General features: G+C 73.6%; 206 protein-coding genes, 6 tRNA genes, 1 other RNA gene and 1 pseudogene (2 of these 214 cut by a window edge). 69 read left to right on the top strand and 145 right to left on the bottom strand.

From position 1 onward, the window contains the following. From ACI6QG_RS01925 to ACI6QG_RS01815, 23 genes are all read right to left on the bottom strand, one after another. Window positions 1–263, bottom strand: partial view of an acetyl/propionyl/methylcrotonyl-CoA carboxylase subunit alpha gene (locus ACI6QG_RS01925; protein WP_407022867.1) — the beginning only. Its footprint begins 1,627 nt before the window's first position; 263 of the gene's 1,890 nt are visible here — the first part of the coding sequence; its start codon is at window positions 261–263; the stop codon falls past the left edge of the window. A gap of 5 nt (window positions 264–268) precedes the next feature. Continuing rightward, window positions 269–1,855 carry a carboxyl transferase domain-containing protein gene (locus tag ACI6QG_RS01920; protein WP_407022866.1) on the bottom strand — a complete coding sequence of 529 codons (1,587 nt, stop codon included), beginning with the start codon at window positions 1,853–1,855 and terminating at the stop codon, window positions 269–271. After that, complete coding sequence (locus tag ACI6QG_RS01915) at window positions 1,852–3,027, bottom strand: isovaleryl-CoA dehydrogenase (RefSeq protein WP_407022865.1); 1,176 nt, start codon at window positions 3,025–3,027, stop codon at window positions 1,852–1,854. The genes ACI6QG_RS01920 and ACI6QG_RS01915 overlap by 4 nt, the downstream gene beginning before the upstream one ends. After that, the gene (locus ACI6QG_RS01910) at window positions 3,027–4,541 is read right to left on the bottom strand and encodes an AMP-binding protein (RefSeq protein ID WP_407022864.1); all 1,515 of its coding nucleotides are present in this window, start codon (window positions 4,539–4,541) and stop codon (window positions 3,027–3,029) included. Before ACI6QG_RS01910 ends, ACI6QG_RS01915 begins: the two co-directional genes overlap by 1 nt. Next, complete coding sequence (locus tag ACI6QG_RS01905) at window positions 4,532–5,326, bottom strand: ABC transporter ATP-binding protein (RefSeq protein ID WP_407022863.1); 795 nt, start codon at window positions 5,324–5,326, stop codon at window positions 4,532–4,534. Before ACI6QG_RS01905 ends, ACI6QG_RS01910 begins: the two co-directional genes overlap by 10 nt. A gap of 4 nt (window positions 5,327–5,330) precedes the next feature. Continuing rightward, a complete protein-coding gene (locus ACI6QG_RS01900; RefSeq protein WP_407022862.1) occupies window positions 5,331–6,623 on the bottom strand; it encodes an ABC transporter substrate-binding protein in 1,293 nt (430 codons plus the stop codon). Between the two features lie 26 nt (window positions 6,624–6,649). Next, the gene (locus tag ACI6QG_RS01895; protein WP_407022861.1) at window positions 6,650–7,720 is read right to left on the bottom strand and encodes a branched-chain amino acid ABC transporter permease; all 1,071 of its coding nucleotides are present in this window, start codon (window positions 7,718–7,720) and stop codon (window positions 6,650–6,652) included. Between the two features lie 7 nt (window positions 7,721–7,727). Further along, on the bottom strand, window positions 7,728–8,621 hold the full coding sequence (locus ACI6QG_RS01890) for a branched-chain amino acid ABC transporter permease (RefSeq protein WP_407022860.1): 894 nt from the start codon (window positions 8,619–8,621) through the stop codon (window positions 7,728–7,730). Next, entirely contained in the window at window positions 8,621–10,498 is a 1,878-nt protein-coding gene (locus ACI6QG_RS01885) for an AMP-binding protein (RefSeq protein ID WP_407022859.1), read from the bottom strand. The genes ACI6QG_RS01890 and ACI6QG_RS01885 overlap by 1 nt, the downstream gene beginning before the upstream one ends. Then, the gene (locus ACI6QG_RS01880) at window positions 10,495–11,295 is read right to left on the bottom strand and encodes an ABC transporter ATP-binding protein (protein ID WP_407022858.1); all 801 of its coding nucleotides are present in this window, start codon (window positions 11,293–11,295) and stop codon (window positions 10,495–10,497) included. The genes ACI6QG_RS01885 and ACI6QG_RS01880 overlap by 4 nt, the downstream gene beginning before the upstream one ends. A gap of 39 nt (window positions 11,296–11,334) precedes the next feature. Continuing rightward, a complete protein-coding gene (locus ACI6QG_RS01875; protein WP_407022857.1) occupies window positions 11,335–12,126 on the bottom strand; it encodes a glycerophosphodiester phosphodiesterase in 792 nt (263 codons plus the stop codon). Next, window positions 12,123–14,267: a tetratricopeptide repeat protein gene (locus ACI6QG_RS01870; RefSeq protein ID WP_407022856.1), complete on the bottom strand. Its 2,145-nt coding sequence runs from the start codon at window positions 14,265–14,267 to the stop codon at window positions 12,123–12,125. The genes ACI6QG_RS01875 and ACI6QG_RS01870 overlap by 4 nt, the downstream gene beginning before the upstream one ends. 1 nt (window position 14,268) lies before the next feature. After that, window positions 14,269–15,675 (bottom strand): methyltransferase domain-containing protein, encoded by a 1,407-nt coding sequence (locus ACI6QG_RS01865; RefSeq protein WP_407022855.1) that lies wholly within the window; start codon window positions 15,673–15,675, stop codon window positions 14,269–14,271. Between the two features lie 4 nt (window positions 15,676–15,679). Then, a complete protein-coding gene (locus ACI6QG_RS01860; RefSeq protein ID WP_407022854.1) occupies window positions 15,680–16,012 on the bottom strand; it encodes a flagellar biosynthesis regulator FlaF in 333 nt (110 codons plus the stop codon). Window positions 16,013–16,125: 113 nt separating this feature from the next. Next, window positions 16,126–17,007 (bottom strand): flagellin, encoded by an 882-nt coding sequence (locus tag ACI6QG_RS01855; RefSeq protein WP_407022853.1) that lies wholly within the window; start codon window positions 17,005–17,007, stop codon window positions 16,126–16,128. Window positions 17,008–17,090: 83 nt separating this feature from the next. Further along, window positions 17,091–18,092, bottom strand: coding sequence for an NAD-dependent epimerase/dehydratase family protein (locus ACI6QG_RS01850; RefSeq protein ID WP_407022852.1), 1,002 nt, complete (start codon window positions 18,090–18,092; stop codon window positions 17,091–17,093). A gap of 12 nt (window positions 18,093–18,104) precedes the next feature. Beyond that, the gene (locus ACI6QG_RS01845) at window positions 18,105–18,644 is read right to left on the bottom strand and encodes a class I SAM-dependent methyltransferase (RefSeq protein ID WP_407022851.1); all 540 of its coding nucleotides are present in this window, start codon (window positions 18,642–18,644) and stop codon (window positions 18,105–18,107) included. Further along, window positions 18,641–19,753, bottom strand: a complete 1,113-nt coding sequence (locus ACI6QG_RS01840; RefSeq protein WP_407022850.1) for a glycosyltransferase family 2 protein — start codon at window positions 19,751–19,753, stop codon at window positions 18,641–18,643. The genes ACI6QG_RS01845 and ACI6QG_RS01840 overlap by 4 nt, the downstream gene beginning before the upstream one ends. A gap of 65 nt (window positions 19,754–19,818) precedes the next feature. Continuing rightward, window positions 19,819–21,540: a dihydroxy-acid dehydratase gene (ilvD, locus tag ACI6QG_RS01835; protein ID WP_407022849.1), complete on the bottom strand. Its 1,722-nt coding sequence runs from the start codon at window positions 21,538–21,540 to the stop codon at window positions 19,819–19,821. A 31-nt stretch (window positions 21,541–21,571) separates the two neighbouring features. Then, complete coding sequence (locus ACI6QG_RS01830) at window positions 21,572–24,220, bottom strand: valine--tRNA ligase (protein ID WP_407022848.1); 2,649 nt, start codon at window positions 24,218–24,220, stop codon at window positions 21,572–21,574. A gap of 39 nt (window positions 24,221–24,259) precedes the next feature. Continuing rightward, the gene (locus ACI6QG_RS01825) at window positions 24,260–24,826 is read right to left on the bottom strand and encodes a DUF2497 domain-containing protein (protein WP_407022847.1); all 567 of its coding nucleotides are present in this window, start codon (window positions 24,824–24,826) and stop codon (window positions 24,260–24,262) included. Further along, window positions 24,823–26,199: a TolC family outer membrane protein gene (locus ACI6QG_RS01820; RefSeq protein ID WP_407022846.1), complete on the bottom strand. Its 1,377-nt coding sequence runs from the start codon at window positions 26,197–26,199 to the stop codon at window positions 24,823–24,825. The genes ACI6QG_RS01825 and ACI6QG_RS01820 overlap by 4 nt, the downstream gene beginning before the upstream one ends. 67 nt (window positions 26,200–26,266) lie before the next feature. Beyond that, entirely contained in the window at window positions 26,267–26,947 is a 681-nt protein-coding gene (locus ACI6QG_RS01815) for a protein-L-isoaspartate O-methyltransferase family protein (RefSeq protein ID WP_407022845.1), read from the bottom strand. Window positions 26,948–27,053: 106 nt separating this feature from the next. Between ACI6QG_RS01815 and ACI6QG_RS01810 the strand changes: the two genes are divergently transcribed. Both ACI6QG_RS01810 and ACI6QG_RS01805 read left to right on the top strand, forming a co-directional pair. Next, window positions 27,054–27,127 (top strand) — tRNA-Cys (locus ACI6QG_RS01810). Between the two features lie 96 nt (window positions 27,128–27,223). After that, a tRNA-Asn gene (locus tag ACI6QG_RS01805) sits at window positions 27,224–27,298 on the top strand. Between the two features lie 20 nt (window positions 27,299–27,318). On the opposite strand, the gene ACI6QG_RS01800 is transcribed toward ACI6QG_RS01805, so the two are convergent. Beyond that, entirely contained in the window at window positions 27,319–27,579 is a 261-nt protein-coding gene (locus tag ACI6QG_RS01800; protein WP_407022844.1) for a hypothetical protein, read from the bottom strand. A gap of 11 nt (window positions 27,580–27,590) precedes the next feature. Further along, on the bottom strand, window positions 27,591–27,893 hold the full coding sequence (locus ACI6QG_RS01795) for a TM2 domain-containing protein (RefSeq protein ID WP_407022843.1): 303 nt from the start codon (window positions 27,891–27,893) through the stop codon (window positions 27,591–27,593). 64 nt (window positions 27,894–27,957) lie between these two features. On the opposite strand from ACI6QG_RS01795, the gene ACI6QG_RS01790 reads away from it, so the two are divergent. The 3 genes from ACI6QG_RS01790 to ACI6QG_RS01780 all read left to right on the top strand — a co-directional run bounded on the left by ACI6QG_RS01790 (window position 27,958) and on the right by ACI6QG_RS01780 (window position 29,454). Beyond that, a complete protein-coding gene (locus ACI6QG_RS01790; protein ID WP_407022842.1) occupies window positions 27,958–28,590 on the top strand; it encodes a glutathione S-transferase family protein in 633 nt (210 codons plus the stop codon). 69 nt (window positions 28,591–28,659) lie between these two features. Further along, window positions 28,660–28,751: transfer RNA gene (locus ACI6QG_RS01785), tRNA-Ser, on the top strand. A gap of 226 nt (window positions 28,752–28,977) precedes the next feature. Continuing rightward, entirely contained in the window at window positions 28,978–29,454 is a 477-nt protein-coding gene (locus tag ACI6QG_RS01780) for a hypothetical protein (protein WP_407022841.1), read from the top strand. Window positions 29,455–30,423: 969 nt separating this feature from the next. Here the strand turns inward: ACI6QG_RS01780 and gatB are convergent. From gatB to gatC, 3 genes are read right to left on the bottom strand one after another with little or no spacing between them, the layout of a single operon-like run. Continuing rightward, window positions 30,424–31,863, bottom strand: coding sequence for an Asp-tRNA(Asn)/Glu-tRNA(Gln) amidotransferase subunit GatB (gatB, locus tag ACI6QG_RS01775; RefSeq protein ID WP_407022840.1), 1,440 nt, complete (start codon window positions 31,861–31,863; stop codon window positions 30,424–30,426). Continuing rightward, window positions 31,860–33,314 carry an Asp-tRNA(Asn)/Glu-tRNA(Gln) amidotransferase subunit GatA gene (gene gatA, locus ACI6QG_RS01770; protein WP_407022839.1) on the bottom strand — a complete coding sequence of 485 codons (1,455 nt, stop codon included), beginning with the start codon at window positions 33,312–33,314 and terminating at the stop codon, window positions 31,860–31,862. Before gatA ends, gatB begins: the two co-directional genes overlap by 4 nt. Further along, complete coding sequence (gatC, locus tag ACI6QG_RS01765) at window positions 33,311–33,604, bottom strand: Asp-tRNA(Asn)/Glu-tRNA(Gln) amidotransferase subunit GatC (protein WP_407022838.1); 294 nt, start codon at window positions 33,602–33,604, stop codon at window positions 33,311–33,313. The genes gatA and gatC overlap by 4 nt, the downstream gene beginning before the upstream one ends. Before the next feature lie 40 nt (window positions 33,605–33,644). Here gatC and ruvX point away from each other — a divergent pair, with 40 nt between their 5' ends. From ruvX to rpmG, 9 genes are all read left to right on the top strand, one after another. After that, the gene (gene ruvX / locus ACI6QG_RS01760) at window positions 33,645–34,130 is read left to right on the top strand and encodes a Holliday junction resolvase RuvX (protein WP_407022837.1); all 486 of its coding nucleotides are present in this window, start codon (window positions 33,645–33,647) and stop codon (window positions 34,128–34,130) included. Further along, window positions 34,127–35,080, top strand: a complete 954-nt coding sequence (locus ACI6QG_RS01755; RefSeq protein WP_407022836.1) for an aspartate carbamoyltransferase catalytic subunit — start codon at window positions 34,127–34,129, stop codon at window positions 35,078–35,080. Before ruvX ends, ACI6QG_RS01755 begins: the two co-directional genes overlap by 4 nt. Next, a complete protein-coding gene (locus ACI6QG_RS01750; RefSeq protein WP_407022835.1) occupies window positions 35,077–35,526 on the top strand; it encodes a GNAT family N-acetyltransferase in 450 nt (149 codons plus the stop codon). Before ACI6QG_RS01755 ends, ACI6QG_RS01750 begins: the two co-directional genes overlap by 4 nt. Continuing rightward, window positions 35,523–36,788: a dihydroorotase gene (locus ACI6QG_RS01745; RefSeq protein WP_407022834.1), complete on the top strand. Its 1,266-nt coding sequence runs from the start codon at window positions 35,523–35,525 to the stop codon at window positions 36,786–36,788. The genes ACI6QG_RS01750 and ACI6QG_RS01745 overlap by 4 nt, the downstream gene beginning before the upstream one ends. Then, complete coding sequence (gene plsY, locus ACI6QG_RS01740; protein ID WP_407022833.1) at window positions 36,785–37,381, top strand: glycerol-3-phosphate 1-O-acyltransferase PlsY; 597 nt, start codon at window positions 36,785–36,787, stop codon at window positions 37,379–37,381. Before ACI6QG_RS01745 ends, plsY begins: the two co-directional genes overlap by 4 nt. Then, a complete protein-coding gene (gene dprA / locus ACI6QG_RS01735) occupies window positions 37,378–38,442 on the top strand; it encodes a DNA-processing protein DprA (RefSeq protein WP_407022832.1) in 1,065 nt (354 codons plus the stop codon). The genes plsY and dprA overlap by 4 nt, the downstream gene beginning before the upstream one ends. Before the next feature lie 12 nt (window positions 38,443–38,454). Then, window positions 38,455–41,151 carry a type I DNA topoisomerase gene (gene topA / locus ACI6QG_RS01730; RefSeq protein ID WP_407022831.1) on the top strand — a complete coding sequence of 899 codons (2,697 nt, stop codon included), beginning with the start codon at window positions 38,455–38,457 and terminating at the stop codon, window positions 41,149–41,151. Window positions 41,152–41,218: 67 nt separating this feature from the next. Further along, on the top strand, window positions 41,219–43,441 hold the full coding sequence (gene rnr, locus ACI6QG_RS01725; RefSeq protein WP_491630712.1) for a ribonuclease R: 2,223 nt from the start codon (window positions 41,219–41,221) through the stop codon (window positions 43,439–43,441). Between the two features lie 65 nt (window positions 43,442–43,506). Then, complete coding sequence (rpmG, locus tag ACI6QG_RS01720) at window positions 43,507–43,674, top strand: 50S ribosomal protein L33 (protein WP_407022829.1); 168 nt, start codon at window positions 43,507–43,509, stop codon at window positions 43,672–43,674. 29 nt (window positions 43,675–43,703) lie between these two features. Here the strand turns inward: rpmG and ACI6QG_RS01715 are convergent, their stop codons facing one another. From ACI6QG_RS01715 to ACI6QG_RS01685, 7 genes are all read right to left on the bottom strand, one after another. Then, window positions 43,704–45,068 carry a PleD family two-component system response regulator gene (locus ACI6QG_RS01715; RefSeq protein ID WP_407022828.1) on the bottom strand — a complete coding sequence of 455 codons (1,365 nt, stop codon included), beginning with the start codon at window positions 45,066–45,068 and terminating at the stop codon, window positions 43,704–43,706. A 114-nt stretch (window positions 45,069–45,182) separates the two neighbouring features. After that, on the bottom strand, window positions 45,183–45,821 hold the full coding sequence (locus ACI6QG_RS01710) for a VOC family protein (RefSeq protein ID WP_407022827.1): 639 nt from the start codon (window positions 45,819–45,821) through the stop codon (window positions 45,183–45,185). Between the two features lie 4 nt (window positions 45,822–45,825). Further along, on the bottom strand, window positions 45,826–46,527 hold the full coding sequence (locus ACI6QG_RS01705; protein ID WP_407022826.1) for a glutathione S-transferase family protein: 702 nt from the start codon (window positions 46,525–46,527) through the stop codon (window positions 45,826–45,828). Between the two features lie 28 nt (window positions 46,528–46,555). Beyond that, window positions 46,556–47,296, bottom strand: coding sequence for a DUF1194 domain-containing protein (locus ACI6QG_RS01700; protein WP_407022825.1), 741 nt, complete (start codon window positions 47,294–47,296; stop codon window positions 46,556–46,558). A gap of 221 nt (window positions 47,297–47,517) precedes the next feature. Continuing rightward, window positions 47,518–48,126: a glutathione S-transferase family protein gene (locus ACI6QG_RS01695; RefSeq protein ID WP_407022824.1), complete on the bottom strand. Its 609-nt coding sequence runs from the start codon at window positions 48,124–48,126 to the stop codon at window positions 47,518–47,520. Window positions 48,127–48,138: 12 nt separating this feature from the next. Next, window positions 48,139–48,705: a DUF924 family protein gene (locus tag ACI6QG_RS01690; protein WP_407022823.1), complete on the bottom strand. Its 567-nt coding sequence runs from the start codon at window positions 48,703–48,705 to the stop codon at window positions 48,139–48,141. Then, window positions 48,702–51,545: an FAD-binding and (Fe-S)-binding domain-containing protein gene (locus tag ACI6QG_RS01685; RefSeq protein ID WP_407022822.1), complete on the bottom strand. Its 2,844-nt coding sequence runs from the start codon at window positions 51,543–51,545 to the stop codon at window positions 48,702–48,704. Before ACI6QG_RS01685 ends, ACI6QG_RS01690 begins: the two co-directional genes overlap by 4 nt. A 127-nt stretch (window positions 51,546–51,672) precedes the next feature. Here ACI6QG_RS01685 and ACI6QG_RS01680 point away from each other — a divergent pair, with 127 nt between their 5' ends. The 3 genes from ACI6QG_RS01680 to ACI6QG_RS01670 all read left to right on the top strand — a co-directional run bounded on the left by ACI6QG_RS01680 (window position 51,673) and on the right by ACI6QG_RS01670 (window position 54,607). After that, window positions 51,673–52,857, top strand: a complete 1,185-nt coding sequence (locus ACI6QG_RS01680) for a pyridoxal-phosphate-dependent aminotransferase family protein (RefSeq protein ID WP_407022821.1) — start codon at window positions 51,673–51,675, stop codon at window positions 52,855–52,857. A gap of 87 nt (window positions 52,858–52,944) precedes the next feature. Then, entirely contained in the window at window positions 52,945–53,727 is a 783-nt protein-coding gene (otnI, locus tag ACI6QG_RS01675) for a 2-oxo-tetronate isomerase (RefSeq protein WP_407022820.1), read from the top strand. Between the two features lie 4 nt (window positions 53,728–53,731). Beyond that, window positions 53,732–54,607: a 2-hydroxy-3-oxopropionate reductase gene (locus tag ACI6QG_RS01670; RefSeq protein WP_407022819.1), complete on the top strand. Its 876-nt coding sequence runs from the start codon at window positions 53,732–53,734 to the stop codon at window positions 54,605–54,607. A 13-nt stretch (window positions 54,608–54,620) separates the two neighbouring features. Here ACI6QG_RS01670 and ACI6QG_RS01665 read toward each other — a convergent pair whose 3' ends face one another. From ACI6QG_RS01665 to tcuA, 3 genes are read right to left on the bottom strand one after another with little or no spacing between them, the layout of a single operon-like run. After that, complete coding sequence (locus tag ACI6QG_RS01665; protein ID WP_407022818.1) at window positions 54,621–55,580, bottom strand: Bug family tripartite tricarboxylate transporter substrate binding protein; 960 nt, start codon at window positions 55,578–55,580, stop codon at window positions 54,621–54,623. Then, window positions 55,577–56,686: a tricarballylate utilization 4Fe-4S protein TcuB gene (tcuB, locus tag ACI6QG_RS01660; RefSeq protein WP_407022817.1), complete on the bottom strand. Its 1,110-nt coding sequence runs from the start codon at window positions 56,684–56,686 to the stop codon at window positions 55,577–55,579. The genes ACI6QG_RS01665 and tcuB overlap by 4 nt, the downstream gene beginning before the upstream one ends. Window positions 56,687–56,697: 11 nt before the next feature. Then, window positions 56,698–58,095, bottom strand: a complete 1,398-nt coding sequence (gene tcuA / locus ACI6QG_RS01655) for an FAD-dependent tricarballylate dehydrogenase TcuA (protein WP_407022816.1) — start codon at window positions 58,093–58,095, stop codon at window positions 56,698–56,700. Between the two features lie 74 nt (window positions 58,096–58,169). On the opposite strand from tcuA, the gene ACI6QG_RS01650 reads away from it, so the two are divergent. Further along, window positions 58,170–58,844 (top strand): GntR family transcriptional regulator, encoded by a 675-nt coding sequence (locus ACI6QG_RS01650; RefSeq protein WP_407022815.1) that lies wholly within the window; start codon window positions 58,170–58,172, stop codon window positions 58,842–58,844. 1 nt (window position 58,845) lies between these two features. On the opposite strand, the gene ACI6QG_RS01645 is transcribed toward ACI6QG_RS01650, so the two are convergent. Continuing rightward, the gene (locus ACI6QG_RS01645; RefSeq protein ID WP_407022814.1) at window positions 58,846–59,577 is read right to left on the bottom strand and encodes a hypothetical protein; all 732 of its coding nucleotides are present in this window, start codon (window positions 59,575–59,577) and stop codon (window positions 58,846–58,848) included. Between the two features lie 93 nt (window positions 59,578–59,670). Here ACI6QG_RS01645 and pip point away from each other — a divergent pair, with 93 nt between their 5' ends. Then, window positions 59,671–60,618, top strand: a complete 948-nt coding sequence (gene pip / locus ACI6QG_RS01640) for a prolyl aminopeptidase (RefSeq protein ID WP_407022813.1) — start codon at window positions 59,671–59,673, stop codon at window positions 60,616–60,618. Between the two features lie 26 nt (window positions 60,619–60,644). Here the strand turns inward: pip and folK are convergent, their stop codons facing one another. From folK to ACI6QG_RS01625, 3 genes are read right to left on the bottom strand one after another with little or no spacing between them, the layout of a single operon-like run. Continuing rightward, window positions 60,645–61,139 carry a 2-amino-4-hydroxy-6-hydroxymethyldihydropteridine diphosphokinase gene (gene folK, locus ACI6QG_RS01635; protein WP_407022812.1) on the bottom strand — a complete coding sequence of 165 codons (495 nt, stop codon included), beginning with the start codon at window positions 61,137–61,139 and terminating at the stop codon, window positions 60,645–60,647. Further along, complete coding sequence (locus ACI6QG_RS01630; RefSeq protein ID WP_407022811.1) at window positions 61,136–61,690, bottom strand: glutathione peroxidase; 555 nt, start codon at window positions 61,688–61,690, stop codon at window positions 61,136–61,138. Before ACI6QG_RS01630 ends, folK begins: the two co-directional genes overlap by 4 nt. Then, window positions 61,683–62,345 (bottom strand): sulfite oxidase-like oxidoreductase, encoded by a 663-nt coding sequence (locus ACI6QG_RS01625; protein WP_407022810.1) that lies wholly within the window; start codon window positions 62,343–62,345, stop codon window positions 61,683–61,685. The genes ACI6QG_RS01630 and ACI6QG_RS01625 overlap by 8 nt, the downstream gene beginning before the upstream one ends. 83 nt (window positions 62,346–62,428) lie before the next feature. Here ACI6QG_RS01625 and ACI6QG_RS01620 point away from each other — a divergent pair, with 83 nt between their 5' ends. Next, window positions 62,429–63,409, top strand: coding sequence for a Bug family tripartite tricarboxylate transporter substrate binding protein (locus tag ACI6QG_RS01620; protein ID WP_407022809.1), 981 nt, complete (start codon window positions 62,429–62,431; stop codon window positions 63,407–63,409). A gap of 6 nt (window positions 63,410–63,415) precedes the next feature. Here ACI6QG_RS01620 and ACI6QG_RS01615 read toward each other — a convergent pair whose 3' ends face one another. Beyond that, on the bottom strand, window positions 63,416–63,790 hold the full coding sequence (locus tag ACI6QG_RS01615) for a response regulator (protein ID WP_407022808.1): 375 nt from the start codon (window positions 63,788–63,790) through the stop codon (window positions 63,416–63,418). Then, the gene (locus tag ACI6QG_RS01610; RefSeq protein WP_407022807.1) at window positions 63,787–66,615 is read right to left on the bottom strand and encodes a response regulator; all 2,829 of its coding nucleotides are present in this window, start codon (window positions 66,613–66,615) and stop codon (window positions 63,787–63,789) included. Before ACI6QG_RS01610 ends, ACI6QG_RS01615 begins: the two co-directional genes overlap by 4 nt. Before the next feature lie 41 nt (window positions 66,616–66,656). Between ACI6QG_RS01610 and ACI6QG_RS01605 the strand changes: the two genes are divergently transcribed. Beyond that, window positions 66,657–68,390 carry an AI-2E family transporter gene (locus ACI6QG_RS01605; RefSeq protein WP_407022806.1) on the top strand — a complete coding sequence of 578 codons (1,734 nt, stop codon included), beginning with the start codon at window positions 66,657–66,659 and terminating at the stop codon, window positions 68,388–68,390. Here the strand turns inward: ACI6QG_RS01605 and ACI6QG_RS01600 are convergent. Both ACI6QG_RS01600 and ACI6QG_RS01595 read right to left on the bottom strand, forming a co-directional pair. Then, window positions 68,354–69,319 (bottom strand): ABC transporter ATP-binding protein, encoded by a 966-nt coding sequence (locus ACI6QG_RS01600; protein ID WP_407022805.1) that lies wholly within the window; start codon window positions 69,317–69,319, stop codon window positions 68,354–68,356. The two genes, ACI6QG_RS01605 and ACI6QG_RS01600, sit on opposite strands and share 37 nt — an antisense overlap. After that, the gene (locus ACI6QG_RS01595) at window positions 69,316–70,350 is read right to left on the bottom strand and encodes an ABC transporter ATP-binding protein (protein ID WP_407022804.1); all 1,035 of its coding nucleotides are present in this window, start codon (window positions 70,348–70,350) and stop codon (window positions 69,316–69,318) included. Before ACI6QG_RS01595 ends, ACI6QG_RS01600 begins: the two co-directional genes overlap by 4 nt. A 136-nt stretch (window positions 70,351–70,486) precedes the next feature. Between ACI6QG_RS01595 and ACI6QG_RS01590 the strand changes: the two genes are divergently transcribed. Further along, window positions 70,487–70,732 carry an Lrp/AsnC ligand binding domain-containing protein gene (locus ACI6QG_RS01590; protein WP_407022803.1) on the top strand — a complete coding sequence of 82 codons (246 nt, stop codon included), beginning with the start codon at window positions 70,487–70,489 and terminating at the stop codon, window positions 70,730–70,732. Window positions 70,733–70,756: 24 nt separating this feature from the next. Here ACI6QG_RS01590 and ACI6QG_RS01585 read toward each other — a convergent pair whose 3' ends face one another. From ACI6QG_RS01585 to ACI6QG_RS01565, 5 genes are all read right to left on the bottom strand, one after another. Further along, a complete protein-coding gene (locus tag ACI6QG_RS01585; RefSeq protein WP_407022802.1) occupies window positions 70,757–72,193 on the bottom strand; it encodes an NAD(P)-binding domain-containing protein in 1,437 nt (478 codons plus the stop codon). Window positions 72,194–72,236: 43 nt separating this feature from the next. Further along, window positions 72,237–73,271: a UV DNA damage repair endonuclease UvsE gene (uvsE, locus tag ACI6QG_RS01580; protein WP_407022801.1), complete on the bottom strand. Its 1,035-nt coding sequence runs from the start codon at window positions 73,269–73,271 to the stop codon at window positions 72,237–72,239. Window positions 73,272–73,305: 34 nt separating this feature from the next. Next, window positions 73,306–75,576: an NADP-dependent malic enzyme gene (locus ACI6QG_RS01575; protein ID WP_407022800.1), complete on the bottom strand. Its 2,271-nt coding sequence runs from the start codon at window positions 75,574–75,576 to the stop codon at window positions 73,306–73,308. A gap of 51 nt (window positions 75,577–75,627) precedes the next feature. Continuing rightward, a complete protein-coding gene (locus ACI6QG_RS01570; RefSeq protein WP_407022799.1) occupies window positions 75,628–76,626 on the bottom strand; it encodes a sensor histidine kinase in 999 nt (332 codons plus the stop codon). A gap of 121 nt (window positions 76,627–76,747) precedes the next feature. Continuing rightward, window positions 76,748–76,833 (bottom strand) — tRNA-Leu (locus ACI6QG_RS01565). 31 nt (window positions 76,834–76,864) lie between these two features. Here ACI6QG_RS01565 and lipB point away from each other — a divergent pair. Beyond that, a complete protein-coding gene (lipB, locus tag ACI6QG_RS01560) occupies window positions 76,865–77,512 on the top strand; it encodes a lipoyl(octanoyl) transferase LipB (protein WP_407022798.1) in 648 nt (215 codons plus the stop codon). 11 nt (window positions 77,513–77,523) lie between these two features. Here the strand turns inward: lipB and ACI6QG_RS01555 are convergent, their stop codons facing one another. The 11 genes from ACI6QG_RS01555 to tpiA form a co-directional block, all read right to left on the bottom strand. Beyond that, window positions 77,524–78,819 carry a hypothetical protein gene (locus ACI6QG_RS01555; protein ID WP_407022797.1) on the bottom strand — a complete coding sequence of 432 codons (1,296 nt, stop codon included), beginning with the start codon at window positions 78,817–78,819 and terminating at the stop codon, window positions 77,524–77,526. Window positions 78,820–78,865: 46 nt separating this feature from the next. Further along, the gene (locus tag ACI6QG_RS01550; RefSeq protein ID WP_407022796.1) at window positions 78,866–80,263 is read right to left on the bottom strand and encodes a DEAD/DEAH box helicase; all 1,398 of its coding nucleotides are present in this window, start codon (window positions 80,261–80,263) and stop codon (window positions 78,866–78,868) included. Between the two features lie 197 nt (window positions 80,264–80,460). Beyond that, window positions 80,461–80,733, bottom strand: a complete 273-nt coding sequence (locus ACI6QG_RS01545) for an acylphosphatase (RefSeq protein ID WP_407022795.1) — start codon at window positions 80,731–80,733, stop codon at window positions 80,461–80,463. Continuing rightward, the gene (locus tag ACI6QG_RS01540) at window positions 80,733–81,428 is read right to left on the bottom strand and encodes an ATP12 family protein (protein ID WP_407022794.1); all 696 of its coding nucleotides are present in this window, start codon (window positions 81,426–81,428) and stop codon (window positions 80,733–80,735) included. The genes ACI6QG_RS01545 and ACI6QG_RS01540 overlap by 1 nt, the downstream gene beginning before the upstream one ends. Continuing rightward, window positions 81,425–83,749 (bottom strand): AsmA family protein, encoded by a 2,325-nt coding sequence (locus ACI6QG_RS01535; protein ID WP_407022793.1) that lies wholly within the window; start codon window positions 83,747–83,749, stop codon window positions 81,425–81,427. Before ACI6QG_RS01535 ends, ACI6QG_RS01540 begins: the two co-directional genes overlap by 4 nt. Further along, window positions 83,746–84,702 carry an RluA family pseudouridine synthase gene (locus ACI6QG_RS01530; protein WP_407022792.1) on the bottom strand — a complete coding sequence of 319 codons (957 nt, stop codon included), beginning with the start codon at window positions 84,700–84,702 and terminating at the stop codon, window positions 83,746–83,748. Before ACI6QG_RS01530 ends, ACI6QG_RS01535 begins: the two co-directional genes overlap by 4 nt. Window positions 84,703–84,724: 22 nt before the next feature. Next, the gene (locus tag ACI6QG_RS01525) at window positions 84,725–85,606 is read right to left on the bottom strand and encodes an MBL fold metallo-hydrolase (protein WP_407022791.1); all 882 of its coding nucleotides are present in this window, start codon (window positions 85,604–85,606) and stop codon (window positions 84,725–84,727) included. Window positions 85,607–85,649: 43 nt separating this feature from the next. Next, window positions 85,650–86,471: a 16S rRNA (adenine(1518)-N(6)/adenine(1519)-N(6))-dimethyltransferase RsmA gene (rsmA, locus tag ACI6QG_RS01520; RefSeq protein ID WP_407022790.1), complete on the bottom strand. Its 822-nt coding sequence runs from the start codon at window positions 86,469–86,471 to the stop codon at window positions 85,650–85,652. Window positions 86,472–86,570: 99 nt separating this feature from the next. Further along, entirely contained in the window at window positions 86,571–87,884 is a 1,314-nt protein-coding gene (locus tag ACI6QG_RS01515) for a peptidylprolyl isomerase (protein WP_407022789.1), read from the bottom strand. A gap of 29 nt (window positions 87,885–87,913) precedes the next feature. Next, a complete protein-coding gene (gene secG, locus ACI6QG_RS01510) occupies window positions 87,914–88,225 on the bottom strand; it encodes a preprotein translocase subunit SecG (protein WP_407022788.1) in 312 nt (103 codons plus the stop codon). Window positions 88,226–88,237: 12 nt separating this feature from the next. After that, window positions 88,238–88,972, bottom strand: a complete 735-nt coding sequence (gene tpiA, locus ACI6QG_RS01505) for a triose-phosphate isomerase (RefSeq protein ID WP_407022787.1) — start codon at window positions 88,970–88,972, stop codon at window positions 88,238–88,240. 100 nt (window positions 88,973–89,072) lie between these two features. On the opposite strand from tpiA, the gene ACI6QG_RS01500 reads away from it, so the two are divergent. Together ACI6QG_RS01500 and trpE are read left to right on the top strand one after the other, a co-directional pair. Further along, on the top strand, window positions 89,073–90,959 hold the full coding sequence (locus tag ACI6QG_RS01500) for a peptidylprolyl isomerase (RefSeq protein ID WP_407022786.1): 1,887 nt from the start codon (window positions 89,073–89,075) through the stop codon (window positions 90,957–90,959). Continuing rightward, entirely contained in the window at window positions 90,959–92,443 is a 1,485-nt protein-coding gene (trpE, locus tag ACI6QG_RS01495; RefSeq protein WP_407022785.1) for an anthranilate synthase component I, read from the top strand. The genes ACI6QG_RS01500 and trpE overlap by 1 nt, the downstream gene beginning before the upstream one ends. 40 nt (window positions 92,444–92,483) lie before the next feature. Here the strand turns inward: trpE and ACI6QG_RS01490 are convergent, their stop codons facing one another. Beyond that, window positions 92,484–93,695 carry a glycosyltransferase family 4 protein gene (locus tag ACI6QG_RS01490; RefSeq protein ID WP_407022784.1) on the bottom strand — a complete coding sequence of 404 codons (1,212 nt, stop codon included), beginning with the start codon at window positions 93,693–93,695 and terminating at the stop codon, window positions 92,484–92,486. A 64-nt stretch (window positions 93,696–93,759) separates the two neighbouring features. Here ACI6QG_RS01490 and ACI6QG_RS01485 point away from each other — a divergent pair, with 64 nt between their 5' ends. Further along, on the top strand, window positions 93,760–94,548 hold the full coding sequence (locus ACI6QG_RS01485; RefSeq protein ID WP_407022783.1) for a DUF169 domain-containing protein: 789 nt from the start codon (window positions 93,760–93,762) through the stop codon (window positions 94,546–94,548). On the opposite strand, the gene ACI6QG_RS01480 is transcribed toward ACI6QG_RS01485, so the two are convergent. The 5 genes from ACI6QG_RS01480 to ACI6QG_RS01460 all read right to left on the bottom strand — a co-directional run bounded on the left by ACI6QG_RS01480 (window position 94,530) and on the right by ACI6QG_RS01460 (window position 97,248). Continuing rightward, window positions 94,530–95,165 carry an SOUL family heme-binding protein gene (locus ACI6QG_RS01480; RefSeq protein ID WP_407022782.1) on the bottom strand — a complete coding sequence of 212 codons (636 nt, stop codon included), beginning with the start codon at window positions 95,163–95,165 and terminating at the stop codon, window positions 94,530–94,532. The two genes, ACI6QG_RS01485 and ACI6QG_RS01480, sit on opposite strands and share 19 nt — an antisense overlap. After that, window positions 95,162–95,446 carry a hypothetical protein gene (locus ACI6QG_RS01475; RefSeq protein ID WP_407022781.1) on the bottom strand — a complete coding sequence of 95 codons (285 nt, stop codon included), beginning with the start codon at window positions 95,444–95,446 and terminating at the stop codon, window positions 95,162–95,164. The genes ACI6QG_RS01480 and ACI6QG_RS01475 overlap by 4 nt, the downstream gene beginning before the upstream one ends. 68 nt (window positions 95,447–95,514) lie before the next feature. After that, entirely contained in the window at window positions 95,515–96,789 is a 1,275-nt protein-coding gene (locus ACI6QG_RS01470; protein ID WP_407022780.1) for a solute carrier family 23 protein, read from the bottom strand. A 48-nt stretch (window positions 96,790–96,837) separates the two neighbouring features. Further along, window positions 96,838–96,914: transfer RNA gene (locus ACI6QG_RS01465), tRNA-Arg, on the bottom strand. A gap of 10 nt (window positions 96,915–96,924) precedes the next feature. Further along, window positions 96,925–97,248 (bottom strand): NADH dehydrogenase ubiquinone Fe-S protein 4, encoded by a 324-nt coding sequence (locus tag ACI6QG_RS01460; protein ID WP_407022779.1) that lies wholly within the window; start codon window positions 97,246–97,248, stop codon window positions 96,925–96,927. Between the two features lie 101 nt (window positions 97,249–97,349). Between ACI6QG_RS01460 and opgC the strand changes: the two genes are divergently transcribed. Continuing rightward, window positions 97,350–99,188: an OpgC domain-containing protein gene (opgC, locus tag ACI6QG_RS01455; protein ID WP_407022778.1), complete on the top strand. Its 1,839-nt coding sequence runs from the start codon at window positions 97,350–97,352 to the stop codon at window positions 99,186–99,188. Window positions 99,189–99,339: 151 nt separating this feature from the next. Here the strand turns inward: opgC and ACI6QG_RS01450 are convergent, their stop codons facing one another. The 17 genes from ACI6QG_RS01450 to ACI6QG_RS01370 all read right to left on the bottom strand — a co-directional run bounded on the left by ACI6QG_RS01450 (window position 99,340) and on the right by ACI6QG_RS01370 (window position 114,908). Beyond that, window positions 99,340–100,392 (bottom strand): isocitrate/isopropylmalate dehydrogenase family protein, encoded by a 1,053-nt coding sequence (locus tag ACI6QG_RS01450; RefSeq protein ID WP_407022777.1) that lies wholly within the window; start codon window positions 100,390–100,392, stop codon window positions 99,340–99,342. A 63-nt stretch (window positions 100,393–100,455) separates the two neighbouring features. After that, entirely contained in the window at window positions 100,456–100,845 is a 390-nt protein-coding gene (gloA, locus tag ACI6QG_RS01445; RefSeq protein WP_407022776.1) for a lactoylglutathione lyase, read from the bottom strand. Continuing rightward, window positions 100,842–101,660: an LpxI family protein gene (locus ACI6QG_RS01440; RefSeq protein ID WP_407022775.1), complete on the bottom strand. Its 819-nt coding sequence runs from the start codon at window positions 101,658–101,660 to the stop codon at window positions 100,842–100,844. Before ACI6QG_RS01440 ends, gloA begins: the two co-directional genes overlap by 4 nt. Then, entirely contained in the window at window positions 101,657–102,508 is an 852-nt protein-coding gene (gene lpxA / locus ACI6QG_RS01435) for an acyl-ACP--UDP-N-acetylglucosamine O-acyltransferase (RefSeq protein ID WP_407022774.1), read from the bottom strand. The genes ACI6QG_RS01440 and lpxA overlap by 4 nt, the downstream gene beginning before the upstream one ends. Further along, complete coding sequence (gene fabZ, locus ACI6QG_RS01430; protein WP_407022773.1) at window positions 102,508–102,972, bottom strand: 3-hydroxyacyl-ACP dehydratase FabZ; 465 nt, start codon at window positions 102,970–102,972, stop codon at window positions 102,508–102,510. The genes lpxA and fabZ overlap by 1 nt, the downstream gene beginning before the upstream one ends. 9 nt (window positions 102,973–102,981) lie before the next feature. Continuing rightward, window positions 102,982–104,025, bottom strand: coding sequence for a UDP-3-O-(3-hydroxymyristoyl)glucosamine N-acyltransferase (lpxD, locus tag ACI6QG_RS01425; protein WP_407022772.1), 1,044 nt, complete (start codon window positions 104,023–104,025; stop codon window positions 102,982–102,984). Between the two features lie 14 nt (window positions 104,026–104,039). After that, window positions 104,040–104,819, bottom strand: a complete 780-nt coding sequence (locus tag ACI6QG_RS01420; RefSeq protein WP_407022771.1) for an OmpH/Skp family outer membrane protein — start codon at window positions 104,817–104,819, stop codon at window positions 104,040–104,042. A gap of 27 nt (window positions 104,820–104,846) precedes the next feature. Further along, on the bottom strand, window positions 104,847–107,177 hold the full coding sequence (gene bamA, locus ACI6QG_RS01415; RefSeq protein ID WP_407022770.1) for an outer membrane protein assembly factor BamA: 2,331 nt from the start codon (window positions 107,175–107,177) through the stop codon (window positions 104,847–104,849). A 134-nt stretch (window positions 107,178–107,311) separates the two neighbouring features. Beyond that, a complete protein-coding gene (gene rseP, locus ACI6QG_RS01410; protein ID WP_407022769.1) occupies window positions 107,312–108,427 on the bottom strand; it encodes an RIP metalloprotease RseP in 1,116 nt (371 codons plus the stop codon). 14 nt (window positions 108,428–108,441) lie between these two features. Beyond that, the gene (gene dxr / locus ACI6QG_RS01405; protein ID WP_491630711.1) at window positions 108,442–109,602 is read right to left on the bottom strand and encodes a 1-deoxy-D-xylulose-5-phosphate reductoisomerase; all 1,161 of its coding nucleotides are present in this window, start codon (window positions 109,600–109,602) and stop codon (window positions 108,442–108,444) included. A gap of 7 nt (window positions 109,603–109,609) precedes the next feature. After that, window positions 109,610–110,425, bottom strand: coding sequence for a phosphatidate cytidylyltransferase (locus tag ACI6QG_RS01400; RefSeq protein ID WP_407022767.1), 816 nt, complete (start codon window positions 110,423–110,425; stop codon window positions 109,610–109,612). Continuing rightward, on the bottom strand, window positions 110,422–111,132 hold the full coding sequence (gene uppS / locus ACI6QG_RS01395) for a polyprenyl diphosphate synthase (protein ID WP_407022766.1): 711 nt from the start codon (window positions 111,130–111,132) through the stop codon (window positions 110,422–110,424). Before uppS ends, ACI6QG_RS01400 begins: the two co-directional genes overlap by 4 nt. Then, window positions 111,132–111,707 carry a ribosome recycling factor gene (gene frr, locus ACI6QG_RS01390; protein WP_407022765.1) on the bottom strand — a complete coding sequence of 192 codons (576 nt, stop codon included), beginning with the start codon at window positions 111,705–111,707 and terminating at the stop codon, window positions 111,132–111,134. The genes uppS and frr overlap by 1 nt, the downstream gene beginning before the upstream one ends. A gap of 19 nt (window positions 111,708–111,726) precedes the next feature. Further along, complete coding sequence (gene pyrH, locus ACI6QG_RS01385; RefSeq protein ID WP_407022764.1) at window positions 111,727–112,446, bottom strand: UMP kinase; 720 nt, start codon at window positions 112,444–112,446, stop codon at window positions 111,727–111,729. 81 nt (window positions 112,447–112,527) lie between these two features. Then, window positions 112,528–113,442, bottom strand: coding sequence for a translation elongation factor Ts (gene tsf, locus ACI6QG_RS01380; RefSeq protein WP_407022763.1), 915 nt, complete (start codon window positions 113,440–113,442; stop codon window positions 112,528–112,530). A gap of 12 nt (window positions 113,443–113,454) precedes the next feature. Next, entirely contained in the window at window positions 113,455–114,228 is a 774-nt protein-coding gene (gene rpsB, locus ACI6QG_RS01375) for a 30S ribosomal protein S2 (protein ID WP_407022762.1), read from the bottom strand. Between the two features lie 146 nt (window positions 114,229–114,374). Next, complete coding sequence (locus ACI6QG_RS01370) at window positions 114,375–114,908, bottom strand: phosphonate metabolism protein/1,5-bisphosphokinase (PRPP-forming) PhnN (protein ID WP_407022761.1); 534 nt, start codon at window positions 114,906–114,908, stop codon at window positions 114,375–114,377. Between the two features lie 112 nt (window positions 114,909–115,020). Between ACI6QG_RS01370 and ACI6QG_RS01365 the strand changes: the two genes are divergently transcribed. Next, the gene (locus ACI6QG_RS01365) at window positions 115,021–116,808 is read left to right on the top strand and encodes a gamma-glutamyltransferase family protein (RefSeq protein WP_407022760.1); all 1,788 of its coding nucleotides are present in this window, start codon (window positions 115,021–115,023) and stop codon (window positions 116,806–116,808) included. Here ACI6QG_RS01365 and ACI6QG_RS01360 read toward each other — a convergent pair whose 3' ends face one another. Genes ACI6QG_RS01360 through ACI6QG_RS01345 form a run of 4 tightly spaced genes read right to left on the bottom strand, consistent with a single transcriptional unit; the run spans window position 116,809 to window position 121,335 of the window. After that, complete coding sequence (locus ACI6QG_RS01360; RefSeq protein ID WP_407022759.1) at window positions 116,809–117,177, bottom strand: SPW repeat domain-containing protein; 369 nt, start codon at window positions 117,175–117,177, stop codon at window positions 116,809–116,811. A 14-nt stretch (window positions 117,178–117,191) separates the two neighbouring features. Next, the gene (locus ACI6QG_RS01355; RefSeq protein WP_407022758.1) at window positions 117,192–117,596 is read right to left on the bottom strand and encodes a GFA family protein; all 405 of its coding nucleotides are present in this window, start codon (window positions 117,594–117,596) and stop codon (window positions 117,192–117,194) included. Beyond that, entirely contained in the window at window positions 117,593–121,042 is a 3,450-nt protein-coding gene (mfd, locus tag ACI6QG_RS01350) for a transcription-repair coupling factor (RefSeq protein ID WP_407022757.1), read from the bottom strand. Before mfd ends, ACI6QG_RS01355 begins: the two co-directional genes overlap by 4 nt. After that, window positions 121,039–121,335 carry a succinate dehydrogenase assembly factor 2 gene (locus ACI6QG_RS01345; protein ID WP_407022756.1) on the bottom strand — a complete coding sequence of 99 codons (297 nt, stop codon included), beginning with the start codon at window positions 121,333–121,335 and terminating at the stop codon, window positions 121,039–121,041. Before ACI6QG_RS01345 ends, mfd begins: the two co-directional genes overlap by 4 nt. 39 nt (window positions 121,336–121,374) lie before the next feature. Between ACI6QG_RS01345 and recG the strand changes: the two genes are divergently transcribed. Genes recG through ACI6QG_RS01310 form a run of 7 tightly spaced genes read left to right on the top strand, consistent with a single transcriptional unit; the run spans window position 121,375 to window position 129,098 of the window. Next, entirely contained in the window at window positions 121,375–123,426 is a 2,052-nt protein-coding gene (gene recG / locus ACI6QG_RS01340; protein ID WP_407022755.1) for an ATP-dependent DNA helicase RecG, read from the top strand. Between the two features lie 20 nt (window positions 123,427–123,446). Further along, entirely contained in the window at window positions 123,447–124,157 is a 711-nt protein-coding gene (locus ACI6QG_RS01335; protein ID WP_407022754.1) for an ABC transporter ATP-binding protein, read from the top strand. After that, window positions 124,154–124,876, top strand: coding sequence for an ABC transporter permease subunit (locus ACI6QG_RS01330; RefSeq protein ID WP_407022753.1), 723 nt, complete (start codon window positions 124,154–124,156; stop codon window positions 124,874–124,876). Before ACI6QG_RS01335 ends, ACI6QG_RS01330 begins: the two co-directional genes overlap by 4 nt. After that, window positions 124,873–126,729, top strand: a complete 1,857-nt coding sequence (locus ACI6QG_RS01325; protein WP_407022752.1) for a Gldg family protein — start codon at window positions 124,873–124,875, stop codon at window positions 126,727–126,729. The genes ACI6QG_RS01330 and ACI6QG_RS01325 overlap by 4 nt, the downstream gene beginning before the upstream one ends. Further along, entirely contained in the window at window positions 126,726–127,664 is a 939-nt protein-coding gene (locus tag ACI6QG_RS01320) for a DUF4340 domain-containing protein (protein ID WP_407022751.1), read from the top strand. Before ACI6QG_RS01325 ends, ACI6QG_RS01320 begins: the two co-directional genes overlap by 4 nt. Then, entirely contained in the window at window positions 127,654–128,106 is a 453-nt protein-coding gene (locus ACI6QG_RS01315; RefSeq protein ID WP_407022750.1) for an NUDIX hydrolase, read from the top strand. Before ACI6QG_RS01320 ends, ACI6QG_RS01315 begins: the two co-directional genes overlap by 11 nt. Window positions 128,107–128,126: 20 nt before the next feature. After that, a complete protein-coding gene (locus ACI6QG_RS01310; protein ID WP_407022749.1) occupies window positions 128,127–129,098 on the top strand; it encodes a Bug family tripartite tricarboxylate transporter substrate binding protein in 972 nt (323 codons plus the stop codon). A 9-nt stretch (window positions 129,099–129,107) separates the two neighbouring features. Here ACI6QG_RS01310 and msrP read toward each other — a convergent pair whose 3' ends face one another. Genes msrP through ACI6QG_RS01295 form a run of 3 tightly spaced genes read right to left on the bottom strand, consistent with a single transcriptional unit; the run spans window position 129,108 to window position 132,678 of the window. Further along, on the bottom strand, window positions 129,108–130,055 hold the full coding sequence (gene msrP, locus ACI6QG_RS01305) for a protein-methionine-sulfoxide reductase catalytic subunit MsrP (protein WP_407022748.1): 948 nt from the start codon (window positions 130,053–130,055) through the stop codon (window positions 129,108–129,110). Beyond that, the gene (locus tag ACI6QG_RS01300; protein ID WP_407022747.1) at window positions 130,052–131,668 is read right to left on the bottom strand and encodes a DUF6311 domain-containing protein; all 1,617 of its coding nucleotides are present in this window, start codon (window positions 131,666–131,668) and stop codon (window positions 130,052–130,054) included. Before ACI6QG_RS01300 ends, msrP begins: the two co-directional genes overlap by 4 nt. A 41-nt stretch (window positions 131,669–131,709) precedes the next feature. Then, entirely contained in the window at window positions 131,710–132,678 is a 969-nt protein-coding gene (locus tag ACI6QG_RS01295) for a Bug family tripartite tricarboxylate transporter substrate binding protein (protein WP_407022746.1), read from the bottom strand. Window positions 132,679–132,776: 98 nt separating this feature from the next. On the opposite strand from ACI6QG_RS01295, the gene ACI6QG_RS01290 reads away from it, so the two are divergent. Next, complete coding sequence (locus ACI6QG_RS01290; RefSeq protein ID WP_407022745.1) at window positions 132,777–134,015, top strand: alpha/beta fold hydrolase; 1,239 nt, start codon at window positions 132,777–132,779, stop codon at window positions 134,013–134,015. On the opposite strand, the gene ACI6QG_RS01285 is transcribed toward ACI6QG_RS01290, so the two are convergent. Next, window positions 133,979–134,620 carry a peroxiredoxin gene (locus tag ACI6QG_RS01285; protein WP_407022744.1) on the bottom strand — a complete coding sequence of 214 codons (642 nt, stop codon included), beginning with the start codon at window positions 134,618–134,620 and terminating at the stop codon, window positions 133,979–133,981. The two genes, ACI6QG_RS01290 and ACI6QG_RS01285, sit on opposite strands and share 37 nt — an antisense overlap. Before the next feature lie 243 nt (window positions 134,621–134,863). On the opposite strand from ACI6QG_RS01285, the gene ACI6QG_RS01280 reads away from it, so the two are divergent. After that, on the top strand, window positions 134,864–136,501 hold the full coding sequence (locus ACI6QG_RS01280; RefSeq protein ID WP_407022743.1) for an NADPH-dependent assimilatory sulfite reductase hemoprotein subunit: 1,638 nt from the start codon (window positions 134,864–134,866) through the stop codon (window positions 136,499–136,501). A gap of 10 nt (window positions 136,502–136,511) precedes the next feature. Here the strand turns inward: ACI6QG_RS01280 and ACI6QG_RS01275 are convergent. From ACI6QG_RS01275 to ACI6QG_RS01245, 7 genes are all read right to left on the bottom strand, one after another. Then, a tRNA-Met gene (locus ACI6QG_RS01275) sits at window positions 136,512–136,588 on the bottom strand. 14 nt (window positions 136,589–136,602) lie between these two features. Continuing rightward, entirely contained in the window at window positions 136,603–137,691 is a 1,089-nt protein-coding gene (gene mnmA, locus ACI6QG_RS01270; protein WP_407022742.1) for a tRNA 2-thiouridine(34) synthase MnmA, read from the bottom strand. A gap of 129 nt (window positions 137,692–137,820) precedes the next feature. Further along, entirely contained in the window at window positions 137,821–138,513 is a 693-nt protein-coding gene (locus ACI6QG_RS01265) for a TenA family protein (RefSeq protein ID WP_407022741.1), read from the bottom strand. Then, window positions 138,510–138,827: a ferredoxin family 2Fe-2S iron-sulfur cluster binding protein gene (locus tag ACI6QG_RS01260; protein WP_407022740.1), complete on the bottom strand. Its 318-nt coding sequence runs from the start codon at window positions 138,825–138,827 to the stop codon at window positions 138,510–138,512. Before ACI6QG_RS01260 ends, ACI6QG_RS01265 begins: the two co-directional genes overlap by 4 nt. Window positions 138,828–138,835: 8 nt before the next feature. Then, on the bottom strand, window positions 138,836–140,008 hold the full coding sequence (locus ACI6QG_RS01255) for a cysteine desulfurase family protein (RefSeq protein WP_407022739.1): 1,173 nt from the start codon (window positions 140,006–140,008) through the stop codon (window positions 138,836–138,838). A gap of 8 nt (window positions 140,009–140,016) precedes the next feature. Beyond that, window positions 140,017–141,087, bottom strand: coding sequence for a cysteine desulfurase family protein (locus tag ACI6QG_RS01250; RefSeq protein WP_407023040.1), 1,071 nt, complete (start codon window positions 141,085–141,087; stop codon window positions 140,017–140,019). Next, entirely contained in the window at window positions 141,084–141,566 is a 483-nt protein-coding gene (locus ACI6QG_RS01245) for an Rrf2 family transcriptional regulator (protein ID WP_407022738.1), read from the bottom strand. The genes ACI6QG_RS01250 and ACI6QG_RS01245 overlap by 4 nt, the downstream gene beginning before the upstream one ends. 370 nt (window positions 141,567–141,936) lie before the next feature. Here ACI6QG_RS01245 and ACI6QG_RS01240 point away from each other — a divergent pair, with 370 nt between their 5' ends. The 3 genes from ACI6QG_RS01240 (at window position 141,937) to ACI6QG_RS01230 (ending at window position 143,974) form a co-directional block, all read left to right on the top strand. Then, complete coding sequence (locus ACI6QG_RS01240; protein WP_407022737.1) at window positions 141,937–142,605, top strand: alpha/beta hydrolase; 669 nt, start codon at window positions 141,937–141,939, stop codon at window positions 142,603–142,605. 169 nt (window positions 142,606–142,774) lie between these two features. After that, window positions 142,775–143,722, top strand: a complete 948-nt coding sequence (locus ACI6QG_RS01235; protein ID WP_407022736.1) for a tripartite tricarboxylate transporter substrate binding protein — start codon at window positions 142,775–142,777, stop codon at window positions 143,720–143,722. Window positions 143,723–143,758: 36 nt separating this feature from the next. Next, window positions 143,759–143,974 carry a DUF3072 domain-containing protein gene (locus ACI6QG_RS01230; RefSeq protein WP_407022735.1) on the top strand — a complete coding sequence of 72 codons (216 nt, stop codon included), beginning with the start codon at window positions 143,759–143,761 and terminating at the stop codon, window positions 143,972–143,974. A gap of 21 nt (window positions 143,975–143,995) precedes the next feature. Here the strand turns inward: ACI6QG_RS01230 and hpf are convergent, their stop codons facing one another. From hpf to ACI6QG_RS01195, 7 genes are all read right to left on the bottom strand, one after another. Next, window positions 143,996–144,586, bottom strand: a complete 591-nt coding sequence (hpf, locus tag ACI6QG_RS01225) for a ribosome hibernation-promoting factor, HPF/YfiA family (RefSeq protein WP_407022734.1) — start codon at window positions 144,584–144,586, stop codon at window positions 143,996–143,998. A 78-nt stretch (window positions 144,587–144,664) separates the two neighbouring features. Next, on the bottom strand, window positions 144,665–146,110 hold the full coding sequence (rpoN, locus tag ACI6QG_RS01220; protein WP_407022733.1) for an RNA polymerase factor sigma-54: 1,446 nt from the start codon (window positions 146,108–146,110) through the stop codon (window positions 144,665–144,667). A gap of 59 nt (window positions 146,111–146,169) precedes the next feature. After that, window positions 146,170–146,916 (bottom strand): LPS export ABC transporter ATP-binding protein, encoded by a 747-nt coding sequence (gene lptB / locus ACI6QG_RS01215; protein WP_407022732.1) that lies wholly within the window; start codon window positions 146,914–146,916, stop codon window positions 146,170–146,172. Beyond that, window positions 146,913–147,845 (bottom strand): LptA/OstA family protein, encoded by a 933-nt coding sequence (locus ACI6QG_RS01210; RefSeq protein WP_407022731.1) that lies wholly within the window; start codon window positions 147,843–147,845, stop codon window positions 146,913–146,915. The genes lptB and ACI6QG_RS01210 overlap by 4 nt, the downstream gene beginning before the upstream one ends. After that, on the bottom strand, window positions 147,842–148,519 hold the full coding sequence (gene lptC, locus ACI6QG_RS01205; RefSeq protein WP_407022730.1) for an LPS export ABC transporter periplasmic protein LptC: 678 nt from the start codon (window positions 148,517–148,519) through the stop codon (window positions 147,842–147,844). The genes ACI6QG_RS01210 and lptC overlap by 4 nt, the downstream gene beginning before the upstream one ends. 52 nt (window positions 148,520–148,571) lie before the next feature. Next, window positions 148,572–149,102, bottom strand: a complete 531-nt coding sequence (locus tag ACI6QG_RS01200) for a demethoxyubiquinone hydroxylase family protein (RefSeq protein WP_407022729.1) — start codon at window positions 149,100–149,102, stop codon at window positions 148,572–148,574. Beyond that, window positions 149,099–149,572: a disulfide bond formation protein B gene (locus ACI6QG_RS01195; protein WP_407022728.1), complete on the bottom strand. Its 474-nt coding sequence runs from the start codon at window positions 149,570–149,572 to the stop codon at window positions 149,099–149,101. The genes ACI6QG_RS01200 and ACI6QG_RS01195 overlap by 4 nt, the downstream gene beginning before the upstream one ends. 85 nt (window positions 149,573–149,657) lie before the next feature. Here ACI6QG_RS01195 and ACI6QG_RS01190 point away from each other — a divergent pair, with 85 nt between their 5' ends. From ACI6QG_RS01190 to ACI6QG_RS01165, 6 genes are all read left to right on the top strand, one after another. Beyond that, window positions 149,658–150,281 carry a glutathione S-transferase family protein gene (locus ACI6QG_RS01190; RefSeq protein WP_407022727.1) on the top strand — a complete coding sequence of 208 codons (624 nt, stop codon included), beginning with the start codon at window positions 149,658–149,660 and terminating at the stop codon, window positions 150,279–150,281. Beyond that, entirely contained in the window at window positions 150,278–150,646 is a 369-nt protein-coding gene (locus tag ACI6QG_RS01185) for a cupin domain-containing protein (protein ID WP_407022726.1), read from the top strand. The genes ACI6QG_RS01190 and ACI6QG_RS01185 overlap by 4 nt, the downstream gene beginning before the upstream one ends. 190 nt (window positions 150,647–150,836) lie before the next feature. Continuing rightward, window positions 150,837–151,553 (top strand): lytic transglycosylase domain-containing protein, encoded by a 717-nt coding sequence (locus tag ACI6QG_RS01180; RefSeq protein WP_407022725.1) that lies wholly within the window; start codon window positions 150,837–150,839, stop codon window positions 151,551–151,553. A gap of 103 nt (window positions 151,554–151,656) precedes the next feature. Next, a complete protein-coding gene (locus tag ACI6QG_RS01175) occupies window positions 151,657–152,691 on the top strand; it encodes an amino acid ABC transporter substrate-binding protein (RefSeq protein WP_407022724.1) in 1,035 nt (344 codons plus the stop codon). 88 nt (window positions 152,692–152,779) lie between these two features. Further along, entirely contained in the window at window positions 152,780–153,943 is a 1,164-nt protein-coding gene (locus tag ACI6QG_RS01170) for an amino acid ABC transporter permease (protein ID WP_407022723.1), read from the top strand. 3 nt (window positions 153,944–153,946) lie between these two features. Further along, window positions 153,947–155,020, top strand: coding sequence for an amino acid ABC transporter permease (locus tag ACI6QG_RS01165; RefSeq protein ID WP_407022722.1), 1,074 nt, complete (start codon window positions 153,947–153,949; stop codon window positions 155,018–155,020). Here ACI6QG_RS01165 and ACI6QG_RS01160 read toward each other — a convergent pair. Further along, a complete protein-coding gene (locus ACI6QG_RS01160) occupies window positions 155,017–155,742 on the bottom strand; it encodes an SDR family NAD(P)-dependent oxidoreductase (RefSeq protein ID WP_407022721.1) in 726 nt (241 codons plus the stop codon). The two genes, ACI6QG_RS01165 and ACI6QG_RS01160, sit on opposite strands and share 4 nt — an antisense overlap. 213 nt (window positions 155,743–155,955) lie before the next feature. On the opposite strand from ACI6QG_RS01160, the gene ACI6QG_RS01155 reads away from it, so the two are divergent. Next, window positions 155,956–166,086 carry an SdrD B-like domain-containing protein gene (locus ACI6QG_RS01155; protein ID WP_407022720.1) on the top strand — a complete coding sequence of 3,377 codons (10,131 nt, stop codon included), beginning with the start codon at window positions 155,956–155,958 and terminating at the stop codon, window positions 166,084–166,086. Window positions 166,087–166,089: 3 nt separating this feature from the next. Here the strand turns inward: ACI6QG_RS01155 and ACI6QG_RS01150 are convergent, their stop codons facing one another. Both ACI6QG_RS01150 and ACI6QG_RS01145 read right to left on the bottom strand, forming a co-directional pair. Then, window positions 166,090–167,043: a Bug family tripartite tricarboxylate transporter substrate binding protein gene (locus ACI6QG_RS01150; RefSeq protein WP_407022719.1), complete on the bottom strand. Its 954-nt coding sequence runs from the start codon at window positions 167,041–167,043 to the stop codon at window positions 166,090–166,092. Further along, window positions 167,040–167,891, bottom strand: a complete 852-nt coding sequence (locus ACI6QG_RS01145; RefSeq protein WP_407022718.1) for an NAD(P)-dependent oxidoreductase — start codon at window positions 167,889–167,891, stop codon at window positions 167,040–167,042. Before ACI6QG_RS01145 ends, ACI6QG_RS01150 begins: the two co-directional genes overlap by 4 nt. Before the next feature lie 65 nt (window positions 167,892–167,956). Between ACI6QG_RS01145 and ssrA the strand changes: the two genes are divergently transcribed. The 3 genes from ssrA (at window position 167,957) to ACI6QG_RS01130 (ending at window position 169,359) form a co-directional block, all read left to right on the top strand. Further along, window positions 167,957–168,281, top strand: a transfer-messenger RNA (tmRNA) gene (gene ssrA, locus ACI6QG_RS01140). Window positions 168,282–168,328: 47 nt separating this feature from the next. After that, window positions 168,329–169,009, top strand: coding sequence for an endonuclease III domain-containing protein (locus ACI6QG_RS01135; RefSeq protein ID WP_407022717.1), 681 nt, complete (start codon window positions 168,329–168,331; stop codon window positions 169,007–169,009). Between the two features lie 71 nt (window positions 169,010–169,080). Further along, window positions 169,081–169,359 carry a hypothetical protein gene (locus ACI6QG_RS01130; RefSeq protein WP_407022716.1) on the top strand — a complete coding sequence of 93 codons (279 nt, stop codon included), beginning with the start codon at window positions 169,081–169,083 and terminating at the stop codon, window positions 169,357–169,359. A gap of 1 nt (window position 169,360) precedes the next feature. Here the strand turns inward: ACI6QG_RS01130 and ACI6QG_RS01125 are convergent, their stop codons facing one another. Both ACI6QG_RS01125 and ACI6QG_RS01120 read right to left on the bottom strand, forming a co-directional pair. Continuing rightward, window positions 169,361–170,857 carry an amidase gene (locus ACI6QG_RS01125; RefSeq protein WP_407022715.1) on the bottom strand — a complete coding sequence of 499 codons (1,497 nt, stop codon included), beginning with the start codon at window positions 170,855–170,857 and terminating at the stop codon, window positions 169,361–169,363. 286 nt (window positions 170,858–171,143) lie between these two features. Further along, window positions 171,144–172,745, bottom strand: a complete 1,602-nt coding sequence (locus ACI6QG_RS01120) for a gamma-glutamyltransferase family protein (RefSeq protein WP_407022714.1) — start codon at window positions 172,743–172,745, stop codon at window positions 171,144–171,146. Between the two features lie 97 nt (window positions 172,746–172,842). Between ACI6QG_RS01120 and ACI6QG_RS01115 the strand changes: the two genes are divergently transcribed. The 3 genes from ACI6QG_RS01115 to ACI6QG_RS01105 all read left to right on the top strand — a co-directional run bounded on the left by ACI6QG_RS01115 (window position 172,843) and on the right by ACI6QG_RS01105 (window position 174,244). Continuing rightward, a complete protein-coding gene (locus ACI6QG_RS01115) occupies window positions 172,843–173,184 on the top strand; it encodes a tRNA-binding protein (RefSeq protein ID WP_407022713.1) in 342 nt (113 codons plus the stop codon). 1 nt (window position 173,185) lies between these two features. Beyond that, window positions 173,186–173,665, top strand: coding sequence for a xanthine phosphoribosyltransferase (gene gpt / locus ACI6QG_RS01110; RefSeq protein WP_407022712.1), 480 nt, complete (start codon window positions 173,186–173,188; stop codon window positions 173,663–173,665). Window positions 173,666–173,749: 84 nt separating this feature from the next. Continuing rightward, window positions 173,750–174,244, top strand: coding sequence for a DUF4142 domain-containing protein (locus ACI6QG_RS01105; protein WP_407022711.1), 495 nt, complete (start codon window positions 173,750–173,752; stop codon window positions 174,242–174,244). Between the two features lie 27 nt (window positions 174,245–174,271). Here ACI6QG_RS01105 and ACI6QG_RS01100 read toward each other — a convergent pair whose 3' ends face one another. The 5 genes from ACI6QG_RS01100 to ACI6QG_RS01080 all read right to left on the bottom strand — a co-directional run bounded on the left by ACI6QG_RS01100 (window position 174,272) and on the right by ACI6QG_RS01080 (window position 178,953). Continuing rightward, complete coding sequence (locus ACI6QG_RS01100) at window positions 174,272–174,637, bottom strand: response regulator (RefSeq protein ID WP_407022710.1); 366 nt, start codon at window positions 174,635–174,637, stop codon at window positions 174,272–174,274. A gap of 82 nt (window positions 174,638–174,719) precedes the next feature. Then, entirely contained in the window at window positions 174,720–175,685 is a 966-nt protein-coding gene (locus ACI6QG_RS01095; RefSeq protein WP_407022709.1) for a tripartite tricarboxylate transporter substrate binding protein, read from the bottom strand. A gap of 43 nt (window positions 175,686–175,728) precedes the next feature. Beyond that, window positions 175,729–176,385: a trypsin-like peptidase domain-containing protein gene (locus tag ACI6QG_RS01090; RefSeq protein WP_407022708.1), complete on the bottom strand. Its 657-nt coding sequence runs from the start codon at window positions 176,383–176,385 to the stop codon at window positions 175,729–175,731. 136 nt (window positions 176,386–176,521) lie between these two features. Next, on the bottom strand, window positions 176,522–177,811 hold the full coding sequence (locus ACI6QG_RS01085) for an adenylosuccinate synthase (RefSeq protein ID WP_407022707.1): 1,290 nt from the start codon (window positions 177,809–177,811) through the stop codon (window positions 176,522–176,524). Then, on the bottom strand, window positions 177,811–178,953 hold the full coding sequence (locus ACI6QG_RS01080) for an ATP phosphoribosyltransferase regulatory subunit (RefSeq protein WP_407022706.1): 1,143 nt from the start codon (window positions 178,951–178,953) through the stop codon (window positions 177,811–177,813). The genes ACI6QG_RS01085 and ACI6QG_RS01080 overlap by 1 nt, the downstream gene beginning before the upstream one ends. A gap of 48 nt (window positions 178,954–179,001) precedes the next feature. Here ACI6QG_RS01080 and ACI6QG_RS01075 point away from each other — a divergent pair, with 48 nt between their 5' ends. Further along, window positions 179,002–179,532 (top strand): hypothetical protein, encoded by a 531-nt coding sequence (locus tag ACI6QG_RS01075; RefSeq protein WP_407022705.1) that lies wholly within the window; start codon window positions 179,002–179,004, stop codon window positions 179,530–179,532. A 15-nt stretch (window positions 179,533–179,547) separates the two neighbouring features. Here ACI6QG_RS01075 and ACI6QG_RS01070 read toward each other — a convergent pair whose 3' ends face one another. Then, on the bottom strand, window positions 179,548–180,393 hold the full coding sequence (locus tag ACI6QG_RS01070) for a transglutaminase-like domain-containing protein (RefSeq protein ID WP_407022704.1): 846 nt from the start codon (window positions 180,391–180,393) through the stop codon (window positions 179,548–179,550). 75 nt (window positions 180,394–180,468) lie between these two features. Next, window positions 180,469–181,575 carry a phosphoserine transaminase gene (locus ACI6QG_RS01065; protein WP_407022703.1) on the bottom strand — a complete coding sequence of 369 codons (1,107 nt, stop codon included), beginning with the start codon at window positions 181,573–181,575 and terminating at the stop codon, window positions 180,469–180,471. A gap of 63 nt (window positions 181,576–181,638) precedes the next feature. On the opposite strand from ACI6QG_RS01065, the gene ACI6QG_RS01060 reads away from it, so the two are divergent. From ACI6QG_RS01060 to ACI6QG_RS01050, 3 genes are all read left to right on the top strand, one after another. Further along, window positions 181,639–182,670 carry an adenosine deaminase family protein gene (locus tag ACI6QG_RS01060; RefSeq protein ID WP_407022702.1) on the top strand — a complete coding sequence of 344 codons (1,032 nt, stop codon included), beginning with the start codon at window positions 181,639–181,641 and terminating at the stop codon, window positions 182,668–182,670. 2 nt (window positions 182,671–182,672) lie between these two features. Further along, the gene (locus ACI6QG_RS01055) at window positions 182,673–183,644 is read left to right on the top strand and encodes a Bug family tripartite tricarboxylate transporter substrate binding protein (RefSeq protein WP_407022701.1); all 972 of its coding nucleotides are present in this window, start codon (window positions 182,673–182,675) and stop codon (window positions 183,642–183,644) included. A gap of 269 nt (window positions 183,645–183,913) precedes the next feature. Beyond that, window positions 183,914–184,489 (top strand): PEP-CTERM sorting domain-containing protein, encoded by a 576-nt coding sequence (locus ACI6QG_RS01050; protein ID WP_407022700.1) that lies wholly within the window; start codon window positions 183,914–183,916, stop codon window positions 184,487–184,489. Window positions 184,490–184,511: 22 nt separating this feature from the next. Here ACI6QG_RS01050 and thiD read toward each other — a convergent pair whose 3' ends face one another. Continuing rightward, window positions 184,512–185,315, bottom strand: a complete 804-nt coding sequence (thiD, locus tag ACI6QG_RS01045) for a bifunctional hydroxymethylpyrimidine kinase/phosphomethylpyrimidine kinase (protein ID WP_407022699.1) — start codon at window positions 185,313–185,315, stop codon at window positions 184,512–184,514. Further along, the gene (glmM, locus tag ACI6QG_RS01040) at window positions 185,312–186,664 is read right to left on the bottom strand and encodes a phosphoglucosamine mutase (protein WP_407022698.1); all 1,353 of its coding nucleotides are present in this window, start codon (window positions 186,662–186,664) and stop codon (window positions 185,312–185,314) included. Before glmM ends, thiD begins: the two co-directional genes overlap by 4 nt. 92 nt (window positions 186,665–186,756) lie before the next feature. On the opposite strand from glmM, the gene ACI6QG_RS01035 reads away from it, so the two are divergent. From ACI6QG_RS01035 to ACI6QG_RS01020, 4 genes are read left to right on the top strand one after another with little or no spacing between them, the layout of a single operon-like run. Then, a complete protein-coding gene (locus ACI6QG_RS01035) occupies window positions 186,757–187,818 on the top strand; it encodes an NAD(P)H-dependent flavin oxidoreductase (RefSeq protein WP_407022697.1) in 1,062 nt (353 codons plus the stop codon). A gap of 51 nt (window positions 187,819–187,869) precedes the next feature. Continuing rightward, the gene (locus ACI6QG_RS01030) at window positions 187,870–189,153 is read left to right on the top strand and encodes an NCS2 family permease (RefSeq protein WP_407022696.1); all 1,284 of its coding nucleotides are present in this window, start codon (window positions 187,870–187,872) and stop codon (window positions 189,151–189,153) included. A gap of 16 nt (window positions 189,154–189,169) precedes the next feature. Continuing rightward, window positions 189,170–190,756, top strand: coding sequence for an MFS transporter (locus ACI6QG_RS01025; protein WP_407022695.1), 1,587 nt, complete (start codon window positions 189,170–189,172; stop codon window positions 190,754–190,756). Window positions 190,757–190,794: 38 nt separating this feature from the next. After that, window positions 190,795–191,073 carry a hypothetical protein gene (locus ACI6QG_RS01020; protein WP_407022694.1) on the top strand — a complete coding sequence of 93 codons (279 nt, stop codon included), beginning with the start codon at window positions 190,795–190,797 and terminating at the stop codon, window positions 191,071–191,073. Here ACI6QG_RS01020 and ACI6QG_RS01015 read toward each other — a convergent pair. Together ACI6QG_RS01015 and ACI6QG_RS01010 are read right to left on the bottom strand one after the other, a co-directional pair. Continuing rightward, complete coding sequence (locus ACI6QG_RS01015) at window positions 191,070–192,167, bottom strand: radical SAM protein (protein ID WP_407022693.1); 1,098 nt, start codon at window positions 192,165–192,167, stop codon at window positions 191,070–191,072. The two genes, ACI6QG_RS01020 and ACI6QG_RS01015, sit on opposite strands and share 4 nt — an antisense overlap. Next, window positions 192,167–193,174 carry a lysylphosphatidylglycerol synthase domain-containing protein gene (locus ACI6QG_RS01010; RefSeq protein WP_407022692.1) on the bottom strand — a complete coding sequence of 336 codons (1,008 nt, stop codon included), beginning with the start codon at window positions 193,172–193,174 and terminating at the stop codon, window positions 192,167–192,169. The genes ACI6QG_RS01015 and ACI6QG_RS01010 overlap by 1 nt, the downstream gene beginning before the upstream one ends. Before the next feature lie 104 nt (window positions 193,175–193,278). Here ACI6QG_RS01010 and parE point away from each other — a divergent pair, with 104 nt between their 5' ends. Beyond that, window positions 193,279–195,252: a DNA topoisomerase IV subunit B gene (parE, locus tag ACI6QG_RS01005; protein WP_407022691.1), complete on the top strand. Its 1,974-nt coding sequence runs from the start codon at window positions 193,279–193,281 to the stop codon at window positions 195,250–195,252. A 38-nt stretch (window positions 195,253–195,290) separates the two neighbouring features. On the opposite strand, the gene ACI6QG_RS01000 is transcribed toward parE, so the two are convergent. Beyond that, window positions 195,291–196,196: a LysR family transcriptional regulator gene (locus ACI6QG_RS01000; protein WP_407022690.1), complete on the bottom strand. Its 906-nt coding sequence runs from the start codon at window positions 196,194–196,196 to the stop codon at window positions 195,291–195,293. 119 nt (window positions 196,197–196,315) lie between these two features. Here ACI6QG_RS01000 and ACI6QG_RS00995 point away from each other — a divergent pair, with 119 nt between their 5' ends. Both ACI6QG_RS00995 and ACI6QG_RS00990 read left to right on the top strand, forming a co-directional pair. Next, window positions 196,316–196,897, top strand: a complete 582-nt coding sequence (locus ACI6QG_RS00995; protein ID WP_407022689.1) for a carboxymuconolactone decarboxylase family protein — start codon at window positions 196,316–196,318, stop codon at window positions 196,895–196,897. Then, window positions 196,897–197,643: pseudogene (locus tag ACI6QG_RS00990) on the top strand (NAD(P)-dependent oxidoreductase); the annotation flags it as partial. The gene ACI6QG_RS00995 and the pseudogene ACI6QG_RS00990, both read left to right, overlap by 1 nt. Here ACI6QG_RS00990 and ACI6QG_RS00985 read toward each other — a convergent pair. The 3 genes from ACI6QG_RS00985 to ACI6QG_RS00975 are packed head-to-tail and all read right to left on the bottom strand — an operon-like array spanning window position 197,598 to window position 199,162. Next, a complete protein-coding gene (locus ACI6QG_RS00985) occupies window positions 197,598–198,725 on the bottom strand; it encodes a DNA topoisomerase IB (protein ID WP_407022688.1) in 1,128 nt (375 codons plus the stop codon). The pseudogene ACI6QG_RS00990 and the gene ACI6QG_RS00985 overlap by 46 nt on opposite strands. 33 nt (window positions 198,726–198,758) lie before the next feature. Then, window positions 198,759–198,968 (bottom strand): type II toxin-antitoxin system Phd/YefM family antitoxin, encoded by a 210-nt coding sequence (locus tag ACI6QG_RS00980; protein ID WP_407022687.1) that lies wholly within the window; start codon window positions 198,966–198,968, stop codon window positions 198,759–198,761. After that, window positions 198,965–199,162, bottom strand: a complete 198-nt coding sequence (locus ACI6QG_RS00975) for a hypothetical protein (RefSeq protein ID WP_407022686.1) — start codon at window positions 199,160–199,162, stop codon at window positions 198,965–198,967. The genes ACI6QG_RS00980 and ACI6QG_RS00975 overlap by 4 nt, the downstream gene beginning before the upstream one ends. A gap of 55 nt (window positions 199,163–199,217) precedes the next feature. Here ACI6QG_RS00975 and ACI6QG_RS00970 point away from each other — a divergent pair, with 55 nt between their 5' ends. Next, window positions 199,218–199,550: a DUF1491 family protein gene (locus ACI6QG_RS00970; RefSeq protein WP_407022685.1), complete on the top strand. Its 333-nt coding sequence runs from the start codon at window positions 199,218–199,220 to the stop codon at window positions 199,548–199,550. Here ACI6QG_RS00970 and ACI6QG_RS00965 read toward each other — a convergent pair. Next, window positions 199,543–200,862, bottom strand: a complete 1,320-nt coding sequence (locus ACI6QG_RS00965; RefSeq protein WP_407022684.1) for a hemolysin family protein — start codon at window positions 200,860–200,862, stop codon at window positions 199,543–199,545. The genes ACI6QG_RS00970 and ACI6QG_RS00965 overlap by 8 nt on opposite strands. Before the next feature lie 55 nt (window positions 200,863–200,917). Between ACI6QG_RS00965 and ACI6QG_RS00960 the strand changes: the two genes are divergently transcribed. Together ACI6QG_RS00960 and ACI6QG_RS00955 are read left to right on the top strand one after the other, a co-directional pair. Beyond that, complete coding sequence (locus ACI6QG_RS00960) at window positions 200,918–201,349, top strand: DUF3429 domain-containing protein (RefSeq protein ID WP_407022683.1); 432 nt, start codon at window positions 200,918–200,920, stop codon at window positions 201,347–201,349. A gap of 71 nt (window positions 201,350–201,420) precedes the next feature. After that, window positions 201,421–201,687 carry a hypothetical protein gene (locus ACI6QG_RS00955; RefSeq protein WP_407022682.1) on the top strand — a complete coding sequence of 89 codons (267 nt, stop codon included), beginning with the start codon at window positions 201,421–201,423 and terminating at the stop codon, window positions 201,685–201,687. Window positions 201,688–201,694: 7 nt separating this feature from the next. Here ACI6QG_RS00955 and galE read toward each other — a convergent pair whose 3' ends face one another. Genes galE through ACI6QG_RS00925 form a run of 6 tightly spaced genes read right to left on the bottom strand, consistent with a single transcriptional unit; the run spans window position 201,695 to window position 206,520 of the window. Next, a complete protein-coding gene (gene galE / locus ACI6QG_RS00950; protein WP_407022681.1) occupies window positions 201,695–202,693 on the bottom strand; it encodes a UDP-glucose 4-epimerase GalE in 999 nt (332 codons plus the stop codon). Between the two features lie 58 nt (window positions 202,694–202,751). Next, window positions 202,752–203,063, bottom strand: coding sequence for a YnfA family protein (locus ACI6QG_RS00945; RefSeq protein ID WP_407022680.1), 312 nt, complete (start codon window positions 203,061–203,063; stop codon window positions 202,752–202,754). Then, on the bottom strand, window positions 203,060–204,190 hold the full coding sequence (locus ACI6QG_RS00940) for a DegT/DnrJ/EryC1/StrS family aminotransferase (protein WP_407022679.1): 1,131 nt from the start codon (window positions 204,188–204,190) through the stop codon (window positions 203,060–203,062). Before ACI6QG_RS00940 ends, ACI6QG_RS00945 begins: the two co-directional genes overlap by 4 nt. Window positions 204,191–204,204: 14 nt before the next feature. Continuing rightward, a complete protein-coding gene (locus tag ACI6QG_RS00935; RefSeq protein ID WP_407022678.1) occupies window positions 204,205–205,197 on the bottom strand; it encodes an NAD-dependent epimerase/dehydratase family protein in 993 nt (330 codons plus the stop codon). Window positions 205,198–205,237: 40 nt separating this feature from the next. Next, window positions 205,238–206,173 carry a potassium channel family protein gene (locus ACI6QG_RS00930; RefSeq protein WP_407022677.1) on the bottom strand — a complete coding sequence of 312 codons (936 nt, stop codon included), beginning with the start codon at window positions 206,171–206,173 and terminating at the stop codon, window positions 205,238–205,240. After that, a complete protein-coding gene (locus ACI6QG_RS00925; RefSeq protein WP_407023039.1) occupies window positions 206,173–206,520 on the bottom strand; it encodes a RidA family protein in 348 nt (115 codons plus the stop codon). The genes ACI6QG_RS00930 and ACI6QG_RS00925 overlap by 1 nt, the downstream gene beginning before the upstream one ends. A gap of 48 nt (window positions 206,521–206,568) precedes the next feature. Between ACI6QG_RS00925 and ACI6QG_RS00920 the strand changes: the two genes are divergently transcribed. Both ACI6QG_RS00920 and ACI6QG_RS00915 read left to right on the top strand, forming a co-directional pair. Beyond that, complete coding sequence (locus ACI6QG_RS00920) at window positions 206,569–207,084, top strand: TIGR00645 family protein (RefSeq protein WP_407022676.1); 516 nt, start codon at window positions 206,569–206,571, stop codon at window positions 207,082–207,084. 48 nt (window positions 207,085–207,132) lie between these two features. Beyond that, the gene (locus ACI6QG_RS00915) at window positions 207,133–208,257 is read left to right on the top strand and encodes a Kelch repeat-containing protein (protein WP_407022675.1); all 1,125 of its coding nucleotides are present in this window, start codon (window positions 207,133–207,135) and stop codon (window positions 208,255–208,257) included. 6 nt (window positions 208,258–208,263) lie between these two features. Here ACI6QG_RS00915 and dnaE read toward each other — a convergent pair whose 3' ends face one another. The 11 genes from dnaE to ACI6QG_RS00860 all read right to left on the bottom strand — a co-directional run. Further along, window positions 208,264–211,692 carry a DNA polymerase III subunit alpha gene (dnaE, locus tag ACI6QG_RS00910; protein ID WP_407022674.1) on the bottom strand — a complete coding sequence of 1,143 codons (3,429 nt, stop codon included), beginning with the start codon at window positions 211,690–211,692 and terminating at the stop codon, window positions 208,264–208,266. A 9-nt stretch (window positions 211,693–211,701) separates the two neighbouring features. After that, window positions 211,702–212,385, bottom strand: coding sequence for an ABC transporter ATP-binding protein (locus ACI6QG_RS00905; RefSeq protein WP_407022673.1), 684 nt, complete (start codon window positions 212,383–212,385; stop codon window positions 211,702–211,704). After that, complete coding sequence (locus ACI6QG_RS00900) at window positions 212,378–213,631, bottom strand: lipoprotein-releasing ABC transporter permease subunit (protein ID WP_407022672.1); 1,254 nt, start codon at window positions 213,629–213,631, stop codon at window positions 212,378–212,380. Before ACI6QG_RS00900 ends, ACI6QG_RS00905 begins: the two co-directional genes overlap by 8 nt. Further along, window positions 213,632–213,796: a hypothetical protein gene (locus ACI6QG_RS00895; RefSeq protein ID WP_407022671.1), complete on the bottom strand. Its 165-nt coding sequence runs from the start codon at window positions 213,794–213,796 to the stop codon at window positions 213,632–213,634. It abuts the gene before it with no gap. After that, window positions 213,789–215,096 carry a proline--tRNA ligase gene (proS, locus tag ACI6QG_RS00890; RefSeq protein ID WP_407022670.1) on the bottom strand — a complete coding sequence of 436 codons (1,308 nt, stop codon included), beginning with the start codon at window positions 215,094–215,096 and terminating at the stop codon, window positions 213,789–213,791. The genes ACI6QG_RS00895 and proS overlap by 8 nt, the downstream gene beginning before the upstream one ends. 390 nt (window positions 215,097–215,486) lie before the next feature. Further along, window positions 215,487–215,747 (bottom strand): DUF1467 family protein, encoded by a 261-nt coding sequence (locus ACI6QG_RS00885; RefSeq protein ID WP_407022669.1) that lies wholly within the window; start codon window positions 215,745–215,747, stop codon window positions 215,487–215,489. Window positions 215,748–215,752: 5 nt separating this feature from the next. Next, window positions 215,753–217,396 carry a ribonuclease J gene (locus tag ACI6QG_RS00880; protein WP_407022668.1) on the bottom strand — a complete coding sequence of 548 codons (1,644 nt, stop codon included), beginning with the start codon at window positions 217,394–217,396 and terminating at the stop codon, window positions 215,753–215,755. After that, window positions 217,393–218,187 carry a type III pantothenate kinase gene (locus ACI6QG_RS00875; protein ID WP_407022667.1) on the bottom strand — a complete coding sequence of 265 codons (795 nt, stop codon included), beginning with the start codon at window positions 218,185–218,187 and terminating at the stop codon, window positions 217,393–217,395. The genes ACI6QG_RS00880 and ACI6QG_RS00875 overlap by 4 nt, the downstream gene beginning before the upstream one ends. A gap of 9 nt (window positions 218,188–218,196) precedes the next feature. After that, on the bottom strand, window positions 218,197–218,934 hold the full coding sequence (locus ACI6QG_RS00870; RefSeq protein ID WP_407022666.1) for a biotin--[acetyl-CoA-carboxylase] ligase: 738 nt from the start codon (window positions 218,932–218,934) through the stop codon (window positions 218,197–218,199). Window positions 218,935–219,020: 86 nt separating this feature from the next. Beyond that, window positions 219,021–220,442: an NADH-quinone oxidoreductase subunit NuoN gene (gene nuoN / locus ACI6QG_RS00865; RefSeq protein ID WP_407022665.1), complete on the bottom strand. Its 1,422-nt coding sequence runs from the start codon at window positions 220,440–220,442 to the stop codon at window positions 219,021–219,023. A gap of 4 nt (window positions 220,443–220,446) precedes the next feature. Continuing rightward, on the bottom strand, window positions 220,447–220,979 hold the final stretch of the coding sequence (locus tag ACI6QG_RS00860) for an NADH-quinone oxidoreductase subunit M (RefSeq protein ID WP_407022664.1). Its footprint extends 982 nt past the window's final position; 533 of the gene's 1,515 nt are visible here — the last part of the coding sequence; its start codon lies beyond the right edge, outside the window; the stop codon is at window positions 220,447–220,449.

Genomic DNA, 220,979 nt, shown 5'->3' with positions numbered 1-220,979 from the left:
TTCTCGCTGAGGAAGCCGTAGCCGGGATGGACGGCCTCCGCCCCCGTGCGCCGCGCGATGTCGAGGATGAGGTCGGCGCGCAGGTAGGATTCCGCGGCCGGGGCCGGGCCCAGCCGATGCGCCTCATCCGCCGCCTGCACATGCAGCGCGCCGGCATCGGCATCCGAGAACACGGCGACGGTGCGGATGCCCATGCGCCGCGCCGTGCGGGCGATGCGGGCGGCGATCTCGCCCCGATTGGCGATGAGCAGGGTGCGGAACATGGCCGTCACATCCGGAACAGCGGCGCGCGGCGGCGCTCGCCGGGCGCATACATGGCGGCGTGCAACGCCAGGCCCAGCACGTCGCGGGTCATCGCCGGGTTGATGATGCCGTCATCCCAGAGCCGCGCGGTGGCGTGGTAGGGGTCGCCCTCGCGCTCGTACTTCTCGCGGATCGGCGCCTTGAAGGCGTCCTCCTCCTCCGCGCTCCAAGGCTTGCCGGCGGCTTCGAGGTTGTCGCGCCGCAGGGTCGCCAGCACGCTGGCCGCCTGCTCGCCGCCCATCACGCTGATGCGGCTGTTGGGCCAGGTGAACAGGAAGCGCGGGCCATAGGCGCGGCCGCACATGCCGTAATTGCCGGCGCCGAAGGAGCCGCCGGTGATCAGCGTCAGCTTGGGCACGCTGGCGGTGGCCACCGCCGTCACCAGCTTGGCGCCGTCCTTCGCGATGCCGCCCGTCTCGTATTTCCGGCCGACCATGAAGCCGGCGATGTTCTGCAGGAACAGCAGCGGGATGCCGCGCTGGCAGCACAGCTCGATGAAATGCGCGCCCTTCTGCGCGCTCTCGCTGAACAGGATGCCGTCATTGGCGATGACGCCGACCGGCATGCCCCACAGGTGCGCGAAGCCCGTGACCAGCGTGGTGCCGTAGCGCGGCTTGAACTCGTCCAGCTCCGAGCCATCCACGATGCGGGCGATGATCTCGCGCGCCGGCACCGGCTGGCGCACGTCGGCGGGGATGAGGCCCAGCAGCTCCGCCGGGTCGTGCCTCGGCGGCACGGGCGCGCGCGGCGGCGGCGGCGGCTTGGGCGCGTTGAGGTTGCCGACGATGCGGCGCAGCAGCAGCAGCGCGTGGCGGTCATCCTCCGCCAGGTGGTCGGCCACGCCGGAGAGGCGCGTGTGCACGTCGCCGCCGCCGAGGTCCTCCGCGCTCACCACCTCGCCCGTCGCCGCCTTCACCAGCGGCGGGCCGCCGAGGAAGATGGTGCCCTGCTCGCGCACGATCACCGCCTCGTCGCACATCGCCGGCACATAGGCGCCGCCGGCGGTGCAGGAACCCATGACGGCAGCGATCTGCGGGATGCCGGCGGCGGACATGTTCGCCTGGTTGAAGAAGATGCGGCCGAAATGCTCGCGGTCGGGGAAGATCTTATCCTGGTTCGGCAGGTTGGCGCCGCCGCTGTCCACCAGGTACAGGCAAGGCAGGTTGTTCTCCCGCGCCACCTCCTGCGCGCGCAGGTGCTTCTTCACCGTGAGCGGGTAGTAGGAGCCGCCCTTCACCGTCGCGTCATTGGCGACGATGACGCAGAGCCGCCCCGACACCATCCCGATGCCGGTGACGAGGCCCGCCCCCGGCACCTCGTCGCCATACATCCCACTGGCCGCCAGCGGCGACAGCTCCAGGAAGGGCGCGCCGGGATCCAGCAGATTCTCCACGCGCTCGCGCGGCAGCAGCTTGCCGCGGGCCAGGTGCTTCTGCCGCGCCGCCTCCGGCCCGCCCAGCGCGGCCTTCGCCGTGCGCGCGGCCAGGGCGTCGAGCAGCGCGAGGTTGCGGTCCCGGTTGGCCTGGAATTCGGGGGAGCGCGGGTTGATCATGCCGTCTCCCGGAACAGCTCGCGCCCGATCAGCAGGCGGCGGATTTCCGAGGTGCCGGCGCCGATCTCGTACAGCTTGGCGTCGCGCAGCAGCCGGCCGGTCGGGTAGTCGTTGATGTAGCCATTGCCGCCGAGGATCTGGATGGCATCCAGCGCCGCCTTCGTCGCTTCCTCCGCGGCGAAGAGGATGGCGCCGGCGGCGTCCTTGCGGGTGGTGCGCCCGGCGTCGCAGGCGCGCGCCACGGCATAGACATAGGCGCGGGCCGCGTTGAGCCGCGTGTACATGTCCGCCACCTTGCCCTGGATGAACTGGAACTCGCCGATGCTCTGCCCGAACTGCTTGCGCTCGTGGATGTAGGGCACCACCACGTCCAGGCAGGCCTGCATGATGCCCAGCGGGCCGGCGGCCAGCACCGCGCGCTCGTAGTCCAGGCCGGACATCAGCACGCGCACGCCGCCATTCACCTGGCCCAGCACATTCTCCGCCGGGACCTCGCAATCCTCGAAGACCAGCTCGCTGGTCGGGCTGCCGCGCATGCCCAGCTTGTCCAGCTTCTGCGCCGGGGTGAAGCCCTTGAAGCCCTTCTCGACGATGAAGGCGGTGATGCCCTTGGGCCCGGCCTCGGGGTCGGTCTTGGCGTAGACGATCAGCGTCTCGGCGTAGTGCGCGTTGGTGATCCACAGCTTGGTGCCATTCAGCACGTAGCGGTCGCCGCGCTTCTCGGCGCGCAGCTTCATGCTGACCACGTCGCTGCCCGCGCCAGGCTCGCTCATCGCCAGCGCGCCCAGGTGCTCGCCGCTGATCAGCTTGGGCAGGTAACGCGCCTTCTGCGCGGCGTCGCCGTTGCGCTCAATCTGGTTGACGCAGAGGTTGGAATGCGCGCCGTAGCTCAGCCCCACGCTGGCCGAGGCGCGCGACACCTCCTCCATCGCCACGCAATGCGCCAGGTAACCCATGCCGGCGCCGCCGCGCTCCTCCGCCACGGTGATGCCGTGCAGGCCCAGCGCGCCCATCTCCGGCCACAGCTGGCGCGGGAATTCGTCGGTGCGGTCAATCTCGGCGGCCAGCGGCGCGACCTTCTCGGCGGAGAAGGCGCGCACCGTGTCGCGCAGCGCCTCCACCTCCTCGCCCAGGCCGAAATCCAGCGTGGGAATGCCCGTGTTCGGCAGCATCAGCCCTGCTCCCATGTCTCGCGCAGCACCTTGCGCATGATCTTGCCGGTCGCGGTCTGCGGCAAGGCCGCCACGAAGCGGACCTCGCGCGGGTAGCAATGCGCCGCCAGTCGGCTGCGCACCTGGTCCTGCAGGGCGCGCGCCAGATCCTTCGTGACCGCGTGACCCGCGCGCAGCACCACCGCCGCCGCCACCGCCTCCGTGCGGAGGGGATCGGGCACGCCGAACACCGCCGCCGCCGCCACCGCCGGGTGGCGCAACAGGCAATCCTCGATCTCGCTCGGCCCGATGCGGTAGCCGGCGGAGGTGATGACGTCATCCGCCCGGCCGAGGAAGCGCACGAAGCCGTCCTCGTCCATCTCGCCGGCGTCGCCGGTCATCAGCCAGCCGTCGCGGAACTTCGCCGCCGTCTCCTCCGGCCGGTTCCAGTAGCGCAGGAACATCACCGGGTCGGGCGCGCGCACCGCGATCTCGCCATCGCGGATGGCTACCTCATGGCCCGGCACCGCGCGCCCCGCCCAGCCGGGCTTCGGGGGGAACAGCGCCGCGCAGGAGGACAGCACGAGGTTGCACTCCGTCTGCCCATAGAACTCGTTGATGGTGACGCCGAAGGCCTCCCTGCCCCACTCCAGCATCTCCGCCCCCAGCGTCTCGCCGCCGCTGCCGATGGAGCGCGGCCGGGCCTGCCCGCCCGGCACCTGGCGCATCAGCCGCAGCGCGGTGGGCGGCAGGAAGAGGTTGCGAACCCCTTCGTCGCGGATCAGGCGGAACGCCTCCTCCGGGTCGAACTTCGCCATGCGGTGCGCCAGCACCGGAACGCCGTGGAACAGGCTGGGCAGCAGCACGTCCAGCAAGCCGCCGATCCAGGCCCAGTCGGCCGGCGTCCAGAACAGGTCGCCCGGCTGCGGGAACAGGTCCTGCGGCATCTCGACGCCTGGCAGGTGGCCCAGCAGCACGCGATGGGCGTGCAGCGCGCCCTTGGCGGCGCCCGTGGTGCCGGAGGTGTAGATGATCAGCGCCGGATCTTCGGCCAGCGTGTCGGCGCAGGCGTGGCGGTCGCTGGCCTGCGCCATCAGCGCGGGAAGCTCCTCGGCCAGCAGCAGCAGCGGCCCCGGCGGCACGCGCGCCGCGCCCACGGCATCGGTGATGACGGCGCGCGCCTCGCAGTCGCCGACGCGATAGGCGATGGCATCCGGCCCGAACAGCTGGAACAGCGGCACCGCGATGGCGCCGATGCGGTAGATGGCAAGGTGCGCCACGGCGCAGAGCGGCACCTGCGGCAGCAGCACCGCCACCCGGTCCCCCGCCCGCACGCCGCGCGCCAGCAGCAGGTTCGCCAGCCGCGAGGCATCGCGCAGCAGCGCGTCGAAGGTGATGGCGCGCCCGCCCGGCTCGCGCAGCGCCACGCGGCCGGTGCCGTCGGCCCAGCGGTCGCAGCAGGCGCGGGCAATGTTGAAGCGCTCCGGGATCTCCCAGCGGAACGCCCGCCGCCACGCCTCGTAGGTCAGAGCCACCGCTTGCGCCGCTTGTAGCTCTTGATGTCCTTGAAGGATTTCCGCTCCGCTCCATGCCCGCCGAGGTAGAATTCCTTCACGTCCTCATTGTCCATCAGGCTGGCGGCGGTGCCGTCCAGCACCACCTTGCCCTGCTCCATCACGTAGCCGTAGCTCGCCACGCTCAGCGCCATGCGGGCGTTCTGCTCCACCAGCAGGATGGTGATGCCCAGCTCCCGGTTCAGCTTGCGGATGATGCCGAACACCTCCTTCACCAGCAGCGGCGACAGGCCCATGGACGGCTCGTCCATCAGGATCAGCTTCGGCCTGGCCATCAACGCCCGGCCGATGGCCAGCATCTGCTGCTCGCCGCCGCTCAGGTAGCCGGCGAGGCCCGTGCGCTCCTTGAGGCGCGGGAAGTAGTCGTAGACCATCTCGATGTCGCGCTTCACCTCGCCGTCGCTGCGGGTGAAGGCGCCCAGGCGCAGGTTCTCCAGGCAGGTCATGTCGGCGACGATGCGCCGCCCCTCCATCACCTGGAAGATGCCCTTACGGACGATGTCGTGCGCCTCGGCGCCGTTGATGCGCTCGCCGGCGAAGCGCACCTCGCCGCGCGTCACCTCGCCTTCCTCCGTCTTCAGCAGGCCCGAGATGGCCTTGAGCGTGGTGGACTTGCCGGCGCCGTTGGCGCCCAGCAGGGCGACGATCTCGCCCTGCGGGACCTCCAGCGACAGGCCGCGCAGCACCAGGATCACGTCGTTGTAGACGACCTCGATGTTGTTGACCTGGAGCAGCGCGCCGGTCATCGGCTCACCAGCCCAGCCAGTCGCGGCGGCGCTCCAGGTTCACCGTCTCCACCGGCTCCAGCCGCATGGTGCCGGCGCGCATCAGCTCATCCACGCTGCCCTGCGTGGTGTCGCCGGACACGCGCGCGCGGTAGAGCGCGACGCGCATGGTGCCGCGATGGTCCTCATTGGTGAAGGTGGACGGCACGCAGACCCCCTCGAAGCCCGCCGGCACCCAGTCGCGCCGGGCGTAGAAGCCGTCGCGGATGCGCTCGCCGGTGATCTGGCCGTTGTTGGCGGCGGCGGTGTCCATCGCCTCGACCATCAGCATCGCCGCGCAGACCCCGGCCAGGTAGTGCACGGGGCGGTAGGCATTGCCCGCCTGGTCACTGGTGCGGCTGATGGCGCGGATGTTGGCCATGCCGGGCGCGTCCTGGCCCCACACCGCCGCCGTGCGCACCGGGAACACCACGCCGTTCGCCGCGGCGCCCGCGGCCTTCATCGCGTTCTCGTCCATGCCCCAGACGTTGCCCAGGAACTGCACGTTCACCCCCACCGTCTGGCAGGCGCGCAGCACGGAGATGTTGGACCCCGCCGTGTTGCCCAGGTAGGCGTAGTTGGCGCCCTGGTTGCGCAGCGTCAGGCATTGCGCGGTGTAGTCGCCCGGCGTCAGCGCGAACTGGATGGCGGGCAGCACGTCGAAGCCCAGCTCCGCCGCCAGCGCCTCGCCCGCCGCCTTGGGCGAGTTCGGGTAGGGGTGGTTGGCGCCCATGTGCACGTATTTCGGCCGGCCCTGCTGGCCGCGGCGGTTCCAGTCCTCCCGCGCCCAGATCAGCATGGCGCGCAGCGCGTCGGAGTAGGAAGGGCCGTAGAAGAAGTTGAACGGCGCCGCCTTGTCGGCGCGCGGCGCGCGGCCCGTGGGGTCGGTCAGTGCGGCGGAGTACGAGCCGGAGATGTAGGGCACGCGGTCGCGCGTGTTGAAGGTGATCAGCGCCTCGGTGTCCACCGTGCCCCAGCCCTGGATCGCCACCGGGCGCTCGCGCCCCATCCAGCTCTGGTACTGGGAGATGGCGCGCGGAGCCTGGTAGCCATAGTCCACCGTCATCACGTTCATCTGCCGGCCGCCGATGCGCCGGTTGGCGTTCACCCAGGCCAGGGCGTCGCGCACGCCGTGGCCGTAGGGCACCCCGACGTCCGAGGTGGCGCCGGAGAAGTCGGCGATGTGCCCCACCTGGATGGGCTGGGCCAGGGCGGGATGGAGCTGGGCGGCCCCGGCGAAGCCGAGCGCCACCGCGCCGGCGAGGATGGTCTTGTTCATGGTCGGGACGTCGCCTCCGTTTCTTGTCAGTGACTGTAGGGGTAGAGCTTCCAGTACGCCTTGATCAGCCGCCAGCGCCGGGCCAGCCCGTCGGGCTCGAAGATCAGGAACAGGATGATCGCGGCGCCGATCGCCATCTCGCGCAGGAAGTTCAGCGAATTGCCGAGGTTCAGCGCGCGGTCCAGCGCGCCGCCCTGCAGCCACTGCGCCGCGGTCTGCACCGCCTCGGGCATCAGCACCATGAAGGCGGCGCCCATCAGGCTGCCCATCACCGAGCCCAGCCCGCCGATGATGACCATGGCGAGGAACTGAATGGAGAACAGGATGTTGAACGCCTCCACCGAGACGAACAGGATGTAGTGGGCATAGAGCGCGCCGCCGATGCCGGCGTAGAAGGAGGCGAGGCCGAAGGAGAGCGTGCGGTAGTAGGCGAGGTTGATGCCCATCACCTCCGCGCTGAGGTAGTGGTCGCGCACCGCCACCAGCGCCCGCCCGTCGCGCGAGCGCATCAGGTTCGCCGCCATCACGAACATCGCGATCACCCAGGCGAGCACGACGTAGAAATACGTCTCCTCGCGGTCGAAGCGGAAGCCGAACAGCTCGAAGTTCGACGTCACCCGCCCGGCTACCCCGCCGGAGAACCACTGTGCGCGGGCGAAGAAGTCCTCCAGGATGAACTGCGCCGCCAGCGTGGCGATGGCGAGGTAGAGCCCCTTCAGCCGCGCCGCCGGCAGGCCGAAGAACAGCCCCACCACCGCGGTGACGAGGCCCGCCAGCGGGATGGCCAGCGCCACCGGCACGCCCAGCCCGGCGAAGCCCGCAGAGGCGAAGGCGCCGAAGCCGAAGAAGGCGGCGTGGCCGATGCTGATCTGCCCGGTGAACCCCACCAGGATGTTCAGCCCCAGCGCCGCGATGCCCAGGAAGCCGATCTGGATCAGCAGCGACAGCTCGTAGCGGCCCAGCACCAGCGGCGCGGCGCACAGCATCAGCAGCCCCAGCCACAGCGCCAGCCGGCTGTTGCGCGTGGGGAAGATGGTCATGTCCGCGGCGTAGGAGGTGCGGAAGTCGCCGCAGGGAAGCGGGATGCCGGTGGCCATGGACTGCCTACACCCGCTCGATGTTCTTGGTGCCGAACAGCCCGTAGGGCTTGATCAGCAGGATGAGGACCAGGGCGTAGAAGGGCGCGATGTTGATCATGTTGCCCCAGTTCAGCCATTGCGCGTCCAGGTACTGCGCCAGGTTCTCCAGCACGCCGACGATGATGCCGCCCAGCATGGCGCCGACGATGGAATCCAGCCCGCCCAGGATGACGGCCGGGAACACCTTGATGCCGTAGAAGCTGAGCCCGGAGGACACGCCCGACACCACGCCCACCACCACCCCGGCCACCGCCGACACCACGGCCGAGATCGCCCAAGACATCGCGAAGACCCGCGGCACCGAGACGCCGAGCGACTGCGCCACCTGCTGATCGAAGGCGGTCGCGCGCATCGCCAGCCCGTGCTTGGAGTAGGTGAAGAACCACCAGAACCCCAGCATGATGACGGCGGACAGCGCCAGCGAGAGCAGGTAGACGCTCCGCACCTCCAGCCCCAGCAGCTCGATGCGGTCGGCGCCGAACACCTGCGGGAAGGGCTGGGCGAACACGCCGAACATCCACTTCATCAGCGCCTGGAAGAAGATGGACAGCCCCACCGTGGCCATGATGACCGAGATCACCGGCTCGCCGATCAGCGGGCGCAGCACCACCACCTGCAGCACGATGCCGAACACCGTCATGAAGGCCAGGCACATGGGGAAGGCCAGCCAGAACGGCAGCTGCAACGAGGTGATGAGCCACCAGCAGGCCCAGGCGCCCACCAGCAGGAACTCGCCCTGGGCGAAGTTCACCACCTGCGACGCCTTGTAGATCAGCACGAAGGACATGGCGACGACGCCGTACAGCGCGCCGACGATCAGCCCGTTCACCAGCAGCTGGACCAGCAGCTCCCATTCCATCAGGCGGCCTCCTTCTGCCGGGCGGCACGCTGCACGGTCAGCGTGGTGCGGATGCGGCTCTTGCTGCCGTCCTGGAAGGTGATGGTGGTGTCCACCGGGATGCTGTCCTGCCCGCCATAGATCGCGGCGATGATGTCGCCGTACTTCTGGTTGATGACGCCGCGGCGCACCTTGCGGGTGCGCGTCAGCTCCTCGTCGTCCGCATCCAGCTCCTTGTAGAGCAGCACGAAGTCGCGGATGCGCTGCGCTTCCGGCAGGGTGGCGTTCACCTTGGCCACCTCGGCCTCGATCAGCGCCTGCACCTGCGGCCGGGCCGAGAGGTCGGTGTAGGTGGTGAAGGCGATGCGGTTGCGTTCCGCCCACTTGCTGACGATGGGGAAGCGCACGCAGATGATGGCCGCCAGGTGCGGCCGCCCGTCGCCCAGCACCACCGCCTCCGCCACGTAGGGCGAGAACTTCAGCTTGTTCTCGATGTACTGGGGCGAGAAGCGGGTGCCGGTGCTGGTGGTGGCGATGTCCTTGATGCGGTCGATCACCACCAGCCGCCCCTGCGCGTCGAAGAAGCCGGCATCGCCGGTGTGCAGCCAGCCGTCGCGCAGGTCCGGCGTCTCGGCCACGCCGAAATAGCCACCGAACATGTGGGGATGGCGGGTGACGATCTCGCCCACGCCATTGGCGTCGGGGTCCAGGATGCGGGTCTGGATGCCGTCGTTGAAGGGCACGCCCACAGTGTCGAAATCGGTGCGTCCCGGCGCCTGCAGGGTGTAGGCGCCCAGCGTCTCCGTCTGGCCGTACAGCTGGCGCAGCGGCACGCCCAGCGCCAGGAAGAAGCGGAAGGTGTCCGGCCCCAGCGCCGCCCCGCCGGTGGCGGCCGAGCGCAGGTTGGTGAAGCCCAGCCGGTCGCGCAGGGCGCGGAACAGGATGGCGTCGGCGAAGGCGGAGCGGCCGCCGGTTTCCAGCGCCTTCAGGCCGGCCGCCATGCCGGACTCGAACAGGCGGCGCTTCAGCGGGCTGGCATCCATCACCCGCGCGCGCACCTCCGCGGCCAGCGCCTCCCAGGTGCGGGGGGCGAACAGCACGAAGGTGGGGCCGATCTCGCGGAAATCGGCCATGGTCGTCTCGGGTTCCTCGACGAAGTTCACCTTCATGCGGGCGATGAGGTTCCAGCCCACCGCGTAGATCTGCTCCATGATCCAGGGCAGCGGCAGCACCGACACGTACTCGTCCGCCGGCCCCTTCGGGTCGGCCGTGAGGTAGGCCTCGCAATGCCGCACCAGCGCGCCGGAGGACAGCTGCGCCAGCTTGGGCCGCGCGGTGGTGCCCGAGGTGGTGCACAGCACCGCCACCTCCTCCGCCCGCGTGGCCGCCACCATGGCGTCCCATTCGGCCGGGTCGCGCGCCTCGCCCAGCTGGATCAGCGCCTCGGCGGAAAGCAGCCGCGGGTCGGACAGCTTGCGCATGCCGCGCCCGTCGCTGAACACGATGCGGCGCAGCGCGGGCAGGCGGTCGCCGATGTTGAGCAGCTTGTCCACCTGCTCCTCGTCCTCGGCGAAGACCACCGTGGCGCCGGTGAAGCCCAGCAGGTACTCGACCTCGTCCTCCATGCTGTCGCGGTAGATGCCCAGGCTCCGGCAGCCCAGTGCGTGCGCCGCCACCTCGCCCATCACCCAGTCGGGACGGTTGTCGCCGATCAGCCCCACCACCTCGCCGGGCTGGATGCCGATGGCGCGCAGGCCCAGGGCGAAGCCGCGGGTGCGGCGCTCGTAGTCGGCCCAGGTGAAGGCGCGCCAGATGCCCAGGTGCTTCTCGCGCAGGGCGATGTCCGCCCCATGCTCGCGCGCGTTGCGGACCAGCAGCTTCGGCAGGGTGTCGGTCATGCGGGCACCGCCGCCGGCTCCTCGTCCACCTCGCCCAGGTAGGCCTTGCGCACGTGCGGGTCGGCCAGCACCTCCTCCGGCCGGCCCTCGGCGATGCGGCGGCCGAAATCCAGCACCATGACGCGGTGGCTGATGTCCATCACCACGCCCATGTCGTGCTCGATCATCAGCACGGTCATGCCCCATTCCTGGTTGAGGTCGAGGATGAAGCGGGCCATGTCCTCCTTCTCCTCCAGGTTCATGCCCGCCATCGGCTCGTCCAGCAGGATCAGCTTGGGCCGCAGCGCCACGGCGCGCGCCAGCTCCACCCGCTTGCGCAGCCCGTAGCTCAGCGTGCCGGCCGGCGCCTTGCGGACGTGCTGGATCTCCAGGAAGTCGATGATCTCCTCCACCGCCTGGCGGTGGCGCAGTTCCTCCTGGCGCGCGCCGCCGATCCAGTGGACCATGCCGCGCAGGAAGCCCGCCTTCATCAGGTGGTGGCGGCCGACCATGATGTTGTCCAGCACGCTCATGTGGCCGAACAGCGCCAGGTTCTGGAAGGTGCGGCCCAGCCCCAGCGCCGCGCGCCGGTTGGTGGGCAGGCGCGTGATGTCCTGCCCCTCGAAGCGGATGCGCCCCTCGGTGGGGCGGTAGCGGCCGGAGACGCAGTTGACCATGGAGGTCTTGCCGGCGCCGTTCGGCCCGATGATGGAAAACACCTCCCCCGCCCGCACGGCGAAGGAGACGTCGGTCAGGGCCCGCACGCCGCCGAAGCGCAGCGAGACGGAATCCGCCTCCAGGATGGCGTCGCCCGGCATCGTTCCTCCCATTTCTTGGCCGGGAGGCTAGCCAGGGCTTCAGGCGTTCCGCAAGCGCTTTGCTTCGGCGCGCAGCGCGGCGGCCAGCGGCGGGTCGTCGGTGGCGACGGCGTCCAGCGCCAGGGCGGGGTCCAGCGCGCGCCGCAGGCTGGGCGCGTGGTTGGCGGCCCACACCGACAGGCGCAGCCCCGCGGCCTTCACCTCCTGCGCCACCTCCTCCCGCAGCACGGCGATGGAGACGCCGAGTTCGGTGGCGCCGCAGGCCCGGCACGCCGCCACCAGGTCGGCGGCGCGCATGGCCGGGACGACCAGGTCTTCCACCAGCAGCACGGTTTCGCGCCAGCCGCCGAGGGCCGCGGCCTCCGCCACCACTGCGGGGGAGAAGGACATGATGACGGTGCGCGCGCGGTCGGGCACGGCATGGGCCGCGGCCTGCATCAGCCCGGGATAGGGCACGCCGTTCAGCGCGCGCTTCACCTCCAGCCGCAGCAGCTTGCCGCCGCCCAGGATCAGCCGCGCGGCCTCGCGCAGGTGTGGCATGGCCTCGCCGCCCGCGCCCTTGACCCGCACGCGCCGCAGCGCCTCCCAGTCCAGCGCGGCGACGGGGCCGGTGGCATCGGTGGTGCGGTTCAGCGTGCCGTCATGCATCACCACCGGCTCGCCGTCGCGCGAGGCGTGGATGTCCAGCTCCACCTGCTCGGCCTCGAAGGCGAGGGCGTGGCGGAAGGCCAGCAGGCTGTTCTCCGGCCAGAGGAAGGCGCCGCCGCGGTGGCTGGCGAGTTCGGGGAGCTGCATGGCCGCCGTGTCGCCCCGCGCGCCGCCGCCGGTCAAGCCTCCTCCACCGCGCGGCGCAGCGCGGCGGCCAGGTTGGCCCCGAAGCGCGGCGCGTCCATCAGCGGCGAGGCGCGCATGCGGTCCCGCAGGCCGGCGCGCAGCGTGGCCAGGGCCGGCAGGTCCCGCGCGGCGGCCAGCGCGCGGCGGACATAGGCTTGCGCGTCGGCGGCGCACCAATCCGCCATGCCGAGCGAGGTGAGGTGCGACAGCGCGTGCCGCCCGGCGAAATGCGTGCCGGCCATGGCCACCACCGGCACGCCCATCCACAGGGATTCGCATACCGTCAGCCCGCCGGAATAGGGGAAGGCGTCCAGCGAGACGTCCACCTCGCCATAGGCGGCCAGCAGCTTCTCGTGGCTCGACGGACCTTCGAGGACCAGGCGCCCGGCCGGGATGCCGTCGGCGGCGCACAGCGCGCGGAACTCCTCGCGCGTCGCGGCGTCGCCCAGCGCGTGGGTGCGCAGCACCAGCCGCGCTTCGGGAAGCTGGCGCAGCACCTCGCCCCAGGCGCGGCGCGCGCCGCGCTCCACCTTCTGCAGGTTGTTGAAGCAGCCGAAGGTGACCTGCCCCCGCGCCAGCGCCGGCAGCGGCGCGACCGGCGGCGCATAGGCCGGCGGGGTGTAGCAGACATAGCCATCGGGCAAGCGCAGCAGGCGCTCGGTGTAGAAGGGCTCGAAGCCGGGCGGGGTCTCGCGCCCGTCGGACAGCATCCAGTCCAGGCCGGGCACGCCGGTGGTGGCGGATTGCGCGCCCACCCACTTCACCTGCACCGGCGCGGGACGGAAACGCAGGGCGGCGCAGCGCCCCCCCTCGCCGTGGCCGCCGAGTTCCAGCAGCAGGTCGAGGTCCATGGCGCGCAGCCGGGCGGCCAGGGTGGCGTCATCCAGCCCGGGCGGCAGCTCGTGCCACTCGGCGGCGACGGCGCGGAAGCGGCGCGCCAGCGGGTCGTCATGCGGCCGCAGCGAGGCGACCACCACATCGAAGCCGTGGGCGGGCAGCTGCTCGATGCCGGCCAGGGTCAGCCAGCCCACCGGGTGCCGCCCCAGCCCAGGCGAGAGCAGCCCAACCCGCAGCCGCTCGCCGGGCCGCGCCCGGCGCGGCGGCGGCGCCTCCGGCTGCCAGCGCGCGTGCAGCGCGTCGGCGTGCCGGCGCAGCGCCGCGGCATCCGCCTCCCCCTCCGCATAGGGCCCCACCGCCGAGAGGAGATGCAGGTCCCGCACCGCATCGGGCGGGGCCTGCCTGGACAGGGCCAGCGATTCCTCGTGCCGCCCCTGACTGGCGAGCACGGTCGCGAGGTTCATCAGCAGCACCGGCAACGGGCCGAAGGCCGCGAGGGCGCCGCGATACGCTTCAGCCGCGTCAGCGAGGCGGTGGGCGCGGAACAGCGCGTCCGCCTCGCCGATGCGCAGGGACAGCTTGCCGGGCTCCAGCGCGACGGCACGGGCGAAGGCGTCGGCCGCGGCGGGCCATTCCGCCCGCGCCAGCAGCGCCTCGGCGAGGCCGGCGGCCGCGGTGGCGTCCTCCGGGTTCAGCGCGGTGGCGAGGCGCCATTGCGCCAGCGCCGCCTCGCCCTCCCCCGCGGCTTCGGCGCCCAGGGCGGCGGCCACGGCGCCGGCGCAGCCGGGCCCCTCGCCGACGCCGGCGCGGGCCAGGAGCCGGCCGATCCAGCCCGAACCTGGGCGCGCGGCCGCGAGCGCACGCAGCGCCGCCGCATCGCCGTGCAGCGCCGCGCGCTCGGCCTGCAGGTCGGGGTGGCCCGGCAGCGCCGCCAGCCCAGCGGCCAGCGCCGCATCGGCTTCCGCGACGTCAGGCGCCAGGCGGGCCAGGGCGACATGGGCGGCAGCCAAGCCGGGATCCAGGGCAAGCGCCGCCCGCAGGTGGCGGCGCGCGCCGGGAGCATCGCCGCGACCGGCGGCCAGGGTGCCGAGGCGCAGCTCCAGCTCAGCCTCCTCAGCGCCCATCGCATGGAGGGCGCGCAGCTCGCTCTCCGCCTCGGCCAGGTGGCCGGCATCCATCAGCGCGAGTCCGAGATTGAGCCTCGCCAGCGGGTCTGCCGCGGCGCGGCGCAACGGCGCGATGGCGGCCGCCGGGGCGCCCTGCCGCAGCAGGGCCAGCCCGGCGGCGAGGTCGCCCTCCATCTCAGCCCGCCCGCTCGGCCGCGACCAGCCAGCCAGGCACCGGGGCCCCGGCTTCCAGCCGCAGCGCCTCCGGCCGCAGGATGCGCGGCACCAGGCCAGCAGCGGCCAGGGCTGCGCGAATCTCGGCTTCGTCGTGCCGGAACCGGCCATTGCCGCCGATGCCGCCCGGCCCGCCCGCCGCCTCGCAGGTGAAGGCGAGCACCCCGCCCTCCGCCAGCCGGGCGCCGATGGCCGCCAACACGCGCCCGAGGTCGCGGAAGTAAACGAAGACGTCGGCGGCCAGCACCACGTCGAAGGCGCGGCTCTCCCCCGCCAGGAAGGCGCAGGCCTCCGCCTCCACCAGGTCCGTGTAGAGGCGCTTGGCGCGCGCGACCGCCAGCATGCGCGGCGACAGGTCCACGCCGACCAGCGGCCCGCCCAGCCGGTCGGACACCGCCACGCCGGCCAAGCCGGTGCCGCAGCCCAGGTCCAGCACCGGGCCCAGCCGCGCCGAGCCGTCGCGCAGTCCGGGGCGCAATTCCTCCAGCGCGAAGCGCAGCAGCCCCGGCGCGCGGTAGCCCAGCGCCAGCAGGGATGCTTCGAAACGGTCGGCATAGCCATCGAACAGGTCGCGCGCATAGGCGTGCTGGCTGTCCTCCGCGCCGCCTTCCAGCGCGGCCGAGAGGTGCGCAGCGAAGGCGTCCTCGGGGCTCAGGCGAAGCGCTTGGCGCAACGCGTCCCGCGCCTCCTCCGCCCGCCCCAGTAGCAGCAGCGCCTGGCCGCGGGAGGCGTGCAGCGCGCCGGATGGCCCCTCCGAATCCAGGGCGGCGTCGGCGACTTCCAGCGCGCGGGCCGGGTCGCCCGCCGACAGCAGGTTGCGGGTGCGCGGCGCGCCCAGGCCGCGCGTCTCCACCGCCTCACCGGCCACCAGGGCGTAGAGTTCCTCGGCCGCGGCGAAGCGCCCGGCGCGCGACAGCGCCAGGGCCATGTCGATGCGCGCGCGGGCCGCGCCAGCATCCTGCTGCAGCAGGCCCCAGAACAGGAACAGCGCCTCGTCGTGGCGGCCGGTCTCGGAAAGCAGCGTGGCCAGGACGCGGCGGCCCATCGCGTCGCCCGGCCTCGCCTGCACGGCACGGCAGGCGTCGTCCAGCGCAGCCTCCGGCTCGCGGCACAGGCGGCGCGCCTGGGCGCGGAGCAGCAGGGCGGCGGCGTCCTCCGGTGCGTGGCGCAGCGAGGCTTCGGCGGCGGCCAGGGCGCCGGGGCCGTCCTCCAGGCGCAGCAGCGCCTCGCCCAGCAGGAGATGCCCGCCGGCGTCCTCGTCGGCCAGCACGCGCAGCATGGGCAAGGCTTGCGCGGCGTGGCCCGCGGCGAGGAGGCGGGTGGATTCAGCGGCCAGGCGCTCGATGACGGGAGGCAGCAGGCGGTTCATCGCCTCAGCCCCACAGGCCGCGGGCGATCTCGTCGGTCACGTCGGCGACGAAGCCCAGGTCGGGCGTTTCTCCATCGCATTCCCGCTGCACCGCCAGGGCGAGCGAAGCGATCTGCGCCCGCAGCGGCGCCGGCAACTGGTTGGCGGGCTCGCTCACCAGGTCGAAGACGGCAGACCACAGGCGGCGCGCATCGGCGCCGGCACGGGCGCGGTCGGCCGGCCGTTCGGCCTCGCGCAGGCGGCGCACGACGCGGGAGAACACCTGCGCCTCCATCTGGCGCGGGGTGAGGCTGCGGGAATAGGCGGCGGCGCCCGGGGGCGTGCGGGTCTGGAGCATGCGGTCGTCTCATCCATTCGGGCGGCGCGCGGCGCAGGAGGACGGTCGAGGCGCACGGCCCTTCGAGTTGAATGGTCTGGGCGGCCTCCTGCCAGCCCAGGGAAGTCAACGGATTACTGGAACAGCCGCATCAGGGACTGCGGCGACTGGTTGGCGATGGACAGCGCCTGGGTGCCCAGCTGCTGGCGGATCTGCAGCGCCTGCAACCGCGCGGATTCCTTCGCGAGGTCCGCGTCGATCAGCGCGCCGAGGCCGGATTCCTGGGCGTCCATCCGCGTCTTGTTGAAGGTCACCTGCCGGTCCACGTACTTGCTGAAGCCGCCGATGGCGTTCAGGCCGTCCAGCGTCCCGGTCTGGGCCGAACTCACGCGCCCGCCCGCCGTCAGCGCCGCCACCGCATTGGCGATGGCGGTGGAGGTGTTGCCGAGCAGGCTGCCCGCCGCCGTGCCGTTCACCAGCGCGGAGAGGTGGGCGATGATGTTCGTCTTCACGTTCACGGTGGAGAACTGGTAGATGTCGCCCTCCCCGTTGCGGATCGTCTTGACCCGGGTCTGGATGCCGGCGGCGGTGCCGTTGGTGAGGATCGTCTGCCCGTTGTAGTCCGAATCCGCGAGGAAGTTGCGGATCTGGGAGATCGATTCCTTCAGCGCGGTCTGGTACTGCGAGCGCTGCGACGCGGTGAGGTCGTTGCCGCCCAGCCGCAGCACCGTGTTCCGCAGGTCCTCCAGCGCGTCCGAGACGTTCTCGAGGCCCGAGCGGCCCACGTCCAGCAGGCCCTTCACGCCGCCGAGCTGCTGGTTCGCGGTGTTGGTGGCCGCCATGTCGCCGCGCACGCGCTCCGCCACCGCGAAGGCGGCGCCGTCGTCGCGCGAGTCGGCGACGCGGAAGCCGGTGGAGATGCGCTTCTGCACCCCCTCCATCTCCGCGTTGGTGCGGTTGAGCGACTGCAGCGCGACCATCGCGCCGATGTTGGTGTTCACGGAGTTCAGGGACATCGGGGGTTTTCCTTCGCCTGAGTGCCCCGGCGCTTTGCCGGGCTGCGAACCCTAGGCGGCTGCCGGTTAAGGAAGGGTGAGCGTCAGAACATGCGCTCCGCCCAGGTGCGCGGCGTGCGTGCGTTGCGGATCTCGATGGGCAGGTGGTAGCGGAACGGCCGCGGGCCGACCTTGCGGATGTGGTCCGTCACCGTCGCCAGCCCCTCCTCCAGCCCCATGGTGGTGCGGTAGCCCAGCAGGCGCCGCGCCTTGTCGGCGCTGCACGTCGCCAGCTTCACCTCCTGCGGGCGGTCGGGCACGTGGATGGGCTCGCCGGCGAAGTTGGTCAGCTTCGCCAGGATGCCAGCCAGCCGGTTGATGGACACGAACTCCTCGTCCGGGCCGATGTTCACCACCTCGCCCAGCGCGCGGTCGCCGAAGCCCATGGCCAGCAGGCAGGACAGGCAATCCTCGACGTGGGAGAAGCAGCGGCGCTGCTCGCCGTCGCCGTAGATGATCGGCGCGCGGCCCTGCAGCATCAGGTTGGCCATGATGGAGGCGACGTTGCGGTAGGGGTCGTCGAACTTCTGCCGCGGGCCGATGATGTTGTGCGGCACGGCCACCGCCCATTCCACCCCGTGCACGGCGCACAGGTTGCGCAGCGCATCCTCCGCGCAGAGCTTGGCAATGCCGTAGGGGTCCTGCGGGCGCGGCGTCGCCGCCTCGGCGAAGGGGACCGGCGCTGCGCCGTAGCGCGCCATGGAGGAGCAGAACACGATGCGCCGCGCCCCGTTGGCGATGGCGGCGGAGAACAGCGACACGCTGCCGCTGACCACGTTGTCCATCACCAGCGCCGGCGAGAACACCGACAGCCCCTCATAGGCGGTGGCGGCGCAGTGGAACACCAGCTCGCACCCCTCCGTCACCCGGCGCATGGCGTGGTGGTCGCGGCAGTCCATCTGGTGGAACTCGGCGGCTGGCGGGACGTGCAGCAGCTCGCCCCCCAGCAGGGTGTCGCACCCCGCCACCTGGTGCCCCATCGCCAGGATGCGCTCGGCGAGGTGGGAGCCGAGGAAGCCGGCGATGCCGCTGACGAAAACCTTCATGGATGCCGCCCCCTAGCCGGTGATGCGGGCGCGCAGCGCCTGCCCGCCCTTGTTGAACAGGCGCTCCACCACGATGCCGGCGAAGCCCAGCATGCCGGCGATGGCGCGCAGCTTGCCCTCGGTGTAGGCGGAGCGATGGAACTGGCCCGGACCGTTCTGGTTCCCAAAGAACATGGTCTGCAGGATGGACCAGCGCTGCCCGAGGTCCCGGCCGGCGCCGAAGTAGTGGTCGGCGTGGCCGGTGCGGTAGAAGGCGCGGAACTCGTCCTGCGCCGCCAGGAAGGTGGCGCAGACCCATTCGAAGTCCGGCACCTCGATTTCCAGCAGGCCGCCGGGCGCCAGCAGGCGGCGGCATTCCCGCCACAGCCGTTCCTCCTCCGCGAAGGCGAAGTGCTCGAAGACGTGCTCGGCCAGGATGTGGGTCGCGCTGCCATCGGCGAAGGGCAGCGCCAGCACGTCCAGGTCGGTGCGCACGCCGGGCGCGCGCGCCACGCTGTCCAGGTTCACCCAGCCCTCCAGCACGCGGGGGCCGCAGCCGATGTGCAGCTTCATGCCGCCAGCCTCCGCGCCGGGGGCCGGGCCTGCGGCAGGGCTGCCGCCACCGCCGCCTGCGCCGCCCGCAGCGCCGGGCCGGGCGGGGCGGCGAAGGCGCAGCGCTCGGTCAGCTCCAGCAGGTGCAGCAGCAGCTTCGTGGCCACGCCGCGCATCCCGGCCTCGGCGTGTTCCATCGCCCAGGGGATGGCGTCGGCAACGAAGGCCGCCAGGCGTGCCGCATCGGCGGCCAGCAGGTCGTCCCACCGCCTTCCCAGCACGTCGCGCGCGGATTCGATCAGGGCGGCGCAGTCGCCCTCAGGCAGCCGGGCGAGGGCAAAGGTTTCCACATGGGCCCACACGCAGGTGGCGACCGGGCAGATGCCGGAGAAGTCCGCCAGCGCCTCGGACGCCGCGCGGCGGCGCGACCAGGGCAACGCGGCGTTGCGCGCCAGCACCGACAGGCCGGCCTGCCCGCCGCGGCGGCGGAACAGCACCTCCGGCACGTGGCGGATGTGGCCGTGCAGCGCGATGTCGGCCAGGAAGGCGTGGTCCCAGCCGCCGCATTCGCGCGGGGCCAGGGCGGCGTCCACCGCCGCGCGGCGGTAGATGCCCCAGAAGGCCGGCGCCTCGGTGTAGCGGGCCATGACGTGTCGTGCCCGCGCCAGCGGCCCGCCCTCCGGCGTGTCCAGCCGGGTGGCCGCCGGCACCGTGCGCAGCACGGCGCCGTCCATGTCGGTGGTGACCGCCGCGGCGTGGCACATGGCCGCCGCCGGCTCGGCCAGCAGCCGGTCCATCAGGGCTTCCATGAAGCGCGGCTCGATCACGTCGTCCGCGCTCTTGGGCATCACGAAATCGGCGTCGCCCTCGACGAAGGCGCGGCGATAGGCGCCGACGATGCCCTGGTTGGCGCGGTGGCGCTTGACGCGGATGCGAGGGTCCCGCGCGGCCCAGGCCGCGGCGATGGCCGGCCCGCCATCGGTGCTGCCGTCATCCAGCAGCGTCAGCCGCCAATGCGTCCAGGTCTGGCGCGCGACGGCAGCGATGGCCTCATCCAGCGTCGCTTCCGCGCCGTGGAAGAGGAGGTTGACGTCAACCAGTGGCGGATTTTCCGCCGGGCGAATGTCCATCGGGGTGCAGGCTCCGGGCTTCGCGCCCAGACTGCACCCCGGATGGTTAACGGTACCCTAAGCGGTCAGATGTCCGCATACACATGCGTCTCGGCCTTGGCGCCGGGCTGGGTCACCGCGCCGTGGCGGGCCGGGCCGACCGTCTGGGCGTACTTCCACAGCGCGCCGCTGTTGAAGTTGTGCGCCCGCGGCTTCCACTCCGCGCGCCGCTTCGCCAGCTCCTCCTCCGGCAACGCCACGTCGATGGTGCCCTTCTCGGCGTCGATGACGATGCGGTCGCCGTTGCGCAGCAGGCCGATCGGCCCGCCCACCGCCGCCTCCGGCCCGACATGGCCGATGCAGAAGCCGCGCGTGGCGCCGCTGAACCGCCCATCGGTGATCAGCGCCACCTTGTCGCCCATCCCCTGCCCGTAGAGCGCGGAGGTGGTGGACAGCATCTCGCGCATGCCCGGCCCGCCCTTCGGCCCCTCGTAGCGGATGACGATGACGTCGCCGGGCTTGTAGGCGCGGGCCTCCACGGCGGCGAAGGCGTCCTCCTCGCAGTCGAAGCACAGCGCCGTGCCCTCGAAGCGCAGCTTCTCCATGCCGGCGATCTTCACGATGGCGCCGTCGGGCGCCAGGTTGCCGCACAGGCTGACCACGCCGCCGATCCTGGAGATGGGGCTGGAGACGGGGCGCACCACGTCCTGGTCGGTCGGGAAGACGATTTCGGCGTGGTTCTCGGCCAGCGTCCTGCCCGTCACGGTCAGGCAGTCGCCGTGCAGCAGCCCGCCCTCCAGCAGCGCCTTGATGATGACCGGCACGCCGCCGATGTTGTGCACGTCCTGCGCCACGTAGCGCCCGCCGGGCTTCAGGTCGGCGATGTGCGGCGTGTCGCGCATCAGCCGGGCCACCTCCTCCAGCGGGAAGTCGATGCCGGCCTCATGCGCGATGGCGGGCAGGTGCAGCGCGGCGTTGGTGGAGCCGCCGGTGGCGCCCACGATGCGCGCCGCGTTCTCCAGCGCCTTGCGGGTGACGATGTCGCGCGGGCGGATGCCGCGCTTGATCAGTTCCACCACCTGCGCGCCGGACTTGTAAGCCCACTGGTCGCGCTCCTCGTCCGGCGCGGGGGCGCCGGCGGAATGCGGCAGCGCGAGGCCGATCACCTCGCTGATGCAGGCCATGGTGTTGGCGGTGAACTGGCCGCCGCAGGCGCCCGCACCGGGGCAGGCGTGCTGCTCCAGCTCCTCCAGCTCGGCATCGGTCATGTTGCCGGCCGCATGGGTGCCCACCGCCTCGAACACGTCGAGCACCGTCACGTCCTTGCCGCGGAACTTCCCGGGCTTGATGGAACCGCCATACAGGAAGACGCTGGGCACGTTCAGGCGCAGCATCACCATCATCATCCCCGGCAGCGTCTTGTCGCAGCCGGCCAGACCCACCATCGCGTCGTAGCAATGGCCGCGCATGGTCAGCTCCACGCTATCGGCGATGACTTCGCGCGAAACCAGGGAGGCCTTCATGCCCTGGTGGCCCATGGCGATGCCGTCGGTCACCGTGATGGTGGTGAACTCGCGCGGCGCGGCGCCGGCGGCGGCGACGCCGCGCTTGGCGGCCTGCGCCTGGCGGTTCAGCGCGATGTTGCAGGGCGCGGCCTCGTTCCAGCAGGTGGCGACGCCCACCAGCGGCGAGGCGATCTCCTCCTTCGTCATGCCCATCGCGTAGTAGTAGGAGCGGTGCGGCGCGCGCTCGGGGCCGATGCTGACATGGCGGCTCGGCAGCCTGGACTTGTCCCACTGGTGCGTCATTGGCGTCGTCTTTCCCGTGTGTGCCTGGTGTCTAGCTTGCGATGCGCGCCAGCGCGGCGTCCAGCCGGGCCAGCTCGGCCCCGGCCTCGCGCACGCGCTCCTCGGTGTCCTCGATGACGCTCGGCTCGGCCTTGGCGCGGAAGCCGGGGTTGTCCAGCTTCTTCGCCAGCTTGTCGCGGTCGGCGGCGATGCGCGCGCGCTCCTTGCCCAGCCGCGCGCCCTCGGCGGCGAGGTCCACCACGCCCGACAGCGGCAGGAACAGCGTCAGCTCGCCCGCGCTGGCCGAGGCGCCGGGTCCGTCCGCCGCGCCCTCCACCGGCGCCTCCACGCGCGCCAGCCGCGCCAGCTGCGGCGCGAAGCCGGCCAGCGTCGCCACCTGCGCGGCGGGGCCGGACACGCGCAGCGGCAGCACCGCGCCCGCCGGCACGTTCAGCGCCGAGCGCGCCGAGCGGATGGCGCCGATGGCGGCGATGGCGAGGTCGATCCCCTCCCCGTCCGCGCGCACGCCGGAGGCCTGCGGCCACGCCGCCGCGGTCAGCCCCACCGCCTCGCCGTAGCCCAGCTTGGACCACAGCTCCGCCGTCACGAAGGGCATCACCGGGTGCAGCAGCCGCAGCACCACGCCCAGCACGTGCTGCGCGGCACCCTGCACCTGCGCCTTCTCCTCGCCGTCCGGGCCGTTCAGCACCGGCTTGGCGAACTCGATGAACCAGTCGCAGTAGGTGTTCCAGGCGAAGCCGTAGAGGGTGGCGGCGTAGTCGTCGAAGCGGAAGCGCTCCAGCGCCTCCGTCGCCTCGGTGATCGCCGCATCTGCCTTTGCCAGCAGCCAGCGCGCCAGCGGGTCGGTCGCGCGCGCCGGGTTATAGCCCGGCTGCACGCGCACGCCGTTCATCTCCAGGAAGCGCGCGGCGTTCCACAGCTTGGTGGCGAAGGCGCGGTAGCCCTCCAGCCGCTGCGGGTCCAGCTTGATGTCGCGCCCCGGCGAGGCCAGCGCGCACAGGGTGAAGCGCACCGCATCGGCGCCATGCTGCTGAATCAGGTCCAGCGGGTCGAGCACGTTCCCCTTGGACTTGCTCATCTTCTGGCCCTTGGCGTCGCGCACCAGGCCGTGGATCACCACGTGGCGGAACGGCACCTCGTCCATGAAGTGCAGGCCCATCATCATCATCCGGGCCACCCAGAAGAAGATGATGTCGAAGCCGGTCACCAGCACGTCGGTCGGGTAGTGCTTGCGCAGCGCCGCGGTGTCCTCCGGCCAGCCCAGCGTGCTGAAGGGCCAGAGCGCGGAGCTGAACCAGGTGTCCAGCACGTCGGGATCGCGGGTCAGCGGCGTCTCGGTGCCGTAGTGCGCGCGGGCGGCCTCCTGCGCCTCCGCCTCGCTGCGCTTGACGAAGACCGTGCCGTCCGGGCCGTGCCAGGCCGGGATGCGGTGCCCCCACCAGAGTTGGCGCGAGATGCACCAGGGCTGGATGTCGCGCATCCAGGCGAAGAACAGGTTCTCGTATTGCCGGGGCACGAATTGCGTGCGCCCGTCCTCGACGGCGGCGATGGCGGGCTTGGCCAGCGTCGCGGCGTCGCAATACCATTGCAGCGTCAGCCGCGGCTCGATCGGCACGCCCGAGCGGTCGCCATGCGGCACCTGGTGGGTGTGCGCCTCCGTGGCCACCAGCAGGCCCTGCGCCTCCAGCTCCGCCACGATCAGCTTGCGCGCCTCGAAGCGGTCCACGCCCTCCAGCCCGCGCAGGAAGGCGCTGTCGCCGCCGACTTCCGCCAGCGTCACCCGGCCCTCGACGTCCAGCACGGAGGGCATGGGCAGACCGTGGCGCTTGCCGACCTCGTAGTCGTTGAAGTCGTGCGCGGGGGTGATCTTCACCGCGCCGGTGCCCTTCTCCGGGTCGGAATAGGCATCGGCGACGATGGGGATGCGCCGCCCGGTCAGCGGCAGGATGGCGTGCTTGCCCACCAGTTCGGCGAAGCGCGCATCCTCGGGGTGCACGGCCACCGCGGTGTCCGCCAGCATGGTCTCGGGGCGCGTGGTCGCCACCTCGATGAAGCCGCCGCCCTCCACCGGGTAGCGCAGCGTCCACAGGCTGCCCTTCACCTCGCGGCTTTCCACCTCGAGGTCGGAGATGGCGGTCTGGAACACCGGGTCCCAGTTCACCAGCCGGGTGTCGCGGTAGATCAACCCCTGCTCGTGCAGCCGCACGAAGACCTCCAGCACCGCGGCCGAGAGCCCCTCATCCATGGTGAAGCGTTCGCGCGGCCAGTCCAGGCTGGCGCCCAGGCGGCGAAGCTGGCGGGTGATGGTGCCGCCCGATTCCGCCTTCCACTGCCACACGCGCTCCAGGAAGGCCTCGCGGCCCATCTCGCGCCGGCTGGGCTGGCCCTGCTGGGCCAGCAGGCGCTCCACCACCATCTGGGTGGCGATGCCGGCGTGGTCGGTGCCGGGCATCCACAACGCGTCGCGGCCCTGCATGCGGCGCCAGCGCACCAGCACGTCCTGCAAGGTGTTGTTCAGCGCATGCCCGATGTGCAGCGAGCCGGTGACGTTGGGCGGCGGGATGACGACGGTGAAGGGCGGCTTGTCCCGCGCCGGGTCGGCGGAGAAGACGCCGGACGCCTCGGCGGCGTCGTAGAGCCGGGCTTCCAGGGCGGCGGGGTCGAAGGCCTTGTCGAGCATGGAGCGCACCTTCCGCGCCCCGCGCCCGCCGTCAAGGTGTCAGCGGCTCATCACCCGCTCGATTTCCGCGCGCACCAGCCGCTCGACGGTGGCGGGCAGGTGGGCGTCCAGCCATTCCTTCAGCAGCGGCCGCAGCTCCTCGCGCACCACGTCCTCGATGGAGGGGCCGTTGCGCGAGACGGCGGCCCCGCGCTCCTGCGCCACGGCGCGGGACAGCTGGCCCAGCGCGGCGGCGGCGGCGGCCGCGGCGGCGGGGGCGATCAGGCCGTCGGCGGGCGGCGGCGGCGCGGCGGCGGGTTCGGGCATGGGCGCGGGCTCCGGCTCGGGCGGCGGCGGGGGGGCGGGCGGCGGTTCGGGGGCGAGGGCGAGCAGCACCGGCGGCGGCTCGGGCTCCGGCGGCGCGGCTTCCGCGGCGGGGGGCGCGATCATCATCTCCGGCGTCAGCACCAGCGCGTCCGGCTCCTCCTCCTCCACGGAGGCTGGGGCGGGGGCCGGGGCGGGCGTGGCGGCGGGCGCCGGCTCGTCCTCGTTCAGGATCTTGCGGATGGAGGCGAGGATGTCCTCCATCGAGGGCTCGGGCGCGCCCGGCGCGGCGGCGCCGCTCACCGCCGCACCGCCACGGCGGAGTAGTCGCCCAGGCCCACCCAGCGGTCGCGCACCGCCGCGTAGTAGGCGCGCATGTCGTAGATCTCGACCGGCAGGCCAAGATCCTGCGCCGTCAGCCGGCCGATGGCGCCGGCCAGGGTGTAGGAGCCGGTGACGACGGTCGCCAGCGCGTTCACCAGGCTGGTGCGGGCGTTCAGCAGCTCCTGCTCGGCGTTCAGCACGTCCAGCGTGGTGCGCGAGCCGACGATGGCCTCGCGCTGCACGCCGTCCAGCGCGATCTCGGCGGCGCGGATCTGCGCGCGCACGGAGTCCACGGTGGCGCGGGCGGAGCGCAGCTGCTCCCATCCCTGCGCCGCCTGCTGCGCGGCGAAGCGGCGCGCCTCGTCCACCTGCTGGCGGGTCTGCTGCGCGGTCTGCCGCGCCTGGCGCACCAGCGCGTGCTCCGCCCCGCCCTGGTAGAGCGGCACGGAAAGTTGGAGGGTGGCCTGGCCGCCGGTCTGCCGCTGGATGGCGGCGGAGACGTCGGTCTGCCGGAACGCCTGCGCGTTGGCCGAGAGCTGCGGCAGCAGGGTGGAGATCTGCACGTCCACGTTGTCGCGCGCCGCCGCGGCGGCGAACAGCGCGGCGACCACGGTGGGGTTGTTGGCCAGCGCCGCCGCCTGCGCCTCCGCTGCCGAGCGCACGGGCAGGTTCAGCGGCTGCGGGTTGGTCAGCCGGCCCGGCTGCTCGCCGATCACGCGCTGGAAGGTGGCGCGGGCGATCTGCAGGTTGCCCTCGGCCTGGGTGCGGGCGGAGCGCGCGCCGGCCAGGCGGGATTCCGCCTGCGCCACGTCGGTGCGGGTGATCTCGCCGACGCGGAAGCGCTCGTTGGTGGCCTGCAGCTGGCGGCCCAGCACCTGCTCGTTGTTGATGTTCAGGCGCAGCAACTCGCCCTGCTGGATGACGCCGATGTAGGCGTTCACGCCGTCGCCCAGCACCTGCTGCTCGGTGGCCAGCAGCCGGGCGCGCTGGGCCAGCACGGTGTTCTCGGCCTGGCGGGTCTGGGCCACGGTGCGGCCGCCGCGGAACAGCGGCTGCGTCAGGCTGGCGGTGGCCGCCGTCGGGCTGCGCTGGCCGGCGATGACGGTGCCGGTGTTGGCCGCGGTGGCGCGCGTGTCCGTGACGCCGTAGGAGCCGGAGACCACCACGGTGGGCCGCCAACCGGCCAGGGCCTGGGGCACGTTCTCGTCGGTGGCGCGCAACTGGGCGCGGGCGGCCAGCAGGGTGGGGTTGTTGGCGTAGGCCTGGGCCAGCGCCTCCTGCAAGGTCTGCGCGCCGGCGGGGGCGGCGAGCAGGGCCACCGCAAGGCCGATGTTCAGCGGGCTGAGGCGCATCCGCGTGGGACTCCGTGGGCAGTCGGTGAAGGATAGCCGCCGGGGCGTCCGGGCGCCACCGGCGGGTTCAGAAGCGGAACCCCGCCGGCGCGGCGAAGGCGGGCAGCAGGGGGGCGGCGGCGTCGAAGGACGGCACCTCGGAAACGGTGCCGCCGGCGCGGCGGAACAGGCTGGCCCGGCCCTTCATGCCCTTGCCGGCGCGGACCAGCGCGGCGCGCCCGCCCTCGCCCAGCTGCGTCCACAGCGCCTCCGGCACGGTCTCGACCGCGCCTTCCACCAGGATGACGCGGTAGGGGGCGCCGGCGGGCCAGCCCTGGGCAGGGTTGGCCGCGTGCAGCTCGGGCCGGTTGGCGGGCAGGGCGAAATCGAGCGCCGCGCGGCCGGCCTCGACCAGGGCGGCCTCCTCCTCCACGGCGGTGACGACCAGGCCCATGGCGGCCAGCACGGCGGCGCCGTAGCCGGTGCCGGCGCCCAGCACCAGCGCGCGCTCGCCCGGCTGCGGCAGCAGGGCCTGGACCAGCCGGCCCAGCACCATGGGCTGCAGCAGGGCGCGGCCCGGGGCCAGGGGCGTGGATTCGTCGGCATAGGCGCGGGCGGCCAGGGCGGCGGGCAGGAAGCGCTCCCGCGGGACCTCGCCCATCGCGCGCAGCAGCAGGGGGTCGTTCACCGTGTTTGGCTCCAGCTGGCCCAGCACCATCATGCGGCGCGCCGCCTCGAAATCCTGCACCATCGTCGCCGCGAGCGTCATCAGCAGCCTGCCTTCCGTTCGCCGCGGTTATAGGCGCGCCCGCCGCCGCCGCAAAGCCGCGCGGCTTGACCCTGCGGCGCGCTTGCCCGATACGCTGCGCCCAGGTGGTCCCGTGGCCGAGTGGTCAGGCAAGGGTCTGCAAAACCCTCCACGGCGGTTCGATTCCGCCCGGGACCTCCATCCACCCTTCCCTACGCCCGTCGTCGCCGCACGGAAGTGAGCCGGGGGCGGTTGCGGGGTCCGCGGGGCCGGGCTATACGCCCGGCACCGCGATGTTCCGGCGTGGCGCAGCGGTAGCGCAGCGGACTGTTAATCCGTTGGTCGTTGGTTCGAATCCAACCGCCGGAGCCATCCCCTCCCCTTTCCGCGCCTCAGCCCTTCACCGGGCCGGCGTCGTCGTCATCCTCCTCCATCTCCTCGTCCTCCAGGTCGTCCTCCTCGTCGCCCTCCTCTCCCTCGTCGGCATCGAGGATCAGGGCGCCGCGGACGGTGGCGAGGCAGGCGGAGTAGGTCTCGAGGATCCAGCCGCGGTCCATCTCGCCGTCCTCCTCGTTCTCCATGATGAGCTTCAGCAGCGCGAGGGCCACGGCCTCCTCGCTGTCGCCCTCGATCTCGATCTTGATGTCTGCCATGTCGCGTCCTTTCAGCGGCGCAGGTGGTCGATCAGGCGCTCGTCGGCGCGCCGGGCCATGCCCGGGATGAACAACGCGTCGAACAGCCACCAGATGAGGATGACGGCAAAGATCGGCCAGCCGATCAGGATGGGCATCAGCACCCAGGAGACGGCGAAGATCGCCAGCATCGCCAGGCCGGAGCCCCACTTGCCCAGGTACATGCGGTGCACCCCGCCGTAGCCCAGGAAGAACCAGATCAGGTAGGCCAGGAGGACCGACTTGCGGCCGGCCTCGAAGCGCATGCGCGCGACGGCGTCGTCGGACGGGGGCATTTGGGACCTTCGTTGGTTGCCCGTAGCATATGGGGAATCGCCCCACCCCAAGGAAGACGTCCCGATGACGATCGCGCTGCACACCTGGAACACGCCCAACGGCCGCAAGATCAGCGTCGCCCTGGAGGAGATGGGCCTGCCCTACGAGGTGAAGGTGGTGGACATCACCAAGGGCCAGCAGTTCGACCCCGCCTTCCTGGCCTTCAGCCCCAACAACCGCATCCCCGCCATCGTGGACCCCGACGGCCCGGGCGGCGCCCCCATCACCGTGTTCGAGAGCGGCGCCATCCTGCTCTACCTGGCGGAGAAGACCGGGAAGTTCCTGCCGGCGGACCTGAGGGCGCGGGTGCCGGTGCTGGAATGGCTGATGTGGCAGATGGGCGGCTTCGGCCCGATGCCCGGCCAGGTGCACCACTTCCTGATGCAGCCCGAGGGGCCGGCGCGCGACTACGGCCTCGCGCGATACCACGCCGAGACCAAGCGCCTCTATGGCGTGCTGGACCGGCGGCTGGCCGGCCGGGACTTCGTGGCGACGGCGGACGGGCCCTCGGTGGCCGACTTCGCCATCCTCGGCTGGGCCTGGCGGCACGAACGCCACCAGGTGCCGTTCGACGACCTGCCGAACGTGGCCGCGTGGTACGCGCGGATGATGGACCGCCCTGCGGTGCGCCGCGGCTTCGAGGTTTCCCTGGGGTGACGGTTTGACGCCGGGGGCCCGGGCCTGTATCAGGGCCGGGCATACGCCGTGATGACTTTCCACTCCTGCGGAGGGGTGGCCGAGTGGCCGAAGGCGGCGGTTTGCTAAATCGTTAGAGGGTTAATCCCCTCTCAGGGGTTCGAATCCCCTCCCCTCCGCCAGTTCGCAGAATTTCGCGCCGCTACGCTGCTTTTCGCTCCGGTTCGCGTTGCCCCTCGGGAAACCATCAAATCCGCGCGAAAATCTTCGAGGGACCGCTTGTCGAAGCCCAGCCGCGACGGGCGCAGCACAGTGCCCAAACGGCACGCACGATGGATCTCATAAGCTTGTTGACATAAAGAACAAAATAGGAATAGGGGGTGGGCGTCATCGGCGGAGCCATGCCTGTTGAGGGTGCAGAAGCGATTGCTGCTCGGCCTTTGCGTCGCCGGACTCCTGGCCATCGTCGCGCGCCCCGCCTGGGACATCCTGGTTTTGATTTTCGAGGATCCCCTCTCCGACCATGGGGCCGCGGTTTTCTCCTTTGTTGGAGAGCGGCCAGATGAGGTCCGGATCGTCGCTTTTCGTTTCGGTGAAAACGCGCGCCTGAGCGAGGAAGCTTCCGATAGGAGCTACACGATCCCTAGCCCATTGAGCCGCGGGACAATATCCGGGGCGACGATGTCGGCACGTGAAGGCCGCCAACAAGCCGAAATCCGATACCGCGTCGGTCACAGTGCTGAGACGAAGGTTTTCCAGTTCGACGTCGATCTCATCGCGCAAAGTCAGTGCGACGTGGCGGTTCGCTTTGCTGAGGAAGGGCCGCGCGCCAGCGCCTGCATCAACCATCGACCTGCCTCCTACGGCGGTACTTGGCGACACTGAGTCCGAGTTCGGCTGACGCCGGCGATCGCAACCTACCCCCTGAAAGGATGAAGCTAGGGATGATCCCAGCCCAAGCTTGGGCAGGATTGCGCGTCTGCGCGCGATCGCCGCGCAAGTGCGCGACTTTGCCAACGACGAAGCCGCGGCGTCGCGGCTGCCCGGGCAGGACCAGGGACCAGCAGATGCCTACCGCCATCTCATTGGAGTTGCGGAACTGTCACGCCGCGCGGGTCCTCTGCTTGCCGCAGCGATGGCTGAACGGAATGAGTGGGCCAGCACCGAAGCGATGCTGCGCACAATTCTTGGCGACAGACCTATCGCTCCAAGCAACCTGCCTGCGGCGCGCAGGATGGATCGTCACAACAACCTTCTGGCAGTGGGAATAGGGGCTCGGGCGCGTTCCACTGAAGATGTAGTCATGCGCGTCCGCTCTTTGATGGAGCGTGCCATCGAGACCACGGGCGGGTCCGGACGTGGGAACAGTCCGTACTGGCGTGAGGCGAGATATTGGTCAGAGGGTTCGACGTTGGCCGACTGGTCGCCGAACAACTGGTCCAAGATCGACGAGGCAGAGCATTTCAGCACGTATCGTCGTCGGATCGATGGCGGCGGCAGATCGGAGCGCGAGAGCACCGCAACAGGTGGCGCCGTGCAGGTCCGCCCTCATACTCGCGACGGTCATCCGGTATCCGGGCACACGCGTTCGAGCCCTGTGCACTGATCCAAGTGTCTCGTACGGCGATGCGGTTCTCGACGGTGGCAGAGCTATTCGCGCACGGTAGCGGCGGCACCACAGCCGCAGCGGATGGCGTCGAGCGTGGCCGCGCTGGCCTGGCGCACAATCCACGCCAAGAGCGCGCGCAGCGTGACCACCCGGCCATCCGCGATCGCAGAGACCGTTCATTCCCAGTGAACTACGCCCCGCCAGTTCCCTCCCCCACCCGCGACCCACGGCGAGGCCGGGCGGCCTCAGCCCCCCAGCTTCGCCTTCACCACCTCGTTCACCAGGGCAGGGTTGCCCTTCCCCTGCATCGCCTTCATCACCTGGCCGACGAAGAAGCCGAACAGCTTGTCCTTGCCGGCGCGGAACTCCGCCACCTTGTCGGCATTCGCGGCCATGACGGCATCCACGGCGGCCTCGATGGCGCCGGTGTCGCGCACCTGCTTCAGCCCGCGTTCCTCCACGATGGCGGCGGGATCGGCATCCGCCTCCAGCATGATCTCGAACACGTCCTTGGCGATCTTGCCGCTGATGGTGCCATCGGCGATCAGGTCCAGCAGGCGGCCGAGGTGGCGGGCGCTCACCGGGCTGTCGGAGACGTCGCGCTTCAGGCGGTTCAGCGCGGCGAAGTAGTCGCCCGTCACCCAGTTGGCGGCCAGCTTGGCGTCGCGGCCCTGCGCCACCTCCTCGAAGAAGACCGCCGTGTCCTTCTCCAGCGTCAGCACATGCGCGTCATAGGGCGAGAGGCCCATGGCGACGTAGCGGGCGCGGCGGGCATCCGGCAGTTCCGGCAGGGCGGCCTTCAGCGACTCCACCCAGGCGGCGTCCAGCACCAGCGGCGGCAGGTCGGGGTCGGGGAAGTAGCGGTAGTCATGCGCGTCCTCCTTGGAGCGCATGGAGCGCGTGACGCCGCGCGCGGTGTCGAACAGCCGCGTCTCCTGCTCCACCGTGCCGCCGGATTCCCAGACCTCGATCTGGCGCCGCGCCTCGGCCTCCACCGCCTGCATGACGAAGCGGATGGAGTTGACGTTCTTCACCTCGCAGCGCGTGCGGAACCCTTCCCCGGCCTTGCGGACGGAGACGTTGACGTCGGCGCGCAGCGAGCCCTCGTCCATGTTGCCGTCGCAGGTGCCCAGGTAGCGCATGATCTGGCGCAGCTTGGTGAGGTAGGCGCCGGCCTCCTCCGGCGAGCGCAGGTCGGGCTCGGAGACGATCTCCATCAGCGCGACGCCGGAGCGGTTCAGGTCAATGAAGGACTTCGAAGGATGCTGGTCGTGCAGGGACTTGCCGGCATCCTGCTCCAGGTGCAGCCGCGTGATGCCGATGGCCTTGGTGGTGCCGTCCGCCAGGGTGATCTCCACCTCGCCCTTGCCGACGATGGGGTGGGCGAACTGGCTGATCTGGTAGCCCTGCGGCAGGTCGGCGTAGAAGTAGTTCTTGCGGTCGAAGCGGGACCACAGGTGGATCTGGGCGTTCAGGCCCAGGCCGGTGCGCACCGCCTGGGCCACGCATTCGCCGTTGATGACCGGCAGCATCCCCGGCATGCCGGCGTCCACGAAGCTCACCTGGCTGTTGGGCGCGGCGCCGAAGGCGGTGGCGGCGCCGCTGAACAGCTTGGCCTGCGAGGTGACCTGGGCATGCACCTCCAGCCCGATCACCAGCTCCCAGCCGTCAATCGTGTAGCTCATGCCGCGATCCCCGGCTTGTGGGTGAACTTCGCCGCCTTCTCCATCGCGCTGCCCAGGGCGAACAGCGTCTCCTCCTCGAAGGGCCGCCCCAGCAGCTGCAGGCCCAGCGGCAGCCCGGCGGCGGCAAGCCCGGCCGGCAGCGCCAGGCCCGGGATGCCGGCCAGGTTGGCGGTGATGGTGAAGACGTCGTTCAGGTACATGGTCACCGGGTCGTCCGGCTGCTCGGCCAGCGAGAACGCCGCCGTGGGCGTGGCCGGCGCCAGGATGGCGTCGCAGGAGCGCCAGGCCTCGTCGAAGTCGCGGCGGATCAGCGCCCGCAGCTTCTGCGCCTTGAGGTAATAGGCGTCGTAGTAGCCGGCACTGAGCACGTAGGTGCCGATCAGGATGCGCCGCTGCACCTCCTGGCCGAAGCCGGCCGCGCGGCTTTCCTCATACAGGTCGTTGAGGTTGCCGCCCTGGTGCAGCTTCCGCAGCCCGAAGCGCACGCCATCGTAGCGCGCGAGGTTGGAGGACGCCTCGGCCGGCGCGACGATGTAGTAGGTGGCCAGCGCGTGCTTCGTGTGCGGCAGCGACACCGGCACGATCTCCGCCCCCGCCTCGCGCAGCCAGTCCAGCCCCTGGTCCCACACCGCCGCGATCTCGGGCGAAAGGCCCTCGGGCCGGTATTCCCCCGGCACGCCGATCCGCAGCCCCTTCACCGAGCGCGCGCAGGCGGCGGCGAAGTCCGGCACCGCCACGTCGGCGCTGGTGGAATCCTTCGGGTCATGGCCCGCCATCTCGTGCAGCAGCAGCGCGCAGTCCTCGACGGTGCGCGCCATCGGCCCGGCCTGGTCCAGCGAGGACGCGTAGGCGACGATGCCCCAGCGCGAGCAGCGCCCGTAGGTCGGCTTGATGCCGGCCACGCCGCAGAAGGCCGCCGGCTGGCGGATGGAGCCGCCGGTATCCGTCGCCGTGGCGCCCAGCGCCAGCCGCGCCGCCACCGCCGCCGCCGAACCGCCGGACGAGCCGCCCGGCACCAGGTCCCGCCCCGCGGGCGACCACGGGTTCACGCAGGGCCCGTGCATGGAATTGGCGTTGGTCGAGCCCATGGCGAACTCGTCCAGGTTCAGCTTGCCCAGGCTCACCGCGCCGGCCGCCCGCAGCTTCGCCGTCACCGTGCTCTCGTAGGGAGGCACGAAGTTGCCGAGGATGCGCGACCCCGCGGTGGTCCGCACGCCCTCGGTGCAGAAGATGTCCTTCAGCCCCAGCGGGATGCCGCCCAGCGGCAGGCGCGGGTCGGCGGCGCGGGCGGCCTCCAGCGTGCGCTCGCCATGCAGCGTGACAAAGGCGTTCAGCCGCGGGTTCACGCGCTCGATCGCCGCGAGGTGCGCCTCGGCCAGGGCCAGGGGCGTCGTCTCGCCGGCGCGCAGGGCGCGCTGCGCCCCGGCGATGGTCAGGTCGGTCAGGCTCATTCCACCACCTTCGGCACGCCGTACCAGTCGCCCTGGCGGTCGGGCGCGTTGGCCAGCACCGCATCCGCCATGCCGCCATCGGTCACGCGATCCTCGCGCCAGGGCAGGCTGGCGCCGCCTGGGTTGCCGCCGGCCAGCGGCTCCACCCCCTCGGTGTCCACCGCCTGCAGTTGCTCCACCCAGCCGAGGATGCCGTTCATCTCGTCGGTCAGGCGGGGGATGTCGGCGTCAACCACGCGCAGCCGGGCCAGCCGGGCCACGCGCCGCACCGTCTCGGCGTCCAGCGACATGGGTTTGCAATTCCGTCCAAGGGGGGGCATCAGCCCGGTCATGCCCCTTCTATCCATGGCGGACCTCCGCGCAAGCCTCGCGCCCGGCGCGCGCCTGCTGGGGCTGGACCTGGGCAGCCGCACCGTGGGCCTGGCGCTGACCGATGTGGGGCTGATGCTGGCCACCCCCGCCCCGGCGCTGAAGCGCGACAAGCTGGGCAGGATGGCCGCCGCCCTCCTCCCCTTCATCGCCGCCAATGGCGTGGGCGGGCTTGTGGTGGGCCTGCCGCTCTCCATGGACGGCACCCGCGGCCCGGCCGCCCAGGCCGCGACCGACTGGGCCAGGGACCTTTCCGCCGCGCTGGGCCTGCCGGCGGCGCTGTGGGACGAGCGCCTGTCCTCGGCGGCCGTCAACCGCGCGATGATCCAGGAGGCGGACCTGACGCGGAAGAAGCGCGCCCAGGCAGTGGATTCGGCGGCCGCGGCATGGATGCTGCAAGGGGCCTTGGATGCCACCGCCGCCCGCGGCTACAACCCCGGGCCATGAGCGGCTTCTCCTTCCCCCTCCTGCCGGCCGGGCACCTGCTGGGCATCGAGGGGCTGGAACCGCCCCACATCTCCGGCCTGCTGGACCTCGCGGAGAGCTACGCGCTGCTCAACCGCCAGGGCAAGACGCAGCGCGACCTGCTGAAGGGCCGCACCCTCATCAACCTGTTCTTCGAGGACAGCACCCGCACCCGCACCTCCTTCGAACTGGCCGGCAAGCGGCTGGGGGCGGACATCGTCAACATGTCCGTCTCCACCTCCTCCGTGAACAAGGGCGAGACGCTGCTGGACACCGCGGCGACGCTCAACGCCATGAAGACCGACCTGCTGGTGGTGCGCCACGGGCAGTCCGGCGCCCCCTCCCTGCTGGCGCAGAAGGTGGACGCCGCCGTCATCAACGCCGGCGACGGCACGCATGAGCACCCGACCCAGGCGCTGCTGGACGCGCTGACCATCCGCCGCCGCAAGGGCGACCTGCGTGGGTTGGTCGTGGCCATCTGCGGCGACGTGCTGCATTCGCGCGTCGCGCGCTCCAACATCCACCTGCTCTCGGCCATGGGGGCGCGGCTGCGCGTGGTCGGCCCGCCCACCCTGATGCCGGCGGAATGCGCCCGGCTGGGCGTGGAGGTGTTCCACGACATGCGCGCCGGTTTGGCCGACGCCGACGTGGTGATGATGCTTCGCCTGCAGAAGGAGCGCATGACCGGCGGCCTGGTGCCGTCGAGCCGCGAGTACTTCCGCTTCTTCGGCCTGGATGCCGCGAAGCTGGCGGTGGCGAAGCCCGACGCCATCGTGATGCACCCCGGCCCGATGAACCGCGGCGTGGAGATCGACAGCGCCGTGGCCGACGACCCGGCGCGCAGCGTGATCGGCGAGCAGGTGGAGATGGGGGTGGCTGTGCGCATGGCGGTGCTGGACGTGCTGGCGCGCCGGCTGCGGAGGAACGCGTGAACCCCGCCGAGGGCGTCCGCCGCGCCCGTGCCGGCGACGAGACCCTGCTGCGCGACATCACCCGCGCCGCCTACGCGCGCTGGGTGGCGGTGATGGGCCGCGAGCCCGCCCCGATGCGCGACGACTTCGCCGCCCGCGTCGCCGCCGGCCAGGCATGGCTGCTGGGCGAGGACGCGCTGTGCGTGCTGGAGGAGAAGCCGGACGCGCTGCTGCTGGACAACGTGGCGGTGCGCCCCGGCGCGCAGGGGCGCGGGCTGGGCCGCCAGCTCATCGCCTTCGCCGAGCAGGAGGCGCGGGCGCGCGGGCACCGGGTGCTGCGCCTGTACACCAATGCCCGCATGGCCTCGAACCTCGCCCTCTACGAAGGGCTGGGCTTCGCGGAGACGCGCCGGGAGGAGCACGAGGAGGTCGGCACGCGCGTGTGGATGGAGAAGCCCCTGCCATGAGCGCGCTGCTCATCACCAATGCCCGCCTGCTGGACCCCGCCAGCGGCCTGGACGCGCCCGGCGCCCTGCTGGTGCAGGACGGCCGCATCGCCGCGCTGTCCGGCGCCCCGGCCGAGGGGGCGGAGGTGCTGGACGCCGGCGGCGCCGTGCTGTGCCCCGGGCTGGTGGACCTGCGCGCGCGGGTCGGCGAGCCCGGCGCCGAGCACCGCGAGACCATCGCCTCCGCCGCCCAGGCCGCTTCCGCCGGCGGCGTGACCACCATGGCCGTGCCGCCCGACACCGACCCGGCGCTGGATGACCCGGCCCTGGTGGAGTGGCTGGCGCGGCGAGGCGAGGCCACGCGCTCCGTCACCCTGCTGCCGGTGGCCGCCGCCACCAAGGGCTGCGCCGGCAAGGAGATGGCGGAGTTCGGCCTGCTGCGCGAGGCCGGGGCGGTCGCCTTCTCCGACGGCAACCGCGCCATCGCCTCGGCGCGCAGCATGCGCCTGGCGCTGAGCTACGCGCGCGCCTTCGGCATGATGGTGGTGCAGCACCCGGAGGAACCGAGCCTGGCCGCCGGCGCCGCGACGGAGGGCGAGCTGGCCACCCGCCTGGGCCTGCCCGCCAGCCCGGCGGCTGCCGAGGCCATCCAGGTGGCGCGCGACATCGCGCTGGCGCGGCTGACCGGCGGGCACGTCCACTTCGCCCAGGTCAGCACCGGCGCCGCGCTGGACCTGGTCCGCGCCGCCAAGGCCGAGGGGCTGCGCGTGACCTGCGACACCGCGCCGCCCTATTTCGACCTGAACGAGACCGCCATCGGCGGCTTCCGCACCTACGCCAAGCTCTCGCCCCCGCTGCGCTCGGACGCGGACCGGCAGGCGGTGGTGGCGGCGCTGGCCGACGGCACGGTGGATGCCATCGCCTCCGACCACGCGCCGCAGGATGCCGACGACAAGCGCCTGCCCTTCGCCCAGGCGGCGGCCGGCGGCACCGGGCTGGCGACGCTGCTGGCGGTGACGCTGGCCCGCGTGCATGGCGGCGACCTGACGCTGGTCCAGGCGCTGGCCCTGCTGACCTGCCGCCCCGCCGCCCTGCTGGGCATCGAGGCCGGGGCGCTGCGCGTGGGCGCGCCGGCCGACCTGTGCCTGTTCCAGCCCGGCCGCGCCTGGCAGGTCAAGGCCGGCCAGATGCCCGGCAAGGCGCAGAACACCCCGTGGGACGGAAGGGCGCTGGAGGGCAAGGTGATCGGCACCTGGAAGAACGGAAGGCGCGTGTTCGGATGAACGACATCCTCGCTGGCGGCTTCGCCACGCTGGGCGCCGGCTTCCTCGGCTCCATTCCCTTCGGCCTGCTGCTGACGCGCTGGGCCGGGCTGGGCGACATCCGCAATGTGGGCTCGGGCAACATCGGCGCCACCAACGTGCTGCGCACCGGGCGCAAGGGGCTGGCGGCCGCCACGCTGCTGCTGGACGCGCTGAAGGGCACGCTGGCGGTGTGGCTGGTGGGCGCGCTGCTGGGCTGGAACTGGGCGCCCTTCGCCGCGCTCGCGGCGGTGCTGGGCCATTGCCACCCACCCTGGCTGCAGGGCCAGGGCGGCAAGGGCGTGGCCACCGCGCTGGGGGTGATGCTGGGGCTGGGCTGGCCGGTCTTCGCCGTCGCGGCCCTGGCCTGGCTGGCGGCGGCGGCCGTCTCGCGCATCTCCTCCGTCGGCGCGATGGCGGCGATGGCGGCGGGGGCCGCTTCGTCCTGGTTCCTGCTGGACCCCGTCTCGGCCACCGCCGTCACCGTGGCCGGCGCCTACGTCATTGGCCGGCACGAGGCCAACATCAAGCGCCTGATGGCCGGGACGGAGCCGCGCATCGGGCGCAAGGAGTGACGCAGGACCGGCTGCGGCTGGCGCGTACCGAAGGCGTCGGCCCCGCCCTGCACCGCCGCCTGCTGGCCCGCCACGGCAGCGCCGCGGCGGCCCTGGCGGCGCTGGGGCCGCGCGCCGCCCCGGCCCGCGAGGCCGAGCGCGAGATGGCCCTGCTGGAGAAGCGCGGCGCCCGGCTGCTGTTCCTGGGCGACCCCGGCTACCCGCCGTTGCTGGCCCTGCTGGAGGACGCGCCGCTGGTGCTGGCCGCCGAGGGCGACCTCGCGGCGCTGGGGCGGCGCGGGGTGGCGCTGGTGGGGGCGCGCAACGCCTCCGCCGCCGGCTGCCGGCTGGCGGAGGAGATGGCCGAGGCGCTGGCGCTGAAGGACATCGCCGTCATCTCCGGCCTGGCGCGCGGCATCGACGGCGCGGCGCATGTCGGCGCGCTGCGCACCGGCACCACCATCGCCTGCATCGCCGGCGGGCTGGACCGCCCCTACCCGCGGGAGAACGAGCGCCTGCAACGCCGCATCGCCGAGGAAGGCGGGCTGGTGCTGAGCGAGGCGCCGCTGGGCACCGCCCCGCTGGCCCGCCATTTCCCGCGCCGCAACCGCGTCGTCGCCGGGCTGTCGCTCGGCGTGGTGGTGGTGGAGGCGGCGCTGGCCTCGGGCACCCTGATCACCGCGCGGCTGGCGGTGGAGAACGGGCGCACCCTGTTCGCCGTGCCGGGCCACCCGCTGGACCCGCGCTCGCGCGGCGCCAACGAGCTGATCCGCCAGGGCGCCACCCTAACCGAGACGGCGGAGGACGTGCTGCTGCACCTGCCGGAAGCCCCCCTGCCCCGGCCCGCCCTGCCACTGGCGCCCTTCCCCGACATCCCGCGCGCGGCGGCCGAGGACCCTGCTCCGCCGGGCGACGGGGCCGCGCAAGTGCTTGAAATGCTTGGCCCCGTGCCGATGATGGTTGACGAGTTGGGACGGCGCTGCCAGCTATCGCGCCCCGAACTCGCCGCCCTGCTGACCGAGCTGGAGCTGGCGGGGCGGGTCGAATCGCTGCCCGGCAACCGGGTGGCGCGGTTGCCCTGAAGGACCCCCGCCTTGTCCAACGTCGTCGTCGTCGAGAGCCCGGCCAAGGCCAAGACCATCGAGAAGTACCTCGGCTCCGACTACCGGGTGCTGGCCTCCTTCGGCCATGTCCGCGACCTGCCGCCCAAGGATGGCAGCGTGCGCCCCGAGGAAGACTTCGCCATGGACTGGGAGGCCGACGACCGCGGCCAGAAGCAGGTGAAGGCCATCGCCGCCGCGCTGAAGGGGGCGAAGAAGCTCTACCTGGCGACCGACCCGGACCGCGAGGGCGAGGCCATCTCCTGGCACGTGCAGGACATGCTGGCGAAGTCCGGCGCGCTGCGCGGCAAGGACGTGTCGCGCATCACTTTCAACGAGATCACCAAGCGCGCGGTGCAACACGCCATCGCCCATCCGCGCGAGCTGGACACCCCGCTGATCGAGGCCTACCTGGCGCGCCGCGCGCTGGACTACCTGGTGGGCTTCCGCCTCTCGCCGGTGCTGTGGCGCAAGCTGCCGGGGTCGCGCTCGGCCGGGCGCGTGCAATCCGTCGCGCTGCGGCTGATCTGCGAGCGCGAGGCGGAGATCGAGGCCTTCGTGCCGCGCGAATACTGGACGGTGGCCGCGCGCATGGCCACGCCGGCCGGCGCGCCCTTCACCGCCCGGCTGACCCATCACGAGGGCAGGAAGCTCGACCAGTTCGACCTCAACACCGAGGCCAAGGCCATGGCGGCCAAGGCGGCGGTGGAGGCCGGCGAGCTCCACGTCGCCTCCGTCGAGAAGCGGCGCGTCAAGCGCAACCCGCCGCCGCCCTTCCAGACCAGCACCTTGCAGCAGGAGGCCAGCCGCAAGCTGGGCTTCGGCGCGCAGGTGACGATGCGCACGGCGCAGAGCCTGTACGAGGGCGTGGAGATCGGCGGCGAGACGGTCGGCCTCATCACCTACATGCGCACCGACGGCGTGCAGATGGCGCGCGAGGCGATCGCCGAGCTGCGCAGCCACATCAAGGGCGCCTTCGGCGAGGACTACATCCCCGCCGCCCCGCGCGAATACCAGAGCCGCGCCAAGAACGCCCAGGAGGCGCACGAGGCGATCCGCCCCACCGACGTCTCGCGCACGCCGGAGAAGGTGGCGCGCTACCTCGATGAGCGGCAGCGCAAGCTCTACGAGCTGGTGTGGAAGCGCGCCGTCGCCTCGCAGATGCAGAGCGCCGAGCTGGACCAGACCAGCGTGGAGATCAGCGACCGCGCGGGCCGCACCAAGCTGCGCGCCACCGGCAGCGTGGTCGCCTTCGACGGCTTCCTGAAGCTGTACCGCGAGGACGTGGACGACGCCGCCGACAGCGACGACGACGACGCCCGCATCCTGCCGCCGATGCGCGAGAAGGACCCGCTGAAGCGCGGCGAGGTGTCGGCCGAGCAGCACTTCACCCAGCCGCCGCCGCGCTACTCCGAGGCGTCCTTGGTCAAGCGCATGGAGGAGCTGGGCATCGGCCGCCCCTCCACCTACGCCTCCATCCTGCAGGTGCTGCAGGACCGCGAATACGTGACGCTGGACCGCCGCCGCTTCGTGCCGCAGGACCGCGGGCGGCTCGTCACCGCCTTCCTGGTCGCGTATTTTGAGCGCTACGTGGACACCGGCTTCACCGCGGCGCTGGAGGAGCAGCTGGATGACATCTCCGGCGGCCGGCTGGATTGGCGCGAGGTGATGCGGCAGTTCTGGACCGATTTCTCCCGCGCGCTGGACGGCACCGGCGACCTCAAGATCAGCGACGTCATCGACCGGCTGGACGAGGAGCTGGGGCCGCACTTCTTCCCGAAAGCCGATGACGGCAGCGACCCGCGCGAATGCCCGAATTGCCACCAGGGCCGCATCGGGCTGCGGCTGGGGCGCACCGGCGCCTTCATCGGCTGCTCGCGCTACCCCGATTGCCGCTACACCCGCCCGCTGGCGGTGCCGGGCGCCGAGGGCGACGCCAATGCCTTCGCCGACCGCAGCCTGGGCACCGACCCGGCCACCGGCCAGCAGGTGACGATGCGCCGCGGGCCCTACGGCATCTACGTCCAGCTCGGCGAGGGCGGGACCGATGCCAAGGGCAAGCCCACCAAGCCCAAGCGCGCCTCCCTGCCCCGCGGTGCCGACCCGGACGGCTTCGACCTCGACCGCGCGCTGGCGCTTTTGTCCATGCCGCGCATCGTCGGCCTGCATCCCGAGACGGGGGAAGAGATTTCCTCCAACCTGGGCAGGTTCGGGCCGTACCTGAAGATGGGCAATCTTTCCAAGACGCTGGACCGCGACGACGACCCGCTGACGGTGGGCCTCAACCGCGCGGTGGCGCTGCTGGCCGACGCCAAGCCGCGCGGCGTGACGCTGGGCGAGCACCCGGCCGGCGGTGGCCCGGTGGAGGTGCGGCGCGGCCGCTTCGGCCCCTTCCTGATGCACGGCAAGCGCGTGGCCAACCTGCCCCGCGGCACCGAGATGGAGGCGGTGACGCTGGATGAGGCGGTGAAGCTGCTGGCCGAGAAGGGCAAGGAGCTGGCGCCGATGAAGGGCGCCAAGGGCCGCAAGGCGCCCGCCCGCGCGGCCGCGCCGAAGGCCGAGGCTGCATCGCCGCCGAAGAAGGCCGCACCCGCCAGGAAGCCGGCGGCGAAGAAGGCTCCGGCGGCCAAGGCGGCGCCCGCCAAGAAGGCCGCGGCGAAGAAGCCCGCCGCCAAGAAGAAGGCCGGCTGAGGTGGCGCGCCGCGGCCCTCCGGCCAAGGGCCACAAGGCCAGGGCGAAGGGGCCGCCCCGTGCGCGGGTGAAGTCCGCCGCGCCGCGCGATGCCCTGCCCTCGGCGGCGGACATCCGTGCCTTCCTGGCCACCGCAGATGGCCGCGTCGGCAAGACCGAGATCGCCCGCCACTTCGGCATCCCGACCGAGCTGCGCCCCGCCCTGCGCCAGCGCCTGAGCGAGATGAAGGCCGAGGGCGCCGCCGCCCCGGTGGGCAAGAAGACCTTTCTGGGCGGCGGATCCAGCTCTCCGGCGCCAGGGCGCCCGCGGCCACCCGGCGCCGGCCACGCCCCCGAGCGCCTGCCCGACACCGCCGTGGTGGAGGTGACCGGCACCGACCCGGATGGCGACCCCATCGCCCGCCCGGTGAACTGGGGCGGCGAGGGCCGGCCCGTCATCTACATGCACCCCGAGCGCCGCGGCATCGCTGCCCTGGCGCCCGGCGAGCGCGTGCTGGCCCGGCTGCGCCACGTCTCGGGCGAGAAATACGAGGGCCGCACCCTGAAGCGCCTGGGCACGCCCGGCGAGGCGCGCCGCGTGCTGGGCATCTACAACAAGGGCCGCATCACCCCCACCGACCGCCGCCACAAGGCCGAATGGCAGGTGCCCGAGGGCGAGCATGCCGGCGCCGCCCATGGCGAGATCGTGCTGGCCGAGGCCCTGCCCTCCCAGGGCTATGGCCTGCGCCCGGCCCGCGTGGTGGAGCGGCTGGGCATGTCGGGCGAGGCTCGCTCCGTCTCGCTGATCTGCATCCACCAGCACGGCATCCCTGATGTCTTTCCCGAGGAGGCGGTGGCGGAAAGCAAGCGCGCCCGCCGGGTGGCCCTGGGCAAGCGCACCGACCTGCGCGACCTGCCGCTGGTGACGATCGACGGCGAGGACGCGCGCGACTTCGACGACGCCGTGCATGCCGAGCCCGACGGCGATGGCTGGCGCGTCACCGTCGCCATCGCCGACGTCGCGCATTACGTGAAGCCGGGCTCGGCGCTGGACCGCGAGGCCTGGGCACGCGGCAACAGCGTCTACTTCCCCGACCGCGTCGTGCCCATGCTGCCCGAGGCGCTGAGCAACGGCTGGTGCTCGCTGAAGCCCGGCGAGGAACGCGGCTGCCTCTTCGTCGAGATGCGCTTCGACGCCGCCGGCACCAAGCACGCCCACCGCTTCGGCCGCGGGCTGATGCGCTCCCACGCGCGGCTGACCTACGAATCCGCCCAGGCCCACCACGAGGCCGGCACCGAGCCGGAGGGGCTGGCGCCCGGCCACATGGACCGCCTCTACGGCGCCTTCCGCGCCCTTTTGGCGGCGCGGGAGCGGCGCGGCACGCTCGAGCTCGACCTGCCCGAGCGCAAGGTGAACCTCTCGCCCGAGGGCAAGGTGCTTTCCGTGACGCCGCGGCCGCGGCTGGACAGCCACCGGCTGATCGAGGAGTTCATGGTCGCCGCGAACGTGTGCGCGGCGGAGGAGCTGGAGCGGCTGGGCCAGCCCTGCATGTACCGCATCCACGCGCCGCCTTCGGACGAGAAGCTGAACACCCTGCGCGAGTTCCTCGGCACGCTGGGCCTGTCGCTCAACCCTGCCGGCCAGCTGCGCCCCGCCGACTTCGCCCGCCTGCTGGAGCGCGTGAAGGACCGCCCCGAGGCGCGCATGGTGAACGAGACGGTGCTGCGCTCGCAGTCCCAGGCGGCCTACGAGCCCGACAACATCGGCCATTTCGGCCTGGCCCTGCCGCGCTATGCCCATTTCACCAGCCCGATCCGCCGCTATGCCGACCTGCTGGTGCACCGCGCCCTGGTGCGCGGCCTGAAGCTGGGCACCGACGGGCTGACCGAGGCCGAGGCCGCGCGCTTCGTCGAATCGGGCGAGCACATCACCGCCACCGAGCGCCGCGCCGCCCAGGCCGAGCGCGACGCGGTGGACCGCTACCTGACTGCCTTCCTGGCCGACAAGGTGGGCGCCACCTTCGCCGCTCGCATCAGCGGCATCCACCCCTTCGGCCTGTTCGTGACGCTGGAGGAGACGGGCGCCAGCGGCTTCGTGCCGATGAAGGCGCTGCCGGACGACCACTGGATCGTCGAGGAGGGCAACCGCCGCGTCATGGGCCGCCGCACCCGCCAGGTGCTGAGCCTGGGCGACCCGGTGGAAGCCCGGCTGCGCGAGGCCAATCCCACCACAGGAAGCATGGTGTTCGACCTGCTGCTGGGCGGCGCCCCCGCGCGGCTGGAGGGGCAGCGGCGACGGCGAAAGGGTTGACCCGGCGGGGCGGCGGCGGCAGATAGCGCGTTCCGAGTTTCCACAGCGCGCGAAGACCCCAGACCATGGCCAAGGCCAACACCATCCTGATCAAGCTGAACAGCACGGCGGACACCGGCTACTTCTACGTCACGAAGAAGAACGCCCGCACCGCCACCGGCAAGCTGGAGCTGAAGAAGTACGACCCCGTGGCCCGCAAGCACGTCGTCTTCCGCGAAGGCAAGATCAAGTAAGGCCGGCGCGGCCCGCCCAGGCGGGCCGCTCAGTCCGCGGTGGTCCGCTCCAGGCTGCCGAGGCGGACGCAGTTCCGCCCCTCGGCCTTGGCGCGGTACAGGGCGCGGTCCGCCGCCTCGATCAGCGCGTCGGCCGGCACGTTCGGCCCGCCCGTCGCCACCCCCACCGAAATGGTCACCGGCAGCGACAGCCGCCCGGACGCCACCGGCTGGTCCGCCACCACCTCGCGCAGCCGCTCGGCCACGGCCATGGCGAAGGGGCCGCGCGCGCCGGTCAGCACCAGCAGGAATTCCTCCCCGCCGTAGCGCGCCACCACGTCGGCGGCGCGGATCTGCCCTTTCAGCCGGGCCGCGACCTCGCGCAGCGCCACATCGCCCACCGCGTGGCCGTGGGTGTCGTTGATGGACTTGAAGCGGTCGATGTCCACCAGCAGCACGCCCACCTCCTCGCTCCGCAGCAGCGAATCGAGGTGCCGCCGCACGTAGCGCCGGTTGCGCAGCCCGGTGAGCTGGTCGGTGACCGCCATCTCCAGCGAGCGGTCCAGCTCGGCCCGCAGCCGCTCCTGGTAGCGCTTGCGGCGGACCTGGTTGCGGGCGCGGGCGCGCAGCTCGTTGGGGTCCAGCGGGCGGAAGGCGTGGTCATTGGCGCCCAGGTCGAAGCCGCGCAGCACCTGCGCCTTCTGCGACAGGTCGGCCAGCAGCAGCAGCGGCAGGTCGCGCGTCTCGCCATGCGCCCGGAAGCGCGAGGCCAGGCGCAGCATCTCCGCCCCCTCCTCGGGCATGGACAGCAGGGCCAGGTCGTAGCGGCCGGTCATCGCCTCGTTCCAGCATTCCTCGGGGGAATGGGCGCGCGTCACGGCGATGCCATCCTGCGCCAGGGCGTCGGTGACGGCGGCGGCCTCGTCCCCCTCCTCGTCCAGGAGCAGGGCGCGGGCGCCGGCGATGGACACCGCGCCGCCGTCCAGCCCATCCACCCCCAGGTCGCGCACGGTTTCGGCGCGCAGGCGCCAGGCGTCCTGCACCTGCTTCACCCGCAGCAGCGCGCGCAGCCGCGCGAACAAGGTGGCGTTGTCCACCGGCTTCGACAGGAAGTCATCCGCCCCAGCCTCCAGCCCGCGCACCCGCTCCGTCGGGTCGGTCAGGGCGGTGACCATCACCACGGGGATGTGCTGGGTGCGCGGGTTCGCCTTCAGCACCCGGCACACCTCGTAGCCGTCCATGCCAGGCATCATGACGTCGAGCAGGATGACGTCGGGAAGCTGCGCGGCGGCGGCCTGCAAGGCTTCCGGCCCGGAGGAGGCCAGCAGCACCTCGTAGAACTCCGAGACGAGCTTGGCCTCCAGCAGGCGCAGGTTGGCCGCGATGTCGTCCACCGCCAGGATGCGGGCCGTCATGCGCGCCGCCCTGCCAAGATTCCCACATCAGGAAGTTGCATGCACGGCGCCATGGGCAACTTCCTAACATGAGGAAGGGGGAAAGGGGAGATCCTGCCGCCTGCGGGGCTCAGTTCATGAACTGGACAGCACGTGCTGGGTCCCGTCCGCGCCCTTCAACCGGGCCACCAGCCGGGGGTGCGGCCCGCGCCGGACCTTCACCATGCCGTCCAGCCCCCGGTCCGCCAGGGAGGACAGCACTTGGTCGGCCTCCGGGTGCTCGGCCTCCAGCGCCAGCAGCCGGGCGTGGCTGTCCTTCAGCCGCCGGCCGGCGCGCTCGCCCTTCCACTCGATGAGGGCGGGAACCAGGTTGTCCATGTCCTGCCGCTGCGGCGGGATGGCCATGCGCCAGTGCAGGTCGCCGCGGCGCATCTCGCGCAGCTCGCCGCCACGCGGCCCCAGCCGGGCCATCAGCGCGTCCATCGCCGAGGTGCGGGCCACCCAGCCGACCAGTGCCGGACCGGTTTCCAGCATCATCCGCACCGCTGGCTCGTCCAGGTCGAACAGGCGGGGGTGGGCGGGCTCGGGCTGGCCGGGGTCGGGGGCGATGACCTCCAGGTAGCAGTCGGGGCCCAGGCCCAGCAGCATGTTGTGGGTGCCCGCGCCCTCGTGCACGCCGCCGGGCTGCAGCTTCACCCCCAGCAGCTTCTCGACATGGGCCGCGCCCTCCGAGAGGGTGCGGGCGCCGAGCACGATGTGGTCGATCTCCGCCATGGCGTCAGCGGGCCTGGAACTGGGTGGCGCCGAACATGTTCTCGCGTTCCTTCTCGGTCATCGGGCCGCGGCGCTGGTTCTCGGCCAGCACCTGCACGCCGCGCTGCACGGCGGGCCGCGCGGCGATGGCATCATGCCACCGCTTCACCGCGGGGAAATGATCGAGGTCAATGCCACGCCGGTCCGGGTTGCGGAGCCAGGGGAAGGTGGCGATGTCGGCGATGCTGTACTCCGCCCCGGCCAGGAACGCGCTCTGGTCCAGCCGCTTCTCCAGCACGCGGTGCAGGCGCTGCACCTCGTTGGCGTAGCGCGTGATGGCGTAGGGGATCTTCTCCGGCGCGTAGGCGGCGAAGTGGTTGTACTGGCCGAACATCGGGCCGACGCCGCCCATCTGGAACATCAGCCATTGCAGGCACAGGTGCCGCGCCGCCCCGGTGGCCGGCAGCAGGGGCGAGCCGGTCTTCTCGCACAGGTAGATCATGATGGCGCCGCTCTCGAACAGGGCCAGGGGCTGGCCGTCCGGGCCCTCGGAGTCCTCCAGGGCGGGAATCCGGTGGTTGGGGGTGATGGCGAGGAATTCGGGCCGGAACTGCTCGCCGGCGCCGATGTTCACCGGCACCAGTTCGTAGGGCAGGCCCAGCTCCTCCAGCAGGATGTGGAGCTTGTGGCCGTTGGGGGTGGGCCAGGAATGCAGGCGCAAGGTCATGCCCCGCAGCCTGCCCCAGCCCGGGGCATCAGGCAAAGGCGCGTTCGACCAGGGGCCCCGCCGGCGCGTCCAGCGCCACCTCGCGGATCACCTTGCGGCGCACCGCCTGCTCGAAGGCCTCGAAGCCCTCGGCCACCATCAGGAAGGCCCCGGGGCCGCCGATGACGCGTTCCTGGTAGTACTCGTCGAGCGGCTGCATCTGGCCGAGGCCGATGGGCGGCGGCGTGCGGTCGAGCACCGCCAGCCCGTTGAGGATGATGCCCTGGCCCATCGCCTCATCCCGCGCCGCCGCGAGGTCGCGGCCCGAGTTGTTGATGCCGTCGCCGGAGATGTCCACCACCTGGCGCGTGCCCTCGAAGCCCTGGCCGAACAGGCGGCAGGCGAAGTCGATGGCGCCGGAGATGGAGGTGTAGAGGTGGGTGCGGCGCGGCGCGGCGTCCACCGCGCGGGCGAAGCCTTCGCAGGCGGCCGCGCTGCCCAGCCGCGTCCAGGGCACCAGGTGCTCCTGGATGTTCCAGTCGCTCCAGGTGAACAGCGTGACCGCCACGGCGCCGATCGGGCCGCGCATCAGCGCCTCGGCCAGGCGCGGGTCGCGGAAGGCGGCGGCGTAGCCGCGCATCTGCATCTCCATCTCCTCGGCGTCCACCGAGCGCGAGACGTCCACCGCCAGCACCAGCTCCACGTCCACCGGCTCGGCGGCGCGGGCGGGGCCGGCGCGCAGGACCGCGGGGGCGGCCAGGGCTGAGAGAAGAAGATTCCGACGAAGCATCCGACCCTCCTGTGCATCCAGGAAACCGTGGTCCCCCGGAAAAGGCCGTGCTGCGTTGCTCCCGTGTCGTGTCCTCAGGATAGGTGCGGAAGGTCAGATGACAAGACCTTTTTGCTGCATCGCACAAGAAGCCTGGGGCTGATGTCAAGGCAAGGTCGCGGGGGGCCGGCCGGTTGCGAAGGCCCAACCCGCTTTGTCAAGGAATATTTTTCAGCCGGCCGTCAACCGGTGAAGCGCGTGCCGCCGACGCGGGCATCGGCGTTCAGCCGGTCCCGCAGCTCCGCCAGCCGCGGGGCCAGCCCTGCCGCCCATTCCGGCATGACCGTGCAGGCGAAGTCGTAGGCGATGGCCGCCGTGACATCGGCCTGGGTGAGGCGGCCGAGCGCGAGGTGCTGCCGCCCGTCGAGCATCGAGTCCAGCGCGCGGAAGCCGCCCGCGGCCTGGCCCAGCAGCTTCTCCAGCCCCTCGGGCCAGCGCAGCGCCTCCGGGCGGCGCTGGCCTTCGTAAAGGGCCGCAACGGTCTTGTCCGCCGCGCCCAGCCCGATGGCGACGGCCTGCATCACCTGCCGCCGCTCCGCGCCGGACCGCGGGGTGAGCGCGGCATCGCCCGCCACCTCGTCCAGGTGGTCGATGATGGCGGCGCTGTCCACCAGCGCCTCGCCGCCGTCCAGGAACAGCACCGGCACGCGGCCGACCGGGTTCACCCGCATGATCTCCGCCATGTCGGTGGCGGTGGAGAGCGGCCAGCTTTCCCACTCCATGCCGTAGAGGTTGAGCGTGGCCGCGACGCGGCGCACGAAGGGGGACAGCATCCTGCCGACGAGCTTCATGGTTCGGTTTCCTCAGAATCCCGCGCCGGGCTGGGCCAGGTAGGCCTGCTCCGCCGGAGTGGATGGGCGGCCGAGCGCCGCGTTGCGGTGGGGGAAGCGGCCGAAGCGACGGATCACCCGGCGGTGCTGCCACGCATAGTCGATGGCGCCGCCCGGCATGCGGTGCGGCGGCGAGTCGCGCAGGCCCTCGAACAGCGCCACCGACAGGTCCTGGTCGGCCATCGCCTCCGAATGCTCGAAGGGCAGGTAGAGGAAGACGCGCTGCGTGGGCGTCAACGCCTGGTCCTGCCGGCGCCCGAGCACCGCCCGGCGCGCCACCTCCCGCGCCCTGGCGTCGAAGGCGAAGGCGAGCGGCGTGCCGCGGTGCAGGTTGCGCGGGAACTGGTCCAGCACCAGCAGCAGCGCCAGCGCGCCCTCGGCGGTGTCGGCCCAGCCATCCAGCACGCCCTCGCGCGCCGGCGCCAGCAGGGCGGCGAAACGCTGGCGGATCGCGTCGTCGAAGGCGTCGTCGCGCACGAACCACGCCTTGCGGGGGGTGCCGGGGCCGTCGCTGAACCAGAAATCCAGCACCTCCCTCACAGCGCGCGGTCCAGCAGCACCACGGAATGCACGGCCTCCCGCCCCGACAGGTCGCGGATCTGGTGGCGGCAGGAGAAGCCGTCCGCCACCACCGCGCCGCCCGCCTGCCGCACCGCCGGCAGCAGCGAAAGCTCCGCCATCGCCTTCGACGCCTCCTGGTTGGCGACCTCGTAGCCGAAGGCGCCGGCCATGCCGCAACAGGAGGAGGCGATGGGCGTCACCGCCATGCCCGGCACCTGGCGCAGCGTCTTCACCGCATCGGGAAAGGCGCCGAAGGCCTTCTGGTGGCAGTGGCCGTGGATGTGCGCGCTGGCCTCCGCCGGCCGCAGCGCCGGCAGGCGGCCGGCCAGCGCCTCGCCGGCCAGCCTGGCGCGCCTGGCGACGCGCTGCGCCGCCTCGCCCGGCAGCAGCGCCGGGAACTCGTCGCGCAGGGTGCAGAGGCAGGAGGGCTCCAGGCCGATGATCGGGCGCTCCGTGCCGTCATCCAGCGCCTCCAGCGTGCGGCGAGCCTCGGCGCGGGCTTCCTCGACCATGCCGGCGGCCAGCAGGGTGCGCCCGCAGCAGAGGGGCCGCGACTCAGCAGGGTGCTGCGCCGGTTGCACGGCGTAGCCCGCCGCGGCCAGCACGCGCACGGCGGCGCGCAAGTTCTCCGGCTCGAAATGGCGGTTGAAGCTGTCGGCGAACAGCAGCACCGCCTCGCCCTGCCCGCCCCGCGCCTCAACGTCGTCGAAGGTGTTCCAGGTGAAGGCGGGCAGCTTGCGCGACGCCGCCAGTCCGGCGCGCTTCTCCAGCCAGCGGCGCAGCGGCTTCACCTGCATGACGGCGTTGGGGATGAAGGGCGCGAGGGCGGCCCAGCGGGCGATGCGCGGCAGCCGGCCCAGCGCCCAGTCCTTCAGGCGCAGCCCGTGCGCGCGCCGCCGCGCCGCCAGCACCTCGATCTTCATGCGCGCCATGTCCACGCCGGTGGGGCATTCGCGCTTGCAGCCCTTGCAGGAGACGCAGAGCGCCATGGCGTCGGCCACCTCGTCGCTCGCCAGCGCATCCGGCCCCAACTGGCCGGACAGCGCCAGGCGCAGCGTGTTGGCGCGGCCGCGCGTCAGGTGCTGCTCGTCGCGGGTGACGCGATAGCTCGGGCACATGACGTTGGCGTCGAACTTCCGGCAGGTGCCGTTGTTGTTGCACATCTCCGCCGCCCCCAGGAATCCGCCGGGGTGCTCGCTCCAGTCCAGCACGGGCGTGACCGGCGCCGGCGCGTAGTCGGGGGCGTAGCGGAACAGGGTGCGGTCATCCATCTTCGGGGCGCGCACCACGCGGCCGGGGTTCAGCAGGCCCTGGGGGTCGAAGCTGTCCTTCACCGCCTCGAAGGCGCGGGTGATGCGCGCGCCGAACATCGGCTCGTGGAACTCGCTGCGCACGATGCCGTCGCCGTGCTCGCCGGAATGGCTGCCCTTGTATTCGCGCACCAGGGCGAAGCATTCCTCGGCGATGGCGCGCATGCGGCGCACGTCCTCGCCATCCTTCATGTTCAGCACCGGGCGCACGTGCAGGCAGCCGACGGAGGCATGGGCGTACCAGGTGCCCTTGACGCCGTGGCGGTCGAACACCGCGGTCAGGCGCTCGGTGTAGTCGGCCAGGTCCTCCAGCGGGACGGCGCAGTCCTCGATGAAGGAGACCGGCTTGGCGTCGCCCTTCATGCTCATCATGATGTTCAGGCCCGCCTCGCGCACCTCGGCCACCGCCAGTTGCTGGGCGGCGTCCGTCACCCGCACCACCTGCCCGCCGAGGCCCAGCGTGGCCATCATGTCGTCCAGCGCATCCAGCCCGCGCAGCAGCGCGGCGTCGTCATGGCCGTGGAACTCCACGATCAGCAGGCTGTCCGGCTCGCCGATGAGCATGGACTCGATGGTGGCGCGGTAGAGCGGGATGGAGCGCCCCAGCTCGATCATCGTGCGGTCCACCAGCTCCACCGCCTCGGGGTCGAGCTGCACGAGGTACTGCGCCGCCTCCATGGCGCGGCGGAAGGTGGGGAACTGGCAGATGCCCACCGCCTTGCGCGGCTTGATCGGCCACAGCTTCAGGTCCAGCGCGGCGGAGAAGGCCAGCGTGCCCTCGCTGCCCACCAGCAGCCGCGCGAGGTTGCCGCGGCCGTTCTGCCGGGCGTCGGGCGTCAGCGCATCCAGGTTGTAGCCGCCCACCCGGCGCAGCACCGGCGGGAAGCGCTCGGCGATCTCCCCCGCCTCGCGCTCGCCCAGCGCGTGCAGGCGGGCCACGAGGTCGGTGTTGGGCGCGTTCTCGCCGAAGAGGTGGCGCGAGCCATCGGCGAGGATGGCGTCCACCGCGCGCACGTTGTCGGCCATCAGCCCGTAACGGATGGACTTGGAGCCGCAGGAATTGTTGCCGGCCATGCCGCCGATGGTGCAGCGCGCCCAGGTGGAGGGGTCCACCGGGAAGAACATGCCGCGCGGCTTCAGCGCCTCGTTCAGCGCGCCCAGGGTGATGCCCGGCTCCACCCGCGCGGTGTCGCCCTCCACGGACAGCACGCGGCGCAGGTGCTTGGTGCAGTCCAGCACCAGGGCGCGGTTCACCGTCTGCCCGCACTGGCTGGTGCCGCCGCCGCGCGGCAGCACCGGCACGCCTTCCTCGCGGCAGATGGCCATGGCGGCCTCGACGTCGGCCGCGCTGCGCGGCACCAGCACGCCCAGCGGCTCGACCTGGTAGATGGAGGCGTCGGTGCTGTAGCGCCCGCGGTCGGCGGCGGACCACAGCACCTCGCCCTCCGTCTCCTTCCGCAGGCGGTCGGCGAGGCGGGAATCCCCGATGCGGGCGGCGATGGCGTTCATGCCCGCCTTCTACCCCGCCCCCGGCGCGCCGTCAGATGGATAATCCTCATCGGCGGCAGAAGCGGAACTCGTTGGCGCCGCGGCCCGCGCCGGGGCATGAGGACGCCGAGACGAGGAGCCCCGCCCCATGGCCTACTACCAGAGCAAGCCCGTTGCCGGCCGCCACTTCCTGCAGATCCCCGGCCCCACCAACGTGCCCGACCGCGTGCTGCGCGCCATGGACAACCCCACCATGGACCACCGGGGACCGGATTTCGGCAAGCTGGGGATGCAGCTGCTGGCCAAGGTGAAGCACGTCTTCAAGACGCAGGGCCATGTGGTGATCTATCCCGCCTCCGGCACCGGGGCGTGGGAGGCGGCGCTGGTCAACACCCTGTCCCCCAACGACCGCGTGCTGATGTGCGAGACCGGCTGGTTCGCCACCCTGTGGCGCGAGATGGCCGAGCGCCTGTCCCTGCGCCCCGAGTTCCTGCAGGGCGACTGGCGCCAGGGCGCCGACCCCGCCGCCATCGAGGCCTACCTGCGCGCCGACAAGGGCCACGAGGTCAAGGCCGTCTGCGTGGTGCACAACGAGACCAGCACCGGCTGCACCTCGCGCATCGACGAGGTGCGCAAGGCGATGGACGCGGCGAAGCATCCGGCGCTGCTGCTGGTGGACACCATCTCCTCGCTCGGCTCCATCGACTACCGCCACGACGAATGGGGCGTGGACGTGACGGTGGCCGGCTCGCAGAAGGGGCTGATGCTGCCGCCGGGGCTGAGCTTCAACGCCGTCTCCGCCAAGGCGCTGAAGGCCAGCGAGACGGCGAAGCTGCCGCGCTCCTTCTGGGACTGGAAGCCGATGATCGCGGCCAACGCCACCGGCTACTTCCCCTACACCCCGGCCACCAACATGCTCTACGCCCTGGACGCCGCGCTGGACATGCTGCTGGAGGAAGGGCTGGACGAGGTGTTCAGCCGCCACGACCGCCACGCCGAGGCGACGCGCCGCGCCGTGCGCGCCTGGGGGCTGGAGATCCAGTGCGACGAGCCGCGGCACTACTCCTCCGCGCTCACCGCCGTGCGGCTGCCGGAGGGGCACAGCGCCAACGGGCTGCGCGCCGCCATCCTGGAGAAGTTCAACATGTCGCTCGGCAACGGGCTGGGCAAGCTGAACGACCGCGTCTTCCGCATCGGCCACCTGGGCGACTTCAACGACCTGGCGCTGATGGGCACGCTGAGCGGGGTGGAAATGGGGCTGCGCCTGGCCGGCGTGCCGCACAAGCCGGTGGGCGCGCGGGCGGCGATGGACTACCTGGCCGGCAACGCCTGATTGCGGAGCCATCGCGCCGCGGGGCGCGATGGACGCTCCCGGCGCGGCGGCCTAGCCTTCGCGCCGCTTCACCGGAAGGGGTGCCCCGTGCCGAAATTCGCCGCCAACCTCAGCATGATGTTCAACGAGGTGCCGTTCCTGGACCGCTTCGCCGCCGCCCGCGCGGCGGGGTTCGAGGCGGTGGAGTTCCTGTTCCCCTACGAGCACCCGGCCGCCGAGATCGCCAGGCGCCTGGCCGACAACGGCCTGGCCAACGTGCTGTTCAACGCCCCGCCCGGCGATTGGAACGCCGGCGAGCGCGGCACGGCCTGCCTGCCGGAGCGCCGCGCGGAGTTCCGCGACGGCATCAGCCGCGCGCTGGACTACGCCGCCGCCCTGGGCTGCCCCCGGCTGCACGTGATGGCCGGGCTGGCCCCGGCTGGCGCGGCGCGCGACACGCTGCTGGGCTGCTACGCCGCCAACCTGGACTGGGCGGCCGAGCGCTGCGTGCCCGCCGGCGTCAAGCCGGTGATCGAGCCCATCAACCACCGCGACATCCCGGGCTTCTTCCTCAACACCACCGCCGAGGCGAAGGCGGTGATCGAGGCGCTGGGCCCGGACCGCGTGGGGCTGCAGTTCGACCTCTACCACTGCCAGGTCACGGAGGGCGACGTGACGCGCCGGGCGCGGGACCTGCTGCCCCTCATCGCGCACATGCAGGTGGCCGACACGCCCGGCCGCAACGAGCCCGGCACCGGCGAGGTGCGCTGGGACTTCGTGTTCGACGCCATCGACGCCATGGGCTATCGCGGCTGGATCGGCTGCGAGTACCGGCCCAAGGGCGAGACGCTGGCCGGGCTGGGCTGGTGGCAGAAGCATCGGGGACACTGACGGCATGAAGATCGGTTTCATCGGCCTCGGCATCATGGGGCAGCCCATGGCCGAGAACCTGCGCAAGGCGGGCCACGAGATCCTGGCGCCCGAGCGCGCCTCGCTGAAGCCCGAGGCGCGGGCCGGCTTCACCATCCTGCCCGACGCCGCCGCCGTGGCCGCCGCGGCGGAGGTGGTGATCCTGATGGTGCCCGACACCCCCGACGTCGAGCGCGTGCTGTTCGGCGAGGGCGGCGTGGCCGCGGCGCTTAAGCCGGGCACGCTGGTGATCGACATGTCCTCCATCAGCCCGACCGCGACCAAGGAGTTCGCGCAGCGGGTCAACGCGCTGGGCTGCGACTACCTGGATGCGCCGGTGAGCGGCGGCGAGGTGGGCGCGCGCAACGCGGCGCTCACCATCATGGTCGGCGGGCCGGAGGAAGCCTTCGCCAAGGCGCTGCCGCTGTTCGAGGCGATGGGCAAGAACATCACCCTGGTCGGCCCCAACGGCGCCGGGCAGACGACCAAGGTGGCGAACCAGATCATCGTCGCGCTCAACATCGAGGCGGTGGCCGAGGCGCTGGTCTTCGCCTCCAAGGCTGGGGCGGACCCCGCCAAGGTGCGGCAGGCGCTGATGGGCGGCTTCGCCAACTCCCGCATCCTGGAGGTGCACGCCGAGCGGATGATCAACCGGACCTTCGCGCCCGGCTTCCGCATCAAGCTGCACCAGAAGGACCTGAACCTGGCGCTGCAATCCGCCAAGGAGCTGGGCGTGGCGCTGCCCAACACCGCATCCGCCCAGCAGCTGTTCAGCGCCTGCGCGGCGATGGGCGGCGAGGGCTGGGACCATTCCGGCCTTGTGCAGGCCATCGAGGCGATGGCCAACCACAAGCTGGGCTGAGGGCCCGGGGGGGTCAGTCCAGGCTGATCCCCAGCTCCGGCACCTTGCGCGCCCAGTAGGCGCTTTCCTCCCGCACCGCGGCGGCGAAGGCGGCGCGCGGCTGGTCGGGCGGCGGCTCCAGCCCGTCGCTCGCCAGCCGGGCGCGGAAATGCTCCGTGGCGATGACGCGCTTCGCCGCGGCCTCCAGCCGGTCCAGCGTCGCCGCCGGGGTGCCGCCGGGGGCGAAGAGGCCGTGCCAGCCCTGGATCTCCAGGCCCGGAATCACCTCTTTCAGCGCCGGCACCTCGGGCAAAGCCGGCATGCGGGCGGGGCCGGTGACGGCCAGCGCCTTCAGCCGCCCTTCGCGCACCAGGGTGATGGCCGGTGGCGGGGACGAGACGTTGAGGGTAATGTTGCGCGCCACCACGTCCATCAGCGCCGGCGCGGTGCCGCGATAGGGCACGTGCTCCATCTCGATGCCCGCGGCCTCGGCGAACAGCACGCCGGCCAGATGGTTGTTGCCCCCCACCCCGGAGGAGGAGAAGGTGACGGAGCCGCGCGGCTGCGCCTTCACCCAGGCGATGTAGTCCCGCAGCGTATTGGCGGGGTGCGAGGGATGCACCACAAGCACGTACTGGTAGGAGGAGGTCTGCGCCACCGCCTCGAGGCTGTTCGCGAGGTCCACGCGGTCGCCGCGCTGCAGGTGCGGGTTGATGACCACGTTGGTGGACACCGCGAAGAGCAGCGTCTGCCCATCCGGCCGCGCGCGGGAGACGGCGAGCGCCCCGACATGCCCGGCGCCGCCGGCCCGGTTCTCCACCACCACCGCTTGCCCGCCGAGCGCTTGGCCGAAGCCACCAGCGAACTCGCGCGCGGCGATGTCGGTGCCGCCGCCCGCGGCATAGGGCACCACCAGCGTCAGGGCGCGGCCCTGGGCCTGGGCGACGGCCGGCAGGGCAAGCGTGGCGGCGCCCAGGGCGCGGCGGGTGATCATCGCTTGGTCTCCATGGCGTTGCGCAGCAGGGCCAGCGCCCGGAACGGCGCGTGCACCATCTTGGAATAGGGAATCACCAGGAAGAAGGCGAGCACCAGCCCCAGGTGGATCGCCAGCAGCAGCCCCATGGCGCCGGTGTGGCGCGCCGCCAGCAGCAGCAGCCCGGTGATGGAGACCAGGAACAGCAGCGACAGCATCGCCACCTCGCCGCCCAGCAGCTTGCGCGCCACCGGGGCGGGGTCGGTGATGGCCTTCACGTGCAGCAGCCCGGCGGTGCCGATGCACAGCAGCACGCCGCCCCAGGTGCCCAGCTGCACCGGCAGCGACAGGAAGGCGTGCGGCGAGCGCCAGCCCAGGAAGTGGTGGTAGAAGGCGCCCACCGTGGTGGCGGCGAAGCACAGCAGGAAGCCGCCCGCCATGGCCTGGTGCAGCCAGCGGCGGCGCTGGGCGAAGCCGTCATCCACGTCGTTGCAGCCATGGCCGCCGCCGCCCAGGTTGCGCAGCGTCACCACGTCCGACGCCATCTGCGCCACCGCGGCGGGCGTCACGCCGCCGCCCGGCGCCGTGGCGCGCCAGTAGCGCCAGGAAGCGACGCCCACCGCCAGCACCGCCCAGCCGAAGGTGAGCGAGGCCAGCCCGACCATCAGCCCGTAGGGGATGACGCGGAAGAAGGCGCCGGTGCCGGTCTGCGCCGACCACAGCACCGCCGGGTCCTGCAGCGCGACCGTCAGCACCAGCACCAGCGTCAGCGCCAGCGCGGCGACGGCGGCGACCACCGTGCCGTTGCGCTCGAAGGCGCGGCCCAGGGCGCGGGGGAAGGCGTGCTCGGCGTAGGATTCCGCGCGCAGCGTGGCGAAGGTGGCGGGGATGTTCACGCCGAAGGGGTGCGGCGGCGCATACTGGCAGGCGTGGTAGCAGCCCTTGCAGGAATGGCAGAGGTTGGCGAGGTGCGTGAGGTCGCCGGTGCTGAAGTCGCGCCGCAGCGTCATCGCCGGGAAGACGGCGCAATAGCCCTCGCAGTAGCGGCAGGCGTTGCAGATCTCCATCTGGCGGCGCGCCTCGGTGGCGGCCTCGGATTCCACGCGCGGGGTGATGCTGCCGTCCATCGTGCTGCTCCTCAGTTCCGCGCCGCGCGGGCGGCTTCCTCGCCGGCCAGGCGGCCGAACACCGTGCCGATCGCCATGCCGAAGCCGGCGAGATACCCCTGCCCGAGGATGTTGCCGGCCATGATCTCGCCGCTCGCGAACAGGTTCGCGCTGGGCTTGCCGTCGGCCATCATCACCCGCGCGCGCTCGTTCACCTTCACGCCCAGGAAGGTGAAGGTGATGCCCGGGCGCAGCGGGTGGGCGTGGAAGGGCGGCTTCTCGATGCGGCGCGCCCAGTGGGACTTGGGCGGGAACAGCCCCTCGGTGCCGCAATCATCCAGCGCCTTGCCGTTGAAGCGGCCGGGGCGCACGGCGGCGTTGTAGTCGGCCACCACCTTCTCCAGCTTGGCGGCGTCCAGCCCCAGCTTCACCGCCAACTCGCCGACCGTGTCGGCGAAGACCGGCGGGAAGACGCTGGGCAGGTAGTCGTGCAGCGCCTGGGAATCGGTGATGGCGAAGGCGCGCTGGTTGGGCTGCTGGGCGATCAGCCGGCCCCAGATGGCGTAGCGCTTGGGCCAGACATCCTCGCCCTCGTCGTAGAAGCGCTCGACGTGCTCGTTCACCACGATGGAGAAGGGCACGCAGTCCAGCCGCATCGCCAGCCCGCCATCCTCCATCGGCGCGCGGGCGTCGTTGGCGACGGCGTGGAACTGCGTGGGGTCGCCCACCTGCTGCACGCCCTGGCCGAGCAGGTCCTTCAGGATGCGGCCCTGGGCGTAGGGGGTGCCGCGGATCTGGAAATTGTCGGCGGCATCGCCCCAGTACTCGCGCAGCCATTCGCGGTTGGCCTGGAAGCCGCCGCTGCTGGCCACGATGGACTTGAAGCGCACGCGCTCGGGGAAGCCGCGCCAGGACAGGATGGCCTCCGTCGCGTGGCCCTCCTCCACCCGGACGTGCTGCACCTCGGTGTCGTAGAGGATCTCGATGCCCAGCGCCTCGGCGGTGCGGTACAGCGCGTTCACCAGCGCCTTGCCGCCGCCCAGGAAGAAGGCGTTGGTGCGGCTCAGGCTCAGCGTGCCGGACAGGCTGGGCTGGAACACCACGCCGCATTCCTCCAGGAAGCCCGGCGCGTGCTGCGAGGCGCGGATGGTCATGCGCGCCAGCCCCTCGTCGGTGCGGCCGCCGGTCACGCGCAGCAGGTCGTCCCAGTACTCCTCCTCCAGGTACGAATCGGTCAGCACCTTGGTGGGCGCCGGGTGCAAGGCGCGCAGGTTGCGGGTGTGCCGGCTGTTGCCGCCGCGCATGGGCTTCGGCGCGTGCTCGGCCACCAGCACGCTGGCGCCCAGGCGCCGGGCGGTGATGGCCGCGCACAGGGCGGCATTGCCGCCGCCCACCACCAGGACGTCCCAGACGCGCGTGAAATCCACCATCCCCGGATTGTATGCGACCGTATCCCGCAACGTCCAGATGGCGTTTCATGAAAAACAACGGTATGCTGCGGCGCATGGACGGTACGCCCCCACCCCGCGACCTCGGCGAGACGGCCTATGCCGCCATTCGCGCCGCGCTGCGCGACGGCTCGCTGCCACCGGGCATGCGGGTGACGGAAACCGACCTCGCCACCCGCTTCGGCGTGTCGCGCACCCCGGTCCGGCAGGCCATCGCGCGGCTGGAGTCGGAGGGGCTGCTGACGCACGAGCCACGGCGCGGCCTGTCCGTCGCGCGGCCCGACCACGGGCAGGTGGTCGAGCTCTACGTGATGCGCGAGATCATGGAGGGCGCCGCCGCGCGCCTGGCCGCGCAGCACGCCAGCGACACCGAGCTGGCGGCGATGGCGGAGCTGCTGGAGGCCGAACCCAACTCCTTCGCCGACACCCGCGCCCTGGCCGCGCTGAACCAGCGCTTCCACGGCATGATCTACCTCGCCACCCACAACCGCTACCTTTTGCGCAGCCTGGAGCAGCTCTCGGCGCAGCTGGCGCTGCTGCCCTCCCTGCTGACGCTGGGCGAGCGCGCGACGGTGGCGCATGAGGAGCACCGCGCCATCGTCGCCGCGCTGCAGCGCCGCGACGGCGCGGCCGCGGAGGAGGCGGCGCGCGCCCACACCCGCATGGCGCAGCGCCACCGCCTGGCGTGGCTGGTGCGGACGCTGGGCGTGCCCGAGGCCGGGCCGGAGTAGGCTAGCCGCGGCGGAACAGCCGGCGCAGCCAGCCCATGAACCCCTCGCCCCGGCGCACGCTGCCCTGGTGGCTGACATGCGGCCGGCGCGAGGGCGGCGGCAGGGCGCTGGCCACCGAATGGCGGCGCTCGTCGCCCGCGGCCGCCAGCCGCAGTTCCAGGGTCAGCACCTGCGCCACCGCCTCCGGCGGCTCCTTCGCCAGCAGGGCCTCGGCGGTGGCGGCGGCGTCGTCGTGCAGGCCGGCGCGGCGCAGGCTGTCCACCACGCGCACCGTCTGCTCGGCGTCCAGCGCGGGGCCGGAGCGCCACAGCGCCACGGCGTCGCGCCGCCAAGCCCGCGCCAGCTCCGGCTTGTTGAGGTCGTCGGCCACCCAGGCGGCGTGCAGCGTCGCCTCGGCGGCGGCGTGCAGGGCGCCGGTTTCCTCCAGCACCAGGGCCCAGGCCAGGAAGCGGCGGGCCAGCGGCGGGGTGGCGGCGTCGTTCAGCAGGCCGCGGAAATGCGCGCCGCCGACCGCCTGGGCGGCGGCGGGGTGGGCCTGGGCGATCTCCGGCGCGGCGTAGCCGCAATGCGGGCATTGCTGCAGCCAGCGCCCCATGGAGCCGCGCAGCGGCGGGCCGGGCCGCAGGTCCAGGTCGGGCGCCTGCTCGGGCATGCCGGGGCGGAAGCTGGCCTGCCGGCTCTCGGCGCCGCAGACCCCGCAATTCACCTGGCCCGGGGCGGGGGCGGCGGGCATCCGGGCGGGGTTGGGCTGAGAGGCCATCGCATGACAAGTTAGGGGCGGATGCGGCAGGATTGAACCCACCGCGCGCACAGGCTCTAAAAGGGCATGCCCCGCGGCGACCTGTTCCCCGACATCGCGCCCTTCGAGACCGGCCTCCTGCCCCTGGGCGACGGGCACGTGATGTACTGGGAGCAGGTGGGCAACCCGCGCGGCCAGCCGGTGCTGTTCCTGCATGGCGGGCCCGGCGCCGGGGCAGGCGCGGTTCACCGCCGCTTCTTCGACCCCCAGCACTGGCGCCTAGTGATCTTCGACCAGCGCGGCGCCGGCCGCTCCCGCCCCCTGGGTGAGCTGCGCGCCAACACCACGCCGCACCTGGTGGAGGACATCGAGACGCTGCGCCGCTTCCTGGGGCTGGAGAAGTGGCTGCTGTTCGGCGGCTCCTGGGGCTCGACCCTGGCGCTGGCCTACGCGCAGGCCCATCCCTCGCGCGTCACCGGCTGCGTGCTGCGCGGGGTGTTCCTGGGCCGCGCGGAGGAGGTGGACTGGTTCCTCCATGGCCTGCGCCGCTTCTTCCCCGACGCCTGGGCCGCCTTCGCCGAGCACCTGCCGCCGGAGGAGCGCGGCGACATCCTCCACGCCTACCTGCGCCGGCTGACCGACCCGGAGCCCCTGGTGCACCTGTCGGCTGCCCGCGCGTGGAGCCATTACGAAGGCTCCTGCTCCACCCTGCTCCCCTCGCCCGAGACGGTGGCGAGCTTCGCGCAGGACCGCGCCGCGCTGGGGCTGGCGCGCATCGAGGCGCACTACTTCGCCCACGGGCTGTTCCTGCGCGAGGGCGGGCTGCTGGCCGGCATGGGCGCGCTGGCCGACATCCCGGCCGAGATCATCCAGGGCCGCTACGACATGGTCTGCCCGGCCCACACCGCCTTCGACCTCGCCGCCGCATGGCCGCGGGCGCGGCTGACCGTGGTGCCCGACGCCGGCCATTCGGCGCTGGAGCCGGGCATCCGCACCGCGCTGGTGGCGGCGGTGGAGCGCGTCCGGCGGCGCTGACGGCGCGGCAGCCGCCCCCAACCCCCTCAGGCCAGCGGGCGCAGTTCCTGCGGCGGCAGGGCCGCCAGCATCGCCTCCACCGTGGCGCCGGTCAGCGGGTGGCGCCAGCCGGGCGCGACCTCAGCCAGCGGGTGCAGCACGAAGCCGCGCAGGTGCAGGCGCGGGTGCGGCAGCGTCAGCGCCGGCGTGGCGGCCAGCGCGCCGTGGCAGTCCAGCAGGTCGAGGTCCAGCGTGCGCGGGGCGTTGGGGAAGGGGCGCGCGCGGTGGTGCCGCGCCTCGATGCCGTGCAACGCCGCCAGCAGGGCGGCGGGCTCGGCCGCGCCGTCCAGCCGCGCCACGCCGTTCACGAACCACGGCGCGCCGGGCATCGGCGGCACCGGCGCGCTTTCCCACCAGCGCGAGGCCGCCAGCAGCCGTAGCCCGGGCAGCGCCGCCAGTTCCCGCAGGGCGGCGGCGCAGGTGGCGCGCGGCGCCGCGCCGTCGGCGCCGGGCAGGTTCGCGCCGATGCCGACCAGGATCACGAAGCGGCCAGCGCCGCCTCGATGGCCTGGGTCAGCCGCGGCGATTCCGGCCCGGTGGCGGTGGAGAAGGAGGTGACGCGCCGCCCGTCGCGGCTGACCAGGTATTTCTGGAAGTTCCAGCGCACCGGGGCGGATTGCGCCGTCAGCCAGCGGTAGAACGGGTGCGCCGCCTCGCCGCGCACGTGGTTGATGGCGGCCATGGGGAAGGTGATGCCGAACATGGTGTCGCAGAAGTCGCGCACCTTCGACGCCTCGGCGCTTTCCTGGTTGAAGTCGGCGGAGGGCACGCCGATGACGGTCAGCCCGCGCGGTTCGTAGCGCTCGTGCAGGCGCTGCAGCCCCTCGTACTGCTTGGTGAAGCCGCAGAAGGAGGCGGTGTTCACCACCAGCAGCGCCCGCCCGCGCCACTGCGCCAGCGGCATCGGCTCCCCCTCCAGCGACTGGAAGGAGAAGGTCCAGGCATCCTCGCCGCCCTGGGCGTGGCCTTCCGTCACGGCGGGGGCGATGAAGGACGAGGCGAGCAGGGCGGCCCGCCGGAAGATGTCAACCATAGCGTTGCTCCAGCCAGGGGTCGGCCTCGTTGTGGTAGCCGCGGACCTCCCAGAAGCCCGGCTGGTCCTCGGCCGTGAACTCGATGCGCGTCACCCACTTGGCGCTCTTCCAGAAGTACCAGCGGGGCAGCACGATGCGCGCCGGGCCGCCATGCACGCGCTCCAGCGGCTGGCCCTGCCAGGAATGGGCCACCAGCGCGTCCTCGGCCGCGAAGGCCTCCAGCGTCACGTTGGTGGTGTAGCCGTCATAGGAGTGGAAGACGACGAAGCGCGCCTCCGGCCGCGGCCGGCACAGCTCCAGCAGGGTGCGGGTGGCCACGCCCTGCCAGCGGTTGTCGTAGCGGCTCCAGGCGGTGACGCAGTGGATGTCGTTCACGTAGTCGGCCTGCGGCAGGGCCATGAAGCCCGCCCAGTCCAGCGCCTGGCGCTCCTCCACCAGGCCCTCCAGGCGCAGGCGCCAGCGGTCGGGCCGCACCTCGGGCTGCACGCCCAGGTCCAGCACGGGGAAGTCCGTCACCAGGCGCTGGCCGGGCGGCAGCCGCCCGGCGCCGGCCTCGCCGGTCAGCAGCCGGCCGTCGCGCGCCCAGCGCTCCTTGGTGCGGACCAGCTTGTCCCGCACCTCGCCGTCCAGGCGGACGCCCTCTTCATCGGCCATCGCGTCGCATCCTTGCCATGTCCCGCACCGTTGCGACATATGGGGGCGGGAGCGCGAACTGGCCAGTCGGGAGACCGAACCGAATGCCGCTGCGCCGCGCCCTCCTCCTTGCCCCCCTCACCCCCCTCACCCCCCTCGCCGCCCCGGCCCTGGCCCAGGGGGCCTGGGCGCCCGCCCGCCCGCTGCGGCTGGTGGTGCCCTTCCCCGCCGGCGGCAGCCCGGACCTGCTGGCGCGGCTGATGGCGCCGCACGCCCAGGCCGCGCTGGGCCAGCCGGTGACGGTGGAGAACCGCGCCGGCGCCGGCGCCGCCGTCGGCTCCGGGCTGGTGGCGCGCGAGGCAGGGGACGGGCTGACCATCCTGGTCGCCGTCATCTCCTCCCTCACCGCGCCGATGATGATGACGCCGCCGCCCTACGACCCGGTGCGGGACTTCCGGCCGCTTTCCCTGCTGGCCATCACCCCCACCGTGCTGGTGACGCGGCCCGACTTCCCGGCGCGCGACGCCGCGGGCTGGCACCGCTTCGTGCTGGCCCACCCGGGGCGCCTCACCTTCGCCTCCGGCGGGGTGGGCAACCCGGCGCACCTGGCGGGCGAGCTTTACCGCTCCATGACCGGGGCGGACGTCACCCACGTGCCGTTCCGCGGCTCCGCGCCCTCGCTGGCGGAGCTCCAGGCGGGGCGGGTGGACTTCTCCATCCTCGACCTGCCCTCGGCGCAGGGGCTGATCGCCAACCGGCAGGTGCCGGCCCTGGCGGTGGGCACCGCCGAGCGCATCCCCGCCTTCCCCGACCTGCCGACGCTGTCCGAAAGCGTGGTGCCGGGCTTCGAGGCCTATTCCTGGGTGATGTGGTGGGTGCCCGCCTCCACGCCCGACGCGGTGGCGGCGCGGCTGGGCGAGGTGGCGCGCGCCGCCCTGGCCATGCCCGAGGTGCAGGCCCGCGCCGCCGCGGCGGGCTTCCTGCTGCGCGGCTCGGACGAGGCGCCGGCCCGCGCGCACGTCGCCGCCGAGGCCGCCAAGTGGCGCCGCGTCATCCAGGAGCGCCGCATCGTCTTCGAGGGGTGAGGGCGGCTATTCCTCCGCCGCCAGCATCGCGGCGTCGATCTGCTCCAGCAGGGCGGGGAAGTCCACCGGCTTGGGGTGGTAGTCGTTGCAGCCGGCCTCCAGCATGCGGTCGCGGTCGCCGCTCATCGCGTGCGCGGTGAGCGCGATGATGGGCAGCCGCGCGGTGGCGGGGTCCTGCCGCAGGGTGCGGGCCACCGTCCAGCCATCCATCACCGGCAGGTTCATGTCCAGCAGCATGACGTCGGGCTTCTCGCGCCGCGCCGCCTCCAGCCCGGCCTGGCCGTCATGGGCCAGCACCACGTCGAAGCCGCGCCGCTTCAGGCGGCGGGACAGGAAGTCCCACAGCTCCTCGTGGTCCTCCACCAGCAGGATCCGCGTCATCTCTCGCTCCTCGGCGCCGCCAGGCGGCGCAGTTCCTCCAGCAGCGCCGCCGGGGGCTCGTCATCGGCCGGCAGCACGCGGCGCACCTGGCCGCGCAGGTGCTCCAGCGCGCCCGCCGGCAGCTCGCCCCCGGTCAGGGCGATGATCTGCACGCCCTGCCAACGCCGCTCCGACCGCAGCGCATGCACCAGCGACAGGCCCTCGTTGTCCGGGCCGGGCACGGCCACCAGAACCAGTCCCACGGCGGGCGCCGCCTCCATGCGGGCCAGGGCCGCGGCCTCGCCGGCCGCTTCCTCGGCCGCCCAGCCGGATTCCTCCAGCCGGGCGCGCAGCTCGGCCCGCGCCGCGGCGTCGGCCTCCACGATCAGCGCGGTGCCGGGGGCGCGCCAGCGCTCCAGCACGTGCTTCAGCCGCGACCACTGCACAGGCTTGGTCAGGTAGTCCGCCGCGCCCAGCGAGACGGCCAGCGCGCGCTCCTGCACGATGCTCACCATCACCACCGGGATGGCGGCCAGGGCGTCATCCGCCTTCAGGGCGGACAGCACGCCCCAGCCATCCATGCGCGGCATCATCACGTCCAGCAGGATGGCGGTGGGGCGCAGCTCGCGGGCCAGGCGCAGCCCTTCCTCGCCATCCGCCGCGGTGCGCACCGCGAAACCCTCGCGCTGCACGAAGCGGGACAGCAGGTCGCGCGAGGCCGGGTCGTCGTCCACCACCAGCACCAGCCCGGCGCCGGCGGGCAGCTCGGGGTGGCCGGCCTCGGCCGGGGCCGCGCGCTCGCGCAGGTCGGCGGGGATGCGCAGGGTGAAGGCGGTGCCCTGGCCCGGAGTGCTTTGCACCTCGATGGCGCCACCCAGCATGTCGGTCAGGGCCTTGGTGATGGCCAGCCCAAGCCCGGTGCCGCCGAAGCGCCGCGTGGTGGAGGCGTCGGCCTGGGAGAAGCGGCGGAACAGCCGGCCCAGCTGCTCCTCCGTCATGCCGATGCCGGTGTCGGCGACGCGCAGCACCACCCAGCGGCGGCCGGCATCCTGCTCCTCGCGCGCCGACAGGGTGATGGTGCCGTCCTCGGTGAACTTGGAGGCGTTGCTCAGCAGGTTGATCAGGCACTGGCGCAGCTTCACCGCGTCGCTGTGCATCGGCCCCAGCGCCTCGGCGCCCTCCAGGCGCAGCATGTTGCCCTTCTTGCGCAGCAGGGCCTGCACGGTGGCGGTGGCGTCCTCCAGCAGCTTGCGGGGGTCGAAATCCTCCGGCTGCAGCTCCATCCGCCCGGCCTCGATCTTGGACAGGTCGAGCACGTCGTTGATCAGGCTCAGCAGGTGGCGGGCGTTGGCGCCGATCTTGCGCAGGTCCTCCATCAGCGCCTCGCCGCCCGCGAGGTCCTCCGCCTCCTCCTCCAGCATCTCCGAATAGCCGATCACGGCGGAAAGCGGGGTGCGCAGCTCGTGCGACATGTTGGCGATGAAGGTGGACTTGGCGCGGTTGGCCTCCTCCGCCGCCTCGCGCGCCTCGCGCAGCTCGGTCACGTCGGTCAGGGTGCCGAACCAGGCGGACAGGCCGCCGCCCTCCTCCGCGTCCTCGTGCAGCGGCACGGCGCGGCACAGGAACCAGGCCAGCGCCCCGCCGCCGCCGCGCAGGGCGAACTCCTCCTCGAAGGGCTCGCCCGCGGCGAAGGCGGCGGCCAGCCGCGCCTCCACCGCCGCGCGGTGGGCGGGGTCCAGCAGCTCGCGCCAGCCATCGCCGCGCAGGGCTTCCGCCGGCTGGCCGGAGAAGGCGGACCAGCGCATGTTCACCCAGGTGAAGGCGCCGTCCGGTTCGGCCGTCCAGGTGAGCTGCGGCAGGGATTCCGCCAGGGTGCGGAAGCGCGCCTCCGAGCGGCGCAGCCGCGCCTCGGCGCGCTTGCGGCGGGTGACGTCCTCCAGCACCAGCCCGGCGCCTTCGCGCCGGCCGCCGCGCAGGGGGAACAGGGTCGCGCGCGCCGCGCGGCCGCCGGCCAGCGCCAGCTCGGCCTCCGCCTGGCGGCCGGCCAGCGCCTCCTCCAGCCGGGGCGCGACGGCCTCGCGCAGACCCTCCGGCAGGGCCGCCGCCGTGCCGGCCATGTCGCGGAAGGCGCGGTTGGCGCCCGAGACGTGCAGCCCGCGGTCCAGGAAAGCGAGGCCCAGCGGCGCGGAGGTCATCACGCTGTCCAGCAGGGCGTTGGCGGCGCGCTCCGCCTCCCGCCGCGCGCGGGCGTAGAGGCCCACCAGCAGCGTGCCGCCGATGGCGGCCGCCAGCGCGCCGGCGCCCAGCCAGAAGGCCCGGCGCTGGGCGGCCCCGGCGTCGGCGGCGGTCAGCGCCTGGGCCTGCCGCGTCTGCGCGGCGGCGGTGGCGCGGATGACGTCCATCACCTCCTTGCCCTCGCCGGCCTCGACCATGCGCTGGATGCCTTCCTCGTCGCCGGCGCGGCGGCGGGCCACCACCTCCTCGGCCAGGGCGATGCGGCGGCGGGCCAGGGCAGGCAGCGGGTCGGCCTCCGGCAGGCCGGCGGCGCGCCGCAGGGCGGGCAGCGCCTCCAGCTCGCGCGGCGCCGCCTCCAGCCCCTCGCGGTAGGGGTCCAGGTACTCGTCGCGGCCGGTGAGCAGGAAGCCGCGCTGCCCCGTCTCGATGTCCTTCAGGGCGGACAGCATCTCCGCCAGGCCGAGGGCGAAGCCGCTGCCCGCCGCCTCCCGCGCGCGCGCGTCCTCCGAGGCGCGCCAGGAGGCGGCGCCCAGAGCGAGCGCCAGCAGCACCAGCACCCCCGCCAGCACGGGCAGCAGGAAGGAGGCACGGGGCGGCGGCGTGGCGGGCATCGGCCCCTCAACCCCGCAAGGCTGCGAAGGTTGTAGGGGTGATGCGCCCCACCCCCGCCGACCCCCTGCGCCTGGCCGCCACCCTGTTCATCGCCTGCGTGGTGGTGACCACCCTCTACGTCGCGAAGGAGGTGCTGGTGCCGCTGACCATCGGCGCGCTGCTGGCCTTCGTGCTGGCGCCGCTGGCGCGCGCCCTGCGCCGCGGCGGCCTGCCCTGGGGGCTGGCGGTGGTGCTGGCCGCGGTGCTGGCCTTCCTGCTGCTGCTGGGCATCGGCTGGGCGCTGGGGCTGCAGGCCGCCGCCCTGGCCGCCGAGCTGCCGCGCCTGGCCGCCACCCTGCGCGAGAAGTTCGGCGCCCTGTCCGGCCTGGGCGACCTGCTGCGCCAGGCCCAGGCGCTGGTGACCGGCGAGGCCCCCGCGGCCGCCGCCGCCGCGCCCGCCCCCGCCGCGGCGGCCATGACGCCGCTGGCCCTGGCGGCCGCCATCGCCGGGCCGGTGCTGCACCCGCTGGCCACCGCCGGGCTGGCGGCGCTGTTCACCCTGTTCATCCTGCTGTTCCGCGCCGACCTGCGCGACCGCGCCATCCGCCTGGCCGGCGCGCGCGACCTGCCGCGCACCATGGCCGCGATGGACGACGCGGCGGAGCGCCTGTCGCGCCTGTTCCTGGCGCAGGTGATGCTGGCCGGCGGCTTCGGCGCCACGGTGGCGGCGGGGCTGTGGCTGCTGGGCCTGCCCTCGCCGCTGCTGTGGGGCAGCCTGGTCGGGCTGATGCGCTTCGTGCCCTTCATCGGCACGCCCATCGCCGTCATCCCGCCCACCCTGCTGGCGCTGGCCGCCGCCCCGGGCTGGGAGCTGGCGGCCTCGGTGTTCGCCCTCATCATGGTGGGCGAGCTGCTGATGGGCCAGGTGGTGGAGCCGCTGGTGTTCGGCCGGCGCACCGGCCTGTCGCCCATCTCCGTCATCCTGTCGGCCTCGTTCTGGACCATGCTGTGGGGGCCCATCGGCCTGCTGATCGCCACGCCGCTGACCGTGGGGCTGGTGGTGCTGGGCCGGCACGTGCCGCAGCTGGAATTCCTGGACGTGCTGCTGGGCGACCGCCAGCCGCTGAGCCCGCCCGAGCGCTTCTACCAGCGCGCCATGGAGGGCGACGCCGACTTCCTGCTGGCCGAGGCGCGGGAGGAGCCGGACCTGGCGGCGCATGCCGACGCCGTCGCCCTGCCCGCCCTGGCGCTGGCCACCGCCGACTGGGGCCGCGAGGCGCTGGAGGCCGAGCGCATGGACGCCATCCGCGGCGCCGCCGGCACCTGGCTGGACGCGCTGGCGGAGGAGGCCGAGCCCCCTGCCCGCCCCGATGCCTGGGGCGCGCCCGGCGCGGTGCTGTGCATCCCCGCCCGCGGCCCGCTGGATGGCGAGGCGGCGCGGCTGGCCGCGCTGGCGCTGCGCCGCGACGGCTTCGGCGCCGAGGCGGCCGCCGCGGGCGCGCTGGACGCCTCGGCCATCGGCGCGCTGGACCCGGCGCGGGTGCGGCTGGTGTGCCTGAGCGTGCTGGAGGAAGGCAATTCGGTGGCGGGCGTGCGCACCGCCCTGCGCCGCCTGGCGCGCGCCCTGCCGGAGGCGCGGGTGGTGGTCGGCGTGTGGCAGGCCGCGCCCGACAGCGCCATGCTGGGCGCCCTGCGCGAGGAAGGCGCGGCCGGGGCGCTGGTGACCACGCTGGGCGAGGCCCGCGCCCAGGCCGGGGCCTACGCGGCCTCGGGCACCAGCACGCAGCGGGCCTGACGCGCCGGCTCCGGCCCGCGCATGGCGGGCACGCCGCGCAGGCAGGCGTCGTGCGCGTGCTCGCAGCGCGGGGCGAAGGCGCAGGCTGCGGGCGCCACGTCCAGCGCCGGCGGCGCGCCGGGGATGGTGGTGAGCCGCTTGCCGCGCATGGAGGGATGCACCGTGGCCCCCAGCAGCCCCTGGGCGTAGGGGTGCAGCGGGCCGCGCATCAGCCCCGCCACCGGCCCCTCCTCCACCACCTTGCCGGCGTACATCACGGCGACGCGGTCGGCGATCTCGCCCGCCACGCCCAGGTCGTGGGTGACGAAGATGACGCCCATGCCCAGCTGGCGCTGCAGGTCGCGCAGCAGCAGCAGCACCTGGATCTGCACCGTGGCGTCCAGCGCCGTCGTCGGCTCGTCGGCCAGCAGCAACCGGGGCTTGCAGGCCAGCGCCACGGCGATCATGGCGCGCTGGCGCAGCCCGCCCGAGAGCTCATGCGGATAGGCGGCGAGGCGGCGCTTCGCCGAGGGGATCTGCACCAGCTCCAGCAGCTCCAGCGCGCGCGCCTCGGCGGCGGTGCGGGACAGCCGCTCGTGGCGCTGCACCGTCTCGCTGATCTGGCGGCCGATGGTGAAGACCGGGTCCAGCGCCGTCATCGGCTCCTGGAAGATCATCGCCACGTCGCGGCCGCGGAAATCCGTCAGCTGGGATTCGGACATGCGGGCCACGTCCTGCCCCGCCACCTGGATGCCGCCGCGCACCTCGGCGAAGCGGGGCAGCAGCTTCATCAGCGCCCGCAGCGTGACCGACTTGCCCGAGCCGGATTCGCCCAGGATGCACAGCGTCTCGCCGGGCGCGAGGTCGAGGTCCACGCCGTTCACCGCGTGCACCGTGCGGTCGCGGGTGCGGAAGGTGACGTGCAGGTCGCGCAGGGACACCAGGCTCATGCCGCCATCCTCCCGGCGAGGCTGTGGCCCGAGGCGGGGTCGGCCATGTGGCACGCCGCCGCGTGCCCGCCGCCCAGCTGCGCCATGATGGGCTTGCGCGCGGCGCACACCGCCTCGGCATGCGGGCAGCGGGTGCGGAAGCGGCAGCCGGAGGGCGGGTTCACCGGGTTGGGCGGGTCGCCCGACAGCGGCGCCTCCGTGCGGCGGCGCGCCGGGTCCATGGAGGGGCGGCTGTCCAGCAGGGCCACGGTGTAGGGGTGGGCGGGGCTGGCGTAGATGGCTTCCACCGGGCCGATCTCCGCCACCTCGCCCAGGTACATCACCAGCACGCGGTCCGAGATGTACTGCACCACGTTGAGGTCGTGCGAGATGAACACGTAGGTCAGGCCGAACTCCGCCTTCAGGTCCACCAGCAGGTTCAGCACCTGCGCCTCCACCGACTTGTCCAGCGCGCTCACCGGCTCGTCCAGGATCACCAGGCGGGGGCGCAGGGCCAGGGCGCGGGCGATGTTGACGCGCTGGCGCTGCCCGCCCGACAGCTCGTGCGGGTAGCGGTGCGCGAAGGAGGCCGGGGCCAGGCCCACCGCGGCCAGCATGTCGCGCGCGCGGGCCTGCGCCTCGGCGTCGGGCAGGCCGTGCACCTTGGGCGCGAAGGCGATGGAATCGCCGATGGGCAGGCGCGGGTTCAGCGAGGCGTAACTGTCCTGGAACACCATCTGCACCTGCCGGCGGTAGTCGCGCAGCGGCAAGCCGACGGCGCCGGCGCCCACCGCCTCGCCGTCGAAGGTCATGGCGCCGGCGTCGGGGTTCATCAGGCGCATCAGCAGCCGCGCGGTGGTGGACTTGCCGCAGCCGGATTCGCCCACGATGCCCAGCGTCTCGCCCTTGCGGACGTCGAAGCTGACGCCGTCCACCGCGCGCACCACGGCGGTGGTGCGCCCGAGCAGCCCGCCCTTGAGCGGGAAGTGCTTCACCAGCCCGTCGAGCTCCAGCAGGGGCTGGGCGGGGCCGCCGCGGTCGTTGCTGTCCATGCCGCCATCAGGCGGCAAGCCGGCCCGCCCTGCAAGCGCCCAGCCGGCCGCCGCGCCGGGGGGCGGGGCGCGGAATGCCCGCCGGATGGGCAGCCCTGCCTTCCGCCGCGCCGCCGGCCCTGGCATGATGGCCCGCATGAAAGCGATCTTCGTGCAGATCAAGTGCGAGATGGGCCAGGCCTACCGCGTGGCCCGCGAGATGGCCGACGGCGTCGAGGAGCTGTCGGAGATGCACTCCACCTCCGGCCAGTACGACCTGCTGGGCAAGTTCTACCTGACGGCCGACCAGGACATCGGCCTGTTCGTGGTGGAGAAGATCCAGACCGTGCCGGGGGTGAAGGACACCTACACCATCCAGACCTTCAACGCCTTCTCGCGCTGAGGCCGCCCTCCGGCGGGCCGGCGCTCATTCCGCCGCGCGCCGCACCCGCGCCGCGTCCAGCTCCACCTGCTTGACGTCGTAGGCGCGCAGCTCCTCCCACAGGCGCGGCAGGTCCTCCTCGAACAGGCGGCGGGTCACGCCGGCGGCCACGCGGGGCGCGGCGATGCTCATGGCGTTGATGCTGCTGCCCGACGGGCCGAAGCTCATCGTCGCGCCGATGCCGAACAGGTGGATGCGCCGCAGCCAGGGCGTGGCGCCCGGCGCCTTCTCCGTCAGGGAGAAGTCGTCGGCCAGGTAGGGGAAGGCCGCCAGGCGCTCGTTGCGCTCCTCGGGCGGCGGCGCGTGGCGGTCGGCCCAGGCGGCGACGTTGGCGTGGCACAGCGCCAGCTCGGGGCACAGGGCGGGGTCCATCCGCGTGCCGGTGCCGCAGATCAGGAAATCAGCCGCGAAGGGGCCGCCGGGCGTCTCCAGCACCGCGCGCCCGCCTTGCTCGCGCGCGGCGGTCCAGGGGCGGCCGGCGTGCAGCACGAAGTTGGGCCAGCGGATGACGCGGTCGTAGTGGTCCTGCGCGAAGCCCTCGCGCAGGCCCAGGATGTGGCTCATGAAGCGCCAGCGCCAGGCGTCGGGCATCTCGCCGATGTGGCGCAGGAAGCCGGCGAAGGTCAGCCAGCGATAGGGCTGCACCACCATCGGCTCGGCGCGGCGGCAGAACAGGTGCACCTCGGCGGCGCCGTGCTCCAGCGCCACGGCGGCGTTGTCGAATGCGCTGGCCCCGGCGCCCAGCACGGCCACTACCTTGCCGCGCAGCCGGGCAAAGGGGATGTCCTCGCTGGCATGGGCGCGCAGCGGGGCGGGCAGCGCGGCGACGAATTCCGGCATCCACCAGCCGCCGATCCCTTCCTGCCCCGTGGCCAGCACGACGCGGCGCGCCAGCAGCGGGCCGCCGGAGGTCTCGACGCGCAGGCAGTCCAGCCCGTCATCGGTGTGGGCGGGGCCGATGGCGCCGGCCGCCACGCCGTTGCGCACCGGGATGCCGGCGACGCGGCGGAACCACGCCAGGTAGTCGGCCCAAAGCTCCTTGGGAATCCAGCGCATGCGCTCCCAGTCCGCCGTGCCGAAGCTGGCCTCGTGCCAAGCCTGGTAGGTCAGCGAGGGCAGGCGCAGATCCGGCCCGGTCTGGTCCTTCAGCGAGCGCAGGGCGCGCATGCGGCCATAGGTGGTCCAGGGGCCCTCGCGCCCCGGCGCGGCGCGGTCGAGGACCAGCAGGTTGTCCACCTTGTCGCGGCGCAGCGCGTGGGCCACCGCCAGGCCGCATTGCCCGGCGCCGATGACCAGCACGTCCAGCACCGGCTGGCCCTCGCTGCGCCGGGGCTGCAGCCAGGGGGCGCGGGGGTGGGCGGTCAGCTCCAGGTCGCGGGCGACGTCGGCTTCGAGCTCGGCGAGGGTGCGGGGGGCGGGCATGGCGCCTCACCTCGGGGCAATGGGGGCGGGGCGCAAGGGGCGCTCACTCCGCCGCCTCCTCCAGCAGGGCCGCGGCGGCCTGCTCCTCCGCCGCGCCCAGGCCGAAGCGGGCCGCCACGTCGGGGGCGCAGCGCAGCAGGTCCCGGCGCAGGCGCAGCACCGCGAGGTCCTTCGCCTTGGCCTCCACCATCACGTCGAAGACGCGGCCGGGCAGCAGGCGCAGGAAGTGGGCGAACTCGAAGGCGTTCACTAGCTCGGCATGGGCGGTCAGCAACGGGGCCAGCAGGCGGGTTTCCTGGCGGCGCGTGCCCTCCACCTTGCGCTTCACCTCCTTCATCGCGGTGCGCGGGGAGGAGAAGTGGATCTTGGGCCGCACGCCCTCCGGCCAGGAATCGAGGAAGCGCCCCGCCGCCTCCGCGAGGTCCAGGCCGGAGCGGTTGAGGCACCAGTGGTGCTGGTGGTCGAAGATGAGCCGCACGCCGGTGCGCTGGTGCACCCACAGCGCGTCGGCGGCGTCGAAGCGGATGTCGTCGTTCTCCAGCACCAGCCGCGCCTTGACGTGCGCGGGCAGGCGCCGCTCCCAGGTCTCGACCCAGCGGGCGCGGGCGGCGTCGCGGTCGCCATAGGCGCCGCCGAGGTGGATCACCAGCACCGCCTCCGGCCCCTGCCCCATCAGGTCCAGCATCTCGGCCTGGCTCGCGAGGTCGGCGATGGACTTGCCGACCAGCACCGGGTCCGGGCTGTTCAGCACCACGAATTGCGAGGGGTGGAAGGAGAGCCGGATGCCCAGCCGCCGCGCCTTGGCGCCGATGGCCGCGAGGTCCGCCGCGCACTCCGCCACCTGGCCGTGGAACTGCGGCAGGTCCGGGTGGGTGGCGTAGGGCGCGAGGTCGCTGCTCATCCGGTACATGCGGATGTTCAGCCGGTCCAGCGCGTCGAGGATGGCGTCCAGCCCTTCCAGCGAGACGCGCAGGTGCGGGCCGGATTGCCAGCGGCGGGCGTCGTTCGCCTTCAGTGCCGGGTCGGAGAGCAGCTTGACCGGCACGCCCAGCCGCATGGGGGAAGCATCGGGGGTCACGCCGCCATGAAGCGGCGCGCACCCCGCCGGGTTGCTAGCCGCCGCGGTTCACCTGCGCCGCCGCCACCGCCGCCAGGTTGGCGATCCCGCGCGCGGTGACGCTGGGCACCATGATGTGCACCGGCTTGTTCATGCCCAGCAGCATCGGACCCAGCTGCAGCCCGTCGCTGACCGCCTTGACCAGGTTGAAGGCGATGTTGGCGGCGTCGATGCCGGGGAAGGCCAGCAGGTTGGCGGTGCCCTCCAGCCGCGGGTCGGGCACGGCGCGGGCGCGGATGGCCGGCACCAGCGCGGCGTCGGCGTGCATCTCGCCATCCACCTCCAGCCCCGGGTCGGCGGCGCGGATCAAGGCCAGCGCCTGGCGCATCTTGCGCGCCACCGGGGCGCCCGAGGCGCCGAAGGAGGAGTGCGACAGCAGCGCCACCTTGGGCGTGATGCCGAAGCCGCGCACCTGCTCGGCGGCCAGCTTCACCATCTCCGCCACCTGCTCCGCCGTGGGGTCCAGCAGCAGGTGGGTGTCCACGAAGAACAGCGTGCCGCCGGGCAGGATCAGGGCGGACAGCGCATAGGCCCGCCCCACGTCGGCGCGCTTGCCGATGACGTCCAGCACGTGCTCCCAGTGGCGCATCCAGTCGCCGGTGCCGCCGAGGATGGCGGCGTCCGCCTTGCCGGCCTCCAGCAGCAGGGCGGCGGCGATGGTCGGCCGGCTTTCCACCCGGCGCCCGGCGGCGTCGGGGGTGATGCCGCGCCGGCCCACCTTGCCCTGGTACAGCGCGGTGAGCCCGCCGAAGACCTCCGGGTCCTCCGCCGGATGCACCACCTGCACGGAGGTGCCCAGCGCCATGCGCAGGCCCAGCGCCTTCACGCGCGCCTCCACCACCGCGCGGCGGCCGACCAGGATGGGCTCCGCCGTACCCTCGTCCAGCACGGTCTGCACGGCGCGCAGGGTGCGCTCGTCCTCGCCCTCGCCGAAGACGATGCGGGCGGGGCGGCGGCGCGCCAGCTCCTGCACCGGGCGCATCAGGTTGCCCGAGCGGAACACGAAGCGCCGCAGCTCGGCCCGGTAGGCGTCGAAGTCGGCGATGGGGCGCTGCGCCACCCCGCTGTCCATCGCCGCGCGGGCCACCGCGGGCGCGACCTCGAGGATGAGGCGCGGGTCGAAGGGCTTGGGGATGATGTAGTCCGGGCCGAAGAGCGGCGGCGTGCCGCCATAGGCCGCGGCCACCACCTCGCTCGCCTCCACCCGCGCGAGCGCGGCGATGGCCTCGACGGCGGCGACCTTCATCGCCTCGTTGATGGTGGTGGCGCCCGCATCCAGCGCGCCGCGGAAGATGAAGGGGAAGCAGAGGACGTTGTTGACCTGGTTGGGGTAGTCGGTGCGCCCCGTCGCCACGATGGCGTCCGGGCGCGCGGCGCGCACCGCCTCGGGCAGGATCTCCGGCTCGGGGTTGGCCAGGGCCAGCACCAGGGGCCTGGGCGCCAGCTTGTGCAGCCATTCGGCCTTCAGCACGCGCGGGGCGGACAGGCCCAGGAAGACGTCGGCGCCGTCCAGCACCTCCTCCAGCGTGCGGGCCGCGGTGGCTTGCGCGTATTGCGCCTTGTAGGGGTCGGTGTCCGGGCGGCCCTGCCACACCACGCCGGCGATGTCGCAGACCGTCACGTTCTCCCGCTTCAGGCCCATGGCCACCAGCAGGTCCAGGCAGGCCAGGGCGGCGGCGCCGCCGCCGGTGTTCACCAGCTTCGCGTCCTCCAGCCGCTTGCCCTGGATCAGCAGGCCGTTGCGCACCGCGGCGGCGACGATGATGGCGGTGCCGTGCTGGTCGTCGTGGAAGACGGGGATGTTCATCCGCCCGCGCAGGCGCTTCTCGATCTCGAAGCACTCGGGGGCCTTGATGTCCTCCAGGTTGATGGCGCCGAAGGAGGGTTCCAGCGCCGCCACCACCTCCACGAAGCGGTCGGGGTCCTGGGCGTCCACCTCGATGTCAATCGAATCCAGGCCGGCGAACTTCTTGAACAGGACGGCCTTGCCCTCCATCACCGGCTTGGAGGCCAGCGGGCCGATGTTGCCCAGCCCCAGCACGGCGGTGCCGTTGGTGATGACGGCCACCATGTTGCCGCGCGTGGTGTAGTCCCACGCCTTGGCGGGGTCGGCCGCGATCTCGGTGCAGGCGGCGGCGACGCCGGGGCTGTAGGCCAGCGCCAGGTCGCGCTGGGAGGCCATGCGCTTGGTGGGCTCGACCGTCAGCTTCCCGGGCCGCGGCAGGCGGTGGTAGTCGAGGGCGGCGCGGCGGAGGTCTTCGTCCATCGCGGGACAATGCTGCGGCGCGCCCGGCGGGGCAAGCCGCGCGCGGGGTCCTTACGCCGCCAGCGGGAAGCGCAGCCGCGCCTCGGTCCCTGCCGCGTCATGCAGGCTGAACTCCCCGCCCAGTTGCGCGGCGAGCTGGCGCACCACCGTCAGCCCCAGGCTGCGGGACTCCTCCGCCCGGAAGCCGGCGGGCAGGCCGGCGCCGTCGTCATGCACGCGCAGCTCCGCCCGGCCGGCCACCGCCTCCAGCGCCACCAGCAGCGTGCCGGGGCGGCCGCCGCCGGCGAAGCCGTGCTCCAGCGCATTCGCCACCAGCTCCGCCGTCACCAGGGCCAGCGGGATGGCGCGCTCGGCCGGCAGGGAAAGCGGGGCGGCGCGCACCTCCCACCGCACCTCCGCGGCGCCGGCGGCCTCCAGCACGTCCGCCGTCAGGGCATGCAGGAAAGGGGGCATCTCCACCGCCGCCAGGTCGGGGTCGTGCAGTTGCCGGTGGATGCGGGAGACGAGCTGGAGGCGGCGCTGCGCCTCCTCCAGCGCGCGCCGCGCCGCGGGGTCGGTGACGCCGCGGGTCTGGATGGCCAGCAGCGAGGCCATGGTGAGCAGGTTGTTGGAGACGCGGTGCTGCATCTCGGTGAACAGGGCCTGGCGGGATTCCGCCAGGCGGCGGTTGCGCTCCCGCTCCTCCTGCACGCGCTCCAGCGCGCGGGTCATCACGTGGATCAGCAGGATGTCCACCGCGGCGATGGCGGCGAAAAAGCCCAGCGCCACCAGGGAGGCGGCGGTGAAGGTGAAGGAGGCGAAGGGCGGGATGAAGAACCACCAGGCGGCGAGGAAGGAGGCGACGGCTACCGCCGAGCCCGCCTTCACCCCGCACAGGAAGGCGGTGAGGATGACGGCGGGGAAGAAGGTGAGGAAGGGGAAGCCCGGCGGCAGCACCGGGTCCAGCCACAGGCGCAGCCCCAGCGCCAGGACGAAGGCGGCGGTGGCGAAGCCCCAGCGGAAGGCGGCCCGGCGGGGGCGCAGCGCAACCTCGGCCAGGGTTTGGAGCATGGGCAAGAACAGGTGTCTCCCGGAGGGGAACCGGAAGGCCGGTCGCCGCGGAAAGAAAAGGTCGCGCAGCCGGGAAACAAGTTCAACCCTTGGGAGGGTTGCGCGATTTTCCCGGGGCGGTTGGTGCGGCCAAGAAGATTCGAACTTCCACGGGGTTGCCCCCACTAGCACCTCAAGCTAGCGCGTCTACCATTCCGCCATGGCCGCCTGTGCCGTGGTGCCTTAGCGCAGGACCGACATGGGTTCAACCGGCCCCGAATGGCTCATCTCCGAAGGGCTGACGCCCTACCCGGACGCGCTGGCTGCCATGGAGGCGCGGGTGGCCGCCATCCGCGCCGGCGCGGCGGCGGAGCGCGTCTGGCTGGTGGAGCACCCGCCCACCTACACCGCCGGCACCAGCGCCCGGCCCGAGGAACTGCTGGAGACGCGCTTCCCCAGCTTCGCCGCCGGGCGCGGCGGGCAATGGACCTACCACGGCCCCGGCCAGCGCACCGCCTATGTGATGCTCGACCTCCAGCGGCCGCACGGCGCGGTGCCGGCGCGCGACGTGCGCGGCTTCGTGCACGGGCTGGAGGAATGGATGATCCGCGCCCTGTGGCGCTTCAACGTGAAGGGGGAACGCCGCGCGGGCCGGGTGGGCATCTGGGTGGCCGACACCCCGGTGGGCGAGGCCAAGATCGGCGCCATCGGCGTGCGGGTGACGCGCTGGGTGAGCTGGCACGGCATCGCGCTGAACCTGGAGCCGGAGCTGGCGCATTTCGGCGGCATCGTGCCCTGCGGCCTGCCGGAGTTCGGCGTCACCTCCCTGGTCCACCTCGGCATCCCCGCGACGATGGCCGAGCTGGACGCGGCGCTGATGGCGGAATGGCCGGGGGTGTTTGGGTAACCCGTTGGACACTACCGCAAATCCAAACTCTCAGCAAAATTTGGCCGATGAATCCATCTCAAATAAAATTGAAAAAATGGATTCTGTATAAAAACTCTATCTTCATGAAAATCAATAGCTGGATTATCCCGCTCGATGTCTTTCGCAATGCCTACCATTTGCTTGATGGCGGCAGTAACTTCGTGTTTTTGTGGATAGTTTGATTTTAGAATTTCTTCTCGTAACGCAGATCTTATAGTCTCATATGATAACTCTTTCTGCGGTCCCGTCACAGCAATTGCCGCTAAAATAGACTGATAAGTATCACCCTTCGATCCATTCTTAAACGGACGAGGCAATCTGTCTGACCTACTTTGAGGACCTCGTTCTAATTTGCTAAATATAGGAAATCCAACGTCCTGAGCTGCTTTCACAAAAACTGCATTGCAATTAAAATCGTCCTCAAACTTAAATTCCTGGGGGCACGTTGATTTGACTCCCTCATTGTAGCATGCGTCAAAGCAAAAATTTTGTGTTAGCAAAGGGTTTCCAAGAGCTTCATTGGTGAAGCTCACCTTCATGCTTTGTGAAAATCTCACGTTTAGTAAAGGTTCACCTGCCTCCAAAATACGCATTAAGTCACTCGATGTCCATTCTGGTATCTCAATATGCCTGAAGCGACCTTCCATTTCACCTTCAGCATCGACCACCGAAAAAGCGCGATAGGGGACAGAAATCACAATAACCTGTCCACCATCAAATACGTATGGCTTTAGCGCTCTAATCGTATCTTTTCGAGCTTTCTCTTCCATGTAATGGAAATCGTCAATAATAAGGATGATTTTATTATTCTTTAGAAAACTTATGGCTTGCATCTTGGGATTGTTGAAATATTCTATTGTGCTATTTACAGAATTTTGATTGCCAGCCTTTTGATTAATTTCAACATTCCCAATACCCAGGCTAAGGCCGCCTTTGATGCCGGTCTCCTCACTATCCATAGACAATAAATTTTTGTTTTTCTCGAAAGATTCCCCTGCTTGATGTAAAATCTGCGACCAAATATCATCAGAAGTTTGGCATTGGCCGCCATGAACTTTGATTACTTTATTTCCCTCTGTTACTGCGCCTGCCAGGACTGTTTTTCCGCTTTTGCTTTGGCCAGTTATCGCGATAATTGCGAATCCCTTGTCAAGTGCGTGGCGCAGATCAGACTCAAGCTTCAAGTGATCGCGCCGAACATACGTGAGCTTCGGGAAGCCGCCGGCGGTAAAAACCTCCCTAAGCTCATAATTTTTTGGCAGCAGATGATTGGTCGAAGCGGTCATGTAAGTATGGTGACAACTTCCCCACGTTATGTAAACAGGCTTGCCCCTATCGCCCGCGCGCCATGAACACGCGGGAATCGCCGCCGCCCGAGGGGCGCTTGCGGCCGGCATCCCCGCCATGCGGGCGCTGGGGCGCCGGGTGGCGCGGCGCCTCGTTGCGCTGGGCGCGCTTGGCCTGGTCGCCGGCGCGCTGCGGCTTGGGGGCCTGGGCGCGCGGCTGGCGCGGCTGCTCCTGCCGGCCGCGGCCCTCCTGCGGTGGGCGCTGGCCGCGCTGCGGCCGCACCGGGGTGGCGCGGTCGTCCAGCCGGGCGGTCTTGTCGGCGCGGCGGTCCTCCATCGGCACGTTCTGGCGCGTCAGGCGCTCCACCGCGCGCAGCAGCCCCAGCTCATCCGGCGCGACCAGGGCGATGGCCTCGCCCTCCGCCCCCGCGCGGGCCGTGCGGCCGATGCGGTGGACGTAGGTTTCCGGCACCTCCGGCAGGTCGTGCTGGATGACGTGCGTCACCTCCTTCACGTCAATGCCGCGGGCCGCGATGTCGGTGGCCACCAGGATGGGCGCCTTGCCGGTGCGGAACTCCTCCAGCGCGCGCTCGCGCTGGCCCTGGCCCTTGTTGCCGTGGATGGCGTTGGCGGACAGCCCGTCCTGCTCCAGCGCCTTCACGATCTTGTCGGCGCCGTGCTTGGTGCGGGAGAAGATGAGGGTGCGCCCCACCCCCTCGCCGCGCAGGATCTGCGCCAGGGCGGCGCGCTTCAGCCCGCCCTCCAGCAGGATGGCGCGCTGGTTCACCCGCTCCGCCGTGGTGGCCACGGGCGCGACCTCGACGCGCACCGGCTCGCGCAGCATGTCGCGGGCCAGCCTGGCGATGTCCTCGGGCATGGTGGCGCTGAAGAACATGGTCTGCTGGCGCTGCGGCACCGCGGCGACGATCTTGCGGATGGGCGGCAGGAAGCCCTTGTCGAGCATCTGGTCGGCCTCATCCAGCACCAGCACCTCCACGTGGTCCAGCCGCGCGTGGCGGGTGCCCATGTGGTCGATGAGGCGCCCGGGCGTGGCCACCAGCACGTCCACGCCGCGCGCCAGCGCCCGCTGCTGCGGCACGTGGCCGACGCCGCCGAACACGGTCTCGACCGAATAGCCCAGGTGGCGGCCATACTTGCGGAAGCTGTCGGCGATCTGGCTCGCGAGCTCGCGGGTGGGGGAGAGCACCAGCACGCGGCAGCCGCCGCGCGGCGGGCGGCCCGGGGTGTTCTTCAGGCGATGGAGGATGGGCAGGGCGAAGGCGGCGGTCTTGCCGGTGCCGGTCTGGGCGATGCCCAGCACGTCGCGGCCCTGCATGGCCGCCGGGATGGCCTGCGCCTGGATGGGGGTGGGGGTGGCGTGACCGGCCTCCTCCAGCGCCTGCAGCAGCAGGGCGTCGAGGCCGAGGTCAAGGAACTGGGTCATGAATCTTCCATGGGCGGCGGTGCCGCCCCGTGCAGTCTGTCGTGGTGGAGAACCCCGCGTGAGGGGGCGCTTCCGGGCTTGCAGCCTCATGGAGCCGGCAGGGGGATGAAGATCCCCTTCACGCTTCCGGCTCCGGGCGGGCGCGTCGCACCCGCGTGACGCCTTCCATATGCTGCAACGCAGCAGCCAATGCAAGCTCAAAGCGTGGGCAGGCGCGCGAAGCCGGGCTCGGCCGGGTCCTCGGCCAGGGTTTCCTCGATGCTCTCCACCCGCGCGAGCGGCGGGCCGCGGCGGCAGGCCAGCAGCACCGCCTGGATGCCCGGCGTGTCGCCGGCCAGCAGCGCCTCCACCGTGCCGTCGCGCCGGTTGCGCACCCAGCCGGCCAGTCCGTGCGCCCGCGCCACCCCCACCAGCCAGTCGCGGTAGCCCACGCCCTGCACCTGCCCGGCGATGCGGATGCGCCGGGCCATCAGCCGGCCAGCGCCGCCAGCCGCGCCGCCACCGCGAGGTCGGCGGCCACGCGGGCGCGGCGCTCCTCGGCCTCCCAGTCCAGGCCCCAGCGGGCCTCCTGGTGCAGTTCGTCCAGCAGGGACAGGCGGTGCGCCTCCGCCGGGTCCAGCCCCGCGCGCGTCACCGCCAGGCCCAGCACCAACGAGCCGAGCGCGGGCACCAGCACCCCCAGCGCGGCCAGGCCCAGCGGGGGATGCGCCGCCACCGCGCGCTCCAGCGCCGCCAGGGCCGCGGGCGGCTGCGGGGCCGGCATCAGCCCCTCCGTCACCGCCAGCCCCGCGCCGAGCGAATCGCGCGCCCAGCCCAGCCAGGGCGTCCATTCGCGCGCCTGGGCGGCCGCCAGTTCCCCTTCCTCCGCGCGGTAGCACAGCAGGTCGGTCTCGCCGTAGCGCGCCAGGGCGGCCACGGTGGGCGCCGGGTCGGGGGCGATGCGCTCGGCCGCGGTGCCGACCAGCCGGGTCAGCGGCACCTCGTCCCAGCGCATCTCGCCCTGCCGGCCGGCGGCGTCCCACTCGGCGGCCAGGGCCTCGGCCAGCGGGCGGGCGGCGACGGACAGAGTGCCGCCGCCGGGCAGCCGCACCGGCCGGCCGTCCAGGCGCACGGCGAAGGCGCCGCCTTCCTCGCTGACGGCCACGCCGGTCCAGAAACGCTTCATCGCAGCAGCCCCCGCAGGAAGTTCTCCACGTTGCGCGGCGCCTCGCGCAGCGCCTCGGCCGGGCGGGTGGCCGGCACCGGCCCGTCGCGGCCGAAACGCGCGGCGCGCAGGGCGGTGGCGCAGTCGGTCAGCTCCGGCCCCGAGGTGTTGGGCAGGGCACGGTTCAGCCCGGGGATGCGCTCCAGCTGGCCGGACAGGCCGGGCGGCAGCAGGCGGTCCAGCTGGTTGCCGGCCTGCCCGGCGATGGCGTTCTCCAGCAGGCCGCGCGACTCCAGCCGCGGGGCCAGCAACGTGCCCGTCACCGGGATGGGCGCGCGCACGCGGATGCCGGCCACCCGCAGGTCCACCGAGAGGCGGGCGTCCAGCGTCTCGTCGCGCAGGTTCACCGTGCCCTCGCCCGCCGCGCGGCCGGGCGCGCCGTCCAGGAAGAAGGTCTCGGTGCGCGCCACCCCGCGGTCCAGCGCCCAGCGGAACGCCCCGCAGGAGAGCGGCACCGCGCCGCCTGCCCCCGGCACCAGCGTGGCCACGGCGGAGGCCCAGCCGCCTGCGAGCCGCCCTTCCGTGACCGCCAGCCCCAGCCGCCCGGTGGCGGTGGCGGCCAGCGCCCGGGTGGTGGCGCCCTGGCCGCGGATGTCCATGTCCAGGTCGGCGCGGCCCTGCACCGGGCCGCCCTGGGTCAGCGCCGCGAGGTCCAGCCCCTGCCCGCCCCCGGCCAGCTGCAGGGCGGGCGGCGCCGCGGTGGCGTCCGCCGCCATGCGCAGCGACAGCCGGCCGCCGGGGAGCGTCAGCGCGAAGGGGTCCAGCCGCGCCCGCCCGGCCTCGTTCACCAGCCGGCCCTGCACCTGCCGGTAGGTGGCGCCGTTCCAGCGCAGCTCGTCCAGGCTGAAGGTGAGGTCGGCGTCGAAGCCGCGCAGGGGCGCGAGGTCGAGCGGCAGGTCGGGAAGGAGCCGCGCCGGGCCGGGCGTGGCGGCGGGGGGCGGCACGGCCGGGGCGGCGGCGGGCGCGGGCGCGGCGGGCGGGCGCAGCGCCCCCAGGTCCAGCCGGCGCGACTCCAGCCGCCCGCGCAGGGAGGGGCGCGGCGCCCAGCCCAGTTCCAGGTCGCCGCGCGCGTCGCCGGCGGAGGAAGTGACGGACAGCCCCTGCACCCCCGCCGCCGCGTCGCCGCGCCGGGTGACGCGCGCCTGGGCCGCCACGTCGCGCAGCGGCGGCAGGGCGGCCCCCAGCAGCGCGCCCAGCGGCGCCAGCTCCGGCAGCGCCAGCTCCAGCGCCAGCGTGCCGGGCCAGGCGCCGTTGACCGAGGCCCGCCCGCCCAGCGCCTCCGCCCGCAGCGCCAGCGGCGCGGCGCGGCCCTGCGCCAGCGCCAGGGGCACGGCATCGCCGGCCAGGCTGAAGGGCTGGTCGCGGAAGCGGCCGCGCGCCTCCAGCTCCGCCGGGCCATCCCAGGCCGTCATGCGCAGCCGGGCGGCGTCGAGCGCCAGGCCGGGCAGAGGCTCTCCCCCGGCTTCCGCCACCAGCGAGGCCAGCACCGGCGCGCCGCCGCGCCAGCCGCCCTCCGCGCGCAGCGTCACCCCGGTGAGCGGCGGCAGGTCCCGCCCGGCGAGGCGCGACAGCTCGGCCAGGCGCGGCGCCTCGGCGGTCAGGTGGCCGGTCCAGCCGGTGCCGTCCCGGCGCGCCTCGCCGGCCAGGCGCGCGCCCGGCAGGGTGGCGGTGCCGGTGCCGCCGGACAGGTCGCCCCGCGCCTCCACCAGCGCCTCGGCGCCGCGGGCGACCAGCGTGGCGCGCAGGGTGAAGGGCTGGCCGGGTCCGCTGCCGGCCAGCGTGGCGCGCGGGATGGCGACGCGCTCGCCGCCCGCCGTCACCACCCAGTCGCGCAGGGAGACGGCGCGGATGTCCAGCGCCATCGGCTCGCGCGCCGGGCCGGCGGGCGCGGCGGGGCCCGGCGCGGCGGGGCGCGCGAAGGACCAGTTGCCCGCCTCCAGCAGCAGGTCGCCGCCTTGCAGCTCCAGCGCCTTCACCTCGACGCGGCCCGACAGCAGCGGCCACAGCGCCAGCGTCAGCTCGGCGCGGCGCAGCAGCAGCATCTCCGGCCGGCTGCCGCCCTCGACATTGCCCAGGCGCGCGCCCTCCAGCGTCACCGTCGGCGCCAGGGCGGGCAAGAGCGACAGGCGCGCGGCGGCGAAGGGGCGGCCGGTGGCCTGCGTCACCGCCGCCTCCAGCCGGGGCCGCAGCGCGTCGGCGTCGAACAGAGCCAGGAAGGCGCCCAGCGCCAGCAGCGGCAGCCCGACGAGCGCCGCCAGCGCGATGAGGAGGGCGCGCCTCACTTGCGGCGCCGCGGCGGGCGGGGGGCCGGGGCGTCGAAGCCCAGGAAGCGGAAGGTCGCGGCCATGTGCGGCGGCAGGGCGGCCTCCACCTCCAGCGTGCCGCCCTCGGGGTGCGGCAGCACCAGGCGGCGGGCGTGCAGGTGCAGCTGGCCGGACAGCCCCTCCAGGTGGGCGGCCGCGCCGCCATACTTGCCGTCGCCCAGGATGGGCGTCTCCAGCGCCGCCGCACAGTGGACGCGCAGCTGGTGGGTGCGGCCGGTGTGGGGCTTCAGCTCCAGCAGCGCGGCCTTTCGGCGGGCGGCGTCCAGCACGGCGAAGTCGGTGACGGCGCGCTGGCCCTTCGGGTCGGGCGCCATGCGCTCGCCGCGCGGCCCGGGCTCCTTCGACAGGGAAAGGTTCACCTGCCCGCCCTTGTGCTGCGGCTCGCCGGCCACCACCGCCCAGTAGGTCTTCTCCACGTCGCGGCCGCGGAAGGCGGCGGCCAGCGCGGCGGCGGCCGGCTGGGAGCGCGCCAGCACCAGCAGGCCGGAGGTGTCGCGGTCCAGCCGGTGCACCAGCCGCGGGCGCTCGCCCTCGAAGGCCAGGGCGTCCAGCGCGCCATCCAGGTGGCGGGTGATGCCCGGCCCGCCCTGCACCGGCAGCCCGTGCGGCTTGTCCAGCACCAGCACCGCGTCGTCGCGCCACAGCACGCGCGACTGCAGCTCCTGCGCCAGCGCCTCGGGCACGCGGGGCGCGGCCTTGGGCGGCGGCGTGTCGGGCATGGGCGGCACGCGCAGCTCGGCGCCGGCCGGCAGGCGGGTGTTCGCCTCGGCCCGCGCGCCGTCCACGCGGATCTGCCCGGTGCGCAGCATCTTCTGCAGGGCGCCCTGGGTCAGCGCCGGGAAGCGCCGCTTCAGCCAACGGTCCAGGCGCGTGTCGGCCTCGGCCGGGGGGACGGTGAGGGTGGTGACCATGCCCCCCTATAGCGCCAATGCGTCAGTCCCGCACGAAGGCCCAGTCATAGCCCTCCCCGGCCCGGCTGAGCCGCCCGACGGTGGGGCTGGGGAAGTGGATGGGCAGCACCAGCGTTTCCGTGCCCGCCACCTCGGCGAACACGCGGCGGCGGCTGGCGCGCGCGGCCTCGGCGTCCCAGCAGAAGATGGTGGACAGCTCCGGGTCGTGGCACTGCAGCTGGTGGTGGAACAGGTCGCCGGTGATGAGCGCCCGCTGGCCGCCGCGGCGGATGTCCAGGCAGCAATGGCCGGGGGAATGGCCGGGCGTCAGCAGCAGGCGGATGCCGGGCTCGATCTCGAAGCCGTCCTCCACCAGCACGGCCTGGCCGGCCTGCATGATGGGCTCGCAGTTCATCTTCCACACGCCGCCGGCGCCGCCCGGGCGCTCCACGCCCTCCTTCGCCAGCTGCTCCCACGCCTCGTACTCGCCCTTGTGGAACACGTATTTCGCGCGCGGGAAGAACGGCACCCAGCGCCCGTCCTCCAGCCGGGTGTTCCAGCCGGAATGGTCGATGTGCAGGTGGGTGCAGAAGACGAAGTCCACGTCCTCCGGCTTCAGCCCCTCGGCCTCCAGGGCGCGCAGCCAGGGCGTCTTGTCGAAGTCCATGGGCGCGGCGTAGCCCTTGTCCTCGCCGGTGCAGGTGTCCACCAGGATGACGTGGCGCGGCGTGCGCACCACGAAGCTCTGGTAGGTGATGACCATCTTGCCCGATTCCGGGTCCATCACCTCCGGCGCCAGGCGGGCCATGCTGTCCGGGTGGTCCTCGCGCCGGAAGCCGGGGAACATGTCCTCCGGCCGGCGCCAGGGCCCGTCGCGCTCGACGAGGCTGGTGATGGTGACGTCGCCGATGCTGAGCGGCTTCATGATGGCGGTTCCCCCCGGGTTCTGCGGGGCCAGCGTGCAACGCTCACCCGCGCGCGAGAAGCCCCCGCGCCAGCGCATCGAAGGCGGCCACCGGCAGCTCCTCCGCCCGCTTCTCCCCGGCGATGCCGGCGCCGGCCAGCAGCGCCTCCGCCCCGCCCAGCGGCTTCAGCGCGCCGCGCAGCATCTTGCGGCGCTGGCCGAAGGCGGCGGCGGTGACGCGCTCCATCGCCTTGAACAGCGCGGGCGCGGGCTGCTGCGGGTGCGGCTCGATCACCACCACGGCGCTGTGCACCTTGGGTGGCGGCCGGAAGGCGCCTGGCGGCAGGCGCAGTCCGATGGCGCAGCGCGCCACCCATTGCGAGACCACGGCCAGCCGCCCGTAATGCTCTGTGCCGGGCGGCGCGACGATGCGCAGCGCCACCTCCTCCTGGAACATCAGCACCAGCCGCTCCCACGCCGCGCCCTGCGCCAGCCAGCCCAGCAGCAGCGGCGTGCCCACGTTGTAGGGCAGGTTGGCCACCACCATCCGCGGCGCGGGCAGCGCGGCGCCGTCGAAGCGCCGTGCGTCCTGCCGCAGCACCGTGAGGCGGCCGGGATGGGCGGCCTCCAGCTCGGCCAGGGCGGCCAGGGCGCGCTCGTCCAGCTCCACCGCGGTCAGGTGCGCCAGGGGGCGCTCCAGCAGGGCGCGGGTCAGGCCGCCGGGGCCGGGGCCGACCTCCAGCACGTGGCGGCCCGCCAGCTCGCCGGCCAGGGCGGCGACGCGGCGGCACACGCCCTCGTCCAGCAGGAAGTGCTGGCCCAGCGCCTTGCGGGCATCCAGCCCGAAGCGGCGCGGCACCTCGGCCAGCGGGGTGAGGTCAGCCATGGGCGTCCCGCGGCCCGCGCGCCCGGCGGCCGTACCTGGCGCCGGGGGGCGGGAGGACGGGCGCGCGGGGGATGATGCTGCGCGCCGCGGCGCGCCCCATCAGCCGCGCGTCTCGATGATGGCGCGGCGGCGGATCTCGCGCTGCAACTGGCGGGAGATCACCTCCACCCGCTCGCGCAGGATGGTGGCGCGGGCCATGTCCGGGGTGAAGGCGGCCTCGGCCGGCGCGGCCTCGCGCGAGCAGACCATCAGCAGCAGGATGCCGTCGGGCGAGATCACCGGCTGGGAGGGGCGGCCGATGGGCAGGCTGCCCAGCATCTGGCGCAGCGGCGGCGGGTTCAGCGCCTCCAGCCGCAGCGGGCCGGGGTCGGCCGGGCGGTCGCTGGTGCGGGGTTGCGCCTCCATCTGATCGCAGCCGCGCAGGGTGGTGGACAGGCGCTGGGCGCGCTCCAGCGTCTGGCGCTGCTGGTCGGTGGGGTTCTGCGGGTCCAGCCGCTGGGTGAAGGGCAGGAAGATCTGCCGGATGGACACCAGGGTGGAGGCGCGCTCCGGCGCGCCGGCGGTGCGCCGCGCGCGCAGGGTGATGATCTGGAAGCCGCCGGCCACCCGCACCGGGTTGGCGATGGCGCCGGGCGGCATGCGCTCCACCAGCGCCGCCACCTCGGGCTCCATCTGCTCGCGGGTCAGCCAGCCCAGGTCGCCGCCCTGCAGCGCGCTCTGGCTCTGGGAGAACTGGGTGGCCACCATGGCGAAGGGCGAGCCGCGGCGCAGCTGGCCCACCACCTCGTCCACGAAGCGGCGGACCTCGGCCTCGTTGCGCGGGTCGTCCACCGGGATGAAGATCTCGCCCACCAGGAACTCGGGCTGGCCCTGGCGGGCGCGGTGGGCGGCCATGGCGTCGGCCACCTCGGCGTCGCTGATCTCGCCCTGCGGGCCCAGCAGGGCGCGCAGCAGCCGGCCCCAGCCGATCTGGGCGCGCATCTGGTCGTACAGCACCCGCGGCTGCACGCCCGCGGCGCGCAGCTGCTGCGCCAGCGCGCCGCGCGGCAGGCCGTTGCGGCGCTCGATGTCGGCGATGGCCTCGGCCACGTCGTTGTCGCTCACCGGAACGCGGCGGGCCTGGATCTCCTGCAGGCGCAGCTTCTCGTCCACCAGCAGGCGCAGCACCTGGGGCTGCAGCCGCTGCACCGCCTCGGGCGAGACCGGCACGCCGGCGTTGAGCGCGAACAGCCGCGCGCGCGAGGCGACCTCCGCCTGGGTGATGGGATCGCCGTTCACCACGGACACGATGCGGTTGCCCTGCACGGAGCCTTCGGCGGCGCGCGGCGGGGCGCCGCCACCGGGCTGGGCCAGGGCGGGCCGGACCAGGGCGGGCGTCGCCAGCAGGGCGGCGAGGAGGGCGAGGCGAATCATGGGCGGCATCCCAACGCGCGGGTCCGGCGTCAGTTCGTCGGCACCGCGGGCAGGGCCGGCACGGCGGGCGCGGCGGCCGGCGCCGGGGCATCGAGGATGGAGCGGTTCAGCGCCGTGCCGCGGTCCAGCAGCGCCAGCGTCAGCGCCAGCACGAAGAAGGCGGTGCCGAGGATGGCCGTGGTGCGCGTCAGCAGGTTGGCGGTGCCGCGGCCGCTCATCAGCCCGCCCATCCCCTGGGAGGAGCCGATGCCCAGCCCCCCGCCCTCCGAGCGCTGGATCAGGATCACGCCGATCAGCGCGAGGGTGACCAGCAGGAACAGGACGAGGAGGACGGTGGACATGGCCGGCGGGTTCTAGCCCCCGGGGGTGCGCCCGGCAACCGCCGCCTCGGCGATCAGCAGGAAGTCCGCCGCCACCAGCGCCGCGCCGCCCACCAGCGCCCCGTTCACCTCCGGCAGGGCCAGGATGGCCCGCGCGTTGCCCGGCTTGACCGAGCCGCCGTAGAGCAGCCGCACCCCCGGCCCCACCGCCCGGCGCATGGCGGCGTGGATGGCGCGGATGTCGTCCTCCGTCGGGGTGCGGCCGGTGCCGATGGCCCAGACCGGCTCATAGGCCACCACGCCGCCGCGCCCGGCGAAGCCTTCGGGAAGCGAGCCGGCGAGCTGCGCCTCCACCACCGCCTCGGCCTCGCCCGCCAGGCGCTGGGCCTCCGTCTCGCCGACGCACACGATGGGGGTCAGGCCGGCGGCCAGCGCCGCCTCGGCCTTGGCGCGCACCTGGGCGTCCGTCTCGCCGTGGTCGTCCCGGCGCTCGCTGTGGCCCAGGATGACGAAGCTGGCGCCGGCGTCGCGCAGCATGGGGGCCGAGACGTCGCCGGTGTGCGCGCCCTTGGCCTGGGCGTGGCAATCCTGCCCGCCCACCGCCACGGCGGAGCCGCGCAGCCGGTCGGCGACGGCGGCCACGTGCAGGGCGGGCGGGCAGACCAGCAGCCCGGCGCCCGCGACGCCGGCGCGCACGCCGTCGGCCAGGGCCGCGGCCTCGCTCAGGGTGCCGTGCATCTTCCAGTTCCCGGCGATCAGCGGCGTCATGGCGGGCTCCTCCCCTCGGGTTGCGCGGCGGTTCTGTCCAAACGCGCCTCGTTTGGCAAGGAACCGGCGCTGGGCTATGCGGCAGCGCATGATCTCCGCGATGCGCCGCCTGGCCGGGACCTGGTTCGCCAAGGCCCTCTTCGTCCTGCTGATCCTGTCCTTCGCCGTCTGGGGCATCGACGACATGGTCCGCAACATCGGGCGCGACACCGCGGTGGCCCGCGTGGGCGGCGAGGCCATCGAGGCGCAGGAGGCGCAGGAGGCGGCGACGCGGGAGCTGCAGCGCATCACCCGGCAGCTGCAGGGCAGCTTCACCCCCGACGCCCGCATCCGCCGCGCCGTGGCCGAGCAGGCGGTGGATGGCCTGGTGCTGGACCGGGTGCAGCGGCAGGAAGCCGCGCGCATGGGCGTGGCCGTGCCGGACGAGGCGGTGCGCGCCTACGTGTTCCGCATCCCCGGCTTCCAGGGCCCCGACGGCCGCTTCTCGCGCGAGGCGTTCAACGGCTTCCTGCGCAACAACGACCTCAGCGAAGGCCAGTTCCTGAACCTGCTGCGCACCGACCTGGCGCGCCAGCAGCTGGGCGGGGCGGTGCGCGCCGGCGCCGCTGCGCCCGCCGTGCTGGGCGAGCGCCTGCTGGCCTGGCAGCTGGAGCGCCGCACCGCCACCCTGGTGGAGCTGCCCTGGGACGCCGCGCCCGAGCCGCCCGCGCCCACCGAGGCGCAGCTTGCGCGCTTCCACGAGAACGAGGCCGCGCGCTTCTCCACCCCCGAATACCGGGAGGTGGCGGTGGCGGTGCTCAACGCCGCACGGATGATGGCGCAGGTGGAGGTGAGCGAGCGCGAGATCGAGGACAGCTACGCCGCCAACCGCGCCCGCTGGGGCACGCCGGAGCGGCGCGAGGTGTTCCAGGCCATCGTCCCGGCGGAGGACGCGGCGGCGGCCCTGGCGGCGCAGTGGCGCGGCGGCGCCGAGTTCCCGGCCATCGAGGAAGCCGCCCGCGCGGCCGGCGGCGGCGCCACCACCCTGGGCGTGGTCGCGCGCGAGGACCTGCCGCTGCCCGCCCTGGCCGAATCCGCCTTCGCCCTGCCCGCCGGCGGCGTCTCCGCCCCCGTGCGCACGCCCTTCGGCTGGCACGTGCTGCGCGCCGGCGCGGTGACGCCGGGCACCCAGCGCGGGCTGGAGGAGGTGCGGGCCGAGATCCGCGAGGCGCTGGCGGCCGAGAAGGCGGCGGATGAATCCTTCGACCGCGCCAACCGGGTGGAGGACGCCCTGGCCGGCGGCGCCACCGTGGCCGAGGCCGCGCGCCGCTACGACCTCGGCTTCGCCGAGGTGCGCCTGGACGCCCAGGGCAAGGCGCCGGACGGCACGGAGGCGGAGCTTCCGGTGGCCGAGCCGGCGCGCGAGGCCGCCCTGCGCGCCATCTTCGCCGCCGAGCGCGGCGCCGCGCCCCGCTTCGCCGAGGGCCCCTGGGGCTTCATGGCGGTGGAGGTGCGCGACGTGACCCCGCCCGCGCTGATCCCGCTGGAGCAGGTGCGCGCGCAGGTGGAGGAAGCCTGGGTGGCCGCGCAGAAGCGCCGCTTCCAGGAGGAGCGCGCCGCCGCCCTGCTGGCCGCCGCCCGCGCCGGCACCCCGCTGGCCCAGGCCGCCGAGGCCGCGGGGCTGGCGCCGGAGCAGATCGGCCCCTTCGCCCGCCAGCCCGGCGGCGGCAACCCGATGCCGCGCGAGGCGCTGGCCCCGGCCTTCGAGCTTCCGGTCGGCGGCGCCACCATGGTGCAGCTGCCGCGCGCCTTCGCCGTGGTGCAGCTGCTGTCGGTGCAGCGCCCCGAGGCGGCGAGCGAGCCCGAGGCGCTGCGCGCCCTGCGCGCCGAGGTGGCGCGCGGCATGGCCGAGGACCTGGAGGCGCAGTGGCAGGCCGCGCTGCGCCGGCGCGCCGACGTGCGCATCAATCCCCGCCTGGTGCAGCAGATCGCCGGGGAGGACCGCTGATGGACTTCGCCGGCTTCCGCGCCGCCCTGGCCGAGGGCCCGGTGCTGCTGCACCGCGAGCGCGTGGCCGACCTCGACACCCCGGTCGGCGCCTTCCTGAAGCTGTGCGACGGCAAGCCCTTCTCCTTCCTGCTGGAATCGGTGGAGGGCGGCGCCGCCCGCGGTCGCTACTCCGCCATCGGCCTGGCGCCGGACCTCATCTGGCGCGTGCGCGGCGGCGTGGCGGAGGTGAACGCCCAGGCGCTCTCCGCCCCGCACGCGTTCGAGAGGGAGGCGCTGCCGCCGCTGGAGGCGCTGCGCGCGCGCGTCGCCGCGCTGCAGGTGCCGCGCGGCACCGGCCTGCCCTCCATCGCCGCCGGGCTGTTCGGCTACCTGGGCTACGACATGGTGCGCCAGATCGAGCGCCTGCCGGACACCAACCCCGACGTGCTGGGCATCCCCGACGCCGTGCTGATCCGCCCCACCCTGGTGGCGGTGTTCGACCACGTGCGCGACGCCATGACGCTGGTGACCCCGGTGTGGGACGGCCACGACCCCGAGGCGGCGTGGGACCTGGCGCAGCAGCGCCTGGACGACGCCGAGGCCGCGCTGTCCCGCCCCCTGCCCCGCCCGGCGCCGCCCGCCCGCCTGCCGGCCCAGCCCGCCCCCACCAGCAACTTCACCCCCGAGGCCTTCATGGCGGCGGTGGAGCGCGCGCGCGAGTACATCGCCGCCGGCGACGTGTTCCAGGTGGTGCCCTCGCAGCGCTTCTCGGCGCCCTTCGCCCTGCCGCCCTTCGCGCTGTACCGCGCGCTGCGGCGCATCAACCCGGCGCCCTACCTGACCTTCTTCGACTTCGGCGGCTTCGCCTCGGCCAGCGCCTCGCCCGAGATCCTGGTGGGGGTGAGGAACGGGGAGGTGACCATCCGCCCCCTGGCCGGCACCCGCCGCCGCGGCGCCACCCCCGAGGAGGACCAGGCGCTGGAGAAGGAGCTGCTGGCCGACCCCAAGGAGCGCGCCGAGCACCTGATGCTGGTGGACCTCGGCCGCAACGACGTGGGCCGGGTGGCCGCCATCGGCTCGGTGCGGGTGCCGCAGCAATTCGCGGTGGAACGCTATTCCCAGGTGATGCACATCGCCTCGGAGGTGAAGGGGCGGCTGCGGCCGGGGCTGGCGGCGCTGGACGCGCTGGCGGCGGGCTTCCCGGCCGGCACCCTGTCCGGCGCGCCCAAGGTGCGGGCGATGCAGATCATCGAGGAGCTGGAGCCCTCGCGGCGCGGTCTCTACGCCGGCGGGCTGGGGTATTTCGGCGTGGACGGCAACATGGACGTGTGCATCGCCCTGCGCACCGCGCTGGTGAAGGACGGCACGCTGCACGTGCAGGCCGGCGCCGGCGTGGTCGCCGACAGCGACCCCCGTGCCGAGCACGAGGAATGCATCGCCAAGGCGCGCGCCCTGTTCCGCGCCGCCGAGGAAGCGGTGAGGTTCGCCGCCGGCGGCCGCTAGCTTTCCAGGCAAGGCTGGTGCGTGGTTCCGCGGGGAGGCGTCACGCCCCGGGCGCCGCCACCACGCGCTCCAGCAGGCGCTCGGCCACGCGGAAATGCTCCTCCCAGCGCGGGGCCCGCCAGCCGCGCAGGCGCTCCAGCTGCGCCGCCCGCCGCGGGCTGCCCGGCGCGGCGTAGTCCGTGATCGCCCGCGCCCAGCCCGGCCCGTCCAGCGGGTCCAGGAACTCGGGCACGCCCTGCCCCACCTCGCGGAAGGCCGGGATGTCCGATGCGATGGCGGGCACGCCCATGGCCAGCGCCTCGGCCAGCGGGATGCCGTAGCCCTCGATCAGCGAGGGGAACAGCAGCGCCTGGGCGCCGGCCAGCAGCTGCGCCACCTCGGCGTCCGGCAGGCGGCCGCGGTCGCGCACGCGGCCGGCGAAGCCGCCGCGCTCCAGCAGGGCGATGGCCGGGTGCGGCTCCGACGGGCGGCGGCCGATGACCTCCAGCGGGGGGGCATCCGGCGCCTCGGCCCAGCGCCGCCACAGCTCCAGCAGCAGGGCGTGGTTCTTGCGCGGCTCCAGCGAGCCCAGGATGACGAAGGGCGCGTCGGCCTCCGGGCGCGGCGGCCGCGGCGGCGCCGGCAGGTCCAGGCCCAGGTGCGCGACCTCCAGCGGCGGCAGCTTCAGGCCGCGCGCCGCCCCCCAGGCGGCCAGCGCGTCCCGCGTGGCGGCGGAGACGCACAGCGCGCCATGGGCGAAGCGCGCCACGCCCTCCATGCGCCTGGCGTGGCGCTCCGCCTCGCCGGCCGGGAAGCAGTGCGGGTGGCTGATGGGGATGAGGTCGTGCACCAGCGCCGCCACCCGCGCCCCGCGCCGCCGCAGCGAGGCCAGCGGCGCATGGACGTGCAGCGTGGCGCAGGAGACGGTGAGGAACACGCAGTCGCGCCGCGCCGCCAGGATGCGGTTCAGCCGCGCCACCCCCTCGCCCACCGCCTGCCGCGCCATGGCCAGCGCGGGGCGGGCGCGGGTGGCGGCCTCGCGGTGGGCCAGGCCGGGGGCGATGCGCGCCTCCGCCTGCTGGAGGATGTCGCGTGCCAGCCCGTCCGGCAGGGCGGCCAGCCAGCCCCAGGCGTTGCGCATCACGAAGGTGACGTCGCGCGGCGGCAGCTTCCGCCAGTGGCGCGCGTGCGCGAACTCGACGCGGTCGATGCCCGAGGGGGCCAGCAGCCAGGGCTTGGCGACGGTGAGCGAGATGTCCAGCAGCAGGTGCATGCCCCCCCACCCTGCCGGGAAACCGTCCTTGCGGCCAGGGCGGCGGCGGGCCGATGCTGCCCCGATGACCGACGCCCCCGACGCCGCCGCCTGCGCCGCCCTCGCCACGCAGCTGGAGGGGCTGCTGCGGCTGCGCACCCTGCCCATCGGCATGAAGCTGTTCACCGACGCCGCGGGCTTCGACGCCGTGCCGGGGCTGCGCCGCCCGGCGGCGGGCCGGCGCCTGTCCACCTGCCAGCTGGTGACCCAGGCGCGCATCGCCGGCTTCACCCTGGGCATCACCCATGACGACGTGCCCGCCTTCTCCAACTGCGGCGGCGTCATCGGGCTGAACGAACCGTCCGACCTTTACCTGTCCGGCCGCAAGATGGAGGGGGTGTGGTTCGAGAACCGCGCGGCGGCGGCGGCGCACCAGGCGCAGATGCCCCGCGTGGCGCCGGGGCACCACGGGCTGGTGGTCTCCCCGCTGCGCTCGGCGCGGCTGGACCCGCCGGACATCTGCCTGTTCTACGCCAACCCGGCGCAGATGATCCTGTTCATCAACGGCTTGCAGTGGCGCAGCTACCGCCGCTTCGACTTCTCCGTCACCGGGGAATCGGCCTGCGCGGATTCCTGGGGCCGGGCGCTGCGCGACCGCGCGCCCTGCCTGTCGCTGCCCTGCTACGCCGAGCGCCGCTACGGCGGCGTGGCGGATGACGAGCTGCTGATGGCCATGCCGCCGGCCGATCTGCGCGTGGCGGTGGAGGGCCTGCAAGGGCTGTCGAAGGCCGGGCTTCGCTATCCCATCATGCCCTACGGCCCGCAGGCCGACCCGGCGGCGGGGATGGAGCGCAGCTACGCCGGCAAGGCCTGACGGCGGCGCACCGGAAGCCAAGCCTCGTTGCGGCGCAGGGCGGGGATGGTCCAGGGCGGGTCGTGGAACCACGCCCCGCCGGGGCCTGTCGCCTCCCAGGCGGAAGCGGCCAGGGAGGCGGCCAGCCGTGCCTGGGCGTCGGCCACGCGCTCCGGCGACGGGGCACCGGCGAAGCGCAGCACCGCCACCGTTTCCGCCCGGGCTTCCCGCACCAGGATGGCGGGATCCAGCGGGCGGGGCAGCGTCGCCAGGGAATAGCGGGCGGGCATGACGAAGCCGATGCGCCAGCGCCCGCCCTCGCGCGATTGGGACACCGGCGCCGTCATGCCGATGCGCTCGCCGCCCGCCTGGGTGACCGGGGCGGTCATGCCGATGCGCTCGGCGGCCTGGTTGCGGCCGAAGATGTAGGCGGCCAGGGGGCGGAAGCCGGCGTTGCGCGCGGCCACCTCGTCCTCCGCCTCCACCTCCACCTCGGCCAGCAGGCGCGGCCCGAGCTGGCGGACCTCGACGCCGCCGACGCCGTCCAGCACGGTGAAGGCCGGTTCCTCCGTCCCCGAGCGCACCCCCACGGCGGAGCAGGCGGCCAGCAGGGGCAGCAGGAGAAGGCCGCGCCTCAACGCCGCTCGACGCGCAGGGGGATGGGCTGCAGGCGGCCGCGGCTGGGGCGCGGCGTGTCCTCATGGCCCGACAGGGTAATGGCGACCGCCATCTGCACCCCGCCGAAGGTCAGCCCGGCGAAGAACCACAGCAGCGCCAGCGGCACCGGATGCTCGCGCGAGGCGGTGAGCAGCGTACCCAGCCCGGCCGGGTCCGCCAGCACGATGGCGCCGACGAAGCCGGCCGAGATGGCGAAGCCGATGCCGGCGTGGCGGGCCAGGAAGACGAGGAAAGGGGGCATGCGGAACCTCCGGCTGGCCGGAAGATGGCCCCGGCCTCGGTTCATGCAACTCCGGCCGGGTCATTCGGTCACGCGCGGCGGCCCAGCAGCCACCACAGGGCGATGGCGCCGAAAGTGGCGGTGCCGATGCCGCCCAGCGCGAAGCCGCCGAAGCGCAGGGTGAAGTCCCCGGTGCCCAGCACCAGCGGGATGGCGGCGACCATCAGGTTGGCCGGGTCGCTGAAATCCACCTTCGCCTCCACCCAGATGCGCGCCCCCGCGGCGGTGATCAGGCCGAACACCACGATGGACACGCCGCCCATCACCGCCAGCGGCACGGCGCCGATCAGCGCGCCGAACTTGGGGCAGAAGCCCAGCAGGATGGCCGCCAGCGCCGCCACCACGAACAGCAGGGTGGAATACACCCGCGTGGCGGCCATGACGCCGATGTTCTCGGCGTAGGTGGTCACGCCGGTGCCGCCCACGGCGCCGGCCACCACGGTCGCCACGCCGTCGCCGATGAAGGCGGGGCCCACCTGGGCGTCCATGTTGCGCCCGGTCATGGAGGCGACGGCCTTCAGGTGGCCCAGGTTCTCCGCCATCAGCACGATGGCCACCGGGGCGATGAGCGCGATGGCGGAAACGGAGAAGGCGGGCGCCGCGAAGCCCGGCACCCCGAACCACGGCGCGGCGGCGACGCGCGAGAGGTCCAGCGGGGTGCCCCAGCCGGTGACAGCGGCCAGCGCGGCGTAGAGCAGCGTCGCCGCCAGCAGCCCCGCCAGGATCAGCAGGCGCTGCGCCAGCCCGCGCGCCCGCACGGCGACGAGGCCGATGATGACGAAGGTGGCCGCCTGCATCCAGGCGTCGAAGGCGGTGGGCGCCATGTTCTTGATGGGGATGGCGGCGAGGTTGAGGCCGATGACCGCCACCACCGTGCCGGTCACCACCGGGGGCATCAGGCGGTCGATCCAGCCGGTGCCGGCGCGCAGCACCGCCCAGCCGGCCAGGGCATAGACCACCCCGCAGGCGATGATGCCGCCCAGCGCCACGCCGATGTTGGCGTTGGGCCCGGTGCCCGAGTGCCCGGTGGCCGCGATCACCACCCCGATGAAGGCGAAGGAGGAGCCGAGGTAGGACGGCACCCGCCCGCCGGTGCAGAAGAAGAAGATCAGCGTGCCGATGCCGCTCATCAGCACCGCCACGTTGGGGTCGAAGCCCATCAGCAGCGGCGCCAGCACGGTGGCGCCGAACATGGCCACCACGTGCTGCACCCCCAGCAGCAGGGTCTGGCCCCAGGGCAGGCGCTCCTCCGGCAGGACCACGCCGCCGGTGGGCGGACGCACCTCGCGCCAGGACGTGATCATGTGCGGATTCCCCCGGGCCGTTGCGGCGCCAGCATGGCCCGGAGGGACTGGCGCGCCCAGCAGGATTCGAACCTGCGGCCTGAAGCTTAGAAGGCTCCTGCTCTGTCCAGCTGAGCTATGGGCGCTTGCGCGGGGTCAGTGGGACCAGTTCTCCGCCCGGCCGAAGCGGAAATTGTCGGCGTAGACCTTGGGCTTGATCGGCGCGGGCTTGGGCGCCGGCTCCACCTCCCAGGACAGGCCCTTCGCCTCGCACCAGGCGATGGCGGCCTCGGGCGTCGGGAACTCCAGCGTCACCTGCTTCAGCGTGTCGCCCGAGCCGGACCAGCCCATCAGCGGGTCGATGCGCAGCTTCTCCATCGGCGCGAAGCGCAGCATCCAGCCCTGCGAGCGGGCGCGGCCGGACTGGGTGGCCGGGCGCGGCTCCTGGTAGATGCGGACCTGGGGGGCGAGCTGGGTCATGGCCCCATCTTGTGCCGCCGCCGCGCGCCGCTGCCAAGCCCGCTGCTGCGTTCCCCCCGGCGGATGCGCCATGATGGCGCCCGGCAGGCGGGGGATGGCGCATGGGGCGGGACGGGCGGGCCGACGTGTTCCGGGGCCTGGCGCTGTGGATGATCGTGGTGAACCACACCCCCGGCAACGTGCTGGGCCAGGTGACGCTGAAGAACTGGGCCTTCGCCGACGCCACGGAGATCTTCGTGCTGCTGGCCGGCTACGCCGGCGCCTTCGCCTATGCCGGCGTGGCCGACCGCGAGGGCTGGGCCATCGCCTCCGCCCGCGCGGTGCGGCGCATCGGCAAGCTCTACGTGACGCACATCTTCCTGCTGGTGGTGTTCACCGCCCAGGTCGGGCTGTCCGCCGCCACGCTGGACCGCGCCGCCTACCTGGACGAACTGGCGCTGGACCCCTTCGCCGAGGACCCCTACCGCACCCTGCTGGAGGCGCTGATGCTGCGCTTCCAGCCGGCCTTCCTCGACATCCTGCCGCTCTACATCGTGCTGCTGGCGCTGCTGCCGGCGATGCTGGCGCTGCGGCGGCGGCCTTGGCTGATGCTGGCGCTGTCCGTGCTGGTCTGGGCCGGGGCGCGGCAGCTCGACCTCAACCTGCCGCGCTGGCGGGAGGGCGGGTGGTTCTTCAACCCGCTGGGCTGGCAGCTGCTGTTCGTGCTGGGCTTCCTGGTCGGCCAGGGTGCGCGGGGCGCCCCCTCCCTGCCCTGGCCCGCGCCGTCGCGCGCGCTGTCCGCCCTGGCGGCGGCCATCCTACTGGGCTGCGCCGCCGTGCTGGTGACGGAGGCGCGCCTGCCCGCCGCGATGGAGCGCCTGCCGGACGCCCTGCCCGCCTTCCTCGCCTCCGTGGACAAGACGGCGCTGCACCCGCTGCGGCTGCTTTCGGTGCTGGCGCTGCTGTGGCTGGTGGCCCGCCACGTCCCGCGCGACGCCGCCTGGCTGCGCGCCCGCTGGGCGTGGCCCTTCACCGCCATGGGGCGCCACTCGCTGCCCGTGTTCTGCTTCGGCATCCTGCTTTCCTTCCTGGCGCGGCTGGCGCTGGAGGTGGAGGACGGGCCGGCGATGCAGTGGGCGGTGAACATCCTGTGCCTGGCGGCGCTGATGCTGACCGGCCTGCTGGCCGATTGGCAGCAGGAGCGGCCGCGCGCTACCGTCGCGCCCGCCATGCGCGCCGCCGCGCTCCTCCTGCCGCTCCTGCTGCTCGCCGCGCCCGCCGCGGCGCAGCCCGCCTGCCCCGCCGTGCCGGAGGAGGTGATCGAGGCCGCGCGCCCGCTGCCCGCCACCCTGGCGGCGCTGAACGCCGGCACGCTGCGGGTGCTGGTGCTCGGCTCGGCCTCCGTCACCGGCCCCGGCGGCTCGGGGCCCGAGCATTCCTGGCCCGCCCGGCTGCAGGCGCTGCTGGCCGCCGCCCACCCGCAGGCGGTGGTGGAGGTGGCGGTGCGCGGCGGCCGCGGCGTCTCGGTGCAGGACCACCTGGCCCTGCTGCGGCAGGAAGGCCCGGCCTTGCAGCCGCAGCTGGTGGTCTGGCAGGCCGGCACGGTGGAGGCCGCCCGCGGCGCCGACCCGGAGGAGATGACGGAGGCGCTGACCGCCGGGCTGGACCGCATCCGCCGCCGCGGCGCCGACGCCATCCTGGTGGACATGCAATGGAGCCGCTTCCTGCGCGGCAACGCCAATGTCGAGCCCTACCGCGACAAGCTGCGCCTGGCGGCCGGCGGCGCCGGGGCCGCGCTGTTCCGTCGCTGGGAGTTGATGGAGAGCTGGGCCGATGCCGGCGCCCTGGACCTGGAGCGCACGCCGCCGGCTGCCCGCCGGGCCGCGCTGGACCGGCTGAACGACTGCCTGGCGCGCTCCCTCGCCTCGCTGGTCGCGCGCGGGCTGGCGGAGGCGCGCTAGAGCACGCGCCGCCTTGATGGAATCATCAAGGCGGCGCGTGCTGCGCGTTTGCGGATCATGATCCAGGCGGTGGCCCGCGGGAGCCGAAACCTTCCCGCGGTGCGGCGCCCGCGCTTCATCCCCCCGGGCGCGAGGGTGCAGCCGCCGCGCCTCATTCCAGCGCGGCGATCACCCGCCGCGCCGCCTCCGCCGTGCCGTGCGTCCCGCCGATGTCGCGCGTGCGCAGCCCCTCGCGGAAGGCGCGGTCCACCGCGGCGCGCAGCTCGGCCGCCGCCTCCGTCAGCGGGGCCTCGCCCAGCCATTCCAGCATCATCGCGGCGGACAGGATCATCGCCGTGGGGTTGGCCACCCCCTGCCCGGCGATGTCCGGCGCGGTGCCGTGCGAGGGCTGGAACACCGCGTGCTCGTCGCCCACGTCGGCCGAGGGGGCGAATCCCATGCCGCCGACCAGCCCGGCGGCCAGGTCGCTCAGGATGTCGCCGAACATGTTCTCCGTCGGCAGCAGGTCGAACTCCCAGGGGCGGCGCAGCAGGTCCAGCGCCATGGCGTCCACGTAGGCGGCGTCGAAGGCCACCTCCGGGTGGGCCTGGGCCTCCTCGGCGAACAGGTCGCGCATCCAGGCGAAGGCGCGGAACACGTTGGCCTTGTCCACCAGGGTCACCCGCCGCTTGCGCTGCGCCGCCAGCGCGAAGGCGCGCCGGGCCAGCCGGGTGGTGACGTGGCGGGTGATGCGCAGCGTCTCCTCGGCGTAGTCCTGCGTCACGGTGCCGCGGTCCTTGGAGAAGAACAGGCCCTCCGTGCTCTCGCGCAGGATGATGAGGTCGATGCCGGCGGCGCGGGGGTCGGCCAGCGGGCCGGGCACGCCGGGAATGGCGCGGATGGGGCGGATGCCGGCGTAGAGGTCGAGGCGCTGGCGCAGGGTGATCTGCGGCGCCAGCTCGGTGCCGTCCTGCGCGCGGATGCCGGGCCAGCCCATGGCGCCCAGCAGGATGGCGTCGGCGGATTCGCAGGCGCGGAAGGCGGCGTCGGACAGGTCCTCGCCGGTGTCGCGATAGGCCATGGCGCCGGCGCGGTGGGGGGTGAAGCGCAACCCCAGCGCGTGCCGGCGGCCCAGCGCCTCCAGCACCGCCAGCGTGGCCTCGGTCACCTCCGGCCCGATGCCGTCGCCGGCCAGGACCGCGACCTCCAGCGTGTTGGTGCCCATCGAATCCCCCCAGCATGCGCCGGAATGGAGGCTAGGCGCTTCCGCCGGGCGGCGGAAGCCGCGTCAGCCGCGTTGAATCAGCTCGATCTTGTAGCCGTCCGGGTCCTCGATGAAGGCGATCAGCGTGGTGCCGAACTTCACCGGCCCCGGCTCGCGCGTGATCTTCACGCCCTGGGCGCGCATCCGCTCGCAGGTGCCGTAGATGTCCGGCACGCCGATGGCGAGGTGCCCGAAGGCGCCGCCCATCTCGTAGCTGCTCACGCCGTAGTTGTAGGTCAGCTCCAGCACCGTCTCCGTGCGCTCGTCGCCGTAGCCGAGGAAGACCAGGGTGTACTTGCCGTCCGGCACATCGTTCCGGCGCAGCTCGCGCATGCCCAGGTGGGTGGTGTAGAAGGCGACGGAGCGGTCCAGGTCGCCCACGCGCAGCATGGTGTGCAGGTAGCGGAAGCTCATCGGGGGGTCTCCTCCAGGCCAAGGATGAAGATGCCGGCCGCGCGGGCCGCGCGCACGGCCTCCTCCCGCCCGGCCAGGATGGTGCCGCCGGCGGCGACGGCGATGCCGCGCAGCCCGGCGGCGGCGGCGTTCTCGACGGTGCGGGGGCCGATGGCGGGCGCGTCCACCCGCATCTCCTGCCCCTGCTTGGGCAGCTTCACCAGCACCCCGCCCGGCCCCTCGCGCCGCAGCGTGCCGGCGCGGGCCAGCAGCGCGTCGGTGCCCTCGATGGCCTCGATGCCCAGCACCAGCCCCTGCTGCACCACCACGGCCTGCCCGACATCCTGCGGCGCCAGCGCGCCCAGCACCGCCACGCCGCGGGCGATGTCGGCACGCGCCGCCTCGTCGGGCTCCGGGCCGGCCAGCAGCCCGGCGGGGGCCATGGCGTCCTCCAGCAGGGATTGGGGGGAGACGACGGCGAAGCCCTCCTCCTCCAGCAGGCCGACGATGCCGCGCAGGAAGGCGTCATCGCCCTTCAGCACCGCCGGGCCCAGCCGGGCCAGCGCCCGCCGCACCCAGGCGTCGGGCCACAGGCTGAGCATGGAGGGGCGCCTGGCCTGCCCGGCCAGGACCAGCCGCGTCACCCCCTCCTGCCGCAACCGGTCGATGATGGCGCCGGCGGCGCCCGGGCGCTCCTCCATGTGCGGCAGGTGGGCATAGGCGGCGGGGTCGCAGAAGCCGCGCAGGCACACCACGAAGACGCCCCCCTGCCGCGCCGCCGCCTCGGCCACCTTCAGCGGGAAGGGACCACCGGCGGCGATGACGCCGGTGGTCACGCCTCCTCGTCCTCCGCGCCGAACTCGGCGGTCATGCGGCCGGGGCGGATCAGCTCGCGCTTGCGCTCGGCGGAGCGCAGGAAGGCGATCACCTCCTCCACCAGCGCCTGGCCGGCGAACTGCGCCTCCGCCTGGGAAAGCCGCTCGGCGAAGGTTCCCGGCTCGCGGTAGATCAGGCGGAAGGCGGCGCGCAGGGCGTGCAGGTCCTCCCGCGCGTAGCCGCGGCGGCGCAGCCCGATCACGTTCAGCCCCACCAGCCGCGCCGGCAGGCCGAAGGCGTTGCCGAAGGGCGGCACGTCGTTGGTCACGCCGGCCAGCCCGCCGATCATCGCCTGGCGGCCGATGCGCACCGTCTGGTGCACCGCGGCGCCGCCGCCCAGGAAGCAGTTGTCGCCCAGCCGCACATGCCCGCCCAGCATGACGTTGTTGGCCAGGATCACGCCGTCGCCCACCACGCAGTCGTGGCCGACATGCGAGCACGCCATCAGCAGGCAGCCCTCGCCCACCAGCGTCATGCCGCTGCCGCCGACGGAGCCGCGGTGGACGGTGACGTGCTCGCGCAGCTCGCTGCGCGCGCCCAGGCGCACCCCGGTGGGCTCGCCCTTGTACTTGAGGTCCTGCGGGGCGAGGCCCACGGAGGCGAAGGGCGAGAGCTTCGCGCCCGCGCCGATCTCCGTGCGCCCCTCCACCACGTTGTGCGAGGCCAGCCGCGCGCCGGCGCCGATGACGGCCTCGGCGCCGACGATGCAGAAGGGGCCGACCTCCGCCCCCTCCCCCACCACGGCGCCGGGCGCGAGGATGGCGGTGGGGTGGATGCGGGCCGAGGCCGCGACGGCGTCCAAGGCCATCACCGGTCGCGGATCATGGCGGCGAAGGTGGCCTCGGCGCAGACCTGGCCATCCACCCGGGCCTCGCCGCTGAACTTCCACACGTTCATGCGGCGCTGCGCCTTGCGCACGTGCACCCGCACCTGGTCGCCCGGCACCACCGGGCGGCGGAACTTCGCGCCCTCGATGGACATGAAGTAGACCAGCTTGCCCTTGAAGCCCGCGCCCAGCGTCGTGACCACCAGCACGGCGGCGGTCTGCGCCATGCTCTCGATCAGCAGCACGCCGGGCATCACCGGCTCCTTGGGGAAGTGGCCCTGGAAGAAGCCCTCGTTGATCGAGACGTTCTTGATGCCCACCGCGCTGTCGTCCAGCCGCATCTCCACCACGCGGTCGATCAGCAGGAAGGGGTAGCGGTGCGGGATCGCCTCCATCACCCCCTGGATGTCCAGCGTGCTTGCCGTCGCCTCGTTCGTCGCGTCCATGGCCGTCCCTCAGCCGTCCTTGCCCACCGGCCCGCGCCCCTGCGCGGCCAGCTTCCTGACCACCGCGATGTTGCGGAAGGCCTCCCTCACCGGCAGGGCGGGCGTGCCGAACACCTCCGCCCCCGCCGGCACGTTGCCGATCACCCCGGCCTGCGCGCCGATGCGCGCGCCGGCGCCGACCTCCAGGTGGCCCGCAAAGCCGGCCTGCCCGCCGGCCTGCACCCAATCCCCGAATCGGGTGGAGCCGGAGACGCCGACCTGGCTGACCAGCACGCAGCCCCGGCCCAGGCGCACGTTGTGTCCGATCTGCACCAGGTTGTCCACGCGGGTGCCGCGCCCGATGCGCGTCTCGCCCAGGGTGGCGCGGTCCACGCAGGAATTGGCGCCGATCTCCACCTCGTCCTCCAGCACCACCACGCCCAGCTGCGGCACGGTGACGTAGCGGCCCTGCCCGTCCGGCACGAAGCCGAAGCCCTCGTTGCCCACCCGCGCGCCGGCGTTCAGCACGCAGCGCGCGCCCAGCACGGCGTGGGAGACGGAGGCATGGGCGTGGATGCGGCACCCCTCGCCCATCTCCACCCCCGGCCCGACCACGGCGTGCGGGCCGACCAGGCAGCCCGCGCCCAGGCGCGCCCCGGCGCCGATGACCGCGAAGGCACCGACCTCCGTGCCCTCGCCCAGCGTGGCGGTGGGGTCCACCGCGGCGGAGGGATGCACGGCGCCGGACGGCGCGGCCGGCGGGTGCAGCCGGGCGGCGATGCGCGCGAAGGCCAGGGTGGGGCTGGGATGCAGGATGGCGATGCAGCCGGCCGGCACCGCATCGGCCGCGCCGGGCGCCACCACCACCGCCCCGGCGCGGGTGGCGGCCAGGGCGGCGCGGTTCCGCCCGCCTTCCGCGAAGGACACTTCCTCCGGCCCCGCCGCATCCAGCGGCGCGACGGAGCGGAAGGGCCGCGCCGGGTCGCCGTCGGAGGTGGCGCCCCCGGCGGCGGCGAGCAGCGCCGCCAGCGGCAGCGGGCCGGCGGCGGGGTGGAAGCGCGGGTCGGCGGCCATGGGTGCCGCCGCCCTCAGCGGCCGGGCTGGGCCGGGCGCTGCGGGGCCGCCGGCGCCGGCGCCTGGCCGCGCGGCGTGACCTGCTGGGCGGCGGCCGGCGGGGCCAGCGGCGTGGAGCCGTCGCTTTCCGGCGGGACGGTGACGCGGGCGAGCACGCGGTTGAACTGCCCGGCCACTTCCTCGGTCATGTCGAAGGCGGGCTCGTTCATGATGACCAGCGGCCGCGGCAGCACGATGTTGACGTTGCGCGAATTGGCCACCTGCCGAACCACGTTGGCCAGCGCCTCCTCGATCTGCGCCAGCGACTGCTGCGCCGCCTGCTCGATGGCCTGGGAGCGGTTGCGGAAGATGCGCTGGCTGTCGGTGATGCGGTCCTGCAGCTCGCGCTCGCGGGCGCGCAGCTGCTCGGGGTTCAGCTGGGCGCGCTGGTTGGCCAGGGCCTGCTGCGCCTCGCGCCAGGTGTTCTGCTCGCGCTGCAGGTCGTCGTTCAGGCGGGAGCGGCGGCGCTCGATCTCCTCGCGCACCTGGTTGAAGGCGGCGGAGACGCGCTGCACCTCGGGGATGTCCACGATGCCGATGCGCGCGGCGGGCGGCGTCTGGCCCTGGGCCGGGCGGGCCTGCTGCGCCTGGGCGGGGGGCTGGGCCTGGGCCGGGCGCTGCTGCGCCTGGGCCGGGCGCTGCTGGGCACCGCCGCCCCCCTGGCCGGGCACGAACCATTCCTGGTTGCCTTGGGCGAGGGAGAGCGCGGGCACGAGGCCGATGGAAAGCCCGAGGGCGAGACGGAAGCGGCGCATGGTTCTTGTTTGCCTGTCCTCAGATGGTCAGAAGCGGGTGCCGAAGCCGAAGCGCACGACCTGGGTCTCGTCGTAGCGCTGCTTGGCCACCGCCTGGGCGACGTCGATGTTGATGAGGCCGAAGGGCGAGCGCCAGGAGATGCCCACCCCCGCGCCGACGCGCGGCGTCGCGGTGTCGGCGATGCCCGCGCCGGAGATGGTCTGCGAGAGCGAGCCGATGTCCACGAAGGCGCGGCCGATCAGCCCGATCTCGCTGGGCAGCGGCAGCGGGTAGCGCATCTCGGTGCTCTGCGTCCACATGAAGCGGCCGCCCAACGGGTCGCGGCTGGCGAGGTCGCGCGGGCCGGCGCCGGCCAGGGCGAAGCCGCGCAGGTTCTCGCCGCCCAGGAAGAAGCGGTCCACGATGCGCTCGGGCTTGTTGCCGTAGCTCTCGATGATGCCCACCGAGCCGGAGAAGGACAGCACGTAGTCCTGGTCGCCCAGGATGCGCTCGAAGGGCAGGTGCAGCGAGCTGTCGAGGCGGGCGCGCACGTAGGAGACGTCGCCGCCCAGCCCCGCCAGGTCGGTGCCCAGGCGGATGATGTAGCCGCGCCGCGGCTCGATGAAGTTGTCGCGCGTGTCGTAGGCCAGGGTCTGGCTGACCTGGCTCAGCAGCGTCGAGCCCGCCTGCTCGCGGATGAAGCGCGAGGCGGTGGACTGCACGCTGTAGATGTCGCGGTTGACCAGGCTGTAGGAGACGGACTGGCGCAGGCGCTCGTTGAACTCCCAGCCGGCGCGCAGCGCGAAGCCGGCGCGGCGCTCGTTGTAGGAGGCGATGTTGAGCAGGTTGCGCTGGATGTAGAAGATGTCGCCGCCGATGGCCAGGTTGCGGTCCAGGAAGGCCGGGTCGGTCAGCGAGATGTCCACCTGGGAGCGGCGCTGCGCGATGGTGGTGTTGATGCGCGCGTCCAGCCCGGTGCCGGACAGGTTGCGCTCGCGGATGCCGAAATCGGCCAGGAAGCCGGCGTCGGTGGAGTAGCCGCCGCCGATGCTCACCTCGCCCGTCGCGCGCTCCTGCAGGCGCGTCGTCACGATCGTGCGGTCGGGCGTGGAGCCCGGCGAGTTGGTGATCTGCACGTCTTGGAAGTAGCCCAGGTTGCGGATGCGCTCGCGCGAGCGGCGGACCTGGGCTGCGTTGAAGGCGTCGCCCTCCGCCAGCCGGAACTCGCGGCGGATCACGCGGTCCTGCGTGCGGGTGTTGCCCTCGATGTCGATGCGCTCGACGAAGACGCGCGGCCCCTCGTTGACCGCGAAGTTGATGTTGATGCGCCGCGCCTCGGCGTCGCGGGTGATCTGCGGCTGCACGTCCACGAAGGGGAAGCCGCGCAGGTTCGCCGCGTCGGCGATGGCCTGGGAGGTGCGCTCCACCGCGTCGCCGTCGTACCAGTCGCCGGGGCTCACCTCCAGGAAGCGGCGCAGCGTGGCCGTGTCCAGGTTGGGGAAGGCGGAGGAGATGGTGATCTCGCCGAAGGCGAAGCGCTGGCCCTCGGTGACGGGGAAGGTGATGAAGAAGCCGGAGCGGTCGGGCGCCAGCTCGGCGGAGGCGTTGCCCACCTGCACGTCCGGGTAGCCGTTGCGCAGGTAGTAGCGGCGGATCAGCTCGCGGTCGAAGTTCAGGCGGTCGGGGTCGAAGGTGTCGGCGGTGGAGAAGAAGCGGTAGAAGGCCTGCTCCTTGGTCGCCACCACCTCGCGCAGCCGGGCATCGCTGAAGGCCTGGTTGCCGACGAAGTTGATGCGCGCCACCTGCGCGGTGTCGCCCTCCACGATCTCGAACACCAGGTCCACCCGGTTCTGGTCGAGCTGGATGACCTTGGGCTCCACCCGCGCGGCGAAGCGCCCGCGCCGGGCGTAGGTGTCCAGGATGCGCTGGCGGTCGGCCTGGGCCAGCTGCGGCGTGAACACCGCGCGCGGGCGCAGCTGCACCTCGTTGCGCAGGTTGTCGTCGGAGATGCGGCGGTTGCCCTCGAACGCCACCCGGTTGATGATCGGGTTCTCCTGCACGTTGACCACCAGCCGCGCGCCGTCGCGGGTGACGCGCACGTCGCGGAACAGGCCGGTGGCGAACAGGGAGCGCAGCGAGCGGTCGGCCCGGTCGGGGTCGTAGCGGTCGCCGGGCTGCAGCAGCATGTAGGAGCGGATGGTGTCCGCCTCGATGCGCTGGTTGCCGCGCACCTCGATGGCGGTGATGGCGCCGCCCGCCTCGGCGGCGGCGGGGGCCGCGCGGCGCTGCTGCGCCTGGGCCGGGGGCGCGGCCAGGATGGCCAGGCCGGCGGTGGCGAGCAGCAGGGCGCGGAAGGTGGCGTGCAAGGGGCGACCCATCTGTTGGGGGGTGGTGATTCCGGGGCGGACCATAGCGGCGGCGGGCCGCGCCCGCCACCCCGGGAACGAAAGGGCGCCGCGTCGGGCGCCCGGCGGGGCGAGGCTGCCCCGGGCGCCCGCGGGCGGGGCGGGCCTCACCCGAACATCCCCGCCACCCAGCGGCCGATGCCGCCATGCGCGATGTCGTTGAAGGTGGCGAAGACGAACAGCGTGATCAGCACCGCGAAGCCGGCGCGGAAGCCGTATTCCATGGCGCGCGGCGGCAGGGGCCGGCCGCGGATGGCCTCGGCCGCGTAGAACAACAGGTGCCCGCCATCCAGCAGCGGGATGGGGAACAGGTTGAGCAGCGCCAGGCTGATGGACAGCAGCGCCATCAGGTTCACCAGCGGCACGATGCCCAGGCTCGCGGCCTCGCCCGAGACCTCGGCGATGCGGATGGGCCCGCCCAGCTCCTTGGCGCTGCGCTCGCCGGCCAGCATCTCGCCGATGCCCTTCAGCGTCATCCAGGACATGTCGAAGGTCTGCACCGTACCGGCCCACAGGGCGCTGAACGGGTCCAGCCGCTCGAAGCGCGCCTGCCCGCCCTGCACGCCCAGGATGCCGACCGGCTGGGCCTCGCTGCCCGGGCGCACCATGGGCGTGACGGACAGCGTCACCTCGCGCCCCTCGCGCGCCACGCGCACCTCCACCGGCTGGCCGGCGCGGGGCTGGATGTGGCGCTGCACCTGGTCGAAGCGGCTGACGCGCAGCCCGTCGAGGCTGAGGATCTCGTCGCCCGCCTGCAGGCCGGCGCGCTCGGCGGCGCTGCCGGCGGTGACGGCGCCGATGGACGTCATGCCGCGCGGCTGGCCCCAGGTGGCGTAGAGCCCGGCGAACAGCAGGATGGCCAGCAGGAAGTTCGCCACCGGCCCGGCGGCCACCACGATGGCGCGGTCGCGCACCGGCTTGTCGTGGAAGGTCTGGCCCGCGCGGTGCGGCACGCTGTCCGGCTCCTCCGAGCCGTCCAGCGCGTTCTGCCCGTGCAGCTTGACGTAGCCGCCCAGCGGGATGGGCGAGATGCGCCACTCGGTGCCGCGCCGGTCGGTCCATTTCGCGATGGGCTTGCCGAAGCCGATGGAGAAGGCGTCCACGTGCACGCCGCGCCAGCGCGCGGCCAGGTAGTGCCCCAACTCGTGGAAGAAGATCAGCACCCCCAGCACCACGATGAAGGCCAGGGCGGTGCGGGCGATGTCGGGCAGGAAGTCCAGCATGGTCCGGTTGTCCTTCAGGCGGCGGCGCGGTGGGCGGCGATGCGGCCGGCCTCGTCGCGCGCCGCGGCGTCCAGCGCCAGCACGGCGGCGAGGTCGGGCACGGGGGTGGCGCCCAGCGCGGCCAGCGCTTCCTCCACCACCGCGGCGATGTCCAGGAACGGCAGGCGGCGGGCCAGGAACAGCCCGACCGCGACCTCGTTGGCGGCGTTCAGCACGCAGGGGGCGCCGTGGCCGGCGGCCAGCGCCTCGCGCGCCAGGCGCAGGGCGGGGAAGCGCGCCTCGTCGGGGGCCATGAACTCCAGCCGGCCCAGCGCCGCGAGGTCCAGCGGCTTCACCTCCGCCGCCATACGCTCCGGCCAGGCCAGGCAGTGCGCGATGGGCGTGCGCATGTCCGGGCTGCCCAGCTGCGCCAGCAGCGAGCCGTCGGCGTACTGCACCAGCCCGTGCACGGTGGATTGCGGGTGCACCAGCACCTCCACCGGCGGGCCGGGGAACAGGCGCGCGGCCTCGATCACCTCCAGGCCCTTGTTGAACATGGTGGCGCTGTCCACGCTGATCTTGGCGCCCATGGACCAGACCGGGTGGCGCACCGCCTGCTCGGGCGTCGCCGCGCGCATCTCGGCCAGGCTGGCCTCGCGGAACGGGCCGCCGGAAGCGGTGAGGATGATCTTGCTGGCCGCCGTGGCGGGCTTGCCGGCCAGGGCCTGGAAGATGGCGTTGTGCTCGGAATCCACCGGCAGCAGGGTGGCCCCAGTGCGCCGCGCCAGCTCCAGCACGATGTCGCCGGCGCAGACCAGGGATTCCTTGTTGGCGAGCGCCAGGGTGCCGCCGCGCGCCAGCACCGCCAGCGTCGGGTGCAGGCCGACGCTGCCCACGATGGCGGCCATGGTCCAGTCGGCCGGGCGGGAGGCGGCCTCGACCACCGCCTGCGCGCCCGCCGCGGCCTCGATGCCGCTGCCGGCCAGGGCGGCGCGCAGCTCGCCCAGCCGGGCGTCATCGGCCACCACCGCCAGCCGCGCGCGGTGCGCCTGGGCCTGCGCCGCGAGGCCGGCGACGTCCTGCCCGGCCACCAGCGCCTCCACCCGGAACTCGCCGGGCGGCGCCGCCGCGAGCAGGGAAAGCGTGGATCGCCCGATGGACCCGGTGCTGCCGAGAATGGTGACGCTGCGGCCCAAGGGCGCTCTACCTCCAGAGATGGACGCCGGGGCCGAGCACCCAGGCCAGCAGGGCGGCGGCCGGGGCGGCCGCCAGCACCCCGTCCAGGCGGTCCAGCAGGCCGCCATGGCCGGGAATCAGCCCCGAGGAGTCCTTTACCCCGAAACGCCGCTTGATCCAGCTTTCCAAAAGGTCACCCCCCTGGGTGAACACCCCCAGCAGCGCGGCGACCAGCGCGGCGCGGGGGCCGGCCGTGCCGGGCTCCAGCCACGCCGCCGCCAGCAGCCCCACCGCCATGCAGCCCAGCAGCCCGCCCAGCGCGCCGGACCAGGTCTTGTTGGGGGAGACGGCCGGCCAGAGCTTCGGCCCGCCCAGCGCCCGCCCGGCGAGGTAGGCCGAGATGTCCGAGGCCCAGACCACCAGGAACAGGAAGATCACGTTCTCCCGCCCCGCCGCGTCGGCGTGGCGCAGCTCGATCAACGAGACGCCGGCCAGGCCGATGTAGAGCACCCCGAAGCCCAGCCAGGAGGGCGGCACCGCCCCGCGCCGCCGGGCCGAGAAGCGCGCCACGTAGGCCCCGGCCGCCAGCAGCCCGAGCGCCGGCCAGAACAGCCCCGCCACCGACAGCGCGCCGGCCGCCAGCACGAAGGCCGGCACGAACAGGCCGGGGCGCGAGCGGGTGGAGCCGCCGCACATCCGCACCCATTCCCAGGCCAGCCCCGCGACGCAGACCGCCATCAGGAAGGTCCACCAGCCCGCGCCCAGCCAGATGCAGGCGATGGCCGCCGGCCCCAGCAGCGCCGCCGTCAGGGCCCGCTTGCGCAGGTCGGCCCAGTTCCTCAACCCACGCGCGCCCCGAAGCGGCGCTCGCGGGCGGCGTAGTCGGCCAGGGCCTCGGCGAAGTGCGCCTCGGCGAAGTCGGGCCACAGCACGGTGGGGAAGTGCAGCTCGGCGTAGGCGGCCTGCCACAGCAGGAAGTTGCTCAATCGCCGCTCGCCGGAGGTGCGGATGATCAGGTCGGGGTCGGGCTGGCCGGCGGTGAACAGGCGCGCGGCGAAGGCGGCCTCGTCCAGCGCGGCCGGGTCGGCGCCCTCGCGCAGCAGGGCGCGGGCGGCATGCAGGATCTCCGCCCGCGCGCCGTAGGACAGCGCGACGGTGAGGTTCAGCGCGGTGCCGTCGGCGCAGCGCGCCTCCGCGGCCTCGATCAGGCGCAGCGTCTCCTCGCCGAAGCGGTGGCGCTCGCCGATCACGGAGAGGCGCACGCCCTGCTTGGCCAGCTCCGCCACCTCGGCCTTCAGGTAGTGGCGCAGCAGGGCGGTCAGCTCCGTCACCTCGTCGGCCGGGCGGGACCAGTTCTCCGAGGAGAAGGCGAACAGCGTCAGCCAGGGCACGGAATGCCGGATGGCGGCCTCGACCGTGCGGCGCACCGCCTCCGCCCCCGCCCGGTGGCCGAGCGCGGTGGGAAGGCCGCGGCCTTCCGCCCAGCGCCGGTTGCCATCCATGATGATGGCGACGTGGCGCGGCACCGGGGGTGGGGCGCGCTCCAGCATCAGACGGTCTTGATGTCCTTTTCCTTCGCCGCCACCGCGACGTCGATCTGCTTCACGTAGCCGTCGGTCAGCTTCTGCACCTCGTCGGACCAGCGCTTGGCGTCGTCCTCGCTGATCTCGCTCTTCTTCTTCCAGGCGGCCACGCTTTCCATGCCGTCGCGCCGCACGCCGCGGATGGCGACCTTGGCGCCCTCGGCGTACTTGGCCGCCATCTTGGCCAGCTCGTTGCGGCGCTGCTCGGTCAGCGGCGGCAGGTTGATGCGGATGGTCTGCCCCTCGGCCTGCGGGTTCAGGTTCAGCCCGGAATCGCGGATCGCCACCTCGACATGCTTGGTGACGGAGCGGTCGAACACCTGCACCACCAGCATCGCCGGCCCGCCGACCGAGACGTTGGCGACCTGGTTCAGCGCCTGGTTGGCGCCGTAGGCCTCCACCCGGATGTTCTCCAGCAGGGCGGGCGAGGCGCGGCCGGTGCGCAGGCCGGAGAACTCCTTCTTCAGCGTCTCCATCGCGCCGTCCATGCGGCGGGTCAGGTCGGCCTTCAGGACCTTCAGGTCGGGGGGCGCGCTGGCCATGGCTCGGTTCTCCCTGTTCTCAGGCGGCGTCGGTGACGGTGGTGAAGCGGCCCTGGCCCTGCATCACCGCGGTGAAGGCGCCGGCCTCGTGGATGTTGAAGACGATGATGGGCAGGTGGTTCTCCCGCGCCACGGAGATGGCGGCGGCGTCCATCACCGCGAGGTCGCGGGCCAGCATCTCCAGGTAGCTCAGCGTGGTGTAGCGCTGGGCATCGGGATTCTTGCGCGGGTCGCTGTCGTAGACGCCGTCCACCTGGGTGCCCTTCAGCAGGGCGTCGCAGCCCATCTCGGCGGCGCGCAGGGCGGCGGCGGTGTCGGTGGTGAAGAAGGGGTTGCCGGTGCCGGCGGCGAAGATGACGACGCGGCCCTTCTCCATGTGGCGGATGGCGCGGCGGCGGATGTAGGGCTCGCAGATGCTCGACATCTCGATGGCGCTCTGCACGCGGGTGGGCACGCCGATGCGCTCCAGCGCGCTCTGCATCGCCAGCGCGTTCATCACGGTGGCCAGCATGCCCATGTAGTCGGCCTGGGCGCGCTCCATGCCGGTGGCGGCGCCCGCGATGCCGCGGAAGATGTTGCCGCCGCCGATCACCAGCGCCACCTGCACGCCCAGCGCCACGGCGTCCTTGATGTCCTGCGCGATGGCCTTCACCGTCGCGTTGTCCAGCCCATAGGCCTTGTCGCCCATCAGCGCCTCCCCGGAGACCTTCAGGAGCACGCGCTTGTAGGTCGGGGTCATGGGGCGCTTCCGGGTTGTTGGGGCCGCGTGAGGGATTAGCAAAGCGGCCGGGGCGCGGGAAGCACCGCGCCCCGGCGGGGTTCAGCCCGTGATGCCGGCCTGGGCCGCGACCTCGGCGGCGAAGTCGGACACCTCCTTCTGGATGCCCTCGCCCAGCTGGAAGCGGGCGAAGCCGGCCATCTTCAGCCCGGCCTTCTGCACCACGGCGCGCACGCGGCTCTCGCCGTCATGCACCCACACCTGCTCCAGCAGCACCACTTCCTCGTAGTACTTGCGGATGCGGCCCTCGATCATCTTCTCGATCACCGCGGGCGGCTTGCCCGAGGCGCGGGCCTGCTCCTCCAGCACCGCGCGCTCGCGCGCCAGGGCCGAGGGCTCCACCGCATTGACGTCCAGCGCCTCCGGCCGGGTGGCGGCGACGTGCATGCCGATCTGGCGGCCCAGCACCTCCATCACCTCGGCCTCGCCGGCGCCCTCCAGGGCGACCAGCACGCCGATCTTGCCCAGGCCGGGCTTCACGGCGTTGTGCATGTAGGTGGCCACCGTGCCCTCCGCCACGCGGAACACCTGCGCGCGGCGGATGGTCATGTTCTCGCCGATGGTGGCGATGAGCTTGGTCAGCTCCTCCTGCACGCTGTGCTGCGTGCCGGGATAGGTCGCGGCCTTCAGCTTCTCGATGTCGTCGCCGACCGAGAGGGCGAGGCCCGCCACCTCGCTCACGAAGCCCTGGAAGGTCTCGTTGCGGGCGACGAAGTCGGTCTCGGCGTTGACCTCGACCATCGCGGCCACGCCGGGGCCGGAGGCGGTGCCCACCAGCCCCTCGGCGGCCACGCGGCCGGACTTCTTCGCCGCGGCCGACAGGCCCTTCTTGCGCAGCCAGTCGATGGCGGCGTCCATGTCGCCGCCCGCCTCCACCAGCGCCTTCTTGCAGTCCATCATGCCCGCGCCCGTCGCCTCGCGCAGGTCGCGGACCATCGCCGCCGTGATCTCAGCCATGATGCGCGCTCCTCAGGCCGTCGCCTCGGGGGCCGCCTCGGGCAGCGCCTCGGGGACCACTTCCTCCATGGCGCCGGTGTCGCGGCCGGCGGCGGTCATCTCGGCGGAGATGCCGTCGAACACCGCCGCGGCCACCAGGTCGCAGTAGAGGTTGATGGCGCGGATGGCGTCGTCGTTGCCCGGGATGGGGAACTGCACGCCCTTGGGGTCGGCGTTGCTGTCCACCACGGCGATGACGGGGATGCCCAGCACGTTGGCCTCCTCGATCGCCAGCTTCTCCTTCACCACGTCGATCACGAAGATCAGGTCCGGCAGGCCGCCCATCTCGCGGATGCCGCCCAGGGCGCGGTCCAGCTTCTCCTTCTCGCGGGTCAGCATCAGGATCTCCTTCTTGGTGAGACCCTGGGTGTCGCCGGCCAGCTTGGCGTCCATCTCCTTCAGGCGCTTGATGGAGCCGGTGATGGTCTTCCAGTTCGTCAGCATGCCGCCCAGCCAGCGGTGGTTGACGTAGTACTGGCCGCAGCGCGTCGCCGCCTCGGCCACGTACTCGGCCGCCGCCTTCTTGGTGCCCACGAACAGCACGCGGCCGCCGCCGGCCACGGTGTCGCGCACCTGGCGCAGCGCGCGTTCCATCAGCGGCACGGTCTGCTGCAGGTCCAGGATGTGGACCTGGTTGCGCACGCCGAAGATGTAGGGCGCCATGCGCGGGTTCCAGCGCCGCGTGTGGTGGCCGAAATGCACGCCCGCCTCGAGCAGCTGGCGCAGGGAAACCTCGGGCATCGCCATGGCGATCCTCCTTCCTTAGTCCGGTTGGGCCTCCGCGGCGCCATGACCCGGGATGTCTCCCCGGGACCGGACCCTGCCAGAAGCGGAAGGGCGCGCCGCGTGCGGATTTGCCGCGCCGGGGCAGGCCCCAGGAACGGCAGGGGGCCTCATGGCGGAAATCCGCCCTCCGCGCAAGCCCGCAGCAGGGCGGCCAGCGCGGCCGCGCCTTCCTCCAGCGGGCCGTCATTCGCCAGGCGCCGCACCCGCAGCCCGGGCGGCAGCGGCGCCTCCCGCCGCAGCCGCGCCGCGATGGCGGCCGCGTCCTCCCGGCCCCGCGCCGCCAGCCGGGCGGCCAGGACCTCCGGCGGCGCCCAGGCCTCCACCACCAGCAGCGGCGCCAGCCGCGCCGCCTCCTCCAGCACGGTGCGCGAGAGGCTGAGCACGGTGACGGGGGCGCGGCGCACCTCCTCGCGGCGGATGCCGTAGCGCCAGCCATGGGCGCGCCATTGCAGCGCCATCCCCGCCGCGTCGAACGCCGCCTCGGGCAGGTGCTCGTGCGCCTCGCCGCCGGCATCGGCCGGGCGGGTGATGGAGCGCCGGGCGAAGTGGATGCGCGCGTCGCCCGCCAGCAGGGCGCGCGCGCCCGCCAGCAGCGAATCCTTGCCCGCCCCCGAGGGGCCCGCCATCGCCACCCACAGCATCCGCCGCGCCATGCCCGGCGGCGCGCCGCGCGTCCAGGGGCGCGGCGGCGGATGTCACGCAAGGGTCATCCGCCGGTTGACCGGCGCGCCGCCCGGGTGTGGTGTCGCGCCCATGTTCACCACCCGACCCGAGATCGCCGGCACCTTCGGCGTCGTCGCCTCCACCCACTGGGTCGCCTCCCAGGTCGGCATGGCCGTGCTGGAGCGCGGGGGCAACGCCTTCGACGCCGCCGCCGCCGCCGGCTTCACCCTGCAGGTGGTGGAGCCGCACCTGAACGGCCCGCTGGGCGACTGCCCCATCATCCTGCACTCCGCCGCGCTGGACCGGCAGCAGGTGATCTGCGGCCAGGGCCCGGCCCCGGCGGGGCTGAGCGTGACGCACGTCAAGGGCGCGCTGGGCCTGGACCTGGTGCCCGGCACCGGCTTCCTGCCCGCCCCGATTCCCGGCGCCTTCGACGCCTGGGCGCGCATGCTGCTGGAGCACGGCACCTGGCGGCTGCGCGACGTGCTGGACTACGCCATCGGCTACCTGCGCCACGGCGCGCCGATGGTCGGCCGCGTCACCGCCACGGTGGCCTCCATGCGCCGGCTGTTCGAGCAGGAATGGCCCACCTCCGCCGCCCTGTGGCTGCGCGACGGCGGGCCGCAGCCCGGCGGCCTCTACGCCAACCCGGTGATGGCCGGCACCTATGAGCGCCTGCTGCGCGAGGCCGAGGCCCCCGGCCGCACCCGCGAGGCCGAGATCGAGGCCGCGCGCGCCGCCTGGTACGGCGGCTTCGTGGCCGAGGCGGTGGAGCGCTTCGTGCGGACCCCGGCCATGGACACCTCCGGCCGGCGCCACGCCGGCGTGCTGACGGCGCACGACATGGCCGGCTGGCGCGCCGGGGTGGAGGAGCCGGCGCGCGGCCGCTTCCTGGGCCACGAGGTGCTGAAGTGCGGACCCTGGAGCCAGGGCCCCACCATGCTGCGCACCCTGGCGCTGGTGGAGGGCTTCGACCTGGCGCGCCTGGACCCGCTGGGCGCCGACTTCGTGCACGTCTTCGCCGAGGCGATGAAGCTGGCCTACGCCGACCGCGAGGCGCATGACGGCGACCCCCGCTTCACCGAGGACCTGGTGGCCGCCACGCTGGACCCCGCCTACGTGGCGCAGCGCCGGGCGCTCATCGGCGACGCCGCCTCCCTGGAGTTCCGCCCCGGCGCCCCGGGCGGCCGGGAGCCGCGCGGCGTGGACTACGCCGCCGCCGTGCAGCGCGCGCAGGAGATGGCGGCCGCCGCCGGCTCGGGCGAGCCCACGGTGTCGCGGCTGGGCGCCTCGGCCGGGGACACCTGCCACGTGGACGTGGTGGACCGCTGGGGCAACTTCGTGTCGGCCACGCCTTCGGCCGGCTGGCTGCAATCCTCGCCGGCCATCCCGGAGCTGGGCTGCTGCCTGGGCACGCGGGCGCAGATGTTCTGGCTGGACGAGGCGCTGCCCAACGGGCTGGTGCCGGGCAAGCGGCCGCGCACCACGCTCTCGCCCTCCATGGTGCTGCGCGACGGGCGGCCCTACATGGCCTTCGGCACCCCGGGCGGCGAGCAGCAGGACCAATGGCAGCCCATCATGCTGGCGCGCATGGCGGCGCACGGCTTCAACATCCAGGAAGCCATCGACCTGCCGGCCTTCCATTCGGAGCACTGGGTCAGCTCCTTCTGGCCGCGCGGGGCGCGCCCCGGCAAGCTGGTGCTGGAAGGCCGCTACGCGCCGGAGGTGGCGGAGGAGCTGCGCCGCCGCGGCCATGTGGTGGAGGTGGGCGGCGAGTGGAGCGAAGGCCGGCTGACCGGCGCGCGGCGCCTGCCGGACGGGCAGCTGCGCGCGGGGGCCAACCCGCGCGGGATGCAGGGCTACGCGGTCGGGCGCTGATCAGACACGCAGCGCATCGGCGGGCGCGCTGTCCGGGGCCGCGCGGGTGAACAGCCCCGCCAGCAGCGACAGCGTGCCGAAGGCGAACAGCGGCCAGGCGTCGCGCCCGGCGATGCCCAGCAGGAAGGGCGCGCCGACCAGGGCCAGCCCGGCCAGCACGTCCAGGCCCAGGTGGATGTTCATCGGCATCACCCGCCAGAGGCCCAGCTCGTACCGCGTCAGCGCGGCGTAGAGCAGCGCGCCGGCCCCGGCCACCCACAGCAGCCAGGCCGGCAGCCCGTGCAGCCCCATCAGGAAGGGCGTGGCCAGCATGCCCAGCCCGGCCGCGTAGTCGAGGATGCCGTGCAGCCGGGTGGGGAGGAATCGCATCCCCCACCAACGCCTCACCGCGCTTCGCGGTTCCGCACGTGGTGCTCGGTGAGGGTGGGCAGTTCGAGCCAGGATTCCCGCCGCACCGTCCAGAGCTCATAGGTCGGCGGGAACAGGTCCGGCTGGTCGAAGCCGCCGTGGTAGAGTTCGATGCCGCCCGCATCTTCGGCGAAGACGTGGGAGCCGCAGGTGGGGCAGAAGCAGCGGAGGTAGGCGGGCTGGGTGTGGAAGCGGTGGAACACGCCCGTCACCTGCACCTGCGCGCGGTCGAACACCGCGAAGCTCATGAAGGGCGCGCCATGGAGCTTGCGGCAGTCCAGGCAGTGGCACACGCCGACGCGCCGGGGCTCGCCCTCCACGCGGAAGCGCAGCGCGCCGCAGCAGCAGCCGCCCTCGCGCACCGCGGCGGGCGCGCTCACGCCGCCACCTTCTCGGCGCGGGCCAGCTTGGCCAGGTTGGTCACCAAGCCGCGCGCCGCCTTCACGCGCTGGTCGAACGGCATCTCGCGCAGCAGGGCCACCTTGCCGTCGGGGCGCAGGGTGATCAGGCCCTTCTGCCGCGCCGCCCACTCCACCAGCCCGACGGGGTTGGCGAAGTTGCCCTTGCGGAAGGTGACCACGATTCCCTTCGGCCCGGCCTCCACCTTCTCCACGTTGGCCTCCTTGCAGCGCAGCTTGATGGCGACCGTGGCCAGCAGGTTCTCCACCTCGCCGGGCAGCGCGCCGAAGCGGTCCACCAGCTCGGCGCCCATCGCGTCCACCTCGCCCTCCGTCTCCAGCGCGCCGATGCGGCGATACAGGCCCAGGCGCACCGGCAGCTCGCTGACGTAGTTCTCGGGGATCAGCACGGCGAGGCCGAGGTTGATCTGCGGCATCCAGCCGGTGTCGGAATCGGACTTCCGGCGCTGGCCGGCGCGCAGGTCGGCCACCGCCTCCTCCAGCATCTCCTGGTACAGCTCGATGCCGACCTCGCGGATCTGGCCGGACTGCTCCTCGCCCAGCAGGTTGCCGGCGCCGCGGATGTCGAGGTCGTGGCTGGCCAGGGTGAAGCCAGCGCCCAGGTTGTCCAGCGTCTGCATCACCTCCAGCCGCTTCTGCGCGGTGGGCGCCAGGCGGTGGTGCGCCGGCCAGGTGAGGTAGGCGTAGCCGCGCTGCTTGCCGCGCCCCACGCGCCCGCGCAGCTGGTAGAGCTGGCCCAGCCCGAACATGTCGGCGCGCCAGATCAGCATGGTGTTCACCGCCGGCATGTCCAGGCCGGATTCGACGATGTTGGTGGCCAGCAGGATGTCGTGCTTGCCGTCGCCGAACTCGGTCATCACCCGCTCCAGCTCGGTCGCCGGCATCTGGCCATGCGCCTGGACCATGCGGGCCTCGGGCGCGATCTCCTTCATGCGCTCGGCCATCTTGGCCATGTCCTCGATGCGCGGCACCACGCAGAACACCTGCCCGCCGCGGAAGCGCTCGCGCTGGATGGCCTCGCGCAGCACCAGCGGGTCCCAGGGCATGATGAAGGTGCGCACCGCCAGGCGGTCCACCGGCGGGGTGGCGATCACGCTCATCTCCCGCACGCCGCTGAGCGCCAGCTGCAGCGTGCGCGGGATGGGGGTGGCGGTCAGCGTCAGCACGTGTACGCCGGCCTCCAGCTCCTTCAGGCGCTCCTTGTGCTTGACGCCGAAGTGCTGCTCCTCGTCCACGATGACCAGGCCCAGGTCGCTGAAGGCGATGCCCTTGCCCAGCAGGGCGTGGGTGCCGACGATGATGTCCACCTCGCCGCGCTCCAGCGCCGCCTTCACCTCCTTCTGCTCCTTCGCGGTGACCATGCGCGAGAGCTGGGCGATGCGCACCGGCAGGCCGGCGAAGCGGGCGGTGAAGATGCGGTGGTGCTGGCGGGCCAGCAGGGTGGTGGGCACCACCACCGCCACCTGCGCGCCCGACATCGCCACCACGAAGGCGGCGCGCAGCGCCACCTCCGTCTTGCCGAAGCCCACGTCGCCGCAGATCAGCCGGTCCATCGGGCGGCCGGCGGCCAGGTCCTCCAGCACGTCGGCGATGGCGCGGGCCTGGTCCTCCGTCTCGGCGTAGGGGAAGCGGGCGCAGAACTCCTCCCACGCGCCCTCGGGCGGGGCGATGACGGCGGATTCGCGGGTGCGGCGCTCGGCGGCGATCTTGATGAGCTGCGCGGCCATGTCGGCGATGCGCTGCTTGGCCTTGGCCTTGCGCGCCTGCCAGGAGGCGCCGCCCAGCTTGTCCAGGCCCACCCCCGCCGTCTCGCTGCCGAAGCGCGACAGGATCTCGATGTTCTCGACGGGCACGTAGAGGCGGGCGTCGCCGTCATAGGTCAGCTTCAGGCAGTCATGCGGGGCGCCGCCGGCCTGCACCGTCTCCAGCCCCTCGTAGCGGCCGATGCCGTGCTCGGCGTGCACCAGCAGGTCGCCGACCTCGATCTGGGTGGCGTCGGCGATGAACTGTTCGGCGCGCTTGCGCTTGCGGGCGGGGCGCGCGATGCGCTCGCCCAGCAGGTCCTGCTCGGCGGTGACGGACAGGCCGTCGCCGGTGAAGCCGCGCTCCAGCCCCAGCACCGCCACCCCGACCAGGCCGGGGGCCAGGGCCTTGGCCTTGTAGCCGTCCTCCACCGCCTCGGCGGCCACGCGGTTCTCCCGCAGCAGGGTCAGCAGGCGCTCGCGCGAGCCGCGGGTCCAGGCGGCCAGCAGCGGGCGGCGGCCGCGGCCCATCTCGCTCTCGGCATGGGCGGCGTAGGCGTGGAAGACGTTCTCGCCGGCCTGGCGCGCCTCGGCGAAGGTGCGGCCGGCCCGGCCGCCGCCGTCCAGCCCCGGCGCGCCCTCGGGCCGGTGGAAGGGGTTGAAGCGCAGCAGCGGCCCGCCGGACAGCATGGCGTCCCACCCCGCGCGGTCCAGGTAGAGGCGCGCGGGCGGCACCGGCCGGTAGGGCACCTCGCCCTCCGTGATGCGCGCGGGCACCCGCCGGGCGTCGTAGTGGTCGGCGATCATCTCCAGCCGCGCCGCCAGCGCGTCCTCCGCCTGGTGGTCCAGCGAGACGGAGGCGCCGGGCAGGTAGTCCAGCAGCGTCTCCATGCGCTCGTGGAACATCGCGGCCCAGTGCTCCATGCCCGGGTGGCGGCGGCCGGCGGAGACGGAGACGTAGAGCGGGTCCTCCGAGGCGGCGGCGGTGAACAGGTCACGGTAGGCGGTGCGGAAGCGCTCGATGGAGGCGGCGTCGAGGAACACCTCGCCCACCGGGCGCAGCACCAGCCGGTCCAGGTGCTCGCGCGAGCGCTGCGTCTCGGTGTCCAGGCGGCGGATGCTTTCCACCTCGTCGCCGAAGAAGTCCAGCCGGACCGGGTCGGCGCTGCCGCTGGGGAACAGGTCCAGGATGCCGCCGCGCAGGGCGTACTCGCCGGGCTCCATCACCGTGCCGGTGCGGCCGTAGCCGTTGGATTCCAGGAAGGCGACCACCTGGGCCGGGTCCGCGCGGCCGCCCTTGCGCAGCGACAGCGCGGCGCCGGCGAAGGCGCTGCGTGGCGGCACGCGCTGCACCAGGGCGTTCACCGTGGTCAGCACGATGCGCGGGCGGGTCGGCGGCTCGGTCAGCTCGGCCAGGGTGGCCACGCGCTCGGCCACCAGCTCGGGGTTGGGCGAGACGCGGTCATAGGGCAGCACGTCCCAGGCGGGGAAGCGCAGCAGCTCCGCCTCGGGCATGAAGAAGCCCAGCGCCTCGGCCAGCCGCGCCATGCGCGCGTCGTCGCGGCAGGCATGCAGGATGGGCGCCTGGGTCTCGGCGCGGCGGGCGCGCAGCAGCAGGGCGTCGAAGCCCTCGGGCGCGCCGTAGACGTCCAGCGCTGCGCTCACCCCGCGGTCCCGGCGCCGGGGCGCTCCATCTCGGCGGCCATGCGGCGCAGCAGCGGGCCGCCCGCCTCCTCCGGGATGGGGCGGCGGCCGCTCAGCCAATCGGCCAGGTCCACGTCCGGCATTTCCAGGATCGCCTCCAGCTCGTCCAGCTCCAACGCCGTCAGGGCGGGCAGGTGGCGGCGCACGAAGCCGCCCACCATCAGGTCGCATTCCTTGGTGCCGCGGTGCATGGCGCGGAACAGCAGGCGGCGGTGGCGGGGGGAGAGGTCGTCGGCGGTGCTCACGGATGCCATATAGGACGGGTGCCTCCCCCCGTCAGCCTGGATGACCTGATGGCCCCCCTCGCCGCGCTGCCGGGCGTGGGGCCCAAGCGCGCCGCCCTGCTGGCAAAGGCGGCGGGCGGCGAGCGGGTGCTGGACCTGCTGTTCCACCTGCCCGAGCGCATCGCCGAGCGGCTGCGCGTGGCCCACCCCGCCCAGGCGCCGGCGGAGGCCGAGGCCATCCTGCGCGTCACCGCCACCGCCATCCGCCCGGCGAAGTCGCGCCTGACCAACCGCCGCTACGTCGAGGTGCGCACCGCCGAGGGCGTGACCATCCGCATCCTCAACGGCTGGCTGGCGACGGTGGAGCGGCAGTTCCCTCGCGGCGAGGCGCGCTGGGTGTCCGGCAAGGTGAAGCCCGAGGGCGAGGGCTGGTCCATGGCCAACCCCGAGGTGGCGCGCGAGGCGGAGGACCTGCCGGCGCTGGAGCCCATCCACCGGCTGACGGAATCGCTCCAGCGCCCGGTGATGGCCGCCGCGGTGCGCGCCGCCCTGGCCCAGCTGCCCGACGGCTGGCCGGAATGGGCCGACCCGCACCTGCTGGCGCGCGAGAACTGGCCCCCCTTCCCCGCCGCGCTGCGCGCCCTGCACGCCCCCGCGGCCCCGCCCGGCGCCGGGCCGCGCGAGCGGCTGGCCTATGACGAGGCCCTGGCCGGGCAGGTGGCGCTGGGCCTGCTGCGCCGCCGCCACCGCACCAGCGCCGGGCGGGCGCTGCGCGGCGACGGCGCGCTGCGGGCCCGCGCCCTGGCCGCCTTCGGCCACGAGCCGACGCCCGACCAGCACCAGGCCCTGGCCGAGATTTCCGCCGACCTCGCCGCCCCGCACCGCATGCTGCGGCTGCTGCAAGGCGACGTGGGCAGCGGCAAGACGCTGGTGGCGGTGCTGGCGATGCTGCAGGCGGTGGAGGCCGGCGCCCAGGCCGCGCTGATGGCGCCGACCGAAATCCTGGCCCGCCAGCACGCCCGCACCCTGGCCAGGCTGTGCGGCGCCGCGGGGGTGGAGGTGGCGCTGCTGGCCGGCAGCGTGAAGGGCGCCGAGCGGCGGCGGGTGCTGGCCGGGCTGGCGGACGGCTCCATCGCCGTCGCCGTCGGCACCCACGCCCTGTTCCAGGAGGGGGTGGAGTTCCGCGACCTGGGCCTGGCGGTGGTGGACGAGCAGCACCGCTTCGGCGTCAACCAGCGCCTGCTGCTGGGCGCCAAGGGCGAGGGCGCGGACATGCTGGTGATGACCGCCACCCCCATCCCGCGCACCCTGCAGCTGACGCAGTGGGGCGAGATGCAGGTCAGCCGCATCGCCGGCAAGCCGGCCGGGCGGCAGCCCATCGCCACGCGCATCGCCACCCAGGCGCGGCTGCCCGAGGTGGTGGCCCGGCTGGGGGAGGCGCTGGCGCGCGGCGAGCGCGCCTACTGGGTGGTGCGCGCCATCACCGGCGGCGAGCACGACGACAGCGTGGCCGCCGAGGACCGCTTCCGCCAGCTGAGCGAGCGCTTCCCCGGGCAGGTCGGGCTGGCGCATGGCGAGCTGGACATGGAGGTGCGCGAAGGGGCGCTGCGCGACTTCGCCGAGGGCCGCACGCGACTGCTGGTGGCCACCACCGTCATCGAGGTCGGCGTGGACGTGCCGGAGGCCACCATCATGCTGATCGAGCAGGCCGAGCGCTTCGGCCTGTCGGCCCTGCACCAGCTGCGCGGCCGAGTCGGCCGCGGCGCCAGGCCGTCCTCCTGCCTGCTGGTGCATTCCGAGCATCTTTCGGAGAAGGAGAAGGAACGCCTGCTGATCCTGCGCGACACGGAGGACGGCTTCGTGATCGCCGAGGCGGACCTGCGGCTGCGCGGCGCCGGCGAGGCGCTGGGCACCCGCCAGGCCGGCCAAGCCACGCTGCGCTTGGCGCTGCCGGAGGAGGACGCCGCCCGCCAGCGCGACCTGATCGAGATCGCCAACACCGACGCCGAGGCGCTGCTGCACCAGGACCCCGCCCTGCGCGGCCCGCGCGGCGAGGCGGTGCGCCTGCTGCTGCGGCTGTTCGGCAAGGACGAGGCGGCGGCCTATTTGAAGGCCGGCTGAGCCCTGGTATCCCGCGCCGCATGACGGACGTGCTGATCGAGGCCGAGGGGCTGGTGCGCCGCTTCGGCGGCATCACGGCGGTGAACGGCGTCTCCTTCGCCGTGCGGCGGGGCGAGGTGGTGGGCTTCCTGGGCCCCAACGGCGCCGGCAAGACCACCACCATGCGCCTGCTGGCCGGCTTCCTGGCGCCGTCCGCCGGCACCGCGCGCATCGCCGGCCACGATGTCCAGGCCGATGGCGTGCGCGCCCGCGCCGCGCTGGGCTACCTGCCCGAAGGCGCGCCGGCCTATGGCGAGATGAGCGTGGAGGGCTTCCTGCGCTTCTGCGCCCGGGTGCGCGGGCGCGGCGACGTGGCCGCCGCCATGGCGATGGCCCAGCTGGACGGCGTGGCGCGCCGGCCCATCGAGACGCTGAGCAAGGGCTTCCGCCGCCGCGTCGGCCTGGCCGCCGCCCTGCTGCACGACCCCGACGCCCTCATCCTCGACGAGCCGACGGACGGGCTGGACCCCAACCAGAAGCACGAGGTGCGCGCGCTGATCCGCGCCATGGCGCCGCGCAAGGCCATCCTGGTGTCCACCCACATCCTGGAGGAGGTGGGGGCGGTGTGCACCCGCGCCATCATCATCGCCGGTGGGCAGCTGCGCGCCGACGCCACCCCGGCGGAGCTGACCGCGGGGGGGCACGGGCTGGAGGCGGTGTTCCGCGCCCTGACGCTGGGAGAGGCGGCATGATGGCCGTGGCGCGGCGCGAGTTCGCCGCCTGGTTCGCCACCCCGGTGGCCGTGGTGTTCCTGGTCATCTTCCTGCTGCTGTCGGGCAGCCTGACCTTCACCCTGGGCGGCTTCTTCGCCCGCAACCAGGCGGACCTGCTGCCCTTCTTCGGCTTCGTGCCCTGGCTGTTCCTGCTGCTGGTGCCGGCGCTGACCATGCGCCTGTGGGCGGAGGAGCGCCGCGCCGGCACGCTGGAGGCGCTGCTGACCCTGCCCATCGCCACCTGGCAGGCGGTGGCCGGCAAGTGGCTGGCCGCCTGGGCCTTCTGCGGCGTGGCGCTGACGCTGACCTTCCCGCTGGTCGTGACGGTGAACCTGCTGGGCGAGCCGGACAACGGCGCCATCCTGGCCGGCTACGTGGGGGCCTGGCTGGTGGCCGGGGCCTACCTGGCGCTGGGCTCGGCGGCCTCCGCCCTCACCTCCTCGCAGGTCATCGCCTTCGTGCTGGGGGTGGCGGGGTGCTTCGTGTTCGCCGCCGCAGGCTCGCCGGTGGTGACGGACTTCCTGGCCGGCTCGGCGCCCGCCCTGGCGGAGGCGGCGCGCGGCTTCTCCGTCGCCGACCGCTTCGGCGGCTTCGTGCGCGGCGTCATCGCCCTGCCCGACCTGGTGTTCTTCGCCGCCTTCACCGGCTTCTGGCTGTTCGCCAACGTGGTGGTGCTGGACGCGCGGAGGGCGGCGTGACCCGCTGGCTCGCCCTGGCGCTGGCCGCCGTGCTGGCGGTGGGCGTGACGCTGCTGGCCGGGCGCGCGGCGCCCCGGGCGCGGCTCGACCTCACGGAAGGGCGGCTCTACACCCTCACTCCCGGCACGCGGCAGGTGCTGGCGGGGCTGAAGGAGCCGGTGACGCTGCGCCTCTCCTACTCGCGCCGCATCACGGCGGAGGCGCCGCAGGTCGGCGCCCATGCCGCGCGCGTGCGCGCCCTGCTGCGCGAATACGCCGCCGCCAGCCCGCTGATCCGCCTGCAAGTCGAGGACCCCGAGCCGTTCAGCGACGCCGAGGACCGCGTCACCGCCGCCGGGCTGACGCCGGTGCCGCTGAACGAGGGCGGCGAGCAGGTGTTCTTCGGCCTCGCCGGCCGCAACGCGCGCGACGAGGAGCGGGCCATCCCCTTCTTCGACCCCTCGCGCGAGCGCTTCCTGGAAGCCGACCTGACGCGGCTGGTGTTCGAGCTGTCCGACCCGCCGCGGCCGGTGCTGGGCGTGATGACGCCGCTGCCGCTGAACGGCGACCCGCGCGCCCTGCTGCTGCGCCAGCCCGCCCTGGCACGTCCGCAGGTGGTGATGCAGCAGCTGCGCGAATCCTTCGAGGTGCGGGAGGTGCCCCTGGCCACCGCCGCCATCCCGCCGGAGGTGACGCTGCTGCTGGTGGCGCACCCGCAGGGCCTGCCGGACGCCACGCAATACGCGCTGGACCAGTTCGTGCTGCGCGGCGGCCGCCTCATCCTCCTGCTGGACCCGCACAGCGAGATGCAGGCCACCCGCCCCGGCCCGGATGGCCGCCCGCCGCGCGACACCGCCTCCGCCCTGCCCCGGCTGCTCGACGCCTGGGGGGTGGAGGCGCCGGAAGGCCAGGTGGTGCTGGACCTGCGCGGCGCCTGGCGGGTGCGCGCCCGCCCCGGCGACCGCGTGCAGGCGGTGGACTACCTGCCCTGGTTCTCCCTCCAGGGCGACAGCCTGAACCGGCAGGAGGTGGCGACCGCGGCGCTGGAGCCGGTGGCGGTGGCCTCCGCCGGGGTTCTGCGGCGGCGCGAGGGGCTGGCCGGCGAGTGGGTGCCGCTGCTCACCACCTCGGCCCAGTCCATGCTGGTGCCGGCGGAGCGCGTGGGGCTGGAAGCCGACCCGGTGCGGCTGCTGGCCGGCTTCCGCGCCGGCGAGCAGCGCCACGTCGTCGCCGCCCGGCTGCGCGCGCCGCTGGCCACCGCCTTCCCCGACGGCCCGCCCAGCCCCGCCGAGGGGCTGCCGCCGCACCTCGCGCGTTCGCAGGGGCCGGCGACACTCGTGCTCATCCACGACACCGACCTGCTGGACGACCGCTTCTGGGTGCAGCAGCGCGAGGGCGCCGCCACCGCCACGCCCTTCGGCGGCAACGGCGCCTTCATCCTCAACCTCGCGGACGCGCTGGCGGGCTCGGACGCCATGATCTCCCTGCGCTCCCGCGGGGAGGCGCTGCGGCCCTTCGCCCTGGTGGAATCCATCCGGCGCCGGGCGGACGCGCAGTTCCGCGCCTCGGAGCAGGCGCTGACGGAGCGCCTGCAGGCCACGGAGGCCCGGCTGCGCGAGCTGCGCCAGGGCAGCGGTGCGCGCAACGCCGACCAGGTGGTGCTGACGCCCGAGCAGCGCGCCGAGGTGGAGCGCGCCCGCGCGCAGATCGCCGCCACCCGGCAGGAGCTGCGCGCCGTGCAGCTGGAGCTGCGCCGGGACATCGAGGCGCTGGAGCGCACCCTGCGCTGGGTGAACATCGCCCTGGTGCCGGCCCTGCTGGCCCTGGCCGCGCTGGGCGTGGCGCTGTGGCGGCGCCGGCAGCGGGCGGCGTGAGGCGCCGCGGCCTCCTGCTGCTCGGCGGCGCGGCGGCCGCCACGCTGGGGGCGGCGCTGTGGCTGGCCCCGCGGGAGGCGCCGCCGCCGCCCGCCGGCCGCCCGGCCTTTCCCGGCCTCCTCGACCGGCTGGGAACGGCGGCGCGGGTGGAGGTGACGCGCCCCGGCCACCAGGTGACGCTGCGCCGCGACGGCGCCACCTGGCGCATCGCCGAGCGCGCCGGCTGGCCCGCCCGCCCCGCCCGCCTGCGCGAGACCTTCACCGCCCTGGCCGAGCTGCGCCTGCTGGAGCCCCGCGCCCCCGACCCGCGCAACGGCACCGGCGAGGAGGGCACGCGGCTGCGGGTGCTGGACGCGCAGGGTGCCGCCCTGGCGGACCTGACCCTGGGCGTGCGCCGCGGCGCCACCCAGCACCTGCGCCTGGCCGGCGAGGCCGGCGCCTGGCTAGCCGAGGGCGGCGTCGCCGCCGAGCCCGACCCCAACCTGTGGCTGCTGCGTGAGCTGGCGGACCTGCCCGCCGCGCGGCTGCGCCGGGTGGAGGTGCGCCGCGCCGGCGAGCCCGCCCTGGCCATCCAGCGCCCCGGCGTGGTGGACGCGCCGCTGGTCATCATCGCGCCGCGCGACCCGCCCCGCCCCGACGGCGTGGCCCTGGAGGAGCTGGGCCGCGCCTTCGAGGCGCTGACCCTGGCCGAGGTGCGCCGCGCCGATGCCATTCCCGGCGAGGCGCTGGGCGAATCGCGCTTCCTGTTCACCGACGGCCTCGCCATCCGCGCCTGGGCGCGGCGCGCCGGGGACGAGCTGTGGCTGGAGCTGCGCGCCGAGGGCGACGCCGAGGCCGCGGCGCTGAACGCGCTGTGGGCGGGCTGGGGCTTCGCCTTCCCCGCCTGGCGCGAGCGCCAGTTCATCCCGCGCCTGGAGGACCTGCTTGAGCCGTGAGTATCCCGACCGGCCCTGGGTCGGCATCGGCGCCGTCGCCTTCCGCGGCGGGGCCGTGCTGCTGGTGCGCCGCGCCCGCCCGCCGCGCCAGGGCCTGTGGTCGCTGCCCGGCGGCGCCCAGCACCTGGGCGAGACGGCCGAGGCCGCGGCCCGGCGCGAGCTGCTGGAGGAGACGGGGGTGGAGCTGGGCCCGCTGGTGCTGGCCGACGTGGTGGACGCGGTGACGCAGGACGAGGCGGGCCGCGTGCGCTTCCACTACACCATCGTGGACTACGCCGGCGAATGGCGGGCGGGCGAGGCGCGCGCCGCGGATGACGCGCAGGAGGTCAGCTGGGCGCCGCTGGACGCGCTGGATGCCTACGCGCTGACCAGCGAGACGCGCCGCGTCATCGCGCTGGCGCGGGAAAGGCTGGACGCGCGGCGCCGCGGCGCGCCAGCCTGAGGGCAGGAGGACCCCTGCCGATGTTGCGACGAAGCCTGCTGCTCTCCGCCCTCGCGGCGCCCGCCCTGGCGCAGGGGCGCGCCGTGCGCCTCGTGGTGCCCTTCCCGCCCGGCGGCGCGGTGGACCTGCTGGGCCGCCTGCTGGCCGAGCGCCTGGGCCCGGCGCTGTCCGCCAACGTGGTGGTGGAGAACCGCGGCGGCGCCGGCGGGCTGATCGGCGCCGACGCCGTGGCCAAGGGCGAGAAGGACGGCTCCGTCATCGGCCTCATCGGCGTCACAACGCTGTGCGCCTTCCCGTTCATGACCAGCCGCATGCCCTTCGACCCGCGCCGCGACCTCGCGCCCGTGTCGCAGGTGACGGACGGCGCGCTGCTGTGCGTGGTGAACGCCGAGACGGCGCGGCGGCGCGGCTGGACCGACTTCCGCGCCCTGCTGCGCTGGAGCCGCGACAACCCCGACCAGCTGCGCATGGGTTCCTCCGGCGCCGGCACCTCCAGCCACATCAACATCGAGGCGGTGAACCGCTTCAGCGGCGCGCGCATCCTCCACGTGCCCTACCGCGGCGGCGGGCCGGCCATCAACGACCTAGTGGCGGGCAACATCGACATGATGTTCGACGTGATGCCCGCGCTGATGCCGCATGTGGAGGCCGGGCGCTTCCTGGCGATGGCGGTGTCCTCCAACGCGCGGCTGCCCTTCCTGCCCGCCGTGCCCGCCATGGCGGATTTCGCGGATGCCGGGCTGGGGCGGCATGGCGTCAACACCTGGAACGCCATCATGGCGCCGGGCGGCACCCCGCCGGAGGTGCTGGCGCGGCTGCACGCCGCCATCCGCCAGGCCGGCGCCCAGCCCGAGCTGGTGGAGCGCCTGACCCCGCTGGGCTACGCCACCGTGACCAGCGAGAGCCCGGCGGCGCTGGCCGCGCTCATCGACTCCGACACGCCGCGCTGGCGGGAGCTGGTGGAGATCAGCGGCGCCCGGCTGGACGGCTGAGGCGGCCGCTCAGGCCCACAGGCGCTCCCTTTGCAGGGAGCCGTAGAGGCCGCCCACCCACTCGCCATAGCCGTTGAACAGGCGGGTGGGCACGCGCTCGCCGCTGCCCAGCAGGCGCTCGGTGGCCTGGCTCCAGCGCGGGTGCGGCACCTCCGGGTTCACGTTGGCCCAGAAGCCGTACTCGCTGGCCTGGATGGTGGGCCAGAAGGTGCGCGGGCGCTGCTCCGTCAGGGTGATGCGCACCACCGACTTGCCGGACTTGAAGCCGTACTTCCACGGGAACACCACGCGGAACGGGCCGCCGTTCTGCGCCGGCAGCGGCTTGCCGTACATGCCCACCGGCAGGAAGGCGAGCTCGTTCGCCGCCTCGGCGATGGTGCAGGCCTCCATGTGCGGCCAGGGATACCAGCTCTGCCGCAGGCCGGGCATCACGCTGGGCAGGCTCGCGGTCTCGAAGGCGACGTAGCGGGCGCTGGCGGCGGGCTCCACCCGCTTCAGCAGCTCGGCCAGGGCGAAGCCGTTCCAGGGCACCGTCATCGCCCAGCCTTCCACGCAGCGGAACCGGTAGATGCGCTCCTCCAGCGGCATCAGGCGGATGAGGTCGTCGAGGTCGAACTCGCGCGGGTTGGCCACCAGCCCGTCCACCCGCAGGCGCCAGGGGCGCTGGGGCATGCGCTGCGCCTCGCGCCACACGGTCTTGGTGGTGCCGAACTCGTAGAAGTTGTTGTAGGTGGTCGCCTCGCGCTCCGGCGTCACCTCGCGGCCCGCCGGCCAGGCGTCGTTGCGGCCGTGCTGGGGCAGCGGCGGCGCGCCGGGGGCCTGGGCCAGCGCCGGGCGGGCGGCCAGGCCGGGGGCCAGCAGGGCGCCGGCGCCCAGCAGGGCGCGGCGGTTCATCGCCCAGTCCTGCGGCGTCACCTGGGATTCGGGGGCGTTCCAGCCGGGGCGGCGCAGGATCATGGGGGCGGTCTCCGTTCCTCGTGCCCGTATGTGGGGGCGGGCGGGCCTGGGGGAATGGGCGCAATCAGCCATACCCCGTCCAGCCGCCGCAAGCGCCCCGGCAGGCCGGCCCGCGCCGCCTCCAGCGCCGCCGCGTTCCGCAGCACGTGGAGCACGCCCGGCTCCGGCTCGCCGGCGCGCAGGCGGGCCAGCACGGCCTCGCCCAGCGCGGCCGCCGCGGCGGGGTCGGTGCGGGCGAGGTAGGTGGCGTCGGTCGGGCGGCCGGCGGTGGCGGCCAGCACCGCCACCTCCTCCCACAAGGGGCCCTGGTTCATCGCCGGCACCAGGCGGATGGCGCTGGCCTGGGCCGCCAGCCGCCGCCATTCCGGGTCGCCCAGGCGCAGGGGCAGCCGCGCCTCGGTGGGCGGGAAGAAGTGGGCGATGCGCGCATAGGCCGGGCGGAGGTCCCAGGCCTGCAAGCCCAGCAGCGCCAGCAGCGCCCAGCCGGCGCGGCGCGGCCCCAGCCGGGCCGCCAGCCCGCCCGCCCCGGCCAGCATCAGCGCGTAGGCCATCGGCCACCAGTAGCGCTCGGAGGCGCGCAGCGCCCCGGCCATCTCCAGCAGCGCCGGCGGCAGGGGCACCTCCAGCAGCAGCCGCCCGCCCAGCATCACCCGGTGCGAGACGGCGAAGGCCAGCATGGCCCCCAGCACAGCCGCCAGCGGCCAGGCCCCGCGCCGCCAGGGCCGCAGCAGCGCGCAGCCGGCCAGCACCAGCCCACCCAGGCCGAGATAGGAGGAATTGGCTTCCGGGTGCTCGGCGCTGCGGATGTCGGGCAGCAGGGAGCCCCAGGGGCCGCGGTCGAGTGGGGCCAGCAGGTCCATCTGCATCTGGCCGTAGCCGGCGGTGCCGTGGCCTTCCGCCAGCACGAAGAAGCCGGCCAGCCACAAGGCGGCCAGCGCGGCGCCGGGCACCAGCGGCGCTTCCAGCCAGGCGCGGCGGCGCCAGGCATCGGCCAGCCACAGCGCCAGCACCATGGGCAGGATGTAGGAGTGGATGAGGGCCGTCGCCGCGGCCAGCGCCGCCCAGCCCCAGGGGCGGCCGCGCGTCGGCGGCGCCCACCACAGCCACAGCCCCGCCAGCACCAGCCACTGCCCGCCCAGCGCGAAATGCCCGCCCAGCCGGTTGATGAGCAGGGGCGAGAGCGCCATCAGCCCGCCCGCCGCCACCTGCGCCAGCGCCCCGCCGCCCAGCCGGCGCACCGCCAGCGCGGCGAACAGCGCCTGCAACGCCCCGCAGGCCACCAGCCACAGGCCCCAGTACTGGTCCACCGGCGCCAGCGGCCACAGCGCCTTGAACAGGAAGGCCAGCAGCGGGATGGCATCGGCGTAGAAGACCGAGGAGGACAGCTCCATCCCGTAGCGCGGGTTCAGCCCGGGCGGCCAGCGCCAGGCGTCGTCGCGGAAGAAGGCCCAGCCCAGCCAGTACTGCACCGGGTCCGGCCCCACCTGCCCGGACAGCATCCAGCCGGTGCGCCAGGGCGGCACCACCCCCGGGCCCCAGATGAGCAGGATGATGGCCGCCCCCAGCAGCGCGGCCCCCAGGGGGGGCCACCATGTCTCGCGTCCCGGCGGCATCGCCGGGGTTCAACACGGCGATGATGGCAGGGTTGCGGCGCTCAGTTCTCCAGCATGATGTTGGCGGCGCGGATCACCGCGCCCCAGCGCTCGCGCTCGGCGCGCACGAAGTCGGCCAGCCCCTCGGGCGTGGTGGCCTCGGGCGCGGTGGCCTGCTGGCGGAACACCTCGGCCACCGCGGGCTGGCGCAGGGTCTCCGCCGTGGCCTGCGACAGGCGCAGCACCGCCGCCGCGGGGGTGCGCGCCGGCACGTGGAAGGCGAACCAGTTGCCCGTCACCACCTCCGTCCCCGCCTCGCGCAGGGTCGGCACGCCGGGCAGCAGCGCCAGGCGCTCGGCGCTGGTCACCGCCAGGATGCGCACGCGCCCGTCCCGCGCCAGCGCCTCGGCGCCGCCGGCGGGCAGCACCATGGCGTCCACCTGGCCCGCCGCCACCGCCGTCATGCCCGGCGCCTGGCCGGTGAAGGGCACGTGCAGCATCTCCACCCCCGCCGCGCGCGCCACGCGCTCCATGGACAGGTGCGAGGCCGAGGCCACCCCCCAGGAGGCGAAGGTCACCTGCCCCGGCCGCTGCCGCGCGGCCGCCAGCAGCCCGGCAAGGTCGGTCACGCCCCGCTGCGAGGGGCCGACCATCAGCGCGAAGGGCACGCGCGCGAACAGGGAGACGGGGGCGAAATCCGCCTGCGGGTCGTAGGGCAGGCGGCGATAGGCGAAGGGGTTAATGGCGTGGGTGTCGGCGTTGGAGACGAACAGGGTGTGCCCATCCGCCGGCGCCCGCGCCGCCGCCTCCGCCCCCACGCCGCCATTGGCGCCGGCCCGGTTCTCGATCACCACCGGCTGGCCCAGCCCCGCCTGCAGGGAAGGCGCCATGGCGCGGGCCAGGATGTCCGTCACGCCGCCGGCGTTCCACGGCACGATCACCCGCAGCGGGCGGTCGGGGAAGGCCAGGGCCGGGGTGGCCAGCAGGGCGGTGCCGCCGCCCAGCAAGGCGCGCCGCGTGGCATGGGTCATGGTCGGTTCCTCCGGATGGTGTTCTTGCCGCGGGCGATTGTTGCGGCAGGATGCCAGGGGATGCCAGGGGGGAGGCCAAAGCCATGCCATGGAGCGGATTGCGCGACGCCTGGGGCGCCGCCCTGCGGGAGGACCCCGCCCTGCCGGCCATGCTGCACGGCACCGGCGCGCGCTTCGCGCTGGACGATGCCGTGGTGCTGGCGCTGGCCGAGGGCGGCGCCACGCTGGAGGAGCCCGGCCCGGCCGACGCCGCCTTCCACGCGCCGCCCGGGGCGTGGGAGCGCTTCCTGCGGCCGCTCCCGCCGCGGCACCACCACAACCTGTTCGCGCTGCGCATGCGCGTGCCCGGCTTCAGGGTGGAAGGCGACGAGCGCGCCTGGGCCCGCCACGCCCGCCCGCTGCGCCGCGCGCTGGAGGTGGCGCGCTGGGTCCGCAACGGCGGCCGCGGGGCGCCCCCCGCCCGGCTGCGCCCCGCGCTGGGCACCCCCGCCCCCTGCCCCGCGGCGCGCGGCCGCTACGTCACCGTGCGCGCCCAGGGCCGCGACTGGGTGCTGCATGGCGAGGAGGCGGGCGACGGCCCGGCCATCCTCGGGCTGCACACCGCCGGCGCCGATGGCCGCCAGTTCCACCGGTTGATGGCCGAGCCGCGGCTGGCCAGACACCGGCTGGTGACGATGGACCTGCCCGGCCACGGCCGCTCGCCCGCCGCGGCCGCCCCGGGCGAATGGGCGCTGACGACGGACCTCTATGCCGAGCTCATCCTGGGCTTCATGGACGCCTGGGGCTTCGCGGCGCCGCCCGTGCTGCTGGGCGCCTCCATGTCCGGCGAGATCTGCCTGGAGATGGGGTTGCGCGCGCCGGAGCGCTTCCGCGGCATCGTCGCCTGCGAGGCGAGCGCGCACATCGCCGGCCGCCGCACGCCCTGGCCGCTGGATGCCGGGGTGAACGCGATGGCCTTCACCCCCGAATGGGTGGAAGGGCTGATGGCGCCGCAATCCCCCGCCGAATGCGCGGAGGAGGTGTGGTGGCACTACTCCCAGGGCGGGTACGGCACCTTCCCAGGCGACATCCTGTTCTATTCGGGCGGGTGGGACGCGCGGGAGCGCATCCACCTGCTCGACACCTCACGCTGCCCGCTGGTGATGCTCACCGGCGAGTACGACTACTCCTGCACCGCCGAGCACAGCGAGGACACCGCGCGCCGCATCCCCGGCGCGCGGTTCGCGATGATGGAAGGGCTGGGCCACTTCCCCTTCGCGGAGAACCCGGCCCGCTTCCTGGACCACCTGCTGTCGGCGCTTCAGTCGTTCCCGGAGACGTCCACCCAGCGCAGGTAGGGCCGGTCGGCCTTCCAGCCCTGCGGGAAGCGCGCCTTGGCGTCCTCGTCCGACAGGCTCGGCACGATGATGGCCTTGTCGCCCTTCTGCCAGTTCACCGGCGTGGCCACCTTGTGGCTGTCGGTGAGCTGCAGGCTGTCGATGACGCGCAGCACCTCGTGGAAGTTGCGCCCGGTCGAGGGCGGATAGGTCAGCGTCAGCCGCACCTTCCGCTGCGGGTCGATGACGTAGACGGTGCGCACGGTGACGGAGGGGTCGGCCTCCGGGTGGATCATCCCGTAGAGCTCCGAGACGTGCTTCGCCGGGTCGGCGATCATGGGGAAGTTCAGCGCCGCGCCCTGCGTCTCGCGGATGTCCTCGGCCCAGGCGTCGTGGCGGTCCAGGCCGTCCACCGACAGGCCGATGACCTTGACGTTGCGCCTGTCCCATTCCGGCTTCAGCCGCGCGGCCTCGCCCAGCTCCGTCGTGCAGACCGGGGTGAAGTCCTTGGGGTGGGAGAAGAACACCACCCAGAAGCCCGCCGCCCAGTCGGAGAAGCGGATGGGGCCGGCGGTGGTGTCGGCCTCGAAGTCGGGGGCCACCTGGCCCAGGGAGATCTGCGTCATGTGATGGTCCTTCCGTCAGAGCAGCCGTGCCAGCAGCACGACCAATGCAAGCACGCCCAGGCTCAGCGTCGCCACGTCGCGGGCCGGGGCCCAGTCCTCCTCGTCACGCATGGACGCACCCCTGGGGCAGGCGGCCTGTCGGCTGTTGATCGTCCATGTGAAATCCAGGCCCCACCATTGCGCTTGCGTGGAACGTAGATTGATGTTTTCACTCTTGGCAAGCGGATTGAGCGAGGCGACGCCATGAAATCTTCCCCGGCCGAGGACATCAAGCGCGGCAGCCACGGCCTGCGCGGCCCCATCGCCGCCGAGCTGGACGCCAGCCACGCCAAGGGCGGGCTGAGCGAGGCCGCTTACACCCTGCTGAAGTTCCACGGCACCTACGAGCAGCACGACCGCGACACCGCCACCGCCCGCAAGCAGGCCGGCGAGGACAAGGACTGGTCCTTCATGGTGCGCGTGCGCGCCCCGGCCGGGCGGCTGAGCGCGGCGCAATGGCTGGCGCTGGATGCGCTGGCGGACAGCCACGCCGACGACACCCTGCGCCTGACCACCCGCCAGGGCGTGCAATTCCACGGCGTTTTGCGGGAGAACCTGCGCGGCACCATCGCCGGCATCCACGGCGCGCTGCTGACCACCCTGGCCGCCTGCGGCGACGTGGTGCGCAACGTCATCACCACCCCCGCCCCGCGGCGCGACGCCATCCATGCCCTGCTGGAGCGCGAGGCCTTCGCCCTCTCCGACGGGCTGCTGCCGCGCACCCGCGCCCATCATGAGATCTTCCTGGGCGGCGAGCCGGTGGCGGGCGAGGCGGAGGACGCGCTGTACGGCGCCACCTACCTGCCGCGGAAGTTCAAGATCGCCCTCATCCACCCCGACGACAACTCCGCCGACGTGCTGGCCAACGACCTGGGCTTCATCTGGCAGCCCCAGGGGTGGATCGTCACCCTGGGCGGCGGCATGGGGATGACGCACAACAAGCCCTCCACCTTCCCGCGCCTGGCCGACCCGGTGGCCTTCATCGGCCACGGCGAGGTGCTGGAGGTCGCCCGGGCCGCCGTGCGCCTGCACCGCGACCATGGCCGCCGCGACGACCGCAAGCAGGCCCGCCTGAAATACGTGCTGCACGAGAAGGGCGCGGAGTGGGCGCGCGCCCGGCTCTCCGCCGACCTCGGCCGCCCGCTGGCGCCGCCGCCGCCGCTGCCGCGCCTGTCGGTGCCCGAGCACCTGGGCTGGCACCCCCAGGGCGACGGGCGGCTGTGGCTGGGCCTGTCCATCCCCTCCGGCCGCGTGGCGGGGGAGTGGCGCGCGGCGCTGCGCGAGGTGGTGGAGGCCACCGGCGCCGACCCCATCGCCACCCCCCAGCAGGACCTGCTGCTGAGCAACATCCTCCCCACCGACCGCTCGGTGGTGGAGGCCATCCTGCGCTTCCACGGCATCCCGCTGCCGGAGACGCTGTCGCCGCTGGCGCGCCACACCCTGGCCTGCGTGGCGCTGCCGACCTGCGGCCAGGCGCTGGCCGAGGGCGAGCGCGTGCGCGACGCCATCGTCGAGGGCATCGAGGCCGAGCTGCTGGCGCTGGGCCTGCTGGGCGAGCGCATCTCCCTGCGCATCACCGGCTGCCCCAATGGCTGTGCCCGCCCCTACCAGGCGGAGATCGGCGTGGTGGGGCGGGCTCCGGGCCTCTACACCCTGTTCATCGGCGGCGCCTTCGAGGGCACGCGGCTGAACCGCGCCGTGGCCGACAAGGTGCCGCTGGACGAGATCCCGCGCAGCTTGCGGCCCTGGCTGCGCCGCTGGGCGCAGGAACGCGGCGCGGGCGAGGGCTTCGGCGATTTCTGGGCGGCGCGCGCGGAGGCGGCGCTGGCCCTGGCGTCCTGAAGGGGGAGGTTGGTAGTGGTGGGCGGACTTGAACCGCCGACCCCGGCATTATGAGTGCCGTGCTCTAACCAGCTGAGCTACACCACCGCGTGGCGCGCGGTTTACGCCGCCGCTCCCGCCGCGTCAACGCGGGCGGCACGGATGAAGCCCGCCGCCAGCACCCGCGCGCCGTCATACAGCACCGCCGCCTGGCCGGGCGCGGCGATGGCCGGGGCGTCGGGCCGCAGGCGCAGCGTCGCGCCGTCCCACAGGGCGGTGGCGGGCTGCGGCTCCTCACGCGCGCGCAGCTTCGCCGTGCAGCGGAACGGGCTCTCCGGCGGCGGCGCCAGCCAGTTCACCTCGCCCGCCAGCACCTCGGGCACCGGCACGGCGTCGCGCGGGCCCACCACCACGCGGCGGCGCCCGGGCTCCAGCGCCGTCACGAACAGGCGCTCGGCCGCGGCGATGCCCAGGCCCCGGCCCTGCCCCACCGTGTAGCGCGCGATGCCCTGGTGCCGCCCCAGCACGCGGCCCGCGGCGTCCACGATGTCGCCGGGCTCCAGCGCCTCGGGGCGCAGCTTGCCCACCAGCGCGTCGTAGCGGCCCTCGGGCACGAAGCAGATGTCCTGGCTGTCGCGCTTCCCAGCCACCGGCACGCCCAGGCGCTGGGCATGGCCGCGCACCTCCGCCTTGGTCGGCATGCCGCCCAGCGGGAACAGCACGCGCGCCAGCTGGGCGCGGGTGGTGTGGGCCAGGAAGTAGCTCTGGTCGCGCTGCGGGTCGGCGGCGCGGTGCAGCTCGGCCTCGCCGCCGGGCCCGTCCAGGCGGCGGGCGTAGTGGCCGGTGGCCAGCCGGTCACAGCCCAGGTCGTCGGCCAGTTCCAGCAGGTCGGTGAACTTCACCGTCTGGTTGCAGCGGATGCAGGGGATGGGGGTCTCGCCGCGGGCGTAGCTGTCGGCGAAGTCGCCGATCACGGCGTCGCGGAAGCGCTGCTCGCGGTCCAGCACGTAGTGGGGGATGCCCAGGCGCTGCGCGACGTCGCGCGCGTCGCGGATGTCCTGCCCGGCGCAGCAGGCGCCCGGCTTCCGCACCGCCGCCCCGTGGTCGTAGAGCTGCAGCGTGGCGCCCACCACCTCGTGCCCCTGCTCCACCAGCAGGGCGGCGACGGCGGAGGAATCCACGCCGCCGCTCATGGCAACCAGCACCCGCATCACCTTCGCTCCGCTGCGGCGCTGCGGGGGGCAACCAGCACCCGCATCACCCTCGCTCCGCTGCGGCGCTGCGGGGGACAACCAGCACCCGCATCACCCTCGCCCTGCTGCGGGGGGCGGCCAGCACCCTCACCCCGCGTTCAGCCCCTGCTGCCAGAAGCGTTGCTCCAGCCGCGCCGCTTCCGCGAAGTCGCGCGCCAGGCGGGCGAAGCGCGCCTCGCCGCCGTGGCTCACGCCCAGCGCGTCGATGCGAAGGGCGGCGGCCGAGGCCAGCTGCTGGTAGTCGGCGGCGCCATAGGTCTCGATCCAGGAGCGGTAGGGGTTGCCCTCCAGCACCGTCGCCGGGTCGGCCAGGATGCGGCGCGCCACCTCGCCATAGCCCACCGTGCAGGGGGCCAGCGCCACCTCCAGGTCCAGGATGTCGCCGGCCAGGCCGCGGTCCATCACCCAGCGGGTGTAGGAGACGGTCTCGGCCGTCTCGGGCACCGCGGTCACCTCGGCTTCCGAAAGCCCCCATTCGGCGCAGTAGCGCAGGTGCAGCTTGGTCTCGTCGAGGATGGCGAGCACGGCGGCGGCCTTGCCGCGCATCGCCTCCAGGCTCTCGCCCTTCACCACCGCCAGCGCCTTGGCGCGGGCGAAGTGGATAAGGAACAGGTAGTCCTGGATCAGGTAGTGCCGGAACGCCGCCAGCGGCAGGGTGCCGCGCGCCAGCCCCTGCACGAAGGGGTGCCAGGTGTAGCCGGTCCAGTCCCCACCGGCGGCGTCGCGCAGGCGGCGGAACAGCCCGCCGGGCGCGCCGAACGCCAGCGGGTCCAGCCTCACTTGGAGGAGGCGGGCAGCTTCACCACCAGCCCGTCCAGCGCCTCGGTGATGATGATCTGGCAGCCCAGCCGCGACGTCTCCTGCAGGTCGAAGGCGAGGTCGAGCATGTCCTCCTCGTCCTCCGTCGGCTCCACCAGCCGGGGGAACCAGGAGGGGTCCACCACCACGTGGCAGGTCGAGCAGGCGAGGCTGCCCTCGCAGGCGCCCTCGATGTCCACGCCGTGGCGATGCGCCACCTCCAGCACCGACAGGCCCAGCGCGGCGTCCACTTCGCGGCGCGTGCCGTCGCGCTCGATGAAGGTCATCTTCGGCATGGGCTTGGCTACTCCGCGGCGTGCTGGTGGTGGGTCAGGCGGGCCCAGGCGTCGCAGAGCAGTCGCGCGGCGGCATGGGCTTCGGCGGGCGAGGTAAAGCGCCCCAGCCCCACGCGCAAGGTGGCGGCGGATTCCGCGGCGTCCAGCCCCATCGCCGTCAGCACGTAGGAGGGCGCCACCTCCGCCGAGGAGCAGGCCGAGCCTGTGGACAGGCACAGCTCCGGCACCGCCGCCATCAGCGCGGCCGCCGAGACGCCGGGGAAGGTCAGGTTCAGGTTGCCCGCCACCCGGTGCTCCAGCGAGCCGTTGACGCGCAGGCCGGGGATGCCCGCCCGCAGCCCGGCCAGCAGGATGTCGCGCTGGGCGGCGATGCGCCCGGCATCCAGCGCGCCCTCGGCCGCCGCGATGCGCGCCGCCGCGCCGAAGCCCACCGCCAGCGGCGCCGGGACCGTGCCGGAGCGCAGCCCCCGCTCCTGCCCGCCGCCGCTGAACAGCGGCTGCAGGCGCACCCGCGGCCGCCGGCGCACCCACAGCGCGCCGATGCCGCGCGGCCCGTACATCTTGTGCCCGGACAGCGAGACGAGGTCGGCGCGCATCTCCTCCACGTCCAGCGGCACCCGGCCGGCGGCCTGGGCGGCGTCCACGTGCAGGAAGGCCCCGGCCGCCTTGGCGATGGCGCCCAGCGCCGGCAGGTCCTGCACCACGCCGGTCTCGTTGTTCACCGCCATCAGGCTGACCAGCAGGGTGGGCACCTCCAGCGCCGCGCGCAGCGCCTCCGGGTCCAGGCGGCCATCGGCCTGCACCGGCAGCACCACCGGCTCGAACCCCTCGGCGGCGAGGTCGCGCACGGATTCCAGCACGCATTTGTGCTCGGTGGCGGCGGTGACGACGCGGCGGCGCGGCCCGTCGCGGTGGAAGCGCGCCAGCCCCTTGATGGCCAGGTTGTTGGCCTCGGTGGCGCCGGAGGTGAACACCACCTCGCGTGCCTCGCCGCCCAGCAGCGCCGCGACCTCGGCGCGGGCGGACTCCACCGCCTCCTCCACCGCGCGGCCCATGGCGTGCTCCGTGCTGTGGGGATTGGCGAAGTCGTCCTCCCAGAACGGGCGCATGGCCTGGCGCACCCGCGGGTCCAGCGGGGTGGTGGCGTGGTGATCCAGGTAGATGGGGCGGTTGGGGCGCATGGCCCGCCCTACATGGCAAGCCGGGCGCGGCGTGACGAGAGGCGGTCGCGCATGGCCCGCCATGCATGGAGGAAGCGCTCCGCCGCGTCCTCCGGCGCGTTCCAGGGCAGGGAGACGCGGATGCCGCACCCCGCATCCTCCCCGAACCCCATCGCCGCCAGCACGTGCGAGCGCGCGACCTTGCCCGAGGAGCACGCCGCCCCCGCCGACACCCGCACCCCGGCGAGGTCCAGCGCGATCACCTGCGTCTCGGCCGGCAGGCCGGGCAGCACCAGCAGCGCCGTGTTGGGCAGGCGCGGCGCGCCCCGCCCGGCGACGACGGCGCCCTCCGCCCCGGCCTCGATGGCGTCGCGCAGCGCGGCGAGGCGGGCGGCGGCGTAGGGCGCGGCGGCGGCGGCGCCCAGGCCGGCGATGGGGGCCAGCGCCTCCGTCCCGCCGCGCGCGCCGCGCTCCTGCCCGCCGCCGGCCAGCAGCGGCGGCACCGGCAGGCCGCCGCGCACCAGCAGCGCGCCCGCGCCGGCCGCCCCGCCCAGCTTGTGCGCCGACAGCGCCAGCGAATCCCCGGGAACCGGCGCATCCAGCCGCGCCGCCTGCACCGCATCCACGTGCAGCAGCGCGCCGTGGGCGCGGCACAGGGCGGCGATGGCCTCCAGCGGGTGCAGCACCCCCGTCTCGTTGTTGGCGGCCATGGCGCAGACCAGCGCCGGCGGGCCGTCGCGCAGCGCGGCCTCCAGCGCCGCCAGCGCCAGGGTGCCGTCGCGCTCCACCGGCAGTTCCGCGGCGCCGGGCGCGGCGGCGCGCACCGCCGCGTGCTCCGTGGCGCCCAGCAGCACGCGCCGGCCCCGGCCGAGCGCGTGCAGGGCCAGGGCGTTGGCCTCGGTGCCGCCGGAGGTGAACACCACCTCGCCGCCCCAGCGCCCGGCCAGCACGCGGCGCGCGCCCTCGATGACGCCGCGCGCCGCGCGCCCGCCGCCATGCACGGCGGAGGCGTTGCCGCCGAGGTCCAGCGCCCCGAGGATGGCCGCCCGCGCCTCAGGGCGCAGCGGCTCCGTCGCGTTGGCGTCGCAGTCCAGCGTCAGGGCGCGAGCGCCTCGTGGCGCTGCGGGCGCAGGGCGCGGCCGGCCACGCGGCCCTCCGCCACGTCGGCCAGGGTCACGCCCTCCAGGAAGATGCGGATCTGCTCGCCCAGCTCGGTCCAGAGGTCGTGCGTCAGGCAGCGCCGGCCATCCAGGCAGCCGGGCGAGCCTTCCTCGCAGCGGGTGGCCTTCAGCGGCTCGTCCACCGCGTCCACGATGTCGGCCACGGCGATCTGCGCCGCCGGCCGCGCCAGCCGGTAGCCGCCGCCCGGCCCGCGCGCCGAGGCGACCAGGCCGGCGCGGCGCAGCGGGCCGAACAGCTGCTCCAGGTAGGCGAGGGACAGCATCTGCGAGGCCGCGATCTCCGCCAGCGAGACCGGCGGCGCGGTCTTGCCGGGCAGGGGCTGGGGCCCGCGGGACTGACGCGCCGCGAGCTCCACCATGGCCATGACCGCGTAGCGGCCGCGTGTGGACAAGCGCATGACCAGAACCCCTTACCCGCCCGGCCGGGCTTCCCGTCATGCATCCTGCCGAACCCAGCCATGCGGAGGCCATGACGATTATATTAGAAAACGGCGAAACGGATGCCTATGATACAGGCACCCCGCAAGACCACCGGCGGGGCGCCCCGCACGGCCGGCCACACGCCCCTTTTCCCTTCCGGGAGGAGGCTAGGCAAGGCATTGGCCCGGCGCAACCGCGCGGGCTTCCAGGGTGGGAACGAAGCCGGCGCCCGCCGGTTGCTTTTGCGGCTTGCCGCGCCACAGGCGCGCGGGGCCGGTCCTGGCAGCCCCCCGGCTGCCCGGGCCTGCCCCACGCGCCCCAGAACGAAGACGGACGCGAAAGGACACCATGCCTGAAGTCATGTTCGCCGGCCCCGATGGCCGCCTGGAAGGCCGCTACCACCACGCCAAGCGCCCGAACGCGCCGGTGGCGCTGGTGCTGCACCCGCACCCGCTGCACGGCGGCACCATGAACAACCGCGTCGTCCACGGCCTGTACGGCCGGTTCGAGGCGATGGGCTTTTCCGTGCTTCGCTTCAACTTCCGCGGGGTCGGCAAGTCCCAGGGCCGCTACGACGGCGGCATCGGCGAGATCGGCGACGCCGCGGCGGCGCTGGACTTCCTGCAGATGGTGAACCCCAACGCCGCCATGCTGTGGGTCGCGGGCTATTCCTTCGGCGCCTATGTGGGCATGCAGCTGCTGATGCGCCGGCCGGAGATGGGCGGCTTCGTCTCCATCGCCGCCCCGGCCAGCCATTACGACTTCGGCTTCCTGGCGCCCTGCCCGTGCTCCGGCATGATCGTGCACGGCGAGGCGGACGAGCTGGTGCCCGTCTCCTCCGTCGGCAAGCTGGTGGACAAGCTGAACACCCAGAAGGGCGTCAGCATCGACTACCGCACCATCCCCGAGGCCGGCCACGTCTTCAACGCCGAGCAGGCGGCGGCGCTGGCCGACATGACGGAGGACCACGTGATGGGCGTCCTCAACCGCTCCCGCATGGCGCTGGCGGCGGACTGACGCGGCGCCTCTTCGCCCGCGTGGCAGGGGCCGGCTCCCGCAGGGGGGCCGGCCCCTTCTCGTTTCCCCTCCGCCGCTAGGCCGGCGGGGCGCCTTGCGCCTATCCTCCGCGGCCGGACGCCACGTCCGCGACGCGCGCGCCGCCCAAGCCGCGCCGGAGGAGATGCCCATGCTGCGCCGTGCCGTGCTCGCCCTGCCCCTCGCCGCCCCGGCCCTGGCCCAGCCCGAGTGGCGGCCCGAGCGCCCGCTGACCATGGTGGTGGCCTTCGCCGCCGGCGGCGGCACCGACCTGGCGGCGCGCACCATCGCCCGCTTCATGGAGAAGGACCTGGGGCAGTCCGTCGTGGTGCTGAACCGCCCCGGCGCCGGCGGGGAGATCGGCTTCGCCGAACTCGCCCGCGCCCGGCCGGACGGGCACACGGTCGGCTTCATCAACACGCCGCACATCGTGACGCTGCCCATCGAGCGCCGCACCCGCTTCCGGCTGGAGGACTTCCAGCTGCTGGGCAACATCGTGGACGACCCGGGCGGGCTGTGGGTGCGCGCCGATTCCGACATCCGCGACTTCGCCGCCCTGCTGGCCGCCGCCCGCGCCCGGCCCGGCACCATCGGCTACGGCACCACCGGCGTCGGCTCGGACGACCACCTGGCCATGCTGGCGCTGGAGCGGAAGTCCGGCGCCTCCTTCCTGCACGTGCCCTTCGGCGGCTCGGCGCAGGTGAAGCAGAACCTGCTGTCGCGCGCGATTCCCGTGGCGGTGATGAACGTGGCCGAGGGCGTGCACGAGATGCGCCAGGGCGTGCTGCGGCCGCTGGCGCAGATGGGCGCCGCGCGCTGGCCGGTGCTGGCCGAGGTGCCCACCCTGCGCGAGCTGGGCTTCGACGTGGTGGAGGGTTCCATGCGCGGCATGGCCGCCCCGGCCGGCCTGCCGCCGGAGGCGGTGGCCCGGCTGGCGCTGTCCGTCCGCCGCACCGTCGAGGACCCGGACTTCCAGGCCGCCGCCGTGCAGCAGAACCTGCCGCTGCGCTTCCTGGACCCCGCCGCCTACCTGGCCGAGCTGGCCGCCCTGCGCGCTGGCTACCAGGCGCTGTGGGACCAGCATCCCTGGCGGGAGTGACGCAACCAGCGCCCGCGTTCATGCATTGTTCGCCGCATGAGCGACGACAATCCCAAGACCCACCCCGAAGGCAACGCCGAGAAGGACCCCAAGGACTGGACCACCGGCGACGAGCCGATGACCGGCGCCCAGGCCTCCTACCTCAAGACGCTGTGCGAGGAGTCCGGCGAGGCCTTCGATAAGGGGCTGACCAAGGCCGAGGCCTCCATGCGCATCGACGAGCTGCGCGGGAAGACCGGCAAGGGCGGCTGAGCGCCGCCCCTGCCGCGCCCCTCACGCCGAGGGGTCGATCCAGCCGATGTGGCCGTCCTGGCGGCGATACACCACGTTGATCGCCTCCGAGGCGCGGTTGCGGAACACCAGCACCGCCAGCCCTTCCAGGTCCAGGCGCATGGTGGCCTCGCCCACCGTCAGCATGTGCACGTCGCGGGTGTCCTCCGCCACCACCGCCGGGTGGTCGGCGGATTCGATGGGCGTCGCCTCGTCGGCCAGGTCCTCCTCGGCATGGACCACGTATTCGCGCGCCACCCCGGCGGCCTCGCGCTCCGACGCCTGGCCGCGGGCGTGCTCGTTCACCCGGCGGCGGTAGCGGCGCAGGCGCTTGGCCACGTGCTCGGCCGCCACGTCGAAGGCGCGGTGGGCGTCCGCCCCCTGCCCTTCCCCGCGCATCACCAGGCCGCGGCCGGCATGGATGTTGATGTCGCAGGCGAAGGTGCCCGCGCCCTTGGCCGCCTTGGAGAAGGTCACGCGCGCCTCCAGCGCGTGGTCGAAGTACTTGTTGGTGATGGTGCCCAGCCCTTCCTCGACATGGGCCCGCAGCGCATCGCTGGTGGAGACCTGCTTGCCGGCGACGGTGATGTGCATCGTGCGATCTTCCTCCATCTGGGGTGCGGCCCGGCAGGGGCCTCCCCCGATCGCCAACGGCCCTGCCCGCGCTGGGCTTCAGGAAGCCGCGGCCTTGGCGCGCCGCCGTTCCACCGAGGAGGGGATGCGCAGCGCGTCCCGGTATTTGGCCACCGTTCGCCGCGCGATGTCCACGCCTTCGTGCCGCAGCCGGTCCACGATGGCGTCGTCGCTCAGCACCGCATCCGGCGCCTCGGCATCCACCATCGCCCGGATGCGGTGGCGCACCGCCTCGGCGCTCACCGCCTCGGCGCCGCCGGCGCCGGGCAGGGCGGTGGTGAAGAAGAACTTCAGCTCCAGCAGGCCGCGCGGCGTGGCGATGGACTTGTTGGCGGTGACGCGGCTGACCGTGCTCTCGTGCAGCTCCACCGCCTCGGCCACGTCGCGCAGCGTCAGCGGGCGCAGGAAGGCAATGCCGTGGCGCAGGAAGCCATCCTGCCGGCGCACGATCTCCGCGCCCACCTTCATGATGGTGCCGGCGCGCTGCTCCAGGCTCTTCACCAGCCAGGACGCGGCCTGGAGCTGCTCGGCCACGAAGGCGCGGTCCTCCTTGGCGCGGCAGGCCACCTGGGCGCGGGCGGCGAAGCCGCGGTTCACCAGCACGCGGGGCAGCGTCTCGGGGTTCAGCTCCAGCGTCCAGCCGCCCTCGTGGTCCGGGCGCAGCAGCAGGTCGGGGATCAGCGGGCGCAGCGGCGTGTCGTCGGCCCCGGCGCCGGGCTTGGGGTCCAGGCGGCGCAGCTCGGCCACCATCTCCGCCAGGTCCTCGGCGTCCACGCCGCAGGCGGCGCGCAGGGCGGCCATGTCGCGCCGCGCCAGCAGCGGCAGGTTGTCCAGCAGCCGCGCCATGAAAGGGTCCATGCGGCCCCGCTCCAGCAGCTGCGCCTCCAGGCATTGCCGCAGGTCGCGCGCGAACAGGCCGGGGGGCTCCATCTGCATCAGCCGGGCGCGCACCGCGGCGACCTCCGCCTCGGCGCAGCCCAGGGCGCGGGCGAACTCGGCATCGGCGGGCGCGACGCGGCCGGCGCCGTCCAGCGCCGCCAGCATCGCCGCGGCGATCACCTGCTCGCGGCCCGGGGCGCAGCCCAGGCGGATCTGCGCCGCCAGCCGCTCGCGCAGGGTGGGGCCCGGGGCTTCCGCCAGGTCCAGCGCGTCGGCGCCCTCGGCGAAGTCCGCGCGGCCGCCGGGGCCCATGGCGGGCTGCCACGCCTCGCCGTCCTCGCGCGCGTCGGGGGGGCCGGCGTCCAGCGCGGGGGGCAGGTGCGCCTCGGCCGCCGCGGCGGCGGCGGCGTCGGGCGGCGGCGCCTCCGGCGCGGCGGGGGCGGTGCCCTCGGCCATCTCCAGCAGCGGGTTGCGCGCCAGCTCCTCCTCGACGAAGGCGGCGACCTCCTGGTTGGAAGATTGCAGCAGCTTGATGGCCTGCCGCAGCTGCGGGGTCATCACCAGCGATTGCGTCTGCCGGATGTCGAGGCGGGGGGTCAGCGCCATGGCGTCAGCCGCGCCGCGGGCCGGAAGGGGGTGGCGTGGCGGGTCCCTGCACGGCGGCCCTAGAGGCTGAACTTCTCGCCGAGGTAGACCCGGCGGACCCCCTCATGCGCCACGATCTCCTGCGGGCGGCCCTCCATCAGCACCTGCCCGTCATGCAGGATGTAGGCGCGGTCGATGATCTCCAGCGTCTCGCGCACGTTGTGGTCGGTGATCAGCACGCCGATGCCGCGGTCCTTCAGGTGCTTCACCAGGTCGCGGATCTCGCCCACCGCGATGGGGTCGATGCCGGCCAGCGGCTCGTCCAGCAGGATGTAGGCGGGGTGGGTGGCCAGCGCGCGGGCGATCTCGCAGCGCCGGCGCTCGCCGCCCGACAGCGCCAGGGCCGGCGCCTTGCGCAGGTGGGAGATGCCGAACTCCCCCAGCAGCCCGTCCAGCATCTGCTCGCGCAGCTCGTGCTGGGGCTCCACCACCTCCAGCGCGGCGCGGATGTTGTCCTCCACGGAAAGGCCCCGGAAGATGCTGGCCTCCTGCGGCAGGTAGCCGATGCCCAGGCGGGCCCGGCGGTACATCGGCAGCCGCGTCACGTCCACGCCGTCCAGCGTGACGCGGCCGGAATCGGGCTTCACCAGCCCGGTGATCATGTAGAAGGTGGTGGTCTTGCCGGCGCCGTTGGGGCCCAGCAGCCCCACCGCCTCGCCCCGCCGGACCGAGACGGAGACGCCGCGCACCACCGGGCGCTTCTTGTAGCGCTTGCCCAGCTCCTCCGCGACCAGGCCGCCGCCGCCCTGGATGGCCTTCAGCGTCATCGCGGCGCCGCCCCCTGCCCGCGCTCGGGCACGATCAGCCCCTGCACGCGCGCGCCGGGCGCGGAGACGATGCGCGACACGCCGGTGTTCATGTTCACCAGCGCCTCGCGCCCGTTCACCTGGTTGTTGCCGCGGGTGATGCGGACATTGCCCAGCAGGCGCGCCAGCCCGGTGCCGGCGGAATAGACGCCGCGCTCGCCGCGCACCACCTCGGTGGCGGTGCGAATCTCCACGTTGCCGAACAGCTCGATGCGGTCGATGCGGCCCTGGCCGGGCGGCGGGGCCGCCGTGCCTTCCGTGCCCGGGCGGGGCTGCGCCACGCCGGGGCGGGCGGAGGCCTGGGTGGCGGCGCCCGGCTGCGGGTCGTCCAGCATGTAGGCCACCAGCGTGTCGGCGGTGATGCGCCGCCCGTCGGTGGTCACCACCACGGCGTCGCCGCGCGCCACCGCCATGCGCCGCGCGCTCCAGTACTCCAGGCTGTCGCGCGAGGTGATGGTCTGCTGCGGCGTGACGTAGGACAGGTTGCGACCGGTCATCACCAGCACCGCCTGGTCCATGTCGTAGACGCCGCGGTCGCCGGTGGCGGTGTCGGTGGCGGTGAAGATGCGCACGCCGCCCTCCGCCTCCATGCGCCAGATCTCGTTGCCGCCGCTCAGCGGCGTCTCGCCGGCCTGGGCGGGAGGCGGGGCGGGCGCGCGCGCGGCGGCGCCGCCGGCGGGGCGGTAGCGCGCCAGCAGGCGCTGGGCCTCCACCGTCGTGCCGTCGCGCACGGCGCGGGCGTTGCCGCGCGCCACCACCACCTGCTCGGCCTGCCGCCACTCGATGCCGTTCTCGGCCGTGATGTCCACCGGCCCGCCCTGCGAGAGGTCGAGCCCCTGCGCCGCGGCCAGGCCGGGCGCCAGCAGCAGGGCGAAGGCCAGGCGCCTCATTGCTGGCGCCCTTCCAGCACGGCGCGGGCGCGGCCGGTGAACACCATCACCGCGCCGCGCTCCGTCATGCGGAAGCCCTCGCTGTCGATGGTGCCGAAGGAGCCCTGGGCCTGGGTGGGGCGCTCGCCATGGGCACTGCCCTCGTTCAGCAGCACGGTCGCGGCCTCCGTCACGAAGAGGGTGCCGCCATCGTGGAAGATGCGGACATCGCCGTTCAGCTCCAGCACATGCGCGGGCTTGTCGTAGCGCCCGTCGCGCGATTCCACGAAGACCCAGGCGCCGTCGTTCAGCAGGATGTCGGCGCGCGGCGCCTCCAGCAGCATCACCTCCTCCTGCCCCACCTGCCGTCCGAGGCGGGCGGTGACGGTGAAAGGGCGGTTCAGCTCGTCCACGCCCTGGAAGCGCGGGCTGACCACCTGCAGCGATTCCCCCGTCACCGCCGGGCCGCGGCGGAAGGACAGCCGCCCTTCCCGCCCCTCGATCTCCGGCCACAGGAACAGCACCGCGAGCAGCGAGACGGCGATGGCCGGCAGCGCCAGCTTGACCAGCCACACCGCCCGGGCGCGGCGCTGCACCTGCCCCGCCGAGGGGGCCAGGCGCGCGCGGGACGGGTTGGGCACCCGGCGCCGCGCGGGGATGGCGGCGACGGCGGCCGGAGCCGGGTTCTGGGTCACCGGGGCTGTATGCTGCGACGGGGTCATCTGGTCAACGCAACTTCCGTGCCAGCTACACCCGCTCGCTGACCTTGATGGCCACCTTGCAGCCCAGCTTGATCGCCGCCGAGAGCAGGCGGTAGCCCGGCGTCAGCTCCGCCTCGTTGGCCAGGCCGATGTCGCGGTGCTCCAGCTCCTCGGCGCGGAAGCGGCGGATCTCGGCCTTCAGGGCGGCCTCGTCCTCGCCCAGCGCGGCTTCCTGGGCCTGGTAGTGCTCGTCGATCGCCTCCTCCACCGCGACGGTGCAGGCCATGGCGGCGCGCGCGCCCATCGCCGCGGTGGCGGCGCCCAGGACGAAGCCGGCGACGTGCCACACCGGCAGCAGGGCGGTGGGCCGCACCCGGCGCCTGGCGATGTGGCGGGAGAAGGTGTCCAGGTGCTCCTGCTCCTGCTCCTGCATGTGGCGGATCGTCGCCTCGTGCCGGGTGCCCTTCAGCACCGCGAGCTGGCCCTGGTAGATGCGCTTGGCGCCGTACTCGCCCGCGTGGTCCACGCGGATCACCCGCTCGAGGTAGCGGCGCGGGGTGGGGGTGGTCTCGGTCATCGCGGCTCCTTGGCGGCCCGCCGCGCGGCCAGCGCGGCGAGGCCCAACCCATAGATGAGGTTCATCCCCGCCATGGACAGGGGCAGCCCGGGGAGGAGGAAGGCGGGCTCGTCGCAGGGCCTGGTCGGCAGGGGGCGCAGGGCGGCCATCATCTCCTCCAGCGACTGCGCGGCGTTCAGCGTGGGCGCCTGGCAGCCGGCCAGCGGCGAGGGCCACCAGCGCCACTCCACGCCCAGGTGGAAGGCGGCGATGGCGGCGGACAGCGCGCAGCCCGCGCCCGCCGCCCACAGCAGCGCCCGCCGCCGCGCCGGCCAGGCCGCCGCCGCCAGGGCCAGGGCGCAGGCCGCCCAGTAGGGCGCGCGCTGCCACAGGCACAGCTCGCACGGCGCCAGGCCCCAGACGGATTCGCTGAGGCGCGCGAAGGCCGGCGCGAAGCCGGCCAGCAGGGCGATGAGGAGGGCGCCGGCCATCCCCGCCTTGTCGCGCCGCCCGCCCCCTTCCGCAAGCGCGCCCCCCGCGCCACCCTGCCGCCCAAGCCGGGGGGAGAGACGCGACATGCTGACCATCTGGGGGCGCGCCAGCTCCTCCAACGTCATGAAGGTGCTGTTCCTGTGCGAGGAGCTGGGCCTGCCCTTCCTGCGCAAGGACGCCGGCGGCGCCTTCGGCGTGACGCGGGACGCCGCCTACCTCGCGATGAACCCGATGGCGCGGGTGCCCACCATCGCCGAGCCCGACGGCTTCACGCTGTGGGAAAGCAACACCATCCTGCGCTACCTGTGCGCCCGGCACGGCGGGGCGGCGCTGCACCCGGCGGAACCGCGGGCCCGCGCCGCAGTGGAGCGCTGGATGGACTGGCAGCTGGCGCACCTGAACCCGCCGATGACCACCATCCTGTTCACCCTGTTCCGCACGCCGGAGGGGGAGCGCGACCTGCGCCGCCTGGCCCGCGCCACCGCCGAGGCGGAGGAGCTGTGGGCCATCGTCGAGGCCGCGCTGACGGGCAGGGCGTGGCTCTCGGGCGACGGGCTGGGCCTGGCCGACATCGCGCTGGCGCCCTACCTGCACCGCTGGCTGAACTTCCCGCTGGAGAAGCAGCGGCGCCCGGCGCTGGACGCCTGGCACGGGCGGCTGCTGGGCCGGCCGGGCTTCGCCCGCCACGTCGCGGTGCCGCTGGCATGAGGACCACGGTGACCCACGCCGCCGGCCGCGCCTTCGACGGCGGGCTGCGCGCCTTCTTCGCCTATGCCGGGCTGGGGGTGGCCGAGGCGACCGGCGGGCGCTTCGGCGCCCACGTCATCCGCGCCGTCCCCGGCGCGCATCCCGAGCCCAGGTGGCACTGGCACGAGCTGGAGTTCCAGCTGGTGTGGGTGGTGCGCGGCTGGGTGCGCTTCGAATACGAGGACATCGGCGAGGTGACGCTGGAGGCCGGCAGCAGCGTCCTGCAGCCGCCGCGGGTGAGGCACCGCGAGGTGGCGCACAGCGACGACCTGGAACTGGTGGAAATCACCGCCCCGGCCCAGTTCGCCACCCACCTGGCCGACTGAGCAAAAAAAATGGCGACCCATCGCTGGGCCGCCAAGTTTAGGGAGGAAACGTCCAAGAAAGCAACGAAGCGTGCTTCGCTGCTGCACCGGGATATAGCGCCCCAATCGTTCGCGTGCAAGCGATTTTTTGCATTGCAGCATGAGCGGCGCGCATGGGCCTCGCTGGCACGGCCCTTGCAGCGGGCGGGACATGCGACGCCTCCTCGCCATGCTGCTGTTCCTGCTGCTTCCGGTGCTGCCGGCGGGGGCGGAACCCACGCAGCTTTGCCGCGCCGCCATCGCTCGCGCCGAGGCCGCGGCGGGCATTCCCGCCGGGCTGCTGCAAGCGATCGGGCGGGTGGAATCCGGCCGGCGCGACCCGCAGACCGGGCAATTCGGACCCTGGCCCTGGACGATCAATGCCGAGGGGCGTGGGCATTTCCTGCCGAGCCGCGAGGCTGCGCTCGCCCTGGTGCGGGAGATGCAGGCGCGCGGGGTGCGCTCGATGGATGTCGGCTGCATGCAGGTGAACCTGCTGCACCACCCGCGCGCCTTCCCCTCGCTGGAGGAAGCCTTCGACCCGGACGCCAATGCCCGCTACGCGGCGCGCTTCCTGTCCGAACTGCAATCCACCCGCGCCGACTGGATGCTGGCCGCCGCGCACTACCATTCCCAGACGCCCCACTTCGCCGAGGCCTACCGCGCCCGCGTGCAGGCGGCCTGGGCGCAGACCGCGCCGCAGGCGGCGCAGGACCGCGCCCTGGCCCAGGCCCCGCCCCCCGCGGCGCCGCGGGTGCTGGCCAACGGCGCCGACCGCGTGCAGGTGGCGATGGCGGCGACGCCGGGTGCGGGGCGCGGGCTGGACGCCTACCGGGCGCAGCCGGTGCCGCTGGCGGCGCGCACGCTGCTGCCGGCCTTCCGACGGTGAAATAAACTGGACGCAATCATCTTGAAAGGTTCCCAACCTGCTGGCACATGGCTGACCAGCCGGGAAGGCATGGCTTCCCCGGGGGAGAGCAGGGAACCGAGCGATGAAGCGACTTTCCGTCCTGGCGGCCGCCGCGGCCGCCTTCATGACCTTCGGCGTCGGCGAGGCGCTGGCCGGCCGCGACCTCGACCAGATCAGGCAGCGCAACGTGCTGCGCTGCGGCGTGCAGGGCCCCTCCAACCCCGGCTTCGGCGTGCCGGACAGCCAGGGCCGCTGGCAGGGCTTCAACGTGGAGATCTGCCGCGCCGTGGCGATCACCATCTTCAACGACCCCAACCGGGTGGAGTTCGTCCCCGTCACCACGCAGAGCCGCTTCCCGGCCCTGGCGGCGGGCGAGGTGGACATCCTGTCCAACAACTCGACCTGGACGCTGACGCGCGATTCCAACGTCAACCGCTTCAACTTCCCCGCCATCGTCTTCTACGACGGCCAGGCGGTGATGGTGCCCCGGCGCCTGAACGTGACCAGCGCCCGCCAGCTGAACGGCGCCACCGTCTGCGTGCAGCCCGGCACGACCACCGAGATGAACCTGGCCGACTACTTCCGCCAGAACAACCTGCGCTTCACCCCGGTGGTGATCGCCGACCTGGACGAGCTGCGCCGCGCCTATGACAGCGGCCGCTGCGACGTCTTCACCAACGACTTCGCGGCGCTCGCCGCCCAGCGCACCCTGCTGACCCGCCCGGCCGACCACGTCATCCTGCCCGAGCGCATCTCCAAGGAGCCGCTGGGCCCGGTGATCCGCCAGGGCGACGAGGAGCTGACCAACATCGTCGCCTGGACCGTCTTCGGCCTCATCGACGCCGAGGAGTTCGGCATCACCGCCGCGAACGTGGAGCAGATCGCCGGCTCGGCCACCGACCCGCGGGTGCGCCGCCTGCTGGGCGCCGAGGGCAACATGGGCGAGAGCCTGGGCGCGGCCAACCCGCAATACATGCGCACCATCATCCGCGCCTTCGGCAACTACGGCGAGATCTTCGAGCGCCACCTGGGCACCCAGACCCCGCTGGGGCTGGAGCGCGGCCAGAACAACATCTGGACCCGCGGCGGCCTGCTCTACGCGCCCCCGGCGCGCTGACGGCCTGCAGCTTCCGCCGGCGCGCCAGTGCGCCGGCGGCCTTCCTGTTTGCCGGGGCAGGCGAATGAGCAGCACGACCATCCCATCCATGCCGGCAGCCCGCCCGCTGCTCCCGTTGCCCGGTGGCGCCACGGCGCGCGGCCTGCTGTGGCAGGCGCTGCTGCTGGCCGCCGTGGTGCTGCTCGGCTGGTCGCTCTACGACAACATGCTGCGCAACATGGCGGCGCGCGGGCTGCAGTTCGGCTTCGGCTTCCTGTCGCGCTCCGCTGGCATCCCCATCGGCGAGTCCGCCATCCCCTACACCCCGGCCGACACCTACGCCCGCGCGCTGACGGTGGGGCTGCTGAACACGCTGCGCGTCGCCGTGGTGGGCATCGTCCTCTGCACGGTGCTGGGCGTCGCGCTGGGGCTGGCGCGGCTCTCCTCCAACCCGCTGCTGCGCGGGCTGACCGGCGGCTACATCGAGCTGATCCGCAACACGCCGCTCGTGCTGCAGCTGGTGTTCTGGCACACGATCATCCTCCAGCTTCCTTCCGTGCGGCAGGCGCTGAACCCGCTGCCGGGCGTGTTCCTGTCGCAGCGCGGCCTCAAGCTGCCGGCGCCGCTGGCCGAGCCCGCCCTGTGGTGCGTCCTGCTGGCCGCGCTGGGCGGCGCCATCCTGTGGCACGCGCTGCTGCGGCGCGAGCGCGCCCGCCAGGCCGCCACCGGCGAGCGCCGGCCGACCGTGCTGCCCGGCCTTGCCGCGCTGCTGGGGCTGCCGCTGCTGTCCGCCCTGCTGATCGGCGCGCCCACGCTGCAATGGCCCGAGCTGGCGGGCTTCAACTTCGAGGGCGGGCTGGCGCTGTCGCCCGAGTTCTTCGCCCTGCTGGTCGGGCTGGTCGTCTACACCTCCGCCTTCATCGCCGAGATCGTGCGCTCGGGCATCCAGGCGGTGCACAAGGGGCAGTGGGAGGCCGCGCGGGCGCTGGGCCTGCCGGGCGGGCGCATCATGCGGCTGGTGATCCTGCCGCAGGCGCTGCGCGTCATCATCCCCCCGCTCACCTCGCAATACCTGAACCTGACCAAGAACTCCTCCCTGGCGGTGGTGATCGGCTACCCGGACCTCGTTTCCGTCGCCAACACCTCCATCAACCAGACCGGGCAGGCGGTGGAGGTGATCGCCATCTTCATGGCGGTCTACCTGCTGATCTCGCTGCTCACCTCGGCCCTGATGAACGCCTACAACCGCGCGGTCGCGCTGAAGGAGCGCTGAGCGATGAGCGCCGCCGCCCCTGCCCTGCCCTCCTTCGCCGGGCGCGCCATCGCCTTCGTGAAGGCGTGCTTCACCGGGCCGCTGAACATCCTCATCAGCCTGGGCTGCATCGCCCTGCTGGTGTGGCTGCTGCCGCCGGTGCTGGACTGGGCGCTGTTCTCCGCCACCTGGAGCGGCGACGCCGCCGCCTGCCGCGCCAGTGGCGGCGCCTGCTGGGCCTTCATCCGCGAGAAATTCTGGTTCTCCGTCTTCGGCCTTTATCCCTACGAGGAGCGCTGGCGGCCGGCGGCGATGCTGCTGGTCCTGGTGGCGATGGTCGTCGCCTCCACCCAGCGGCGCTTCTGGAACCGCTGGCTGCTGGTGGCCTGGGCGGTGGCGGCGCCGCTGATGCTGCTGCTGCTGGCCGGCGGCGTCTTCGGCCTGCCGCACGTGCAGACGCGGCAATGGGGCGGGCTGGTCATCACCGGCGTGATCGCCGTCTATGGGCTGGCGCTGGGCTACCCGCTGGCGATCCTGCTGGCGCTGGGCCGGCGCTCCAGCCTCCCGCTGGTGCGCTGGTTCTGCACGGCGGTGATCGAGGTGGTGCGCGGCGTGCCCCTCATCTCCCTGCTGTTCATGGCCGCCATCATGCTGCCGCTGTTCCTGCCCGAGGGCGTGACGCTGGACCGGCTGGCCCGCGTGCTGGTGGCCTACACCCTGTTCACCGCCGCCTACATGGCCGAGGTGGTGCGCGGCGGGCTGCAGGCCATGCCGCGCGGCCAGTACGAGGCCGCGGAGGCGCTGGGCCTGCCCTACTGGAAGAAGATGCGGCTGGTGATCCTGCCGCAGGCGCTGTCCCTCACCATCCCGGCGCAGGTCAACACCTTCATCGGCCTGTTCAAGGACACGACCCTGGTGGTGGTGATCGGCGTGTTCGACTTCTTCACCACGCTGCGCGCCGCCCTGGGCGACCCCAACTGGCTGGGCTTCCCGACGGAGGCCTACGTCTACGCCGCCGGGGTCTACTTCATCCTGTGCTTCACCATGAGCAAGTACAGCCAGCGGCTGGAGGCCGACCTGCGGCGCGGCCACCGCTAGTAGGTGGCCCGTCCGCCCGAGCAGTCGAACACCGCACCGGTGGTGAAGGACACGCCGTCCGAGCACAGGAAGGCGGCCATCTCCGCCACTTCCTCGGCCAGGCCGAAGCGGCCCATGGGGATCTTTGCCTTCATCCACGCCACCTGCTCGGGCGTCATCTGCCGGAACAGCTCGGTCTCCACCGCCGCGGGCGCGATGGCGTTCACCCGCACCCCCGTCTCCGCCAGCTCCTTGCCGAGCGACTTCACCATCCCAATGACCCCGGCCTTGGCGGCGGAATAGGCGGAGGCCATCGGGTTGCCCTCCTTGCCGGCCACGGAGGCGATGACGACGATGCGCCCGGCGTCGCGCAGGCGCATGCCCGGCACCACGGCGCGGCAGCACAGGAAGGCGCCGACGAGGTCCACCTCGATCACCCGCCGCCACTCCGCCACTGGGTAGTCCTCCAGCCGGTGGTTGGGCCCGGTGATGCCGGCATTGGCCACCAGGATGCCGACGGGGCCCAGCGCTGCCTCCGTCGCGGCGAGGGCACGCGCGACCGAAGCCTCGTCGGTGATGTCCACCACCTGCCGGTCATCAGCCGGCTGGGCGGCGAGCGCCGCGGCGTCCATGTCCCACAGGGCGATTCGCGCGCCCTCCGCCGCCAGCCGCCTGGCGATGGCGAGGCCCAGGCCCCGTGCGCCCCCCGTGACGACCGCCACCTGCTCCCGGATGCCTTGCATCGGACTTTCCCTCCGTGTTGCGGCAAGCAGGCCGCTTGCAACCATCGCCGTCAAGCATACCCATGCCTCGTCAGTAATTATCAAGACATGTCCAGAAAAATCTCGGTAATCTCTTTATTGGACGTTGCTACCGGTTGTGCAACATGAAATGGCTGCACCCAGCAAGCATCATGCGCGCCGGGGATTCGACCCGGCGTGGCGCTGGAGGAATGCATGGCCGCCACCCCGACCGTTTCCTTTCTCGACGGCGCCAGCGTTTCCCCGTTCCTCGGCACACAGCAAAGCCTCACCCTGCGGTTCGACAACACCGGCGCCCCGGGGGAAACCGGCTATGCGCCCTACGTCAACCTCTACATCCCCCGCCTGGGCGCCGATGGCGCCGGCGCAGCCGCCGATGACGGGCTGAGCCTCGTCTCGGCCACTCACCTCGGCGCCGAGGTGGAGATGGAGCTGCTGACCTTCGACGCCTTCGGCCAGGCGGTGCATCCCTTCGCCACGGACGGCGGCGGCGCGCGCATCGTGCTGTCTGGCGCCCCGGGCGACCAGGTGGCGGTGCTGCGCCTTCCCTTCGGCTCCTTCACCGATTCGCAGACCCCGGCCGACATCCAGCTCACCCTGCGCGTCTCCAACCTGGCCGACCTCGGCACCGCGCTGCCGGTGCGGGCGGTGGGCGGCTTCGCCTTCGGCGCCGACCCGCTGGACAAGCCGCTGACCGACGCGCCCATCACCGGCGCCCCGGCGAGGCTGGACGTGGTGCCCACCGTCGCGCGGCTGGACGTGCGCTACCTGGGCCCGGAGCAGGAGACCGCCACCGGCCCCTCCTACCCGCGCGCCTGGGAGTCCACGGCGGAGCTGGCCACCGGGCAGCCCTTCACCCACCTCACCATCACCGACACCATCCCCGACGGCGTGGTCATCACCGGCACCAGCCTGCTGAACAAGGCCACCGGCCTGCCGATGGCGGGCAGCATCAGCGTGGTCGCCAACCCGGACGGCACCCAGACCGTCACCGCCACCTTCGACGGCACCGTGGTGGGCGGGCCGGGCATGCAGCCCACCCTGCACACCGACTGGTACGTCACCGAGTTCCTGCATGACGGAACCCCGGTGCTCGACCCCGCCTCCGGCGCCTTCCGGCCGCTGGAGCAGGACAGCGCGCTGGACGCCGACTGGCAGCCGCTGGATGGCCGCGACGCCCTGGCCCACATCCGCATCGACCCGGCGGGGCCGGAGGACGTGGTCGTCGCCAAGTCCATCGCCATCCAGAAGGGGGTGGAGCTGGTCAGCGCCGCCGCCCAGCCGGCCGGCACGCTGCGCTACACGCTGGACGGCCAGGTCTCGAACTACTTCGAGATGCAGGACCTCGTCGTCACCGACACGCTGGGCGACGGCCAGACCTTCAAGCCCGGCTTCACGCCGACGCTGAAGGTGACAGAGGCCGGGCAGGCCCCGGTCCTCATCGACCTGACGGGCTTCTTCACCGTCGGCGCCAAGGACCCCGCCACCGGCCGCAGCGTCGTCACCTTCGACGTGTCGGGGGCGATGGCGGCATCGGGCCTGGTGCCGGACGCGGTGCTGGACGGCAATGGCGGCGGGCTGGGCGCCACGCCGCACGCCACCGACTACCACCAGGCCACCATCCGCATCGTCTTCGAGACCACGCTGGACGAGCAGTGGACCGCCCCCGCCTCCCACGGGCCCAACGACCCCTGGGTGGACCAGGGCGACACCGTCGGCAACGAGGTGGAATACGACGGCGACGTGCTCGCCACCGGCCTGCGCATCGGCGACGACAGCGCGGCGGCCGAGGCCCTGCCGGTGAGCGAGGTCGGCAAGGCCATCGTCGCCATCAACGGCGACACCTCCCGCGCCACGGACGACTTCGACCAGCCCGAGCGCGTGCAGTCCGGCGACGCCATCACCTTCCGCCTGACGCTGGACCTGCCGCTGACCTCGGCGCACGCCATCACCCTGGTCGACTACCTGCCGCTGCCGGTGCTGGAGGCGCTGGCGCTGGCCTACGACCCCACCGACCCGCTGCCCGGCATCGGCGAGTTCCGCTTCGACGGCGCCACCGACGAGTGGCTGGCGCGCACCGGCATCGTCCCCGGCGTCGCCTTCAGCGCCACCGGCAACTCCATCACCTTCGACTTCGGCGGCATCGCCGGCAGTGCGGTTACGCCGGCCTACGCGCCCACCCACCTCGACCTGCTGTTCACCGTGCAGGTGAACGACGCGCGCTTCGGCGACGGCCTGCTGCTGACCAACCAGGTCACCTCCTCCGAGACCAACAGCCAGGGCGTCGTCAGCCAGGACAACGCCATCATCCGCTTCGAGCTGGGCGAGCCGGTGCTGCGGGTGACCAAAGGCATCGTCGCCACCGACAACCCCGACGGCGTGCTGGTCGGCTCCGTCGGGCCGGTCGCCTTCACCGCGGTGGGCAGCGCCGGGCCGCGCTTCGCCGGCACCATCGACAGCCTCGACATCGCCGCCAGCCCCATCAACGCCAACCTGCGCAACGTGGACGCGGGCGACACCGTCACCTTCGCCATCGTGGTCGAGAACCAGGGCTCCGGCTGGAAGGGCGCCTTCGACACCGTCATCCGCGACGCGCTGCCCCCGGGCTTCGCCATGCCGGCCGGCGGGTGGAACCTGTCGGTCACCGACGGCACCGGGGCGGCGCTGGCCTTCAACGACCTGGGCGGCGGCCTGTTCGGCAACGGCATCGAGCTGACGGACGGCGTGCAGGACGGCGCCATCGGCGCCTATTCCCAGTCCTCGGGCCACAACATCGCCATCATCACCTTCGACGCCCGGCTGGTGGACACCCTGGCGGTGCCGCAGGCGCTGACCAACACCGGCCTCGTCGCCTCCTACGCGGCGCAGGAGGGCGGGTCGGACTTCGCGGCGACCCAGCCCCGGCCGGCCAAGTACCCGCTGAACGACATCGCCACCGTCAGCGTCGCGCCCTCGCTGTCCAAGGTAGTGGCCTCCACCTCCAACAACACCGGCTCCGGCCAGGGCGACGCCGCCATCGCGGACGCCACCATCGGCGAGCTGGTGACCTACACCATCACCGTGCGCATTCCCGAGGGCGTGCTTTCCGGCGTGACGCTGCAGGACATCCTGCCGCGCGGCGCCGCCGGCGTGCTGGAGGCGGTGTCGGGCACGCTGGTCAGCGTCGGCACCAACCTGTCCGGCCCGGTGGGCGGCACCGCCGCCACCATCGCCGACGGCGACGGCGACGGCATCCTCGACACGCTGTCCTGGGACCTGGGCGGCATCACCAACCAGGTGGACAACGTCAACGACGCCCAGGACCTGCTGACCTTCTCCGTCACCGCGCGCGTGCTGGACGACGCCCGCAACGCCGCGGGCGACCTGCTGACCAACACGGCGCGGCTGACCAGCGAGGACCCGCTGGGCGGCGCGCCGGTCACCCAGACTGCCACGGCGCGCATCGAGCTGGTCGAGCCGGACGTGCGGATCGCCAAGTCCGTCACCCCGGGCGGCGGCGATGCCGGCGACGCCTTCACCTACACCATCGCGGTCACTAACCAGGCCGGCGCCTTCGACGCCACCGCTTACGACCTCGTGGTGAAGGACCTGCTGGACACCCTGCTGCCCACGCTGGTCTACAACCCCGGCTCCCTCGCCATCACGGCCGCGCCCGCCTACGCCAACGCCGCCATCGTCACCGGCGGCGCGCCGGGCCAGCCGGTCGAGCTGCACGCCGACAGCCTGCGGCGCGGCGACACCATCCTGCTGAGCTTCACCGCCACCGCGGCGCCGGACGCGCTGACCGGCACGGTCGTCACCAACATCGCCTCCGTCGCCTCCGACACCCTGCCCGGCGCGCAGGTCGAGGAGCGCGGCAAGACCGCCACCGACGACGCGGTGGTGCGCATCACCAGCCCCACCATCACCAAGGCGGTGGTCGCCACCTCCTTCGCCGACACCGGCAGCGGCCGCGGCAACCCGGCCAACCCGGACGTGAAGGTGAACGAAATCGTCACCTACCGCATCACGGTGACGCTGGCCGAGGGCGAGGCGCGCGACCTCACCGTCTCCGACCTGCTGGCCGACGTGCTGGCCACCGGCACCGGCTCCGGCGCCCTGGCCTACGTGGCGGGCAGCGCGCAGGTGGTGTCGGTGGGCGCCAACCTGTCCTCCGTCGGCGGGGCGGTGAACCTGCTGAACCCGGCCATCGCCGTCACCGACACCGGCGCCAACGGCAATGCCGACAAGGTGGTGCTGAGCTTCGGCACCGTGCAGAACGCCGCCGACGGCGTGAGCGACGCCAAGGACCGCATCGTCATCGAGCTGCAGGCCAAGGCGGTGGACGTCCCGGCCAACCAGAATGCCGACACCCTGGTCAACTCCGCCCAGGTCACCACGAGCAACACCTCCGCCAGCGCCTCGGCCGCGGTGGACTTCGTGCAGCCGCTGCTGGACGTGCAGAAGTCGGCCTCCCTCGCGACGGGCGATGCCGGCGACCTCGTCACCTACACCATCACCATCCGCCACGCCGCCGGCTCGACCAACGCGGCCTACGACATCGCGCTGGGCGACGTGCTGCAGCCGGGCGTGCAATACGTCGCGGGCAGCGCCACCGCCAGCGCGGGCACGCTGACGGACGCGGGCGGCACCATCGGCCTGACGCTGGCCGCGCTGCCGCTGTCCGGCCCCGGCTCCTCCGTCACCATCACCTACCAGGCGCGGCTGCTGGACGGGGTGGTGGACGGCCAGGCCATCCGCAACGTCGCCGACCTCACCTACGCCACCGACAGCGACCCCGCCCTGTCCCGCCGCCTCGCCGACAGCGACGACGCGACGGTGACGGTGGACATCCTGGACGGGCTGTCCAAGCAGATCATCGGCACGGACAACCCCTATACCACCGGCACCAACCTTGCCGCGGGCGAGACCGTCACCTACCGCATCACCGCGACGCTCGGCGAAGGCACGCAGGGCATCCGGCTGGTGGACGCGCTGCCGGCCGGGCTGGTCTACCAGTCCTCCGCGGTCCACTCCGTTTCGCCCTCCATCACGGCGGGGGCGCCGGTTGTCAGCTTCGACGCCGCCACCAACCGCCTGACCTACGACTTCGGCACGGTGGTGAACGCCGGCAACAACACCGGCACCGACACCATCGTGATCGACGTAGTGGCCAAGGTCGCGGCCGGGGCGTCGGGCAGCATCGTGAACACGGCGACGCTGACGCCCTCCGTGCCGGCCAACCCCTGGGGGGTGGCGCCGGGCAACGGCGCGCCGGTCAACGCCGCGGCCTCGGCGCCCGTGGTCCATGCCCAGGTCGGCAACTACGCCTTCGAGGACTTCAACGGCAACGGCGTGCAGGATGCCGGCGACACCGCGGTGGCCGGCGTCACGGTCGAGCTGCGCGACTTCGCCACCGGCAACGTGGTGGCCACCGCCACCACCGGTGCCAACGGGCTCTACCTGTTCACCAACGTCGTGCCGGGCAAGTACTACGAGACCTTCCAGAAGCCCGCGGGCTGGGAGTTCACCCAGGCCGGCCAGGGCACCCCGGCCAGCGACAGCGACGCCGACCCCGCCACCGGCCAGGGCGCCGCCTTCGAGCTGGTGAACAACGCCTCCGACCTTTCGCATGACGTCGGCCTGTACCGCCCGGCCAGCCTGGGCGACGCGGTGTGGGAGGACGTGAACGGCGACGGCGTGCGCCAGGCCGGCGAGGCCGGCGTCGCCGGCGTCACCGTCAACCTGCTGGATGCCGCGAACGCCATCGTCGGCACCGCCACCACGGATGGCAACGGCGTCTACCAGTTCACCGGGCTCAAGCCCGGCGCCTACACGGTGGCCTTCGCGAAGCCCGCCGGCTGGGCCTTCACGCCGCAATTCCTGGGCGGCGACACCACGACCGACAGCAACGCCGACACCGCCACCGGCCAGGCGCCGGCGGTGACGCTGCGCTCCGGCACCTCCAACCAGACGGTGGATGCGGGCATCTACCGCCCCGTCAGCATCGGCGACACTGCCTTCGTGGACGCCAATGGCGACGGCATCCAGCAGGGCACCGAAGCTGGGCTGGCCGGCGTGGTGGTGAAGCTGCTGGACGGCGCCGGCACGGTGGTCGGCACCGCCACCACCGACCTGAACGGCAGCTATTCCTTCACCGGCCTGCGCCCGGGCGCCTACCAGGTGGAGTTCGCCACCCCCGCCGGCTGGAAGCTCACCAAGGCCGACCAGGGCGCCGATGCCCTGGACAGCGACGCCAACCCCGCCACCGGCCGCACGCCGCTCAAGACCTACGCCTCCGGCGATGCCGACGCGACGGTGGATGCCGGCTTCTGGCAGCCGGTCGTGCTGGGCGACCGCGTCTGGAACGACGCCGACGGCGACGGCATCCAGGATGCCGGCGAGGCCGGGCTGAACGGGCTGACGGTGCGGCTGCTGGCGGCCGACGGCGTGACGGTGGTCAAGACCACCACCACCGCCGGCGACGGCAACTACCTGTTCGACGACCTCTCGCCCGGCACCTACACTGTGGCGTTCTCCAGGCCCGCGGGCTGGTCCTACACGCAGGCCGGCCAGGGAACCGCCGCCACCGACAGCGACGCCATCCCCGCCACGGGGCGGAGCGCGCCGGTGACGCTGGCCACCGGCCAGTCCGACCTGACGGTGGATGCCGGGGCGTGGCACCCGGTCACCATCGGCGACAAGGCCTGGGTGGACGTCAACGGCGACGGCGTCTTCCAGCCGGGCAGCGAGGCCGGGCTGGGCGGGGTGACCATCCAGCTGGTCAACGCCGCCACCGGCGCGGTCGTGGCCACCACCACCACGGCGGCCGACGGCTCCTACCTGTTCACCGTGCCGCCGGGCACCTACAAGGAAATCTGGGTCCCGCCGGCGAGCTACGTGCCCACCATCACCGGCCAGGGCACCGCGGCCACCGACAGCAACCCCGACCCGCTGACCGGCGAGACGGCGCCCCTCACCCTGTCCGGCGGCCAGTCCGACCTGACGCAGGATGGCGGCTTCTACATCCCGGTGAAGATCGGCGACACGGTCTTCGAGGACCAGAACGGCGACGGCGTGCAGGATGCCGGCGACACGCCGCTGGCCGGCGTGACGGTGCGCCTGCTGGACGGCGCGGGCAATGTCGTGCAGGCCACCACCACGGCGCCCGATGGCTCCTACCTGTTCAGCGGCGTGCGCCCCGGCACCTACCAGGTGGAGTTCGCCAAGCCGGCCGGCTTCACCTTCACCACCAGGGATGCCGGCGCCGACGACGCCACGGACAGCGACGCCGACCTCGTCACCGGCCAGACGCCGCTCAAGACCTACGTCTCCGGCGACGTGGACCGCGACGTGGATGCGGGGCTGTGGCGCCCGGTCACCATCGGCGACAAGGCCTGGCTGGACGTCAACGGCAACGGCATCCAGGACGGCGCGGCGGAGGCCGGCCTCGGCGGCGTGACGGTGAAGCTCTACGACGCCACCACCGGCGCGCTGCTGGGCACCACCACCACGGCGGGCGATGGCTCCTACTGGTTCACCGGCCTCAAGCCCGGTTCCTTCCGCGAGGAATGGACGGCCCCGGCCGGCCACGTCTTCACCCGGCCGGACCAGGGCGGGGACGACGCGGCGGACAGCGACGTGCTGGCGGCCAACCTGCCGGCCGGCGCCACCGCCCCCTTCGCGGTGCGCAGCGGCCAGACCGACGCGACGCGCGACGCCGGGCTGTACCAGCTCTCCTCCATCAAGGGCACGGCGTTCCTCGACCTGCCGCCGGGCGTCTGCCCGCCCAAGTGGGCGCAGGCGGTGTTCGCCGGCATCACGGTGCAGCTGCTGGACGGGCTGGGCCACGTGGTGGGCAGCGCCGTCACCGGCAGCGACGGCGCCTATGAGCTGGGCGGCATCGCCCCGGGCACCTACACCGTGCGCTTCCTGGAGCGCGACGGGCTGGACCTGATCGCCAAGGGCGCGGGCAACGCGCCGCTCATCACCTCCGACGTGGACGCCGCGACGGGGCAGAGCGACGCCATCCTCATCACCAGCAACACCCACGTCACCGGCGTGGATGGCGGCTTCACCCACGTCACCGGCACCGCGTACGACGCCGCGCCGGCCCAGGTGCAGAGCGGCTTCGTGCAGGGCCCCGGCGGGCCGGGCAGCTACGTGCTGGACGGCTTCGGCGCGGCGGTGCTGACCCAGGCGGGCTCCTTCCTGGTCGGCACCGGGCCCACCTACGCGGCGGCCTCGGCGCCGGGCGCCTACATCGTCGCCGGGCCGGGGGCCAGCAGCCTGGCGCTCCACCCCTCCGGGCCCGGCTACCTCTACGGCTCCACCGGCTACAACGTCAGCGAAGGGTCCGGGCACAACGACATCATCGTCTCGGGCTGCGCCGGCTCCAACAACCAGGGGCTGGGCGCGCAGTGGGACGGCACGCGCGACTGGGACCTGCTGGTGGGCGGCACCGGCAAGGACACGCTGGAAGGCAATGGCGGCAAGTCCGTGCTGCTGGGCGGCGCGGGCGACGACCGGCTGATCGGCTTCGGCGAGATGGCGGGCGGCCCGAATGACGGCGCCATCGCCGTCTCGGGCGGGGCGGTGACCTCCTACCGCGTCGGCGACACCCTGGTGCCGAACCACCTGGGCAGCACCAGGATCACCTACAACGCCGGCGACGGCGTGCAGATGATCGTCGGCTACGTGCCCGCCATGGGCGACAGCATCGAGGTTTACGGCTTCGCCGGCCCGGCCCAGGTGCTGACGGTGGACGGCATGGGCGTGCTCTACTTCGGGCCGGACCAGGCGCTGATCTTCCAGAACTGGAATCCGGCGAATGACGGCCCCGGCCTGCCGGCCGGCATCACCTTCCATGCCGACGCCAGCCGCATGCCGGGCGCCTTCGGCGACTTCCAGCCCCTGCCGCCGGCCGTGCTGGGCGCCGCCCAGGCCATCTTCTACGGCACGCAGGGCGACGACATCGCCGTGGCGCATGACGGCACGGACACCACCTTCTTCGGCGGCGACGGCCAGGACCTGCTGCTGGGCGCCTCGGGCAACGACCTGTTCATGCTGGGCCAGGGCGGCACCACCGCCCTGGGCGGCGAGGGCCGCGACATCTTCCAGGGCGCGCTCGGCGGCGCGGCCGACCGGCTGGAAGGCGGGCTGGGCGACGACACCTTCGTCATCACCCACCGCCACACCGCCGTGCTGGAGAAGACCGGCGAGGGCCAGGACGGCGCCCTGGTGGCGGTGGATGGCTGGACCGTGGCCGACGAGGTCGAGACGGCGATGCTGGTGCTGGGCGCCACGCAGATGACCGGCGGCGCCACGGCGCAGACCCTGGTGGCCAACGCCGCCCTCGCCTCCGACATCACGGCGGGCGCGGGCAAGACCACCATGGTCGGCGGCGGGGTCGGCAGCGTGTTCCGCGGCAACGACCTCGGCGGCTCCTTTCTGAACATGGGCGCGGCCGACACCTTCATCGGCGGCAGCGGCGACGACACCTACACAGTGGCCAACACCGCCACCCGCATCATCGAGGCGGCCGGCGGCGGGCACGACGTGGCCTTCGTCTCGGTGAACGGCTGGACGGCGGCCGATGGGCTGGAGGTGGTGGTGCTGCACGGCGCCGCCAATGCGGTGAACCTGGGCACCTCCGGCGCGCTGGTGGTGGCCAACCCGGGGCTGGGCAGCTTCGTCTCCGCCCAGGCCGGCAACAACTACTTCTTCGGCGGCGCCGGGGCCGACACCTTCGTCGGCGGCTCGGGCAGCGACGCCTTCTTCGGCGGCACCGGGGCCACCCGCATGGAGGGCGGCGCGGGCAACGACACCTTCGTCGTGCACAACGCCGCCTCCGTGGCGGTCGAGGCGGCGGGCGGCGGCACCGACGTGGCCTGGGCGATGGCGGATGGCTGGACGCTGGGCGACCACATCGAGATCGGCGCGCTGGGCGGCACCGCCACCCGGCTGGCCGGCAACGGCACCGGCGCCACCCTGTTCGCCAACGCCAACCTCGGCTCCACCCTGCTCGCCGGCACCGCGGCGACGGTGATGGTCGGCTCCTCCCACGACGACGTCTTCGTCGCCGGGCGCGGCGGCGACGTGGTGTTCATGAACGGCGGCGCCGACACCCTCAAGCTCCAGGGCCACTGGGGCATGATCGCGGTGACCGACTTCTCCGGCGCCTGGGGGGAAGGCGACCGGCTGGACTTCCGCGGCACCGGGCTGACCGCGGCCGACGTCAGCGTGGCGCGCTATGGCAACGACATCCTGGTGGCGCACGGCACGGACGCCATCACGCTCTGGAACGTCTCCCAGGACCTGACGGCGGCCGACTTCCTCTGGGCCTGACCGTCAGGACGGTTCCAGCCCGACCTCGCGCGCCAGGCGCGTGAGGTCGGTGATCTGGCGCTGCAGGAAATCGCGCCACTCCTCCGGCGCCATGGCGCGCGGGGCGTAGCCCAGCCGGGCCAGCCGCTCGCGCGTCGCCTCCTCGCCCAGCACCCTGGCGACGGCGGCGTTGAAGCGCGCCACCACCGGGGCCGGAGTGCCGGCCGGCGCGGCGATGCCGAACCACACGATGAGCTCGTAGCCCGGCACGCCTTCCGCCACCGGCGGGATGTCGGGCGCCAGGGGGAAGCGGCCGCGGCTGGTCACGCCCAGGGCGCGCACCCGCCCTTCCCGCGCCTGGGCCAGCCCGGCCACCAGGTCGGTCAGGGTGCAGTCGATGCGCCCGGCCATCACCTCCGTCAGCGCCTCCGGCCCGCCGCGCACCGGCACCGGCAGCATCCGCACCCCGGCCATGCGGCTCATCTGCTCCGTGCCGATGAGGGCGGAGGCGTTGCCATGGCTGAAGGTCAGCTCGCCCGGGCGGCGGCGGGCCAGCTCCATCAGCTCCGCCGTGCTGCGGGCGGGCGAGGAGGGCGGCACCACCAGCAGGTAGGGCGCCTCGGCCAGGAAGGCCATGTGGGTGAAGTCGCGCAGCGGGTCGTAGCCCAGGTTGCGCACCAGATAGGTGTTCAGCGCCGCGTTGGTGACGGACATGATGGCCATGGTGTGCCCGTCCGGCGCGGCGCCCTTCATCGCCATGGTGCCGACCACGCCGTTGCCGCCCGGGCGGTTGTCCACCACCACCGGCTGGCCCAGCTCGCGCGACAGCGGCTCGGCGATGTTGCGGGCCAGGCTGTCGGTCACGCTGCCGGCGGGGAAGGCGACGATCAGGCGGATGGGCCGGTCGGGCCAGGATTGCGCGGCGGCGGCCAGCGGCAGGGCGGCGGCGCCCAGGACGGCGCGGCGGGGGATGCTCATGGCGTGGCCTCCAGGTGGCGGTGGATCTCGGTGTTGTCGGCGCGGGGGCCGCGGGCGGCGACGGCCGCCGCCCATTCGGCGCGCAGCAGCTGCAGCAGCCGCGCCGGCGTGCCGGTGCCCTGCGCGATGGCGGCCGCCGTCTCGATGTCCTTGCGCATCAGCCCCAGCTGGAAGCCGCCGGCGTAGCGGCGCGGGGTGATCTCCTGCGCCAGCTTGGTTTCGGAGGCGACGTTGCGGCCGGAGGAGGCGTTGAGCACCTGCGCCAGCACCCCCAGGTCCAGCCCCTCGCGCTCCGCCACCAGCGCGGCCTCGCTGACGGCCAGCAGCCCGGCGGCATAGACGAAGTTGTTCAGCGCCTTCATGGCGTGGGCGCTGCCCAGCGGGCCGGTGCGGATGACCGCCTCGCCCATGCGGCGCAGCAGGGGCTCGGCGCGGTCCAGCGCCGCCGCCTCGCCGCCGGCCATGATGGCCAGGGTGCCGGCGCGCGCCTTGGCCACGCTGCCGGAAACCGGCGCGTCCACCAGGGCGGCGCCGCGCCCGGCCAGCGCGGCGCCCCAGCGCCGCGTCTCGGCCGGCAGGGAGGAGCCCATGTCCACCACCAGCGCGCCCGGGCGCAGGGCGGGCAGCGCCGCCCCCAGCACCTGCGCCACCGCCGGGCTGTCGGGCAGCATCAGCACCAGCACCGGGCAGCGCGCGGCCAAGTCGGCGGCGTCGCGCGCGGCGGGCGCGCCTTCCAGCCCGGCGCCGGCGGCGTCCAGCGTGACCAGTTCCGTGCCCTTGGCGCGCAGGTTGGCGGCCATCGGCCCGCCCATCATCCCCAGGCCGACGAAGCCCACCGGGCCGTCCATGCCGCTTCCTCCGTTTCCGTCCCTGGGGAGGGAGCATCGCGGCTGGCGGGCGGCTTGTCACCGCCCCCCTGGAAAACCGGGGCGGGACGTGCCAGTTAATGGGGTGCCGCTTGCGGCTATGGCGATAAACGTTGCGTGGAATAAGCGTTGCGGACCCGGGGGCAGTGCCCGGCGTCTCCACCATCTCACCCTCCCTTGTCGGGGAGGCGGGCACGGGGACGAAACAGGCTCGACGCGCGAGGTAAAGACGCAGCTTTTGCCCGGCATTGTACCGCCGTCATCGGGCTAAATCACAAGTGCCAACGACAACAGCCGCGAGGCTGTGGCGCTCGCTGCCTAACATTAGGTAAGCGCGGTTGGGGGGGCACCGGGCAACAGAAGCCCCCCGCTTTCGCGCCCCATGGCAGCGCCCGGACGGCTCCGGGCGTTCGGAGGCCATGCCGGCCCTGCGCCCCTTCGACTGGGACATCGCGTTCGAGCGGCTGCGCGCCCACCTGCGCGGCGTGCCGCCCGCCGCCATGTTCGCCCTGCGCGACGAAGGCTTCAACAGCCTGTTCGAGCAGCTCGTCGCCTCCCTGCTTTCCGCCCGCACCCGCGACGAAGACGTGCTGCCCGCCTGCCGCCGCCTGTTCGCCGTCGCGCGCAGCCCGGCGGCGCTGGCGGCGCTGGACGAGGCGCGGCTGCTGCCGCTGCTGGCCGGCGTCACCTTCCCCGAGCCGAAGGCGCGCGACCTGCTGGCCCTGGCCCGCCGCATCCGCGACGAGCACGGCGGCGCCACGCCCGACACCCCCGAGGGGCTGATGGCGTTCCGCGGCGTCGGCCCCAAGGTGGCCGCCCTGGCGCTGGGGGTGGCGCTGGGCCGGCCCTTCATCGCGGTGGACATCCACGTCCACCGCATCACCAACCGCTGGGGCATCCTGGCCACGCCGACGCCGGAGAAGACCCAGGCGGCGCTGGAGCAGCTGCTGTCCGCCGCCTACCGGGTGGAGATCAACGAGCGGCTGGTGCCCTTCGGCAAGACCACCTGCACCGGCTTCCGCCCGCGCTGCCCGGAATGCCCGTTGCTGGACATGTGCGCGCAGGTCGGCGTCGCCACGGCTTCGCCACGATCGGCATGAAATCACCTTGTTCCCGGCGCGCGCCCGACACCCCCGCGGACCATCTTCCGCCCATCAGGAGGTTTCCCCCCATGCGCAAGCTCCTCGTGCTCCCCGTCATCGCCCTGCTCGGCCTGGGCGCCTGCACCGACCCCTATGGTCGGGTGGACCCGGTGGCCACCGGGCTGCTGGGCGCCGGCATCGGCGCCGCCGCGGGCATCGGCATCGCCGCCGCCTCCCAGCCGCGCTACCCGGCCTACTCGCACGGGCCGGGCTGGGGCCATGGCGGCGGCTGGGGGCGGCCGGTCTACGCCTACCGCCCCGCCCCGCGCCCCTATTGGGGCGGCGGCTGGGGCCATCGCGGCTGGTAGGTCAGCCGAAGCCCAGGAAGCCTTCCATCCCGCTGATGGGGGGCGCCTTGGCCAGCGCCGCCACGTCCGGCACCGGGCGCGCCGTCGCGGCGTCGCCCGCCAGGGCCTCCTCCACCGCGGCGGCCACGCCCAGCAGGTAGGCGTCGCCGCCGCGCGGGCCGATGAGCTGCAGGCCGAAGGGCAAGCCGTGCTCGTCCAGCCCCACCGGCAGGCTGATGGCCGGATGCCCGGTCAGCGTCACGTAGTAGGCCAGCGCCAGCCAGTGGAAGTAGGACCGCACCGGCTGGCCGTCGATGGTTTCGGGATACAGCTCCCGCCATGGCCGCGGCGAGCAGGTGATGGCGGGCGTCACCAGGATGTCGTGCTTCGCGAAGAAGGCCTGGAAGCCGCGGTAGATGCGGGTCTGCGCCGTGCTGGCCCGCGCCACGTCCTCCGCCGAGTAGCGCAGCGCCTCCTCCACGTTGGCGTGCAGGTTGGGGCCGCAATCGGCCGGGCGTTCCCGCACCTTCTGCCCGTGCGCGGCGATGACCGCGACGGCGCGCAGCACCTCGAAGGCCTCGTCGCCGCCGCTCACGTCGGGCGTGGCGGCCTCGGCGCGCGCCACGTGGCGGGCGATGGCCTCCACCGCCACGCGGAACTTGCGGCGCACCGCCTGCTCCACCAGCGCCTGGCCAAAATCCTCCGTGAAGGCGAGGCGCACGGTCGAGAGGTCGATGCGGCGCGGCGGGTGGAACAGCGCCGGCTCGCCGCGCACCGGGCGGGCGTGCAGGGTGTAGGCCAGCGGGTCCTGCGCGTCGTCATCCGCCATGGCGGAGAGCATCAGGCACAAATCCGGCACGTTGCGCGCCATCGGCCCCAGCACCGGCAGGGGGGACCAGCCATGGCCGCGCCGCTCGCTGGGCACCAGCCCGGGCGAGGGGCGGTAGCCGACGATGCCGTTGTGCGCCGCCGGGTTGCGCAGGCTGCCGCCGGTGTCGCTGCCGGTGGCCAGCGGCACCATGCCGGTGGCCAGCGCCACCGCCGATCCGCCGGAGGAGCCGGCGGCGTTGCGCGTGGGGTCGAAGGCGTTGCCGGTGGCGCCGTAGACGGCGTTGCGGCTGTTCGCGCCCAGGCCGAATTCCGGCACGTTGGTCTTGCCCAGCACCACGCCGCCGGCCTTGCGCAGGTTCGCGACCATCGCCTCGTCGCGCTCCGGCACGTGGTCCTTGAAGATGGGGCTGCCCCAGGTGGTGCGCAGGCCCTTGGTTTCCTCCAGGTCCTTGATGCCCAGCGGCAGGCCGGCCAAGGCGCCGAGCGATTCGCCCTTCGCCAGCGCCGATTCGACTTGCCTGGCGGCGGCACGGGCGGCGGCCTCGTCCATCGCCACCATGGCGTTCACCGCCGGGTTCACCGCGGCGATGCGCCGCAGGCAGGATTCCAGCAGCTCGGTGGGCGACAGGCGCTTCTGGCCGACAAGGCGGCGCGCCTCGACGGCGGTCAGGTCACAGGGCTCGGTCATGGGCTTGGCTCTCCTCGCCGGGCAGGGTGGACCGGGCGGGGGCGATGGGGAAGGTGCAGCCAGCAGGCGAAGCTGCTGGCCGCGAAGCGTCATCGCAGTCCTGGCTGCCCGCGGCATGGCGCCGAGCGGCCCGCGAAACCAACCAGGACCGGCGCCGCCCACGAGGATGCGGCCGCAAGGCGGCCGCCGCGCCCGGACCAACCGCCCGGCCAGGACGCCAGCTGCGGAGCGCAGCCAAGCCGCCGGAGGCGGCGCCCGGCGCCTGAGGGCACAAAAAAGCGCTCGGCTAGTAGCCCAGCGCGCAGCCATCCTTGCGCGGGTCGCTGCCGCCGATCAGCGCGCCGCGCTCGCGGTCGATGACGATGGCCTGGCCGCCGCCATGCGGCTTGGCGAAGGGGATGCAGTCATGGCCCATGGCGTTCAGCCGGGCCACCACCTCCGCCGGGATGCCGCGCTCGCACTGGATCTTGCCTTCGCGCGGGAACAGGCGCGGGGCGTCCAGCGCCGCCTGCACGTCCATGCCGAAATCCAGCATGTTGGTGAGCAGCAGGGTCTGGCCCATCGGCTGGAAGTGCCCGCCCATCACGCCGAAGGGCATGAAGGGCTGGCCGTCCTTCATCGCCATGCCGGGGATGATGGTGTGCATCGGCCGCTTGTGGGGTGCGATGCAGTTCGGGTGCCCCTCCTGCAGGCGGAAGCCGAAGCCGCGGTTGTGCAGCATCACCCCGCTTTCCTCGCCCAGGATGCCCGAGCCGAAGCTCTCGAACAGCGAGTTGATGAAGGAGCAGGCGTTGCCGTCCTCGTCCACCACGCAGAGGTAGACGGTGTCGGCGTGCACCGGCAGCAGCGTCTCGCCGGGCGGCGGCAGCTCGGCGGCCTGGCCGTCGCGGATGCCGCGGGCCAGGGCGCGCAGGTAGGAGTCGGAGAGCAGCTTCTCCACCGGCACCTCCACCTGCGCCGGGTCGGCCACGAAGGCGTCGCGGTCGCGGTAGCCCAGGCGCGCGGCCTCGATGTGGCGATGCAGGCGGGCCACGCCCATCGCCCCGCCCTCGGGCGCGTCGAAGCCCTCCAGCATGCCCAGCATCATCAGAGCGATGATGCCGGTGCCGTTGGGCGGGCATTCGAAGATGTCCAGGCCGCGGAAGCGGCGCTGGATGGGGGTGACGAATTCGGGGCCGTCCAGCCCGGCGGCGAAGTCGGCCTCGGTGTGCAGCCCGCCCGCCTCGCGCAGCGCCCGGACCATGTCGGCGGCGATGGCGCCCTCGTAGAAGGCGCGCGCGCCATCGCGGCCGATGGCGCGCAGCGTGCGCCCCAAGGCGGGGAGAGCCATGCGGGTGCCGATGCGCGGCGCCTCGTTCCCCACCAGGTAGTGCCTGGCGCTGGCGGCGTGGCCGCGCAGCTTGTCCGCCGCCTCCTCCCAGTCATGCGCCACGCGGGCATGGACGAAGAAGCCGTCCTCGGCCGCCTTGATCGCGGGCTGCAGCAGGAAGTCCAGCGGCTTGCGGCCGTAGGCGGCGTTCAGCTTGGCCCAGGCGGCGACGGCGCCGGGAATCGTCACGGAATGGGCGCTGTCCGCCTTCATCGCCGTCAGGCCGGCGGCCCGCAGCCTCTCCGGCGTCGCCGCGCCGGGCGCGCGGCCGGAGCCGTTCATGGCGATGACCTGGCCGGTGCCCGCCGGGGCGTAGAGGCAGAAGCAGTCGCCGCCGATGCCGGTGCTCTGCGGCTCGATCACGCCCAGCAGCGCGGCGGCGGCGATGGCGGCGTCCAGCGCGTTGCCGCCCGCCTTCAGCACCTCGATGGCGGCGAGGCTGGCGGCGGGCATGGAGGTGGCCGCCATGCCGCGCCCGGCGATGACGGGGGAGCGGCCGGGGGCGTGGAAATCGCGCATGGCGGGGGTTCCTTGGGACGTTGGGCTGCTTCTACCGCGCGACGCGGCATGCGACACCCCCCTTCCCTTGCGCGCGGGGTTTGGCTAGGGCGCGAACATGGACCAGCCCATCCCGTTCGCGGCCTTCGAGGCGGTGGAGATCCGCGCGGGCACGGTGGTGGACGCCCAGCCCTTCCCGGAGGCGCGCAAGCCCGCCCTCAGGCTGTGGCTGGACTTCGGGGCGCCCATCGGCGTGAAGCGCTCCTCGGCGCAGGTCACGGCGCGCTATGCGCCGGCGGCGCTGCTGGGGCGGCAGGTGCTGGCGGTGGTGAACCTGGCGCCCCGGCAGGTCGGCCCCTTCGTGAGCGAGGTGCTGGTGCTGGGCGTGGCGGACGCGGATGGCGCGGTGGTGCTGGTCGGCCCCGACCAGCCGGTGCCCAACGGATCAAGGATGCATTGAGATGGCGCAGCGCTACTACACCGTGTCCTGGGACCAGCTGCACCGCGACGCCAAGGCGCTGGCCTGGCGCCTGGTGGAGAAGGGCCCGTGGAAGGGCGTGGTCGCCATCACCCGCGGCGGGCTGATCCCCGCCGCCATCGTGGCGCGGGAGCTGGAAAGCCGCATCATCGAGACCGTCTCCGTCGTCACCTACGACGAGGAGGTGAAGGGCGATCCGCGCGTGGTGAAGGCCCCCGCCGCGGCCGGCGACGGCGAGGGCTGGCTGCTGCTGGACGACCTGGTGGACACCGGCACCACCGCCAAGGTGGTGCGCGCCATGCTGCCCAAGGCGCATTTCGCCACCGTCTACGCCAAGCCCGCTGGCAAGCCGCTGGTGGACACCTTCATCACCGAGGTCAGCCAGGACACCTGGATCCTGTTCCCCTGGGACACGGAGCAGCAATTCGTCGCCCCCATCGCCAAGGCGGCAGCCGGGAAGTAGCCGGAACCTATTTTGTCAAGGGAAACCAAGGGTTTGCGGTCGTCGTTCCACCCGGACCGCAACCCATTCCCGAGGTTTTCCCCCATGCTCCATCGCCGTCATGCCGGCCTCGCCCTCGCCGGCGCCGCCCTCGTCCTGCCCGCCATCGCCCGCGCCCAGGGCTCGGCGGACCTGCGGATGCAGGCGCTCACCGCCTCCACCGCCTCGCTGAACTCCGCGCGGCTGGGCGTGCAGCGGGCCCAGAACCCCATGGTGCGCCAGTTCGCCCAGCTGGAGGCGGAGGAGCAGATGGCGGCGATGGAGGCCATGCAGCTCGCCGGCATCACCGTCCCTGCCCAGGTGTCCATGCGCGACGACACCGCGCGGATGATGGCGTCCGTCCAGGCCGCCCAGGGCGCCGAGTTCGACCGCGCCTTCCTGGCCATGCAGAAGGCCGGGCACGAGGACCTGCTGCGCATCCACACCCAGGTGAAGGCCAGCGGCGCCACCGAGGCCGAGCGCATCATCGGCACCATGGCGGTGCCGGCCATCAAGTCGCACCTGGCGACCATCGAGATGCTGATGAACCAGCGGGGCTGAACCCCCGCCCTGCGGCTGGGCGGGCGTTCAGCCCGCCAGCACGCCCTGCAGCGCCGCGACCATCTGCGGCGCGGTGTAGGGCTTGGGCAGCACCGGCGCGCCGCGCAGCTCGGCCGGGACGTCCTGGCCCTGCATGCCGGTGGCCAGCACGAAGGGGATTCTCCGCGCCGCGAGGGTCTGGGCGAGGGTGTAGCCGCTCTCGCCCCCGCGCAGCCGGACGTCCACCAGCACCACCTCCGGCGTCGCGGAGTCCAGCAGCGCCAGCGCGGGCGCGACGGCGGCGGCGGTGCCGACCACCTCCGCCCCCGCATCCTCCAGCGCCATCTCGGCGAACATGGCGATGAGCGGCTCGTCCTCGACCAGCAGGACGCGCCGCCCGGTCAATGCCGTCACCCGCCGATTCCCTTCACAACCATTCGCGACGATGTACCCCGGCTCGATGCATCACCGCAAATGGTTCTGATGCGGGAAGCCTTCAGCTGTCGGCGCGGATGTTGTTGTCCGTGATGACGCGCGCCCACTTGGCGACCTCCGCCTCGATGAAGCGGCGGCACTCCTCCGGGCTGCTCGCCACGATGTCGCAGCCCTGCTCCTCGATGCGGGACTTCACCTCGGGCTCGTTCAGCACGCGGGACAGCGCCTCGTGCATGCGGCGCACCAGCGGCTCGGGCGTGCCGGCGCGGCCCAGCATGGCCCACCAGGTCGGCGCCTCGAAGTCGCCGAAGCCCTGCTGCGCGAAGGAGCGCGTGTTGGGCACGTGGCGCGTCTCGCCCCGCGTGGTGACGCCAAGCGGCCGCAGCACGCCGTTGCGGATGTGCTGCGAGACGATGACGACGTTGGTCATGAACAGCGGCACGTGGCCGGCCACGGCGTCCTGCACGGCCGGCCCGCCGCCGCGGTAGGGAACGTGGACGATGCGGAAATTGCCCTGCTGCTGCAGCAGGGTGGTGGAGACATGCGCCAGCCCGCCGACGCCGGACGTCGCGTAGTTCAGGGTTTCCGGCGCGCGGCGCGCGGCGTCCACCACCTGCTGGAAGTTGGTGAAGGGGGTGGACTGGTGCGCCACCATCACCAGCGGCCCCGAGGCGGCCAGGGAGACCGGCACGAAGGCCTCCATGGTGCGGAAGGGCAGGCGCATCACCGTCTCGTTGGTGGCCTGGGTGTCGTAGACGAACATCCAGGTCGAGCCGTCGGCGGGCGCGCGCGCGCCCTCGATGGCGCCGGTGGCGCCCGAGGCGCCGCCGCGGTTGTCGATGATGACCGGGCGGCCCAGCACCTCGGCCAGGCGGGGCTGGAACAGGCGGGCGATGGTGTCGGTGGAGCCGCCGGGCGGCCAGGGCACGATCAGCCGGAGGGGACGGTCCGGGAAGGTCTGGGCGCGCAGCACGTGCGGCGCGAGGAGCCCGGCCCCGGCGAGGCCCAGGACGTGGCGGCGATTCATGGCGTTCCCTCCAGCGAAGCTGCGCCGTTACTTGCGCGCAAGCTCAGCCCTGCGCAAGGGCCAGCACGAAGACCTCCCGCCCCGGCCGGGCCAGCCCGTCGAGGTCGGCGCCGAGCATCAGCGCGGCGGAAGCGGCGCCCGGGCGGCCCAGCAAGGCGGTGGTCAGCCCCGCCACCTGCCCCTGCGCGTTCACCACCGGCCCGCCGGAGAAGCCCATCAGCGCGCCCAGCCGCGCCGTGAAGCCGCGCCCGTAGCCCGGCAGGTGCAGCGACGGCCGCAGCACCGGCCCGGAGGCCACGGCGCGGCCCAGCCCTTCCGGACCCACGGCCCAGAGCGGTTCGCCCACGCGGGGCGGGCGCTCGGCGGTGGCGGCGGGGCGCAGGAAGCCGGGCGGGAGGTCCAGGAAGGCCAGGTCGGTGCCCGGCACCTCGCGCACCGCGCGCGGCGCGACCTCCACCCCCGAGGAATCGCGCAGCAGCAGCGGGCGGGCGGCGGCGCGCACCACATGGGCGTTGGTAACCGCCAGCCCCGGGGCCACCGCCACCGCCGCGCCGGCCGGCACCCCGCTGGCGATGACGCTGGCGGCCGAGTGGCGGGCGACCGCCGCCGCCGGGGTGCCCATGGCCTGCTCCGCCGGCAGGGCGGCGCAGGCGCCGAGGCCGGCCAGCGGCAGCAACAGGATGGAACGCCGGGAATTCATGGCCTCGCCTCCGCGCCGACTTCAGCACGGAAAGTAAAGGCCACACATGAAAGAACGGTTGATTACGCCGCCAGCGCCGCGGCACACCACCGCAAGTTGCGGTGGCGCGGTGACGACTTGCCTGGGGCGTGCAAATTCAGCCGGCGAAGGGGTCGCGCAGGGCGATGGTGTCGTCGCGGTCGGGGCTGGTGCTCAGCATCATCACCGGCGCCTCCACCAGCTCCTCGATTCGCCGCACGTACTTCACCGCCTGCGCCGGCAGCTCGGCGTAGGAGCGCGCGCCCATGGTCGAGCCCGCCCAGCCCTCCATCACCTCGTAGATCGGCTCGGCGGCGGCCTGGGCCTTCATGCCCGGCGGCAGACGATTCATCTCCTGCCCGTCCACGCGGTAGCCCACGCAGATCTTCAGCTCCTCCAGCCCGTCCAGCACGTCCAGCTTGGTCAGCACCAGGCCCTGCACGCCGCCCAGCTTCACCGCCTGGCGCACCATCGCGGCGTCGAACCAGCCGCAGCGGCGCTTGCGCCCGGTCACGGTGCCGAACTCGCGCCCGCGCTCGCCCAGGCGCTCGCCGATGGCGTCGTGCAGCTCGCTCGGGAAGGGGCCGGAGCCGACGCGGGTGGCGTAGGCCTTGGCGATGCCCAGCACCAGTCCGATGGCATCCGGCCCGACGCCGCTGCCCGCCGCGGCGTTGCCGGCCACGGTGTTGGAGCTGGTGACGTAGGGGTAGGTGCCGTGGTCCACGTCCAGCATCACCGCCTGCGCGCCTTCGAACAGGATGCGCCGCCCCTCCTTGCGGGCGGCGTCCAGGCGCTCCCACACCGGCTCGGCATAGGGCAGCAGCAGCGGGGCCAGGGCCAGCAGCTTGTCCAGCAGCGGCGCCTTGTCGAACAGCGGCGCCCCCAGGCCGGTCAGCAGCGCGTTGTGGTGCAGCAGCAGCTCGTCCAGCTTGGCCGACAGCGTCTCGGGTTCCGCAAGGTCGCAGAGGCGGATGGCGCGGCGGCCCACCTTGTCCTCGTAGGCCGGGCCGATGCCGCGGCCGGTGGTGCCGATCTTGTCGCCGCCGCGCGCCCTCTCGCGCGCCTGGTCGAGCGCCGGGTGCAGCGGCAGGATCAGCGGCACGGTGTCGGCGATGCGCAGGTTGTGCGGGCCGACCTCCAGCCCCTGCTCGCGCACCTTGGCGATCTCGCCCAGCAGGGCGTCGGGGTCCAGCACCACGCCATTGCCGATGACGCCCAGCTTGCCGCGGACGATGCCCGAGGGCAGCAGCGAGAGCTTGTAGGTCTTGTCGCCCACCACCAGCGTGTGGCCGGCATTGTGCCCGCCCTGGAAGCGCACCACGATCTCGGCGCGGCTGGCCAGCCAGTCCACCACCTTGCCCTTGCCCTCGTCGCCCCACTGGGCGCCGATCACCGCCACGTTCGCCATCACTCGCTCTCCACGGAAACCAGGCTGCCGCCGTCCCAACGGTGGGTGCAGCGCAGCGCCATCGCGTCATCGGCGGCCGACAGCGCAGCCACGGTGGCGTGCCCCTCGGCGCGCAGCGCCTCGCCCACCGCGGGCGGGGTGCCGGGCGGCAGGAAGCAGCGGCGGCGCGGCGGGCGCGGCGGCGCGGCGCGCATCACCGCGTCGGCGTACAGGGTCATGCCGGTCGCGGGCTCGTCGCCCTGCGCCAGGTAGCGGCCGCCGCGCGCCAGCTCGCCCGCCAGGCCGGGGCCGAACAGGGTGAAGGCGACGCCGACATGGTACTGGAAGCCGCGGAACTCCACCGGGTCCACCGTCACCCGCAGGGCGGGGGCGCGGGCGCGGATGGCGCGCACCACCTTCAGCGCGTTGGCGGCGATGGCGCGGGCGGCGGGCGGCAGGTCGGCACCCTCCAGGGCGCGCACCGCCTCCTCCGCCGGGCCGGCGGCGGCCAGCAGGGCGGGCAGCAGGGCAGCCACCGGGCCGCGCCCCGCCACCAGCCGCGCCACCGCGGCGGCGTCCTTGCGGTCCAGCGCGCGGGCCAGCGGCTCCGCCTCCGCGCCGGCGATGCCCGCCTCCTGCATCAGCGCCTCGGCCATGCGCGGCAGGCCGACATCCAGCGAGATGCCGCCGATGCCCAGCCGCGTCACCGCCTCCACCGCCACCAGCGCCACCTCGGCGTCGGCCTCGGGCGCGGCGCCGCCGATCAGCTCGATGCCGGCTTGGCGCACCTGCCGCGCCGGCGCCAGCTCGCTGCCGCGCACGCGCAGCACCTGGCCGGCGTAGCACAGGCGCAGCGGGCGGGCGGCGCCGGCCATGCGGGTGGCGGCGATGCGCGCCACCTGCGGCGTCATGTCGGCCCGCAGCCCCATCATGCGCTGGCTCACCGGGTCCATCAGGCGGAAGGTCTGCTCCGCCACCGCGGCGCCCGAGCCCGCCAGCAGCCCCTCCTCGAACTCCAGCAGCGGCGGCGTCACGCGCTCGTAGCCGTGCAGGGCGAAGGATTCCGCCAGCGCCTCCGCCAGCCAGGCCTCCTGCTCGGCCTCGGGGGGAAGCAGGTCCACCAGGCCGGCGGGCAGCAGCGCTAGGGGGGCGGGGTCGCTCATCTCATGGCGCCGTGTGCCAGCGGCGGCGGAATGGGGCAAGCTGCGCCCATGACCCGACGCGCCCTCCTCCTGCTCCCCCTGCCGCTGCTGGCCTCCTGCACGCTGGACCCCGCGGCCGACTACCTGGGCGGCTTCGGCGAGCCGCTGCGCGGCGCCGCGCTGAACGCGCCCCGCAACCTGGGCGACACCAGCATCTACCAGGGCAACCCCGCCGGGGCGCTGATGGCCGCCGCCCACATGGAGTTCCTGGCCCGGCGGATGACGCCGGCCGACCCGCGCTGGGGCCCCGGCATGTCCCCCACCATCCAGCCGAAGCTGGAAGCCGGGCGCGACGAGTTCCGCGCCGCCATCGGCCTGAACCCCCGCCTGGGGGGCGAGGCCGCGGAAGCCGCCCTGCGCGCCGCCGCCCAGCGCCTGCGCGCCACCGTGGCGGCCCAGGCCTTCACCGACCGCAACGTGTTCACCCTGGGCCAGGAGGAGACGCTGCGCCGGCTGAACACCCTGCCCCGGCTGCCGCAGGTGCGCTTGGCCGCCGGCGCCGCCGCGGCGGAGATGGACCGCATGGAGCGCCGGCGCTGAGGCGCGCCGCGCCCGTCAGGACAGGCTGACCGCCGCCTCGGCCGGTGCGCCCGCCGCCCCGGCCTCCACGGCGTCGATCCACACCCGGGGCTTGCCACAGCTCACCTTGCCGCGGGGGGTGCAGAAGGCCACCCCGGCGGCGTCGGCGGCGACGCCGATGCGCACCAGCCCGTCCGGCGGCGCCATGCGCGTGGGGTCGAACAGGAACCAGGCGCCGCCCTGCGGGCCTTCCAGCCACGCCTCCATCACCGCGTGGAAGTCCGGCGGGTCCAGCTGCCAGGCATAGGCGCTGACGAAGCGCGCCGGGATGCCCAGCCCCCGGCACAGCCCGATGGCCAGGTGCGCGTAGTCCCGGCACACCCCTTCGCGCTGCACCAGCGTGTCGCAGGCGGTGGTCTCCTCGTCGGAGGAGCCGCGCACGTAGTCCAGGTGGTCGCGCACCCAGTCGCACAGGGCGGTGACGCGGGCGTGGCCCGGCGGCAGCGCGCCGAAGGTCTTCTCCGCGAAGCCGGCCAGGCGGTCGGACTCGACGTAGCGGCTGGGCAGCAGGTGCGGCAGCAGCGCCATCGGCAGGTGGTCCGCCGGCACCTCGCGCACCGCGCCGGGGTCCAGCACGGCGGGGGCCGCCTGCACCAGCGCCTCGTGGCGCAGCTTCAGCGGGCCGGGGCCGGCGCGCACCCGCAGCAGGCGGTTGCCGGTGTCGGGCTCCACGAAGCGCTCGGCCTCCAGCGGCGGGGTGAAGGCCAGGTGCTGCTCCAGCACGGCCTGCCCGTCGCGCTCCTGCGGCTCGACGTGGAACAGGAAGGACGCCTCGCCCTCCTCCACCTCGTAGTCCAGTTCGCATCCCAGCCTGAAGCGCATCGCCCGCATCTCTGTCGCCGCCATTCGGAGTTCCCGCTGCGGGAAGCCGTGGGCGGCGCGGGGGTTGCAGCGGTTTCAGCCGGGCTGGCATGCCTCCCACGCGGCATCCAGCCAGGGCAGCAGCGCCTCCACGTCGGCGCGCTCCACCGTGGCGCCGCACCAGATGCGCAGGCCGGGCGGGGCGTCGCGGTAGTTCGCCACGTCCAGCGCCACCCCCTCGCGGTCCAGCCAGGCCGCCATGCGCCGGGCCACCCCGGCCTCGTCCGCCGCCGCGCCGGGGCGGAAGCGCAGGCAGACGGAGGTGCAGGAGCGCTCCTCGGGGCGCCCGGCCAGGAAGCTGGCCCAGGGGCTGCGGGCCTCCCAGGCGGCGATGGCGGCCAGGTTGGCCTCGCTGCGCGCCACCAGGGCGGGCAGGCCGCCGGAACCCTCGGCCCAGCGCAGCCCGTCCAGCGCGTCCTCCACGCACAGCATGGAGGGGGTGTTCACCGTTTCCCCTTCCCACACGCCCTGGCCCAGCCGGAACAGCTTGGGCAGAGGCCAGGCCGGGCGGTGGGCCTTCAGCCGTTCCTGCGCGCGCGGGGACAGCGCCAGCATGCCATGCGCCGCCTCGCCGCCCAGCGCCTTCTGCCAGGACCAGGTGACGACATCGAGCCTGGACCAGTCCATCTCCATGGCGAAGGCGGCGGAGGTGGCGTCGCAGATGGCCAGCCCCTCGCGATCCTCCGGAATCCAGCCGGCGTCCGGCAGCCGCACGCCCGAGGTGGTGCCGTTCCACACGAACACCACGTCGCGCCGCCAGTCCGCCGCGCGCAGGTCCGGCAGGCGGCCGTACTCCGCCTGCAGCACGCGCACCTCGGGCAGGCGCAGGTGGTCGCGCGCGTCCTTCGCCCATTCCAGGGAGAAGCTTTCCCAGGCCAGCACGTCCACCCCGCGCGGGCCCAGCAGGTTCCACATCGCCATCTCGATGGCGCCGGTGTCGCTGCCCGGCACGATGCCGCACACCCAGCCCGCCGGCATCCCCAGCACCGCGCGGGAGCGCTCGATGACCTCGCGCAGCTTCGCCTTGGCCGCCGGCGCGCGGTGGGAACGGCCGAGCATCGCCCCCTCCAGCGCCGCCAGCGACCAGCCCGGCCGCTTGGCGCAGGGGCCGGAGGAGAAACGGGGGTTGGCGGGCTTCCTCATGCGGCATGGCTTACGGCCGGACGGCGTTGCCCTCAATCCCGCGGCGGCGCAGCATGGCCGGCCATGGATGCCCTCGACGCCTGGTGCCAGGCGCTTCCCAAGACGGAGCTGCACATCCACCTGCTGGGCGCGGTGCTGCCGGCCACCTTCGCGGAATGGGCGGCGCGGGCCGGCATGCCGGCGGCGGAGGCCGATGCGCTCTATGCCCGCGACGCCAGGCCCAAGGGGGTGCTGCACATCCTGCGCGCGCTGGAGCAGCGCCTGCTGAAGCGCCCCGCCGACCTGCACCGCGCCGCCTACGAGCACCTGGCAGCCGCGGCGGCGCAGAACGTCCGCCACAGCGAGCTGTTCTGGAACCCCACCGGCACCGCGCACCTGTTTCCCTACGCCACCGGGGCGGACGCCATCCTGGCCAGCTTCGCCGACGCGGCGGCGGAGTTCGGCGTCTCGGCCCTGCTCATCCCCGCCATCGACCGCGAGGACACGCCCGAGGCCGCGGAGCAGCTGGTGGAATGGATGGCCGCCCACCGGCGCGAGGGCATCGTGGGCCTGGGCATCGACTACCGCGAGACCGACCGCCCGCCCGAGCTGTTCTGGCGCGCCTGGGCCGCGGCGAAGCGCGCCGGCTTCCGCCTGACCGCCCATGCCGGGGAGTTCGGCTGCCACCCGCGCAACATCCGTACCGCGCTGGAACTGGTGGGGGTGGACCGGCTGGACCACGCTTACACCGCGGTGGAGGACCCCGCCCTGCTGGCCCGGCTGCGCGACTCCGCCATGGTGGTGACGGTGGTGCCCACCAACAGCCACTACCTGCGCACCCTGGCGCCGGAGCGCTGGGCGCTGGACCACCCCATCCGCGCCATGGCGGCGGCCGGGCTGGCCATCCACCCCAACACCGACGACCCGCCCATGCACCGCGTCACCCCCGCGCGATGCTGGGCGATGATGGCGCGCGACTTCGGCTTCGGGCGGGAGGAGCTGCGCCGGTTCACCCTGAACGGCGTGCGCGGCAGCTTCCTGGAGGACGCCGCGAAGCGCCACCTGGAGGCCAGCTTCGCCGCCGCCTTCGACGCGCTGGAGTTCCCATCCGTATGACGATGTCCCGCCGCCTCCTGCTTTCCCTGCCCGGCGCCGCCGCGCTGCCGCTGGCCGCCCGGGCGCAGGCCTGGCCCAGCCGCCCGCTGACCCTGATCGTGCCCTTCGCCGCCGGGGGCAACGTGGACACGGTGGCCCGGCTGGCCGCCACCGAGCTGGGGCGCCGCCTGGGCCAGCCCGTGGTGGTGGAGAACGCGCCCGGCGCCGGCGGCACCATCGGCACCGAGCGCGCGGCCCGCGCCGCGCCGGACGGGCACACCCTGCTGCTAGGGGTGGAATCGCCCCTGGCCATCGCCCCCGCCGTCACGCCCGCCGCCGTGCGCTACGACCCGCTGACGGATTTCGCGGCGCTGGGGATGCTGGCCTCCCTGCCGCTGGTGCTGCTGGCCCGGCCCAACCTGCCGGCGCGCAACCTGCCCGAGTTCCTGGACCTCGGCCGGCGGCAGGTGGGCGGGCTGACCTACGGCACCTCCGGCACCGGCACCTCCTTGCACCTGTGGGGCGAGACCATCGCCCAGCGCGCGGGGCTGCGGCTGGAGCACGTGCCCTACCGCATCGCCGCCCAGATCCCGCCGGACCTGATCGCCGGGCGGCTGGACCTCGCGGTGCTTTCCCTCACCACCGCCCGGCCGCTGCTGCGCGACGGGCGGGTGCGGGGGCTCGCGGTGTCCTCGGCCCAGCCGCACCCGGCCATCCCGGAGGTGCCGCCCCTGGCCAGCCTGCCCGTCTTCGCGGGGCTGGAGATGGTGGCGTGGCAGGCCGTCTTCGCCCCCGCCACCACCCCCGCCGCGGTGCAGGAACGGCTGGCCACGGAACTGGCGGCGATGTTGGAGGATGCGGGCTTCCGCCGGCAGCTCGACGCCGCCGGGATGACGCCATGGCCGCTGCCGCCGCGCGCGGTGGCGGCCCTGCTGCGCGAGGATGCCGGGCGCTACGCCGCCATCGCGCGCGCCGGCGGGATTCGCGCAGACTGAAAGCGGCGGCATTCGTCGCCCAAGCATGGGATGTTTCGCGGCCGGGCCTGCGTGACGGCGTCGGATTCCTTTACATCGACCGAGGATTTTCGGAAGGTTGAGATGAACCTCCAGCAATGTGAGAGCTAACTCGCGACACGGGTTCAGAAAATTTGGACGCCCGGGCGTGCTGCATCCTGGCATGGCGTTTGCACTTGCTCTCCTTGCCCGCCGTTGCCGGGCGCCTGTCCCCGGGAAGGGACGGAGCCACCTGGAGAGGACTGCAAGCCATGCTCAAGACACTCCTGCTCGCCAGCGCCGTTTTCGGCGCTGCCGTGCTGCCCGCCCAGGCCGCGCTGAACGTGGTGGAGGCGCCGACCGGCTTCTTCGCCCCCGGCGCCGCCGCGACCTTCAGCGCGCCCTACTACCGCGGCAACGGCCAAGGCTGGGGCTGGACGCACGGCGCGCTGGGCCTGCCCACCACCTCTGCCACGCTGCAAGTCAGCGCCTTCGACGTGGACGCGCCCTTCGAGCAGGACCGCATCGACGTCTTCGACGCCGCCACCTCCACCTGGCTCAGCCTCGGCCTGCTGGCGGGCGCCAACAACGTCTACGCCTTCACCGACTTCGCCCTGCCGACCGCGGTGTGGGACGATATCACCACCGGCCTGCAGGTGCGCATCGTCATCGACCTGGGCAATGACGGCTGGTTCGTGACGCTGGCCAAGTCGGCCCTGTGCACCGACGCCGTCTGCTCGCTGAACCCCAACCCGGGCACGCCCACCGGGGTGCCGGTGCCGGCCTCCTTCGCGCTGTTCGGCCTGGGGCTGCTCGGCCTCGGCGCCGCCGCGCGCCGCCGCGCCTGAGGCGCCGGGCGCCGCCCGGGCCTCAGAACCGGGCGGCGTCCACCGTCACGCCGTGGTCCAGCGGGCCGTGCCCGGCGCCGTAGCCGGGCGCGGCCAGGATGGCGGCGCGCACGTAGCGCCGGGCGCGGGCCACCGCCTCCGCCAGCGCCAGCCCCTGCGCCAAACCGGTGGCGATGGCGCTGGCCAGGGTGCAGCCGGTGCCGTGGGTGTGCCGGGTGGGGATGCGCGCATCCTCGAAGCGCACCACCCCCTCCGGCGTGGCCAGGATGTCCACCAGCCCTTCACCCGGCATGTGGCCACCCTTCAGCAGCACCGCGGGCACGCCCAGGGTCAGCATCGCCTCAGCGGCCTCCAGCATCGCCGCCTCGTCGGGGATGGCCATGCCCGACAGCACCTCCGCCTCGGGGATGTTGGGGGTGATGACGGTGGCCAGCGGCAGCAGCAGGCGCTTCAGCGTCTCCACCGCATCCGGGGCCAGCAGGCGGTGGCCGCCCTTGGCCACCATCACCGGGTCGGCCACCAGGGGCACGCCGGGCGCGCGCGCCGCGATTTCGGCGCACACGGCGGCGATGGTGGCGGAATCGGCCAGCATGCCGGTCTTCGCCGCGTCGGCGCCCAGGTCGTCCAGGCAGCTGGCCAGCTGCCGGCGGATGAAGCCTTCCTCCACCCCCAGCACGGCCTGCACGCCCAGGGTGTTCTGCGCGGTCAGCGCCGTCACCGCCGTCATCGCGAAGCCGCCCAGCGCCGTCACCGCCTTGATGTCGGCCTGGATGCCGGCGCCGCCGCCGGAATCGCTGCCGGCGCAGATCAGCACCCGGCCCTTCACGCGGCGATGCCCTTGCGGATCACGGCGGCCAGGCGCTCCGTCACCGCCTCCACCATGTCCTCCTCCTCGGCCTCGGCCATCACGCGGATCACCGGCTCGGTGCCCGAGGCGCGGATGAGGACGCGCCCGGCCTCGCCCAGCCGGGCCTCCTCCGCCGCGATGGCGTCCTTCACCTCGGTGCGGCCCAGCGGCGAGGCGCCGGCGTAGCGGATGTTCACCAGCTTCTGCGGCAGCGCCGCGAAGCGGCGGCACACCTGGCTGGCCGGGGCCTTCGCCTCCACCAGCACGGCCAGCACCTGCAGCGCCGCCACCAGCCCGTCCCCGGTGGTGCCGAAGTCGGTCATGATCATGTGGCCGGATTGCTCGCCGCCCAGGTTGGCGCCGATCTCCCTCATGCGCTCGCCGACGTGGCGGTCGCCCACGGCGGTGCGGTGCAGGGCGATGCCCGCGGCCTTCAGGTGGCGCTCCAGGCCCATGTTGCTCATCACCGTGGCCACCACCTCGGGGCGGGACAGGCGGCCGGCGCGCTGCCAGCTCTCGGCCACCAGGGCGATGATCTGGTCGCCGTCCAGCACCACGCCTTCCTCGTCCACCAGCACCACGCGGTCGGCGTCGCCGTCCAGCGCGATGCCCAGGTCGGCCCGGCGTTCCCGCACCAGGGCGGCCAGGGCGGCCGGGCTGGTGGAGCCGACGTTGCGGTTGATGTTGAAGCCGTCCGGCGCGACGCCGACGCTCACCACCTCCGCCCCCAGCTCCCACAGGACGGTGGGGGCCACCTTGTAGGCGGCGCCATGCGCGCAATCCACCACCACCCGCAGCCCCTCCAGCGTCAGGCCGCGCGGGAAGGATTGCTTGGCGGCCTCGATGTAGCGGCCCGGCGCGTCCTCCAGCCGCGAGGCGCGGCCGAGGCGGGAGGGCGCCACCAGCACGCTGGACAGGTCGCCGGCCATCAGGGCCTCGATCTCGTCCTCCTGCGCGTCGCTCAGCTTCAGGCCGTCGGGGCCGAACAGCTTGATGCCGTTGTCCTCGTAGGGGTTGTGGGAGGCGGAGATCATCACGCCCAGATCCGCCCGCATGGAGCGCGCCAGCAGCGCGATGGCCGGGGTGGGCAGCGGCCCCACCAGCACCACGTCCATCCCCGCGCCGACGAAGCCCGCCGTCAGCGCGGGCTCCAGCATGTAGCCCGAGATGCGGGTGTCCTTGCCGATGACGACGCGGTGGCGGTGGGTGCCGCGGTTGAAGAAATGCCCCGCCGCCTGGCCCAGCCGCAGCGCCGTGGCGGCGTCCATGGGCGCGCGGTTCGCGGTGCCCCGCACGCCATCGGTGCCGAAAAGTCGCTTGCCGCCCATCTGGCCCCCATCCTGTCCGCGCCCACTGAAGCCTTCGCTAACCCGCCGGGGGCGGTGGACACAACCGCCCCCGCCCCGCACCCTGCCCCGCGATGGAGACACCCCGCGCCCGTGCCGCCCGCTTCTGCGCCGGATGGGGGCTGCGCGTCCCCATCCTCCAGGCGCCGATGGCCGGCGCCTCGCCCCCTGCCCTGGCGGCGGCGGTGGCCAATGCAGGGGGGATGGGCGGGCTGGGGGCGCTCACCAGCGGGCCGGACGCCATGCTGGCCTGGGGTGCCGCGGTGCGCGCCGCCTCCAACGGCGCCTTCCAGGTCAACCTCTGGGTGCCCGACCCGCCGCCGGCGCGTGATCCTGTGCGGGAGGACGCGGCCCGCGCCGCCCTGCGCGCCCTGGGGCCGGAGCCGCCGGAGGCCGGCGACGGCCCCTGGACGGAGGATTACGCCGCCCAGTGCGCCGCCCTGCTGCGGCTGTGCCCGGCCGTCGCCTCCTCCGTCATGGGCCTGTTCGAGCCCGGCTTCGTGGCCCAGCTGAAGGCGCGCGGCATCCGCTGGGTGGCGGCCGCGACCACGCTGGAGGAGGCGCTGGCCGCCGAGGCCGCCGGGGCCGACGCCGTGGCCGCCCAGGGCAGCGAGGCCGGCGGCCACCGCGGCAGCTTCGAGGACGCCGCCGCCGGCCGGCGCGACCTGCCGCTGATGGCGCTGCTGCCGCGCCTGGCCGATGCGCTGCGCGTGCCGGTCATCGCCGCCGGCGGCATCATGGACGGGCGCGGCGTCGCCGCCGCCCTGTGCCTGGGCGCCAGCGCCGTGCAGATGGGCACCGCCTTCCTGCGCTGCCCCGAGACCGCGCTGCCCGCCCCCTACGCCCGCGCCCTGGCCGCCGCGACCGGCGAGGACACCGTGCCCACCCGCGCCTTCAGCGGCCGGCTGGCGCGCAGCATCGCCAACGACGCCACCCGCGCCTTCGAATCTGCGCGCCCCGCCCCCTACCCCATCCAGCGCCACCTGGCCGCGCCGATGCGCGCCGCCGCCCAGGCGGCGGACGACCCTGGCCGGATGCAGCTCTGGGCCGGGCAGGGCGTGGCGCTGGGCCGCGCGGAACCGGCGGGGGAACTGGTGGCGCGGGTGTGGCGGGAGGCGGAGGTGCTGCTGGCCTGACGCCGCCCCCGCCCCTACCCTGCGGCCATCCAACGAGGGGCAGAGCATCCGATGGACCGATTCTTCGGCCTTTCCGCCAACAACACCACCGCGCGCACCGAGGCGCTGGCGGGCGTCACCACCTTCCTCACCATGGCCTACATCCTGGTGGTGAACCCCTCCATCATGGCGGCCGCGGGCATTGACCCCGGGGCGGCCTTCGTCGCCACCTGCCTGGCGGCGGCCATCGGCTCGGCGCTGATGGGGCTGCTGGCGAACTACCCCATCGCCATGGCGCCGGGCATGGGGCTGAACGCCTACTTCGCCTTCGGCGTGGTGGGCGCCATGGGCGTGCCCTGGCAGGTGGCGCTGGGCGCGGTGTTCCTGGGCGGGGTGCTGTTCTTCCTGGTGTCGGTGCTGCGCATCCGCGAATGGCTGATCGGCGGCATCCCGCTCTCGCTCAAGCTGGGCATCGCCGCCGGCATCGGCGCCTTCCTGGGCCTCATCGGGCTGAAGAACCTCGGGCTGGTGGTGGACCACCCGGCGACGCTGGTGGGCATGGGGCGCTTCACCGCCCCGGTGCTGCTGGGCTGCGCGGGGCTGGTGCTGATCGCCGCCCTGTCCGCCCGGCGCGTGCCCGGGGCGGTGCTGCTGGGCATCCTGCTGACGGCCGCGGCCGGCATCCCGCTGGGCCTGACGGAGTTCAAGGGCATCGTGGCCCCTCCCCCCTCCCTCGCCCCCACCTTCCTGCAGCTCGACCTCGCGGGGGCGCTGCAGCTGGGGCTGCTGGGCATCGTGTTCACCTTCTTCCTGGTGGACCTGCTGGACAACACCGGCACGCTGATCGCCACCACCCACCGCGCCGGGCTGATGCGCCCGGACGGCACGGTGCCCCGGCTGGGCCGCGCCCTGCTGGCCGACAGCGGCGGCGCCATGATCGGCGCCACGCTCGGCACCTCCACCACCGTCAGCTACATCGAGAGCGCGGCCGGCATCCAGCAGGGTGGCCGCACCGGGCTGACGGCGCTGGTGGTGGCGCTGTGCTTCCTCGGCGCGCTGTTCCTGGCGCCGCTGGCGGCCTCGGTGCCGGCCTTCGCCACCGCCCCCGCGCTGGTCTTCGTCGCGGCGCTGATGGCCCAGGCGCTGCGCGGCCTGGATTGGGAGGACGAGACGGAATACCTGCCGGCCATCCTCACCATGCTGGCGATGCCCTTCACCTTCTCCATCGCCACCGGCATCGGGCTGGGCTTCGTGGCCTATGCCGCCATCAAGGCGCTGGCCGGCCGCGCGGGCGAGGTGCACGGCGCCGTCTGGCTGCTGGCCGCGCTGTGCGTGGCGAAGTTCGCCCTGGGATGAAGGGGCCGCCCCGCGCATGAGGCGCCCGGCCGCCCTGGCCCCGCTGCGCCACCCGGCCTTCCGGCTGCTCTGGCTGGCCAACCTGGTGAGCAACACCGGGCTGTTCGTGCAGAGCACGGCGGCCGGCTGGCTGATGACCGGCCTGTCGGGCGACCCGCTGATGGTCAGCCTGGTGCAGGCCTCCTCCATGCTGCCGGTGTTCGTGCTGGCCCTGCCGGCCGGCGCGCTGGCCGACATCCTCGACCGCCGCCACTTCCTGATCGGCGCCCAGCTGTGGATGACGGCGGTGGCGCTGCTGCTCTGCGCGCTGACCTTCCTGGACGCCATCTCGCCCTGGGGGCTGGTGGCGCTGACCTTCGCCCTGGGCGCCGGGCTGGCGATGAACTTCCCCGCCTGGGCCGCGACCACGCCCGAGCTGGTCCCGCGCGAGGACCTGGTGGGCGCCATCGCGCTGAACGGCATCGGCTTCAACCTCACCCGCGCCGTCGGCCCGGCGCTGGGCGGGCTGGTGGTGGCCTGGGCCGGCATCGGCGCCGCCTTCGCGCTGAACGCCCTATGCATCCTGGCCCTGGTGGCCGCCCTGGTGGCCTGGCGGCGCGAGCCCACCCATTCCCGCTTGCCGCGCGAGCGCCTGGCGCCGGCCATGCGGGCCGGGGCGCGCTTCGTCGCCGCCAACCCGGCCATGCACGCGGCCATCATCCGCGCGGTGACCTTCTTCCTGTTCTCCTCCGCCGTCTGGGGCCTGCTGCCGCTGCTGGTGCGCGAGGAGCTGGGCCTGGGCCCCTCGGCCTTCGGCGTGCTGCTGGGCTGCATGGGCGCGGGCGCCGTGGCGGCGGGGCTGCTGATGCCGCGGCTGCGCGGGCGGCTCGACCGCTCGGGCACCGTGCTGTGGGCCTCGCTGCTGGGCGCCGCCGCCATGGCCGTGATGGGGCTGCTGCACCACTGGGCGGCGGCGGCGCTGGCCATGGTGGTGTACGGCGTGGCCTGGATCGCCGCCGCCTCCACCCTGCAGGCGGCGGCGCAGATGGCGGCGCCGGCCTGGGTGCGCGCCCGCGCCATCGGCATCTACCAGATGAGCTTCTTCGGCGCGCTGGCCCTGGGCTCCGCGCTGTCGGGCATCCTGGCCGGGCGCATCGGCGTGCCCCTGGCGCTGGCGCTGTTCGCCGCCTGCGCCGCCCTGGGGGCGCTGCTGGTGCGCCGCTGGCGCCTGGAACCGCCGGAGGAGGCCACCGCCCCCGACGCCCCCCTGGCGAAGCCCGCCCCCGCGGCGCCCGAGCTGCGCGAGTTCCTGCACGAGGACGGCCACCGCCTGCTGGAGGTGGTGCGCTACCGCATTCCCGCCGCCTCCCGCGCCGCCTTCCTGGCAGCGATGGAGGAGGTGCGCCTAGTGCGGCTGCGCGGCGGCGCCGCCCGCTGGCGCCTGTACGAGGACGTGGCCCACCCGGAGCGCTGGGTGGAGCTGTGGGTGGTGGAATCCTGGGCCGAGCACCTGCGCGAGGCCAGCCGCCTGACGGAGGCCGACCGCGCCGCCCTGGCCCGCGCCGCCGCCCTGCACCATGGCGAGGGCCCGCCGGAAGGCGCGCGCTACGTCAACGTGGTGTAGGGCTTGAAGGGGGCCCGGCCGCGGGCCACCTGCGCCGCATGCTCGAATGGCTGGTCGCCACCTTCCTGCTCGCCCCGCTGCTGGGCGCGCTGTCCGACGCGCTGGCCGATGCGCCCGCGCGGCTGGCGAGCGACGCCCTCGCCTGCGCCAGCGCCGCCGGCCCGGCCCTGGTGCAGCGCGCGACGGAGGACCCCTGGTGGGCCATCTGGGCGGCGCTGGGCGCCTGGCTGGGCCTGGCGTCGCCGGACGCCGCCATCCGCGCCGCCGCCCCCGCCTGCGGCGCCGCGCTGGACGCGGTGCGCCCCTTCCTGGGCTAACCCGCCCCCGCCAGGGAGCGGATGCGCTTGCCCTGCTCCATCACCGCGCGCAGCGAGCCCCAGGCGCGGCCATCCGCCACCGCCCGGAAGGCCGCCGCCGGCCTTCCCTCGCGCAGCGCGGCGAAGGCGTCGCCGATGGCCACCGGCAGGTGCAGCATCAGCGAGGCGTCGCGGTAGCAATCGGTGGAGCACGCCTGGCAGCCGTCGCGCACGAACTTCTCCGGCGTGAAGTCGAACACCGGGCCCATGGAGGAGGACCAGTCCTCGCAGCGCCACAGCTCGTGGTTCCAGTCCAGGTAGAAGTACTTGTAGCCGGCGTGGCAGACGTAGCGCTCGCCCTCGCCGGTCAGGCGGCGGCGCATGTCCTCCATCCCGGCGCGCGGGTTCTGAACGGGGATGATGGCGCGCATCGCCTCCGCGCCGTCGAAGGCGCGCAGCAGCTCGTCGCGGCCCATGTCCACCAGCGTGCTTTCCTCCGAGTACACCAGGGAGGAGGAGCCCAGCGCCGCCTTGCGCGGGTAGGAGAAGGTGACGGCCTCGAAGCCCAGCTCGCGCAGGAAGCGCCCCAGCGCCGCGTAGTCGCCGATCAGCCGCGTCATCGCCACGGAGGCGACCGGCGCCACCCCCAGCGCCGAGAGCCGCCGCGCCGCGCCGCGGATGCGCTCCACCACGCCCTTCAGGCCGCGGTTGGACTCGTGCTTCGCCGCGTCCTCGCTGTCCACCGAGATGAACAGGGTGGTCAGCCCGGCCTCGGCCAGCGCCTCCAGCCGCTGCGGCAGCAGCCAGCCATTGGTCACCAACGTGGGCTGCACGCCCATGTCGCGCGCCACGCGGCTCATCTCCAGGATGCGCTTGTGCAGCAGCGGCTCGCCGCCCATGAAGGTGACGAAGCGCACCTGCGCCTGCTCGTGCATCACGCGCAGCGCCTCGGGGAAGCGGTCGGCGTCCATGAAGCGGCGGTCGGTGACGAAGCCCTTGTCGTGGGCGAAGTTGCAGAAGTCGCAGGTGGCGTTGCAGTGGTTCGTCACCGACACGTTCAGGATCGCCGGTCCCCCGCGCGGCACCAGCCGCAGCATGTCCATCGCGGTACCCATCAGGCTTTTCCCTTCAATTCCGCGCGCTGCCAGGCCAGCAGGCCGGGCAGGCTGAAGCACACCTCGCGCGCCCGGCGCACCAGCGCCACGGCCAGCGCCGCCGCCGGCGGCACGCCGCACAGCGCCGCGGCGCCGATGATCGCCCCCTCCTGCACCGCCAGCGCGCCCGGCAGCAGGAAGCCCACGTTGCGCAGCGCCTGGGCCAGCGCCTCGATGACCAGGGCGTCCGCCAGGCTGACGTCGTGCCCCAGCAGCGCCAGCACGCCCCAGATCTCCACCGCGCCGATCACCCAGGACGCGGTGTGCCACAGGATGGCCTGGGCCAGCCTCGGCGCGTCGGCGTGCAGCGCCAGGATGGCGCCCTGGAAGTCGCGGAGGACGGAGGGGCGGATGGCCGGCCAGCGCCGGGCCAGCCGGGCCAGCAGGCGCTCGGCCAGGGCCAGCGGCAGGCGGCGCTGCACCAGCACCATGGCCGCGGCCCCGGCCACCGCGACGCCCAGCCCGGCCCAGGCGAAGGGCGCCAGCCCGCCGGTATCGCGGAAGCCCACCAGCAGCAACACCCCGGCCAGGGTGAAGAAGAACTGCGACACCGCCTCCAGCGTCAGGTCCACCGTGGCGGTCGCCCCGGCCAGCTGGCCGGGCACGCCGCGGCGGGCCAGCAGCCGGGCGGCGGCGGCCTGCCCCACCAGGGCGCCGGCCGGCAGCAGGGCGTTGGCGGATTCGCGGTACCAGCGCAGGGCCATCATCGCGCCCAGCCCGGGCCGCAGCGCCGGCGGCAGCAACGCCCGCCAGGCGGCCGCCGTCAGCGCGATCTGCGGCAGGTGCACCGCGGCCGAGATGGCCACCGCCGCGGGGAGCTGCAGCAGGATGGAGCCCAGCCCCGGCAGCTCCGCCCAGTTCAGCGCCAGCACGGCCGCCAGCGCCAGCGCGCCCAGCAGCACCCCGTTCCGCACGCCCCGGTTCCAGCCCGGGGCGGCCGCCATCGCTCCGTCGGGGCTCGCCGTCACGCCCGCACCCTAGCCCCGGACGGCGCGCGGCGATACCTGCGCTGAATCGGTTGCCCCGCCGCCCCGGCCACCCTATCTTCCGGCCGGGGACCAGCGAACACATCATGAACGATCTCTTCGGAAAGGGCGGGGCCAAGCCGGCCGCCGCCACCTACACCGCCGCCGACATCGAGGTGCTGGAGGGGCTGGAGCCCGTCCGCCGCCGCCCGGGCATGTACATCGGCGGCACGGACGACAACGCCCTCCATCACCTCGCCGCCGAGATCCTGGACAACGCCATGGACGAGGCGGTGGCCGGCCACGCCAACTTCATCGAGGTGGGGCTGGAGGAGGGCAACTGGCTGTCCGTGCGCGACAACGGCCGCGGCATCCCGGTGGACCCGCACCCGCGCTTCCCCAAGCTGAGCGCGCTGGAGGTCATCCTCACCACGCTGCATTCGGGGGGCAAGTTCTCCGGCAAGGCCTACGACACCTCGGGCGGGTTGCACGGGGTGGGCTCCAGCGTGGTGAACGCGCTGAGCGAGACGATGGAGGTGGAAGTCGCCCGCGGCGGCGAGCTGTTCCGCCAGACCTACAGCCGCGGCAAGCCCACCACCAGGCTGCGCAAGGAAGGCGAGGTCCGCAACAGGCGCGGCACCACCATCCGCTTCCGCCCCGACCCCGAGATCTTCGGCAAGCTGCCCTTCCGGGCGGAGCGGCTGTTCCGCCTCTGCCGCTCCAAGGCCTACCTCTACCGCGGGGTGGAGATCCGCTGGCGCTGCGCGCCCTCCCTGGTGGAGGGCGGCGACACCCCGGCCGAGGCGACGCTGCACTTCCCCGGCGGGCTGAGCGACTTCCTGTCCGCCGCCGTGCAGGGCAAGGCCGCCGTCACCCCCGCCTTCTTCGCCGGCCAGGGCGAGTTCCCCGACGGCGCCGGCCGCTGCGAATGGGCGGTGACCTGGCTGGAGGCGGGCGAGGGCTTCCTGTCCACCTACGCCAACACCATCCCCACCCCGCAGGGCGGCACGCACGAGGCCGGGCTGCGCAACGCGCTGGTGAAGGGCCTGCGCGGCTACGGCGAGATGAAGCGCGACAGGCGCGCCGCCAACGTCTCGGCGGAGGACCTGCTGGGCGGCATGGCGGGCATGCTGTCGGTGTTCATCCGCGACCCGCAGTTCCAGGGCCAGACCAAGGACAAGCTGACCAGCGCCGACGCGCAGAAGCTGACCGAGGCGGCGCTGCGCGACCACTTCGACCACTGGCTGGCCGGCGACCCGCAGAACGCCGACAACCTGCTCTCCTGGGCGATCGAGCGCGCCGAGGAGCGCATGCGCCGCCGGGCCGAGAAGGACACGCCGCGCAAGACCGCCACCCGCAAGCTGCGCCTGCCCGGCAAGCTGGCCGACTGCTCGCGCGAATCCGCCGAGGGCACGGAAATCTTCCTGGTGGAGGGCGACAGCGCCGGCGGCAGCGCCAAGCAGGCGCGCGACCGCGAGACCCAGGCCGTGCTGCCCCTGCGCGGCAAGATCCTCAACGTCGCCTCCGCCTCCGCCGAGAAGCTGCGCGCCAACCAGGAGCTGAAGGACCTGATCGAGGCGCTGGGCTGCGGCGTGGGCGAGCGCTTCGACCTCGCGCGGCTGCGCTACGGCCGCATCGTCATCATGACGGACGCCGACGTGGACGGCGCGCACATCGCCGCCCTGCTGATGACCTTCTTCTACAAGGAACTGCCGGAGCTGGTGGGGCAGGGCAAGGTGTTCCTGGCGCAGCCGCCGCTGTACCGCCTGCAGGCCGGCGGCAAGTCGGTCTACGCCATGGACGACCGCGACCTGGAGCGCCAGCGCAAGAAGCACTTCAAGCCCAACCAGTCCGTCGAGGTCAGCCGCTTCAAGGGCCTGGGCGAGATGCCGGCCGCCGTGCTGCGCGACACCACCATGCAGGCGGCCAAGCGCACCCTGCTGCAGGTGGTGCTGCCGCCGGAGGAACGCGCCCGCACCGCCGGCCTGATGGAGGCGCTGATGGGCCGCAAGCCGGAGCTGCGCTTCCGCTTCATCCAGGAGAACGCGTCGCGCCTGGACGCGGAGATGGTGGACGCGTGAGGGCGGTGCCCCTGCGGCCGCGCTGAGCCGCCGGCGCGTCAGTTCAGCAGGGGCTCGGCGGCGAATTCCGCGGCCAGGAACTCCACCATCGCGCGCACCCGCGCCGGCAGGAAGCGCCGGGTGGGGAAGACGGCGTGGATGGGCTGCGGCGGCGGCTCCCAGCCCTCCAGCAGCCGCACCACGCGGCCGGATGCCAGCTCGCCATCGGCGAAGTGCCAGTGCGGCACCATGCCGATGCCCAAGCCTTCCAGCACCGCGGCGCGAACCGCCTCCGTGCTGTTCACCCGCAAGGCCGCGCCCAGCGGCACCTCCACCTGGCCATCCGGGCCATGCAGCATCCAGGCGGGACCCGCGGCCAGCCGGGCGTAGGCGATGCAGCGGTGGGCGCGCAGCGCCTGCGGCGTCTCCGGCCAGCCATGCGCCGCCAGATAGCCCGGGGTGGCCACTACCACCCGCCGCGTGGTGCCGATGCGCCGCGCCACTAGGCCGGGGTCGGTCAGCGCGCCGACCCGGACGGCCAGATCCAAGCCCTCCGCCACCATGTCGGAGAAGCCGTCGGACAGCACGAGGTCCAGCCCGACCCTGGGATGGGCGTCGAGGAAGCGGCCCATGCGCGGCAGCAGGTGCAGCCGGCCCAGCACCTCGGCCACGCCCAGGCGCAGCGTGCCGCTGGGCTCGGCCCGGCGGCGTCCCACGGCGGCCTCGGCCTCCGCCACGGTGTCCAGCGCCCGCCGCGCCTCGCCCAGGAACAGCCGGCCATCCTCCGTCAGCGACAGGGCGCGGGTGGTGCGATGGAACAGCCGGGTGCCCAGGTGGGCCTCCAGCGCCTGCACCTGCCGCGAGATGGTGGGCTGGCTGGTCCGCAGTTCCGCCGCCACGGCGGAAAAGGAGCCGGCCTCGGCCACGCGGATGAAGCAGCGGAAGAGGGCGAGGCTGTCGGGCATTACATACGCTGGACGTATGGAAACGCTGCGGTCAAGCCAAGTTCCGCCGAGGCGTTGCATGGATGCATGGTCCGGCCACGCCCGGCACCTGGCCGCGGCGCCCAACGAGGACCACGCCGATGACCGCCTTCACCCTGCACGACGCCGAGACGGCGCCCGATGCTTCCCGCCCCCTGCTGGCGCGCACCGCTGCCGCCTGGGGCTTCATCCCCACCCTGCACGCCACCCTGGCCGAGAGCCCGGAGACGCTGGAGGCCTATGGCGCGCTGTTCGGCCTGGTCGGCCGCTCCACCCTGTCGCCGGTCGAGCAGCAGGTGGCCTTCCAGGCCGCCAACGTGCTGCACGGCTGCGAGTACTGCACCATGGGCCACACGGTCCTGTCCCGCCGCGCCGGGATGGACGAGGCGGTGCTCCAGGCGCTGCGCGAGGGGCAGGTGCTGCCCGATGCCCGCCTGCAGGCGCTGCGCCTGTTCACCGAGCAGGTGATCCGCGAGCGCGGCCATGCCGGCGACGCGGCGGTGGAGGCCTTCCTGGCGGCCGGCTTCACCCGCGCCAACGTGCTGGAGGTGGTGCTGGTGGTCGCCACCAAGACCATCAGCAACTACGTCAACCATCTGACGCACACGCCGAAGGAAGGCTTCATGGCCGACCCCTCGCTGGCCTGGACCGCCCCGGCGCGCCGCCCGGCGGAGCCCGCGTGATGCGCGCCGCCTTCCTGGGCCTGGGCGCGATGGGCGGGCGGATGGCCGCGCGCATCGCCGCCGCCGGGCATGAGGTGGCGGTGTGGAACCGCTCCCCCGGCGCCGCGGTGCCGCCGGGCGCCCGCCGTGCCGCCACCCCGGCCGACGCCGCGGCCGGCGCGGAGGTCGTGCTCGCCATGCTGACGGACGACGCGGCTTCCCGCGCCGTCTGGCTGGGGCCGGATGGCGCGGCGGCGGCGCTGGCGCCGGGCGCGGTGGCGGTGGAATGCTCCACCGTCTCCCCCGGCTGGGTGCGGGAACTGGCGGGCCAGGTGCCCGCGCTGCTGGACGCGCCGGTCGCCGGCTCGTTGCCGCAGGCCGCGGCCGGGCAGCTGGTGGTGATGGCCGGCGGCGAGGCGGCGGTGCTGGGGCGCGCGCGCCCGGTGCTGGAGGCGATGGCGGCGCGCATCCTCCATGCCGGGCCGCAGGGGCGCGGGGCGGTGCTGAAGCTGGCGGTCAACGGCTTCTTCGCCGCGCAGCTCGCGGCGATCGCGGAGCTGCTGGCCTGGCTGGAAGGCGAGGGCTTCGGGCGGGAGGAGGCGGCCGCTTTGATGGGCGGCTTCCCCGTCACCGCGCCACCCCTGGCCGCGGCGGCGCGGATGATGGCCGCGCGCGACGCCACGCCGATGTTCACCGTGGACCTGCTGGAGAAGGACCTGGGCTACCTGCTGGCTGGCGCGCCCGACCTGCCGGCGGCGGCGGCCGTGCGTGCGGTGTTCCGCCGGGCGCAGGCGGCCGGGCTGGGCGGGGGCAACGTCTCGGGCCTGGCGGCGCTGTTCGCGGCCGACAGCGCGGCGACCACCGCCGCCTCCTCGGCGTCCAGGCCCTCGGCGGCGACCTCGGCCAGCGCCCAGGTGCCGGCGGCGAAGGCGTCCAGCACGCCGGGATGCACGTAGCACTGCCGGCACACCGCCGGCGTGTTGCCCAGGCGCCGCGCCACCTCCGCGATGGCCGCCTTCACCGCGCGCTTCGCCTCGGCCTGGGTGGCGCAGGGGCCGCAGCGGGCCAGCGCCACCCCGGCCAGCACCGTGCCGGCGAAGGTGCGGAAATCCTTGGCGGTGCAGTCCATGCCCGCCGCCGCGCGCAGCCAGTCGTTCACCTCCTGGCTGGTGACGGGCCGCGCCTCGCCGGCGTCGTCGGGGGCGGCGAACAGCTCCTGCCCCGGCAGGTCCTGCAGCGCCCGCACCACGCGCGCCACTCGCCGGTCGCTCACCTTCAGCGCCCATTGCTGGCCGCTCTTGCCGCGGAAGCGGAAGCGCAGCGTGCCGCCCTCCACCGCCACGTGGCGCACCCGCAGCGTGGTGAGGCCGAAGGAGCCGTTCTCCTTCGCGTATTCCTCGTTGCCCACGCGGATCAGCGTGGTCTCCAGCAGGCGCACCACCGTGGCCAGCACCTTGTCGCGGTCCAGGCCCGGCCGGGCCAGCGCCGCCGCCACCCGGGCGCGGATGCGTGGCAGGGCGGCGGCGAACTCGGCCATGCGGCCGTATTTCTGCGCGTCGCGGTGGGCGCGCCAGCCGGGGTGGTAGCGGAACTGCTTGCGCCCGCGCGCGTCCCGCCCGGTGGCCTGCAGGTGCCCGCGCGGGTCGGCGCAGATCCACACCTCCGTGTAGGCCGGCGGGATGGCGAGGGCGCGGATGCGCGCCAGCGTGGTGCGGTCGCGCACCGGGCGGCCCTCGGCGTCGCGATAGGCGAAGCCGCGTCCGGCGCGGCGGCGCGTCAGGCCGGCCATCCCGTCATGGGTGTGGCGAAGCCCGGCCTCGCGGGCCTCGGCGGCGGCATCCAGCGGCATGGCCCTGCCAATGGCGGCGGGCCGGCCGCGGTTTCACCCCTCGATGACGGGCGGGCCGGGCGGCAGGGCGCGGCGCGCCGCCTCCAGCAGCGCCTGGTACTGGTCCACCGGCAGGATGACGAAGGCGTCGCGCCCGTGGCGCTGCAGCACCAGCGGGCCGCGCAGGGCGGCATCCAGCAGCCGGGGCTGCGCCTCCTCCATCACCGCGAAGTCGGCGCGCGGCACGGAGGCGAGCGGCGTCACAGCGGCTTGTTCGCCTTCTCCATCAGCCGGGCGAAGAAGCCGGGCGGCTTGGCCGGGGCGGGCTTGGCCGCCGCGGGCGCGGCCGCCTCGCGCCGCGCCTTGTCGCGCAGCCAGGCGTCCAGGCTCAGCCCCGCCTTCTTCGCGCGCTTTTCCTCGTAGGCCCGCTGGCCCGCCGTCAGCTTGCTGGCATCCATGCCCCCCATGTGCCCGTGCTGGACAGCCCGCGCAAGCGCGGGCAGAGACGGCGGCATGGAAGCCAAGGTCAAGGCGCGCATCTGGGTGGACATGGCCATCCGCCTCGCCGGCATGGCCGGCCGCCCGGCCACCGTGGTCCGCAAGGGCGACAGCGATTCCGGCGGCGTGCTGTGCGTGCTGCGGGCGCGCGACGGCTTCACCGTGCTGGCCCAGGCGCGCGACGGCGAGGGGCGCCCGGCCTGGACGCGCGGCACCGGCCCCGCCCCGGTGCCGGAGGCCGAGGCCGACGCCTACGTCGCCCGCCAGCTGCGCTACGACCCCGACCTGTGGGTGCTGGAGTTCGAGGCCCCGGACGGCCAGCCCCCCTTCGAGGCCAAGCTCATCTGACCTCGGGCGCCGGCGCCGGCGCTTCCTCGCGCACGGCCAGCACCTTGTCCACGCGGCGGCCATCCATGTCGAGCACCTCGAAGCGCCAGCCGGAATGGGCGATGCGGTCGCCCTCGCGCGGGATGCGCTGCAGCAGCGCCAGCATCAGCCCCGCCACCGTGTGGTAGGCGGCGGATTGCGGCGGCGGCTCGAACTCCGCCAGCCGCTCGCGCAGCTCGTCCAGCGCCATCATGCCGTCCAGCAGCATGGAGCCGTCGTGGCGCTGCACCGCGCCCCCCTTCAGCGAGGCCGGCGCCGGGCCCAGCTCGCCCACGATGGCCTCCAGCAGGTCCGACGCCGTCACCACCCCCTCGAAGGAGCCGTATTCGTCCAGCACCAGCGCCAGGCCCAGCGCGTCGGCGCGCAGGCGCTCCAGCGCGTCCATGGCGGACAGGTTGTCGGGCAGCACGATGGGGTGGCGCAGCGCCCGCGCCAGGTCCAGCGCGCCGCCCTCCAGCACCTGGTCCAGCAGGTCCTTCGCCACCACCACGCCCAGCACGTTGTCCACCCGCCCGTCGGCCACCACGAAGCGCGTCACCGGCTCGGCCCGCAGCGCCACCGACACCTCCTGCGGGCTGGCATCGCGCGAGATCCAGGCGACCTCCGTGCGCGGGGTCATCAGGGCGCGCACCGGGCGGTCGGCCAGGCGCAGCACGCGCTCGATCATCTGGCGCTCGCTGTGCGCCAGCTCGCCGCTCTCGGCGCTCTCGGCCACCAGGGCCTTCACCTCCTCCTCCGTCACGCCCTGGTCGTTGGGCACGTGGGCGCCGAACAGCCGCAGGATGAGGGCGGAGGAGCGCGACAGCAGCCACACGATGGGCGAGGAGGCGCGCGCCAGCGCCTCCAGCGGCAGCGCCAGCGACACCGCGATGCGCTCCGGCTGGCGCAGGGCCAGCTGCTTGGGCACCAGCTCGCCCAGGATGAGGTTGAGGTAGGTGATCAGCACCACCACCAGCACGAAGGCCAGCTCGTGCCCCCAGCCCACCATGGCGGGCCAGGTTTCCAGCCAGTCGCCCAGCGGGCCGGCGATGGCGGCGCCGCCGAACACGCCGGCCAGGATGCCCACCAGCGAGATGCCGACCTGCACGGTGGGCAGGAAGTCGCCCGGGTTGTCCTGCAGGCGCATGGCGGCCGACGCCCCGCGGGAACCGCGGCGCTCCATCGCCAGCAGCCGCGCCTTGCGCGCGGAGACGACGGCCAGCTCGCTCATCGCGAAGACGCCGTTCAGCGCGGTCAGCAGCAGAACGGTCAGCAATTCGAAGGTGACGCCCATCGCCCGCCCTTACCACGTGCTGGACAGGGCAACGAGGATGCGGTGCGATGGATGCATGGAACCGACCACGATGCGCCTGGCCTGGACCCTGGGGTTGCTGGGCCTGCTGCCCTTCGCCGGGGCGGCGCTGGCCGCGCTGGCCATCGCCGGCTGGCAGGCCGACGCGCTGCTCTGGCTGCGCGGCTACGGCGCGGTGATCCTGTCCTTCCTGGGGGCGGTTCATTGGGGCCTGGCGCTGGCGGCGGGGGAAAGCCCGTTCAACCGCCAGCGCATGGTGCTGGGCGTGGTTCCGGCGCTGCTGGGCTGGGCGGCGCTGCTGCTGCCGGTGAAGGGCGGGCTGTGGCTGCTGGCCGCCGCCGTGCTCGCCACCGCCGCGACGGAGCAATGGGCGGCGCTGAGGGGCGCCATCCCCGGCGGCTACGTGGTGCTGCGCTGGGCGCTGTCGCTCGGGGCGGCGGCCTGCCTGCTGGCCGGCGCGCTGGCATGAATGATTTTGGTCTTGTTAACGCATTTTGAGACGTGTTAAGGCTTCGGCAACACCCCTGCGGAGCCGTCGCCATGGCCGAGATCCTGTCCTTCCCCGCCCGCCCCGAGGACCGGCTGCGCGCCGCCCTGCGCACCCTGGACGCCGCACTGGACGAGCAGCGGGCCGCGCTGGCCAGCTTCCGCGACGACCTGTCGGCGCTGGGCGGCGCGGTGGCCGGGCTGCAGGGCTCGGTGCAGGACTACCGCGCCAGCCTGTCCCGCGCCGCGGGCGACGCCGCCAACGCCAGCGCCGCCGCCCGCCGGCTGGAGCGCACGGCAGACATCTGGCTGCGCGGCTGAGGCGCGGTCAGGCCGCCCGGCGGGCGCCGTAGCCCTCGGGCCGGGCCGCGTGCCACGCCCAGGCGGTGCGCACGATGCTGTCCAGGTCCGGGAAGCGCGGCCGCCACCCGGTCTCCGCCACCATGCGGGCGGAGGACGCCACCAGCACCGGCGGGTCCCCGGCGCGGCGCGGGCCGTTCTCGTGCGGCACCTTGCGGCCCGACACGCGCTCCACCGCCGCGATGACTTCCCGCACCGAATAGCCCCGACCATTGCCCAGGTTGTAGCGCACCGAGCCGCCGTCGAGACGCGGCAGCACCGCCACGTGGGCGGCCGCCAGGTCCATCACGTGCACGTAGTCGCGCACCGCGGTGCCGTCGGGCGTGTCGTAGTCGGTGCCGAAGACGTGCAGCGGCGGCAGCTTGCCCAGCGTCGCCAGGATGGCGCGCGGGATCAGGTGGGTCTCGGGGTCGTGGTCCTCGCCGGCGCGGCCCTGCGGGTCGGCGCCCGCGGCGTTGAAGTAGCGCAGGCAGGCCGAGCGCAGCCCGTGCGCCGATTCGGCCCAGGCCAGGGCCTGCTCCATCATCAGCTTGCTCAGGCCATAGGGGTTCACCGGCACGGTCGGCGTCGCCTCGGTGATCGGCACCTCCTGCGGCACGCCGAACACGGCGGCGGTGGAGGACAGCACGTATTTCAGGCAGCCGCCCTTCACCGCGGCCTCGGCCAGGTTGATGCTGTTGGCCAGGTTCTCCCGGCAGTAGCGCAGCGGCTCCTTCATGCTGTCGCCCACCAGCGACAGCGCGGCGAGGTGGAACACCGCGTCGAACTTCCAGGAGGCGAAGGCCTCGTCCAGCGCCTTGCGGTCGGCCAGGCTGGCCTGCACGAAGGGCACGCCGGGCTGCAGCGCGCCGGCATGGCCGGTGGTCAGGTCGTCCAGCACCACCACCTCGTGCCCCGCATCCAGCAGCGTCAGCACGACGTGGGAGCCGACATAGCCGGCCCCGCCGGTCACCAGGTAGCGCGCCATTCCTGACCTTCCCCCATCCAAGAACCTCAGCCTGCCCAACGGGGGCCGGCCGGAAAAGTCACCCGCGCAGCAGCAGCGCCGCGCCGCCCAGCAGCATCAGCGCCGCCAGCCCGTCCAGCGGCGCCGGGCGCTCGCCCTCCGCCGCCACCGCCCACAGCAGCGCCGCCACCACGTATACCCCGCCATAGGCCGCGAAGGCCCGCCCGGCCGACAGGCTGGGCACCAGCGCCAGCAGCCAGGCGAAGCCGCCCAGCGCCAGCGCGCCCGGGACCAGCCACAGCGCCGAGGCGCCCTGCCGCCACACGGCCCAGGCCGCCAGGCACCCCGCGATCTCCAGCGCCGCCGCCAGCGGCAGCAGCGCCCAGCTCACAAGCCGCGCAGCGCCAGGCAGACGCGCGCCACCTGCTCCTCCGACAGCTCCGGGTACATGGGCAGGCTGAACACCTCGCCCGCGGCCTTGGCCGTCTCGGCGCAGGCGGCGGGGCCCAGCGCCACGCGCCCGGCATAGGCGGGCTGCCGGTGCACCGGCACCGGGTAATGGATGCCGGTGCCGATGCCCTGCGCCTTCAGCCGCGCCATCAGCGCGTCGCGCTCCGGGTGGCGCAGCACGTAGAGGTGGAACACGTGCTCCGCCCCCGGCCGCCGCACCGGCGGCGCCAGCCCGCTGCCGGCCAGCGCGGCGTCGTAGGCGGCGGCGATGGCGCGCCGGCGGGCGTTCTGCGCGTCCAGGTGCCCCAGCTTCACCCGCAGCACCGCCGCCTGCACCTCGTCCAGCCGGGAATTCACCCCCACCAGGTCGGACACGTAGCGCTGCACCCAGCCATATTGCCGGATGGCGCCGATGCGCCTCGCCAGCGCCTCGTCCGCGGTGGACAGCACGCCGCCATCGCCCAGCGCGCCCAGGTTCTTGGTGGGATACAGGCTGAAGGCCGCGGCGTCGCCGATGGTGCCGACGGCGCGCCCCTCCAGCCGGGCGCCATGCGCCTGGGCGCAATCCTCGATCAGCGCCACCCCGGCGGCGTCGCACGCCGCCTTGATGGGCATCAGGTCCACCGGCTGGCCATAGATGTGCACGGGGATGACGGCGCGGATGGGCGGGAGGCCGGGCGGCGGGTCCTCCAGCACGGCGCGCAGCTCGTCCGGGTCCATGCCGTAGGTGTCGGGGTCGATGTCCAGCAGCAGCGGCGTGGCGCCGGCCATCTCGATGGCGGCGACGGTGGCGACGGCGGTGTGGGAGACGGTGACGACCGTGCTGCCCTCGCCGATGCCCATGCCGCGCAGGATCAGCATCAGCGCGTCGGTGCCGTTGGCGCAGCCCACGGCGTGCTGGCCCTCGCCCAGCCACTGGGCGAACTCGCGCTCGAAGGCCGCGCCTTCCTCCCCCAGGATGTACCAGCCGCTGCCGGCGGCGCGCAGCAGGGCGGCGTCGATCTCCTCCTTCAGGGCGCGGTAGCCGGCGCCCGGGTCGGCGAAGGGCAGCATGGGCAGGGCGTTCATGGTCCGGTGGGTCCTCAGGCGTTGAAAGCGTAGTCCGGCAGGCGCTCGCGATACCAGTCCAGGGTGCGGCGCAGCCCTTCCTCCAGCCCCACGGCGGCTTGCCAGCCGGTGGCGGCGCGGAAGGCGCCGTCATTGGCGTGGTAGGAACCGATGTCGATCGGCGCGCGGTCGGCCGGGAACTCGCGGGTGGCGAAGGCGCCCTGGCCGCCATTGGCGCGGATGCACAGCTCCGCCAGCTCCAGCAGCGACACCGGCGGCGCGCCGCCCAGGTTGAACACGCGCCCCGCCACCCCCGGCCGGTCGGCCTGCTCGGCCGCCAGCAGGAAGGCGCGCGTCACGTCGTCCACGAAGGCCAGGTCGCGCAGCTGCGCGCCGCCCCACACCTCGAAGGGCTGCCCCTCCAGCAGGCGGCGCATCCAGATGCCCAGGAAGGTCTGCCGCGCGTCGGCGATGCGCAGCCGCGGCCCGTAGCAGTTGGTGAGCCGCAGCGAGACGACGGGGCGGCCCAGCACGCGGTTCTCCAGCAGCCAGTACTGCTCGCCGGCCCACTTGCTGACGCCGTTGGCGTCGGGCGGGTTCACCGGGTGCAGCTCGTCCACCGGCAGCGAAATGGGCCGGCCGTAGAACTGCCGCGTGGAGGCGTGGACGACGCGCGCGCCCGGCGCCGCCTCGCGCATCACCTGGATCAGGCGCACCTGCGCCACCGCGTTGATGGCGATGTCCGCCACCGGGTCGCGCTGGCCGCCCATGTGGCTGGTCTGCGCCGCCATGTTGAACAGCACCTCGGTGCCCTGGCACAGCGAAGCCAGCTCGGCGTCGCGGATGTCGCCGCGCACCAGCAGCACGCCCGCGCCCTCCAGGTTGGCCGGGTTGGCGCCGCCCTCGGGCAGCATGGCGTCCAGCGCCGTCACCCGCGCGCCCAGCCCCGCCAGCGCATGGCACAGGTTGGAGCCGAGGAAGCCCGCCCCGCCGGTCACCAGCACCTTGCGGCGCTTCCAGAAATCCATCCCGTCCATCATTCCCATTGTCCGCGCCATTAAGGCCGAATCACGCCGAAGGGTTGTCGCCGCGGCGGCGGGCGGCGGCCCCGCCCTCGCGCCCGCGCATGATCTCGGCGAAGCCGAACAGCAAAAGCAGCTGGCCCAGCACCATCTGGATGGCGGCGAGCAGCCGGATGCCGTCGTCATGCGGCTGGATGTCGCCGTAGCCCACGGTGGACAGCGTGACCACGGAGAAGTGCATGGCGTCGGAGAAGCCGATATGCGTCGGCTCGCCCACCAGCATGAAGATGGGCACGCGCGAGAGCCCGTCGGCGATGCGGTAGAAGCAGCCGAACGCCACCGCCAGCAGCGCGAACAGCGAGACGTAGGTGGCGATGGGAACCGCCAGGTGGCGCAGCCGCCGCCCCACCTGCCGCAGGATGGTCGCCACCTCCACCAGCAGGCGCACCACCTCGCCCACCGCAGCCGCCGTCACCAGCGCCACCCCACCCATGGCGGCCAGCAGCACGGCGGTCTGGCCTGCCCCGGTCATGCGGTTCACCGGCATGGCCAGCGAGCCCACGGCGATGAGGATGCAGGCGCCCAGCCAGCGCGCCACCCGCTCGGGGTGCCAGCGCACGCCGCTGCCCTCGGCGATGGCGGCCAGCTCGGCGCGCCGCACCCAGCAGGCGATGACGAAGCCCATCACCGGCAGCAGGAAGGCGACGGAACGCGCCCAGCCCTCGACGCGCGGGAAGCCCGCCTGCCCGATCACCGCGAAGATGCAGACATACACCGCCAGCCCATTGGCCGCGCCCAGCGCGAAGACCAGCCCGTGCGGGAAGATCAGGTGCAGCGTGCCCACCGCCAGGCCCGCCACCAGCAGCGCGGTGCCGGCGAAGGCCCAGCCCTGGTCCACCACGCCGCCGGCCACCAGCAGCATCAGGGCCACGGTCAGCGCCACCCCCAGCAGGGCGCGCCGGCGCGAGGGGGGGCGCGCCATCACGGCAGCGCCGCCACCCCCGTGATCTCCACCCGCCAGTCCGGGTCCACCAGCGGGGCCTGCACCGTCATGCGCGCGGGCTTGTGGCGGGGGTCCAGCCAGGCATCCCAGGCGCGGTTCATCGCCGGGGCGTCGCGGATGTCGCGCAGCACGACGGTGACGCTCAGCAGGCGCGACCTGTCCGTGCCGGCCTCGGCCAGCAGGGCGTCCACCTGGCGCAGCACGTCGGCGGTCTGCGCCTCGGCGTCGCCGGTGGCGTCGTCGGGCACCTGCCCGGCCAGCCAGACCAGCCCGCCATGCACCACGGCGCCGCTCAGCCGCGCCTCCTCCTGCAACCGCCGGATCATCGCCTTCACCCTTCCCAGGACGACGCCGGTTTGGCACATGCCGGGCCGATGCAGAACCTCCTCGACCGCGCGGTCGTCGCCTCCCGCTACGTGCTGGTGGTGTTCTACCTGGGCCTGGGCGTGGCGCTGGCCGCCTACGCCTTCCACTTCGTGGGCAAGGTGGCGCGCTTCGTCGCCACCGCGCGGGCGCCCGCCAGCGACACCGCCCTGCTGCTGGACCTGCTCTACCTGGTGGATTCCGCGCTGGTGGCCTCCCTGGTGGCGATGGTGGCCCTGTCCTCCTACGACAGCCTGGTGTCGCGGCTGGCGGACGCGCAGGGGCAGTCGCGCTTCGCCTGGGTGTCGAGCCTCGACCCCGGCGACCTCAAGCTGAAGGTCGGCATCGCCATCATCGCCATCTCGGCCATCCACCTGCTGCAGAAGTTCATGAACGTGGACAGCATCCCGGACCGCGAGCTGGCCTGGGCGGTGGGCATCCACGGCGTCTTCGTCGCCAGCGCCCTGGGGCTGGGCCTGCTGGACCGGCTGCAGGCGGCCGGCAAGAAGGCGCGCAAGGAGGGCTGACTTGCCGCCCCGCCCCCGCCTATCCTGCGCGGGACGAGGAGGAACCCCATGCACCGCCGCCCCTTCCTGGCCGCCGCCGGCGCCCTGCTGGCCGCCCCGGCCCTGGCCCAGCAGCACGGCGGGCACGCCCCCGCCCTGCGCCCCCTGCCGCCCTCGCGCGAGCCGTTCCACAACCTGTTCCAGGGCGGCGCGCCGCACCACATCACCCCCGATCAGGCGGCGCAGCGCGTCACCGACAGCCCGGCCCCGCCCGGGCCGATGGGCCGCTGGGCCCCGCGCGCCGACATGCCCATCCCGCGCTCCGAGATGGCCTGGGCCACCGCCTGGAACGGGCGGATGCACGTGGTCGGCGGCTATGGCGAGGGGCAGGTGAACCGCGCCTACCACACCGTCTACGACCCGGCCTCCGACCGCTGGTACGACGCCGCCCCGCTGCCGCGCGGCGCCAACCACGTGGCCGTGGTGGCGCATGAGGGCGTGGTCTACGCCATGGGCGGCTTCATCGAGCAGAACCGCCGCTGCGACGACAAGTCCTTCGCCTACGACGTCGCGCAGGACCGCTGGCGGGAGTTGGCGCCCCTGCCCCGCCCGCGCGGCGCCGCGGCGGCCGTGGTGCTGGACGGGCGCATCCACCTGATCGGCGGCGCCACCGACCCCGCGCCCGAGCGCGCGAGCATCGCCTGGCACGAGGCCTACGACCCGCGCAGCGACCGCTGGGAGCTGCGCCGCCCCATCCCCGCCGCGCGCGACCACGTGGGCGCGGTGACGCATGGGGGCGTCATCCACGTCGCCGGCGGGCGCTTCAACACCTTCCAGTACAACACCGGCCTGCACCACGTGTACCTGCCCGCCCGCGATTCCTGGGTGGAGAAGGCGCCGATCCCCACCCCGCGCTCCGGCCACGGCATGGTGGTGCACAAGGGCCGCTTCTACTGCATGGGCGGCGAGGAAGGCATCATCGAGCGCGGCCAGACCATCCAGGCCAAGGTGTTCGGCCAGATGGAAAGCTACGACCCCGCTACCGACAGCTGGCAGCGCCACGCCCCCATGCCCACCCCGCGCCACGCCGTGGCGGCGGTGAGCATCGGCGACTGGGTGTTCGTGGCCGGCGGCGGCGCCGTGCTGGGCGGCGCGGTGCAGAGCGCCATCCACGAGGCCTGGACGCTGGGGTAGGCGCCGCTACGCCTCCTCCACCGCCGTGACGCCGCGCAGCACCTTCATCGCCTGCATCAGCCGCGGGCCGACGTTCCAGCCGCCGGGCAGGGCCAGCTCCACCTCCTGCCCCGGCCCGATCTGCGGGACGATGGCCACCCGGCCGCGCCCGCGCCCCTCGCGCTCCAGCAGGGAGCGGATGTCGGGCAGCGCGGTGGCGGCGTCCACGAAGATGCGCATGCCCTGGCCGGCCCCGGCGGCCGCCTTGTCCAGCGCCTCGCAATCGGCCGCCGTCAGGCGCAGCGCGTCGTTCTCCAACCGGGCGTCGGCGGTCACCAGCACCGCCTTGCCCTCCTCCAGCAGGTCGCGGCAGCGGCCCAGCACCTCGGAGAAGAAGGTGACCTCGTAGCCGCCCGCCTGGTCGCTCAGGTTCACCCAGGCCATGCGGGAGCCGGTGCGGGTGTTGCGCTCCTTGCGGCCGGTGACGGTGCCGGCGAGCTTCAGCCGCGCCGCGCCGCGCGCGCGCACCGTGTCGCCGATATGCGCCGAAAGGGTGACGCCCAGCCGGCGCAGCGCCGTGCGGTATTCGTCCAGCGGGTGGGCGGACAGGTGGAAGCCCACCGCCTCCGCCTCCTGCGCCAGCTTGTCCAGGGTGGGCCAGTCGGGCGCGTCGGGCAGGCGCAGCAGGGCCGGGCCCTGCTCCACGGCGCCGAACAGGCCGATCTGGTTGCTCTGGCGGTCCTCCGCGCTGGCCTGGGCGCGGCGCAGCACCACCTCGGCGCCCATCACCAGCCGGGCGCGGTTGCCCTCCAGGCTGTCGAAGGCGCCGGCCTTGGCCAGGTTCTCCAGCTGCATCTTGTTCAGCAGCCTGGGGTCCACCCGCTCGGCGAAGTCGGCCAGCGAGGCGAAGGGCGCGCCCTCGTCGCGCGCCGCCACCAGGTCCCTCATCGCCTGCAGGCCGACGCGCTTGATGGCGGCCAGCGCGAAGCGGATGGCCTCGCCCTCGATCACGAACTCGGCGCCGGAGCGGTTGATGTCGGGCGGCAGCACCTTGATGCCCAACCGCGACGCCTCCTGCATGTGCGACGCCAGCTTCTCCGTCTTGTCCATGTCCAGCGTCATGGAAGCCGCCAGGAAGGCGACGGGGTGGTGCGCCTTCAGATACGCCGTCTGGTAGGACACCAGCGCATAGGCCGCGGCGTGGGACTTGTTGAAGCCGTAGTTGGCGAACTTCTCCATCAGGTCGAAGACCTCGCCGGCGGTCCTGGCCTCCACGCCGTTCCCGGCCGCGCCTTCCACGAAGATGGCGCGCTGCTTGGCCATCTCCTCCTTGTTCTTCTTGCCCATGGCGCGGCGCAGCAGGTCGGCGCCGCCCAGGCTGTAGCCCGCCATCACCTGGGCGATCTGCATCACCTGCTCCTGGTAGACCATGATGCCGTAGGTCTCGGCCAGGATGGAGTGGATCAGCGGGTGCGGGCTGTCCCACGCCTCGCCGTGCTTGCGCGCGCAATAGGCCGGGATGTTCTCCATCGGCCCGGGCCGGTAGAGCGACACCGCGGCGATCAAATCCTCGAAGCGGTCGGGCCGCATGGAGCGCAGGCAGTCGCGCATCCCCTGGCCTTCGAACTGGAACACCCCGGCGGCGTCGCCCTTGGCCAGCATGGCATAGGTCGGCGCGTCGTCCAGCGGCAGGCGGTCGAGGTCCACCTCCACGCCCTGGGCGCGCAGCAGCTTCACCGCGCGGTCCAGCACGGTCAGCGTCTTCAGCCCCAGGAAGTCGAACTTCACCAGGCTCGCCTGCTCGACATGCTTCATCGAGTACTGGGTGATCAGCATCTCCGAGCGCGGGTCGCGGTAGATGGCGGTGATCTCCACCAGCGGCTTGCGCCCGATCACCACCCCGGCGGCGTGGGTGGAGGCGTTGCGGTACAGCCCCTCCACCTGTAGCGCGATCTCCAGCAGGCGGCCCACCGCCTCGTCGGTCTCGCGCGCCTCCTGCAGCCGCGGCTCGCCGGCGATGGCGTCCTTCAGGCTCACCGGGTTGGCCGGGTTGTTGGGGATCAGGGAGGCGATGCGGTCCACCTGGCCATAGGGCATGCCCAGCACGCGGCCGACGTCGCGCACCGCCGCCTTGGCCTGCAGCTTGCCGAAGGTGATGATCTGCGCCACGCGGTCGGCGCCGTATTCGCGCACCACGTAGCGGATCACCTCGTCGCGCCGGTCCTGGCAGAAGTCGATGTCGAAGTCGGGCATCGAGACGCGCTCGGGGTTCAGGAAGCGCTCGAACAGCAGGCCGAAGCGCAGCGGGTCGAGGTCGGTGATGCTCAGCGCCCAGGCGGCGACGCTGCCCGCGCCCGAGCCGCGCCCCGGCCCCACCGGGATGCCCTGCCCCTTCGCCCACTGGATGAAGTCCGCGACGATGAGGAAATAGCCCGAGAAGCCCATCTGCTCGATGACGCCCAGCTCGTATTCCAGGCGCTCGGCGTGCACGGGCGGCACCGGGCCCGGGGCGAAGCGGTGCGCCAGCCCCTCGCGCGCCATCGCGGCCACCGTCTCGCCCTCCGTCGCGCCGGGGCGCACCTTGGGGCAGACCGGCAGCTCCGGCTTGCGCGCCGTCTCCACCACCGTGCACATCCGCGCGATGGCCAGGGTGTTGTCGCAGGCCTCCGGCAGGTCGGCGAAGGCGGCGCGCATGGCCGCGGCGTCCTTGAACCAGTGCTCGGCGGTGACGCGGCGGCGCTCGGCCTCCGTCAGCAGGCGGCCCTCGGCGATGCACAGCAGGGCGTCGTGCGCCTCGTGCATCGCCCGTTCGGCGAAATAGACGTCGTTGGTGGCGACGATGGGCAGCGCCGCCTCGTCGGCCAGGCGCAGCAGGCCGGGCTCCAGCGCCGCCTGGCGCGGGGTGGGGCCGTGGCGCATCAGCTCCACCGCCAGGCGGCCACCGAAGCCCTCGCGCAGCGCGTCCAGCAGCCAGGCCGCCGCGTCGCGCCGCCCCTCGGCCAGCAGGCGCGACAGCGGGCCGCCATCGCCGCCGCTCAACAGGAACAGGCCCTCGCCATGCTCCCGCAGGTCGTCCAGCCCGATGCAGGGCCGGCCCGAGGGGCAGTCGGAGCGCATCCAGCCCAGCGAGGACAGGGTCTTGAGGTTGGCCAGCCCCCGCGCGTCCATCGCCAGGGCGGTCAGCACGTCCGCGCCCTGGCGGATCGTGTCCTCCCGCGTGTCGGGCACCGCCTTGCGCGAGAGCCAGAGCTGGCAGCCCATGATGGGCTGCACCCCCTTGGCGGCGGCGGCCTGGGCGAATTCCAGCGCGCCGAACAGGTTGGCGGTGTCGGTCAGCGCCACGGCGGGCATGCCGGCCGCCGCGGCCAGGGCGGGCAGCTTCTCCGCCTTGATGGCCCCTTCCGACAGCGAGTAGGCGGAATGGGCGTGCAGGTGGACGAAGCTCATCCCCCCCATATAGGCGCTTCAGGCGCCGGCGAGGACTCCGTTCCGCAGCGTCACCACCCGGTCCATCCGCGCGGCCAGCTCCGGGTTGTGGGTGGCGATCAGCGCCGCCAGGCCGCGCCCGCGCGCCTCGCGCAGCAACTCGGCGAAGACCATCTCGGCGGTGGCGGTGTCCAGGTTGCCGGTGGGCTCGTCGGCCAGCAGCACGCGGGGCGAGTTGGCCAGGGCGCGGGCGATGGCCACGCGCTGCTGCTCCCCGCCCGAGAGCTTGCCGGGGCGGTGGTCCAGCCGCGCCGACAGGCCGAAGCCCTCCAGCAGGCCCGCGGCCCGCCGCCGCGCCGCGGCGCGGGAGGCGCCGGCGGCCATCTGCGGCAGCATCACGTTCTCCGCCGCGGTGAACTCGGGCAGCAGGTGGTGGAACTGGTAGACGAAGCCGATGGCGTTGCGGCGGATGGCGGTGCGCGCGTCATCTCCCAGCGAGCCCGCCTCCCGCCCCTCCACCAGCACCTCGCCGCCATCGGGGCGCTCCAGCAGGCCGGCGCAATGCAGCAGGGTGGACTTGCCGGTGCCCGAGGGCGCGACCAGCGCCACCACCTCGCCGGCGCGCAGCGACAGGTCGGCGCCCTTCAGCACCTCCAGCACGCCGGCCTCGGTGCGGTAGCCGCGCTGCACGCCGCGCAGCACCAGCGGCATGGCCTCACTCATTGCGCAGCATCTCCACCGGGTCGGTCCGCGCCGCGCGCCAGCTGGGGTAGATGGTCGCCAGCAGCGACAGCGCCATCGCCAGCGCCACCACCTGGATGACCTCGTTCCAGTTCAGCACCGCCGGCAGGCGGGTGAGGAAGTACACCTCCGGGCTGAACAGCTCGGTGCCCGAGAGGCGCTGGATGAACTGGCGGATGGCCTCGATGTTCAGGCAGAACAGCACCCCCAGCGTGAAGCCCAGCGCCGTGCCCACCAGGCCGATGAAGGCGCCGCACATCAGGAAGATGCGCATCACCGCCCCGCGCGTGGCGCCCATGGTGCGCAGCACCGCGATGTCGCGCCCCTTGTCCTTCACCAGCATGATCAGGCTGGAGATGATGTTGAAGGCGGCGACGATGATGATGAGCGTGAGGATGAGGAACATCACGTTGCGCTCCACCTGCACCGCCGCGAAGAAGGACGAGTTGGCGTCCTGCCAGTCCAGGATGCGCACGGGCTGGCGGACGGCGGCGCGGATGTCGCGGTTGGCGGCGCGTACCCGGGTGGGGTCGGCCACGAAGACCTCCACCTGCGTCGCCGCCTCGCGCCCGGTCTGGAAGTACACCTGCGCCGCCTCCAGCGGCAGGAAGACGTAGGATGAATCGTATTCGTTCATCCCCACCTCGAACAGCGCGACGATGCGGTAGGCGCGCAGCCGGGGGATGGTGCCGATGACGGTGGCGCGCCCCTGCGGCGAGACCAGCGTCAGCCGGTCGCCCACGTTCAGGCCCATGCGCAGCGCCAGCCGCGTACCGATGGCGATGGCGTCGTCGCCCGCGAAGTCGTCCAGGCTGCCGGCGCGGATGTTGCCGGCGATGATGGGCCGCGCCCGCAGATCCTCCGGCCGGATGCCGCGCGCCAGCCCGCCCGAGGCGCCGCCGCCCTCGGAGGTCAGCAGCACCTGCCCCTCGACGATGGGCGTGGCCGCGACGACGCCCGGCACGGTGCGGATGCGCTGGGCGATGTCGTCGAACTCGCGCAGGTTGCCGCGCTCGGCGGCGTAGACGCCCAGGTGGCCGTTCAGCCCCAGGATGCGCCCCAGCAGCTCCTGCCGGAAGCCGCCCATCACGCTCATCACGATGATCAGCGTCGCCACCCCGAGCATGATGCCGAGGAAGGAGAAGATGGCGATGGCGGAGGTGAAGCGGTCCCCCCTGCGCGAGAAGAGGTAGCGCCCCGCCACCGCGCGCTCGAACCCGTTGAACACTCAGTTCCCCCGTGTCATGGCCAGCGCCGCGCCCAGCAGCCCCATTCCCATGCTGAAGATGATCTTCGCCTCGGGCGGGCCGTCCAGCCCGAGGATGTCCAGCGCCATGCCGCCGCCGACCCCGAACAGGAAGGCGAGGACGAGGGCGCGCCCCCAGTCAGGCACGGAGCCGCGCCAGCGCGTCCTCCAGCGGCAGCTCCAGCCGCTCGCCGGTGGCGCGGCGCTTCAGCTCCACCTTGCCGGCGGCGGCGCCGCGCGGGCCGATGATGGCCTGCCAGGGCAGGCCCATCAGGTCGGCGTCGGCGAACTTGGCGCCGGCGCGGTCGGCGCGGTCGTCCAGCAGCGCCTCGCTCGGGAAGGCGTCGTGCAGCCGCTGCGCCAGCGCGTCGCAGCCGGCGTCGCCGGGCTTGAGGTTCAGCACCGCCAGCCGCCACGGCGCCACGGCATCGGGCCAGATGATGCCGGCCTCGTCGTGGCTGGCCTCGATGATGGCGGCCACCAGGCGCGAGACGCCGATGCCGTAGGAGCCCATCTCGGGGATCACCTCGGCGCCGTCGGGGCCCTGCACGCGCAGGCCCATCGGCTCGGAATACTTGGTGCCGAAGTGGAAGATGTGGCCGACCTCGATGCCCCGCGCGCTCACCTGGCGCTCCGCCGGCACCTGGGCCCAGGCGGCCTCGTCGTGCTTCTCGTCGGTGGCGGCGTAGTGGCGGGTCCAGAACTCCACCAGGGGGCGCAGGTCGCCGTCGTAATCCGGCGTCTCGGCCAGCGGGTCGAAGTCCAGCAGCGCCTTGTCGAGGAAGACCTGGCTCTCGCCCGTCTCGGCCAGGATGATGAACTCGTGCGACAGCTTGCCGCCGATGGGGCCGGTGTCGGCCTGCATGGGGATCGCCTTCAGCCCCATGCGGGCGAAGGTGCGCAGGTAGGCCACGAACATCTGCCGGTAGGAGTGCTCGGACGCCTCCTTCGTCAGGTCGAAGGAGTAGGCGTCCTTCATCAGGAACTCGCGCCCGCGCATCACCCCGAAGCGCGGCCGCACCTCGTCGCGGAACTTCCACTGGATGTGGTAGAGGTTGCGCGGCAGGTCGCGGTAGGACGTGGCCTCGGCGGCGAACAGGGCGGTGACCATCTCCTCGTTGGTCGGGCCATACAGCATCGGGCGGCCGTGCCGGTCCTCGATGCGCAGCATCTCCTTGCCGTAGTCCTCGTAGCGGCCGGAACGCTGCCACAGCTCGGCGCTCTGCACCGTCGGCATCAGGATTTCCTGCGCGCCCGCGCGGTCCTGTTCCTCGCGCACGAGGCGCGCCACCCGGTCCAGCACGCGCAGCCCGGCCGGCAGCCAGGCGTAGATGCCAGCGGAGGTCTGCCGCACCAGCCCGGCGCGCAGCATCAGCCGGTGCGAGACGATCTGCGCCTCGGCGGGGGTTTCCTTGAGGGTGGGCAGGAAGGCACGGGACAGGCGCAACGCGGGGCATCCTCGGGTCGGGGCCATCCCCCTAGCACGGCTGCGCCGGTTGCCGAAGCCGCACCCCATCCCTCCCAGGGTGGCGCAATTTTGCTGCGCCGCACAAACGAATTCGTGAAGAAAATGACTTGCCGACCGGTAAAGGACGATTTAGACAAAAGAAAGGGCCACCCTCCTCGCGGAAGGCGGCCCAAGTTTAGGGAGGAAACGCCAGTCACACGGCAGAAAGAGGAACATCCTCTCTCTGGCGATCATCTTGGCGGAAACGGCTGGAACGGCCAACGAAAAAGCCCGGCGTAAAAGGCCAAAAACAAGGCATCCGGACTGAATTGCTGCATCTATGGGCGGACGCGGGTGAATCCACCGGCTTCCGCCTTTTTTATGTGCAGGTCAGTCGGGAATGGCCAGCCAAGCGTCGCGGAAGGAAATCAGGTCGCTGGTGACCAGCCACCAGATGCCCAGCCAGATCACCCCGGACAGCAGCGTGGTCCACAGCAGCTTGCGCCCCAGCTGCGGCGCCGCCGGCGCGCCGCGCCAGCCGCCATCCTCCGCCTTCGCCTCCACCTGCGGCCGCACGCCGACCGGCAGGATGCAGAACAGCAGCGTCCACCACACCAGCGCGTAGACGACGAATCCGACGAACCACCCCATGCCCGCTACACCCGCAGCAGGTGGACCTCGACGTTCGGGCGTTTCTTCGCCCGCCGCCCCACCGCCTTGCGCAGCACCGCCCGGGCCGCCTCGCCCACCACCTCGTCGTCGCGCCGGGCCGCCTTGGGCAGCTCGTTCAGCGCGCGCGCCAGCTCCTCGCCCATCTGCGCCAGTTCCGGGCCTTCCGCGTCGAACAGCCCGGGCGCCGAGACGCGCGGCGCGCCCAGCAGCTTGCCCTGCGCATCCAGGGCCAGCGAGGCGACCACCGCCCCCTCGCGCCCCAGCCGGCCGCGGGCGCCCAGCACCCCGCCCCGCACCGGCAGCAGCCGGGTGCCGTCCACCGCCAGCCGGCCCACCGGCACCGTGTCCACCACCTGCACCGGGCCGGGCGCCAGCCGCACCACCGCGCCGTCCTCGATCACCAGGGGCTCGCTGCCGGCCTCCCGCGCCAGGGTGGCGTGGGCGTCCATGTGCCGCCACTCGCCGTGCACGGGGATGGCGGCGCGCGGCTTCACCCAGTCGTACAGCGCGCGCAGCTCCTCGCGCGCCGGATGCCCGGAGACGTGGACGAAATGCTCGTCCGCCGTCACCACCCGCACGCCGCGCCGCGCCAGCTCATCCTGCACGCGGGTGATGGCGCGCTCGTTGCCGGGGATCTGGCGCGAGGAGAAGATGACCGTGTCCCCCTGCCCCAGCGACAGGTTGTTGTGGGTGTCCGTCGCCAGCTTGGCCAGCGCCGAGCGCTCCTCGCCCTGGCTGCCGGTGCAGATCACCAGCAGGTTGTCGTCGGGGATATAGCCCGCCTCGTCCTCGCTCACGAAGTCGGGGATGCGCGACAGGTAGCCGCACTCCCGCGCCGCCTGCACCGAGTTGCGCAGGGAGCGCCCGAACAGCGCCACGTCGCGCCCCGCCGCCAGCCCGGCCAGCGCGATGCTTTCCACCCGCGCCAGGTTGGTGGCGAAGCAGGTGACGGCCACGCGCCCCTTCATCGGCTTGATCAGCTTGGCGAGGGAGCGGCGCACCTCCGCCTCGCTGCCCGAATGGCCCTCGACCATGGCGTTGGTGCTGTCGCACACCATGGCCAGCACGCCTTCCCCGCCCAGGCGGCGGAAGCCGGCCTCGTCGGTCGGCGGGCCGATCAGCGGCTCGGGGTCCAGCTTCCAGTCGCCGGTGTGCACCACCAGCCCGTGCCGGGTGCGGATGGCCATGGCCAGCGCCTCCGGCACCGAATGGGCCACCCGCAGGAATTCCAGGTCGAAGGGGCCGATGCGCACGCGGCCCGGCAGGTCGAACTCCTTCAGCGGCACTTCCTGGGAAAGGCCCGCCTCCGCCAGCTTGCGCCGCAGCACCGCCGAGACGAAGGGCCCGCCATGCACCGGGCATTGCAGGGAGCGCCACAGGTGCGCCACCCCGCCGATGTGGTCCTCGTGCGCGTGGGTGATCACCAGGCCCAGCAGGTCCTTGCGGTGCTCCACCAGCCAGGCGGGGTCGGGCACCAGGATGTCCACGCCGGGCGTGTCGCCGCCGGCGAAGCCGATGCCGCAATCCACCGCCAGCAGCTTGCCGTCGCAGCGGTAGACGTTGAGGTTCATGCCGATCTCCCCCGTGCCGCCGAGGGGGATGAAGGCGAAGTCGTCCGAGGGTGTCATGTGGTTCCAGCGGGGGATGTGGGGCTGGGGTTGCGGCCTGCCAACAGGCGCAGCCCTTCCAGCGTGATGTCGGGGTCCACCGTCTCGATCAGCGCCGTGCCCTCGGCCAGCAGCGGCGCCAAGCCGCCGGTGGCCACCACCTTCAGCCGCGGCGCCTCCGCCTCGGCGCGGATGCGCGCGACGATGCCCTCGATGAGGCCGACATAGCCCCAGAAGATGCCGGACTGCATGGCGCTGACGGTGTCGCGGCCGATGGCCGCCTGCGGCCGGCCGATGCCGATGCGCGGCAGGCGGGCGGCGGCGCGGTGCAGCGCCTCGATGGAAAGGTTGATGCCGGGCGCGATGGCGCCGCCCAGGTAGTTGCCGTCCTTGTCCACCACGTCGAAGGTGGTGGCGGTGCCGAAATCCACCACGATCAGCGGGCCGCCGTAATGGTGGTGCGCCGCCAGCGCGTTCAGCAGGCGGTCCGCCCCCACCTCCTGCGGGCGGTCCACCATGATGCGGAAGCCCCAGTCGAGGATAGAGCGCGCGATCAGCGGCTCGGTGCCGAACCAGTCGCGGCACAGGCGGCGCAGGTTGTACAGGGCGGCGGGCACCACGGTGCCGATGACGCAGCGCGTCACCTGCGCCGGCTTCAGCCCGGCATGGGTCATCAGCGTCAGCAGCCACACGGCGTATTCGTCGCTGGTGCGGTCGGCCCGGGTGGCGATGCGCCAGCGGCCGCGCCACTCCGCGCCGTCATGCACGGCGAAGACGACGTTGGTGTTGCCCGCATCCACCGCCAGCAGCATCGGCGCCCCCTACCCTTCCACCTCGCCGGCGTGCAGCGCGTGCACGCGCCCGCCGGTGGCGAGCAGCAGCCCGCCATCCTCCGCCAGCCCCTCGTAGCGCCCGGCCAGGCGCACCGCCCCGCGCCGCACGGACAGCCACTCGCCGTCCGCGGGCCCGGCCGCCATCCAGGCCTGCCGCACCGGAGCGAACCCCTCCAGCCGCGCCCGCAGCAGCCAGCGCCCCAGCGCGGCCAGCACCTCCCCGGCGAAGGCTTCGGGCGGCAGCGCGCCCAGCGCGGCCGTGGCGCGGCCGGGCACCTCCGGGGCGTGGGCCAGGTTCACGCCGATGCCCAGCACCAGCCAGCCGATGCCGCCATCCGCCGCCACATGCGCCTGCGCGAGGATGCCGGCGCACTTGGCGCCGCCCAGCAGCAGGTCATTGGGCCATTTCAGGCGCACCGGGGCGTGGCGCGACGCAGCCTCGTGCAGCGCCACCGCGGCCAGCAGCCCATATTGGGGCAGCAGCCGCGCCGGCGCCTTCGGCCGCAGCAGCACGGAGAAGGCAAGGTTGCCGGCCGGCCCCTCCCAGCCCCGCCCCTGGGTGCCGCGGCCGGCCAGTTGCCGGCGGGCCAGGATGACCAGCCCCTCGGGCTCCCCGGCTTCCGCCAGGTGCAGCAGCGTGTCCTGCGTGCTGTCCAGCGCCTCGAACACCTGCAGGCGCCAGTCGAGCGCGCCCCGGGTCGGATGCCCGCCGGCGGGCGCTGCCACCTCGCGGTCATCCGACGCGCCTTCGCGCATCCCGCGCATCGGATCCGGACCTCCGGGCCCTTCGGCCGTGCGGTCCTCCGATGCGCTCACCCGATCAGCGCCGCCACCGCCTGCCGGGCGGCGGCCAGCAGCGGCGCCGGGAACAGGAAGAAGAAGGCGGTGAACAGCCCGGTGGCGCCCAAGACCACCGAGACGCCGGCCGGGCGCGCATCCAGCGCCCCCGCATCGGCGTCGAAATACATCACCTTGACGATGCGCAGGTAGTAGTAGGCCGAAACCACCGAGGACAGCACGCCCACCGTCGCCAGCAGCCAGAACCCTTGCTCCACCGCCGGCAGCAGCACGTACAGCTTGGCGAAGAACCCGGCCAGCGGCGGGATGCCGGCCATGGAGAACATGAACACCGCCATCGCCAGCGCCATCATCGGGTCGGTGCGCGACAGCCCGGCCAGGTCGTCCACCTTCTCCACCGCGCGGCCCTGGCGGCGCATCGCCACCAGCACGGCGAAGGAGCCCAGGTTCATGGCGACGTAGATGGCGATGTAGACCAGCACGCCGCGCAGCCCCGTCTCGCCACCCACGGCAAGGCCCATCAGCGTGAAGCCGACATGGCCGATGGAGGAATAGGCCATCAGCCGCTTGATGTTGCTCTGCCCGATGGCGGCCAGGGCGCCCAGCACCATGGAGCCGAGCGAGGCCAGCACGATCACCTGCTGCCACTGCGCCGCGGTGTCGCCGAACGGCCCGGCCAGCACGCGCACCAGCAGCGCGATGCCCGCCACCTTGGGCGCGGCAGAGAAGAAGGCGGTCACCGTGACCGGCGCGCCCTCGTAGACGTCGGGCGTCCACATGTGGAAGGGCACGGCGGCGATCTTGAAGGCCAGCGCGGCGATGATGAACACGATGCCCACCACCGCGCCCGCCGCCACCCCGCCCTCGACCGAGAGCGCGTCGGCCAGCCGGTCGAAATTGGTGGTGCCGGCGAAGCCGTAGACCAGCGAGGCGCCGTAGAGCAGCAGGCCGGAGGCCAGCGCGCCCAGCACGAAGTACTTCAGCCCCGCCTCGGCGCTGCGCGGGTTGTCGCGGTCGAAGGCGGCCAGCACGTAGAGCGGCAGCGAGAGGAGCTCCAGCCCCAGGTAGAGCGACATCAGGTCATTGGCCGAGATCATGACCATCATGCCCAGGCTGGCCAGCAGCATCAGCACCGGGAACTCGAAGCGGTTCAGCCCTTCCTTCTCGTTCCAGTCCAGCGCCACCAGCACCGACAGCGCCGCCGCCGCCAGCGCCAGGATCTTCATGAAGGCGGAGAAGTCGTCCGCGACGTACTGCCCGGCGAAGGCCGTGCCCTCGCCCTGCATCAGCACCAGCACCGCGGTCAGCAGCAGCGCGCCGATGCACGCCATGGCGACCGGGAAGGTCATGTCGCGCTTCGGCAGCACGCCGAAGAGCAGGATGGCGCAGGCCGCGACGGCCAGCACGATCTCGGGGAGGGCGAGTTGCCAGTTCATGCGTTCAAAGCCCCGCGAGACGGGAGGCCGCCTGCATCGCGGCCTGGTGCTGCTGCACCATCTGCGACACCGTGGCCGAGAAGAAAGACAGGAAGGACTGCGGCGAGATGCCCATCCACAGCGTCAGCAGGATCAGCGGCGCGAAGGTCGCGTACTCCCGAGGGCTGAGGTCCAGCAGCGAGCGCAGGTCGTCGCGGGTGATCTTGCCGAAGGCCACGCGGCGGTAGAGGAACAGCATGTAGGCCGCACCCAGCACCATGCCGGTGGCGGCGCCCAGCGCCACCCAGGGGTTCACCGCCCACGCGCCCAGGATCACCAGGAACTCCCCCGGGAAGCCGGCGGTGCCGGGCAGCGCAACGCTGCCCATGGTGAACAGCATGAACACCAACGCGTAGGCCGGCATGATCTTGGCCACGCCGCCGTAGCGCGCGATCTCGCGCGAGTGGACGCGGTCGTACAGCACGCCCACGCAGAGGAACAGCGCGCCGGAAACCACGCCGTGCGCCAGCATGGTGAACAGCGCGCCCTCGATCCCCT

The sequence above is a fragment of the Sabulicella flocculans genome (assembly GCF_045449635.1).
GTDB lineage: Bacteria > Pseudomonadota > Alphaproteobacteria > Acetobacterales > Acetobacteraceae > Roseococcus.
Note: the sequence above shows the minus strand (reverse complement) of the source record. Positions and strands in the feature narration are given on the sequence as shown.

Bases quoted from the DNA above. Each gene is read 5' to 3' on its own strand.
- ACI6QG_RS01920 (WP_407022866.1), bottom strand. From the start codon at position 1,855: ATGATCAACCCGCGCTCCCCCGAATTCCAGGCCAACCGGGACCGCAAC.
- ACI6QG_RS01915 (WP_407022865.1), bottom strand. From the start codon at position 3,027: ATGCTGCCGAACACGGGCATTCCCACGCTGGATTTCGGCCTGGGCGAG.
- ACI6QG_RS01905 (WP_407022863.1), bottom strand. From the start codon at position 5,326: ATGACCGGCGCGCTGCTCCAGGTCAACAACATCGAGGTCGTCTACAAC.
- ACI6QG_RS01900 (WP_407022862.1), bottom strand. From the start codon at position 6,623: ATGAACAAGACCATCCTCGCCGGCGCGGTGGCGCTCGGCTTCGCCGGG.
- ACI6QG_RS01895 (WP_407022861.1), bottom strand. From the start codon at position 7,720: ATGGCCACCGGCATCCCGCTTCCCTGCGGCGACTTCCGCACCTCCTAC.
- ACI6QG_RS01890 (WP_407022860.1), bottom strand. From the start codon at position 8,621: ATGGAATGGGAGCTGCTGGTCCAGCTGCTGGTGAACGGGCTGATCGTC.
- ACI6QG_RS01885 (WP_407022859.1), bottom strand. From the start codon at position 10,498: ATGACCGACACCCTGCCGAAGCTGCTGGTCCGCAACGCGCGCGAGCAT.
- ACI6QG_RS01880 (WP_407022858.1), bottom strand. From the start codon at position 11,295: ATGCCGGGCGACGCCATCCTGGAGGCGGATTCCGTCTCGCTGCGCTTC.
- ACI6QG_RS01870 (WP_407022856.1), bottom strand. From the start codon at position 14,267: ATGGAGGGCGACCTCGCCGCCGGGCTGGCCCTGCTGCGGCAGGGCGCC.
- ACI6QG_RS01865 (WP_407022855.1), bottom strand. From the start codon at position 15,675: ATGAACCGCCTGCTGCCTCCCGTCATCGAGCGCCTGGCCGCTGAATCC.
- ACI6QG_RS01860 (WP_407022854.1), bottom strand. From the start codon at position 16,012: ATGCTCCAGACCCGCACGCCCCCGGGCGCCGCCGCCTATTCCCGCAGC.
- ACI6QG_RS01855 (WP_407022853.1), bottom strand. From the start codon at position 17,007: ATGTCCCTGAACTCCGTGAACACCAACATCGGCGCGATGGTCGCGCTG.
- ACI6QG_RS01850 (WP_407022852.1), bottom strand. From the start codon at position 18,092: ATGAAGGTTTTCGTCAGCGGCATCGCCGGCTTCCTCGGCTCCCACCTC.
- ACI6QG_RS01845 (WP_407022851.1), bottom strand. From the start codon at position 18,644: ATGAAGCTGCACATCGGCTGCGGCCCCCGCGTGCTGGAGGGCTGGGTG.
- ACI6QG_RS01840 (WP_407022850.1), bottom strand. From the start codon at position 19,753: ATGGACATTCGCCCGGCGGAAAATCCGCCACTGGTTGACGTCAACCTC.
- ilvD (WP_407022849.1), bottom strand. From the start codon at position 21,540: ATGACGCACCAGTGGGACAAGTCCAGGCTGCCGAGCCGCCATGTCAGC.
- ACI6QG_RS01830 (WP_407022848.1), bottom strand. From the start codon at position 24,220: ATGCTCGACAAGGCCTTCGACCCCGCCGCCCTGGAAGCCCGGCTCTAC.
- ACI6QG_RS01820 (WP_407022846.1), bottom strand. From the start codon at position 26,199: ATGCGCCTCAGCCCGCTGAACATCGGCCTTGCGGTGGCCCTGCTCGCC.
- ACI6QG_RS01815 (WP_407022845.1), bottom strand. From the start codon at position 26,947: ATGACGCTCGCGGCGACGATGGTGCAGGATTTCGAGGCGGCGCGCCGC.
- ACI6QG_RS01800 (WP_407022844.1), bottom strand. From the start codon at position 27,579: ATGGCAGACATCAAGATCGAGATCGAGGGCGACAGCGAGGAGGCCGTG.
- ACI6QG_RS01795 (WP_407022843.1), bottom strand. From the start codon at position 27,893: ATGCCCCCGTCCGACGACGCCGTCGCGCGCATGCGCTTCGAGGCCGGC.
- ACI6QG_RS01790 (WP_407022842.1), top strand. From the start codon at position 27,958: ATGACGATCGCGCTGCACACCTGGAACACGCCCAACGGCCGCAAGATC.
- gatB (WP_407022840.1), bottom strand. From the start codon at position 31,863: ATGAGCTACACGATTGACGGCTGGGAGCTGGTGATCGGGCTGGAGGTG.
- gatA (WP_407022839.1), bottom strand. From the start codon at position 33,314: ATGAGCCTGACCGACCTGACCATCGCCGGGGCGCAGCGCGCCCTGCGC.
- gatC (WP_407022838.1), bottom strand. From the start codon at position 33,604: ATGTCGCTGGACGCCGAGACGGTGCGGCGCGTGGCCCGGCTGGCCCGG.
- ruvX (WP_407022837.1), top strand. From the start codon at position 33,645: ATGCCCCTTCTATCCATGGCGGACCTCCGCGCAAGCCTCGCGCCCGGC.
- ACI6QG_RS01755 (WP_407022836.1), top strand. From the start codon at position 34,127: ATGAGCGGCTTCTCCTTCCCCCTCCTGCCGGCCGGGCACCTGCTGGGC.
- ACI6QG_RS01745 (WP_407022834.1), top strand. From the start codon at position 35,523: ATGAGCGCGCTGCTCATCACCAATGCCCGCCTGCTGGACCCCGCCAGC.
- plsY (WP_407022833.1), top strand. From the start codon at position 36,785: ATGAACGACATCCTCGCTGGCGGCTTCGCCACGCTGGGCGCCGGCTTC.
- rpmG (WP_407022829.1), top strand. From the start codon at position 43,507: ATGGCCAAGGCCAACACCATCCTGATCAAGCTGAACAGCACGGCGGAC.
- ACI6QG_RS01715 (WP_407022828.1), bottom strand. From the start codon at position 45,068: ATGACGGCCCGCATCCTGGCGGTGGACGACATCGCGGCCAACCTGCGC.
- ACI6QG_RS01710 (WP_407022827.1), bottom strand. From the start codon at position 45,821: ATGGCGGAGATCGACCACATCGTGCTCGGCGCCCGCACCCTCTCGGAG.
- ACI6QG_RS01705 (WP_407022826.1), bottom strand. From the start codon at position 46,527: ATGACCTTGCGCCTGCATTCCTGGCCCACCCCCAACGGCCACAAGCTC.
- ACI6QG_RS01700 (WP_407022825.1), bottom strand. From the start codon at position 47,296: ATGCTTCGTCGGAATCTTCTTCTCTCAGCCCTGGCCGCCCCCGCGGTC.
- ACI6QG_RS01695 (WP_407022824.1), bottom strand. From the start codon at position 48,126: ATGAAGCTCGTCGGCAGGATGCTGTCCCCCTTCGTGCGCCGCGTCGCG.
- ACI6QG_RS01685 (WP_407022822.1), bottom strand. From the start codon at position 51,545: ATGAACGCCATCGCCGCCCGCATCGGGGATTCCCGCCTCGCCGACCGC.
- ACI6QG_RS01680 (WP_407022821.1), top strand. From the start codon at position 51,673: ATGGCCTACTACCAGAGCAAGCCCGTTGCCGGCCGCCACTTCCTGCAG.
- ACI6QG_RS01670 (WP_407022819.1), top strand. From the start codon at position 53,732: ATGAAGATCGGTTTCATCGGCCTCGGCATCATGGGGCAGCCCATGGCC.
- ACI6QG_RS01665 (WP_407022818.1), bottom strand. From the start codon at position 55,580: ATGATCACCCGCCGCGCCCTGGGCGCCGCCACGCTTGCCCTGCCGGCC.
- tcuB (WP_407022817.1), bottom strand. From the start codon at position 56,686: ATGGACGGCAGCATCACCCCGCGCGTGGAATCCGAGGCCGCCACCGAG.
- tcuA (WP_407022816.1), bottom strand. From the start codon at position 58,095: ATGGTGGATTTCACGCGCGTCTGGGACGTCCTGGTGGTGGGCGGCGGC.
- ACI6QG_RS01650 (WP_407022815.1), top strand. From the start codon at position 58,170: ATGGACGGTACGCCCCCACCCCGCGACCTCGGCGAGACGGCCTATGCC.
- ACI6QG_RS01645 (WP_407022814.1), bottom strand. From the start codon at position 59,577: ATGCCCGCCGCCCCCGCCCCGGGCCAGGTGAATTGCGGGGTCTGCGGC.
- pip (WP_407022813.1), top strand. From the start codon at position 59,671: ATGCCCCGCGGCGACCTGTTCCCCGACATCGCGCCCTTCGAGACCGGC.
- ACI6QG_RS01630 (WP_407022811.1), bottom strand. From the start codon at position 61,690: ATGGTTGACATCTTCCGGCGGGCCGCCCTGCTCGCCTCGTCCTTCATC.
- ACI6QG_RS01625 (WP_407022810.1), bottom strand. From the start codon at position 62,345: ATGGCCGATGAAGAGGGCGTCCGCCTGGACGGCGAGGTGCGGGACAAG.
- ACI6QG_RS01620 (WP_407022809.1), top strand. From the start codon at position 62,429: ATGCCGCTGCGCCGCGCCCTCCTCCTTGCCCCCCTCACCCCCCTCACC.
- ACI6QG_RS01615 (WP_407022808.1), bottom strand. From the start codon at position 63,790: ATGACGCGGATCCTGCTGGTGGAGGACCACGAGGAGCTGTGGGACTTC.
- ACI6QG_RS01610 (WP_407022807.1), bottom strand. From the start codon at position 66,615: ATGCCCGCCACGCCGCCGCCCCGTGCCTCCTTCCTGCTGCCCGTGCTG.
- ACI6QG_RS01605 (WP_407022806.1), top strand. From the start codon at position 66,657: ATGCGCCCCACCCCCGCCGACCCCCTGCGCCTGGCCGCCACCCTGTTC.
- ACI6QG_RS01600 (WP_407022805.1), bottom strand. From the start codon at position 69,319: ATGAGCCTGGTGTCCCTGCGCGACCTGCACGTCACCTTCCGCACCCGC.
- ACI6QG_RS01595 (WP_407022804.1), bottom strand. From the start codon at position 70,350: ATGGACAGCAACGACCGCGGCGGCCCCGCCCAGCCCCTGCTGGAGCTC.
- ACI6QG_RS01590 (WP_407022803.1), top strand. From the start codon at position 70,487: ATGAAAGCGATCTTCGTGCAGATCAAGTGCGAGATGGGCCAGGCCTAC.
- ACI6QG_RS01585 (WP_407022802.1), bottom strand. From the start codon at position 72,193: ATGCCCGCCCCCCGCACCCTCGCCGAGCTCGAAGCCGACGTCGCCCGC.
- ACI6QG_RS01575 (WP_407022800.1), bottom strand. From the start codon at position 75,576: ATGGACGAAGACCTCCGCCGCGCCGCCCTCGACTACCACCGCCTGCCG.
- ACI6QG_RS01570 (WP_407022799.1), bottom strand. From the start codon at position 76,626: ATGCTCCAAACCCTGGCCGAGGTTGCGCTGCGCCCCCGCCGGGCCGCC.
- lipB (WP_407022798.1), top strand. From the start codon at position 76,865: ATGGGTTCAACCGGCCCCGAATGGCTCATCTCCGAAGGGCTGACGCCC.
- ACI6QG_RS01555 (WP_407022797.1), bottom strand. From the start codon at position 78,819: ATGACCGCTTCGACCAATCATCTGCTGCCAAAAAATTATGAGCTTAGG.
- ACI6QG_RS01550 (WP_407022796.1), bottom strand. From the start codon at position 80,263: ATGACCCAGTTCCTTGACCTCGGCCTCGACGCCCTGCTGCTGCAGGCG.
- ACI6QG_RS01545 (WP_407022795.1), bottom strand. From the start codon at position 80,733: ATGGCCCGGCGCATCCGCATCGCCGGGCAGGTGCAGGGCGTGGGCTAC.
- ACI6QG_RS01540 (WP_407022794.1), bottom strand. From the start codon at position 81,428: ATGAAGCGTTTCTGGACCGGCGTGGCCGTCAGCGAGGAAGGCGGCGCC.
- ACI6QG_RS01530 (WP_407022792.1), bottom strand. From the start codon at position 84,702: ATGGTCACCACCCTCACCGTCCCCCCGGCCGAGGCCGACACGCGCCTG.
- ACI6QG_RS01525 (WP_407022791.1), bottom strand. From the start codon at position 85,606: ATGAAGCCGCTCAGCATCGGCGACGTCACCATCACCAGCCTCGTCGAG.
- rsmA (WP_407022790.1), bottom strand. From the start codon at position 86,471: ATGGCTGACCTCACCCCGCTGGCCGAGGTGCCGCGCCGCTTCGGGCTG.
- ACI6QG_RS01515 (WP_407022789.1), bottom strand. From the start codon at position 87,884: ATGATTCGCCTCGCCCTCCTCGCCGCCCTGCTGGCGACGCCCGCCCTG.
- secG (WP_407022788.1), bottom strand. From the start codon at position 88,225: ATGTCCACCGTCCTCCTCGTCCTGTTCCTGCTGGTCACCCTCGCGCTG.
- tpiA (WP_407022787.1), bottom strand. From the start codon at position 88,972: ATGACGCCGCTGATCGCCGGGAACTGGAAGATGCACGGCACCCTGAGC.
- ACI6QG_RS01500 (WP_407022786.1), top strand. From the start codon at position 89,073: ATGCGCCGCCTGGCCGGGACCTGGTTCGCCAAGGCCCTCTTCGTCCTG.
- trpE (WP_407022785.1), top strand. From the start codon at position 90,959: ATGGACTTCGCCGGCTTCCGCGCCGCCCTGGCCGAGGGCCCGGTGCTG.
- ACI6QG_RS01490 (WP_407022784.1), bottom strand. From the start codon at position 93,695: ATGCACCTGCTGCTGGACATCTCGCTCACCGTCGCCAAGCCCTGGCTG.
- ACI6QG_RS01485 (WP_407022783.1), top strand. From the start codon at position 93,760: ATGACCGACGCCCCCGACGCCGCCGCCTGCGCCGCCCTCGCCACGCAG.
- ACI6QG_RS01475 (WP_407022781.1), bottom strand. From the start codon at position 95,446: ATGCCCCCTTTCCTCGTCTTCCTGGCCCGCCACGCCGGCATCGGCTTC.
- ACI6QG_RS01470 (WP_407022780.1), bottom strand. From the start codon at position 96,789: ATGATCACGTCCTGGCGCGAGGTGCGTCCGCCCACCGGCGGCGTGGTC.
- ACI6QG_RS01460 (WP_407022779.1), bottom strand. From the start codon at position 97,248: ATGACCCAGCTCGCCCCCCAGGTCCGCATCTACCAGGAGCCGCGCCCG.
- opgC (WP_407022778.1), top strand. From the start codon at position 97,350: ATGGGGCGGGACGGGCGGGCCGACGTGTTCCGGGGCCTGGCGCTGTGG.
- ACI6QG_RS01450 (WP_407022777.1), bottom strand. From the start codon at position 100,392: ATGGGCACCAACACGCTGGAGGTCGCGGTCCTGGCCGGCGACGGCATC.
- gloA (WP_407022776.1), bottom strand. From the start codon at position 100,845: ATGAGCTTCCGCTACCTGCACACCATGCTGCGCGTGGGCGACCTGGAC.
- lpxA (WP_407022774.1), bottom strand. From the start codon at position 102,508: ATGGCCTTGGACGCCGTCGCGGCCTCGGCCCGCATCCACCCCACCGCC.
- fabZ (WP_407022773.1), bottom strand. From the start codon at position 102,972: ATGGACGCGACGAACGAGGCGACGGCAAGCACGCTGGACATCCAGGGG.
- lpxD (WP_407022772.1), bottom strand. From the start codon at position 104,025: ATGGCCGCCGACCCGCGCTTCCACCCCGCCGCCGGCCCGCTGCCGCTG.
- ACI6QG_RS01420 (WP_407022771.1), bottom strand. From the start codon at position 104,819: ATGCGCCGCTTCCGTCTCGCCCTCGGGCTTTCCATCGGCCTCGTGCCC.
- bamA (WP_407022770.1), bottom strand. From the start codon at position 107,177: ATGGGTCGCCCCTTGCACGCCACCTTCCGCGCCCTGCTGCTCGCCACC.
- rseP (WP_407022769.1), bottom strand. From the start codon at position 108,427: ATGCTGGACTTCCTGCCCGACATCGCCCGCACCGCCCTGGCCTTCATC.
- uppS (WP_407022766.1), bottom strand. From the start codon at position 111,132: ATGCTGGAGCGCGCCCCACCCCCGGTGCCGCGCCACGTCGCCATCATC.
- frr (WP_407022765.1), bottom strand. From the start codon at position 111,707: ATGGCCAGCGCGCCCCCCGACCTGAAGGTCCTGAAGGCCGACCTGACC.
- pyrH (WP_407022764.1), bottom strand. From the start codon at position 112,446: ATGACCCCGACCTACAAGCGCGTGCTCCTGAAGGTCTCCGGGGAGGCG.
- tsf (WP_407022763.1), bottom strand. From the start codon at position 113,442: ATGGCTGAGATCACGGCGGCGATGGTCCGCGACCTGCGCGAGGCGACG.
- rpsB (WP_407022762.1), bottom strand. From the start codon at position 114,228: ATGGCGATGCCCGAGGTTTCCCTGCGCCAGCTGCTCGAGGCGGGCGTG.
- ACI6QG_RS01370 (WP_407022761.1), bottom strand. From the start codon at position 114,908: ATGCTGTGGGTGGCGATGGCGGGCCCCTCGGGGGCGGGCAAGGATTCG.
- ACI6QG_RS01365 (WP_407022760.1), top strand. From the start codon at position 115,021: ATGTTCACCACCCGACCCGAGATCGCCGGCACCTTCGGCGTCGTCGCC.
- ACI6QG_RS01360 (WP_407022759.1), bottom strand. From the start codon at position 117,177: ATGCGATTCCTCCCCACCCGGCTGCACGGCATCCTCGACTACGCGGCC.
- ACI6QG_RS01345 (WP_407022756.1), bottom strand. From the start codon at position 121,335: ATGGCATCCGTGAGCACCGCCGACGACCTCTCCCCCCGCCACCGCCGC.
- recG (WP_407022755.1), top strand. From the start codon at position 121,375: ATGGCCCCCCTCGCCGCGCTGCCGGGCGTGGGGCCCAAGCGCGCCGCC.
- ACI6QG_RS01335 (WP_407022754.1), top strand. From the start codon at position 123,447: ATGACGGACGTGCTGATCGAGGCCGAGGGGCTGGTGCGCCGCTTCGGC.
- ACI6QG_RS01330 (WP_407022753.1), top strand. From the start codon at position 124,154: ATGATGGCCGTGGCGCGGCGCGAGTTCGCCGCCTGGTTCGCCACCCCG.
- ACI6QG_RS01310 (WP_407022749.1), top strand. From the start codon at position 128,127: ATGTTGCGACGAAGCCTGCTGCTCTCCGCCCTCGCGGCGCCCGCCCTG.
- msrP (WP_407022748.1), bottom strand. From the start codon at position 130,055: ATGATCCTGCGCCGCCCCGGCTGGAACGCCCCCGAATCCCAGGTGACG.
- ACI6QG_RS01300 (WP_407022747.1), bottom strand. From the start codon at position 131,668: ATGCCGCCGGGACGCGAGACATGGTGGCCCCCCCTGGGGGCCGCGCTG.
- ACI6QG_RS01295 (WP_407022746.1), bottom strand. From the start codon at position 132,678: ATGACCCATGCCACGCGGCGCGCCTTGCTGGGCGGCGGCACCGCCCTG.
- ACI6QG_RS01285 (WP_407022744.1), bottom strand. From the start codon at position 134,620: ATGACGCAGATCTCCCTGGGCCAGGTGGCCCCCGACTTCGAGGCCGAC.
- ACI6QG_RS01280 (WP_407022743.1), top strand. From the start codon at position 134,864: ATGAAATCTTCCCCGGCCGAGGACATCAAGCGCGGCAGCCACGGCCTG.
- mnmA (WP_407022742.1), bottom strand. From the start codon at position 137,691: ATGCGGGTGCTGGTTGCCATGAGCGGCGGCGTGGATTCCTCCGCCGTC.
- ACI6QG_RS01260 (WP_407022740.1), bottom strand. From the start codon at position 138,827: ATGCCGAAGATGACCTTCATCGAGCGCGACGGCACGCGCCGCGAAGTG.
- ACI6QG_RS01255 (WP_407022739.1), bottom strand. From the start codon at position 140,008: ATGCGCCCCAACCGCCCCATCTACCTGGATCACCACGCCACCACCCCG.
- ACI6QG_RS01245 (WP_407022738.1), bottom strand. From the start codon at position 141,566: ATGCGCTTGTCCACACGCGGCCGCTACGCGGTCATGGCCATGGTGGAG.
- ACI6QG_RS01240 (WP_407022737.1), top strand. From the start codon at position 141,937: ATGCCTGAAGTCATGTTCGCCGGCCCCGATGGCCGCCTGGAAGGCCGC.
- ACI6QG_RS01235 (WP_407022736.1), top strand. From the start codon at position 142,775: ATGCTGCGCCGTGCCGTGCTCGCCCTGCCCCTCGCCGCCCCGGCCCTG.
- ACI6QG_RS01230 (WP_407022735.1), top strand. From the start codon at position 143,759: ATGAGCGACGACAATCCCAAGACCCACCCCGAAGGCAACGCCGAGAAG.
- hpf (WP_407022734.1), bottom strand. From the start codon at position 144,586: ATGCACATCACCGTCGCCGGCAAGCAGGTCTCCACCAGCGATGCGCTG.
- rpoN (WP_407022733.1), bottom strand. From the start codon at position 146,110: ATGGCGCTGACCCCCCGCCTCGACATCCGGCAGACGCAATCGCTGGTG.
- lptB (WP_407022732.1), bottom strand. From the start codon at position 146,916: ATGACGCTGAAGGCCATCCAGGGCGGCGGCGGCCTGGTCGCGGAGGAG.
- ACI6QG_RS01210 (WP_407022731.1), bottom strand. From the start codon at position 147,845: ATGAGGCGCCTGGCCTTCGCCCTGCTGCTGGCGCCCGGCCTGGCCGCG.
- ACI6QG_RS01200 (WP_407022729.1), bottom strand. From the start codon at position 149,102: ATGACCGAGACCACCCCCACCCCGCGCCGCTACCTCGAGCGGGTGATC.
- ACI6QG_RS01195 (WP_407022728.1), bottom strand. From the start codon at position 149,572: ATGGCCGGCGCCCTCCTCATCGCCCTGCTGGCCGGCTTCGCGCCGGCC.
- ACI6QG_RS01190 (WP_407022727.1), top strand. From the start codon at position 149,658: ATGCTGACCATCTGGGGGCGCGCCAGCTCCTCCAACGTCATGAAGGTG.
- ACI6QG_RS01185 (WP_407022726.1), top strand. From the start codon at position 150,278: ATGAGGACCACGGTGACCCACGCCGCCGGCCGCGCCTTCGACGGCGGG.
- ACI6QG_RS01180 (WP_407022725.1), top strand. From the start codon at position 150,837: ATGCGACGCCTCCTCGCCATGCTGCTGTTCCTGCTGCTTCCGGTGCTG.
- ACI6QG_RS01175 (WP_407022724.1), top strand. From the start codon at position 151,657: ATGAAGCGACTTTCCGTCCTGGCGGCCGCCGCGGCCGCCTTCATGACC.
- ACI6QG_RS01170 (WP_407022723.1), top strand. From the start codon at position 152,780: ATGCCGGCAGCCCGCCCGCTGCTCCCGTTGCCCGGTGGCGCCACGGCG.
- ACI6QG_RS01165 (WP_407022722.1), top strand. From the start codon at position 153,947: ATGAGCGCCGCCGCCCCTGCCCTGCCCTCCTTCGCCGGGCGCGCCATC.
- ACI6QG_RS01160 (WP_407022721.1), bottom strand. From the start codon at position 155,742: ATGCAAGGCATCCGGGAGCAGGTGGCGGTCGTCACGGGGGGCGCACGG.
- ACI6QG_RS01155 (WP_407022720.1), top strand. From the start codon at position 155,956: ATGGCCGCCACCCCGACCGTTTCCTTTCTCGACGGCGCCAGCGTTTCC.
- ACI6QG_RS01150 (WP_407022719.1), bottom strand. From the start codon at position 167,043: ATGAGCATCCCCCGCCGCGCCGTCCTGGGCGCCGCCGCCCTGCCGCTG.
- ACI6QG_RS01145 (WP_407022718.1), bottom strand. From the start codon at position 167,891: ATGGACGGCCCGGTGGGCTTCGTCGGCCTGGGGATGATGGGCGGGCCG.
- ACI6QG_RS01135 (WP_407022717.1), top strand. From the start codon at position 168,329: ATGCCGGCCCTGCGCCCCTTCGACTGGGACATCGCGTTCGAGCGGCTG.
- ACI6QG_RS01130 (WP_407022716.1), top strand. From the start codon at position 169,081: ATGCGCAAGCTCCTCGTGCTCCCCGTCATCGCCCTGCTCGGCCTGGGC.
- ACI6QG_RS01125 (WP_407022715.1), bottom strand. From the start codon at position 170,857: ATGACCGAGCCCTGTGACCTGACCGCCGTCGAGGCGCGCCGCCTTGTC.
- ACI6QG_RS01120 (WP_407022714.1), bottom strand. From the start codon at position 172,745: ATGCGCGATTTCCACGCCCCCGGCCGCTCCCCCGTCATCGCCGGGCGC.
- ACI6QG_RS01115 (WP_407022713.1), top strand. From the start codon at position 172,843: ATGGACCAGCCCATCCCGTTCGCGGCCTTCGAGGCGGTGGAGATCCGC.
- gpt (WP_407022712.1), top strand. From the start codon at position 173,186: ATGGCGCAGCGCTACTACACCGTGTCCTGGGACCAGCTGCACCGCGAC.
- ACI6QG_RS01105 (WP_407022711.1), top strand. From the start codon at position 173,750: ATGCTCCATCGCCGTCATGCCGGCCTCGCCCTCGCCGGCGCCGCCCTC.
- ACI6QG_RS01095 (WP_407022709.1), bottom strand. From the start codon at position 175,685: ATGAATCGCCGCCACGTCCTGGGCCTCGCCGGGGCCGGGCTCCTCGCG.
- ACI6QG_RS01090 (WP_407022708.1), bottom strand. From the start codon at position 176,385: ATGAATTCCCGGCGTTCCATCCTGTTGCTGCCGCTGGCCGGCCTCGGC.
- ACI6QG_RS01085 (WP_407022707.1), bottom strand. From the start codon at position 177,811: ATGGCGAACGTGGCGGTGATCGGCGCCCAGTGGGGCGACGAGGGCAAG.
- ACI6QG_RS01080 (WP_407022706.1), bottom strand. From the start codon at position 178,953: ATGAGCGACCCCGCCCCCCTAGCGCTGCTGCCCGCCGGCCTGGTGGAC.
- ACI6QG_RS01075 (WP_407022705.1), top strand. From the start codon at position 179,002: ATGACCCGACGCGCCCTCCTCCTGCTCCCCCTGCCGCTGCTGGCCTCC.
- ACI6QG_RS01070 (WP_407022704.1), bottom strand. From the start codon at position 180,393: ATGCGCTTCAGGCTGGGATGCGAACTGGACTACGAGGTGGAGGAGGGC.
- ACI6QG_RS01065 (WP_407022703.1), bottom strand. From the start codon at position 181,575: ATGAGGAAGCCCGCCAACCCCCGTTTCTCCTCCGGCCCCTGCGCCAAG.
- ACI6QG_RS01060 (WP_407022702.1), top strand. From the start codon at position 181,639: ATGGATGCCCTCGACGCCTGGTGCCAGGCGCTTCCCAAGACGGAGCTG.
- ACI6QG_RS01055 (WP_407022701.1), top strand. From the start codon at position 182,673: ATGTCCCGCCGCCTCCTGCTTTCCCTGCCCGGCGCCGCCGCGCTGCCG.
- ACI6QG_RS01050 (WP_407022700.1), top strand. From the start codon at position 183,914: ATGCTCAAGACACTCCTGCTCGCCAGCGCCGTTTTCGGCGCTGCCGTG.
- glmM (WP_407022698.1), bottom strand. From the start codon at position 186,664: ATGGGCGGCAAGCGACTTTTCGGCACCGATGGCGTGCGGGGCACCGCG.
- ACI6QG_RS01035 (WP_407022697.1), top strand. From the start codon at position 186,757: ATGGAGACACCCCGCGCCCGTGCCGCCCGCTTCTGCGCCGGATGGGGG.
- ACI6QG_RS01030 (WP_407022696.1), top strand. From the start codon at position 187,870: ATGGACCGATTCTTCGGCCTTTCCGCCAACAACACCACCGCGCGCACC.
- ACI6QG_RS01025 (WP_407022695.1), top strand. From the start codon at position 189,170: ATGAGGCGCCCGGCCGCCCTGGCCCCGCTGCGCCACCCGGCCTTCCGG.
- ACI6QG_RS01020 (WP_407022694.1), top strand. From the start codon at position 190,795: ATGCTCGAATGGCTGGTCGCCACCTTCCTGCTCGCCCCGCTGCTGGGC.
- ACI6QG_RS01015 (WP_407022693.1), bottom strand. From the start codon at position 192,167: ATGGGTACCGCGATGGACATGCTGCGGCTGGTGCCGCGCGGGGGACCG.
- parE (WP_407022691.1), top strand. From the start codon at position 193,279: ATGAACGATCTCTTCGGAAAGGGCGGGGCCAAGCCGGCCGCCGCCACC.
- ACI6QG_RS01000 (WP_407022690.1), bottom strand. From the start codon at position 196,196: ATGCCCGACAGCCTCGCCCTCTTCCGCTGCTTCATCCGCGTGGCCGAG.
- ACI6QG_RS00995 (WP_407022689.1), top strand. From the start codon at position 196,316: ATGACCGCCTTCACCCTGCACGACGCCGAGACGGCGCCCGATGCTTCC.
- ACI6QG_RS00985 (WP_407022688.1), bottom strand. From the start codon at position 198,725: ATGCCGCTGGATGCCGCCGCCGAGGCCCGCGAGGCCGGGCTTCGCCAC.
- ACI6QG_RS00975 (WP_407022686.1), bottom strand. From the start codon at position 199,162: ATGGATGCCAGCAAGCTGACGGCGGGCCAGCGGGCCTACGAGGAAAAG.
- ACI6QG_RS00970 (WP_407022685.1), top strand. From the start codon at position 199,218: ATGGAAGCCAAGGTCAAGGCGCGCATCTGGGTGGACATGGCCATCCGC.
- ACI6QG_RS00965 (WP_407022684.1), bottom strand. From the start codon at position 200,862: ATGGGCGTCACCTTCGAATTGCTGACCGTTCTGCTGCTGACCGCGCTG.
- ACI6QG_RS00960 (WP_407022683.1), top strand. From the start codon at position 200,918: ATGGAACCGACCACGATGCGCCTGGCCTGGACCCTGGGGTTGCTGGGC.
- ACI6QG_RS00955 (WP_407022682.1), top strand. From the start codon at position 201,421: ATGGCCGAGATCCTGTCCTTCCCCGCCCGCCCCGAGGACCGGCTGCGC.
- galE (WP_407022681.1), bottom strand. From the start codon at position 202,693: ATGGCGCGCTACCTGGTGACCGGCGGGGCCGGCTATGTCGGCTCCCAC.
- ACI6QG_RS00940 (WP_407022679.1), bottom strand. From the start codon at position 204,190: ATGAACGCCCTGCCCATGCTGCCCTTCGCCGACCCGGGCGCCGGCTAC.
- ACI6QG_RS00935 (WP_407022678.1), bottom strand. From the start codon at position 205,197: ATGGATTTCTGGAAGCGCCGCAAGGTGCTGGTGACCGGCGGGGCGGGC.
- ACI6QG_RS00930 (WP_407022677.1), bottom strand. From the start codon at position 206,173: ATGGCGCGCCCCCCCTCGCGCCGGCGCGCCCTGCTGGGGGTGGCGCTG.
- ACI6QG_RS00925 (WP_407023039.1), bottom strand. From the start codon at position 206,520: ATGATCCGGCGGTTGCAGGAGGAGGCGCGGCTGAGCGGCGCCGTGGTG.
- ACI6QG_RS00920 (WP_407022676.1), top strand. From the start codon at position 206,569: ATGCAGAACCTCCTCGACCGCGCGGTCGTCGCCTCCCGCTACGTGCTG.
- ACI6QG_RS00915 (WP_407022675.1), top strand. From the start codon at position 207,133: ATGCACCGCCGCCCCTTCCTGGCCGCCGCCGGCGCCCTGCTGGCCGCC.
- dnaE (WP_407022674.1), bottom strand. From the start codon at position 211,692: ATGGGGGGGATGAGCTTCGTCCACCTGCACGCCCATTCCGCCTACTCG.
- ACI6QG_RS00905 (WP_407022673.1), bottom strand. From the start codon at position 212,385: ATGAGTGAGGCCATGCCGCTGGTGCTGCGCGGCGTGCAGCGCGGCTAC.
- ACI6QG_RS00885 (WP_407022669.1), bottom strand. From the start codon at position 215,747: ATGGGGTGGTTCGTCGGATTCGTCGTCTACGCGCTGGTGTGGTGGACG.
- ACI6QG_RS00880 (WP_407022668.1), bottom strand. From the start codon at position 217,396: ATGACACCCTCGGACGACTTCGCCTTCATCCCCCTCGGCGGCACGGGG.
- ACI6QG_RS00875 (WP_407022667.1), bottom strand. From the start codon at position 218,187: ATGCTGCTGGCGGTGGATGCGGGCAACACCAACGTCGTCTTCGCCGTG.
- nuoN (WP_407022665.1), bottom strand. From the start codon at position 220,442: ATGAACTGGCAACTCGCCCTCCCCGAGATCGTGCTGGCCGTCGCGGCC.